General features: G+C 66.2%; 205 protein-coding genes, 3 tRNA genes and 1 pseudogene (2 of these 209 cut by a window edge). 114 read left to right on the top strand and 95 right to left on the bottom strand.

Annotated features, from left to right (window positions below):
• The 3 genes from AC4D6D_RS02280 to AC4D6D_RS02290 all read right to left on the bottom strand — a co-directional run.
• Positions 1–372 carry the 5' portion of a ligase-associated DNA damage response exonuclease gene (locus AC4D6D_RS02280; RefSeq protein ID WP_491326337.1) on the bottom strand. It extends 633 nt beyond the left edge of the window, so only the first 372 of its 1005 coding nucleotides appear in the window; it begins with the start codon at positions 370–372; its stop codon lies beyond the left edge, outside the window.
• A 164-nt stretch (positions 373–536) separates the two neighbouring features.
• Positions 537–2906 (bottom strand): ATP-dependent Clp protease ATP-binding subunit ClpA, encoded by a 2370-nt coding sequence (gene clpA / locus AC4D6D_RS02285; RefSeq protein WP_491326338.1) that lies wholly within the window; start codon positions 2904–2906, stop codon positions 537–539.
• 147 nt (positions 2907–3053) lie between these two features.
• A complete protein-coding gene (locus tag AC4D6D_RS02290) occupies positions 3054–3284 on the bottom strand; it encodes a DUF1192 domain-containing protein (RefSeq protein ID WP_491326339.1) in 231 nt (76 codons plus the stop codon).
• A gap of 89 nt (positions 3285–3373) precedes the next feature.
• On the opposite strand from AC4D6D_RS02290, the gene AC4D6D_RS02295 reads away from it, so the two are divergent.
• Positions 3374–4375, top strand: coding sequence for an NAD(P)H-quinone oxidoreductase (locus AC4D6D_RS02295; protein ID WP_491326340.1), 1002 nt, complete (start codon positions 3374–3376; stop codon positions 4373–4375).
• A 152-nt stretch (positions 4376–4527) separates the two neighbouring features.
• Positions 4528–5244, top strand: a complete 717-nt coding sequence (locus tag AC4D6D_RS02300; RefSeq protein ID WP_334183276.1) for a DUF1013 domain-containing protein — start codon at positions 4528–4530, stop codon at positions 5242–5244.
• 98 nt (positions 5245–5342) lie between these two features.
• On the opposite strand, the gene AC4D6D_RS02305 is transcribed toward AC4D6D_RS02300, so the two are convergent.
• A complete protein-coding gene (locus tag AC4D6D_RS02305; RefSeq protein ID WP_147216809.1) occupies positions 5343–5768 on the bottom strand; it encodes a polymer-forming cytoskeletal protein in 426 nt (141 codons plus the stop codon).
• Between the two features lie 4 nt (positions 5769–5772).
• Positions 5773–6915 carry a M23 family metallopeptidase gene (locus AC4D6D_RS02310; RefSeq protein ID WP_491326341.1) on the bottom strand — a complete coding sequence of 381 codons (1143 nt, stop codon included), beginning with the start codon at positions 6913–6915 and terminating at the stop codon, positions 5773–5775.
• Between the two features lie 313 nt (positions 6916–7228).
• On the opposite strand from AC4D6D_RS02310, the gene AC4D6D_RS02315 reads away from it, so the two are divergent.
• The 9 genes from AC4D6D_RS02315 (at position 7229) to AC4D6D_RS02355 (ending at position 14959) form a co-directional block, all read left to right on the top strand.
• Positions 7229–8518 (top strand): glutamate-5-semialdehyde dehydrogenase, encoded by a 1290-nt coding sequence (locus AC4D6D_RS02315; RefSeq protein WP_491326342.1) that lies wholly within the window; start codon positions 7229–7231, stop codon positions 8516–8518.
• The gene (locus AC4D6D_RS02320; protein ID WP_491326343.1) at positions 8482–9270 is read left to right on the top strand and encodes a nicotinate-nucleotide adenylyltransferase; all 789 of its coding nucleotides are present in this window, start codon (positions 8482–8484) and stop codon (positions 9268–9270) included. Before AC4D6D_RS02315 ends, AC4D6D_RS02320 begins: the two co-directional genes overlap by 37 nt.
• A gap of 114 nt (positions 9271–9384) precedes the next feature.
• Positions 9385–9783: a ribosome silencing factor gene (rsfS, locus tag AC4D6D_RS02325; RefSeq protein WP_147216180.1), complete on the top strand. Its 399-nt coding sequence runs from the start codon at positions 9385–9387 to the stop codon at positions 9781–9783.
• Between the two features lie 136 nt (positions 9784–9919).
• The gene (locus AC4D6D_RS02330; RefSeq protein ID WP_491326344.1) at positions 9920–10345 is read left to right on the top strand and encodes a 23S rRNA (pseudouridine(1915)-N(3))-methyltransferase RlmH; all 426 of its coding nucleotides are present in this window, start codon (positions 9920–9922) and stop codon (positions 10343–10345) included.
• 77 nt (positions 10346–10422) lie between these two features.
• Entirely contained in the window at positions 10423–11670 is a 1248-nt protein-coding gene (locus AC4D6D_RS02335) for a murein hydrolase activator EnvC family protein (RefSeq protein WP_491326345.1), read from the top strand.
• A 161-nt stretch (positions 11671–11831) separates the two neighbouring features.
• A complete protein-coding gene (locus AC4D6D_RS02340; RefSeq protein WP_147216186.1) occupies positions 11832–13226 on the top strand; it encodes a S41 family peptidase in 1395 nt (464 codons plus the stop codon).
• A gap of 10 nt (positions 13227–13236) precedes the next feature.
• The gene (locus AC4D6D_RS02345; RefSeq protein ID WP_491326346.1) at positions 13237–13725 is read left to right on the top strand and encodes a disulfide bond formation protein B; all 489 of its coding nucleotides are present in this window, start codon (positions 13237–13239) and stop codon (positions 13723–13725) included.
• Positions 13722–14237, top strand: coding sequence for a demethoxyubiquinone hydroxylase family protein (locus AC4D6D_RS02350; protein WP_147216190.1), 516 nt, complete (start codon positions 13722–13724; stop codon positions 14235–14237). Before AC4D6D_RS02345 ends, AC4D6D_RS02350 begins: the two co-directional genes overlap by 4 nt.
• Positions 14238–14353: 116 nt before the next feature.
• A complete protein-coding gene (locus AC4D6D_RS02355; RefSeq protein ID WP_147216193.1) occupies positions 14354–14959 on the top strand; it encodes a hypothetical protein in 606 nt (201 codons plus the stop codon).
• Between the two features lie 42 nt (positions 14960–15001).
• Here the strand turns inward: AC4D6D_RS02355 and AC4D6D_RS02360 are convergent, their stop codons facing one another.
• On the bottom strand, positions 15002–15832 hold the full coding sequence (locus AC4D6D_RS02360; RefSeq protein WP_491326347.1) for an oxidoreductase: 831 nt from the start codon (positions 15830–15832) through the stop codon (positions 15002–15004).
• A 215-nt stretch (positions 15833–16047) separates the two neighbouring features.
• Between AC4D6D_RS02360 and AC4D6D_RS02365 the strand changes: the two genes are divergently transcribed.
• From AC4D6D_RS02365 to AC4D6D_RS02395, 7 genes are all read left to right on the top strand, one after another.
• Complete coding sequence (locus tag AC4D6D_RS02365; protein WP_491326348.1) at positions 16048–17019, top strand: ribokinase; 972 nt, start codon at positions 16048–16050, stop codon at positions 17017–17019.
• A gap of 46 nt (positions 17020–17065) precedes the next feature.
• The gene (locus AC4D6D_RS02370; RefSeq protein ID WP_491326349.1) at positions 17066–18190 is read left to right on the top strand and encodes an LLM class flavin-dependent oxidoreductase; all 1125 of its coding nucleotides are present in this window, start codon (positions 17066–17068) and stop codon (positions 18188–18190) included.
• Entirely contained in the window at positions 18190–18858 is a 669-nt protein-coding gene (locus tag AC4D6D_RS02375; protein ID WP_491326350.1) for a cysteine hydrolase family protein, read from the top strand. Before AC4D6D_RS02370 ends, AC4D6D_RS02375 begins: the two co-directional genes overlap by 1 nt.
• A 36-nt stretch (positions 18859–18894) precedes the next feature.
• Complete coding sequence (locus AC4D6D_RS02380) at positions 18895–20133, top strand: MFS transporter (RefSeq protein ID WP_491326351.1); 1239 nt, start codon at positions 18895–18897, stop codon at positions 20131–20133.
• A 29-nt stretch (positions 20134–20162) separates the two neighbouring features.
• Complete coding sequence (locus tag AC4D6D_RS02385; protein ID WP_491326352.1) at positions 20163–21548, top strand: zinc-binding metallopeptidase family protein; 1386 nt, start codon at positions 20163–20165, stop codon at positions 21546–21548.
• A gap of 124 nt (positions 21549–21672) precedes the next feature.
• Positions 21673–24021, top strand: coding sequence for an acetamidase/formamidase family protein (locus AC4D6D_RS02390; RefSeq protein WP_491326353.1), 2349 nt, complete (start codon positions 21673–21675; stop codon positions 24019–24021).
• Positions 24022–24317: 296 nt separating this feature from the next.
• Entirely contained in the window at positions 24318–25835 is a 1518-nt protein-coding gene (locus AC4D6D_RS02395; protein WP_491326354.1) for a DEAD/DEAH box helicase, read from the top strand.
• 86 nt (positions 25836–25921) lie between these two features.
• Here the strand turns inward: AC4D6D_RS02395 and AC4D6D_RS02400 are convergent, their stop codons facing one another.
• Positions 25922–27256, bottom strand: coding sequence for a hemolysin family protein (locus tag AC4D6D_RS02400; RefSeq protein ID WP_491326355.1), 1335 nt, complete (start codon positions 27254–27256; stop codon positions 25922–25924).
• Between the two features lie 228 nt (positions 27257–27484).
• Here AC4D6D_RS02400 and AC4D6D_RS02405 point away from each other — a divergent pair, with 228 nt between their 5' ends.
• Positions 27485–28159, top strand: coding sequence for a YiaD family glycine zipper/OmpA-like lipoprotein (locus AC4D6D_RS02405; RefSeq protein ID WP_147216214.1), 675 nt, complete (start codon positions 27485–27487; stop codon positions 28157–28159).
• Between the two features lie 73 nt (positions 28160–28232).
• Here AC4D6D_RS02405 and AC4D6D_RS02410 read toward each other — a convergent pair whose 3' ends face one another.
• Positions 28233–29027: a 3'(2'),5'-bisphosphate nucleotidase CysQ gene (locus AC4D6D_RS02410; protein WP_491326356.1), complete on the bottom strand. Its 795-nt coding sequence runs from the start codon at positions 29025–29027 to the stop codon at positions 28233–28235.
• A gap of 164 nt (positions 29028–29191) precedes the next feature.
• Between AC4D6D_RS02410 and sucC the strand changes: the two genes are divergently transcribed.
• From sucC to AC4D6D_RS02430, 4 genes are all read left to right on the top strand, one after another.
• Positions 29192–30394, top strand: coding sequence for an ADP-forming succinate--CoA ligase subunit beta (gene sucC / locus AC4D6D_RS02415; RefSeq protein ID WP_147216218.1), 1203 nt, complete (start codon positions 29192–29194; stop codon positions 30392–30394).
• A gap of 322 nt (positions 30395–30716) precedes the next feature.
• A complete protein-coding gene (locus tag AC4D6D_RS02420) occupies positions 30717–31475 on the top strand; it encodes an electron transfer flavoprotein subunit beta/FixA family protein (protein WP_491325071.1) in 759 nt (252 codons plus the stop codon).
• A complete protein-coding gene (locus tag AC4D6D_RS02425) occupies positions 31475–32404 on the top strand; it encodes an electron transfer flavoprotein subunit alpha/FixB family protein (protein ID WP_491325072.1) in 930 nt (309 codons plus the stop codon). The genes AC4D6D_RS02420 and AC4D6D_RS02425 overlap by 1 nt, the downstream gene beginning before the upstream one ends.
• 133 nt (positions 32405–32537) lie before the next feature.
• Positions 32538–33419: an energy transducer TonB gene (locus tag AC4D6D_RS02430; RefSeq protein WP_491326357.1), complete on the top strand. Its 882-nt coding sequence runs from the start codon at positions 32538–32540 to the stop codon at positions 33417–33419.
• Between the two features lie 13 nt (positions 33420–33432).
• Here AC4D6D_RS02430 and AC4D6D_RS02435 read toward each other — a convergent pair whose 3' ends face one another.
• From AC4D6D_RS02435 to AC4D6D_RS02460, 6 genes are all read right to left on the bottom strand, one after another.
• Positions 33433–33981, bottom strand: coding sequence for a GNAT family N-acetyltransferase (locus tag AC4D6D_RS02435; protein WP_491326358.1), 549 nt, complete (start codon positions 33979–33981; stop codon positions 33433–33435).
• Positions 33978–35198, bottom strand: a complete 1221-nt coding sequence (locus tag AC4D6D_RS02440) for a DUF445 domain-containing protein (RefSeq protein WP_491326359.1) — start codon at positions 35196–35198, stop codon at positions 33978–33980. Before AC4D6D_RS02440 ends, AC4D6D_RS02435 begins: the two co-directional genes overlap by 4 nt.
• A gap of 97 nt (positions 35199–35295) precedes the next feature.
• On the bottom strand, positions 35296–38736 hold the full coding sequence (locus AC4D6D_RS02445) for an efflux RND transporter permease subunit (RefSeq protein WP_491326360.1): 3441 nt from the start codon (positions 38734–38736) through the stop codon (positions 35296–35298).
• Between the two features lie 14 nt (positions 38737–38750).
• Positions 38751–39965, bottom strand: coding sequence for an efflux RND transporter periplasmic adaptor subunit (locus AC4D6D_RS02450; RefSeq protein WP_491326361.1), 1215 nt, complete (start codon positions 39963–39965; stop codon positions 38751–38753).
• Between the two features lie 359 nt (positions 39966–40324).
• Complete coding sequence (sciP, locus tag AC4D6D_RS02455) at positions 40325–40624, bottom strand: CtrA inhibitor SciP (RefSeq protein ID WP_147216813.1); 300 nt, start codon at positions 40622–40624, stop codon at positions 40325–40327.
• Between the two features lie 2 nt (positions 40625–40626).
• The gene (locus tag AC4D6D_RS02460) at positions 40627–40959 is read right to left on the bottom strand and encodes a hypothetical protein (RefSeq protein ID WP_491326362.1); all 333 of its coding nucleotides are present in this window, start codon (positions 40957–40959) and stop codon (positions 40627–40629) included.
• A gap of 212 nt (positions 40960–41171) precedes the next feature.
• Here AC4D6D_RS02460 and mnmA point away from each other — a divergent pair, with 212 nt between their 5' ends.
• Positions 41172–42344, top strand: a complete 1173-nt coding sequence (mnmA, locus tag AC4D6D_RS02465) for a tRNA 2-thiouridine(34) synthase MnmA (RefSeq protein ID WP_491326363.1) — start codon at positions 41172–41174, stop codon at positions 42342–42344.
• Between the two features lie 9 nt (positions 42345–42353).
• Here the strand turns inward: mnmA and AC4D6D_RS02470 are convergent, their stop codons facing one another.
• On the bottom strand, positions 42354–42779 hold the full coding sequence (locus AC4D6D_RS02470) for a hypothetical protein (protein WP_491326364.1): 426 nt from the start codon (positions 42777–42779) through the stop codon (positions 42354–42356).
• A 32-nt stretch (positions 42780–42811) separates the two neighbouring features.
• On the opposite strand from AC4D6D_RS02470, the gene AC4D6D_RS02475 reads away from it, so the two are divergent.
• Positions 42812–43981, top strand: coding sequence for a serine hydrolase domain-containing protein (locus tag AC4D6D_RS02475; protein ID WP_491326365.1), 1170 nt, complete (start codon positions 42812–42814; stop codon positions 43979–43981).
• Between the two features lie 67 nt (positions 43982–44048).
• On the opposite strand, the gene AC4D6D_RS02480 is transcribed toward AC4D6D_RS02475, so the two are convergent.
• The 9 genes from AC4D6D_RS02480 to AC4D6D_RS02520 form a co-directional block, all read right to left on the bottom strand.
• The gene (locus AC4D6D_RS02480) at positions 44049–44465 is read right to left on the bottom strand and encodes a DUF3035 domain-containing protein (RefSeq protein ID WP_147216241.1); all 417 of its coding nucleotides are present in this window, start codon (positions 44463–44465) and stop codon (positions 44049–44051) included.
• Between the two features lie 4 nt (positions 44466–44469).
• A complete protein-coding gene (gene lspA, locus AC4D6D_RS02485) occupies positions 44470–44949 on the bottom strand; it encodes a signal peptidase II (RefSeq protein ID WP_491327183.1) in 480 nt (159 codons plus the stop codon).
• Positions 44950–44999: 50 nt separating this feature from the next.
• Positions 45000–47939, bottom strand: a complete 2940-nt coding sequence (gene ileS, locus AC4D6D_RS02490; RefSeq protein ID WP_491326366.1) for an isoleucine--tRNA ligase — start codon at positions 47937–47939, stop codon at positions 45000–45002.
• Between the two features lie 216 nt (positions 47940–48155).
• A complete protein-coding gene (locus AC4D6D_RS02495) occupies positions 48156–49088 on the bottom strand; it encodes a bifunctional riboflavin kinase/FAD synthetase (protein WP_491326367.1) in 933 nt (310 codons plus the stop codon).
• 12 nt (positions 49089–49100) lie between these two features.
• Complete coding sequence (locus tag AC4D6D_RS02500) at positions 49101–49586, bottom strand: dihydrofolate reductase (RefSeq protein WP_491326368.1); 486 nt, start codon at positions 49584–49586, stop codon at positions 49101–49103.
• A 7-nt stretch (positions 49587–49593) separates the two neighbouring features.
• Positions 49594–50658, bottom strand: a complete 1065-nt coding sequence (locus AC4D6D_RS02505; RefSeq protein WP_491326369.1) for a 5-(carboxyamino)imidazole ribonucleotide synthase — start codon at positions 50656–50658, stop codon at positions 49594–49596.
• Positions 50659–50800: 142 nt separating this feature from the next.
• On the bottom strand, positions 50801–51289 hold the full coding sequence (gene purE / locus AC4D6D_RS02510) for a 5-(carboxyamino)imidazole ribonucleotide mutase (RefSeq protein ID WP_334184247.1): 489 nt from the start codon (positions 51287–51289) through the stop codon (positions 50801–50803).
• A 1-nt stretch (position 51290) separates the two neighbouring features.
• The gene (gpmA, locus tag AC4D6D_RS02515) at positions 51291–51977 is read right to left on the bottom strand and encodes a 2,3-diphosphoglycerate-dependent phosphoglycerate mutase (RefSeq protein ID WP_491326370.1); all 687 of its coding nucleotides are present in this window, start codon (positions 51975–51977) and stop codon (positions 51291–51293) included.
• Positions 51978–52054: 77 nt separating this feature from the next.
• Positions 52055–52357 carry a hypothetical protein gene (locus AC4D6D_RS02520; protein WP_491326371.1) on the bottom strand — a complete coding sequence of 101 codons (303 nt, stop codon included), beginning with the start codon at positions 52355–52357 and terminating at the stop codon, positions 52055–52057.
• Positions 52358–52416: 59 nt separating this feature from the next.
• Here AC4D6D_RS02520 and AC4D6D_RS02525 point away from each other — a divergent pair.
• From AC4D6D_RS02525 to AC4D6D_RS02540, 4 genes are all read left to right on the top strand, one after another.
• A tRNA-Thr gene (locus AC4D6D_RS02525) sits at positions 52417–52491 on the top strand.
• A 186-nt stretch (positions 52492–52677) separates the two neighbouring features.
• Positions 52678–55458 carry a TonB-dependent receptor gene (locus tag AC4D6D_RS02530; RefSeq protein ID WP_491326372.1) on the top strand — a complete coding sequence of 927 codons (2781 nt, stop codon included), beginning with the start codon at positions 52678–52680 and terminating at the stop codon, positions 55456–55458.
• Positions 55458–56597 carry a phytase gene (locus AC4D6D_RS02535; protein ID WP_491326373.1) on the top strand — a complete coding sequence of 380 codons (1140 nt, stop codon included), beginning with the start codon at positions 55458–55460 and terminating at the stop codon, positions 56595–56597. Before AC4D6D_RS02530 ends, AC4D6D_RS02535 begins: the two co-directional genes overlap by 1 nt.
• Before the next feature lie 54 nt (positions 56598–56651).
• Positions 56652–57293, top strand: coding sequence for a lytic transglycosylase domain-containing protein (locus AC4D6D_RS02540; RefSeq protein ID WP_491326374.1), 642 nt, complete (start codon positions 56652–56654; stop codon positions 57291–57293).
• A gap of 206 nt (positions 57294–57499) precedes the next feature.
• On the opposite strand, the gene AC4D6D_RS02545 is transcribed toward AC4D6D_RS02540, so the two are convergent.
• Entirely contained in the window at positions 57500–58381 is an 882-nt protein-coding gene (locus AC4D6D_RS02545) for a UTP--glucose-1-phosphate uridylyltransferase (RefSeq protein ID WP_491326375.1), read from the bottom strand.
• A 149-nt stretch (positions 58382–58530) separates the two neighbouring features.
• Here AC4D6D_RS02545 and murA point away from each other — a divergent pair, with 149 nt between their 5' ends.
• On the top strand, positions 58531–59814 hold the full coding sequence (gene murA / locus AC4D6D_RS02550) for a UDP-N-acetylglucosamine 1-carboxyvinyltransferase (protein ID WP_491326376.1): 1284 nt from the start codon (positions 58531–58533) through the stop codon (positions 59812–59814).
• A 59-nt stretch (positions 59815–59873) separates the two neighbouring features.
• Positions 59874–60095 carry a hypothetical protein gene (locus AC4D6D_RS02555; RefSeq protein ID WP_491326377.1) on the top strand — a complete coding sequence of 74 codons (222 nt, stop codon included), beginning with the start codon at positions 59874–59876 and terminating at the stop codon, positions 60093–60095.
• A 65-nt stretch (positions 60096–60160) separates the two neighbouring features.
• Here the strand turns inward: AC4D6D_RS02555 and AC4D6D_RS02560 are convergent, their stop codons facing one another.
• Positions 60161–60391 carry a ribbon-helix-helix domain-containing protein gene (locus AC4D6D_RS02560; protein WP_491326378.1) on the bottom strand — a complete coding sequence of 77 codons (231 nt, stop codon included), beginning with the start codon at positions 60389–60391 and terminating at the stop codon, positions 60161–60163.
• Between the two features lie 132 nt (positions 60392–60523).
• On the opposite strand from AC4D6D_RS02560, the gene AC4D6D_RS02565 reads away from it, so the two are divergent.
• A complete protein-coding gene (locus AC4D6D_RS02565) occupies positions 60524–60850 on the top strand; it encodes a YnfA family protein (RefSeq protein ID WP_491326379.1) in 327 nt (108 codons plus the stop codon).
• Between the two features lie 43 nt (positions 60851–60893).
• On the opposite strand, the gene phbB is transcribed toward AC4D6D_RS02565, so the two are convergent.
• Positions 60894–61616 carry an acetoacetyl-CoA reductase gene (gene phbB / locus AC4D6D_RS02570; protein ID WP_491326380.1) on the bottom strand — a complete coding sequence of 241 codons (723 nt, stop codon included), beginning with the start codon at positions 61614–61616 and terminating at the stop codon, positions 60894–60896.
• A 136-nt stretch (positions 61617–61752) separates the two neighbouring features.
• Positions 61753–62481 (bottom strand): hypothetical protein, encoded by a 729-nt coding sequence (locus AC4D6D_RS02575; protein WP_491326381.1) that lies wholly within the window; start codon positions 62479–62481, stop codon positions 61753–61755.
• 368 nt (positions 62482–62849) lie between these two features.
• Here AC4D6D_RS02575 and AC4D6D_RS02580 point away from each other — a divergent pair, with 368 nt between their 5' ends.
• From AC4D6D_RS02580 to AC4D6D_RS02600, 5 genes are all read left to right on the top strand, one after another.
• A complete protein-coding gene (locus AC4D6D_RS02580) occupies positions 62850–63317 on the top strand; it encodes a DUF3576 domain-containing protein (protein ID WP_491326382.1) in 468 nt (155 codons plus the stop codon).
• Positions 63318–63393: 76 nt separating this feature from the next.
• Positions 63394–65925, top strand: coding sequence for a leucine--tRNA ligase (gene leuS, locus AC4D6D_RS02585; RefSeq protein ID WP_491327184.1), 2532 nt, complete (start codon positions 63394–63396; stop codon positions 65923–65925).
• Between the two features lie 32 nt (positions 65926–65957).
• Positions 65958–66434, top strand: a complete 477-nt coding sequence (lptE, locus tag AC4D6D_RS02590; protein WP_491327185.1) for an LPS assembly lipoprotein LptE — start codon at positions 65958–65960, stop codon at positions 66432–66434.
• A 22-nt stretch (positions 66435–66456) separates the two neighbouring features.
• A complete protein-coding gene (gene holA, locus AC4D6D_RS02595) occupies positions 66457–67515 on the top strand; it encodes a DNA polymerase III subunit delta (protein WP_491326383.1) in 1059 nt (352 codons plus the stop codon).
• Positions 67516–67661: 146 nt separating this feature from the next.
• Positions 67662–69062, top strand: coding sequence for a sugar transferase (locus AC4D6D_RS02600; protein ID WP_147216283.1), 1401 nt, complete (start codon positions 67662–67664; stop codon positions 69060–69062).
• Between the two features lie 100 nt (positions 69063–69162).
• Here the strand turns inward: AC4D6D_RS02600 and AC4D6D_RS02605 are convergent, their stop codons facing one another.
• The 3 genes from AC4D6D_RS02605 to AC4D6D_RS02615 are packed head-to-tail and all read right to left on the bottom strand — an operon-like array spanning position 69163 to position 70996.
• Positions 69163–69711 carry an LptA/OstA family protein gene (locus AC4D6D_RS02605; RefSeq protein ID WP_147216286.1) on the bottom strand — a complete coding sequence of 183 codons (549 nt, stop codon included), beginning with the start codon at positions 69709–69711 and terminating at the stop codon, positions 69163–69165.
• On the bottom strand, positions 69708–70355 hold the full coding sequence (gene lptC, locus AC4D6D_RS02610) for an LPS export ABC transporter periplasmic protein LptC (RefSeq protein WP_147216288.1): 648 nt from the start codon (positions 70353–70355) through the stop codon (positions 69708–69710). Before lptC ends, AC4D6D_RS02605 begins: the two co-directional genes overlap by 4 nt.
• A 17-nt stretch (positions 70356–70372) precedes the next feature.
• The gene (locus AC4D6D_RS02615) at positions 70373–70996 is read right to left on the bottom strand and encodes a ribonuclease D (RefSeq protein ID WP_334184265.1); all 624 of its coding nucleotides are present in this window, start codon (positions 70994–70996) and stop codon (positions 70373–70375) included.
• 65 nt (positions 70997–71061) lie between these two features.
• Here AC4D6D_RS02615 and AC4D6D_RS02620 point away from each other — a divergent pair, with 65 nt between their 5' ends.
• Entirely contained in the window at positions 71062–71751 is a 690-nt protein-coding gene (locus AC4D6D_RS02620) for a uracil-DNA glycosylase (protein WP_491326384.1), read from the top strand.
• 26 nt (positions 71752–71777) lie between these two features.
• Here AC4D6D_RS02620 and AC4D6D_RS02625 read toward each other — a convergent pair whose 3' ends face one another.
• The 5 genes from AC4D6D_RS02625 to AC4D6D_RS02645 all read right to left on the bottom strand — a co-directional run bounded on the left by AC4D6D_RS02625 (position 71778) and on the right by AC4D6D_RS02645 (position 81639).
• Positions 71778–72086 (bottom strand): putative quinol monooxygenase, encoded by a 309-nt coding sequence (locus AC4D6D_RS02625; RefSeq protein ID WP_491326385.1) that lies wholly within the window; start codon positions 72084–72086, stop codon positions 71778–71780.
• Between the two features lie 146 nt (positions 72087–72232).
• The gene (locus AC4D6D_RS02630; protein WP_147216297.1) at positions 72233–73666 is read right to left on the bottom strand and encodes a glutamate synthase subunit beta; all 1434 of its coding nucleotides are present in this window, start codon (positions 73664–73666) and stop codon (positions 72233–72235) included.
• A gap of 17 nt (positions 73667–73683) precedes the next feature.
• Entirely contained in the window at positions 73684–78321 is a 4638-nt protein-coding gene (gene gltB / locus AC4D6D_RS02635; protein WP_491326386.1) for a glutamate synthase large subunit, read from the bottom strand.
• Positions 78322–78572: 251 nt separating this feature from the next.
• On the bottom strand, positions 78573–80351 hold the full coding sequence (locus tag AC4D6D_RS02640) for a hypothetical protein (protein ID WP_491326387.1): 1779 nt from the start codon (positions 80349–80351) through the stop codon (positions 78573–78575).
• Between the two features lie 46 nt (positions 80352–80397).
• Complete coding sequence (locus AC4D6D_RS02645; RefSeq protein ID WP_491326388.1) at positions 80398–81639, bottom strand: TIGR04063 family PEP-CTERM/XrtA system glycosyltransferase; 1242 nt, start codon at positions 81637–81639, stop codon at positions 80398–80400.
• A 65-nt stretch (positions 81640–81704) separates the two neighbouring features.
• On the opposite strand from AC4D6D_RS02645, the gene AC4D6D_RS02650 reads away from it, so the two are divergent.
• The 4 genes from AC4D6D_RS02650 (at position 81705) to trmB (ending at position 85002) form a co-directional block, all read left to right on the top strand.
• Positions 81705–81902 (top strand): hypothetical protein, encoded by a 198-nt coding sequence (locus AC4D6D_RS02650; protein WP_491326389.1) that lies wholly within the window; start codon positions 81705–81707, stop codon positions 81900–81902.
• On the top strand, positions 81895–83253 hold the full coding sequence (locus tag AC4D6D_RS02655) for a putative O-glycosylation ligase, exosortase A system-associated (protein ID WP_491326390.1): 1359 nt from the start codon (positions 81895–81897) through the stop codon (positions 83251–83253). The genes AC4D6D_RS02650 and AC4D6D_RS02655 overlap by 8 nt, the downstream gene beginning before the upstream one ends.
• Positions 83254–83468: 215 nt before the next feature.
• Positions 83469–84164: a response regulator transcription factor CtrA gene (gene ctrA / locus AC4D6D_RS02660; RefSeq protein WP_021233000.1), complete on the top strand. Its 696-nt coding sequence runs from the start codon at positions 83469–83471 to the stop codon at positions 84162–84164.
• Between the two features lie 121 nt (positions 84165–84285).
• Positions 84286–85002 (top strand): tRNA (guanine(46)-N(7))-methyltransferase TrmB, encoded by a 717-nt coding sequence (gene trmB, locus AC4D6D_RS02665; RefSeq protein WP_491326391.1) that lies wholly within the window; start codon positions 84286–84288, stop codon positions 85000–85002.
• Positions 85003–85144: 142 nt separating this feature from the next.
• On the opposite strand, the gene AC4D6D_RS02670 is transcribed toward trmB, so the two are convergent.
• Positions 85145–87406: an NADP-dependent malic enzyme gene (locus AC4D6D_RS02670; protein WP_491326392.1), complete on the bottom strand. Its 2262-nt coding sequence runs from the start codon at positions 87404–87406 to the stop codon at positions 85145–85147.
• Between the two features lie 114 nt (positions 87407–87520).
• Between AC4D6D_RS02670 and mutS the strand changes: the two genes are divergently transcribed.
• Positions 87521–90151, top strand: coding sequence for a DNA mismatch repair protein MutS (mutS, locus tag AC4D6D_RS02675; protein ID WP_491326393.1), 2631 nt, complete (start codon positions 87521–87523; stop codon positions 90149–90151).
• A gap of 328 nt (positions 90152–90479) precedes the next feature.
• On the opposite strand, the gene AC4D6D_RS02680 is transcribed toward mutS, so the two are convergent.
• From AC4D6D_RS02680 to gluQRS, 5 genes are all read right to left on the bottom strand, one after another.
• Positions 90480–90800: a hypothetical protein gene (locus AC4D6D_RS02680; protein WP_147216319.1), complete on the bottom strand. Its 321-nt coding sequence runs from the start codon at positions 90798–90800 to the stop codon at positions 90480–90482.
• A 107-nt stretch (positions 90801–90907) separates the two neighbouring features.
• Positions 90908–91777, bottom strand: coding sequence for a 3-hydroxyacyl-CoA dehydrogenase family protein (locus tag AC4D6D_RS02685; RefSeq protein ID WP_491326394.1), 870 nt, complete (start codon positions 91775–91777; stop codon positions 90908–90910).
• Positions 91778–91853: 76 nt separating this feature from the next.
• On the bottom strand, positions 91854–92423 hold the full coding sequence (locus AC4D6D_RS02690) for a cob(I)yrinic acid a,c-diamide adenosyltransferase (protein WP_491326395.1): 570 nt from the start codon (positions 92421–92423) through the stop codon (positions 91854–91856).
• Positions 92424–92559: 136 nt separating this feature from the next.
• Complete coding sequence (locus AC4D6D_RS02695; RefSeq protein ID WP_147216325.1) at positions 92560–92793, bottom strand: HIG1 domain-containing protein; 234 nt, start codon at positions 92791–92793, stop codon at positions 92560–92562.
• Positions 92790–93635, bottom strand: a complete 846-nt coding sequence (gluQRS, locus tag AC4D6D_RS02700) for a tRNA glutamyl-Q(34) synthetase GluQRS (RefSeq protein WP_491326396.1) — start codon at positions 93633–93635, stop codon at positions 92790–92792. The genes AC4D6D_RS02695 and gluQRS overlap by 4 nt, the downstream gene beginning before the upstream one ends.
• A 241-nt stretch (positions 93636–93876) precedes the next feature.
• Here gluQRS and AC4D6D_RS02705 point away from each other — a divergent pair, with 241 nt between their 5' ends.
• The 4 genes from AC4D6D_RS02705 (at position 93877) to thiD (ending at position 97369) form a co-directional block, all read left to right on the top strand.
• A complete protein-coding gene (locus AC4D6D_RS02705) occupies positions 93877–94485 on the top strand; it encodes an HNH endonuclease (protein WP_021232991.1) in 609 nt (202 codons plus the stop codon).
• A gap of 329 nt (positions 94486–94814) precedes the next feature.
• Positions 94815–96155 (top strand): phosphoglucosamine mutase, encoded by a 1341-nt coding sequence (gene glmM, locus AC4D6D_RS02710; RefSeq protein WP_491326397.1) that lies wholly within the window; start codon positions 94815–94817, stop codon positions 96153–96155.
• On the top strand, positions 96155–96382 hold the full coding sequence (locus AC4D6D_RS02715; RefSeq protein ID WP_086492625.1) for a DUF1272 domain-containing protein: 228 nt from the start codon (positions 96155–96157) through the stop codon (positions 96380–96382). Before glmM ends, AC4D6D_RS02715 begins: the two co-directional genes overlap by 1 nt.
• 237 nt (positions 96383–96619) lie before the next feature.
• Complete coding sequence (thiD, locus tag AC4D6D_RS02720) at positions 96620–97369, top strand: bifunctional hydroxymethylpyrimidine kinase/phosphomethylpyrimidine kinase (protein WP_491326398.1); 750 nt, start codon at positions 96620–96622, stop codon at positions 97367–97369.
• Between the two features lie 172 nt (positions 97370–97541).
• Here the strand turns inward: thiD and AC4D6D_RS02725 are convergent, their stop codons facing one another.
• Positions 97542–98417 (bottom strand): LOG family protein, encoded by an 876-nt coding sequence (locus tag AC4D6D_RS02725; RefSeq protein ID WP_491326399.1) that lies wholly within the window; start codon positions 98415–98417, stop codon positions 97542–97544.
• A gap of 97 nt (positions 98418–98514) precedes the next feature.
• Here AC4D6D_RS02725 and AC4D6D_RS02730 point away from each other — a divergent pair, with 97 nt between their 5' ends.
• Together AC4D6D_RS02730 and AC4D6D_RS02735 are read left to right on the top strand one after the other, a co-directional pair.
• Positions 98515–99570 (top strand): S66 peptidase family protein, encoded by a 1056-nt coding sequence (locus AC4D6D_RS02730; protein WP_491326400.1) that lies wholly within the window; start codon positions 98515–98517, stop codon positions 99568–99570.
• Positions 99571–99610: 40 nt separating this feature from the next.
• The gene (locus AC4D6D_RS02735; protein WP_465146067.1) at positions 99611–100312 is read left to right on the top strand and encodes a Crp/Fnr family transcriptional regulator; all 702 of its coding nucleotides are present in this window, start codon (positions 99611–99613) and stop codon (positions 100310–100312) included.
• A gap of 50 nt (positions 100313–100362) precedes the next feature.
• Here the strand turns inward: AC4D6D_RS02735 and AC4D6D_RS02740 are convergent, their stop codons facing one another.
• Entirely contained in the window at positions 100363–101076 is a 714-nt protein-coding gene (locus tag AC4D6D_RS02740; RefSeq protein ID WP_491326401.1) for an OmpW/AlkL family protein, read from the bottom strand.
• Positions 101077–101266: 190 nt separating this feature from the next.
• Here AC4D6D_RS02740 and hemN point away from each other — a divergent pair, with 190 nt between their 5' ends.
• A complete protein-coding gene (gene hemN / locus AC4D6D_RS02745) occupies positions 101267–102580 on the top strand; it encodes an oxygen-independent coproporphyrinogen III oxidase (protein ID WP_491326402.1) in 1314 nt (437 codons plus the stop codon).
• Positions 102581–102936: 356 nt separating this feature from the next.
• Here the strand turns inward: hemN and AC4D6D_RS02750 are convergent.
• Positions 102937–103010, bottom strand: a tRNA-Gln gene (locus AC4D6D_RS02750).
• A 151-nt stretch (positions 103011–103161) separates the two neighbouring features.
• On the opposite strand from AC4D6D_RS02750, the gene AC4D6D_RS02755 reads away from it, so the two are divergent.
• The gene (locus AC4D6D_RS02755; RefSeq protein ID WP_491326403.1) at positions 103162–104607 is read left to right on the top strand and encodes a Ppx/GppA phosphatase family protein; all 1446 of its coding nucleotides are present in this window, start codon (positions 103162–103164) and stop codon (positions 104605–104607) included.
• On the top strand, positions 104604–105281 hold the full coding sequence (locus AC4D6D_RS02760) for an RlmE family RNA methyltransferase (RefSeq protein ID WP_147216344.1): 678 nt from the start codon (positions 104604–104606) through the stop codon (positions 105279–105281). The genes AC4D6D_RS02755 and AC4D6D_RS02760 overlap by 4 nt, the downstream gene beginning before the upstream one ends.
• A 78-nt stretch (positions 105282–105359) precedes the next feature.
• Here AC4D6D_RS02760 and AC4D6D_RS02765 read toward each other — a convergent pair whose 3' ends face one another.
• Positions 105360–105986 carry a c-type cytochrome gene (locus tag AC4D6D_RS02765; protein WP_147216346.1) on the bottom strand — a complete coding sequence of 209 codons (627 nt, stop codon included), beginning with the start codon at positions 105984–105986 and terminating at the stop codon, positions 105360–105362.
• 148 nt (positions 105987–106134) lie between these two features.
• On the opposite strand from AC4D6D_RS02765, the gene AC4D6D_RS02770 reads away from it, so the two are divergent.
• The 9 genes from AC4D6D_RS02770 (at position 106135) to AC4D6D_RS02810 (ending at position 114345) form a co-directional block, all read left to right on the top strand.
• Positions 106135–107028, top strand: coding sequence for a prephenate dehydratase (locus tag AC4D6D_RS02770; RefSeq protein ID WP_147216348.1), 894 nt, complete (start codon positions 106135–106137; stop codon positions 107026–107028).
• A 79-nt stretch (positions 107029–107107) separates the two neighbouring features.
• Positions 107108–107752 carry a hypothetical protein gene (locus AC4D6D_RS02775; RefSeq protein ID WP_491326404.1) on the top strand — a complete coding sequence of 215 codons (645 nt, stop codon included), beginning with the start codon at positions 107108–107110 and terminating at the stop codon, positions 107750–107752.
• On the top strand, positions 107749–109080 hold the full coding sequence (locus tag AC4D6D_RS02780) for a DUF4350 domain-containing protein (RefSeq protein WP_491326405.1): 1332 nt from the start codon (positions 107749–107751) through the stop codon (positions 109078–109080). Before AC4D6D_RS02775 ends, AC4D6D_RS02780 begins: the two co-directional genes overlap by 4 nt.
• Positions 109077–110063 carry an AAA family ATPase gene (locus AC4D6D_RS02785; protein WP_491326406.1) on the top strand — a complete coding sequence of 329 codons (987 nt, stop codon included), beginning with the start codon at positions 109077–109079 and terminating at the stop codon, positions 110061–110063. Before AC4D6D_RS02780 ends, AC4D6D_RS02785 begins: the two co-directional genes overlap by 4 nt.
• A gap of 5 nt (positions 110064–110068) precedes the next feature.
• Positions 110069–111397: a DUF58 domain-containing protein gene (locus AC4D6D_RS02790; protein WP_491326407.1), complete on the top strand. Its 1329-nt coding sequence runs from the start codon at positions 110069–110071 to the stop codon at positions 111395–111397.
• Complete coding sequence (locus AC4D6D_RS02795) at positions 111394–112440, top strand: stage II sporulation protein M (RefSeq protein ID WP_147216358.1); 1047 nt, start codon at positions 111394–111396, stop codon at positions 112438–112440. The genes AC4D6D_RS02790 and AC4D6D_RS02795 overlap by 4 nt, the downstream gene beginning before the upstream one ends.
• Positions 112437–113369 (top strand): RDD family protein, encoded by a 933-nt coding sequence (locus AC4D6D_RS02800; protein WP_491326408.1) that lies wholly within the window; start codon positions 112437–112439, stop codon positions 113367–113369. The genes AC4D6D_RS02795 and AC4D6D_RS02800 overlap by 4 nt, the downstream gene beginning before the upstream one ends.
• Positions 113366–113833, top strand: a complete 468-nt coding sequence (locus AC4D6D_RS02805; protein WP_491326409.1) for a GNAT family N-acetyltransferase — start codon at positions 113366–113368, stop codon at positions 113831–113833. Before AC4D6D_RS02800 ends, AC4D6D_RS02805 begins: the two co-directional genes overlap by 4 nt.
• Positions 113833–114345, top strand: a complete 513-nt coding sequence (locus AC4D6D_RS02810) for a GNAT family N-acetyltransferase (RefSeq protein WP_491326410.1) — start codon at positions 113833–113835, stop codon at positions 114343–114345. The genes AC4D6D_RS02805 and AC4D6D_RS02810 overlap by 1 nt, the downstream gene beginning before the upstream one ends.
• Positions 114346–114369: 24 nt before the next feature.
• Here AC4D6D_RS02810 and AC4D6D_RS02815 read toward each other — a convergent pair whose 3' ends face one another.
• A complete protein-coding gene (locus tag AC4D6D_RS02815) occupies positions 114370–115455 on the bottom strand; it encodes a S41 family peptidase (protein WP_491326411.1) in 1086 nt (361 codons plus the stop codon).
• Between the two features lie 167 nt (positions 115456–115622).
• Here AC4D6D_RS02815 and ispG point away from each other — a divergent pair, with 167 nt between their 5' ends.
• Positions 115623–116750, top strand: coding sequence for a flavodoxin-dependent (E)-4-hydroxy-3-methylbut-2-enyl-diphosphate synthase (ispG, locus tag AC4D6D_RS02820; RefSeq protein ID WP_491326412.1), 1128 nt, complete (start codon positions 115623–115625; stop codon positions 116748–116750).
• A 10-nt stretch (positions 116751–116760) separates the two neighbouring features.
• Positions 116761–117489 carry a hypothetical protein gene (locus tag AC4D6D_RS02825; RefSeq protein WP_491326413.1) on the top strand — a complete coding sequence of 243 codons (729 nt, stop codon included), beginning with the start codon at positions 116761–116763 and terminating at the stop codon, positions 117487–117489.
• 432 nt (positions 117490–117921) lie between these two features.
• Here AC4D6D_RS02825 and rpoC read toward each other — a convergent pair whose 3' ends face one another.
• A complete protein-coding gene (rpoC, locus tag AC4D6D_RS02830) occupies positions 117922–122214 on the bottom strand; it encodes a DNA-directed RNA polymerase subunit beta' (protein WP_491326414.1) in 4293 nt (1430 codons plus the stop codon).
• Positions 122215–122307: 93 nt separating this feature from the next.
• Entirely contained in the window at positions 122308–126465 is a 4158-nt protein-coding gene (gene rpoB, locus AC4D6D_RS02835) for a DNA-directed RNA polymerase subunit beta (protein ID WP_147216374.1), read from the bottom strand.
• Between the two features lie 479 nt (positions 126466–126944).
• Between rpoB and AC4D6D_RS02840 the strand changes: the two genes are divergently transcribed.
• From AC4D6D_RS02840 to AC4D6D_RS02865, 6 genes are all read left to right on the top strand, one after another.
• Positions 126945–127121: a hypothetical protein gene (locus tag AC4D6D_RS02840; protein WP_491326415.1), complete on the top strand. Its 177-nt coding sequence runs from the start codon at positions 126945–126947 to the stop codon at positions 127119–127121.
• Positions 127122–127144: 23 nt separating this feature from the next.
• A complete protein-coding gene (locus tag AC4D6D_RS02845; protein ID WP_491326416.1) occupies positions 127145–127693 on the top strand; it encodes a DUF2975 domain-containing protein in 549 nt (182 codons plus the stop codon).
• Positions 127693–127926 carry a helix-turn-helix domain-containing protein gene (locus AC4D6D_RS02850; protein WP_147216376.1) on the top strand — a complete coding sequence of 78 codons (234 nt, stop codon included), beginning with the start codon at positions 127693–127695 and terminating at the stop codon, positions 127924–127926. The genes AC4D6D_RS02845 and AC4D6D_RS02850 overlap by 1 nt, the downstream gene beginning before the upstream one ends.
• 321 nt (positions 127927–128247) lie before the next feature.
• Complete coding sequence (gene rplJ / locus AC4D6D_RS02855) at positions 128248–128760, top strand: 50S ribosomal protein L10 (protein WP_147216378.1); 513 nt, start codon at positions 128248–128250, stop codon at positions 128758–128760.
• A gap of 86 nt (positions 128761–128846) precedes the next feature.
• On the top strand, positions 128847–129218 hold the full coding sequence (gene rplL / locus AC4D6D_RS02860; protein ID WP_021232876.1) for a 50S ribosomal protein L7/L12: 372 nt from the start codon (positions 128847–128849) through the stop codon (positions 129216–129218).
• 161 nt (positions 129219–129379) lie between these two features.
• On the top strand, positions 129380–130339 hold the full coding sequence (locus AC4D6D_RS02865; protein WP_491326417.1) for a bifunctional helix-turn-helix transcriptional regulator/GNAT family N-acetyltransferase: 960 nt from the start codon (positions 129380–129382) through the stop codon (positions 130337–130339).
• 27 nt (positions 130340–130366) lie between these two features.
• On the opposite strand, the gene AC4D6D_RS02870 is transcribed toward AC4D6D_RS02865, so the two are convergent.
• Positions 130367–130786, bottom strand: coding sequence for a c-type cytochrome (locus AC4D6D_RS02870; protein ID WP_491326418.1), 420 nt, complete (start codon positions 130784–130786; stop codon positions 130367–130369).
• A gap of 136 nt (positions 130787–130922) precedes the next feature.
• Between AC4D6D_RS02870 and AC4D6D_RS02875 the strand changes: the two genes are divergently transcribed.
• The 4 genes from AC4D6D_RS02875 to AC4D6D_RS02890 all read left to right on the top strand — a co-directional run bounded on the left by AC4D6D_RS02875 (position 130923) and on the right by AC4D6D_RS02890 (position 135741).
• Complete coding sequence (locus tag AC4D6D_RS02875; RefSeq protein ID WP_491326419.1) at positions 130923–132302, top strand: MATE family efflux transporter; 1380 nt, start codon at positions 130923–130925, stop codon at positions 132300–132302.
• Between the two features lie 164 nt (positions 132303–132466).
• A complete protein-coding gene (gene groES, locus AC4D6D_RS02880) occupies positions 132467–132754 on the top strand; it encodes a co-chaperone GroES (RefSeq protein WP_086492655.1) in 288 nt (95 codons plus the stop codon).
• A gap of 45 nt (positions 132755–132799) precedes the next feature.
• Positions 132800–134443 (top strand): chaperonin GroEL, encoded by a 1644-nt coding sequence (gene groL / locus AC4D6D_RS02885; RefSeq protein WP_147216387.1) that lies wholly within the window; start codon positions 132800–132802, stop codon positions 134441–134443.
• A 320-nt stretch (positions 134444–134763) separates the two neighbouring features.
• Positions 134764–135741: a serine hydrolase gene (locus AC4D6D_RS02890; RefSeq protein ID WP_491327186.1), complete on the top strand. Its 978-nt coding sequence runs from the start codon at positions 134764–134766 to the stop codon at positions 135739–135741.
• A 103-nt stretch (positions 135742–135844) separates the two neighbouring features.
• On the opposite strand, the gene AC4D6D_RS02895 is transcribed toward AC4D6D_RS02890, so the two are convergent.
• Positions 135845–136168, bottom strand: a complete 324-nt coding sequence (locus tag AC4D6D_RS02895) for a hypothetical protein (protein WP_465146094.1) — start codon at positions 136166–136168, stop codon at positions 135845–135847.
• 251 nt (positions 136169–136419) lie between these two features.
• Here AC4D6D_RS02895 and polA point away from each other — a divergent pair, with 251 nt between their 5' ends.
• The 3 genes from polA (at position 136420) to AC4D6D_RS02910 (ending at position 142006) form a co-directional block, all read left to right on the top strand.
• The gene (gene polA, locus AC4D6D_RS02900) at positions 136420–139260 is read left to right on the top strand and encodes a DNA polymerase I (RefSeq protein ID WP_491326420.1); all 2841 of its coding nucleotides are present in this window, start codon (positions 136420–136422) and stop codon (positions 139258–139260) included.
• 295 nt (positions 139261–139555) lie between these two features.
• Complete coding sequence (locus AC4D6D_RS02905) at positions 139556–140698, top strand: mechanosensitive ion channel family protein (RefSeq protein WP_491326421.1); 1143 nt, start codon at positions 139556–139558, stop codon at positions 140696–140698.
• An 81-nt stretch (positions 140699–140779) separates the two neighbouring features.
• Positions 140780–142006, top strand: a complete 1227-nt coding sequence (locus tag AC4D6D_RS02910) for an NAD(P)/FAD-dependent oxidoreductase (RefSeq protein ID WP_491326422.1) — start codon at positions 140780–140782, stop codon at positions 142004–142006.
• Here the strand turns inward: AC4D6D_RS02910 and queG are convergent.
• The gene (queG, locus tag AC4D6D_RS02915; RefSeq protein ID WP_491326423.1) at positions 141990–143105 is read right to left on the bottom strand and encodes a tRNA epoxyqueuosine(34) reductase QueG; all 1116 of its coding nucleotides are present in this window, start codon (positions 143103–143105) and stop codon (positions 141990–141992) included. The two genes, AC4D6D_RS02910 and queG, sit on opposite strands and share 17 nt — an antisense overlap.
• A 62-nt stretch (positions 143106–143167) precedes the next feature.
• On the opposite strand from queG, the gene AC4D6D_RS02920 reads away from it, so the two are divergent.
• Positions 143168–144127, top strand: coding sequence for an ABC transporter ATP-binding protein (locus tag AC4D6D_RS02920; RefSeq protein WP_491326424.1), 960 nt, complete (start codon positions 143168–143170; stop codon positions 144125–144127).
• The gene (locus AC4D6D_RS02925) at positions 144124–145344 is read left to right on the top strand and encodes an ABC transporter permease (RefSeq protein ID WP_491326425.1); all 1221 of its coding nucleotides are present in this window, start codon (positions 144124–144126) and stop codon (positions 145342–145344) included. The genes AC4D6D_RS02920 and AC4D6D_RS02925 overlap by 4 nt, the downstream gene beginning before the upstream one ends.
• Before the next feature lie 13 nt (positions 145345–145357).
• Here the strand turns inward: AC4D6D_RS02925 and AC4D6D_RS02930 are convergent.
• Both AC4D6D_RS02930 and AC4D6D_RS02935 read right to left on the bottom strand, forming a co-directional pair.
• Positions 145358–145442, bottom strand: a tRNA-Leu gene (locus AC4D6D_RS02930).
• An 83-nt stretch (positions 145443–145525) separates the two neighbouring features.
• Positions 145526–145807 carry an integration host factor subunit beta gene (locus AC4D6D_RS02935; RefSeq protein WP_147216404.1) on the bottom strand — a complete coding sequence of 94 codons (282 nt, stop codon included), beginning with the start codon at positions 145805–145807 and terminating at the stop codon, positions 145526–145528.
• Positions 145808–146120: 313 nt separating this feature from the next.
• On the opposite strand from AC4D6D_RS02935, the gene AC4D6D_RS02940 reads away from it, so the two are divergent.
• The 3 genes from AC4D6D_RS02940 to AC4D6D_RS02950 all read left to right on the top strand — a co-directional run bounded on the left by AC4D6D_RS02940 (position 146121) and on the right by AC4D6D_RS02950 (position 150523).
• Positions 146121–147776 (top strand): peptide MFS transporter, encoded by a 1656-nt coding sequence (locus tag AC4D6D_RS02940; RefSeq protein WP_491326426.1) that lies wholly within the window; start codon positions 146121–146123, stop codon positions 147774–147776.
• A gap of 66 nt (positions 147777–147842) precedes the next feature.
• Complete coding sequence (locus AC4D6D_RS02945) at positions 147843–149228, top strand: amidohydrolase (protein ID WP_491326427.1); 1386 nt, start codon at positions 147843–147845, stop codon at positions 149226–149228.
• Positions 149225–150523 carry an amidohydrolase family protein gene (locus tag AC4D6D_RS02950; protein WP_491326428.1) on the top strand — a complete coding sequence of 433 codons (1299 nt, stop codon included), beginning with the start codon at positions 149225–149227 and terminating at the stop codon, positions 150521–150523. Before AC4D6D_RS02945 ends, AC4D6D_RS02950 begins: the two co-directional genes overlap by 4 nt.
• A 43-nt stretch (positions 150524–150566) precedes the next feature.
• Here the strand turns inward: AC4D6D_RS02950 and AC4D6D_RS02955 are convergent, their stop codons facing one another.
• The 4 genes from AC4D6D_RS02955 to AC4D6D_RS02970 all read right to left on the bottom strand — a co-directional run bounded on the left by AC4D6D_RS02955 (position 150567) and on the right by AC4D6D_RS02970 (position 156820).
• Positions 150567–152153 (bottom strand): ABC-F family ATP-binding cassette domain-containing protein, encoded by a 1587-nt coding sequence (locus AC4D6D_RS02955; protein WP_491326429.1) that lies wholly within the window; start codon positions 152151–152153, stop codon positions 150567–150569.
• 111 nt (positions 152154–152264) lie between these two features.
• Positions 152265–153047 carry a glutaminyl-peptide cyclotransferase gene (locus tag AC4D6D_RS02960; protein WP_491326430.1) on the bottom strand — a complete coding sequence of 261 codons (783 nt, stop codon included), beginning with the start codon at positions 153045–153047 and terminating at the stop codon, positions 152265–152267.
• Positions 153048–153132: 85 nt separating this feature from the next.
• Positions 153133–155448 carry a CDC48 family AAA ATPase gene (locus tag AC4D6D_RS02965; RefSeq protein ID WP_491326431.1) on the bottom strand — a complete coding sequence of 772 codons (2316 nt, stop codon included), beginning with the start codon at positions 155446–155448 and terminating at the stop codon, positions 153133–153135.
• 589 nt (positions 155449–156037) lie between these two features.
• Positions 156038–156820, bottom strand: a complete 783-nt coding sequence (locus AC4D6D_RS02970) for a universal stress protein (protein WP_491326432.1) — start codon at positions 156818–156820, stop codon at positions 156038–156040.
• 209 nt (positions 156821–157029) lie between these two features.
• On the opposite strand from AC4D6D_RS02970, the gene AC4D6D_RS02975 reads away from it, so the two are divergent.
• The 4 genes from AC4D6D_RS02975 (at position 157030) to AC4D6D_RS02990 (ending at position 159707) form a co-directional block, all read left to right on the top strand.
• Complete coding sequence (locus AC4D6D_RS02975; protein ID WP_491326433.1) at positions 157030–157737, top strand: CoA transferase subunit A; 708 nt, start codon at positions 157030–157032, stop codon at positions 157735–157737.
• The gene (locus tag AC4D6D_RS02980; RefSeq protein WP_491326434.1) at positions 157737–158372 is read left to right on the top strand and encodes a CoA transferase subunit B; all 636 of its coding nucleotides are present in this window, start codon (positions 157737–157739) and stop codon (positions 158370–158372) included. The genes AC4D6D_RS02975 and AC4D6D_RS02980 overlap by 1 nt, the downstream gene beginning before the upstream one ends.
• Before the next feature lie 22 nt (positions 158373–158394).
• Entirely contained in the window at positions 158395–159081 is a 687-nt protein-coding gene (locus AC4D6D_RS02985) for a glutathione S-transferase family protein (protein WP_491326435.1), read from the top strand.
• Between the two features lie 80 nt (positions 159082–159161).
• On the top strand, positions 159162–159707 hold the full coding sequence (locus tag AC4D6D_RS02990; RefSeq protein WP_147216427.1) for a thioredoxin domain-containing protein: 546 nt from the start codon (positions 159162–159164) through the stop codon (positions 159705–159707).
• Positions 159708–159729: 22 nt separating this feature from the next.
• On the opposite strand, the gene AC4D6D_RS02995 is transcribed toward AC4D6D_RS02990, so the two are convergent.
• The 8 genes from AC4D6D_RS02995 to hisS all read right to left on the bottom strand — a co-directional run bounded on the left by AC4D6D_RS02995 (position 159730) and on the right by hisS (position 171335).
• Positions 159730–162645: a CHAT domain-containing tetratricopeptide repeat protein gene (locus tag AC4D6D_RS02995; protein ID WP_491326436.1), complete on the bottom strand. Its 2916-nt coding sequence runs from the start codon at positions 162643–162645 to the stop codon at positions 159730–159732.
• Positions 162646–162810: 165 nt separating this feature from the next.
• Positions 162811–163662, bottom strand: a complete 852-nt coding sequence (locus AC4D6D_RS03000) for a sulfurtransferase (protein ID WP_491326437.1) — start codon at positions 163660–163662, stop codon at positions 162811–162813.
• Positions 163663–163840: 178 nt separating this feature from the next.
• Positions 163841–165058, bottom strand: a complete 1218-nt coding sequence (gene metK, locus AC4D6D_RS03005) for a methionine adenosyltransferase (RefSeq protein ID WP_491326438.1) — start codon at positions 165056–165058, stop codon at positions 163841–163843.
• Between the two features lie 41 nt (positions 165059–165099).
• A complete protein-coding gene (gene lnt / locus AC4D6D_RS03010) occupies positions 165100–166734 on the bottom strand; it encodes an apolipoprotein N-acyltransferase (protein ID WP_491327187.1) in 1635 nt (544 codons plus the stop codon).
• Between the two features lie 195 nt (positions 166735–166929).
• Positions 166930–167850 carry a DUF4167 domain-containing protein gene (locus AC4D6D_RS03015; protein ID WP_491326439.1) on the bottom strand — a complete coding sequence of 307 codons (921 nt, stop codon included), beginning with the start codon at positions 167848–167850 and terminating at the stop codon, positions 166930–166932.
• Positions 167851–168087: 237 nt separating this feature from the next.
• Positions 168088–168933 carry a peptide chain release factor N(5)-glutamine methyltransferase gene (gene prmC, locus AC4D6D_RS03020; RefSeq protein WP_491327188.1) on the bottom strand — a complete coding sequence of 282 codons (846 nt, stop codon included), beginning with the start codon at positions 168931–168933 and terminating at the stop codon, positions 168088–168090.
• 90 nt (positions 168934–169023) lie between these two features.
• The gene (prfA, locus tag AC4D6D_RS03025) at positions 169024–170094 is read right to left on the bottom strand and encodes a peptide chain release factor 1 (RefSeq protein WP_491326440.1); all 1071 of its coding nucleotides are present in this window, start codon (positions 170092–170094) and stop codon (positions 169024–169026) included.
• Positions 170091–171335, bottom strand: a complete 1245-nt coding sequence (gene hisS / locus AC4D6D_RS03030; protein ID WP_491326441.1) for a histidine--tRNA ligase — start codon at positions 171333–171335, stop codon at positions 170091–170093. The genes prfA and hisS overlap by 4 nt, the downstream gene beginning before the upstream one ends.
• A 174-nt stretch (positions 171336–171509) precedes the next feature.
• Between hisS and AC4D6D_RS03035 the strand changes: the two genes are divergently transcribed.
• Both AC4D6D_RS03035 and ppa read left to right on the top strand, forming a co-directional pair.
• A complete protein-coding gene (locus tag AC4D6D_RS03035; protein ID WP_491326442.1) occupies positions 171510–173453 on the top strand; it encodes a M61 family metallopeptidase in 1944 nt (647 codons plus the stop codon).
• 234 nt (positions 173454–173687) lie between these two features.
• On the top strand, positions 173688–174236 hold the full coding sequence (gene ppa, locus AC4D6D_RS03040) for an inorganic diphosphatase (RefSeq protein ID WP_147216445.1): 549 nt from the start codon (positions 173688–173690) through the stop codon (positions 174234–174236).
• A gap of 68 nt (positions 174237–174304) precedes the next feature.
• Here ppa and AC4D6D_RS03045 read toward each other — a convergent pair whose 3' ends face one another.
• From AC4D6D_RS03045 to panC, 8 genes are all read right to left on the bottom strand, one after another.
• Positions 174305–175678 (bottom strand): PepSY-associated TM helix domain-containing protein, encoded by a 1374-nt coding sequence (locus AC4D6D_RS03045; RefSeq protein ID WP_491326443.1) that lies wholly within the window; start codon positions 175676–175678, stop codon positions 174305–174307.
• A complete protein-coding gene (locus AC4D6D_RS03050; protein WP_491326444.1) occupies positions 175675–177963 on the bottom strand; it encodes a TonB-dependent receptor in 2289 nt (762 codons plus the stop codon). The genes AC4D6D_RS03045 and AC4D6D_RS03050 overlap by 4 nt, the downstream gene beginning before the upstream one ends.
• Before the next feature lie 100 nt (positions 177964–178063).
• Positions 178064–178465, bottom strand: a complete 402-nt coding sequence (locus AC4D6D_RS03055; RefSeq protein WP_491326445.1) for a hypothetical protein — start codon at positions 178463–178465, stop codon at positions 178064–178066.
• Between the two features lie 84 nt (positions 178466–178549).
• The gene (locus tag AC4D6D_RS03060; protein WP_491326446.1) at positions 178550–179131 is read right to left on the bottom strand and encodes a hypothetical protein; all 582 of its coding nucleotides are present in this window, start codon (positions 179129–179131) and stop codon (positions 178550–178552) included.
• Positions 179128–180507 (bottom strand): sensor histidine kinase, encoded by a 1380-nt coding sequence (locus tag AC4D6D_RS03065; RefSeq protein ID WP_491326447.1) that lies wholly within the window; start codon positions 180505–180507, stop codon positions 179128–179130. Before AC4D6D_RS03065 ends, AC4D6D_RS03060 begins: the two co-directional genes overlap by 4 nt.
• A gap of 4 nt (positions 180508–180511) precedes the next feature.
• On the bottom strand, positions 180512–181198 hold the full coding sequence (locus AC4D6D_RS03070; protein WP_491326448.1) for a response regulator transcription factor: 687 nt from the start codon (positions 181196–181198) through the stop codon (positions 180512–180514).
• A 74-nt stretch (positions 181199–181272) separates the two neighbouring features.
• Positions 181273–182058, bottom strand: coding sequence for a CsgG/HfaB family protein (locus tag AC4D6D_RS03075; RefSeq protein WP_491326449.1), 786 nt, complete (start codon positions 182056–182058; stop codon positions 181273–181275).
• A gap of 156 nt (positions 182059–182214) precedes the next feature.
• The gene (gene panC, locus AC4D6D_RS03080; RefSeq protein ID WP_491326450.1) at positions 182215–183072 is read right to left on the bottom strand and encodes a pantoate--beta-alanine ligase; all 858 of its coding nucleotides are present in this window, start codon (positions 183070–183072) and stop codon (positions 182215–182217) included.
• Between the two features lie 214 nt (positions 183073–183286).
• On the opposite strand from panC, the gene AC4D6D_RS03085 reads away from it, so the two are divergent.
• From AC4D6D_RS03085 to pgmG, 3 genes are read left to right on the top strand one after another with little or no spacing between them, the layout of a single operon-like run.
• Positions 183287–184099 carry a division plane positioning ATPase MipZ gene (locus AC4D6D_RS03085; RefSeq protein ID WP_147216462.1) on the top strand — a complete coding sequence of 271 codons (813 nt, stop codon included), beginning with the start codon at positions 183287–183289 and terminating at the stop codon, positions 184097–184099.
• Positions 184096–184386 (top strand): J domain-containing protein, encoded by a 291-nt coding sequence (locus AC4D6D_RS03090; protein ID WP_491326451.1) that lies wholly within the window; start codon positions 184096–184098, stop codon positions 184384–184386. Before AC4D6D_RS03085 ends, AC4D6D_RS03090 begins: the two co-directional genes overlap by 4 nt.
• A gap of 9 nt (positions 184387–184395) precedes the next feature.
• Positions 184396–185805, top strand: coding sequence for a phosphoglucomutase/phosphomannomutase PgmG (gene pgmG / locus AC4D6D_RS03095; protein ID WP_491326452.1), 1410 nt, complete (start codon positions 184396–184398; stop codon positions 185803–185805).
• On the opposite strand, the gene AC4D6D_RS03100 is transcribed toward pgmG, so the two are convergent.
• Positions 185802–187073: an MgtC/SapB family protein gene (locus AC4D6D_RS03100; RefSeq protein WP_491326453.1), complete on the bottom strand. Its 1272-nt coding sequence runs from the start codon at positions 187071–187073 to the stop codon at positions 185802–185804. The two genes, pgmG and AC4D6D_RS03100, sit on opposite strands and share 4 nt — an antisense overlap.
• Positions 187074–187227: 154 nt before the next feature.
• Here AC4D6D_RS03100 and AC4D6D_RS03105 point away from each other — a divergent pair, with 154 nt between their 5' ends.
• Positions 187228–189687, top strand: a complete 2460-nt coding sequence (locus AC4D6D_RS03105; RefSeq protein ID WP_491326454.1) for a ligase-associated DNA damage response DEXH box helicase — start codon at positions 187228–187230, stop codon at positions 189685–189687.
• A gap of 80 nt (positions 189688–189767) precedes the next feature.
• Here the strand turns inward: AC4D6D_RS03105 and AC4D6D_RS03110 are convergent, their stop codons facing one another.
• From AC4D6D_RS03110 to AC4D6D_RS03125, 4 genes are all read right to left on the bottom strand, one after another.
• Positions 189768–190202 (bottom strand): ExbD/TolR family protein, encoded by a 435-nt coding sequence (locus tag AC4D6D_RS03110; protein WP_147216472.1) that lies wholly within the window; start codon positions 190200–190202, stop codon positions 189768–189770.
• Positions 190203–190229: 27 nt separating this feature from the next.
• Positions 190230–190760, bottom strand: coding sequence for an ExbD/TolR family protein (locus AC4D6D_RS03115; RefSeq protein ID WP_186829899.1), 531 nt, complete (start codon positions 190758–190760; stop codon positions 190230–190232).
• A 117-nt stretch (positions 190761–190877) separates the two neighbouring features.
• On the bottom strand, positions 190878–191651 hold the full coding sequence (locus tag AC4D6D_RS03120; protein WP_334182975.1) for a MotA/TolQ/ExbB proton channel family protein: 774 nt from the start codon (positions 191649–191651) through the stop codon (positions 190878–190880).
• A 72-nt stretch (positions 191652–191723) separates the two neighbouring features.
• Entirely contained in the window at positions 191724–192395 is a 672-nt protein-coding gene (locus tag AC4D6D_RS03125; protein ID WP_491326455.1) for a TonB family protein, read from the bottom strand.
• Positions 192396–192757: 362 nt separating this feature from the next.
• Here AC4D6D_RS03125 and AC4D6D_RS03130 point away from each other — a divergent pair, with 362 nt between their 5' ends.
• Positions 192758–193651 carry a hypothetical protein gene (locus AC4D6D_RS03130; RefSeq protein WP_491326456.1) on the top strand — a complete coding sequence of 298 codons (894 nt, stop codon included), beginning with the start codon at positions 192758–192760 and terminating at the stop codon, positions 193649–193651.
• 90 nt (positions 193652–193741) lie between these two features.
• Positions 193742–195049 carry a homoserine dehydrogenase gene (locus AC4D6D_RS03135; protein WP_491326457.1) on the top strand — a complete coding sequence of 436 codons (1308 nt, stop codon included), beginning with the start codon at positions 193742–193744 and terminating at the stop codon, positions 195047–195049.
• A gap of 35 nt (positions 195050–195084) precedes the next feature.
• Here the strand turns inward: AC4D6D_RS03135 and AC4D6D_RS03140 are convergent, their stop codons facing one another.
• Entirely contained in the window at positions 195085–195435 is a 351-nt protein-coding gene (locus AC4D6D_RS03140) for a hypothetical protein (RefSeq protein WP_491326458.1), read from the bottom strand.
• Between the two features lie 201 nt (positions 195436–195636).
• Here AC4D6D_RS03140 and glpX point away from each other — a divergent pair, with 201 nt between their 5' ends.
• The gene (glpX, locus tag AC4D6D_RS03145) at positions 195637–196620 is read left to right on the top strand and encodes a class II fructose-bisphosphatase (RefSeq protein WP_491326459.1); all 984 of its coding nucleotides are present in this window, start codon (positions 195637–195639) and stop codon (positions 196618–196620) included.
• 204 nt (positions 196621–196824) lie between these two features.
• Complete coding sequence (locus tag AC4D6D_RS03150; protein WP_147216484.1) at positions 196825–197760, top strand: ribose-phosphate pyrophosphokinase; 936 nt, start codon at positions 196825–196827, stop codon at positions 197758–197760.
• A gap of 100 nt (positions 197761–197860) precedes the next feature.
• Here AC4D6D_RS03150 and AC4D6D_RS03155 read toward each other — a convergent pair whose 3' ends face one another.
• Positions 197861–198805, bottom strand: coding sequence for a helix-turn-helix domain-containing protein (locus AC4D6D_RS03155; protein ID WP_491326460.1), 945 nt, complete (start codon positions 198803–198805; stop codon positions 197861–197863).
• Between the two features lie 161 nt (positions 198806–198966).
• Here AC4D6D_RS03155 and hisN point away from each other — a divergent pair, with 161 nt between their 5' ends.
• The 13 genes from hisN to AC4D6D_RS03220 all read left to right on the top strand — a co-directional run bounded on the left by hisN (position 198967) and on the right by AC4D6D_RS03220 (position 211882).
• Positions 198967–199749, top strand: a complete 783-nt coding sequence (hisN, locus tag AC4D6D_RS03160; protein WP_491326461.1) for a histidinol-phosphatase — start codon at positions 198967–198969, stop codon at positions 199747–199749.
• Between the two features lie 202 nt (positions 199750–199951).
• Positions 199952–200155 (top strand): 50S ribosomal protein L35, encoded by a 204-nt coding sequence (rpmI, locus tag AC4D6D_RS03165; protein ID WP_021232722.1) that lies wholly within the window; start codon positions 199952–199954, stop codon positions 200153–200155.
• Between the two features lie 13 nt (positions 200156–200168).
• Positions 200169–200528, top strand: a complete 360-nt coding sequence (gene rplT / locus AC4D6D_RS03170) for a 50S ribosomal protein L20 (RefSeq protein ID WP_147216491.1) — start codon at positions 200169–200171, stop codon at positions 200526–200528.
• A gap of 269 nt (positions 200529–200797) precedes the next feature.
• Positions 200798–201556 (top strand): helix-turn-helix domain-containing protein, encoded by a 759-nt coding sequence (locus AC4D6D_RS03175; RefSeq protein WP_491326462.1) that lies wholly within the window; start codon positions 200798–200800, stop codon positions 201554–201556.
• Between the two features lie 80 nt (positions 201557–201636).
• Entirely contained in the window at positions 201637–202734 is a 1098-nt protein-coding gene (gene pheS, locus AC4D6D_RS03180; protein ID WP_491326463.1) for a phenylalanine--tRNA ligase subunit alpha, read from the top strand.
• Between the two features lie 20 nt (positions 202735–202754).
• The gene (gene pheT / locus AC4D6D_RS03185) at positions 202755–205163 is read left to right on the top strand and encodes a phenylalanine--tRNA ligase subunit beta (protein WP_491326464.1); all 2409 of its coding nucleotides are present in this window, start codon (positions 202755–202757) and stop codon (positions 205161–205163) included.
• Between the two features lie 36 nt (positions 205164–205199).
• Positions 205200–206090: an aldose 1-epimerase family protein gene (locus AC4D6D_RS03190; protein ID WP_491326465.1), complete on the top strand. Its 891-nt coding sequence runs from the start codon at positions 205200–205202 to the stop codon at positions 206088–206090.
• Positions 206091–206198: 108 nt separating this feature from the next.
• A complete protein-coding gene (locus AC4D6D_RS03195) occupies positions 206199–206948 on the top strand; it encodes an SDR family NAD(P)-dependent oxidoreductase (RefSeq protein WP_491326466.1) in 750 nt (249 codons plus the stop codon).
• Between the two features lie 86 nt (positions 206949–207034).
• Positions 207035–208570, top strand: coding sequence for a peptide chain release factor 3 (locus tag AC4D6D_RS03200; protein ID WP_491326467.1), 1536 nt, complete (start codon positions 207035–207037; stop codon positions 208568–208570).
• A gap of 238 nt (positions 208571–208808) precedes the next feature.
• Positions 208809–209513, top strand: coding sequence for an endonuclease/exonuclease/phosphatase family protein (locus AC4D6D_RS03205; RefSeq protein ID WP_491326468.1), 705 nt, complete (start codon positions 208809–208811; stop codon positions 209511–209513).
• A 150-nt stretch (positions 209514–209663) separates the two neighbouring features.
• Positions 209664–210002, top strand: a complete 339-nt coding sequence (locus AC4D6D_RS03210; protein ID WP_021232713.1) for a P-II family nitrogen regulator — start codon at positions 209664–209666, stop codon at positions 210000–210002.
• Between the two features lie 29 nt (positions 210003–210031).
• Entirely contained in the window at positions 210032–211336 is a 1305-nt protein-coding gene (locus tag AC4D6D_RS03215) for an ammonium transporter (protein ID WP_491326469.1), read from the top strand.
• A 207-nt stretch (positions 211337–211543) separates the two neighbouring features.
• Complete coding sequence (locus AC4D6D_RS03220; protein ID WP_147216509.1) at positions 211544–211882, top strand: P-II family nitrogen regulator; 339 nt, start codon at positions 211544–211546, stop codon at positions 211880–211882.
• A 9-nt stretch (positions 211883–211891) separates the two neighbouring features.
• Here AC4D6D_RS03220 and AC4D6D_RS03225 read toward each other — a convergent pair whose 3' ends face one another.
• A complete protein-coding gene (locus AC4D6D_RS03225) occupies positions 211892–212320 on the bottom strand; it encodes a protein tyrosine phosphatase family protein (RefSeq protein ID WP_465146150.1) in 429 nt (142 codons plus the stop codon).
• Positions 212321–212619: 299 nt separating this feature from the next.
• Between AC4D6D_RS03225 and AC4D6D_RS03230 the strand changes: the two genes are divergently transcribed.
• From AC4D6D_RS03230 to queC, 6 genes are all read left to right on the top strand, one after another.
• A complete protein-coding gene (locus AC4D6D_RS03230; RefSeq protein WP_491326470.1) occupies positions 212620–213393 on the top strand; it encodes a cold-shock protein in 774 nt (257 codons plus the stop codon).
• A gap of 142 nt (positions 213394–213535) precedes the next feature.
• On the top strand, positions 213536–214726 hold the full coding sequence (locus tag AC4D6D_RS03235; RefSeq protein WP_491326471.1) for an aspartate aminotransferase family protein: 1191 nt from the start codon (positions 213536–213538) through the stop codon (positions 214724–214726).
• Positions 214726–215652 (top strand): ornithine carbamoyltransferase, encoded by a 927-nt coding sequence (gene argF / locus AC4D6D_RS03240; RefSeq protein ID WP_491326472.1) that lies wholly within the window; start codon positions 214726–214728, stop codon positions 215650–215652. Before AC4D6D_RS03235 ends, argF begins: the two co-directional genes overlap by 1 nt.
• Positions 215649–216554, top strand: coding sequence for an Hsp33 family molecular chaperone HslO (gene hslO, locus AC4D6D_RS03245; RefSeq protein ID WP_491326473.1), 906 nt, complete (start codon positions 215649–215651; stop codon positions 216552–216554). The genes argF and hslO overlap by 4 nt, the downstream gene beginning before the upstream one ends.
• Positions 216555–216709: 155 nt before the next feature.
• Entirely contained in the window at positions 216710–217093 is a 384-nt protein-coding gene (locus AC4D6D_RS03250; RefSeq protein WP_491326474.1) for a hypothetical protein, read from the top strand.
• A gap of 50 nt (positions 217094–217143) precedes the next feature.
• Positions 217144–217854: a 7-cyano-7-deazaguanine synthase QueC gene (queC, locus tag AC4D6D_RS03255; RefSeq protein ID WP_491326475.1), complete on the top strand. Its 711-nt coding sequence runs from the start codon at positions 217144–217146 to the stop codon at positions 217852–217854.
• A 133-nt stretch (positions 217855–217987) separates the two neighbouring features.
• Here the strand turns inward: queC and AC4D6D_RS03260 are convergent, their stop codons facing one another.
• The 13 genes and pseudogenes from AC4D6D_RS03260 to AC4D6D_RS03320 form a co-directional block, all read right to left on the bottom strand.
• Positions 217988–219013, bottom strand: coding sequence for an OmpA family protein (locus AC4D6D_RS03260; protein WP_491326476.1), 1026 nt, complete (start codon positions 219011–219013; stop codon positions 217988–217990).
• Positions 219014–219202: 189 nt separating this feature from the next.
• Positions 219203–219661, bottom strand: coding sequence for a DUF2793 domain-containing protein (locus AC4D6D_RS03265; protein ID WP_491326477.1), 459 nt, complete (start codon positions 219659–219661; stop codon positions 219203–219205).
• Positions 219658–221877 (bottom strand): GTA baseplate fiber-binding domain-containing protein, encoded by a 2220-nt coding sequence (locus AC4D6D_RS03270; protein ID WP_491326478.1) that lies wholly within the window; start codon positions 221875–221877, stop codon positions 219658–219660. Before AC4D6D_RS03270 ends, AC4D6D_RS03265 begins: the two co-directional genes overlap by 4 nt.
• Positions 221878–221879: 2 nt before the next feature.
• Positions 221880–222293, bottom strand: coding sequence for a C40 family peptidase (locus AC4D6D_RS03275; protein ID WP_491326479.1), 414 nt, complete (start codon positions 222291–222293; stop codon positions 221880–221882).
• 11 nt (positions 222294–222304) lie between these two features.
• Positions 222305–223129: a DUF2163 domain-containing protein gene (locus AC4D6D_RS03280; RefSeq protein WP_491326480.1), complete on the bottom strand. Its 825-nt coding sequence runs from the start codon at positions 223127–223129 to the stop codon at positions 222305–222307.
• Complete coding sequence (locus tag AC4D6D_RS03285; protein ID WP_491326481.1) at positions 223126–225459, bottom strand: phage distal tail protein, Rcc01695 family; 2334 nt, start codon at positions 225457–225459, stop codon at positions 223126–223128. Before AC4D6D_RS03285 ends, AC4D6D_RS03280 begins: the two co-directional genes overlap by 4 nt.
• A gap of 19 nt (positions 225460–225478) precedes the next feature.
• Positions 225479–226048: a tail tape measure protein gene (locus AC4D6D_RS03290; RefSeq protein ID WP_491326482.1), complete on the bottom strand. Its 570-nt coding sequence runs from the start codon at positions 226046–226048 to the stop codon at positions 225479–225481.
• Positions 226038–226238: a phage tail assembly chaperone gene (locus AC4D6D_RS03295; RefSeq protein ID WP_491326483.1), complete on the bottom strand. Its 201-nt coding sequence runs from the start codon at positions 226236–226238 to the stop codon at positions 226038–226040. Before AC4D6D_RS03295 ends, AC4D6D_RS03290 begins: the two co-directional genes overlap by 11 nt.
• Positions 226235–226543: a gene transfer agent family protein gene (locus tag AC4D6D_RS03300; RefSeq protein ID WP_491327189.1), complete on the bottom strand. Its 309-nt coding sequence runs from the start codon at positions 226541–226543 to the stop codon at positions 226235–226237. The genes AC4D6D_RS03295 and AC4D6D_RS03300 overlap by 4 nt, the downstream gene beginning before the upstream one ends.
• A 38-nt stretch (positions 226544–226581) precedes the next feature.
• A pseudogene (locus AC4D6D_RS03305) lies at positions 226582–226986 on the bottom strand (phage major tail protein, TP901-1 family); the annotation flags it as partial.
• 24 nt (positions 226987–227010) lie between these two features.
• Entirely contained in the window at positions 227011–227400 is a 390-nt protein-coding gene (locus AC4D6D_RS03310; protein WP_491326484.1) for a DUF3168 domain-containing protein, read from the bottom strand.
• Between the two features lie 3 nt (positions 227401–227403).
• Positions 227404–227568: a hypothetical protein gene (locus AC4D6D_RS03315; protein WP_491326485.1), complete on the bottom strand. Its 165-nt coding sequence runs from the start codon at positions 227566–227568 to the stop codon at positions 227404–227406.
• Positions 227565–228002, bottom strand: partial view of a head-tail connector protein gene (locus tag AC4D6D_RS03320; protein WP_491326486.1) — the 3' portion only. 111 nt of this gene lie beyond the right edge of the window; the window shows 438 of its 549 coding nt (coding positions 112–549); its start codon lies off the right edge, out of view — the gene reads right to left on this strand; its stop codon occupies positions 227565–227567. Before AC4D6D_RS03320 ends, AC4D6D_RS03315 begins: the two co-directional genes overlap by 4 nt.

Here is a 228002-nt window from a genome sequence, read left to right on the forward strand (position 1 = left end):
GCAGGTGGGATCGGGACGGCGCTTGAAATCGCCGGTGACCACGATCCGCTCGCCCGCGTGCTCCAGCAGGATCTGTGCGGAGCCGAGGACATGCCCGGCAGGAATGAATGTGGCGGAGACGCCGCCGCGCAGAGTCTGGGTTTCGCGATAGGCGACCGGCACCGCGCCTTCGGACGTAGCGTAGCGCAGCTTCATGATCGCCAGCGTTTCCGGCGTCGCCACCGTCTCGCCATGGCCGCCGCGGGCATGGTCGGCATGGCCGTGAGTGACCAGCGCGCGGTCCACGGGGCGGGAAGGGTCGATCCAGCAATCGGCGGGGACGACGTGAATTCCCCAAGGTTCGGGTCTTATCCAGGAGAAGTCGCGGGCCATGGATGAAAAATGGGGCGGGAACCGCGTGGTTCCCACCCCATTTTTTTACGTGGCGCCCGGGGCTTCGACAAGCTCAGCCTGAGCGGACTGACGGTTCAATTCTCTGTCATCTCCTCCCGCTCAGGCTGAGCCTGTCGAAGCCCCCTGAGGCAGGAGAAATGACCTCAATCGTCCGCGTTGGCTTCGGACTGGGGACCCGGCTTCTTCGCCGACTTCTTGGCAGCCGGAGCCTTCTTGCCCTTGACCATCTTGGGAGCGGCCGGGGTAAGTTCGAAATTCAGCCCGTCATCCTTCACCGAGACATGCACTTCGCCGCCATGGTTCAGCTTGCCGAACAGCAGTTCCTCGGCCAGCGGCTGCTTGACCTTCTCCTGGATCACGCGGCCCATCGGGCGCGCACCATAGAGCTTGTCGTAGCCGCGATCACCCAGCCAGGTGCGCGCGTCGGAGTCGAACTGGATGTGGACGTTCTGGTCGGCCAGCTGGAGTTCCAGCTGAAGGATGAACTTGTCCACCACCCGGCTGATCGTGTCCTTGGCGAGATAGGCGAAGGGCACGATGGCATCGAGACGGTTGCGGAATTCCGGCGTGAACATCTGCTTCACCGCTTCGTCCCCGGCATCAGCCTTGGATGTGTCGCCGAAGCCGATGCCCTGTCGGGCCATGTCGGACGCGCCCGCATTGGTGGTCATGATGAGGACCACGTTGCGGAAGTCCACGGTCTTGCCGTGGTGGTCGGTCAGGCGACCGTTGTCCATCACCTGGAGCAGGATGTTGAACAGGTCCGGGTGAGCCTTCTCGATTTCGTCCAGCAGCAGCACGCAGTGCGGATTCTGGTCGATGGCGTCGGTGAGCAGACCGCCCTGGTCGAAGCCGACATAGCCCGGAGGCGCGCCGATCAGGCGGCTGACCGAGTGGCGCTCCATATATTCCGACATGTCGAAGCGCTTCAGCTCGATGCCCATGATCGAGGCGAGCTGGCGGGCGACTTCGGTCTTGCCGACGCCGGTGGGGCCGGAGAACAGGAACGAGCCGATCGGCTTGTCCGGATCGCGCAGGCCCGCGCGGCTGAGCTTCATGGCGGTGGCGAGGACGCCGATCGCCTTGTCCTGACCGAAGACGACGCGCTTCAGATCGCGTTCGAGGTTTTCGAGCGCCTTCTTGTCGTCGGAGCTGACCGACTTGGGCGGGATGCGCGCCATCGTCGCGATCACCTGCTCGATCTCGCGGGCGGTGATCGTCTTCTTGCGGCGGCTGGGGGGCACCAGCATCTGCATCGCGCCCACTTCGTCGATCACGTCGATCGCCTTGTCGGGCAGCTTGCGGTCATTGATGTAGCGCGCCGAAAGCTCGACCGCGGTCTTGATCGCGTCCGGCGTGTACTTGACCTTGTGGTGTTCCTCGAAGGCCGTGCGCAGTCCCCGCAGGATCTTGATCGTGTCTTCCACCGTGGGTTCGTTCACGTCGATCTTCTGGAACCGGCGCAGCAGGGCGCGGTCCTTTTCGAAGTGGTTGCGGAACTCCTTGTAGGTGGTCGAGCCGATGCAGCGGATCGTGCCGCCCGACAGCGCGGGCTTCAGCAGGTTCGAGGCATCCATCGCGCCGCCGCTGGTGGCGCCGGCGCCGATCACCGTGTGGATCTCGTCGATGAACAGGATCGCGTGCGGCATCTTCTCCAGTTCGGAGACGACCTGCTTCAGGCGTTCCTCGAAGTCGCCGCGATAGCGGGTGCCTGCCAGAAGGCTGCCCATGTCGAGCGAGTAGATCACCGCTTCGGCGAGCACTTCGGGCACTTCGCCCTCGACGATCTTGCGCGCGAGACCCTCGGCAATCGCGGTCTTGCCGACGCCCGGATCGCCCACATAGAGCGGGTTGTTCTTCGAACGGCGGCAGAGAATCTGGATCGTGCGGTCCACTTCGGGGCCACGGCCGATCAGCGGGTCGACCTTGCCGTTCAGCGCCTTCTCGTTGAGATTGACGGTGAACTGGTCAAGCGCCGAATCCTTCTTGCTGGCGTTCTTGGCCTCGGCCTTTTCCTCGGGCGTGGGGGCGTGTTCCTCGGCGCCCTTGCTGCTCTTGTCCTCCACGCGCTTGCCACCCTTGCCGATGCCGTGGCTGATGTAGCTGACGGCGTCGAGGCGGCTCATGTCCTGCTGCTGCAGGAAGTAGACGGCATAGGAATCCCGTTCGGAGAACAGCGCGACCAGCACGTTGGCGCCGGTGACGGTGTCCTTGCCCGAGGACTGGACGTGAAGGATGGCGCGTTGAATCACGCGCTGGAAGCCGGCGGTGGGGGCGGGATCGCCCTTTTCCTCGGTCTTGAGCGACTGGTATTCCTGGTCGAGATACTGACGGACCACGTCACCGAGGTCGCCAAGCTCCACGCCGCATGCCTGCATGACCTGTGCCGCGTCCGGATCGTCGATCAGGGCGAGCAGCAGGTGCTCCAGCGTGGCATACTCGTGGCTGCGCTCGGAAGCGTGCGACAGGGCCGAGTGCAGTGTCTTTTCCAGGCTTTGCGCGAAACTTGGCATCTAGAAAACTTTCATCTGGAAGGGGGACTCTCCTTGCCCGAAACCGGGCGGATGAGTTTTGGGAGGGCTGAGGTTCATTTCATATATAGGGGCGCTCCGGAGGGTTGCGAGGGTGGTGTGAAAGGGTTGGGTTCAGAATGGCGCCGGTCATGCTTGATCTGGCCTTAATGGGGGCCTGAACAGCGCCTCAGCCGCCAGCATGTGCGCCGAAGCCTTCTGGCGATGCGCCTTGATCCGTTCGATTTCCGATTCGAGAAGCGCGACGCGTGCATCGAGTTCGTCCAGCGAAAAGCGATCCAGGCTTTCGCTGGCGAGAAGGCTGGCAGCTCCGAAGTTTCCTTCGGCTGACCGCCGCCGCGGTCGATCGTCCTCGTCCATTGCAATGCAGCATCGGACTGTACTTTGCCCCTGTCAATGGCGAGAAAATATGTTCCACTTCAAAGTGGGACTGTGGCAACAGGACAGGCATGTCAGCTAACTCACCGAAAACCATGACCGCAATCGGCTTCGAAGCGCCCGGCGGTCCGGAGGTTCTCCAGCCCGTCACCGTGCCGGTTCCCGTGCCGGGACCGGGGGAGGTGCTGGTGAAAGTCGCCTTCGCCGGGGTCAACCGTCCGGATGTGGTACAGCGCCAGGGAAAATACCCGCCGCCGCCCGGTGCCTCGCCGCTGCCGGGCCTGGAGATTTCCGGGCAGGTCGTGGCTCTGGGCGAGGGCGTGACGGAACTGGAGCCGGGGCAGAAGGTCTGCGCGCTGGTGGCCGGTGGCGGTTATGCGGAATATTGCCTCGCCAAAGTCGGCGCCTGCCTGCCGGTGCCCGAATCGCTGCAGCTGGACGAAGCGGCGGCGCTGCCGGAGACGCTCTTCACCGTCTGGCACAATGTCTTCGAGCGGGGCTGGGCGCGGGACGGGGAGACCATCCTGATTCACGGTGGCACCAGCGGCATCGGCACGATGGCGACGATGCTCTGCCGCCAGTTCGGCCTTACCGTGATCGTCACCTGCGGCTCGCCCGACAAGTGTGCCCGCGCGCTGGAGATCGGCGCGGATCATGCGATCGACTACAAGGCGAGCGACTTCGTGGCGGAAGTGGCGCGGATCACTGAGGGCCGGGGTGTCGATCTCGTGCTGGACATGATCGCGGGCGACTATGTGGCGCGCAATCTCAAGTGCCTGGCGCCGGACGGCCGCCATGTCACCATCGCCGTGCAGGGCGGGGTGAAGGCGGAAGTGAACATGGCCGTGGTCATGACCCGGCGCTATACGCTGACGGGATCGACGCTGCGGCCCCGCACGGATTCGTTCAAGGCGCTCTTGGCGCAGGAGATCCGCGCCAATGCCTGGCCGCTGTTCGAGGACGGGGTGCTGCGCCCGGTCATGGACACGCGATTCCCGCTGGTCGAGGCCGCCGCCGCCCATGCCCGGATGGAAGCGGGCGACCATGTCGGCAAGATCGTTCTCGAAATCTGATCGCATTCGGTCGAATCGTGGCGGCGCTGCGCAGAACAGAGTTGCCGAAAGCAAGGCTTTTGCTTGCCGAATGGACAAAGTTTCCCTAAATCGGCTTGGTACGGCCGCTCCGCGAAGGGGCGGCCCTTATTGTTTCCGCCGGAGATAGAGACATGAGCCAGCCCACTCCGCTGATGCCGCACGCGACCGCCTCGTGGCTGGTCGACAGCACCGCGTTGACCTTCGAGCAGATCGCAGAATTCTGCGGCCTGCACATGCTCGAAGTGCAGGCGATGGCCGACGATCTGGCATCCAGCAAGTATACCGGACGCGATCCCGTGCGTTCGGGCGAACTGACCATGGAAGAGATCGAGAAGGGCCAGGCAAATCCGGAGTACAAGCTCCGCATGCACAAGGTTCCGGTCACTTCCAACCGCACCAAGGGCCCGCGCTACACGCCGGTCTCGAAGCGTCAGGACAAGCCCGACGGCATCGCCTGGATCCTGCGCAACCACCCCGAGGTTTCGGACGCGCAGATCGGCAAACTGATCGGTACGACCCGCAACACCATCGCCGCGATCCGCGACCGTTCGCACTGGAACATCGCCAACATCACGCCGAAGGACCCGGTCACGCTGGGCCTGTGTTCGCAGCGCGAACTCGACTTCATCGTCTTCAAGGCCGCCAAGAAGGCCGGTATCCAGGACGAAGGCCAGAACGACGAACGCCTGACCGACGATCGCGACGCGCTGATCGAGGAACTGCGTGCCGAGCGTGAGGCTGCCTCGCGCGCGGCCAGCGAAGCCGCGCAGGAAGCCGAAGTCGCCGCCTGGCTCGAAGCCAAGCGCGCGGCAGAGGCCGCCGAAGCCGCCGGGGAAAAGGGCGAGTAATCGCTCTTCCGGCAGCCCCTCTGGCCGCTTTTCCGAACACAAAAAGGCCCGCGACAGTCACCTGTCGCGGGCCTTTTTTGCTGATTGGCGGAGCCGACTTACTCGGCGGCGATGACGACGTCCGCCTCGCTGGCCGAACCTGCGTGGGGCAGGCGGGCGAGGGCCGGGGGCATCTGCCCGCCGTTGGGGCTGAGGCGGCCTTCGAGGCGCGCGCCCTGTTCGATGGTGAGCGCGTCGTAGGCGACGTCACCGATGATCTGCGCGCTCTTGAGGATCACCACTTCGCGGGCGGCGATCGTGCCGCGCACGATTCCGGCGATACGGACCGATTCGGCGGAGATTCCCCCGGCGATCTCGCTGTCTTCGCCCTGGACGAGCGCCTTGCAGGTGATGTCGCCGATCACGCGGCCGTCGATGTGGAGATCGGCCGAGGCTTCGACATTGCCGGTGAGCGTGATGTCGTTGCCGAGCATCGAGAAGCCCGAGGTCGGGCCGGTGCGGTGGCTGGAGAAGTTCTTGACCATGGTGTTATCGGGCTTCTTGCTGAACATTGCGGGCGGCCTCCAGGAAGGGGCGCGGATTCATCGGGCGATTGTTGACGCGCACTTCGAAGTGAAGGTGCGGGCCGGTGGAGCGGCCGGTGCTGCCCATCGCGGCGATGCGGGTGCCCCCGTCCACGTCCTGACCGACGTGAACGCCGAATCCGGAAAGGTGGCCGTAGCGGGTCATCAGGCCATTGCCATGGCTGATCTCGATGCAGTTGCCATAGCCCTGGCGCTGGCCCACGAACGTGACCTTGCCCTTGGCGGCTGCGTAGATCGGCGAGCCCATCGGGCCGGGGAAGTCGAGACCGGCATGGAACGCGGCGCCCCCGGTGAAGGGGTCGGAGCGATAGCCGTAGCTCGATGAAACATAGGCGACGTGGGCGGGCTGGACCTGGGGGATCGAGGCGAGGCCGCTTTCCAGCGCGTCCATGCGGGCGAGGCTGAGGCCGAGGCGCTTGAAGCTGGGGTCCAGCGAACCATCGGCGGCAGTGGCGAGACTTTCGAGCGGACCACCTTCGGCGACCTTGGAGCGGGCGCGGGCCAGCATCGGGCCGGGATTCAGGCCGAGCTTGCGAATGGCGTCGGAGGCGAGGGCGGCGCGGCGGTCGGCATAGCGGGTCAGGCGTTCGACGAAGGCGCTCTGGTCGGCCTCGATCCGCACGAGCTTGCTCGTCTCGGGCAGGAGGGCGCTGATCTTCCTGGGTTCGGGTGCGGTGGTCTGGGCATCTGCCCCAGAAGGTTCGCCGTCCTGGGCCTCGCCGGGCAGTTCGCCGATGTGGGCGTCGAAGACTTTCTCGATGAACTGCTGGCGGCGGGCGAGATTGGCGACGGTATCGTCGAGGTTCTCACGGTAGCGGCGGACCTGCCCGGCGGCGTCGGCCACGCGGGCCTCGCGGCTCGCGAGCGCGGCCTGTTCGCTGGTCGCGGAAAACTGCGAGACCGCCATGGCGCCCATCGATACACACCAGGCGCCGAGCAGCGACACCGCAACCCCGGCAGCGGCCTTCTGCATGCGCGAAGAAATGCGGATAAAGCGGACCTGCCCGTGAGATCGCATGATGAACTCGCGATCCGGGAACGCCGCCTTGAGACGCTTGCTGAGCGCCCCGGCAGATGTGAGTTTCAAAACGACCCCGCGTAAATTTCTTTAGGCCCGCGAATAAATGCGTTGGCCTGACCCGGATTGGCGAGCTAGCAGGAGGCTTGCGCCAAGGCGAATCGACTGGCCGTGAGTCCCTGTAGAATCCGGCTGAATCGCATTCAGCGTGCGACGAGTTGAGGAACTTGTGCCGATTGTCGGCTGAGCCGTTCATCTCCCGTTTCGGGTGATTCGCCGAAAAAACACGATTTTCAAATGGCTTGGTAGATGCATTCAAAACCGCACGGGAAGTCCGGCTGCTATCGGTGACAGTGCCGTGCAAGGGTGCTAGGCCGAATCCATGACCGTGCAGACCACTCTTGCCACCGAGGCTCTCATCGAGACTCCCGAAGCGCTCGTTGCCCGTCTGGCCGCCGATGGCCGCGCTGCCCAGCGCGTGCTGGCCCGCCTGAGCGATACGCAGAAGGCGGAGGCGCTGCGCGCCGCCGCCGCCGCGCTTCGGACGGCGGAACCGGCGATCCTCGCCGCCAATGCGCAGGATGTCGCGGCGGGCGAGGCCAAGGGGCTGACCGGGGCGATGCTCGACCGTCTGCGGCTTGATTCCGCGCGTCTGGCCGGAATCGCCGATGCGGTGGAGCAGGTCGCGGGCTTGCCGGACCCGGTCGGCGAAGTGATTTCCGAAAGCGAGCGGCCCAACGGCCTCAAGCTCTCGCGCGTGCGCATTCCGATCGGGCTGATCGGCATCATCTACGAAAGCCGCCCCAATGTGACGGCCGATGCGGCAGCGCTCTGCCTGCGCTCGGGCAATGCGGTGCTGCTGCGCGGCGGCAGCGAGGCACTCCATTCCAACCGGGCGATCCTGGCGGCGATGGTGTCCGGCCTCGAACAGGCAGGCGTGCCCGGCGCGGCGGTCCAGCTGGTGCCGACGCAGGACCGCGCGGTGGTCGGCGCGATGCTGACGGCGGCGGGCCTGATCGACATGATCGTGCCGCGCGGCGGCAAGAGCCTCGTCGCCCGCGTCCAGGCCGATGCCCGCGTGCCTGTGCTGGCCCACCTCGACGGCATCTGCCACACTTTCGTCCACGCTTCCGCCGATCCGGACATGGCGCGCGGCATCGCGCTCAACGCCAAGCTGCGCCGCACCGGCATCTGCGGGTCGATGGAGACCCTGCTGCTCGACACCCAGTTCCCGGCTTCGGCCGAGGTGGTGAAGGCGCTTGCCGATGCGGGCTGCGAACTGCGCGGCGATGCGCGTGCTCGGGCGCTAGACCCGCGCGTCCTGCCTGCTGGCGACGAGGACTGGGATACCGAATATCTCGACGCGGTGCTCTCGGTGGCGGTTGTCGATGGTCTCGATGCGGCGATGGACCATGTCGCGGCGCATTCCTCGCACCATACCGATGCCATCGTCGCCGCCGACCCGGCTGCGGCGGAGCGCTTCCTGGCCGAAGTCGACAGCGCGATCGTCATGGTCAATGCGTCCAGCCAGTTTGCCGACGGCGGCGAATTCGGCCTGGGGGCGGAGATCGGCATCGCCACCGGCCGCCTCCATGCACGCGGCCCGGTCGCGCTCGAAGGGCTGACGACTTACAAGTGGCTGGTGCGCGGCACCGGACAGGAACGGCCCTGAGCGCGATTCTTCCGAGCAAGAATCTTCCGGGCAAGACCGGCGCGAATCGCCCCGATCCGATTACCCGGCCGATCATCGGCCTGCTCGGCGGCAGCTTCAATCCGGCCCATGGCGGGCACCGCCGCATCAGCCTCTTCGCGGCCGAGGCGCTGGGGCTCGACGAAGTCTGGTGGATGGTCTCGCCGGGCAATCCGCTGAAGCCGAGAGCCGGGATGGCGCCGCTCGCCGCGCGGGTGCTTTCGGCACGGCGACAGGCCCGCCGCGCGCCGATCCGCGTCACCGCGATCGAGCGCGAACTGGGTACGCGCTACACGGTCGACACGCTGAAAAAGCTGGTCCGCCGCTATCCGAAACGCCGCTTCGTCTGGCTCATGGGAGCCGATAATCTGGCCCAGTTCCATCAGTGGAAAGACTGGCGCAGCATCGCTCGACTCATGCCGATTGCGGTAATCGCCCGTCCGGGGTATGATGGTGCCGCCCTCGCGAGCCCCGCGATGGTCTGGTTGGGGAGGTTCCGGAGGCCCCGTCCCAGTCTTCGTGGTCCGGAAAGGTGGAGCGCACCCGCGCTGGTGACATTGCGATTCGACCCCGATACGCGGTCGGCCACGGCGATACGCCAGGCCGATCCGGAGTGGGCCCGGAAGCTGCTGAACAGGCTTTCGCAGGCTGGCTCGGAACGTGTCGAATACCGGGATTCCGGATCGCTGAGAGATAACGTCACCCACCGCCCGATACCCGGAGATTGTGCGTGAGCAGGCTGTCAGCCTCTCGTTCGCATACCCGGAAATCCAACGATCAGATCGCGCGCGGCAAGGCATTATATGCCTGGCTGTGTCGGTCGCTGAAAGGAGCAGACCCTACTTAAGATGCCACAGGCACAGATACAGCCGGCCGAAACCGGCGCAACGCCCCTCGCCACGGTGGAGTCAGACGACCCGCAATTGGCGCTCGTCCTGCAGTCCCTGGATGATGACCAGGCGCAGGACATCGTGACCATCGATCTTGCCGGCAAGTCGACGATCGCCGAATTCATGGTGATCGCTTCCGGCCGCTCGACCCGCCAGGTGGCGGCGATGGCCCAGAAACTCGGCGAACGCCTCAAGCACGGCGGCTTCGGCCATTCGCGTATCGAGGGCCTTCCGGCAGCCGATTGGGTGCTGGTCGACGCAGGCGGCGTGATCGTCCACCTCTTCCGTCCGGAAGTGCGCAGCTTCTACAACCTCGAAAGGATGTGGGGCTTCGACGGACCGTCCGGCGCGGCCTGAGCCGCGTCCGGAAGGCGGAAAAGAGAGGACCACCCGGCTGCCTGCGCAGCCGGGCTCCGAACGGATATCGCGGCGCGGCAGTGAAGCTGCGCCTGAGATTCCCGTGCTTTTCGCGCCGTGACCCCGCGCTTTTCCAATGCTTCTTCACATCATCGCCCGCGGCAAGATCGCGCGCTCGCCCGAGGGGGAGCTGCTCGATCGCTATGCCAAGCGCCTGACCTGGCCGTTCCGGCATAGCGAACTGCCTGACGTGGGCGGCAAAGTGCCGCCGCCGGTGCAGACCCCGTTCCGCGAAGTGCTGCTCGACGAGCGCGGCAAGGCGATGAGTTCCGAGGAATTCGCCGCCCTGCTCGGCCGCTGGCGCGACGAGGGCGTGCGCGAATGCCGGTTCCTGATCGGCGCCGCCGACGGCCACGGCGATGAGGCCCGTACGCGGGCCGACCACTTGCTCTGCTTCGGCAAGATGACCTGGCCGCATCTCATGGCGCGTGCGATGCTGGCCGAACAGCTCTGGCGCGCGACGGCGATTCTGGCGGGGCATCCCTATCATCGCTCGGGGTGAGTGCCGGGCAGGACGGCGCCCGATAAACCGCAAAGTTCCTCTTCCCGGCGGACTCGCGCTGTCCTAATCATCCCGGTGTGAAGCCTGCATCCCGTAACGCCCTGATAGCCGCCACCGCCGCGCTCGCGGTGGGCTTCGTCGCGCTGGCGGGGCAGGGCCTGACTCAGGCCGGGGCATTGGCGATCCTCGATCCGGCGGTGGACGCCACGCAGGCGCAGCGGGACATGATCGCTTCCCGGCGCGAGAGCGACGCTGCCCGCCGCCGCGCCGAGAAGCTCGAAGCCAGGGCGCGGAATGTCACCGAACAGGCCGAAAGGACTGCGCGCGAAACCGCCGCCGTCGCCGCGCGTATTCAAGAGACCGAGGCCGCAATTGCCGCACAGCGCGCGCAAGTCCGGCTCATCGCAATCGAGCGTGTGGAACTGCGCGAGCGGCTGGCCGAGAAGCAGGCACCGCTGGCCCGCCTCACCGGCTCGCTCCAGCGGCTGTCGCGCCGTCCGCCCTTGCTGGCGGTGCTGCGGCCGGGTTCAGTGCGCGATGCGGTCTACCTGCGGGCGCTGCTCGACACGATGATGCCGCAGGTCGAACGCCGCACCCGCGGCCTGCGCGCCGAGATCGAGCGGGGCCGCGCGCTGGAGCAGCAGGCCGTGGCCTCCGGGCACCAGCTGACCGAGATGGAAGGCGAGATGCGCGAGCGGCGCAAGGCGCTGGCGATCCTCGAATCGCGCCAGCGTCTTGCCGGGCGCGAGGCCAGCGGCATCGCCGCGCGCGAGGGCGAACGCGCGCTGGCGCTGGCGGAAAAGGCTCGCGACCTCGGCGATCTGGTCGACCGGATGGGCGAGCAGGGCGCCCTGCGCGAACAGCTGGCAGCGCTGCCTGGGCCGACGATGCGCCCGCCGCGCCCGGAAGAGACGCGGGTGATCGAGGCCTCGCAATTCGTGCCGGTCCCTGAAGGGCTGGCCAGCTACATGCTGCCCGTCACCGGCCGTCTGGTCACCGGCTTCGGCGAAGTCCTGCCCGGACAGGCGCCGTCGCGCGGGCTGTCGCTGGCGACGCGGGCGAGCGCGCAAGTGGTCGCCCCGGCGGCGGGCCGGATCGCCTTCGCCGGTCCCTACCGGGGCTATGGCCGGATCGTCATCATCGAGCACAAGGGCGGCTGGACCTCGCTGGTGACCGGGCTGACCCGGCTCGATGTCGAAGTCGGCAGGCAGGTCGTGGCCGGAGCGCCGATCGGCACGACGGGACCCGGCGATCCCCGGATCACGGTGGAACTGCGGCGGCAGGGCGAGGCGGTGAATCCTCTACAATATATCCGTTCGTTGTAGGGATCGCCGCCGCTTCATTCCCGCCCCGTTCATCACCGATCCTATAACCGCGACGGAATCTCTGCGTTCTTGGCAATTGTGCAGGCCGTCCTGTAGGATTACAGTCAGGAATTCCCCCGGTCCCCGGCCGGAGCGACTTACGAAAAAGGCCCTTAAGCCCGATGAAATTCGCCCCCCTGATGCGCGCTGCCCTGCTGGTGTCGGCCGTTGCCGTCCTTCCCGCGGCGACGTCCGGTCTTGCCGCGGTGGACAGCCGCGTGAATCCCGAATTCAGCAAGCTTTTCACGATCTACGAACTGGTCAAGGCCAACTACGTCGACCAGGTCGACGACGACAAGCTCATCAAGGGCGCGATCGACGGCATGCTGGCCAGTCTCGATCCCCACTCCAACTATCTGGACGGCCCTTCGCTCCAGCGGCTGGAGACGATGATCGACGGCAACTACACCGGCCTCGGCCTCTCGGTGGTCGAGGATGACGGGGCGGTGAAGATCGTCTCGCCGTTCAAGGGCAGCCCGGCGGAGAAGGCCGGACTCAAGGCGGGCGACTACATCACCCATCTCGACGGCGTGCTCTATTACGAGCGTGACCTCGATGAGGCCGTGTCCAAGATGCGCGGCCAGGCGGGCACCTCGATCCGCCTGACGATCTACCGCCCCGGCCGCGACAAGCCGTTCGACGTCACCGTGACGCGCGGCGTGATCGAGCTGGAGCCGGTGACCTGGGAACTGAAGGACGACGTGGGCGTGATCTCGGTGAACGAGTTCTCGCGCGATGTGGGCAACTTCGTGAACAAGGGCATCGCCGACCTCAAGAAGCAGGCCGCGACCAAGGGCACCAAACTAGACGGTCTGGTGCTCGACTTGCGCTCCAACCCCGGCGGTTCGCTGGACGAGGCGGTGGCGCTTTCGGACCTGTTCCTCGACAAGGGCGTGATCGTGTCGCAGCGCGGCCGGATCGCCAGCGAGAACCAGTATTACCGCGCCGAAACCGTGTTCAAGGGCGATGTCGTGAAGGGCATGCCGATCGTCGTGCTGGTCGATGCCGGTTCGGCCTCGGCCTCGGAGATCGTCGCCGGGGCGCTGCAGGACCAGCACCGCGCGGTCGTCATGGGTGAGCGGACGTTCGGCAAGGGCTCGGTGCAGTCGTTCATCCAGCTCGACAAGAACAGCGCGGTGAAGCTGACCACTGCGCGCTACTTCACGCCTTCCGGCCACTCGGTGCAGGAAGGCGGCATCCTGCCGGACATCAAGGTCCCGCAGCTTTCCGATCCGGACGCCCGTGCGCGGGCCGAGCGTGCCGTGCGCGAATCCGACTTGCGCGGCCACCTCATCAACGAGGCCTCGCTGGACGACAAGGAACTGGAGACCGACAAGGCGGACGATCCGCGCTTCAAGGCCTCGGCCGAGGACCTCAAGAAGCAGGGCATCACCGATTTCCAGTTGACCTATGCGGTCGATACACTGCGTCGCACCGTCGGCAAGCCGGCGCTGGCCCGCTACACCGCGCCGCCCGCGACGGTACCCGCAGCCCCCAAGACCGCGCAGAAAGACTGAGGCCGCCGGTATGACTGTTGCCGTTGCCGCTCCCCTGCGCGCCGCCCGCGCGCTGGCGCTCGCCGTTCCCGTGGTCCTGCTCGGCGGGGCCTATGTCAGCCAGTACGTCTTCGGGCTGCACCCTTGCGAGATGTGCTGGTGGCAGCGCTATCCGCACATGTTCGCGATCGTTTTCGCGGCGCTGGCCTTCTTCTGGCGGCCGGTCCGCCCGCTGGTGGCGGTGGCGGCATTGGCCATCCTCACCTCAGGCCTGATCGGCGGCTATCACGCCGGGGTCGAGTACGGCTGGTGGCAGGGCATGACCGCCTGCACCTCCACGCCTTTCGCGGCAGGCGTCGATCCGATGGATGCGATCCTGAACGCGCCGATTATCCGCTGCGACGTCGCTCCCTGGACGCTCGGCGGCATCTCGCTGGCGGGCTTCAACTTCCTGATTTCCACCCTGGGCGGCCTCGCCGTGTTCGGTCTCGTCGCCCGCAGCCGCAAGGTTCCGTCATGACGTCATCGAAGGCCGCGCGGATGATCCGGGTCGATCAGGCCGGGGAATTCGGCGCCACGCGAATCTACGCAGGCCAGCTCGCGGTAATGGGCGCGCGGGCGCCGCACTCGACCGAGATCGCCGGGATGGCCGAGCAGGAGGCCGAGCACCAGGCCCGCTTCGACGCCATGATCGCCGAGCGCGGGGTGCGGCCGACGCTGCTCCAGCCGGTATGGTCGGCGGCCGGTTATGCGCTGGGCGCAGCGACGGCGCTGATCGGGCCGGAAGCGGCCATGGCCTGCACCGCGGCGATCGAGACCGAGATCGACCGCCACTATACCGAGCAGATCGAGGACCTCGGCGACGAGGACCCGGAACTCGGCGCGGTGATCCGCAAGTTCCGCGACGAGGAGCGCGAGCACCGCGATGCGGCTCTGGCAGCGGGCGCGGAAAAGGCTCCAGCCTATCCGTTGCTGTTCAACGCGATCCGGCTCGGCTGCCGGGTGGCGATCAAGCTTTCGGAAAGAATCTGAAATCCGGACGTTACAGTGTCGCCCAAGAAGGACGGCATGATACCTTGAGATACTGTTCGGAGCGGCGAGACCCTATATCGGTCCCGCCAAGACCACGACCAAGCTGGAGCAATCCCATGACGCGCCTCCTGACCACTGCCGCCGTTCTCGCTTTCGGGCTGGGGCTGACCATGGGCGCGCTGCCCGCCGCTGCCCAGGCCCCCCAGGCGTCTTCCGTCGCGGACGATCTCGGGGACGGGGACAAGGTGAACCAGCTCATCGTCTACGGCGACGATCCCTGCCCGGCCTCCAGCGGCGGCGAGATCACCGTCTGCGCGCGCAAGGCGGAATCGGAACGGTTCCGCATTCCCGAACCGCTGCGCGGCATCGACCGTCCGCAGTCGGAAGCCTGGACCAACAAGGTGCAGGCCTACGAGACGGTTGGGGCCTTCGGCAACATGAGCTGCTCGCCGGTCGGCGCCGGCGGGGCTTCGGGCTGCACCCAGAAGCTGATCCAGCAGGCTGCCGCTGAGCGCAAGAACGGCTCAGAGGTCCGCTTCAGCGAACTGATCCAGGCCGAGCGCGAAAAGCGCCTCTCCAACATCGATGCCGATGCCGCCGAGCAGCAGAAGCGCGTCGAGGAAGCCGAGAAGGCCTATTTCGAACAGCGCAAGCGTCAGGAGGCCGAGGCTGACACCAAGGCCGATGCCACAGACGCGGCACTACCCCAGCCGAAGCGGTAAGACTTTTCAACGATCTCGGGTCAGAGCCTACTTTCGGCAGGCTCAGGCCGGTTCGAACGCGGTCGAGAGCGACAGCGCTTCCCACTCTTCCATCTGCCTGCCGATGAAGGCGATCTGGTCCCGGGCATAGTGCAGCGCGTCCTCGCCGAGGAACAGGTGCAGCGGCGGCTCGGCGGTATCGAGCGCGGCGAGAATCGCCTCGGCGCCGCGCGCCGGATCGCCCTTTTCCGCCCCTGCGCCCTCGGTCAGGCTGCGGCGGGCGAAATGGGCGCCGTCCTCGTAGTCGGCGATGTCCCTTGCGGCGACCTTGAGGCCCGAGGCGGCGAAGCCGGTGCGGAAGCCGCCGGGCGCCACATTGGTCACGCGGATACCCATTGGCGCCACTTCCTGCGCCAGGGTCTGCCCCACGCATTCGAGCGCATACTTGGTGGCGCCGTAGATTCCCGTGCCCGACCACGGTGCGTGGCCCGAAACCGAGGTCACGTTGACGATGTGCCCGCTGCGCCTTGCGCGCATGGCGGGGAGCACGGACTGAATCATCCTGACCGCGCCGAACAGGTTGATATCGAACAGCGCCTTCGCCTCGTCGATGGAGACTTCCTCCACGGCGCCGACCAGTCCATAACCGGCATTGTTGAGCAGGCGGTCGATCCCGCCGGTCAGGTCCTCGGCTCTGGCGACGGCGGCCTGAACCGATGCCTCGTCGGTGAGGTCCACGGTCAGGACATGGGAGCGGCCCGGTGCCAGCGCCGTGAAGGCGGCGTCTCCGGTGCTGCGGGTGGTGCCGACCACCGTGTCTCCGCGCGCCAGCGCCGCCTGTGCCACGGCGCGGCCCAGGCCGCCGCCGATGCCGGTGATGAGCCAATTCGTCATGCTTCGTATCCCTTCGGATTGGGCGTATGATTTCCGGGGCCGGTGCGGTTCCGGTCAAGCTCTAGACTAGGGGCAGGGCCGAGGGGCGCTCTTTGCGCTGGCAACCGCAATTGTTGCGGCAGCACGCACGCGGGCGGGTCGTGCTTGACCTCCTCGGGAACGCCATGCAGCCCCTGAGAAACGGAAGGGCGCGAAACAGTTGGCGCCAGATTAGGGTGACGGCTTTGGCAGTTCACATCTTCGGTTCGATCAATCTCGATATCATCACTTCGCTGGAGCATCTCCCCCGGCCGGGCGAAACGGTACTAGCTTCGGCCACGGCCCGGCTGCCCGGCGGCAAGGGCGCGAATCAGGCGGTTGCGGCGGCGCGCATGGGGGCCGAGACCTATATGGTCGGCGCGGTAGGAGAAGGCGATGCGGGAAGCTGGATGCTCTCGCGGCTCAAGGCCGACGGGATCGATGTCGGCGGCGTCGCCATGCTCCCCGGCGTCGATACCGGCACCGCCTATATCGCGGTGGATTCGCAGGGCGAGAACCAGATCATCGTCGTGCCCGGTGCCAATGCCCGCCTGCGCGATGCCCGGCCGGTCGGCGAAGGGGTTCTGCTGGCCCAGCTCGAAGTGCCGGTTGCGGCGCTGCTGCCGGTCTTCAAGAAGTCGAAGGCGATCCGCATCCTCAACGGCGCTCCGGCAGTGATCGAGGGCAAGGCGCTGTTCGAGCATGTCGACCTGCTGATCGTGAACCAGCACGAGATGGCGGCCTTCCTCGGCCTCGATGCGGCGCAGGGGAACGACGACATGGCCGCCATTGCCGCAGCCGCGCGCGGGCTGCTTCGCCGCGAAGGGCAGGCGGCCATCGTCACGCTCGGCGCGGCGGGCGCGCTGGCGGTATGGGCCGATCGGCACCTTCACGTGCCCTCGCTGCCGGTGATCCCGGTCGATACCATCGGCGCGGGAGACTGCTTCTGCGGCGCGCTGGCGGCCCTGCTCGACGAAGGGCGCTGCCTGGAGGACGCCTTGCCCTATGCCACTGCCGCCGCCGCGCTCTGCACGCTGGGGCAGGGGGCCGCGCCCGCCATGCCGACGCGCGAGGCGGTGGAGGACCTCGTCGGCCGTCCTGCAGCGGAAAGAGTCGCAACAGAACATGCGCTGCCGATCAAGAAGCCCTCGGCCGCTTCCCTAAGCTGATTTTCAAGCAGTCCGGTTACAACGCGCCCGGCCACAAGAGGATACGATGAACCAGTTTCCCATGATGCCCTTCGGATTGCCCTCGGACAATGGCGGCAAGGACCTCGGCCTGTTCCTGCCGGTGGCCAACGGCGGCTGGATCCTGTCGCGTAACAAGCCCGAGCTGGACGGTTCCTATGCCTACAACCGCCAGTGCGCGGTGCTGGCGGAAGCGGCGGGGCTGGACTTCATCATGTCGATGTCGAAGTTCCGCGGCTATGGCGGCGATACCAAGCACTGGGATTCCTCGCTCGATCCGATCGTGCTGATGGCGGCGCTCAGCGAAGTGACGCACAAGACCCGCATCGTCACCACCTTGCACACCCTGCTCCAGAACCCGGCGGTGGCGGCCAAGATGATGGCGACGCTTCAGCAGGTGAGCGGGGGCCGTGCCGGTCTCAATGTCGTCACCGGCTCCTACAAGGGCGAGTTCGCGCAGATGGGCGCCTGGCCCGAGGACGTGAATCACGACCAGCGCTACGACCTCGCCTACGAATGGGTCCGCGCGGTGAAGGCGCTGTGGAGCGAGGATTCGGTCACCCTGAAGGGCGACTACTTCACCCTCGAAGACTGTGAATCCTGGCCCAAGCCGGAAGAGCGCCCGTTCCTCGTCTGCGCCGGATCCTCCGAGATCGGCATGCGGCTGACATCGGAAGAGATGGACGCGATCTTCCTTTCCGGCGGCACGGGGGCGGAACTTGCGAAGAACAGCGACCGTGCCAAGTCCATCGCCGCCGAATATGGCCGCAATATCCGGACTTATTCGATGATGACGCTGGTGATCGACGAGAGCGACGCGGCGGCGAAGAGCCGCGCGGAGCTTTACGCGGCGGGTCTCGACGAAGGGGCACTGGCGGGCATGATGCGGGCCTACGGCTTCCTCGATGCTGAGATCGGCAAGGAAAACGACTTCACCCGCAAGGCGCGCAGTTCGTTCATGTCCGCGCAGATCGTCGGCAGCGCGAAGAGCGTGACCGAGCAGCTTGGTGAACTGCTGGAGGCTTCAGGCACCGACGGCCTGATGCTGATCTTCGACGATTACCTGAAAGGCCTGCCGGTGTTCGGCGCGGAAATCCTGCCGGTCCTGCGCGAGCGCTTCCCCGGCAAGATCGCGGCGCCGGTGGCGAACTGATGCCGCCGCGCACCGAGGACCTTCCCCACGTCGATCCGGCAGGGCTGGCGGCGATGATCGACCCGGCGACGACGGCACTGGTCGTCGTCGATATCCAGGTCGATTTCGCCGCACCGCACGGGTTGCTGGGCCGCTACGGCGTCGATCTCTCGCCTGCCGAGGCGGCGATCGACAACTGCGAGAAGCTGGTGGCGGCGGCGCGCGGCGCCGGGGCCACGGTTGCGCTGATGCGCGTCGTCACCAGTCCCGATACGGATTCGCGCGCGCTCAAGACGCTGATGGCGCGGCGCGGCCAGCCGGGGGGCGAGGCGATCTGCCGCATCGCGGGCGGCGGGGCGGACTATTACCGCATTTTCCCGGAGGACGGCGATATCGAGATCGCCAAGCTGCTCTACGACAGCTTTCACGGCACCGATTTCGACACCCGGCTGCGGGAGCGGGGAATCGAGACGCTGGTGATCTGCGGCCTGTCCACCGACTGCTGCGTGGACCAGACCGCGCGCTCGGCCTTCCATCATGACTACGACGTGTTCCTCGTCTCCGATGCCAGCGCCGCCTACGAACCCGGGCTTCACGAAAGCTCGCTCTCGGCGATGGAAAAGAACTGCGTGCTGCTGACCACCACCGGGGCTGTCGAGGCCGCCTGGGCCATGGGCGCAGACGCCTGAACCGAACGACCTGAATCCAGTAAGGAGTTGCCGCCGATGTCCGTGAACCTGTCTCCGCGCGGATCGAAGGGCGGCGTGCTGTTCGCCTGTACGCTCGGCAATTCGGTGAGCGTGACGCCCGCCGTTCATGCGGTCTTCGGCCTGTTCCTGGTGCCGCTGACCGAGGCCTTCGGCTGGAGCCGGGCGAGTGTGTCGGGCGTGCTGGGCATTCTCGCGCTGGTCGGCGCGGTGACCTATCCGCTGATCGGGCGCCATATCGACAAGGCGGGCGCGCGCACGACGCTGCTGGTCGGCACTTTCGGCCTTGCGCTCTCGATCGCGGCGCTGGCGCTGACGAGCGGCAGCCTTGCCCAGTTCTATGCGACCTTCGCCGTGCTCGCGGTGTTCGGGGCGATGGCGGGAACGCCGATCTTCCAGAAAGTGATCGCCGACTGGTTCGATGGGAATCGCGGCACCGCGCTCGGCATCAGCGCCGGCGGCGGCTGCGGGATCGGTTCGGTGGTGTTGCCGGTGCTCGCCGCGGTGCTGGTGCAGACATGGGGCTGGCGCGCGGGCTATCTCGGCATTGCCGGTTTCATGCTGACGGTCGCGCTGCCGCTACTCTTCTTGCTGCTCCGGGACCGTGCAAACGCGGGCGGCACTGATGCCGGAACCGCGCGCGAGGGCCTGACTCTGGGCGAGGCGGCGCAGACGCCGATGTTCTGGCTGATCCTGATCGCGCTGGCGGCAGGAGCAGGCGGCACCACGGCGGTGTTCAGCCATGTCGTGCCGATCCTGTCCGACCGGGGCTTTTCGGTGGCGACGGGTACGGCGGTGGTCAGCGTCTTCGCGCTCGTCACGTCGGGCTGGCAGATCGCCACCGGGCGCATCATGGACAAGATCCCGACCCCGCGCGTGGCGGTGCCGATGTACTTGATGGCGGTGCTGGGGCTGGTCCTGCTGGAAACCGCGCAGGGGATGCCGCTGCTGATCCTCGGCGGCGCCTTGCTGGGCGTGGGGCTGGGCGGCCAGTTCGGGGCGCTGCCCTATTTCATCGCCCGCTATTTCGGCACGAAGCATTTCGGTTCGGTGATCGGTGCGATGTATTCCGCCGTGATCGCCGCGCAGGGGACGACGCCGATCCTGCTCGACCTCGTGTTCGATGCGCGCCATTCCTATCGCCCGGCACTGGTCGGCGTCGGCGCGGCGCTGGTGGCGGGCGCACTGCTGCTCACGCTGCTGCCGCGTTACGGCCGCGAAACCGAGAGCGAAGCGCTCTTCGCGGTCGGCCACTGATTTTCACGGAGCCCAAGACTTTGGCCGACATGCCCGATCCTGTCCCTGCTTTCGCCGATCCCGCAAAGGCGCCCTATGCCGTCAGCGAGGAAGAGCGCGCCGCCATTGCCGCGGCCATCGACACCGACGAACTGGTCGAACTGGCGCTGACTCTGGGCAACATCCCCAGCCGCTCGCGCGAGGAACTGGCGGCGGCCGAGTTCGTCCACGACTGGATGGCGAAGGAGGGCTTCAGGCCTCGCAAGGTCGGCGCCACGCCGGAACGGCCCAATGTGATCGGCGAATATGGCGGAAGCGGGCGCGGTGCGAACCTGCTGTTCACTGCGCATCTCGACACTGAATCCCCCAGCGGCATGCCGGAGCACGACAAGTTCCGCTATCGCGATTCCACCCTGGCCGATCCCGAATGGACACGGTGCTGGCTGGACGAGGAGGGCCGTCTGCGTGGCTATCCGGTCAGTAACGATCGCGGGCCGATGTCGTGCTTCCTGATCGCCGCCAAGGCGCTGCGCAAGGCAGGCATCGGGCTTGCCGGCAAGACCTGGCTTACCGCCTGCCCCGGCGAGATCGGCCCCGAACCGATCGAGGAATTCTCCGGAATCGGCTGGAACGGCAAGGATATCGGCGCGCATTACCTGTTCCACCATGGGGGCGTCGCGCCGGACTACGCGATCGCCGCCGAGGGTACCGACTTCGGCCTGACCTGGCAGGGTTGCGGCTATGCGCTCTACCGCGTGCGGATCTTCGGGCAGGGGGTGTTCTCGCCGATTCTGGATGCCCCCACCGATCCGCGCCGTCACCCGAATCCGATCTACCGGCTCGGCCCGGTGATCGACGCGCTCCACGCCTGGGGGTTGAAGTTCGAGCGAGAGTCCATGATGGAGACCGCCAGCGGCGCGATTCATCCCAAAGTCCAGATCGCCTCGGTGCGCGGCGGCATGCCGATCGACTTCGGCGCGGGCACCGAGGTCTGCGCGCTCTACATCGACGTTTCGCTGAATCCGCGCCAGAAGGCCGCCGACGCTTATCACGGCATCATGGAGGCCATGCGCGGCGTCGACGTGGAGGCCTTCGACGTGGAGCCGATGGTCGTGCGCCATGGTTTCGAGGCGCGGCCTTCCGAAGTGGCGCCGCTGGTGGGTGCCGTCGATGCCGCCACCCGGCTGGCGCGCGGCGCCGCGGTGGAGCCTGCCCACCCGGTCTATTCCAGCATGTGGCGCGACCATAACGTGTTCAACATGCACCGCGTGCCCGCCGTGACCACCGGCATGCCGCGCTGGCGCCCGACAGGCGCGGACATGGCCTCCAGCGCGCTGGTCTACGCGCTCACCATGCTGGCCGTTTGCGGCCGGGGACCGGCGCCAAAGGTGGAGACCGGGACCAGCGTGTACGGTAACGAGACGCCTTTCGAATAGGCTTCCTCCGCACCCTTGCCCGGCACCGATCCGGCCGATAGACCTTGGTCATAAAGGTCGCCAAGGTCAGCAGAATTGGTCGCCCGTCCGGGAAGGGTGCCACCCGTTTCAAGGTGGTCCTCGCTTGCGTATCACAACGAACGTCTACCCCAAGGAACAGCGGCGCGACGCCTGGCGTTTTGCGCTCAAGCGGCTGTCGCTCACGCTCGACGAGGCGGACGATGCCGCGCTCTACGGCGAACTCATCCAGTTCCGCGCCAGCACCGGGATCGACTTCATCCGCGTCACCGGCACGCCGCAGTCCTGGACCATCGACTTCCGCGACCAGCCCGCCACCTACTGGCTGGCCATGGTGCTGGACGGCAGCGCCACGGTGCGCGATGCCGGGCAGGAGCTGCGCCTTGCCGACGGCGAGATGATCTGCGGGCGCGGCGACAGTCCGGTCCACCTTGCCTTTTCCGGAGACAACCGCAGCCTGATCGTCCAGGTGCCGCACAGCGAACTCAGCGCCCGGCTCAAGACCCCGATCAGCGGCCCACCGCGCAAGATCGCGACGGACAGCGGCGCGGCGCGGGTGTTCTCGGGCATGTTGCGCTCGCTGGCGGACACGATCTCCGACATCACCACCGACCAGGCACGGCCGGTGGAACTGGCCTTTCCCGAATTCCTCGTCACCAGCCTGCTCGACAATGCGCCTGCCAAGGCCATGGGCGGCGCGGCGGGCATGCGCGCGGCGCTGCTGGAGCGCATTTTCCAGACCATCGAGATCCGCCTTTCGGACCCGGATCTCAGCTACCAGCAGGTCGCCGCCGAGCACGGCATCTCGCCGCGCTATCTCCAGAAGCTGTTCGAATCGATCAACGACAGCTTCGGGCACTATGTGAAAGTGCGCAGGCTCGAACGCTGCCGACTGGACCTGCGCAGCCCGCTCCACGTCCAGAAGTCGATTTCCGACATCCTGTTCGAATGGGGCTTCAACGACAGCGCCTCGTTCAGCCGCGCCTTCCGCGAACAATACGGCATATCCCCGCGCGAATATCGCAAGGCTCCGCCGCAGGAGCAGGAAGCGGTGGAACTGCTGCGCCGGGGCCGCCCCGCGCGCAAGGAACGGGCGCGGCCCGAACAGGTTGAGGCGGAGAGCGAGCCGGAACTGGCCGCCGATGCCGAGGAGGCGGCGGAGCGTTCCGACCAGCCGATGGGACCGGCGGTGCTCGGCGACACCGGCATTTCGCGCCATCATCATCTCCCCGCCACCCCGGAGACGATCCACTGGGGCTATCTCAGCAAGGACCTGAAGCCCGCGCTTCACATCCGCTCGGGCGACTTCGTGACGATCGAGGCGCTGACTCACCATGCCAACGACGACCGCGAGCGCATGGTCGAAGGCGATCCCGGTGTGGAGAGCGTCTATCGCTGGGACGAGACCGGCAAGGCGGTGGACCGGCGCGGGGCGGGGCCGATGGATGCCAGCGCGCTGGGGCGCGGGCCGGGCGAGGGCTTCGGCGTCCACATCTGCACCGGCCCGATCCACATCGAAGGCGCGATGCCGGGCGACCTCGTGGAGGTCCGCATCCTCGACCTCAAGCCCCGCCCTAGCGGCAATCCGCGCTTTGCGGGAAAGTGCTTCGGCTCGAACGCGGCGACCTATTGGGGCTTCCACTATAACGACCTCCTCACCGAACCGAAGCAGCGCGAAGTGGTGACGATCTACGAGGTGGAGGCCGCAGGCGGACGCCTGCCCACCGCCCACGCGGTCTATTCCTACCGCTGGACGCCGCAGGTCGATCCCTCGGGCGTGACTCATGCCCGCTACGACTATCCCGGCGTGCCGGTCGATCCCGAGACCATCGAGCGCAATTACGACATCCTGCGCAATGTCGAGATTCCGATCCGGCCGCACTTCGGGGTGATCGCGGTAGCGCCTGCCCACAACGGCCTTGTCGATTCGGTGCCTCCGGCCAGCTTCGGCGGCAATCTCGACAATTGGCGCACCGGGCCCGGCGCGCGGGTGTTCCTGCCGGTGCAGGTCCCCGGCGCGCTGCTCTCGCTGGGCGATCCCCATGCCTCGCAGGGCGACAGCGAGCTGTGCGGCACGGCCATCGAATGCTCGATGACCGGGCTGGTCCAGGTGGTCCACCACAAGGCGGCAGGGCTGATGGAGCAGCTTCGCGATGTCGACTATCCGCTGATCGAGACCGAGAGCGAATGGGTCGTCATGGGCTTCAGCCATCCCGACTATCTCAAGGAACTGGGCGAGGATGCGCAGAGCGAGGTCTACAAGCAGTCCTCGATCGACGCCGCCATGCGCGACGCCTTCCGCAAGGCCCGGCGCTTTTTGATGACCGCCAAGCAGCTAACCGAGGATGAGGCGATCTCGCTGCTTTCGGTCGGCGTGGACTTCGGCGTCTCGCAGATCGTCAACGGCAATTACGGCGTCCACGCGGTCATCAGGAAAGCGCTGTTCACGAGTTGATTTGAAAATCCGCGGAGGGCGGATTTTGCGGCCGGTGCCGAACTCCAACAAACTCCAAACGCAATTATCTTGCGTTTTTCTGCAGTGCACACTAAATGCCTCCTGACAACCGGCGCGTAGGGTTCTTCCCTGCCGCAATCCGTGAGCAGCGTGAGGTCCCGATGCGGACCGGCCCGGACGAGCGGTTGTCCTTTTGAACCAGCTTCCTTCTTCACGCAGGGTCGCCCGTAACGACACCTTGCTGTGTGCGCGGGCCAAGAACCTTCCGCGTGCCCCGCACCTTGTGAAAGTGACACATGTCCTATTTCTCCGAACTTGGTCTGGCCGAGCCGATTCTCCGTGCGCTCGCGGCCAAGGGCTACACCGATCCCTCGCCGATTCAGCGCCAGTCGATTCCGGCGCTGCTCGAGGGCCGTGACATTCTCGGCATCGCGCAGACCGGCACCGGCAAGACCGCCGCGTTCTCGCTGCCTTCGCTGCACCGCCTCGCCAGCGATCCCAAGCCGCGCCAGAACGCCGGCTGCCGCATGCTCGTGCTCTCGCCGACCCGCGAACTCGCGGCCCAGATCGCCGAGAACATGCGCGGCTATGCCAAGTTCCTGAACCTCTCGGTCCAGTGCATCTTCGGCGGCGTGCCCGCCGGCAAGCAGGCCCGTGCGCTGGAACGCGGCACCGACATCCTCGTCGCCACCCCCGGCCGCCTGCTCGACCTGATCGACAGCCGCGCGCTGACCTTGCGCCATGTCGAGATCTTCGTGCTCGACGAAGCCGACCAGATGATGGACCTCGGCTTCATCGTTCCGCTGAAGCGCGTCGCTGCGCTTCTGCCCAAGCAGCGCCAGAGCCTGTTCTTCTCGGCCACCATGCCGCAGGCGATCGCCGAGCTGGGCAAGCAGTTCATCAACAACCCGGTCAAGGTCGAAGTCGCTCCGCAGTCGACCACCGCTGAGCGCGTCGAACAGTACGCCACCTTCATCAACCAGGCCGAGAAGCAGGCGCTTCTCACGCTGAGCCTGCGTGACGGTCTGGCCGAAGACGCCGCCGAGAAGGCCGAGCATGGCGCCATCGACCGCGCGCTCGTCTTCACCCGCACCAAGCATGGCGCCGACCGCGTGGTTCGCCACCTCGTCGCCGCCGGTATCCCGGCCGCCGCGATCCACGGCAACAAGAGCCAGGCCCAGCGCACCGCCGCGCTCGGCGGCTTCCGCCAGGGCACGATCCGCATCCTCGTTGCCACCGACATCGCCGCGCGCGGCATCGACGTCTCGGGCGTTTCGCACGTCTACAACTTCGAGATCCCCAACGTGGCCGAACAGTACGTCCACCGCATCGGCCGCACCGCGCGTGCGGGCGCTGACGGCGTGGCGATCAGCTACGTCGCGCCGGACGAGAAGCCCTATATCCGCGACATCGAGAAGCTGACCCGCGTCAAGCTGGCCACGCTCGGCCTGCCGGAAGACTTCCAGAAGCAGGCCGCGCGCCTCCCCGCGCCTTCGCGTCAGGCTCCGGCCGCGCCGCAGGGCAACGGTCGTTCGCGCGACGGTCAGCGTCAGGGTGAAGGCCGCCGCGACGGTCGTGGCGGCGGCAACCGCAGCCAGCAGCCGCGCGGCGATCGTCGTGACCGGCCCCAGGGCGAGCGGACGGGCGAAGGTCGCGGTGACGAGCGTCGCCGGGACGACCGTCCGCGCAGCGACGCCCCGCGTGGCGATCGCCGCGAGCACGGCGGTGAAGAGGGCGAGCGCAAGCGCCGCTTCCGTCCGCGCGGCGGCAAGACCGTCGGCACCCACAAGGGCGCGGTTCGCCGCGCAGGCTGATCGAAACAGAAGGCCGGTTTTAGAGCCGGCCTTTACAGCACAACGATCGGAACGGCCTCCATGCCAGTGGCATGGGGGCCGTTCCTTTATGCCTCTCCGGCAACTCCATCGTCTCCGCCATCTTCGTCGATGCGAGAGACGAGTATCTTGTCGATCTTGAGGCCGTCCATGTCGACGACCTCGAAACGCCAACCGCGGTCGGTGAAGAACTCCCCTTCCTGCGGGACTTTCCGGAGCGCGGCGAGAATGTAGCCCGCGACGGTCGCGTATTCGCGGTCGTCGGGCAGGGGCATGCCGAGGCGGTCGGCCAGCGCGTCGGCGGGCATCGCGCCGGAAACCAGCAATGAGCCGTCGCTGCGTTCCACCACCATCGGTTCGTCGCCCTCGTCCTGATGGCCGACGAACGCGCCGGCCAGCGCCGCCAGCATGTCCGAAGTGGTGACGAGGCCTTCGAGATGGCCATATTCGTCATGGACCATCGCCATCGTCACTTCCGCCTGCTGCAACTTGCGCAAGGCATCCATGGCATCGAGCTGGTCGGGGATGACTTCGGCCTTCTTCATCATCGCGGCGATCTCCACCGGACGCCCGGCGACGAGCGCGGCGAGAACCTCGCGCACCTTGAGAATGCCGACGATATTGTCGGGCGACCCTTCCTCGGCGACCGGCAGCATCGAGTGCGGCGAGGCCTCGATCTTGGCGCGCAGGGCTTCCTCACCGGCGTTGACGTCGATCCAGTCGATCTGGTTGCGCGGCGTCATCAGTTCGCGCACCGGCCGTTCGGCCAGGCGCATGACGCCGGTCATCATCGCGCGTTCCTCTTCCTCGATCACGCCGGAGCGTGTCGCTTCGGCGAAGATCATCTGCAGCTCCTCGGCAGTCAGCTGTTCCTGCCCGCCGCCGCGAATCGAGAAGAGGCGCAGGATCAGCGCCGAGGACGTGTCGAGCAGCCAGACGAAGGGCGCCATGATCCGCGCCAGCCAGGCCATCGGCCGGGCCATGACGATCGCCACCGGCTCTGCCATGCGCAGGGCAAGCTGCTTGGGCACCAGTTCGCCGACGACGAGGCTGGCGAACGTGGTGGCGATGATGACCAGCGTGAAGCCCGCTTCTCCGGCAAAGCGCGCGGGCACGCCCAGCGCCGCCAGTCTTTCACCCACCGGCCCGCCAAGGCTGGCGCCCGAATAGGCACCGGCGATGATGCCGATCAGGGTAATGCCGATCTGTACGGTGCTGAGGAACTTGCCGGGATCGGCCGCCAGCTCCAGCGCGGTGCGGGCGGCGCCGCTGCCCTTGTCGGCCGAGACCCTGAGCCTGGCGGCACGCGCGGACACGATGGCCAGCTCGGACATGGAGAACAGGCCGTTGATCAGGATCAGGCCGGCGATGATGAAGAGGTCGATCCAGGGGAAAGGTGTCACAGTGACATGTCGTTAGCAGAAATTCCCGCAAGTGCGAAGGGAACCTGCGAACGCCGCTTGGACAGAACTGACGTAAGAGTCGGCTCCGGGAACAGATGCGGGCAGCAATCGTTTCGCCGGGATCAGCCATCTGCTATTCATGTCCACTACCACACAGACACCCGTGCCAAATAGACACCCGTGCCAAATAGACACCCGTGGAAGTGTTTCTGAACAGGAGGGAAGACCATGAAGAAATCACGCCTGATGACCTCCGCCCTTGCCGCGCTCTCGCTGGTCGCGGTCTCTGCCTGCGTCACCGATCCGAACACCGGTGAGCGCAAGGTTTCGCGCACTGCCATCGGCGGCGGCGCCGGCGCGGGTCTCGGCTACCTTCTGGGCAGCGTGATCGGCGGCAAGACTGCCCGCATCGTCGGCGCCGGTATCGGCGGCGTGGCGGGCGGCGTCGTCGGCTACCAGATGGACAAGCAGATCAAGGAACTGAAGGAAGACACCGCCGGTTCGGGCATCGACGTGACCCAGGAAGGCGACGGCATCCTGCTCAACCTGCCGGACGTCACGTTTGCGGTCAACTCCACCGAGATCAGCCCCTCGTTTCAGGCCGCGCTCGACAATGTCGCGCAGAGCATGACCAAGTATCCGGACAGCCTGATCGACGTCTACGGCCATACCGATTCCACCGGATCGGATGCCTACAACCTCGACCTGTCCAAGCGCCGCGCCGATTCGGTGGCCCGCTACCTCATCATGCGCGGCGTTTCCTCGGCGCGTATCCAGACGCAGGGCATGGGCAAGAACTATCCGGTGGCGGACAACACCACCCCCGAAGGCCGCGCCAAGAATCGCCGTGTCGAAATCAAGATCACGCCGGTCACCAAGGACGAAGCTGCCGCCGCGCGCTGATCGTAAAAAAGTGTTTCCGCTGGGAAGCGGGATCGGGAAAGGGGTCGGCCTTCAGGTCCGGCCCCTTTTTATATCACGCCGAATAGCGCTCCGCCCGGTCCGCCAGACGTTCGACCGCCGCATTGTGGATCGCGGGCGAGCTGACCAGCACGCCGAAAGCGCGCGGATCGTGCTTGTTGTAGTTGAGCGGCTTGCCAAAGGCATCGGTCACGGCGGCCCCGGCCTCGCGGGCGATCAGCCCGGCGGCGGCGATGTCCCATTCGTAGCCCCAGCGCAGGGTCGCCAGCAGGTCTGCCTCGTCTGCGGCGACCATCGCCATGCGCAGCGCAATCGAATTCGGCTGGTCCACCAGCACGAGATCGGCGTCTTCCGGCGCCAGCTTCTTCGCCGGAACCCGCGCGCCTGCCAGAGTCTCGCGGTGGCTCGCCCGCAGCGGCTTTCCGTTGCGCCAGCTTCCCTTGCCCGCCTCGCCGTACCAGAACTCGCCCCCCGCCTCGCGTGCCCGCGCCGGGGCGTGGAGCAGGCCGATCAACGGACGCCGCGTGTTGACCAGCGCGACCGAGACCGCCCAGCCGCTGCGCCCGGCGATGAAATCGCGCGTCCCGTCGATCGGATCGACCAGCCAGACCAGTTCATGACCCTGACGCGCCGGGGAATCCGCCGTTTCTTCCGAAAGCCATCCGGCCGAGGGTAGCAGCCCGCCCAGTTCCTGCTTGAGGAACGAATCCACGGCGATATCCGCCGCGCTCACGGGGCTGCCGGGGGTTTTTTCCCAGTGATCACAGGGATTCCCGTCGCCCGGCCAACCGGCCATGGCGATGCGTCCGGCCTCGCGGACGATGGCTTCCAGTCTGTCGCGATCGATCATGCGCGAGTCGTTCTCATTATTCCGGCGATCCGATGGACCGTGCGATCCCATTACGCAGGGAACGGGACTTTTCAAGCGCGCAGGGATGTGCTTATGCGGCCGGGATCAAGTTCGGGGCTACCCACGCCTTTTCACGGACACTCCAGCAGAAAGCGATTTCAGCGATGAACATTCACGAATACCAGGCGAAGGAACTGCTTGCGAAGTTCGGCGTCGGCATCCCTGCCGGCATTGCTGCCCTCACTGTCGAGGAAGCGGTCGCCGCCGCCAAGCAGCTCCCCGGACCGCTCTATGTCGTGAAGGCCCAGATCCACGCCGGCGGGCGCGGCAAGGGCAAGTTCAAGGAACTCCCCGCTGACGCCAAGGGCGGCGTGCGTCTCGCCAAGTCGGTCGAGGAAGTCGAAGCTTTCGCCAAGGAAATGCTCGGCAACACCCTCGTCACCGTGCAGACCGGTGAAGCCGGCAAGCAGGTGAATCGCCTCTACGTGACCGACGGCGTCGACATCGCCGAGGAATACTACCTGTCGATGGTCGTCGACCGCGCTTCGAGCCGCGTCGCCATGATCGTGTCGACCGAAGGCGGCATGGACATCGAGGATGTTGCCCACAACACCCCCGAGAAGATCACCACCGTCACCATCGACACCGCTGCCGGCTTCCAGGCCCACCACGGCCGTGCCGTTGCCTACGCTCTGAAGCTGACCGGCGACCTCAACAAGCAGGCGCAGAAGATCGCCAAGCAGCTCTACGAAGCCTTCGTCGCGCTTGACTGCGACATGCTCGAAATCAACCCGCTCGTCGAAACCAAGGACGGCAACCTGCTCGTCCTCGACACCAAGATGAGCTTCGATTCGAACGCCCTGTACCGTCACCCCGACGTGCAGGCCCTGCGCGACGAAACCGAAGAAGATCCGGCGGAAGTCGAAGCTTCGAAGTACGACCTCGCCTACATCAAGCTCGATGGCGACATCGGCTGCATGGTCAACGGCGCCGGTCTTGCCATGGCGACGATGGACATCATCAAGCTCAACGGCTCGTTCCCGGCCAACTTCCTTGACGTCGGCGGCGGCGCCACCAAGGAAAAGGTGACCGCGGCGTTCAAGATCATTCTGCGCGATCCGAACGTGAAGGGCATCCTCGTTAACATCTTCGGCGGCATCATGAAGTGCGACGTCATCGCCGACGGCATCGTTGCCGCCGCGAAGGAAGTGAACCTCTCGGTTCCGCTCGTCGTTCGCCTCGAAGGCACCAACGTTCAGCAGGGCAAGGACATCCTGGCCAACTCGGGCCTGCCGATCGTCCCCGCCAACGACCTGGGCGATGCCGCCAAGAAGATCGTGGCAGAGGTCAAGAGCGTCGCTGCCTGATCGGCGTCGTTTCTTGGGTCTCACGCGATCCCGTATCGTATAATGCAGCGGCGGGGGTCTTCCGGACCCCCGCCGTTCGCATTTGAAGTCCGGGTGAAGTGCGCCTTTGCACCATCATAGTAATTCTCAGGCTGGCGTTTCTGCCGGGGCGATGCGCATTCCTGCGGATTTACGATATGGCACGTGCTGTGATCCGACCCTCGGCTCGTCTTGCCGCCGGCAGGGCTTGACCTATACGTCAATTGCCTATTAGGCGGGCCTTGAGTGGATTTAATCGAGCGGCTAAACAGGCCGCGCCTGAAACTGAAGAGGACCCGATCCAATGAAGATCCTCGTGCCCGTGAAGCGGGTGATCGACTACAACGTAAAGCCGCGCGTGAAGGCGGATGGCACGGGTGTTGACCTGGCCAACGTCAAGATGAGCATGAACCCGTTCGACGAGATCGCGGTGGAAGAAGCCATCCGCATCAAGGAAGCGGGCAAGGCGGAAGAGATCGTCGCGGTCTCGGTCGGCCCGGCCAAGGCGCAGGACACGCTGCGTACCGCACTCGCCATGGGCGCCGACCGCGCGATCCTGATCGAGACCGATACGGAAGTCGAGCCTCTGGCCGTTGCCAAGATCCTCAAGGCGATCGTCGCCGAAGAGAATCCCGGCCTGGTGATCCTCGGCAAGCAGGCGATTGACGACGATTCGAACCAGACCGGCCAGATGCTTGCCGCGCTGCTCGGCCGTCCGCAGGGCACGTTCGCCAGCAAGGTCGAGTTGGGTGGTGATTTGGGGGGCGACCACGTCGCCGTGACCCGCGAAGTCGATGGCGGTCTGGAGACCGTGAAGCTGGCGCTGCCCGCGATCGTCACCACCGACCTGCGCCTCAACGAGCCACGCTACGCTTCGCTGCCGAACATCATGAAGGCGAAGAAGAAGCCGCTCGATGTGAAGACCGCCGCCGACTACGGCGTCGATATCGCCCCGCGCCTCAAGACTCTCAAGGTCTCGGAGCCGCCGGTGCGTGTCGCCGGCGTCAAGGTTGCGGATGTCGATGCGCTGGTAGCAAAGCTCAAGGAACTGGGAGTCGCCTGATGAAGACGCTCGTTTGGGTCGAACACGACAACGCGTCGGTCAAGGACGCGACGCTCCACACCGTCACCGCTGCTGCCAAGCTGGGTGAAGTCCACCTGCTGGTCGCCGGCTCGGGCTGCCGCGCCGCCGCCGAAGCCGCCGCGAAGATCGCCGGCGTTGCCAAGGTCCACTTGGCCGACAATGCCGCCTACGAACACGCACTGGCCGAGAACGTCGCGCCGCTGATCGTGGACCTCATGGGCCACCACGACGCGTTCCTGGCGCCCGCCACCACCACCGGCAAGAACGTCGCCCCGCGCGTCGCTGCGCTGCTCGACGTGATGCAGCTGTCGGACATCCTCTCGGTGGAGGGCGAGAAGACCTTCACCCGTCCGATCTATGCGGGCAACGCCATCGCCACCGTCGAATCGAGCGATGCCAAGCTGGTGATCACCGTGCGCGGCACCGCCTTCGAGAAGGCCGCTGCCGAGGGCGGTTCGGCCGTGATCGAAGACGTCGCCGGAGCCGGTGACGCGGGCCTCTCCAGCTTCGTGGGCGCCGAAATCGCGAAGTCCGAGCGTCCGGAACTGACGAGCGCCAAGGTGATCGTCTCCGGCGGCCGCGCGCTGAAGGATTCGGAGACGTTCGAGCAGGTGATCCTCCCGCTCGCCGACAAGCTCGGCGCTGCCGTAGGTGCCTCGCGCGCGGCGGTGGACGCGGGCTATGTGCCCAACGACTACCAGGTTGGTCAGACCGGCAAGATCGTCGCCCCCGAAGTCTACATCGCGGTCGGCATCTCCGGCGCGATCCAGCATCTTGCCGGCATGAAGGATTCGAAGACCATCATCGCCATCAACAAGGACGAAGACGCTCCGATCTTCCAGGTCGCCGACGTCGGCCTGGTGGCGGATCTCTTCACCGCCGTGCCGGAGCTTACCGGCAAGCTCTGAGCGGTTAAATATCTGAAATCCTGAAACCCCGGTCGGAAACGGCCGGGGTTTTTGTGTTCATGCAGATATCGATCATCTAAATGAGACGAGCTGGACGATTGCCGTCAGACCAAGCAACTTAAGTGAGTTCTTGATGCGATTTCGTGGATTTCTTGCGACTTTGGCCTTGGTCGTGCCTTCGCTCGTTCCGACATCGGGTTTTAGCAAGCCCAAGGAAATCAGGCTGAAGGCCTCCTCGAACTGGTTGGTGAACTGGGCGGATCATAGTTGCGTACTGGCGCGAAAGTTTGGACCCGCAACTTCGCCGGTCCTGCTCAACATGAGGGCCTACGAGCCCGGATATTCTCTGGAGATGATCATAGCGGGGAAAGAGATTTCCGCTTTCCAGAAGTCCAAGACGTTCACGATCTCCTACGGCAGTGGCGAACCGATACCGGTCAGTCGCCATCTGGCTGGTACTTCGGGAAACTTTGGTCCGTCCGTTGTCTTTGGAGGAGTGATGAAATCGCGCATCGCCGATGAACGGGCCGAGGCCGATGATTCTCTGCGCCCTTTCCCCGACATTCCCTTCGAGAAGCAGCTCAATCACATTTCCCTCGCCAATTCGTTCAAGACAGTGGTCCTCGAAACCGGGCCTATGGCGAAAGCATTCGATACCCTGCGGCAGTGTACGGACAATCTCGTCAAGCAGTGGGGGCTGGATCCCGCTATTCAGGCAGCTTTGACCCGCAAGGTTAAGGCCAAAAATATCCCGGAATGGGCAAGACAAATTCAGGCTTCATTTCCATCCGAGCTGCTAATGCAAAACAAACAAGCGCGGGTGAATGTTCTTGTCGTTGTCGATGAGCGAGGAATGCCTGCCGATTGCGACGCATGGCAGGCATTCGACAACACCGATTTCAAGGTAAGAGCTTGCGGGATCATACTCAGGAACGCGCGCTTCAATCCCGCACTCGACAAGGATGGTCGTCCGACGCGATCATATTACGCTACGGTGATCGTGTATACATTCTGAGTACTTCGCGGTATCAGGTGCCTCGTTCGAACAGGTTCACGATTACAGGACTGCCTGCTTCGCCCAGATCGTGGCTGCCGTAAGGAGCGAAGCCCAGCGCGGCGGCCACGCGTTCTGACCCGGCATTGCCTTCCTCGATCATGCAGGCGATCCGGCGCTGGCCGTGGATGCCGTCGAACCATTCCAGCGCGCCGCGCATGACTTCCTTGGCGAGGCCGATGCCCCAGTGGTCCTTGCGGACGATCCAGCCTGCCTCGGGCACGTCGTCCATGCCCTTGCCGAAGCCGCGCCAGGAGTGGAACACACCGCAATTGGCGACGATCTCGCTCCCACCGCGCAGGCGCACCGGGAAAGTTCCGTAGCCGCGCAAGGCCCAGGATCCGGCATTGCGTTCGAGGCGCTCGTAGACGGGCTTCGCTTCGGAACTGGCGTTTCCGAGGAAGCGCCGGGTCTCCTCGTCGGCGAGCAGGCGCATCAGGTCGCCCAGATCGCTTGCTTGCGGCTTCCACAGTTCGAAGCGTTCGGTGACGAGCAGTGGGCCGTCCAGCGTCGCCACGCTCACAGCCACTGGTCCACGACATGGATGCAGACGCCGAACAGACCGCCGACCAGGGTGCCGTTGATGCGGATGAACTGGAGGTCGCGGCCGACCGCGCCCTCGATGCGATCCGTGACGGTGCGCGCGTCCCAGCGCTTCACGGTTTCGGACACCAGTCTCACGATTTCCCCCCCGTAGCGCGTCACCACGCCGACCAGCGTGCGCCGCGCGAAGCGATTGACCATGTACTGTAGGCGTGCGTCGTCGCCGAGCGCCAGCCCCAATTGCGCGAGACTTTCGCCGAGCGCGCCGGACAGTGCCTTGTCGGGATTGCGCACCGCCTTGAGCAGGGCGCTGCGGGTACGTTCCCAGGTGCTGTCGAGCCAGGCACCGACGGCGGGGTTCTCGAGCAGTTCGGTCTTGAGTCGCTCCACTTTGGCCTGGGTTTCGGGCCGGTTGCGCAAATCGTCGGCAAGGCGGGTGAGGGCCTCGTCGATCCGGGCGCGCAAGGGATGGTCGGGCTGGACGATCACTTCGGCAAGCAGGCGATAGGCACCGTCGAGCACGCCGTTGGCGAGCCGCTCGTCGAGGCCGGTCCAGCGCATGATCGAGTTGGCGCGCTGGTGGATCATGTCGCGGATCATCGGCTCGTTGGCCTCGATGGCCTCGCCGATCTTGCGCAGCATGCTTTCCAGCACCGGCAGGTGACGGCGGTCGGCAATGGCGTTGGAAAGCATCTGGCCGAGCAGGGGGGCGGCCTCGACTTTCTCGATCTGGCGGCGCAGGCCGGTCTTGACCATGCCGCCCATCTGCTCGGGATCGAGCGATTCCAGCACGTCGCCCAGCAGGTTCGCAGCGCCCGCGCGGATGCGCGACTGTTCCTCGCGCGCGGGGTTGGCCAGGAAGCCCCCGGCGGCCGCGGCGAGGTTGAAGCTGCGAAGCCGTCGGGCGACGACCTGCGGCGTGAGGAAATTGTCCCGCAGGAAGGTCGCCATCGAATCGGCGATGCGATCCTTGTTGTCCGGGATGATCGCGGTGTGCGGAATCGGCAGGCCGAGCGGGTGGCGGAACAGGGCTGTCACCGCGAACCAGTCGGCCAACCCGCCGACCATCGCCGCTTCGGTGAAAGCGATGGCGTAGCCCAGCGGTCCGCTCCATTCGGGATGGAGTACCGAAACCCGGCGGAGGACGACGAAGGCTGCCGCCATGAACAGCAGCAGCCCTGTCGCGAATATCCGCATGCGCCTGGCTCGATCGTTCACGACCGGGCCGGACCGGAAAAAGTCTTGCCGTGCCACGGGGATGCTACGCTTGGGGGCCGGCAATGTTCCTCCGATGCTATTCGGCTGCGATGGGCTGCGGCACGGCGGCCGGGCCGTGATCGCCGTGACCATGGGCGTGATGCGGCTCATAGGTCAACAGCTTGCGGCGCAGCCACGGGCCGAGGCGTTTCTCGAAGCCGTCCGCGAGGCTGAAGGCCGCCGGGACAATCACCAAGGTCAGCGCGGTCGAGAGCAGCAGGCCGCCGATCACGGTAATGCCCATCGGCGCGCGCCATGCGGAGTCGCCCGAGAGCGAGATCGCGGTGGGCACCATGCCCGCCGTCATCGCGACGGTGGTCATGATGATCGGCTGGGCGCGCTTGTGGCCGGCGTCCATGATCGCGGTGAGCTTGTCGACGCCCTTTTCCATCTCCTCGATGGCGAAGTCGATCAGCAGGATCGAGTTCTTGGCGACGATGCCCAGAAGCATCAGGATGCCGATGTAGACCGGCATCGAGATCGGCTGGCCGACGATCACCAGCGCCAGCAGTCCGCCCAGCGGCGCCAGCAGCAGCGAGGCCATGTTGACCAGCGGCGAGACGAAGCGGCGGTAGAGCAGCACCAGCACCGCGAAGACCAGGAAGATGCCGCTGATGACGGCGACGATGAAGCTGCTGACCATCTCCGCCTGCCACTTGTCCTCGCCGACTGGGGCGTTGGACACGCCGGTCGGCAGGTTCTTCATGATCGGCAGCTTCTGGATCTGCTCCATGATCGGGCCCTTGACCTGCCCGGTGCCGAGGTCGGCACCGACGAAGATGCGGCGCGACTGGTTGTAGCGCTGGATCTGGGTCGGCCCCGCCCCGAAGCGGATTTCGGCGACGCGCTTGAGCGGCACCGAGCCGCCGCTGGCGGTCATCACCGGCAGGTTCTCGATCGTCGAGTAGTCGCGGCGCGAGGCGCGGGCGAGGATCACGCGGATCGGCACCTGGCGGTCGCTGAGCGAGAACTTGGCGGCGTTCTGGTCGATCTCGCCGAGGGTGGCGATGCGGATCGTCTGGCTGAGTGCGGCGGTCGTCACGCCGAGCTGGGCGGCAAGGTCGAGGCGCGGCACGACGACCAGTTCCGGGCGCTGGAGGTCGGCGGCGATGCGCGGCGCGACGACGCCCGGAATCGTGCGCATCTGGTCGGCCAGTTTCTGGGCCGTCTGCTGGAGCAGTGCGGAATCGCTGCCCGAGAGCATGACCGAAATGTCGCGGCCGCTGCCGAAACCGCCCGACTGGGTGGCGAAGGTTACGCGGGCATCGGGGATGTCCTGAAGCTGCGGGGCCATCCGGCGCTCGAACTCGATGCTCGTCGCCTTGCGCTGGTCGGCGGGCTTGAGGGCGATGTAGAGCGATCCCTTGCCCTCGCGCGAGGCTTCCAGGATGTGCTGTACTTCCGGCTGGGCTTCCAGCAGGCGCGTCACCTTGTCGGCCACGGCGGCGGTCTGCTCGATCGTGGTGCCGGGCACCATTTCGAGATTGACGGTGCTGGTATCGTTGTTGGTGTTCGGCTGGAACTGCGAGGGCAGCCCGGCGAGCAGGGCGAAAGTCAGCACCAAGGCATAGATGCCCGCGCAGAATGCATAGAAGCGGTGGTCGCGCATCCGGGCGGTAAAGCGGTCGGAAAAGTAGCGATACCAGTTGCCGAAGTGGCCCATCGCACCCAGCACCAGCTTCAGCGCCTTGCCGAGCGCGAAGATCACCACGGGGATGGCGAGGGGGGCGACTACCGCTGCCAGCACCAGCGCGGCCTTGTCGAGACCGGCCTTGGCCAGGACCGCCTTGGCGCCCATGAACAGCAGCGACGCGGCGGCGAGACCTGCGCCGAGGATGGCGAGGACCGCCACGGTCGCGACGAGGTAGTACCACCAGCGAGCAGGCGTCTTGACGAGCCGGGCCTTGAGGCGGTGCGCCTCGCTGGAATCGAGCGTCCAGGCCAGGATCTTCATGTAGAAGTCCATGGCCTTGCCGCCGCCGTGTTCGGCGTGGCCGTGGGCCTTGAGGAAGTAGGCGGCGACCATCGGCGTGATCAGGCGGGCGACGGCAAGGCTCATGAGCACCGCCGCCACGACAGTCAGGCCGAAGGCCTTGAAGAACTGCCCCGGAATGCCCGGCATCATGCCCACCGGCAGGAACACCGCGACGATGGAGAAGGTCGTGGCGACGACCGCGAGGCCGATCTCGTCCGCCGCATCGATCGAAGCCTGATAGGCTGACTTGCCCATGCGCATGTGGCGCACGATGTTCTCGATCTCGACGATGGCGTCATCGACCAGCACGCCCGCGACGAGGCTTAGCGCCAGCAGCGAGAGGAAGTTCAGCGTGAAGCCGAGCAGGTCCATGAACCAGAAGGTCGGGATTGCCGAGAGCGGGATGGCGAGGGCGGAGATCATCGTCGCGCGCCAGTCGCGCAGGAACAGGTAGACGATGACGATCGCCAGCACCGCGCCTTCGACCAGCGCTTCCATCGAGCTGGTATACTGCCCCTTGGTGTAGTCCACGTCGGAGAACAGGCGGGTGATGTGGATGTTCGGGTTGTCCTTGCGGATCTTTTCCAGCGCCTTTTCGGCGCCGTCGTAGACCGCGACATCGGAAGCCCCGAGCGCGCGGGTGAAGCCGAAGGTCACGACTTCGCGGCCGCGCAGCTTGGCGATGCGGGTCTGCTCGGAATAGCCGTCGTAGACCTTGGCGATGTCCGAGAGCTTGACCTGCCGTCCGCCGCCCAGGTTGATGCGGGTCTGCGAGAGGTGGTAGGCGTCCTGGGCATTGCCGAGCACGCGCACCGACTGGCGCGATCCGGCGATTTCCGCCTGACCGCCCGCCGCGTCGGTGTTCACCTGGCGCAGCACGCCGTTGATGTCGTTGGCGGTGAGGCCGAGCGCGATCAGCCGCTCGGGGTCGACGACCACGCGGATTTCGCGGTCGACGCCGCCGTTGCGCTCCACCGAGGCGAGACCCTGTATCGAGAGCAGGGTCTTGGAGATCGTGTCGTCGACGAACCAGCTGAGCTGCTCCATCGTCATGTCGTCGGCGCTGACCGCATAATAGGCCAGATTGTCGCCGTTGGCCTCGACCTTGGTGACCATCGGTTCCAGAATGCCGTCGGGCAGCTGGCCGCGAATCTGATCGACCGCGTTCTTGACCTGGTTGGTGGCGACGTCCGGATTGGTGCCGACAGAGAAGAACACCAGCGTGGTCGAGGTGCCTTCGGAGGCGGTCGACTGGATTTCCTCGATGCCGGGCACCGAGCGCACGGCACCCTCGACGATCTGGGTGATCTGCGTTTCGATCTCGGTCGGGGCGGCGCCCGGCTGCGAGATCATGACGTGGACGCCGGGAAATTCGACGTCCGGCATGTTGTTCACGTCCATGCGCATGAACGAGACGACGCCGGCGATCATCACGCCGATGAAGAAGACGATCGGAATGATCGGATTGCGGATCGACCAGGCCGAGATGTTGCGAAGGCTCATCGGGTTCTATCCGCTCAGTCGGCTGCTTTGGTCAGCCGGGGCTTGACCTTGTCGCCGTCGTTGAGGAACCCGCCCGCGCGCAGGACGACCTTTTCGCTGCCGTCGAGGCCCGACTTGACGGTGATCCCGCGCGCCGTGACCAGCCCGGTCTGCACCGCGCGACGATGAACGACGTCCTTGGCATCGACGACATAGACGAACGACCCCTTGTCGTCGTTCTGGATCGCCGATTCCGGCAGGACCGGCGCCACCGTCTGGCCGCTGTTGATGACGGCGCTGGCGAAGCCACCGGGACGCAGCGCGGCGTTGTAGGCAAGCGCGATGCGGGCGATGCCCTGGCGGTTGGTGGCGTCGATCACCGGCGCGACCTGCCAGACCTGGCCGATGAAGCTCTCGTTGCCGCCGGTGGGCGTCACTTTCGCTTCCACGCCGACATGCAGGCGGGCGAGGTCGTCCTCGCTGAGCTGGGCGAGCAGTTCCATCTCGCCGCCCTTGGCGAGGCGGAACAGCACGGAACTGCCGCCGCCGACGACCTGGCCAAGCTCGACATTGCGTTCGAGCACGAGGCCGGCGGCGGGGGCGACGATGTTGAGGCGGGCGGTCTGGGCCTCAAGCTGGCCGAGCGTGGCGCGCGCGACCTTGACCTGGGCCATGGCGGAATCGCGCGTTGCAGTCAGGCGATCGACATCGGCGGCGGAGATGAAGCCGCGATCCACCAGCTTGAGCGCGCGGTCGAGATTGGCCTGGGCGAGGCGGGCGTCGGCCTGGGCCACGGCGATCTGCGCCGACTGGCCGGCCTGCTGCTGCGACTGGACCGAACGGTCGATCACCGCGAGCACCTGGCCCTGCGAGACCCAGTCGCCCGGCTCGACCAGCACGGCGCGCACCTGGCCGCCTTCGCCCACCGAGCCGACCGGCATCGGACGACGGGCGGCCAGCGAGCCGGTGGCGGTAATGGCGCCTTCGACCGAGGCACGTCCGGGCACGACGACAGTGACGGCGGGCATCTGGATGTCGGCGGCACCGGCCTGCTTGGCCTCGCCGCCGCCGCGCACGGCGAACCAGATGCCGGTGGCCAGCACGACGGCGGCGACGATGGCGATCGCCCACCAGCGGCGCGATCCGCCACCCTGTTCGTCTGCGCCGTCGAGCGGGTTGCCGCCCAAAGCTGCACTCGTGGCCGTCAAACCCTGGTTCTCCGTCACGTCGATCCTGCTGTCGTAATTCATCGTTTCACCGCAAAAACTGCGATTGCCCCCAATCCCCGATGCCTGGCCCGGAACCGGACTTCGCGATCCCGAGGGGCGCGCCGGATGGCCGAAAGGCACGATCTGCCGCCGGAGCGCGGACACGTCGATCCACGCCGCTGCAACGGCCAATTTCCTGCCCAACGACATATACCTGCGGCGGACGGGTGGCAATCAGCAGTCGTTCTGGCGCCGACCGTGATCGACAAGCGTCGAGGGCAAGAAAATGCCTGGGGATCTTCGGCAAGTTCCGAGAAAAGCGGGCGGATATACGAAAAGCGGCGACGAACCCGAGGTTCGCCGCCGCTTGTCAGTCCTTGCGGACGGAATAGGCAGTGTGCTCAATACTTCTGCTGGCGCTCGTAAAGGTCGCGGTAATGCTGGATCCGCGTGACGCGCAGCCCCTGCATGCCCGAACGGTCCACGGCGCGCTGCCAGGATGCGAATTCCTCCAGCGTCAGCTGGTAACGATCGCAGACCTCGTCGATCGACAGCAGTCCGCCGTTAACGGCTGCCACGACTTCCGCCTTCCGACGCACGACCCAGCGCGTGGTGTTCGCAGGAGGCAGCGTATCAAGCGTCAACGGTTCGCCGAGCGGCCCGATTACCTGGGCAGGACGGATTTTCTGGTTTTCGATCATCATCACCCTCGTACGCCGGTGCTGGGATTGCCGGCGACGGAAAGGACATTGGCCTGCGCTGGCTTGCGATTGCCTGAAGCATTTGGGTTAACAGGAATTGAGACCGGCGCATACGTATGAATCACATTGGCCGCCGGGCCCGCGAAACTGCCGAAGCGGTGGAGCCTTGCCGAAGCGGAGGTGTCGTCGAAAACCGCGCGCAAATCGTGCGCGGCGAAGAGCCGGGAACGCAAGGAAAACCAGTCCATTGGCAGGGGGACCGAGATGAACTCCTCGCCGGCGCGACCCGACGCATGCCCCGCTTTGCAGGTTTCATGATCATGAGCGATGTTCATACGGAACGTTTGTAGCGAAGCTTGGTCAAGGGAGAGTAAAGGCCTGATTTACCTTTTGTTAACGAATCTTAACGCGGTTTTCGGCATGAGCCTTAACCGCCCGCTTCCGATCGCTCGCCCTTGATCGCCCTCCTTTGATTGACAGGGAGGTGTCGAACGGTCGGGATCCAGGAAAGGTAGGAATCCGGAGCATTCGCCTGTATGGGGCGCGCATGACCGCCCTTTCCGATCTTGAAGGACTGGTGGCCGGCCTCGACCCCGCCACGCTGTTCCAACTGCCTGCGCCGCTTTCGGCGCGCCGTATCGTCGTCGCCATGTCCGGCGGCGTCGACAGCTCGGTCGTCGCCGCGCTGGCCGCCGCGACCGGCGCCGAGACCATCGGCGTCACCCTCCAGCTCTACGACTACGGCGCCGCGACCGGACGCAAGGGCGCCTGCTGCGCGGGCGACGATATCCGCGACGCCCGCGCCGTGGCCGACCGCCTGGGCATCGCCCACTACGTCTTCGATCACGAGAGCGCCTTCCGCGAGGAAGTCGTCGAACGCTTCGCTGACGACTACATGGCGGGCCGCACGCCGATCCCCTGCATCCGCTGCAACATGGGGCCGAAGTTCACCGATCTGCTGACGATGGCCCGCGATCTCGGCGCGGACTGCCTTGCCACCGGTCACTATGTCCGCCGAGTCGAAGGAGCCGCCGGTTCCGAACTGCACCGCGCCTTCGATCCGGCGCGCGACCAGAGCTATTTCCTCTACGGCACGACCGAGGCGCAACTCGACTTCCTGCGCTTCCCGCTTGGCGGCCTGCCCAAGAGCGAGACCCGCCGTCTTGCCGAAGCGGCAGGCCTGCGCGTCGCCGACAAGCCCGACAGCCAGGACATCTGCTTCGTGCCCGACGGCGACTATGCCAAGATCGTGCGCGCGGTCAGGCCTGAGGGCGAGGCGCCGGGCGAGATCGTCCATGCCCTGACTGGCGATGTGCTGGGCACGCACCGCGGCATCATCCACTATACCGTGGGCCAGCGCCGCGGCCTCGAAATCGGCGGCCAGCCCGAGCCGCTCTATGTCGTGCGCATCGATGCGCCGGGACGCCGGGTGATGGTCGGCCCGCGCAGTCTGTTGGGCGTGGCTGCCGCCACCGTCACCGAGACCAACCGCATCGGGCCGCTTCCCGATGCACCGCTGACGGCCAAAGTCCGTTCACTGGCCAAGCCGGTGCCGGTCACGCTGGAAGGCGAATTCGGCAACGGGGCGGACGTGACGATCCGTTTCGCGAATCCCGAATATGGCGTCGCGCCCGGACAGGCGGCGGTGATCTATGCGGGAGACCGGGTGGTCGGCGGCGGCTGGATCGAGGGTACCGAGGCCGCGATTCCGCTGGACTGAGACCTCGGCTCAGTTCATCCAGGGTTCGAGCTGGCAGCCGCGATCCGGTGCGAACGTGGCGGTCTGGCTGGCGAGCAAAGGCACGCTGGCCTTGACCGTGCGGGCCTGGGCATCTTCGGAGAGCCAGATCAGCGAGCCGGTACGGCCGAGACCGGCAACCGCGATCTGGCCCTTGCAACTGCCGAGGTCCTGCTGCGAGATGAAGCGGCAGGCGCAGGCGGCCCGCGCGCCGTAGGAGGTGCTGACCAGCGCTTCCTCGCGCAGGCCCTTCCACGAGAAGCCGAGCAGTAGCGCCAGTGCCAGCAGGGCGAGCAGGATCACATTGCGCAGCCAGCGCGAGGGCTGGCGGCTGTTCAGGTCGCGCCCGCCTTCGCCACGGCCCCCGTTCGTCTCGGCGCCGCTGTCCCCGGTCCTGTATGTCGTGGCTGTTGCCATATTCCCGCGCCTCGCACATCACACCGCGCGTCATGCCGGTGCGCCGTCCCCCCCTTATCCTCGCCCTTTCCGTCCTGCCAGCCCTGGCGCTAACGGCGCTGGCAGGCTGTGGACAGGACGCGCAGCAGGGGCCGCCGCCGCCCAGCGCGGAATCGCAGGCGGCGATCAAGGACGACGGCGGCGCCTCGCGCGCAGCGCTGGGCCGCGCCATCGACGGGCTTTTCGCCGAGGATCTCGGCCGCACCCAGGCCCTCGTCATCATGAAGCGCGGGTTGGTGATCGCCGAGCGCTATGGCGCGGGAATCAAGCCGGAGACCCGGCTCGAGGGCTGGGGCATGGGCGAATGCGTCACCGCGCTGATGGTCGGCCAGCTCATCAGCGACGGGCGGTTGCGGCTTAACGAATCGGCGCCGATCCCCGACTGGCAGCGCCCCGGCGATCCCCGCGGCGAGATCACCCTCAAGCAACTTCTCCAGATGCGATCGGGCCTGCGCCATTCCGAATCGGGTGCATCCGCAACCGGCGGGCCTGCCGGGCAGTCCGATCGCATGCGGATGCTCTATCTCGACGGGCGCGACGACATGGCCGCCTATGCCGAGGCGCAGCCGCTGGAAGCACCGGCGGGCGCCCGCTTCGTCGAGAGCGCAGCGACTTCCGTGATTCTTTCCGATCTCGCGGCGCGGGTGCTTTCGCCCGACCGCAATCCGGATCGACGCCGCAAGGCCGTGGGCGACTATCTGCGCACTCGCGTCTTCGCGCCGATCGGCATGGATTCGGCGGTGGCGGGCTATGACCGCGCGGGCACGATGATCGGTTCGGCGGCGGTCCATGCCTCGGCGCGCGACTGGGCGAAGCTGGGCGAGTTCCTGCGCCACACCGGCTCGATCCAGGGCGCGCAGATCCTGCCGCGTCGCTGGGTGCAGTTCATGCTCGAATCCTCGCCGCGTAATCCGGGCTACGGGGCCGGGGTCTGGCTCAACCGGAGCAAGGCGAAAAGCGGGGCAGGGGGCGAGGACGTTCTGTTCCCCGGAATGGCACCGGCCAATGTCTTCGCCTGCGTGGGCGAGTACGGCCAATATGTGATCGGCTCGCCCGACCAGCTGCTTACGGTGGTGCGCCTCGGCGAAAGCGATCCGCAGCAGGAGCGACTGGTTCACGACCGGCTGGGCAAGCTGCTGGCGATGTTCCCCGGCGGAATCTGAAAGAGATACGAAAAAGGCCGGAGCGGCATATGCCGCTCCGGCCTTTTTCACGTCGATCGAAGCGGAATCAGCCCTCGATCGTGGTCTGCGCGTCGCGGCCGTCGCCTTCCGGGGCCGCGAGGATCGCGCGGGTCACCTGGCCCTTGGCGACCGTGTAGGTGCCGGGATCGCCAACGGTCGAGCGGATCGCCGGATCGGCGGGGCCGGCCATGCTGAGAGTTGACTTCTCGATATCGCTACGCGCCTGCGGGCCGCCGAACAGGGCATCGAGCGCCTGCTGCTGCACCGAATCGTCGGCAGGGCGAGGCTGGCCCTGCTTCGGCGGCGAAAGCGTGAAATCGGGCGGTACCACCAGCGGCGTCTGGCGCTGCACGGCGAATTCGTCGGGGCCACCGTGGTTCAGCAGGCCGGTGCTTCCGCAGCCGGACACGAGCACCGCACCGGCGGCGACGAGAATCAGGGCTCCGGTCTTCTTCATGGGCATCAACTCAAATCTCCGGGGCGGCGTCGGGCGCCTTGTCATGACCGCCATTTGTTTCGGGCTTGTCGCGCGAAAGCAGGGAGCGGGCAAGGATAATCAGGACGCCCACCGTGATGGCGACGTCGGCGATGTTGAAAATGAGGAACGGACGCCATTCGCCGAAGTGGAGATCGGCATAGTCGATCACGAAACCCATGGTGAAACGGTCGCGGATATTGCCGAGCGCGCCGCCCAGCACCATGGCGAGGGCAGCGATCTCGCCCAGCTTGCGCTCGCGCAGCATCCAGATGAGGACGAAGAGCGCGATCAGGCCGGTCATCGCCACCAGCGCCCAGCGGCCCTCCGGCGAATCCGCCGTGAACAGGCCGAGCGAGACGCCGAGGTTCTTGGTCCAGCGCAAGTTGAAGAACGGGGCGATCTCGATCACGCCGACATCACGCAGCTTGAGGCCGGTGACGACCCAGGCCTTGAAGCCCTGGTCGATCATGAAGACGACCACGGCGATCAGGAACCCGATCAGGCGCTTCCGCCAGACCGTCACGCCGGGGTCTCCAGCGCACCGACCACGTCGTCGCAGCGGTCGCAGAGGTCGCCGTCTTCCGAGACTTCCGGAAGGTGGCGCCAGCAGCGGCCGCACTTGTGGTCGGTAGAGGGGGTGACGGTCACGTCCTCTCCCTGCCCACGCGTCACTGTCGCGGTGATGAACAGTTCGGCGAGGTCGCCCTCAGGCGCCGAGGCCGGAACCGTGACCGTGGCGGCGAGGCTGGAGCCGACGATCTTCTCGCGGCGCAGCGGTTCGATGGCTTCCGTCACCTTCACGCGCAGGGCGCGCAGGTCGGCCCAGCGGGCGGCATCGGCTTCTATAGCCGGAACTTCCGGCCATTCCAGCAGGTGCACGCTCTGGCTGCCGGGGAAGCGGCTCTGCCAGACTTCCTCGGCGGTGAAGACGGTGACCGGCGCGGCATAGCGCACCAGCGCGTGGAACAGCGTGTCCAGCACGGTGCGATAGGCGCGGCGCTTCGGGTCCGAAGGGGCGTCGCAGTAGAGGCAGTCCTTGCGGATATCGAAGAAGAAGGCCGAGAGGTCTTCGTTGCAGAAATCCAGCAGGGTACGGACGTAAGTGTTGAAGTCGAAGTCCGCGACCGCCTTGCGCAGCGTGGCGTCGACGCCCGCCAGCAGCGAGAGCACGTAGCGCTCCAGTTCCGGCATCTCTGCAACCGGCAGCTTCTCTTCGTCCGAGAACCCGTCGAGCGCGCCCAGCAGGTAGCGCAGGGTGTTGCGCAGCTTGCGGTACTGGTCGGCGACGCCCTTGAGGATCTCGTCGCCGATGCGGTGATCCTCGGTATAGTCGACCGAGAGCGCCCAGAGGCGGATGATGTCGGCGCCGTTGGTCTCCATCACCTTGATCGGGCTGATGGTGTTGCCGAGCGACTTCGACATCTTGAAGCCCTTGGCATCCATGGTGAAGCCGTGGGTGAGGACAGCCTTGTACGGCGCATGGCCGCGCGTGGCGCAGCTCTCGAGCAGCGAGGACTGGAACCAGCCGCGATGCTGGTCGCTGCCTTCCAGATAGAGGTCGGCGGTGGGGCCGACGTGATCCTCGGCGGGCACCAGTTCGGGCCAGCGGCCGGATTCGAGCACGAAGGCGTGGGTCGAGCCGGAATCGAACCAGACGTCGAGAATGTCGACCACGCGCTCGTAGTCATCGGCGCTGTACTTGGTGCCCAGATATTCCTGCGCGCGGGCGTCCGACCAGGCATCGACGCCGATCTCGCGGATGGCGTGGATGATGCGGGCGTTCACTTCGGCATCGACGAGGTATTCGCCGCTCTTGCGATCGACGAACAGCGTGATCGGAACGCCCCAGGCGCGCTGGCGCGACAGCACCCAGTCCGGGCGGCCTTCGACCATGGCGCCGATGCGGTTGCGGCCCTTTTCGGGGACGAAGCGCGTTTCGGCGATGGCGTCCAGCGCGGCTTCGCGCAGCGTCGGCGAGGCTTCGGCGGTCTCGTCCTGCGGATCGATGGCGCCGCCTTCGCCTTCCCAGCGGCGCTCGGCGCGGGTCTTGGAGGGCAGGTGGCCGAGAACCTTGTCCATCGGCACGAACCACTGCGGGGTGCAGCGGAAGATCACCTTGGCCTTGGAACGCCACGAGTGCGGGTAGGAGTGCTTGTAGTCGGCCGAAGCCGCCAGCAGCGCGCCTGCCTCACGCAGGTCCGAGCAGATCGGGCCGTCCGGGGCGTTGAACTTGGGGTTGATGACCGAGCCCTGGCCGCCGAGCCAGCCCCAGTCCTCACGATACTTGCCGTCGGCTTCGACCACGAACTTGGGGCCGATGCCATTCGCCTTGCAGAGCAGGAAGTCGTCCTCGCCATGGTCGGGTGCCATGTGGACGAGGCCGGTGCCGCTCTCGGTGGTGACGAAATCGCCCGCGAGCAGCGGACGTGGCTCGGCGAAGAAACCGCCCAGCGCATGCATCGGGTGACGGGCGAGGGTGCCGGCGAGTTCGGAGCCTTTGATCGTCTTCGGCTGATCCAGCGCGGATGCGAAAATCCTCTTCAGAGCTTCCTCTGATCCAGCGGCCTGCCGCTTTACAAAGGGTTCCAAAAGGTCCTTCGCGACAATGTAGAAGCACTGGGCATCCGGCGAATGACGTTCGTCATCGTCGATTACGAGATAATCGATGTCCGGGCCGTAGGCGAGCGCCTGGTTGGTCGGGATCGTCCACGGCGTGGTCGTCCAGATCACCGCTCGAACCTGCGCACCACGATCCAGCAGGCTTTTGACGTAGGAACCTTCGGGAGCGTCTACAATCTCGAAAGCCACGTCGATCTGCGTGGAGACGATGTCCTCGTACTCGACCTCAGCCTCGGCCAGTGCGGTCTTCTCGACCGGGCTCCACATGACCGGCTTGGCGCCGCGATAGAGCATGTCGTGCTCGGCGAACTTCAGCAGTTCGGTGACGATGGTGGCTTCGGCCTGGAAGTCCATGGTGAGGTAGGGCTTGTCCCAGTCACCGTTGACGCCGAGGCGCTTCAGCTGCTCGCGCTGCACGTTCACCCAGTTCTGGGCATAGGCGCGGCATTCGGCGCGGAATTCCTCTGCCGGAACCTCGTCCTTGTTCTTCTTCTTCTTGCGGTACTCTTCCTCGACCTTCCACTCGATGGGCAGGCCGTGGCAGTCCCAGCCGGGGACGTAGGGTGCGTTCTTGCCCAAGAGGGTCTGAGTGCGCACGACCATGTCCTTGAGGATATGGTTCAGCGCATGGCCGATGTGCATGTCGCCGTTCGCGTAGGGCGGGCCGTCATGCAGCACGAACTTCTCGCGGCCCGCGCGGGCTTCGCGGGTCTTGGCGTAAATGTCCTGTTCCTGCCAGCGCGCAAGAATACCCGGCTCCTTCTGGGGGAGCCCGGCCTTCATGGGGAAATCGGTCTTCGGCAGGAAGACGGTCGCTCTATAATCGCGCTGTTCGGTCATATGCGCTGCGCACTAGAGCAAATGCGCGGCTGTTGGAAGGGTTCGCGCGCATGGCGGCATGCGGGTTTCGATGGCGAAGAACCTGTCCCCACGCACTCGTCATCCTGAACTCGTTTCAGGATCCATTTCTCCGCACGCACCGTCCGGTCGGTGGTGCGCAATGGATCCTGAAACAAGTTCAGGATGACGTTGTGTATTATGGGAGGAAGCGGCTCTTCACCCGATGTGCGACAGCAGCTCCCGCGCGCGGTCGCAGTCGCGGCGCATCTGGGCGACGAGGGCGTCGAGCGAATCGAACTTCGCCTCGGGGCGCAGGAAGTGGTGGAACGCCACTTCGATCTCCTGATCGTAGAGATCGCCGGAGAAGTCGAAGAAATAGGGTTCCAGCAACTCGATCGGCGGCTCGAAGGTCGGGCGCACACCCATGTTGGCGGCGCCGGGCAGGATACGCCCGTCCGGCATGCGGCCGGTCACGGCGTAGATGCCGTAGCGCGGGCGCAAGTAGTTGTTCATGTTGATGTTGGCGGTGGGGAAGCCGATGGTCCGGCCCAGCTTGCCGCCGTGCTGCACCACCCCGCGCGCCGCGAAGGGGCGGGTGAGCAGGCGGGCGGCGGTCTCGCACTCGCCCAGCTTCAGCGCGTCGCGGATGCGGCTGGAAGAGACCACGCCCTTGTCGTCATGCACGGCGCCGACGGTACGGCCGATCAGCCCGAAACGCGCGCCGACTTCGCGCAGGACCTGCGGATTGCCGCCGCGTCCCTTGCCGAACGTGAAATCCTCGCCGGTGACGACGCCCGCACAGCCGAGTTGGTGGCCGAGCACCTGCTCGATCCAGTCGGCCGCTTCCATCGAGGCCATGGCGCGGTCGAAGTGGAGCACCAGCATGGCGTCGGCCCCGGCGCCCTCGAACAGGTCCTGCCGCTGGTCCAGCGTGGTCAGGCGGAAGGCGGGCGCGTCGGGCTTGAACAGGCGGACCGGGTGCGGATCGAAGGTCGCGACCACTGCTGGGCGCCCCAGTTCGCGCGCCCAGCGAATTGCTTCGCCGACAACGGCCTGGTGGCCCTGATGGAACCCGTCGAAATTGCCGAGCGCCAGCACGGCGCCGCGCATCGATTCGGGAAGGGCTTCGCGGTTGTCGAGACGAATCATGTCAGATCAGGCCTATATGTCCCGGACCAGCGTGACGAAAGCGTGTGCGGGAAATTCACCGGCAGCCGGATGCTCTTCGCGCGCGGTTTCGCGCCACTCGGGGCCGGTAGCGGGCATTGCGGTGTCGCCGGGGTATTCGGCGTGGATTTCGGTCAGTTCGATGCGGCGCGCGAGCGGTTGGAACAGCCCGTAGATTTCCGCGCCGCCGATCACGGCGACTTCGCCGTCACCGGCCAGTGCGAGTGCCTCTTCGACCGAATGCGCCACTTCCGCGCCTTCGGCTGCCCAAGTGCTGTCGCGGGTCAGCACGATGTGGCGGCGGCCGGGAAGCGGGGAGGGGAAGCTGTCGAAAGTCTTGCGGCCCATGATCATCGGTTTGCCGACGGTCATGGCCTTGAAGCGCCTGAGATCGGCGGGCAGGCGCCAGGGCAGGGCGCCGTCGCGGCCGATCACGCCGTTCGCGGCGCGGGCGTAGATAAGGAAGAGATCCTGCGCCAAGGGCCGGTCAGTCGCGCTGAAAGGTCAGGCGGGTGACGTGGCCCATCTTGCGGCCGGGACGCGACGCTCCCTTGCCGTAGAGGTGCAGGTGGTTGGCCGGATCGGCCAGGATCGCCTGCCAGTCGTCCGCCTCTTCGCCGATCAGGTTGCGCATTTCGACGGCGTCGGCGGCAAGGCCGGTATCGCCGAGCGGCAGCCCGCAGATCGCGCGGACATGGTTCTCGAACTGGCTGGTGACGGCGCCCTCGATGGTCCAGTGCCCGGAATTGTGCACGCGCGGCGCCATCTCGTTGAACACGGGGCCGTTCTCGGTCGCGAAGAATTCCAGCGTGAGCACGCCGACATAGTTCAGCGCCTCGGCAACTTTGGCGGCGAGTTCGCGCGCGGCGGGAACCTGTTCGAGCAGTCGCGCGGGCGCGGGCACGGTGCTGAGCGCGAGAATGCCGCTTTCGTGCACGTTGTGGGCCGAATCGAAGTAGCGGATGTCGCCATCCGCGCCGCGGCACAGGATCACCGAGAACTCGGCGAAGAAGGTGACGAAGCCCTCGTAGATCAGCGGCTGGGCGGGCAGGTCGAGGCCTTCCGCGTCCTCGGGCGACATGATCCGCCACTGGCCCTTGCCGTCGTAACCGTCGCGGCGGGTCTTGAGGATGCCGGGGGCGCCGATCCCGGCGATGGCCCGGGCGAGGTCCTCGGCGGAATCGACCGGCGCGAAGGGGGCAGGGGTGCCGCCGAGGTCCGTGACGAAGCGCTTCTCGTTCAGCCGGTCCTGCGCGGTTTCGAGCGCGCGGGCGTGGGCGAGCAGCGGCACGTCCCCGAGCGCGGCGAGCGGGCCGACCGGCACGTTCTCGAATTCGTAAGTGACGACCGCGCAGCCCGCCGCGAAGCGGGCCATGGCCTCGGCATCGTCCCATGCGGCGCAGGTGAACTCGGCGCTGACTTCGGCGGCGATCGAATCGGCCTCGGGGGCGTAGATGTGGCTGCGGTAGCCGAGCTGAGCCGCAGCCATCGCGATCATCCGGCCAAGCTGGCCGCCGCCGAGAATGCCGATGGTTTCGCCGGGAGGGATCATCTTTGGAACTCGTTACGTGCAGGCCCTTCGACAAGCTCAGGGCGAGCGGACCTCAATTCAATTCGGATAACACCGTTACCCGCTCATGCTGAGCCTGTCGAAGCATCATGCCCGAGCTGGCAAAGCAGCCGGTCCGAAGCGATCAAACCGGCTTTTCCGCCACGCTCGCCGTCTGGTCCGCGCGGAAGGTCTTGAGGCGTTCGGCCAGCGCCGGGTCGGCGGTGGCGAGGATCGCGGCTGCGAGCAGGCCCGCATTGGCCGCGCCCGCCTCGCCGATCGCCAGGGTGCCGACCGGAATGCCGGCAGGCATCTGGACGATCGAGAGCAGGCTGTCCTGTCCCGAAAGCGCCTTCGACTGCACCGGCACGCCGAGCACGGGAAGATGCGTCATCGAGGCGATCATGCCTGGCAGGTGGGCGGCGCCCCCGGCTCCGGCGATCACCACCTTGAAGCCTTCGCCGTCCGCGCCCTTGGCGAAGTCCACCAGGCGTTCCGGCGTGCGGTGCGCCGAGACGATGCGGGCGTCATAGGCGACGCCCAGCTTGTCCAGCATGTCCGCCGCGCGCTGCATGGTCGGCCAGTCGGACTGGCTCCCCATGACGATGGCTACAGGAGTCCCCACCCCGCTCATCTCAACGCTCCGAGAGATAGTAGCGGTCGAGCACCGCGAGATCGTCCGCCAGATCGTAGACGATCGGCTGGCCGGTCGGGATTTCGAGGCCGGTGATCTCGTCGTCCGAAATGCCCGAGAGATGCTTGACCAGCGCGCGCAGGCTGTTGCCGTGGGCGGAGATCAGCACGTCGGCACCGGCCTTGAGGTGCGGCACGATCGAGCCTTCATAGTAAGGCAGGACGCGGGCGATGGTGTCCTTGAGGCTTTCGGTCTGCGGCACGTCGATCCCGGCGTAGCGGGGGTCGGTGGAGAGATCGAACTCGCTGCCGATTTCGAGCACCGGCGGCGGCGTGTCGAAGCTGCGGCGCCAGACCTTGACCTGCTCGTCGCCGTGCTTCGCAGCGGTCTCGGCCTTGTTGAGGCCGGTGAGGCCGCCGTAGTGGCGCTCGTTCAGGCGCCAGTCCTTGGTCTCGGGGATCCACGCGAGATCGGCGGCCTCCAATGCGAGGTGCAGGGTGCGGATCGCGCGGGTCTGGAGCGAGGTGAAGGCGACGGTGGGCGCGATGCCCTTGTCCTTCAGCAGGGTGCCAGCGGCGCGGGCTTCTTCTTCACCCTTTTCGGTAAGGTTTACATCCCACCAGCCGGTGAAGCGGTTTTCGAGATTCCATTGGCTCTGGCCGTGGCGGACGAGGATCAGGCGAGGCAAGGCGTACTCCCAGGTCTCAGCGGCGATCCCCTCGGGAAACGCCCGTTGGCAGACTGACTCTATGTCTGGCGCAGCCCCTAGCTTTCCGATGTCGGTTTGGAAAGACCGCCTGATTCGTTTTCGCGCCCGATTCCGCTCTCGTTTTCGCGCGCTGATTCGTCCGTTGACGCTGCGTCATGACTTCCGGCCTCTGCGGCGCGGGCCTGGGCCTTGCGGCGATGAAGATTTTCGCGAAGCTTCGCGGCGAGCCGTTCCTCGCGGGATTGCTGGGGTTGCGTCATGGTTCGAGCGTCTTTCGCAGGGCTTTTGATGGCCCTCGGAATGGCTTTCTGAAAAAGAATGCGCAAGAGGCGCTTGACAATCTTCGCGGTCACGGACATTAGCGCGCCCCTGCCCCGGGTCGCCGGGACAAGCGCTTTCCGGGAACGGAAACTCAGGCGCTGCTGTAGCTCAGTGGTAGAGCGCGTCATTGGTAATGACGAGGTCGGGAGTTCAATCCTCCCCAGCAGCACCATTCTCCTTACATCGAGAACTGGTGATCCCGCAGGCAAGCTGCGGATGTTCCACGTGAAAACGCGCGGACTGTGACCTTTTTGCTGCACTGCGGCGTTGTCACGAAAGTGCCATCCCGTTGGCACGTAACTGTCACGAACCCTGCCTAGACGCGCCGCAATTCGTCGCAAAACAGGGCTTCCGTAACATGAAAACCTCCCTCCGGATCGCAGCCGGTCTGCTCGCCTCGGCGTCGTTCGCCACGATGGCGGCGACCGCTTACGCCGGTGAAGTCGCCGGCAGCGTCCATGACGCATCCGGTGTGCGTCCGCTCCAGGCGGCCTCGGTCCGCATCGTCGAACTGAACCGCGCTGCCGAGACCGATCGCGCGGGCAACTATGTCTTCGGCGATGTCCCTGCCGGAACCTACACTCTGGAAGCGCGCTATGTCGGCGCAGAAGTGACCACCCAGAGCCTTACCGTACCGGCAACCGGCCGTATCGCGGGCAACTTCGATCTTCCGGCGATCGGCGGCGGGGACATCCTCGTCACCGGCCAGACCGCCAACCTCACCAGCGCCCTGTCGCGCCAGAAGGCCGCCGACGGCGTGGTCTCGGTGCTGACCCGCGACGCCGTGGGCCAGTTCCCCGACCAGAACGTCGCCGAATCGCTGCGCCGCCTGCCGGGCGTGAACATCCTCAACGATCAGGGCGAAGGCCGCTACGTTTCGGTTCGCGGCCTTGACCCGGACCTCAACGGCACCTCGATCAACGGCGTGCGCATGCCCGCCCCGGAATCGGACGCCCGCTCGGTCGCGCTCGACGTGGTTTCCTCCGACACCATCGAATCGGTGGAAGTGAAGAAGTCCTTCACCCCCGACATGGACGGCGACTTCATCGGCGCCTCGGTCGAGATCAAGACCACCAGCGCCTTCGATTCCAAGAAGAACCGCTACTCGCTCAGCGCCGAAGGCAGCTGGAACGACTATTCGGGCAAAGTCACCCCGAAGGGCGCCTTCGACTTCACGCAGAAGCTGGGCGACGATTTCGGCATCGCCGGCTCGGTCAGCTACTACAAGCGCAAGTTCGAGACCGACAACGTCGAGACCGGCGGCTGGAACGTCGACGACAAGGGCAATGCCTGGGCCGAATCGATCGAATATCGCGACTATGACGTCGAACGCACCCGCATCAATGCCGCGCTCTCGGCCGACTGGCGCGTTTCGGACACGACCAAGGCTTATGTGCGCGGTAACTGGGCGCAGTTCGACGACCACGAATATCGCCGCCGCACCACGCTCGACTTCAGCGACTTCGACGCTCCGAGCAGCAGCACCGATACCGGTGCGACCTTCAATTCGAGCGATGAACGCATCACCGTCCAGCGCGACCTGAAGGACCGCTTCGAGCGTCAGCGCATCCGCAGCGTCGCCCTCGGCAGCGATACCGACACCGGCACCTGGAAGTTCAACTGGCAGGCGAGCTATGCCAAGTCGAGCGAGAAGGAGACGTTCTCGATCGACCCGACACGCTTCCGCGCCCGCTTCAACAAGGGCGTCGTGGTCGCCACCGACTACGCGAACGAATACTATCCGACGTATTCGGTCACAGCCGACCCGGACAACGCCTTCAACAATGCGTCCAAATACGCATTCAACAAGACCGAACTCACCACCCTGTCCGACAGCCAGGACGAGGAATGGGCGATCAAGGCCGACCTCGCGCGCACTTTCGCGGGCGACAATGGCGACTTCACCGTCCAGGCCGGTGCCAAGGCGCGCTGGCGCAAGAAGTCCTACGACAAGAACATTCTCTATTATGAACTGGCGAAGGGTCAGAGCTACACGCTTGCGGACGTGCTGGGCGAACAGACCTACCGCCTGCTCGACATGGGACCGGTCGCCAGCAAGGGCGGCGCGGCCGACTACCTGCTGTCTCACCCCGAAGCTTTCAAAGTCAACGATTATGAAACCGCTCTGGGCTCGGCGACCGACGACTATTCGGTGCGTGAGGACATCCTGGCCGGCTACGCGATGGCACGCTGGGACAGCTCGACCCTGCGCGTGATCGGCGGCGTTCGCATGGAGCGCACGCACAACGAACTCAACGGCAGCCTCGTCACCGACAACGGCGACGACACGATCGCCATCGATCCGCTGACCTACAAGCGCAACTACACCAACTGGCTGCCCAGCCTGACTCTGCGCTACAGCCCGCAGCAGAATCTGGTCGCCCGCCTGGCTGGTTACAAGACCATCGTCCGTCCCAAGCTCTCGGAGCTCGCCCCGAGCAACACGATCAACGACGATCTCGAACTGGTCGTCGGCAATCCCGAGCTGAAGCCCTACCAGGCCTGGAACTTCGACGCCGGGTTCGACTACTATTTCTCGAACAACGGCGCCCTCTCGATCGGCGGCTTCTACAAGTCGATCAAGGACTACACTTATAGCTTCAACTCGAAGGAAGGCGGCGTCTACAACGGCATTGCCTATGACGAGATCACCATCCCGGTGAACGGCGACACTGCCGAGATCGCCGGTCTGGAAGCCAGCTTCAGCCAGGTCTTCTCGATGCTGCCCTCGCCCTTCGACGGGTTGCTGATGCAGATCAACTATACGTACACTTACGCTCGCGGAACTGTGGCCGGTGATCGTCGCATTTCGCTGCCGAACGCCTCGAAGAACACCTTTAACGTCGTGCTCGGCTATGAAAAGGGTCCGATCAGCCTGCGTGCTGCCGGTACGTTCCGCGACAAGTACCTCGACGAAGTGGGTAACGATTTCGAGACCGACCGCACCGTCAACCAGCACTTCCAGCTGGACCTCTCGGCGAAGTACAAGCTGACCGACAACATCCGTCTCTTCGCGGACTGGGTGAACGTCAACAATGCCAAGTACTTCGCCTATCAGAACCTCGCCGGCGCCAAGCGCGTGCTCCAGTACGAGGAATATGGCTCGACCGTGAAGTTCGGTGCGCGGGTGAGCTTCTGATGAAGGCCACTTTCACGAAACGTCAGGGCAAGGGTCTGGCCGGAATCGTGAAGCAGGGGTCGGGAGCATTGCTCCCGGCCCTTCTGCTTGCGGCCCTCTCGCTTGAAGGCTGCGCGACGACGGGCGGGGCGCCTGCCGCCGTCCGCCTCCCCGCTACTGATGTTCCGGCCGAGGCGGAGACCGACCCGGTCGGCACGGTCAATGCCGACGCCGCCGACGATCCGGCGATCTGGCGCAATGCCGCTAATCCGGCGGCCAGTCTGATTCTCGGCACCGACAAGAAGGCGGGACTCTACGTCTACGGCCTGGACGGCAAGGTTCGCGATTTCGCACCGGCAGGCGCGCTCAACAATGTGGACTTACGTGAAGTGCGGCTGGCGGATGGCTCTAAGCGCATCCTCGTCGGCGCCAGCGACCGCACCGACCGTGCCGAGCCACGCATCGCGTTGTTCGCGCTCGACGGCGCGACCGGCAAGCTTGCCGCGCTGGGCGCCGAGGCGTTCCTGCCCGCAGGCCATGCTCCGGCCGAGGCCTATGGCTTCTGCATGGGCAATGCGCTCGCGCGGGGCGAACTGGCGCGGGCCTATGTCGTGCTCAAGGACGGCTCGGTGGCGGAAAGCCGTCTGCTCGAAAAGGACGGGCGGATCGCGGCGGACTATGTGCGGCTGGTGAAGTTCGCCACCCAGTCCGAAGGCTGCGTGGTCGACGATGCGGGCAAAGTGCTGTTCGTGGCCGAGGAAGACGTGGGTATCTGGAAAGTCCCGCTCGCAGGCGCGGCTCTGGTGGCCGAACCCTTCGCCCGCGTCGGTGCCGAGGACGGTCTGGTGGCGGATGTCGAGGGGCTGGCCGTGGCGCGGGAGAGCGGCGGACGGGCCTGGCTCGTCGCTTCCAGCCAGGGCGACAATGCCTATGCGCTGTTCGACTTGTCCTCGGGCAAGCCTGCGGGCCGTTTCCGCATCGAGGGCGGTCCGATCGGCGGCACCAGCGATACCGACGGCATCGAGGTCATGCTTGGCGATTTCGGCCCGCAGTTCCCCGAAGGCCTGATGGTCGCGCAGGACGGCAACAATGCCCCCAAGGCGCAGAACTTCAAGATGCTGTCCTGGCGGGCGATCCGCAGTGCGCTCGGAATCGAGTGAGCGGTGATGGCCCGGCTTGAGAAACCGTGTTCCACTGGAGTATCAGGTCGGGCGATGACGCGCTTTTCGAATCGCCTGAAACTCTCTGTCGGCGCGGCCGTTCTGGCCGCGTTGGGCTTGCCTGACGTGGCTTCGGCCGACGTGCTGGAAATCGGGACCAACGGCTATCAATGGGTGGCCGGAGGTCCGGCGGGGCAGGGCCATGACATCGTGGGTGCGGAAGTGGCCGCGGTAGAGGCGGTTCCGGCTGCACTCGAAGCCTCGCAGCTTCATCCTCTGTCGATTACCGATGCGCTCGATGCCGCCGGGCCGACCCGCTGGCGCGCGCGCGTGGCGGAACTGGCCGCCAAGTACGACATCAGCCCGGCGCTGTTCGAAGCGGTCGTCTGGCAGGAAAGCCGCTGGAACGAGGCGGCCCGCTCGCCGGTCGGCGCGCGCGGACTGGCCCAGCTCATGCCGGGCACGGCGGCGCAGATGGGCGTCAATCCCGGCGATCCCATGGCCAATCTCGAAGGCGGCGCCCGCTACTTGCGCATGCAGCTCGATGCTTTCGGAGGGGATATCGAGAAGGCGCTGGCGGCCTACAATGCGGGGCCCGGCCGCGTGCAGAAGGCGGGCGGCATTCCCCGCATCCGCGAGACTCAGGCTTATGTCGCCTCGATCATGGCTAGGCTGACGGACCCGGTAAGGCGCTGATTTTCCTGCCTTAGACAAGCTCGGGCTGATCCTTCGACAAGCTCAGGATGAGCGGAGGGAAGGCTTTTGGGCGGCATGGGCATGCTCGCCAATACACCCGCACCCGTTCACCCTGAGCCTGTCGAAGGGTCTCCGCCACCTTTCGCCAAGAAAAAAGCGCGCCCTGAACGGAGCGCGCTTTCATCAGACCCAATTTCCGAAAAATCTCAGCTCAGCAGCTTCTTCGCGATGGTCCGTACTTCCTCGCCGATGTCCGCGCGGTCGAGTGCGATGGAGAGGGTGGCTTCGACGAAACCGACCTTCGAGCCGCAGTCGAAGCGCTGGCCCGCGAAAGTCACCGCATGGAACGGCTGCTGGCCGATCAGCTTGGCCATCGAATCGGTCAGCTGGATCTCGCCGCCCGCGCCTTTGCCCTGGTTGGCGAGCAGACCCATGATCTCGGGCTGGAGGATATAGCGGCCCGAGACGATCTTGTTCGAGGGCGCATCGGCCACCTTCGGCTTTTCGACCAGACCCTTCACTTCGGTCAGCGCACCGTTCACCGCACCCGGCGCGATCACGCCGTAGCTGGAGACTTCCTCCATCGGCACTTCGAGCACCGAGACGAGGTTGCCGCCGACTTCGTTATAGGCATCCACCATCTGCTTCATGCAGCCGGGCGAGCCGTACATCAGTTCGTCGGGCAGGAAGATCGCGAAAGGCTCGTCGCCGATGACGGCGCGGGCGCACCACACGGCATGGCCGAGGCCGAGCGGCACCTGCTGGCGCACGGTGACGAGATTGCCGGGCTGGATCCGGGTCGGTTCCAACGGATCGAGCGACTTGCCGCGCGCGGTCATCGTCGCCTCCAGTTCGTAGGCCGTATCGAAATGCTCGACGATCGCGGTCTTGCCGCGGCCGGTGACGAAGACGAATTCCTCGATCCCCGCCTCGCGCGCCTCATCGACCGCGTATTGAATCAGCGGCCGGTCGACGACGGGAAGAAGTTCCTTCGGAATTGCCTTGGTGGCGGGAAGAAAGCGGGTTCCGAGTCCTGCGACCGGGAATACGGCTTTTCGGACGGGCTTTTTGAACTGGGTTGCAGACATGGTTAACGGTCTGGCTCCATTTGGTTACGGTGCGGTTAAAGCTGGACTTATTTCGTATAAGACCTGCTTCGCAGACGCAGCGCAACAGTCCATCCGTGTTTCTCCGAGGTGTGCTTGCTGCGCGGCCAAATCCCGCTAAATAGCGGCGCATGGACAAGATCATCATCCAAGGCGGCAAGCGCCTCTCCGGCACCATCCCCGTTTCCGGCGCGAAGAACGCCGCATTGACGCTGCTGCCTTGTGCCCTGCTGACCGAAGAACCGCTGACTTTGCGCAATCTGCCGCGACTGGCGGACATCGACGGCTTCCAGCATCTGATGAACCAGTTCGGCATCTCGACGATGATCGCTGGCAGCCGTCCCGAAGACTTCGGCCGGGTGATGACGCTTCAGGCGACTCGCATTACCAGTTCGGTCGCGCCTTACGATCTGGTGCGCAAGATGCGCGCCTCGATCCTGGTGCTCGGCCCGATGCTGGCGCGCATGGGCGAGGCGACCGTGTCGCTGCCCGGCGGCTGCGCGATCGGCAACCGCCCGATCGACCTGCATCTCAAGGCCCTCGAAGCGCTCGGCGCCCAGATCGAGATGGCGGCGGGCTACGTCCGCGCCATCGCGCCCGACGGGGGCCTGCCGGGCGGTCGCTATTCCTTCCCGGTGGTCTCGGTCGGCGCGACCGAGAACGCGCTGATGGCGGCGGTGCTCTGCACGGGCAAGTCCACCCTGCACAATGCCGCGCGCGAACCGGAGATCGTCGACCTCTGCAACCTGCTGGTCGCCATGGGCGCGCAGATCGAGGGCATCGGCACCTCGGACCTCACCATCCACGGTGTGAACCGCCTGCACGGTGCGACCTACATGGTCATGCCGGACCGTATCGAGGCCGGTTCCTACGCCTGCGCTGCCGCCATCACCGGCGGTGAAGTCACCCTGAAGGGTGCGAAGATCGAGGACATGGAGGCCACCGTGCAGGCGCTGCGCGATGCCGGCGTCCATGTCGAGCCGACCGCCGAGGGCCTTCACGTCGCCGCCGATGGCCCGCTGAAGCCGGTCACGCTGTCGACCGCGCCTTATCCGGGGTTCGCGACCGACATGCAGGCCCAGCTCATGGCGCTGCTCTGCCGCGCCGAAGGGTCGAGCGTGCTGACCGAGACGATATTCGAGAACCGCTACATGCACGTTCCCGAACTCAATCGCATGGGCGCGCATATCGAGACCAAGGGCCGCACCGCCGTGGTCCACGGCGTGCAGAAGCTGACCGGCGCCGAAGTCATGGCGACCGACCTGCGCGCCTCGATGAGCCTCGTCATCGCCGGTCTGGCGGCAGAGGGCGAAACGCAGGTTCACCGCCTCTACCACCTCGATCGCGGCTACGAGCGGCTTGAGGAAAAGCTGGCGCTCGTCGGCGCGCAGATCGAACGGGTCGGCGGCGAGTAAGGCAACCGATCGCTCCCGCGGTGCGTTGCTCCCTCGAAACCCCGAGAGGAGTAACGACCATGGGCTTGATCAAGTTGGCGGCAGCCGGTGCCATCGGCTACGCACTCTACAAGTACGCCAATCGCGCCAGCGAAGAAGCGGCGACTGCGGGTGGTCCGGATAGTTATCCGATTCGCGATGCTGGTCCCGAAAACATGAAAAACCAGCCGCCGCGTTGGTCCAAGACCGACGAGGCGATCGATGAGAGCTTCCCGGCCAGCGATCCGCCTTCGACGTACTGATATCCTGCGCGGCATGGCCGTGTATTCGAGAGGCGGGACCGCAGGGTTTCCGCCTCTTGCCGTTGTCACCTCCGTGCCGCGAACAGCCAGACCCGGATCGCGCTGGCGAGGCCGGGCGGCGTGTCTGCCTCCAGCCGCTCGGCATCGATCCGCGCCACCAGCGCATTGATGGGAACGCCTTCGTGCGCCGCAATCTGCCGCAGCAGATCCCAGAACAGCGGTTCGAGACTGATGGAGGTCTTGTGTCCCGCGATCTCGATCGAGCGCTTGACCGGCGGATGGTAGATCGAGGTCATGGGTCATGCCTAGCAGGGGGAGGCACGCGCGGGAATGGTGCGGTTGTCAGTCAAGCAGGTTCCTGCTTCCACTATCCGAGCGGTCGACATGAATCCCGCGACACGGCTGTCCTTGCCCGCTATCGAGCGGAAATGCAGGGCATCATCATCTACATCGGCGCCGCGCTGGCCGAAATCGGCGGCTGCTTCGCGTTCTGGGCCTGGCTGCGGATGGATAAGTCGGCGCTCTGGCTCATTCCCGGATGCGCATCGCTGGTGTTGTTCGCCTGGCTGCTCACTCAGGTAGACAGCAGCCATGCCGGGCGTACTTACGCGGCCTACGGCGGCATCTACATCCTGTCGGCACTGCTGTGGTTGTGGATTGCCGAGGGCGTCCGCCCGGATCGCTGGGACCTTGCCGGTGCGACGATCTGCCTGGTCGGCGCGGCGGTGATTCTGTTCGGACCCCATCGCGCCTGAAAACAAGGTGGAGGACCGGCGGTCTCGCCGGTCCTCCATTCATTCAATACATGTGCTGACCGCCGTTGATGCTCAGTGTCGAGCCGGTCACGAAAGCGGCATTCTCCGAGCAGAGGAAGGCACAGCCGCGCGCGATCTCGTAAGCGCTGCCGAGACGACCGACCGGGATCTTGGCGACGATCTTTTCCAGCACCGGCGGGGGCACCGCCGCGACCATGTCGGTATCGATGTAGCCCGGCGCGATGGCGTTGACGGTGACGCCGTACTTGGCGCCTTCCTGGGCCAGGGCCTTGGTGAAGCCGTGGATGCCGGACTTGGCGGCGGCATAGTTCACCTGGCCGTATTGCCCGGCCTGGCCGTTGATCGAGCCGATGTTGACGATCCGGCCCCAGCCGCGATCGCGCATGCCGGAGAACGTGGCTTTCGCCATGTTGAAGCAGCCGCCGAGGTTGATGCGCATCACCTCGTTCCAGTCGTCAAAGGTCATCTTGTGAAGCACGCCGTCGCGCGTAATGCCGGCGTTGTTGATGACGATATCGACCGGGCCGACTTCCTCGGTTACCCGCGCCACGCCCGCGAGCGTGGCTTCATGATCGCCGACGTCCCATTTATAGGCGGCAATGCCAGTCTTCTCCGTAAATGCCTTGGCCTTTTCTTCATTACCTGCATAATTTGCAACTACAGTGTGGCCCCTTTCCTGGAGGGCCAACGAAACGGCCTCTCCAATACCTCTGGTTCCACCGGTAACGATAGCAACGCGCGCCATATCAAGCCTTTCGCTTAGTGAGCATCCACCGAACGCAGGCTAGGAAATGCATTGAGGCGGGGCAAGCGATGCCTTGGGGCGATGACGGTTATTTAAGCCGAAATGATTGATAGAAACGCACTTGCGGTTGCAAAAATCAGAATTTGAACTGAGTTCCGACGTAGACTGCCTGGCTGTCCTGCCGTCCGTCGGTCAGCGGCATCAGGCGCTCGCGCTCCTGCGAGTAGCGCAGGCCCGCGGTGAGATCGAGATTGTTCGTCACCCGATAGGAGCCGCCGAGATCGACTTCGCCCGCTTCGCCCGCGAAAGTATGGGGTGCCCGGCCCGGCGCACGCTTCTCGTCGATGGAGAGGCGGGTGGTGAAGCGCGGCTCTTTCTGCTCGGCGCTGCCCGCCTGGAGGCTGAACTTCTTCAGTTCCGGCGCGTCGGCAATGCCGCGTGCCGTGGCGGGCGCCGTGGCGGCGGCGATGTCCGGGGCGAAGTTCTGATAGCCGCGCGCCACGCCGAGGTTGAACGCGGTCGGCGCGATCTTCAGGCCGCCGATCCCGGCCATGTCGTTGCGCGCGATCGGCGTGCGGTTGCGCACGATGATCGCCTGTGCCGCTTCGCGATCGATGCGGACGGCCACGGTAACGGCCCGGTCGCGCCGGGCGGTGGGACCGGCAGGCGTGAAGGGGAAGTTCTCGCCGTCGCCCAGCGATCGCATCGCGATCGCGCGCGACAGATTTTCGGGAGATGTCTCGGGATCGAGCGCACCGAAGGAGCGCGAGGAAGAGTCGGCCTTGAACGTGGTGGTAAAGGCCAGCACGGCGCTGGGCAGGGCAAGCACGACCACGCAGCAGGTCAGCATCATGCCGGTCCTCATGCCGCCTTTCGAGATACCCCGATTCGAGAGGGCATCATCCTGTGAGGCTGCACTTTCCCTATTCATTGTCAGCTTCCGTTATTACCCGCTCTCAGGGGTCTTGGCATCGACCTGCCGAACAGGCCCACCATCCTCGTCCAACGAGCTTAACACAGGATGATCGCCGGGGGGAGGGGGGCCGAGAGTGCATCGGCTTTCGCCCGCAGGAGCACTACTGTCCGTTCAGCAAGCGTTTAGCCCTGCCTCGCTTATGGCGGCAAGCTGATGAAGCCGCACTTGCCGCCCCGGCAGTGGCGGCTATAGAGGCGTTTCACGGCAGGCGCGCGGGAAGTCCGGCGCCTTCGCCAAGACAGGAACTGGGAATTACGATGACAGGCAGCACCCATACCGGCCTTCTCTCCGCTCGATTGCTGGCAACCGCAGGCTTCTGCGCCGTGGCGGCGCTTGCGTTGGCCGGTTGCGGCGGTGGCCGCAAGCAGGTGCAGTCCTCGATCGCGCCTTCGGCGGTGACGACCATCGGCGTGAACAGCTACCTCTGGCGCGCCAGCCTCGATTCGCTCTCGTTCATGCCGCTGCTCCAGTCGGACAGCGCCGGCGGCGTCATCGTCACCGACTGGTACGTCAATCCCAAGCAGCCGGGCGAGCGCGTCAAGGTCACGGTGATGATCCTCGACAAGGACCTGCGCGCCGATGCCCTGCGCGTGACCGCGCAGCGCGAAGTCTCGACCGGCGGCGCCTGGACGGCGGCGCCGGTGCAGGCCGCGACCGTGCAGAAGCTGGAGGACATCATCCTCACCCGCGCCCGCGATCTTCGCCGCGATTCGATCGGCGGCTGATTTTTCCCCTGCGGGCTGATCCGGCCCGCAGTTTCAATTGCGCGGGTGACATGCGCCCGCAGGAGACTTGACTGAGATGACCGAGCGGTTCGATCCGGCTCAGGCGGACACGCGCTGGCAGGCTGCGTGGGACGACGCGCAGTGCTTCAAGGCGGACGACACTTCGTCGAAGCCGCGCAGCTTCGTGCTTGAGATGTTCCCCTATCCTTCGGGACGCATCCATATCGGCCACGTCCGCAACTACACGATGGGCGACGTGCTGGCGCGCTACAAGCGCATGACCGGGCACGAAGTGCTCCATCCGATGGGCTGGGATGCCTTCGGCATGCCCGCCGAGAACGCGGCCATGGAAAAGGGCGTCCACCCCGGCGGCTGGACGCGCGAGAACATCGCCAACATGAAGGCGCAGCTGAAGCGCCTGGGCTTCGCGCTCGACTGGAGCCGCGAGATCGCGACCTGCGAGCCGGAATACTACGGCCACGAGCAGGCGCTGTTCATCGATCTCTATGAGAACGGCCTCGTCTACCGCAAGGAATCGGCGGTCAACTGGGACCCGGTCGACCAGACCGTGCTCGCCAACGAGCAGGTGATCGACGGGCGTGGCTGGCGCTCGGGCGCGCTGGTGGAGAAGCGCAAGCTCTCCCAGTGGTTCCTCAAGATCACCGACTTCGCGGACGAGCTGCTGGAAGGTCTCTCCACGCTCGACAAGTGGCCAGAGAAGGTCCGCACGATGCAGGAGAACTGGATCGGCAAGTCGCAGGGCCTGCAGTTCAAGTTCGACCTTGCCAGCGAAATCGGCGGCATTGGCTCGGTGGAAGTCTACTCCACGCGTCCCGACACGATCTTTGGCGCCAGCTTCGTGGCCGTCGCCGCCGATCACCCGATCGCGCAGGCGGTGGCCAAGGGCCGTCCCGAGGTCGAGGACTTCATCGCGCTGTGCAAGCAGGGCGGGACGACCGCGGCCGAACTGGAAACCGCCGAGAAGCTGGGCTTCGATACCGGCGTGAAGGCGAAGCATCCGTTCACCGGCGCCGACTTGCCGGTGTTCATCGCCAACTTCGTGCTGATGGACTACGGCACCGGCGCGGTCATGGCCGTTCCGGGCCACGACCAGCGCGACTTCGAATTCGCCACCAAGTACGGCTTGCCGATCCTGCGTGTCGTCGCGGCGAGCGAGGCCGATGCCGACAAGCCGTTCGACGGCGAATCCGAGGCTGGTGACGGCGTCTGCGTTCATTCCGACTTCCTCAACGGCATGGCCGTGAAGGACGCCAAGGCCGCCGTCATCGCGCGCGCCGAGGCCGAAGGCTGGGGCGAGGGCAAGACCGTGTGGCGCCTGCGCGACTGGGGCGTTTCGCGCCAGCGCTACTGGGGCACGCCGATCCCGTTCATCCACTGCGAGGTTTGCGGCGTGGTGCCGGTGCCCAAGAAGCACCTGCCGGTCACGCTGCCCGAGGATGTCGATTTCTCGACCCCCGGCAACCCGCTGGTTCGCCATCCGACCTGGAAGCATGTCGATTGCCCGCAGTGCGGCCATGCCGCGCGCCGCGAGACCGACACGCTCGACACTTTCGTCGACTCTTCGTGGTATTTTCTGCGCTTCGCCAGCCAGCCCGAGGATCGTCCGTTCGATCCGGCCAAGATCGCCGACTGGCTGCCGGTGGAACAGTACATCGGCGGCATCGAGCACGCGATCCTGCACTTGCTCTACGCCCGCTTCTGGACGCGCGCTCTGGCCCGCATCGGCAAGGTCGAGGTGAAGGAGCCCTTCGCCAGCCTGTTCACGCAGGGCATGGTCACGCACGAGACCTACTTCCGCATCAACGATGCCAACGGCCAGCCGGTCTATTTCTCGCCCGGCGAGATCGACCGGACCTCGGACGGCGCGACGCTGAAGGCCGACGGTGCCGCCGTCGAAGTCGGCCGCGTCATCAAGATGTCGAAGTCGAAGAAGAACGTCGTCGATCCCGACGAGATCGTCGCGACGTACGGCGCCGACGCGATCCGCTGGTTCATGCTGTCCGACAGCCCGCCGGAGCGCGACCTGCCGTGGTCGGAAGCCGGTATCGAGGGTTGCGGCCGCTTCGTGCAGCGCCTGTGGCGCCTGTTCGCCCAGTATGACGCTGCGGCGACCGGCGAGGACAAGGCGATCGACCGCAAGGCGCACCAGACCGTGGCCGCTGTCGCTTCGGACATCGAATCGCTGGGCTTCAACAAGGCCGTGGCGCGCATCTACGAACTGACCGGTGCGGTCGAGAAGGCGGCCCCTTCGGCCAGCCGCTCGAACGCGATTCGCACGGTTCTCCTGCTCGTCTCGCCGATGATGCCGCACCTCGCCGAAGAAGCTTTCGAAACCTTCGGGGAAGGCCTCGTCTCGCAGGCGGCATGGCCCGAAGTCGATCCGGCACTGTTGGTCGAGGACGAAGTGACCGTGGCGGTCCAGGTGAAGGGCAAGCTGCGCGACACCCTGACCGTGGCCAAGGGCACGTCCAAGGAAGAGCTTGAAGCGCTTGCCCTTGCCAGCGAGAAAGTGCAGCGTGCGCTGGATGGAGCCGAGGTGAGGAAAGTGATCGTCGTTCCCGACCGCCTGGTCAATCTCGTCGCGTGAAGCGTTTCCTGCGCCTTGTCGGTCCGGCCCTGATGGGTGCCGTGCTGCTGTCCGGTTGCGGCCTCAAGCCGATGTATGCGGGCGGCGGCAGCGGTGCCGTGGCGCGGGGCCTTCAGGGCGTGCAGGTCGCGGCGATCGAGGGGCGCGCGGGCTGGTTGGTGCGCAACGCCATCGTCGACCAGCTCGGCTCGGACAAGGGCGGCACGGCGCCGCGCTACCGGCTCGACATTCGCCTCGATGACAAGCTCGAAGGTTTCGCTTTGCTCTCGGACGATACCATCGGCCGTGAACGCCGGACCCTGCGCGCGCGCTATCAACTGGTGGATCTGTCGAGCAACGAGACCGTGCTCGACGCCACTGCCGGTTCGGATGCGGGCATCGACGTCGTATCTTCCGACTATGCGACGATCGCGGGCGAACAGACCGCACTCGAGAACATGTCGAAGGACGTGGCCACCCGCATCGTCACGGCCGTCGCGCTGCGCCTGCGCGGCGACACCAAGCAGTGATCGCGATGCGGGTCACGGAAACGTGAAAGCCACCCAGAAGGATTTCGGCGGCCTTGCAGCCCGCGCCGCACAGCAGGCGCGGGTTTTCTTCTTCTGCGGCCCGGATGAGGCCGGAGCCAGCGATGCGGCCGCGAAGATCGTCTCCTGCCTCACCGATCCCGGTGAGCGGGTCGAGATTGCCGGATTGGACTTGCGCCGCGACCCGGTGAAGCTGGGAGACGAGGCGCGGTCCAACTCGCTGTTCGGTGGCACCTCGCGCCACATCTGGATTCGCGCCCAGGGCGACGAGGCCCACGACGCGGTCCAGATCCTGCTCGAAAGCGATGTCGATGCCTGCCCGGTTCTGATCGTGGCGACCGGCGCCACCGACAAGTCGCGCACCGCCAAGCTGCTTGCCGCCCGGCCGGACGGGCTGGTGGCGATGTTCTACCCGCCCGACCTCGCCGCGGTGACCGGCGCCGTGCGGACGATGGCCAACGGCGCCGGCCTCAAGATGGGCAGCGATCTCGCCCAGCGGATCGCACGGGCCTCGGGCCTCGATACGCGGCTGGCGCGCTCGGAAGTGACCAAGCTGGCGCTCTATCTCGATGCCAGCGCCGAAACCCCGCGCGCGGTGTCGAGCGCCGATCTCGATGCCGTGGGCGCTGCGACCGAGGACGACGACTTCGGCCCCCTGGTCGATGCGGTGCTGGGCGGCAAGCGCGAGGCGATCGGCCCCGAACTCAAGCGCCTGCGCGATCAGGGCATCAATGCCGTCGGCCTGCTGCTTGCCTTCGAGCGCCGCGCGGCGCAACTGGCGGGCCTCAATTCCCGGCTGGGAAGGGGCGGCGACCCCGCAGCGCTGATCGAATCGGAAGCGGCTGCTCGCCGAATTTTCTGGAAGGACAAACCAGCCCTCGGGGTGCAATTGCGTATCTGGCGTGGTAATCGTCTCGAACGCTTGGTGGCCCGTCTTATTGCGATGCACCAATCGCTGCTGGCCAATAGCCAGGATGCTGACCTTCTGCTGGCCGAAGGGTTAGTCGAAATAGCCAGAATTTCTACGCTTGATGGCAAACAACGGATAAAAAGAACAGCTTAACTGAATCGGCTTTCCCGCACGGATGGAATGATCATAAGTGCATTCGTCTACCGCAGTGCAGCACGGACATCGAATCCGTGGCTGTGGCGATAGACGGAAGAGGGGATCCGGGGGGCATGAGTTCGACAATCGGGAGTGTTGAACGCATGAATGCGCCATTTGCAGTTACGACCCAAGCCGTTCAGCGCTCCGAGGCCGACGAACTTCTCGTCGCACCTTCGCTCGAACGCCGACGGCTTCAATGTTATCTTGCCTTGCTCGTGGGGGACCTCGTGGCCCTTCTGGCGGGCTTCGCGCTTGCGGGCTGGCTTTACGACAGTGGCCAGGGAATGGAGATGGCACTCGTCTACGGACAAGTGCTGCTGCCGATCTTCCTGACGCTGGCGTTGTACAACGCCGCCTATTCCACCGACGCCCTGCGCGACGGCTGGCGGGGCATTTTCCGTGCGGAAGTCTCGATGGTGGTGGCGGTCGTCGTCGTCGTCTTCGTGCAGTTCCTCATGAAGTCCTCGGCAGAGCTGTCTCGCGGTGCCTTCAGCGGCGGCGTGATCTGCGCCATGGCGCTGATCGCCTGGTCGCGGCTCCAGCTTCGCAGCTTCGTGAACTGGCGCTGCGGTGCCAATGTCATCAACGAGCTTGTCATCGATGACGGCGGCCCCCAGCTCCGCATGCCCGGCGCCATCCGCGTTTCGGCAGCGGCCATGGGGCTGCGGCCCAATCTCAAGGACCCCGATTCGCTCGACCGCGTCGGCCTCGTCCTGCGCAACATCGACCGGGTGGTGGTGAGCTGCCCCGCCGATCGCCGCGCCGAATGGGCGATGGTGCTCAAGGGCGCCAATGTCGATGGCGAAGTGCTGGACGATGAAGTGGCTCGCCTGGGTGCCCAAGGCGCGCGGGTGACCGGCCAGCACGGGCTACTGCTCGTTTCGGCCGGGCCGCTGGGAATCCGCGAACGCGCGATCAAGCGCATCTTCGACGTCGCCTTTTCCGGCGGTGCGATCCTCGCTCTTTCGCCGCTGCTGCTGGTCGTGGCTCTTGCGGTCAAGCTGCAGGACGGTGGGCCGGTGTTCTTCGTCCAGCGCCGCATGGGCCGGGGCAACACCTTCTTCAACATGTACAAGTTCCGCAGCATGACGCAGGCCCTCTGCGACAGCAACGGCAACGTCTCGGCCTCGAAGGGAGACCAGCGCATCACCCGCGTCGGCCGCTTCATTCGCGGCACCAGCATCGACGAGCTGCCGCAGCTCTTCAACGTGCTGCTGGGCGACATGAGCCTGGTCGGGCCGCGTCCCCACGCCACCGGCTCGCTGGCGGGCGACAAGCTGTTCTGGGAAGTCGACCGCCGCTACTGGCAGCGGCACAGCCTCAAGCCGGGCCTGAGCGGCCTTGCCCAGGTGCGCGGCTATCGCGGCGCCACCGACCAGGAATCGGATCTCATCAACCGCCTCCAGTCCGATCTGGAGTACCTCGAAGGCTGGACCATCATGCGCGACCTGCACATCATGTTCCTGACCGCACGGGTGCTGGTCCACGACAAGGCGTTCTGATCGGGGCAGCCTTTCCCGAAGGCCGCCCAAAACGAAAAAGGCCGGTTACGACAGGGTGTCGTAACCGGCCTTTTTCGTTTCCTCCGGACCGTTTCCGGGATCAGTTCTTCTTCTTGGGGACGTTGAACGTGCCCTTCACCCGCCCGCCCGAGGCCGAGGAGACGCCGCTCTTGAGGTCCATCACGAAGCGGCCGCCGCGCAGGGTATCGCCGGAGCCGCGCTTGAGCGTGGCATTGCCGACCATCGTCACGATGCGCTGGTTGAGGTCGTAGATCGCGGTATCGCCGGTCGCCACCTGATCCTGGCGGGTGACCACGACATTGCCGCTGGCGGTGATCCGCTGGACCTGGGTCTGGTCGCCCTTGATGAAGTCGATCACGGTGCGGGCACCGCGCAGGCGCAGGTCGGCCTGGGTGATATCGACATTGCCGGTCAGCACGACGCGGTTCTGCTTGTCCTGAAGCTCGATGCGGTCGGCGCCGAAATCGACGGGCGCGTCGGAATTGTGGCCCGAGATCGCCTGGGCGCCAAGCTGCTGCCCGGCGACGAACAGGGCGAGCCCGGCCACCGGCACCGCGAGGGCGATGCGTGCCACAGGCACGCCAAGGGCGATGCGGAACTTACGGGATTCAAACAAGCGGGCGGTCATTGCGGCATCCTCAGCTTGCCGGGCGTGATGCGCATCCGGGCATGGCCTTCGAGTGTAACGGTGCGGGTGTCGAGATCGGCGTGCATCGCATCGGCCTTGAACGTGCCCGAGGGCACGGTGCCCTGGACGCCGCCCGACGCGACCGCCGTCTTCTGCTTGATGTCGACGTCGACCTTGCTGGTGGTCATCGTATAGCCGTCGGACGACTTGAAGTTGACCGGGCCGTCTACCGCCATCGTGTCCTTGTCGAAATTGTAGGCGCCGCGCGGCGCCACGATATCGGCGGGGCCGTCGCGCAGGGCCATCTGGGCGACCAGCTTCTGCATTTCGACGATGGGAATTTCGGGCGAACGCTGGACGGCGGTGCCCGCCGTCACCACGAAGTCACGGCCCTGGTTGTCCTGCCCGCGATAGGCGGCGTCCGCCACGGCGATACGCTCGCTGGTGGTCGCCACCTTGTTGCGGTCCAGCAGGAAGCTGATCTCTCCGCGCGGGGAGAGCGGGACCAGGATCATGACGGCCGCTATCAGGCCGATGCCCGCAGGCAGGGCCTTGGCAAGGAAGGCCACCATGCGATCGTGCGAGCCGCCGGGCGCGGCGAAGTGCCGGCGGCGATTGCGGATCTGGTTGGCTTCGACCGACATGCGTGGCTAGGCTCCGATCACGCGGCTTCGTGGCTGAAGATGTCGTGATCCGGCCAGCCGGCTAGGTCGAGCCGGGCGCGGGCGGGCAGGAAGTCGAAACAGGCCTGGGCGATCTCGGTGCGGTTCTCACGGGCGAGGCGCACGACAAGAATCTGGTGCATCGCGTGAAGGTAGCGCACGTCCGAGGCCGCATATTCCTTCTGCGGCTCGGTCAGTTCGGCGGCGCCCCAGTCGCTCGACTGCTGCTGCTTCGATACTTCCTTGCCGAGCAGTTCGCGCACGAGGTCCTTGAGGCCGTGGCGGTCGGTGTAAGTGCGGGTGAGCTTGCTGGCGATCTTGGTGCAGAACACCGGCGCGGCGGTGACGCCGAGGTAATGCTCGATCGCGGCAAGGTCGAACCGGGCAAAGTGGTAGAGCTTCAGCCGGGCCGGATCGGCCAGCACCGCCTTCAGGTTCGGCGCGGCGAAATCGCTGCCGGGCGCAAAGCGGACGAGATGCTCGTCGCCCTGTCCGTCGGAAATCTGGACCACGCAAAGGCGGTCGCGCGGGGTGATCAAGCCCATCGTCTCGGTGTCGACGGCAACGGGTCCCGGCGCAAGCACGCCTTCGGGGAGATCTTCTTCGTGGAGATAGACAGCCATGGTCCGAAAATGCTTAGGGACTGGGCCAGAGTTTCGCAAATGGTTTAGGCGGGAGTACGGCGCGAATGGAGGTCTCGGGATCGCTTCAGGGCGTGCCGCCATCCTGGCAATCGGCACTGGGGACCGTGCTCGATTCCCCGCAGTCGCGCCAGCTCGGCGGCTGGCTCAAGGCCGAGGAAGCCGCAGGCAAGCGGATCTATCCGCCGCGCGGCACGCGGCTGCGGGCGCTGGAGCTGACGCCGCTCGATCAGGTGCGCGTCGTCATTCTCGGGCAGGACCCCTATCACGGGCCGGGGCAGGCGCATGGCCTTTCGTTTTCGGTGCCGGAAGGCGTGAAAGTGCCGCCGTCGCTGGTCAATATCTACAAGGAACTGGCGACGGACTGCGGCGTGACCGCGCCGGGGCACGGCAATCTCGAACATTGGGCGCGGCAGGGCGTGCTCCTGCTCAACAATGCGCTGACGGTCGAGGAAGCGCAGGCCGGGTCGCACCAGAACAAGGGCTGGGAAGCGATCACCGATGCCGCCGTCGCGGCAGTCGCGGCCAAGGCGGAGCCTTGTGTGTTCTTGCTGTGGGGCAGTCATGCTCAGAAAAAAGCGATGCGGGTGCCGGGTCTGGCTTCGAGCCATCACCTGGTGCTGACGGCGCCGCATCCCAGCCCGCTTTCGGCCCATCGCGGCTTCCTGGGTTGCCGTCATTTCAGCAAGGCGAACGAATTCCTGGAAGCGAACGGCCGCGGCCGGATCGACTGGTAATTCCTCCCTCGAAAGGGAGAAATGAGTCATGCCGAAGCGCCCGGGATCGCCTCGCCCATCAGATAGTGACTCATCGTTCCGCTGACGCCCATCTCGCCGAAGGCGGCGCGGAAACGTGCGAAAGCGTCCAGTCCGCGCGCTGCGTCGTGTGCTTCCATGGAAGTCCAGACGACGTGGAAGGTGAATTTCGACGGGTTTTCCACCCCGCGCCCGAAGCGGATCGAGACGACGCCGTCGCAGGCGGCCAGGTCGGTCAGCCCGGATTCTTGCATGGCCGCGGCGAAGCCGTCCTCGGCGCCGGGGCGCACTTCGATTTCCGCGATTTCCAGCAACATTCGCTCGTTCTCCCTTTCGCCGACAGAATCCTGAAGCGGGGAGCGCCGGTCAACGGCGGGATCTAAGGGATCGCCGGGGCGAGGGCACAAACGAAAAGGAGCGCTCCTTGCGGGAGCGCCCCTTCCGATATCGATTCAGACCTGGCTCAGCGCGGCAGTTCGGAACTGCCCATGAGCGCCTCGTCCACTGCGCGGGCGCACTGGCGGCCTTCGCGGATCGCCCAGACCACCAGCGACTGGCCGCGGCGCATGTCGCCGCACGAATAGATCGCCGGATCGCTGGTGCGGTAGTCGGCCATGGTGGCCTTGACGTTGCCGCGCGCGTCCAGCTCGACGCCCGACTGGTCGAGCATGCCGGCCTTGCGCGGGCCGACAAAGCCCATGGCGAGCAGGATGAGGTCGGCCTGGAGCGTGAACTCGCTGCCTTCCACTTCCTGCATCTTGCCGTCCTTCCACTCGACGCGGACGCATTCGAGGGCGCGCACGTCGTTGTCGCCGATGACGCGCTTGGTCAGTACGGCCCAGTCGCGCTCGACGCCTTCCTCGTGGCTCGACGAGGTGCGCAGCTTGAGCGGCCAGTTCGGCCAGGACATCGCCTTGTTCTCGTGCAGCGGCGGCTTGGGCATGATTTCGAGCTGGGTGACCGAAGCCGCGCCCTGGCGGTTCGAGGTGCCGACGCAGTCCGAACCGGTGTCGCCGCCGCCGATGACGATGACGTGCTTGCCGGTGGCCGAAAGCGTGCCGCGCGGGGCGGCGCGAAGCTCGTCGTCACCCGCGTTGCGCTTGTTCTGCTGGGTGAGGAACTCCATCGCGAAGCGCACGCCGGGCAGTTCGAAGCCCGGAATGTTCAGCGGACGGGGATCCTCGGCGCCGCCCGCGAAGACGACGGTGTCGAAGTTTTCCTTCAGCGAGGCGACCGAGACGGTCACGCCCACTTCGGTGGAAGTGCGGAATTCGATGCCCTCGGCCATCATCTGCACGAGACGACGGTTGATGAGGTGCTTTTCCATCTTGAAGTCGGGGATGCCGTAGCGGAGCAGGCCGCCGACGCGGTCGCTCTTCTCGAACACCGTCACCGAGTGGCCGGCGCGGGCAAGCTGCTGGGCGCAGGCCATGCCCGCCGGGCCGGAGCCGACGACGGCGACAGACTTGCCGGTCTTCTTCGTGGCGGGCTTCGGCGTGATCCAGCCTTCCTGCCAGCCCTTGTCGACGATCGCGCATTCGATCGACTTGATGGTGACCGGCTGGTCCACGATGTTCAGGGTGCAGGCCGCCTCGCACGGGGCGGGGCAGATGCGGCCGGTGAACTCGGGGAAGTTGTTGGTCGAGTGGAGGACTTCCAGCGCGTTCCTGAAGTCGTCCTCGTAGACCAGGTGGTTCCAGTCCGGGATGATGTTATTGACCGGACAGCCGGTATGGCAGTGCGGCACGCCGCAGTTCATGCAGCGCGAGGCCTGGTCCTTCAGCGCCTGCGGCGCCAGCGGGACGACGAACTCGTTGTAGTTCTTGAGGCGCGCCTTGGCGTCGCCATAAGTGCGGTCCTGGCGGTCCAGTTCGAGGAAGCCGGTTTCCTTGCCCATCTTACTAATTCCCGATCTTATTCTGCTGCGACCGAAGCGGCTTCGAGGCGCTCGGCCTCCTGCTGGCGCAGAGCCTTCGCGTAGTCGCGCGGCATCACCTTGACGAACTTGCCCAGCGCGTTCGACCAGTCGTCGAGCAGTGCGCGGGCCCGCTTCGAGCCGGTGTGCAGGTGGTGGCGTTCGAGCAGGATGCGCAGGCGCTCCGCATCGTGGCGCAGCATGTCGCCCATGCCCAGGTCGCGAACCGAGACGGTGCGCTGCTGGGGACGGCCGGTGCCTTCCTCCTCGTCGGCTTCGGCGGAGATCTTGAGCAGGTCCACCATGGCCGGGTTGACCAGCTTGTCGAACTCGCCGTCCTCGTCGTAGACGTAGGCGATGCCGCCGGACATGCCTGCCGCGAAGTTGCGGCCGGTCTTGCCAAGCACCGTCACGACGCCGCCGGTCATGTATTCGCAGCCGTGGTCGCCGCAGCCTTCGACGACCGCGATCGCGCCCGAGTTGCGGACCGCGAAGCGCTCGCCGCCGACGCCGTTGAAGAACGCCTCGCCGGAAATCGCGCCGTAGAGCACGGTATTGCCAACGATGATGTTCTTGAGCGGATCGCGGTTCACGTGGCCGGGCTGGCGCACGATCACGCGGCCGCCGGACAGGCCCTTGCCGACATAGTCGTTGGCATCGCCGGTCAGGTCGAGCGTGACGCCGTGGGCAAGCCAGGCGGCGAAGCTCTGGCCGGCGACGCCGGTAAGCTTCACGTTGATCGTGTTGTCGGGCAACCCGTCATGGCCGTAGCGACGGGCCACTTCGCCCGAGAGCATCGCGCCGACCGTGCGGTTGACGTTGATGACGCTCTTTTCGATGCGGACGGGCTGGCGATTGTCCAGCGCATCGGCAGCGCCTGCGATCAGCGCGTTGTCCAGCGCGTTTTCGAGGCCGTGGTCCTGTGCTTCGCTCCAGCCCAGCGAGGGGCTGTCGCCCAGCGGCGTCTGGTAGAGGACCTTGGAGAGGTCCACGCCCTTGGCCTTCCAGTGCGAAACCGCCTTCTTCATGTCGAGCTTGTCCACCCGGCCGACCATTTCGGCGATCGTGCGGAAGCCCAGTTGCGCCATGATCGCGCGTAGCTCCTCGGCGACGAAGAAGAAGTAGTTGACCACGTGCTCGGGCTGGCCGGTGAAGCGGGCGCGCAGGACGGGGTCCTGGGTGGCGACGCCGACCGGGCAGGTGTTGAGGTGGCACTTGCGCATCATGATGCAGCCCGCCGCGATCAGCGGAGCGGTGGCGAAGCCGAACTCTTCCGCGCCGAGCAGCGCGGCCACGGCGACGTCACGGCCGGTGCGCAGGCCGCCGTCGGCCTGGACCACCACGCGGCTGCGCAAGTTGTTGAGCAGCAGGGTCTGCTGGGTTTCGGCCAGGCCGATTTCCCAGGGCGAACCCGCATGGGTCAGCGAGGTCAGCGGCGAAGCGCCGGTGCCGCCTTCGTAGCCCGAGATCGTGATGTGGTCCGCGCGCGCCTTGGAGACGCCCGCCGCGACCGTGCCCACGCCCACTTCGGACACCAGCTTGACCGAGACGCGGCTGGTCGGATTCACGTTCTTGAGATCGTGAATGAGCTGCGCGATGTCTTCGATCGAATAGATGTCGTGGTGCGGCGGCGGCGAGATCAGGCCGACGCCCGGCGTCGAGTGACGGGTGGCGCCGATGGTCTTGTCCACCTTGTCGCCCGGCAGCTGGCCGCCTTCGCCGGGCTTGGCGCCCTGGGCCATCTTGATCTGGATGTCGTCGGCATTGACGAGGTATTCGGTGGTCACGCCGAAGCGGCCCGAAGCGACCTGCTTGATCGACGAGCGCATGGTGTCGCCGTTCGGCAGGGGCTTGAAGCGCGAGGGATCCTCGCCGCCTTCGCCGGTGTTCGACTTGCCGCCGATGCGGTTCATCGCCAGCGCCAGCGTGGTATGCGCCTCCCACGAGATCGAGCCGTAGCTCATCGCGCCGGTGGCGAAGCGCTTCACGATCTCGCTGGCGGGTTCCACCTCGGAGATGTGGATCGCCTGGCTGGGGGCGAATTCCATCAGCCCGCGGATGGTGAGCATCCGGGTCGACTGGTCGTTGATGGTGCGGGCGAATTCCTCGTACTTGGCGGGGATATTGCCGCGAACCGCGTGCTGGAGCGCGCCGATGTTCTCGGACGTCCAGGCATGTTCCTCGCCGCGCACGCGCGCACCGTAGATGCCGCCGACGTCGAGCATGTTGGCGTAGATCGGGTTGTCGCCGTAGGCCGCGTTGTGGCGCTGCACGGTTTCCGCCGCGATCTCGGCCAGGCCCGCACCCTCGATCGAGGTGGCGGTTCCGGTGAAATACTTGTCCACGAAGGCGGTCGAGAGGCCCACGGCGTCGAAGATCTGGGCGCCGCAATACGACTGGTAGGTCGAGATGCCCATCTTGGACATGACCTTACGGATGCCCTTGCCGATGGCGTAGACGTAGTTCTTCGCCGCCTGCTCCGCCGTTACCGGCAGATTCTTGCGAACGCGCACGGCTTCGATGGTTTCGAGCGCCAGATAGGGGTTGATCGCTTCCGCGCCGTAGCCGGCCAGAGCGCAGAAGTGATGCACTTCGCGCGCTTCGCCGGTTTCCACGACGAGGCCGGTCTGCATGCGCAGGCCCTGGCGGACGAGGTGGTGGTGTACGGCAGCCGTCGCCAGCAGCGCCGGCATCGGGATGCGATCCGGACCCTGTGCGCGGTCGGACAGGACGAGGATGTTCTTGTCCGCCAGCACCGCTTCGGTCGCGGCCCAGCACATTTCCTTGATCGCCATCTCCAGGCCCTCGGCGCCGGAAGCGGCATCCCAGGTCATGTCGATGGTCTCGGTGCGGAAGGCGCCGTCGAGCGCGGCTTCCACCGAGCGGATCTTGGCGAGGCCGAGATCGGTCAGGATCGGCTGGCTGACTTCGAGGCGCTTGTGCGTGCCCGCGTCATGGCCGAGCAGGTTCGGGCGCGGGCCGATCATGGTGACAAGGCTCATCACCAGTTCCTCGCGGATCGGGTCGATCGGCGGGTTGGTGACCTGTGCGAAGTTCTGCTTGAAGTAGTCGTAAAGCAGGCGGGCCTTGTTCGACAGCACCGGGATCGGCGTGTCGGTGCCCATCGAGCCGAGCGGGTCGTCGGCATTGACGGCCATCGGTTCGAGGAAGCGGCTGACGTCTTCCTGCGTGTAGCCGAAGGCCTGCTGGCGATCGAGCAGGGTGCCGGTCGGCTGGGGCAGCTCGGCCAGTTCCGGTTCGATCACGTCGAGATCGGCCAGCTTGTACTGCGCCTGCTCAAGCCACTTTTCGTAGGGCTCTTCGTTGGCGAGCTGGGTCTTGATCTCTTCGTCTTCGATGATGCGGCCCTGCTCGAAGTCGATCAGGAGCATCTTGCCGGGCTGGAGGCGCCACTTGCGGACGATGTTGTCTTCCTTGATCGGGAGCACGCCCGATTCCGAAGCCATGACGCAGATGTCGTCGTCGGTGACGAGGAAGCGCGCGGGGCGGAGGCCATTGCGGTCCAGCGTGGCGCCGATCTGGCGGCCGTCGGTGAAGGCCACGGCGGCGGGACCGTCCCACGGCTCCATCAGGGCGGCGTGGTATTCGTAGAATGCGCGGCGCTCCGGCGTCATCAGCGCATTGCCCGCCCAGGCTTCCGGGATGAGCATCATCATCGCGTGGACGAGCGGATAGCCGCCGGCCAGCAGCAGTTCGAGCGCATTGTCGAGGCAGGCGGTGTCCGACTGGCCGTGCGGGATCAGCGGCCACATCTTGTCGAGATCGGCGCCGAGCAGCTCCGATTCCATGGTGCGGCGGCGCGCGTTCATCCAGTTCACGTTGCCGCGAACCGTGTTGATCTCGCCGTTGTGGGCCATGAAGCGGAACGGGTGCGCCAGCTTCCAGCTCGGGAACGTGTTGGTCGAGAAGCGCTGGTGGACGAGGCCGAGCGCCGAGACGAACTCGGGATTGCGCAGGTCGTCGTAGAACGAGCCGACCTGGGTCGCCAGCAGCAGGCCCTTGTAGACGATCGTGCGGCTGGAGAAGCTCGGCATGTAGAGCTCGGTCAGGCCGGGCAGGTCGTGCTTTTCGGCCATGGCCTTGAGCGGGTTCTGCGTCTGCTTGCGGATCGCCAAGATCTTGCGCTCGAAAGCGTCCTGATCGGCGCAGTTGTCACCGCGGCCGACGAAGCACTGGCGGATCACCGGCATAGATTCGATCACGGTCTTGCCGAGGCCGTCGAGCGTGACCGGCACGTCGCGCCAGCCGATCAGGTGCTGGCCTTCCTTGGCGATGAACTTCTCGAAGGTCTGCGTGATGAGGTCGCGACTGGCCTCGTCCTGCGGCAGGAAGCACATGGCGACCGCATAGTCGCCCGCCTGCGGCAGCTCGACGCCGGTGGCGGCGGCCCAGCTGCGGAACAGGGTGTCGGGAAGCTGCGTCAGGATTCCTGCGCCGTCGCCCAGCAGGGGATCGGCACCCACCGCACCGCGGTGGTCGATATTTTTCAGGATTTCCAGCGCCTGAGTAATGATTGCATGCGTTTTCTGGCCTTTGATATGGGCTACGAAGCCTACACCACAAGCATCGTGTTCGTTACGCGCATCATAAAGGCCCTGGGGCTTAGGAAATCCCATCGATAAAAACCCATCCTGTCATTTTTTGCCGGGGACCCTGCGTCGCGCCCGGAGCGCACGAATCGTGCTGCGCCAAGGTGCGTCATGGGGGTCCCAAGCGCCCCCATGACGATTACGGGACGCTTTTGCAATGGCGAAGGCATGGGTTCGCGCAAAATTTAGTGCGTGTGCGCGGTAAAAAAGGGAATTTTGTTATGCGAGAATGGGTCTCAATTGCGTGAAACGCATTCTCGCAGGGCTGGCGGCCGGTTTCAGGCGGCTCCACTCATCCGCTGGAGCGTCGCGAGCGCGGCGCGCAGGGCTTTCTCGGTTTCGCCGGGATCGGGGCGGGCGGGCGGATCGAACGGCCGGGCACCGTTAACTTCCGAAACATCGTCGGCGACCTCGGTTGCCGGAGCTTCGTCATCGAGCCGCACGAAGTTCTGTCGGGGCGACTGGCGCGTCAGGTTCAGCAGCGAGGAATAGCCTTTCGCGAGAACGGTGTCCTCTTCGTCGTCCTCAGGTTCCTCGTAGTAGTCGAAGCTCTCGGAAAGCGTATCGAAGGCGGCATATTGCTCGCGATCCTCGACGTCGTTTTCGGGTTCTGCGGGAGCCTCGGGCAGGACCGCGACCGGATTGGCCAGCGCCAGACTGATATGACGGGGCGGGACATAGCCGGGCAAGGCATCGTCGGCGTCGTCATGGCCGAAGGCGTCGAAGCCGATGGGGCGCAGGGCTGCCGGAATCGGAGTCGGGACCTCCATTTTCGCGACAGGGGCGCTGTCATCCCGGTCGAGGTCCTGCGTATCCGGCACCGATCGCAGCGGCGCGGTGAAGGGTGATACCGAAGCGAGGCGCGGGAGAATGGAATCTGCCGGGCGCTCGGCGGGAAAAGCGATGGTCTCGGCACTCGGCGGAGTGGGATCGGCCGCGATGGCCACTTCATCCGAAATCGGCCGATCTTCGGGTTCGGCCTGAGTCGCGGCGGCGCGGAGGCGGCGCTGACGCTCCATCGCCAGCGCGAGACGTTCCAGCAGTTCGACTTGCGACAGATCCTCGAGGTCAGCCCCGGCAATCCGTTCGGCGGCCTGAAGGCGTTCCTCGAAAGTGGCGGTCTCTTGCGCGGAATCTGCGTCCGTGTCCGCTGCACCGGCGGTGAAGAGCGGCTGGACTTCCGAGGTCTCGGCGGATTCGGTCAGGGAGCGCGAATAGGCCTCGAACAAGCGGTTGCTCAGGCTTTCCGGCGCGGGAGCAGGGGCGGCGGGTTGGGAAACCTCGTCATGCGCAGCGCCCCAGCGTGCCGGGGAGAAGCTGTGGGCTTCCTGGCGCGGCTCCAGCCATTCGGGAATGCGGCCGAAGGGGCCTTGCTCGTCCGCATCGTCGGAAGCGGTTGGCGGAACAGGCGCTTCGTCCTCCGCAGGCGACCATTCAGCCGCAACGATTTCCGGCGCTTCGAGATCCGGCTGGCGATAGGTCTCTTCCGCGAGAAGCAGCGGATCGACAGGATCGGCGGCCTCGATACCGTCGAAATCGAGTTCGGAGAGATTGAGGATCGGCGGCTGCTCGGCTTCGTGGGCTACGATTTCCGGCTCTTCCAGCGGCACGGCATCCTCGACCGGCAGCGCGAGGGCGCGGCGGCGGCGCGGCAAGGCGGAAGAAGCGCGTTCTTCGACCGGTGCTACTTCCGGTTCGCCGTCCGCTTCGGGAGCGGTGTCGCCGGCTTCGAGACCGGCGAAAGGCATGCGGGCAGGGGCTTCCTCGGCAGTCTGGGCGACGCGGCGCCCGGCGACGAGGCCGACCAGTCCGCCAAGGCCGGTGAGCGCCAGCGCGAAGAGGATGCGGGCGGTGGCACCGAGCGGCGGCGCGGCCATCGGCAGGACCTTGGCGAGACCCGTGGCCGAGACGATCCGCTCGATCAGCGCCGGGCTGACCATCAGCGATCCAAGTCCGAACAGTGCGGCGAACCACAGGGCGACGATCGCCGGGAACAGCGGGTGGCGGCTGATCGGTTGGGCCTTTTTGCCCTCTTGCCTGCTCTCTGGTTTCGCCACGTTCATTAACCCCGTTCTGAGTTCCGCAGGATGGTAATTCGCCAGTTCAGGCAGCGGTTTCCAGCCTTTTTCGTCCCGCCAGAGGTGCCACCATTTGGTAAACGTCTCGATAATGCCGGGCATTGACCGCCCAGTCGTGCCGTTCCCGTACATGGCTGCGGCCGGCTTCGCGGTAGGCATCCCACGATTCGCGGGCTTCCAGCAAGTCCGCGAGCGCGGCGGCGCAGGCGGCGGGATCGTCGGGCGCGAAAAGCGTGCCGGTCTTGCCGTGAGTCACGAGTTCGCGGTGCCCGCCGACATCGCTGGCGGCGACCAGCTTGCCCTGCGCCATGGCTTCCAGCGGTTTCAGCGGGGTGACGAGGTCGGTCAACCGGCTCTTCTTGCGCGGATAGGCCATCACGTCGGCCAGGGCATAGTAGCGCTCGACCTCGTGGTGCGGCACGCGGCCGATGAAGCGGATCGCCCCGGCGGCCGGGGAGGCCTGGGCCTGCGCGCGCAGCGCTTCCTCGCGCGGGCCGCCGCCGACCAGCAACAGCCGCGCTTCGGGCTGGCGCTCCAGCAGCAGGGGCATGGCGGCGATCAGGTCGTCGAGGCCTTCGTAGTCGTAGAAGCTGCCGATGAAGCCGATGACCGGGTGGGCGGTCCCGTCGGTTTCGAAGCCGAGTTCGCGGGCCAGCGCCGGATCGCGCGCGGGCGGCGTGCCGAACAGGTCGAGATCGACGCCGTTGGGCATCTTCGAGATCTTGCCCGCCGGAACCCCGCGCGCGGCGAGGTCTTCGCGCAGCCCGTCACAGATCGTCACCACGGCATCGGCGCGGGCGACGACGCGGTTTTCCAGCGCCCGCGTCAGCCGGTACTTGAGCGAGCCTTCGCTGCCGGTGCCGTTGCCCACCGCCGCATCTTCCCAGAAGGCGCGGATTTCGTAGACCAGCGGAATGCCGTGGCGGCGGGCGACGCGCGCCGCCGCCGCGCCGCAGAGCGAGGGCGAATGGGCATGGAGCACGTCCGGCCGCCATGCGCGCACCAGCCGGTCGATCGATTCGGCGAACAGGGCGATCTCGCGCCATTCGCGCAGGCCCACCGGCCCGCTGACGGTTCCTTCGGTGCGGTGGAACGTCAGCCCGTCCGCTTCCTCCACCACGGGGCCTTCCGCCTTGTGGCGTATGCCGGTAATGCCGCGGACTTCGAAGCCCATGGCTTCCTGCGCCTTCAGGATCGCGCGGGTCCGGAAGGTATAGCCGCTGTGCATCGGCAGCGAATGGTCGAGGACGTGGAGGACACGGGTCATGGGGCGGAAGCCTATGTCTGCAAGGCTTAACGCCGCGTCAACCCGGCGCTGATAGGCCCGGCGCGATGGTCGACATCCTTGCCCTTGCCGTAAGCCACGGACTGCTGGCGCTGGCCGCGTGGCGCCTGCTGCTGCGGCCTGACCTCGATGTCGAGACGCCGGGGGAAGGCGTCGCTCCCGAACAGCGACCCTTGAAGCGCGGCGGGCCGGTGCGGCGCGAGATGCGCTGGCCGGGTCAGGGGGAAGGTCGCGACGATGCTTGACCTTGCGCTGACCGGCTTCGTCGCCTGCTTCCTGCTGATCGGTTTCCGGCGCCCGTTCCTCTGGGTGCTGTGCTATCTCTATGTCGATATCGTCAGCCCGCAGATCATTTCCTGGGGCATCCTGTCCCATCTGCCGATCTCGCTCATGGCCTTTGCCGCCGCGTTCCTCGGCTGGCTGGCGCTCGACGACAAGCGCGATTCGCGCTTCACCCTGCGGCAGGGCATCCTCGCAGCGCTGCTGCTCTATTGCGGTTATACCACCTGGGCGGCGGTCTATCCCGCCGCTGCGGCGGAGAAGTGGGCCTGGGTGTGGAAGGCGCTGGTATTCGCGATTTTCCTGCCCTTCACCTTGCGGACACGGCTGAGGATCGAGGCCGTGGCGCTCGTCATGGTGCTGGCGGCGAGCGCGCTCATCATCGACGGCGGCCTCAAGACCGCGGGCGGCGGCGGCGGCTACGGCACTTTGCGGATCTTCGTGGAGAACAACACCGGCCTCTACGAAGGGTCGATCCTCTCGGCCGTGGCGATCTCGATCATCCCGATCGTGCTCTGGCTGGTGAAATACGGCACGGTGTTTCCGGCGGACTGGCGGGTCTACCTGTTCGCTGCCGCGCTGATCTTCGCCTGTTCGCTGATCCCGGTGGGGACGCAGGCGCGCACCGGACTCGTGTGCCTCGGCGTGCTTTGCTTGTTCTACCTGCGGACCGCGAAGCACAAGGTGCTGATCGCGGGCGGCATGGCGCTGGCGGTCATGGTCGCGGTGCCGTTCCTGCCGCAGGCCTTCCTGGCGCGGATGGGCACGATCGAGAATCACGAGGCCGACCAGTCCGCCAGCACGCGCCTCGGCGTCTGGAAATGGACCTGGGGCTATGTGAAGGAGCACCCGATGGGCGGCGGCTTCGTGGTCAACCAGTCGAGCCGGGTCGAGTACGATACCGTTGCGAAGGTCACCGTCGACGGCAGCACCGAGATCCGGCGCACCCATGTCGTGGAGGAAGGCCGGGCCTTCCATTCCAGCTACTTCGAGATGCTGGGCGAGCAGGGCTTCCCCGGTTTCGGTCTCTGGATCCTGCTCCAGTTGACGGGGCTGATTCAGATGGAGCAGATCCGCCGCCGCTGGAAGCAGCGCACCGGACCGGACGAGGCCTGGGTGGCGCCGCTGGCGGTGGCGCTGCAACTGGCGCAAGTGGTCTATCTGATCGGATCGCTGTTCGTGGGCATTGCCTTCCAGCCGTTCATCCTGATGCTGATCGGCCTGCAATGCGGCCTGTGGAGCTACCTCAAGCGAATCGATGTGTGGCAGGCTCAGGTCCCGATTCGGCCGATCCGGCCGGTGGTCGGCATGGTCTGATGGGTGGTCGGGGCCAGATTTTTTAAGGTCTGGAAGCACCGTTCGAGGAGAAATATTCCTAACCGGCGCGGATTCCCTATGGTTTTGAAAAATCACGGGCAATCGTGTTTACGGCAAATTAACCTTTAACCTTCATCCGTCCTATGGTTAATACAAGGAAATGTCCGTTTCGGCTGGGGTTTTGAGCCGAAACGGGGGGCGAAAGGTAATTTCCGATGCGTGTCCTGCTGATCGAGGATGAACCCACCACCGCGCGGGCCATCGAGCTCATGCTGACGGCCGAAGGGTTCAATGTCTACTCCACGGATCTGGGCGAAGAAGGCCTCGATCTCGGTAAACTCTACGATTACGACATCATTCTGCTCGATCTGAACCTGCCCGACATGCACGGGTACGACGTGCTGAAGAAGCTGCGTGTCGCCAAGGTGCAGACGCCGGTGCTGATCCTCTCGGGCATCTCCGAAATGGATTCGAAGGTTCGCTCGTTCGGCTTCGGCGCCGACGACTACGTGACCAAGCCGTTCCACCGCGAAGAGCTGATCGCGCGCATTCATGCCGTCGTCCGCCGCTCGAAGGGCCATTCGCAGTCGGTCATCCGCACCGGCAAGCTGGTGGTGAACCTTGACGCCAAGACCGTCGAGGTCGACAGCGCCCGCGTGCATCTGACCGGCAAGGAATATGCGATGCTGGAGCTGCTCTCGCTGCGCAAGGGCACCACGCTGACCAAGGAAATGTTCCTCAACCACCTTTATGGCGGCATGGACGAGCCGGAACTGAAGATCATCGACGTCTTCATCTGCAAGCTGCGCAAGAAGCTGGCCCACGCCTGCGGCGGTGCCAACTACATCGAGACGGTCTGGGGCCGCGGCTACGTGCTGCGCGATCCGGACGAACTGCAGGAAGTCGCGTAAACAGACCCCTTGCGCGTATAAGCAACGTGCATGGAACGGCCTGTCCTTCGGGGCGGGCCGTTTCGTTTTGAGAGAAGGGCGGCGTTGACCTTGCCGGGCAACGGTGTCAGTGCCCCGCGGCATGACGGCTCACAAATCCGGCGATCCGACCACGCTCAACCGCCTCTATGGCCGTGCCAAGGGCAAGCCCTTGCGCGCGGGCCAGCAGGCCCTGGTCGACACCTTGCTGCCGCGTATCGCGGTTCCTCACGAAGGGCCGGTCACGTCCGACCTGCTGTTCGGCGACGATCGTCCGATGCATTTCGAGATCGGCTTCGGCGGCGGCGAACACATGGCCGGGCGGGCCGACATGCTGCCGAACCACGGCTTCATCGGTGCCGAGCCGTTCATCAACGGTGTTGCCCAGGCGCTGACCCATGTGGCGGGCGACAACGGTGCCAGCACGCCGCTCGGCAATGTGCGCATCCACCACGGCGACGCGCTGGAAGTGCTCTCGCGCATTCCCGATGGTTCGCTCTCGTTCCTCTACCTGCTGCACCCGGACCCTTGGCCCAAGGCGCGTCATGCCAAGCGGCGCATGATGAACGACGGTCCGGTCGACATGTTCGCGGCCAAGCTCAAGCCCGGCGGCGAGTTCCGCTTTGGCACCGACCATGCTGTCTATGTGCGCCATGCGTTGATGGTGATGCAGCGCCATACCGACCAGTTCGAGTGGCTCTGCGAGAAGCCGCAGGACTTCCAGGCCCGTCCGGGCGGCTGGCCGGAAACGCGCTACGAGAACAAGGCGCGCACCGTCTATGGGCATGAGGTCTGGTATTTCCGCTATCGGCGGAAGTGAGGTCCCGGCGGAGCCGCTAGCGCGCTCTTTCGCCGGAAGACACTCGAAACATCGAAATGCGCGCACTACGAAGCTGCGCGCACGACGAACAAGGTCCGGGGTGCAGGGGTATTAACCCCTGCATTTCTCCCCTTTCCCCTTCTTAACCGGCAATCCCCGCCGCCGCGAGCACGGCCAGCGTGAGCACGTCCGGCGCCAGCGCCGTCATCGGCACGATCTGCACCGGCTTCTCCGCGCCCAGCAGCATCGGCCCGATCGAGGTCGTGCCGCCGATTTCCTTGAGCAGCTTGGCCGAGATATTGGCCGATTGCAGCCCCGGCATGATCAGCACGTTCGCCGGAGCCGACAGGCGGCTGAACGGGTAGAGCTTCATGATCTTGGGGTTCAGCGCCGCGTCCGGGGCCATTTCGCCTTCGTATTCGAAGTCCGGCTGTTCCTCGTCGAGGATGCGGATCGCCTCGCGGGTGGCGTCCAGCCACTTGCCCGAGGGGTTGCCGAAGGTCGAGTAGCTGAGGAAGGCGACGCGCGGTTCGTGGCCGAGGCGGCGGGCGACGGCTGCGGTTTCCTTGGCGATCACCGCGAGCTGCTCGGCGGTCGGGCGCTCGTTGATGGTGGTGTCGGCCATGAACACCGTGTGGTTCTTGCCGACCAGCAGGTGGATGCCGAAGGGCAGCTTGCCCTCGGCCGGGTCGAGCACGCGGCGCACTTCCTTGATCGACTGCGCGAAGGGGCGGGTCATGCCGGTGACCATCGCATCGCCGACGCCCAGCTTGAGCAGGCCGGAGGCGAAGATGTTGCGGTCGGTATTGACCATGCGCTGCACGTCGCGCTGGAGGAAGCCGCGGCGCTTGAGGCGCTCGTAGAGCATCTCCACCATCGGCGCGACGTGATCCGAGACCATCGAATTCTCGATATGGTAGCTCTCGGGATCGGCGACGCCGAGTTCCGCCATCTTGTCGAGGATGACCTGGGTGCGGCCGACCAGGATTGGTTCGCCGTAGCCGAAGTCGCGGTACTGGATCGCGGCGCGCAGGACGACTTCGTTGTCCGCTTCGGCGAAGATCATGCGCTTGGGATTGGCGCGGACCTGTTCGTAGACGCGGGTGAGCACTGAAGTGGTCGGGTTGAGGCGCGCCTTGAGCTGGTCGCGGTAGGCCTGGAAGTCCTCGATCGGGCGGGTGGCGACGCCGGAATCCATCGCCGCCTTGGCGACGGCCATCGACACGACTTCCATCAGGCGCGGATCGAACGGGGCCGGGATGATGTAGTCGCGGCCGAACTGCTGGGATTCGCCATAGGCGGCGGCAACGTCTTCATGGACCTGCTCGCGCGCCAGTTCGGCGATGGCCTTGGCGGCGGCGATCTTCATCTCTTCGTTGATCGCGGTGGCCGAAACGTCCAGCGCGCCGCGGAAGATGAAGGGGAAGCCGAGCACGTTGTTGACCTGGTTCGGATAGTCCGAACGGCCGGTGGCGACGATGGCGTCGGGGCGCACGGCCTTGGCTTCGGGCGGGGTGATTTCCGGGTCCGGGTTGGCCATCGCGAAGATGATCGGTTCCGGCGCCATGGACTTGACCATCTCGGGCGTGATCGCGCCCTTGGCCGAGAGCCCGAGAACGACGTCGGCGCCGACGAGGGCTTCGGCCAGCGTGCGCTTGTCGGTCTTGACCGCGTGGGCCGACTTGAACTGGTCCACCCGCTCGCGGCCCGGATAGATCACGCCGCGCGTATCGCAGACGAGGACGTTCTCGTGGCGCACGCCCATCGACTTGATCAGGGCGGTGCAGGCCAGCGCCGAGGCACCGGCGCCGTTCACCACGACCTTGATCTCGTCCAGCTTGCGCCCGGTGATGAGGCAGGCGTTGATGAGACCGGCCGCAGCGATGATCGCGGTGCCGTGCTGGTCGTCATGCATGACCGGGATGTTCATCCGCTCACGCAGGGCCTGCTCGATGATGAAGCACTCGGGCGCCTTGATGTCCTCGAGGTTGATGCCGCCGAAGCTCGGTTCCATCATGGCGATGGCCTCGATCAGCGCGTCGGTGTCCTCGCTGGCGAGTTCGATGTCGATGGAATCGACGTCGGCGAAGCGCTTGAAGAGGACGGCCTTACCCTCCATCACCGGCTTCGAGGCGAGGGCGCCGAGGTTGCCCATGCCCAGGATCGCGGTGCCGTTCGAGATCACCGCAACGAGGTTGCCCTTGGCGGTATAGTCGTAGGCGGTGGCGGGGTCGTCGGCGATCGCCTGGACCGGAACGGCGACGCCCGGCGAATAGGCCAGGCTGAGGTCGCGTTGCGTCGCCATCGGCTTCGACGCAATAATCTCGATCTTACCGGGGCGGATGGTGCTGTGATAGAACAGAGCTTCGCGCTCCGTGAACTGGATCTTCGATTTTTCGGACAAGCGATTTCTCCCGATTTGGGAGAGGACCTAACGAATGTTCTCGCTACGCGATAGGGGAAAGGCACCTTGCCGGCGCTTCCCAAAAAGGTCTCCGCGGCGCTAACGCTTCGGCCCATGAGCGGACATTCTGACAAGGCGGGCGTGACCCCGATGATGGCCCAGTACCTTGCCTTGCGCGAGGTCGCCGGGGACTGCCTGCTGTTCTATCGGATGGGCGATTTCTTCGAATTGTTCTTCGAGGATGCGAAAACCGCAAGCCAGGTGCTCGACATTGCACTTACCACGCGCGGCGAGCACGGCGGTCAGCCGATCCCGATGTGCGGGGTGCCGGTCCATGCGGCCGAGGGTTATCTTGCGCGTCTCATCAAGGCCGGTTGCCGCGTGGCGATCGCCGAACAGACCGAGACGCCTGCCGAAGCCAAGAAACGCGGCGGTTCCAAGGCGTTGGTGACGCGAGACATCGTCCGCTTCGTCACCGCCGGAACGCTGACCGAGGAATCGCTGCTGGAGCCGCGCCGCGCCAATGTGCTGGCGGCGGCCTGCGAGGTGCGCGGCGTGCTCGGCATTGCCGCCTGCGATATCTCCACCGGACGGATGGAACTGGAAGAGTGCCCGCCCGACCGGCTGGGCGCGGCGCTGGCGCGGCTCGGCGCGCGCGAACTGGTCCTGCCGGAAGGCTGGGAACTGGCACCCGACGGCGCGATCCCGCGCTCGGCTCATGAGTTCTCCTCCGACGGCGGCGACGAGCGGTTAAAATTTGTCCATGGCGTCGCGACGCTCGACGGTTTCGGGGCTTTCACGCGCGCCATGCTGGCCGCGGCGGGCGGGCTGATCGCCTATCTCGATCATGTCGGTCGCGGCAAGCTGCCGCTGCTGCTGCCGCCGGTGGCGCGCGCCGGCGATGCCGCGCTGGCGATGGACGAGGCGACCCGCGCCAGTCTCGAAATTCTGGAATCGTCGCAGGGCGGCCGCAAGGGCAGTCTGGTCGAGGCGATCGACCGCTGCGTCACCGGCGCCGGTGCGCGCCAGTTGGCCGAAGACCTCTCCGCCCCGCTGACCGACCGTCATGCGATTGCCGAGCGGCTGGAACTGGTCGAGTGGCTGCACGACGATCACCTGCTGCGCGAGGACATGCGCGCGGCATTGCGGGCATTGCCGGATGTCGGCCGCGCGCTGGGCCGCGTGGTGGCGGGGCGTGGTTCTCCACGCGATCTCGGCCAGCTTCGCGACGGTCTTTCCGGTGCGCGCCGCATCGGCGAGCGGCTGGCGCAGATGGACGACCTGCCGGTGCTGCTCGACCGGCTGATGCCCGAACTCGGCGGGAGCCAAGATCATTGGGCGGCACTCGTCGATCACTTCGCGCAGGCGCTGGTGGAAACCCCGCCGACCGAGCGCGGGCAGGGCGGCTATATCGCCAGCGGCTACGATGCCGCCCTCGACGAGCTGCGCGTCACGTCGGGCAATGCCCGCCGCGCGATCGCCGCGCTGGAAGCGAAGTACCGCGAGCAGACCGGCGTTTCTGTGCTCAAGATCAAGCACAACAACGTGCTCGGCTATTTCATCGAAGTGCCGCAGCGCCATGCCGACAAGCTGCTGGAGCCGGACAGCGGCTTCTCGCACCGCCAGACCATGGCCGGTGCGATGCGCTTCAACGCGCTGGCGCTGCATGAGGAGGCGAGCCGCATTACCGAGGCGGGCGCCCACGCGCTTGCCGCCGAGGAAGCGCATTTTGAGGAATTGGTGGCCGAAGCCGTCGCCGCCCGTCACGCGATTGCCCGTACCGCCGCCGCGCTGGCCCGTTTCGACGTGGCGGCCGGACAGGCTGAGCGCGCGGCCGAAGGCGGCTGGAGCCGGCCTGAAGTGGTCGACGGCCTCTCGCTCGATATCGAAGGCGGCCGCCATCCGGTGGTGGAGGCCGCGCTGAAGGTGCAGGGCGAGCGCTTCGTCGCCAACGATTGCCGCCTCGCCAGCCATGATCGGCTCTGGCTGATCGGCGGTCCCAACATGGGCGGTAAGTCGACCTTCCTGCGCCAGAACGCGCTGATCGTGCTGCTCGCGCAGGCGGGCGGTTTCGTGCCTGCCAAGTCGGCGCGGATCGGCATGGTGGACCGCCTGTTCAGCCGCGTCGGCGCCTCGGACAACCTCGCGCGCGGGCGTTCGACCTTCATGGTCGAGATGGTGGAAACCGCCGCCATCCTCGCGCAGGCGACCGACCGCAGCTTCGTCATCCTTGACGAAGTGGGACGCGGGACTTCGACTTATGACGGTCTGGCGCTGGCATGGGCGGTGGCGGAAGCGGTCCACGAGACCAACCGCTGCCGCTGCCTCTTCGCCACGCACTATCACGAGATGGCGCGGCTCGGCGAAACCTGCGAGGCGCTGTCGCTCCATCACGTCCGCGCGCGGGAGTGGAAGGGCGATCTGGTGCTGCTGCACGAACTGGCCGAGGGACCGGCGGATCGCAGCTACGGCCTTGCCGTCGCGCGGCTGGCCGGGGTGCCGCCCAAGGTCATCAGCCGCGCCAAGTCGGTGCTGGAAAAGCTGGAGAAGGGCCGCGCGGAAACGGGCGGTCTTGCTGCCGGTCTGGGCGATCTGCCGCTCTTCGCGGCGGCGCAGGAAGCCCATGAGGAGCAGTGCGACGTCCTGCGTGACAAGTTGCGCGGGATGGACGTCGATGCGCTCAGCCCGCGCGATGCGCTGGAAATCCTCTACGATCTCAGGCGTGAGGCGGGTACGGAGTCTTAACGGGTCCGCCCTAACCTCGGCGCATGTTCGGGCCGAAAATCAGGAATGTCTTCAGGAGCCGGTGGCATGCGCTGTTCTGGTCGGCCGGTGTCCTGCTGACGGCCTATTGCTCGGTGCCTTCCCCGGACGACGCGGGGCGGGATGACGCCGCTCAAGTTGCCACGAAACCTGTGCACAGGAACCCTTGGGCGAAGGATTCTGTGGCGGACTGAGTGGGGCACTGACATCGCCCACAGCATTCCAAAAACAGTTCCGTCGCCTCGCCTACGCGGGGACGACGGGGTTCGATGGTGCGAGTCTTTGTCTTGCCTGAACCCGGCCTTCGGCGTCAGCTATCGTCGTCGGCGAAATCCGCGTCGGCGGCGTTTTCCCGGCCGTAGCGGTCTTCGAGATCGTCCATCGTTTCTTCGCCGCGATAGGCGGACATGTCGATGACGCCGCTCGAATCCATCTGGTTCATGTGATCGACGAGGTCTTCGATATCGTCCTCATCGGCGATGCCGCCCTTTACCTTCTCGGTCTCTTCCAGCCCGAAACTGCTGGAGGAACGGCCCTGAGCCTGCTCGGCGATAGTCTGGGCCTGGGTGTCTTCGTCGTCCTGTTCGGGATTGAATGTCTCGGGGGCACTGTCGTCGGGGCGTTCGCTCATGGTGGGTCTCCTTTGCCGGATTAACGGTCCGGCAGAGTGCCCGGTTCCGGATGCCCGAGGAATGATCCGAAGGTAGGGGGTGTGTTCCACCCCTTACCTCCGATCATTCAGCGTGACGGCACAGGAACTTCGCCGGAGTAATCGTAGAAGCCCCGGCCCGACTTGCGGCCGTACCAGCCTGCCTCGACGTACTTCTGGAGCAGCGGCGCGGGGCGGTACTTGGGATCGCCGGTAGTGGCGAGGAAAACCTTCATGATCTCGTAGAGCGTGTCGAGGCCCACGAAGTCGGCCAGCGTCAGCGGCCCCATCGGATGGTTCGCGCCGAGGCGCATCCCCGCGTCGATATCCTCGACCGAGGCGAGGCCTTCGCCCAGCACGAAGATCGCCTCGTTGAGCATCGGGCAGAGAATGCGGTTGACCACGAAGCCCGGCGCGTCTCCGGCGAGAACCACGGTCTTGCCCAGCGCCTCGCCGAAGGCTTTCATGCGGGCAGTGGTGTCCTCGGAAGTGGCAAGGCCGGGGATCACTTCCACAAGGCCCATCACCGGCACCGGATTGAAGAAGTGCAACCCGCAGAACCGCGTCGGGTCGGGGGAGGCGGCGGCCATGCGGGTGATCGGGATCGAACTGGTGTTGGAGGCAAGAATGGCATTGGCGCCGAGCACTTCGCCCACGGCGGTGAAGATCTTGAGCTTGATATCCTCGCGCTCGGTGGCGGCTTCGATGATGAGGTCGCAGTCGCCCATGCCGGAATAGTCGCCCGCCGGGGTGATGCGGGGCAGCAGGGCGTCGACGTCGGACTGGGTGATCTTTTCCTTGGCCACCAGCCGGGCGAGGCTCTTGGCGATTCCCGCCTTGCCCTTCTCTGCGTTTTCGATCGCAATATCGGACAGGATCACCTCCATGCCCTTGCTCGCCACGGTCTGGGCGATGCCTGAGCCCATGATTCCCGCGCCGATGATTCCGACTTTCCGCACTGCCAAACTCCTCTGATGATCCCGTTGTGCCGGAACGATTATCACCGGTGCTCAGGGAAGGAACCTAGCGATAGATCTAACGATTCTGGCCGGGCACCCAAAGCACGTCGTCGGCGCCGTTGGCATTTACCGCCCTGGCGAGGACGAAGAGATAGTCGCTGAGCCGGTTGAGATAGCCGAGCGCCGCCGGATTGGCGGGCACTTCGGCGGCCATGGCGACGGCGGCGCGCTCGGCCTTGCGGGCGGAGGCGCGGGCTACATGGACGCGCGCGGCGGCCTCGCTGCCGCCGGGCAGGATGAAGCTGCGCAGCGGCTCGAGATGCGCATTGATCGCGTCGATCTCGCCCTCCAGCCACGTCACTTGCGAGGGTACGATGCGCAGGGTCATTTCGCCGGGGGTGAAATCATCGCCGGGCGTCGCGAGATCGGCGCCGAGGTCGAACAGGTCGTTCTGGATGCGCGTGAGCACGGCGCCATGCGGCGTTTCGGTGAGCGCGCAGACGGCAAGGCCGATGGCGCAGTTCGTTTCGTCCACCGCGCCGATCGCTTCCATGCGCGCGGCGTACTTGGGCAGGCGGGAGCCGTCGACGAGGCCCGTGGTGCCGTCGTCACCCGTGCGGGTGTAGATCTTGTTAAGCTTTACCAAGGTGGAGTCCTTTGAAAATCCGCCGTAGGCGGATTTTGGCGGCACCGGCCCACGCCCCCACCCGACCTCCCACTAGTGTGTCCTTGATGGGAGGTCGGGTGGGGGCGTGGGCCGGTGCCGCAAAACCTGTAAAAACCTAACGCGCCATGGCCAGCAGGATGGCGCAGACGATCACCGCCGCCGCCTGATACTTGATGCGGTTGAACATCATCTTGTTCTGGAGAAGCTGGTTCGCGGTCGGCTCGGTCGAGGCCGGATCGCGATTCAGGTCTTCCTTGGCGCCCTGCATGAAAGCGACGATGCCGCGCACGAGGCTGACGACGACCAGGATCATCAGGATAATGATGATCGGAATGAGAAGCGTGCTCATGCCGACAGGTCTACGCCTGCGGAAAGCGAAATGCCAGCGGGGAAGCGGGCCTGCCGGAGCGCCTCCGCGATGGCCTTGCCGTCCTCGCCCGCCCGCCGCCGGTCGCCGAGCGAGGGCGATCCGCGCCGCTTGGCCAGTTTGCGCCCGTCAGGCTCGACCAGCAGCGGGTGATGGTGCCAAGCCGGCACCGGCAGGCCGAGCAGGGCCTGCAGCAGGCGGTGGACATGGCTCGCCGGAAACAGATCCATCCCGCGGGTGACGAGGGTGATTCCGTCCGTCGCATCGTCGAGCGTGGCGGCGAGGTGGTAGCTGGCGGGCAGGTCCTTCCTGAGCAGCACGACATCGCCGAACACTTGCGGAGTTGCGCGTTGCGGCCCGGCCCGTTCGTCGGTCCATTCTAACGGGCCGGTCAATTCCAGCGCGCGGGCGACGTCGAGCCGCCATGCGGCGCCTTCCGGATGGATTTCCCTGTGGCGGCAGGTGCCGGGATAGACCGGGCCGTCCGGTCCCATCCGGGGCGCGGCGGCGGCGATTTCGGCGCGGGTACAGCGGCAGGGGTAGAGCAGGCCCATGGCCTTCAGGCGCTCGCCCGCCTCCGAGTAGCTGGCGAGGCGCCTCGACTGGAACCGGGTTTCGCCGTCCCAGTCCAGGCCCAGCCATTCGAGGTCGAGGAAGAATTCCTCGACGAATTCGGCGCGGCTGCGCTCGCCGTCGATATCCTCGATCCGCAGCAGGAATTCGCCGTTCCGCGCGCGTGCCAGATCGTGCGCGACCACGGCGGCATAGGCATGGCCGAGGTGGAGCGGGCCATTGGGGCTGGGGGCGAAGCGGGTGCGGGTCATCGGCTCATGCTCCTAGCCCGGCGGAGGCTGGCGACAAGTGGTATAAGCTTGTGGATAAGGACTGTGTAAAATCAGGAGAAGCTGTCGGAGAATTGGTGATTGGCTGTGGAATCGTTGTGGTGAACCTGTGGATTGTTGTATGGCGCCAGCCCGATCCCGGCTTGACGCCGACTCGCGTAGATGCTGCAACGAAACACATGCATTGCCATGAAACCGCAATCAGGGCCTGCGACAGGAGGCCATGCTCAAGTCGGAGCTGATCGAGCGCGCGGCCCGGTTCCGCAGCGCGGAGGATGACCCCTCCCGAAGTCTTTCCGACTGTCCTGCCTTAGTGCTCAATGCGGACTACACGCCGCTTTCCTACTACCCCCTCAGCCTCTGGCCCTGGCAGACCGCGGTAAAGGCGATCTGCCTCGAAAGGGTGGACATCATTTCCAGCTACGACCGGGTGGTCCACTCGCCCAGCTGGTCGATGCAGATCCCCTCGGTGATTGCGCTCAGGCAATATGTCCGGCCTTCCGAATTCCCCGCCTTCACCCGCTTCAACCTCTTCCTCCGCGATCGGTTCAGCTGCCAGTACTGCGGTTCTCCGCATCAGCTGACCTTCGACCACGTCGTCCCGCGCCGCCTCGGCGGCAGGACGAGCTGGGAAAACATCCTCACCGCCTGCGCGCCCTGCAACCTCAAGAAGGGTGGCCGCACCCCCAAGCAGGCGAACATGCCGCCGCTGGTGGCGCCGATCCGGCCGACCAGCTGGCAGCTCCAGGAACGCGGCCGCGCCTTTCCGCCGAACTACCTCCACGAAACCTGGCGCGACTGGCTCTACTGGGACATCGAGCTGGAAGCCTGATCGCGAGCGCTTCCCTATCGAATAAAGACTCCGTCATCCTGAACTCGTTTCAGGATCCATCCCTCGGTTGGCGCCGGAGCGTGGTATGGCGAGCCGCCTCGTCGGTTTGCTGATCGGACGACCGAGCTTTCGGTGAGATGGACCCTGAAACGAGTTCAGGGTGACGGTGGAGTGCGGTCAGGACAGACGCATACTACGCCCGGAGCCGTTCCGGTTCCGTCCACGATGGCAATTTATCGGCGGCGCGGTTAGAGCGTGCGAGAGGGAGCCGCGCGAGCGGCCTTGCGGACGTCATCCGGCATTAACAAGCCAGTCTCCAAGGGGAGGTCATGAGCAGACAATTCTTCGGCACCGATGGCATTCGCGGCCGCACCAACCAGGGCGCGATGACCGCCGCCATCGCCATGAAAGTCGGCCAGGCGGCCGGCACCCGCTTCCTGCGCGGCACCCATCGCCACCGCGTGGTGATCGGCAAGGACACCCGCCTCTCGGGCTACATGCTGGAAAACGCGATGGTCGCGGGCTTCACCAGCGTCGGCATGGACGTGGTGTTGCTCGGTCCGATGCCGACCCCGGCGGTCGCGCTGCTGACCCGCGAACTGCGCGCCGACGTCGGCGTGATGATCTCGGCCAGCCACAACCCCTATGAGGACAACGGCATCAAGCTGTTCGGTCCCGACGGCTTCAAGCTCTCCGACGAGGACGAGATGGCGATCGAGGCCATGCTGGCGCAGGACATCCCGCTCGCCGCCTCCGAAGACATCGGCCGCGCCCGCCGCATCGACGACGCGGGCGGACGCTACATCCACGCGGTCAAGCGCTCGCTGCCCGAAGCCGTGCGCCTCGACGGTCTCAAGATCGCGCTCGATTGCGCCAACGGCGCCGCCTACCAGGTCGCGCCTTCCGCCTTGTGGGAACTCGGCGCCGAGATCGTTGCCGTGGGTGTTTCGCCCAACGGCCGCAACATCAATGCCAAGTGCGGCTCCACCCATGTCGAGCTGCTGCAGGAAACCGTGGTTTCCTCGGGCGCCGATATCGGCATCGCCCTCGACGGCGACGCCGACCGCCTGATCGTCGTGGACGAGAAGGGCAAGACCGTCGACGGCGACCAGATCATGGCGCTGATCGGCACCCAGCTGGCCGCGCGCGGCGCCCTGCGCGGCGGCGGCGTGGTGGCCACGGTCATGTCGAACCTTGGCCTCGAACGCTATCTGCAAGGGCAGGGGCTGACCCTCGAACGCACCAAGGTGGGCGACCGCCACGTCCTCGAACGCATGCGCGCGGGCGGCTTCAACGTCGGCGGCGAGCAGTCGGGCCACATGATCCTGCTCGACCACGCGACGACCGGCGACGGCACCGTGGCAGCGCTCCAGGTGCTGGCCGCGCTCGTCCAGTCGGGCAAGCGGGCGAGCGAACTGCTCCACCTCTTCGACCCCGTGCCGCAACTGCTGCGCAACGTGCGCTTCTCGGGCGGAACGCCGCTGGAGGCGGCAGGCGTCAAAGCCGCCATCGCCGACGCCGAAGCCGCGCTCAACGGCAGCGGACGCCTCGTCATCCGCGCTTCGGGCACCGAGCCGCTGATCCGCGTCATGGCGGAAGGCGACGATGCCGGTCAGGTGGAGGCCGCCGTGGCCTCGATCTGCGCCGCCGTGGAAGAGGCTGCTATCTAATGGCCCTTGAAATGCGCCCCGACTGCGAACGCTGCGGCACCGACCTTCCCGCCGATGCCCCCGGCGCGTTCATCTGCAGCTTCGAATGCACCTACTGCGCGGAATGCGCGGACGATCTCGACGAGCTTTGCCCCAATTGCGGTGGCGAACTGCTCGACCGGCCGACGCGGGCGAAGCGGCATTTCGATTCCGCGCCGCCTTCGAAGGAGCGCAGGTTCAAGGGGTAGAAAAGGAAAAGCAGGGGAGCAAAGCCCCCCTGCACCCCCAATACCGTCCAGGTCACGCCCCGCCTATCCGCCCCGCGCTCATGGTGGCGTCGGGAGACTTAATGGCTGCGCCGCAGGGAGTGCACACCGGATAGGCGGCGCGCGAGGTCGACATTCCGAGGGTCTGGGGGATCATCCCCCAGGACTTCCCTTTTCTCTACTCTCGACACCGCCCCCACCAACCGGCAAGGGAGCGCCATGATCACACCGCCCCGCATCCTTTCCATCGCCGGTTCCGACAGCTCGGGCGGCGCCGGTATTCAGGCCGATATCAAGACCATCGTGATGCTGGGCGGCTATGCCATGACCGCGATCACTGCGATCACCGCGCAGAATACTTGCGGGGTGACGGACGTGGTGGCGCTTTCGCCGGAGATGGTGGCGGCGCAGATCGACGCCTGCGTCGGCGATATCGGCGTGGACGCGGTGAAGATCGGCATGCTCGGCAGTCCGGAGATCGCCCATGTCGTGGCGGACCGGCTGGGCGGGCTGGATGTGCCGGTGGTGTTCGATCCGGTGATGATTTCGACGAGTGGTTCGGTTCTGGCCGATGCGGCGACGGTCGAGGCGTTCGAGCGGCTGATGGCGGTGGCCACGCTGACGACTCCGAACGTGCCGGAACTGGCGGCCTTGGGCGGGAACGGCGCAATGGCGGCACGGGGCGTGGCCTATATCGCCAAGGGCGGTGATGCCGAGGGACCGATCGTGGAGGACAGGTTGCTGCGTCCGGGCGAATTGCCGCTGTCGTGGACGGCCCCGCGTATCGAGACGCGCCACACGCATGGCACCGGGTGCACGTTCTCCAGCGCTATCGCGACCTTCATGGGGCAGGGCGCCGGGCTGGAAGCGGCCATCGTCGGTGCGCGCGACTATGTGCGGGCGGCATTGCTCAATGCCCCAGGCTTTGGCGAAGGACATGGCCCGCTGGGGCATCACGTCCGGGGGTAGAGGGGCCAAACCTCACCCAAAACACACGTCATCCTGAACTCGTTTCAGGATCCATCTTGCCGCCGAGACCGTCGGCCTGATCGGCGAAATGGATCCTGAAACGAGCTCAGCATGACGATGTGTCTTGCGATGGCCTGGTGGAGGAGCGGGCCGTAGCCCACTCCTCAAGCCCTCAGCAGCAGTCCAGATCGTAGAACTTCTGCACGACCTTCCAGCCTTCGTCGGCAGTTTCGCACCAGTGGAACAGCTTGAGGTCGGCAGCGTTGATGACGCCTTCCTCGGCCAGCGCCTCGAAGTTGACGACGCGTTCCCAGAATTCCTTGCCGTAGAGCAGGATCGGCAGCGGTTTCATCTTGCCGGTCTGGATCAGCGTGAGCAGTTCGAAGAATTCGTCGAAAGTGCCGAAGCCGCCGGGGAACACCGCCACCGCGCGGGCGCGCAGCAGGAAGTGCATCTTGCGCAGCGCGAAGTAATGGAACTGGAACGAGAGGCGCGGCGTCACGTAGGGGTTGGGTGCCTGCTCGTGCGGCAGGACGATGTTCAGGCCCAGCGATTCCGCGCCCACTTCGCGTGCGCCGCGGTTGGCCGCCTCCATGATCGAGGGGCCGCCGCCCGAGCAGACCACGAACTGGCGCATGCCCTTTTCCACCACCGAGCACTGGCTGGCGAGGCGGGCGAGCTTGCGGGCTTCCTCGTAGTATTTCGCCTTGGCGACGAGGCGTTCGGCGACCTTCTTTTCCTGATCCGTCTTGGCGCGGGCGAGCACTTCGTCGCACTGGTCGGGCGAGGGGATGCGGGCGGAGCCGTACATCACCATGGTCGAGCCGATATTGGCCTCTTCCAGCAGCATCTCGGTCTTGAGCAGTTCGAGCTGGAAGCGGACCGGGCGCAGTTCGTCGCGCAGCAGGAATTCGGTGTCCTGGAAGGCGAGGCGGTAGGCCGGGTTCTGGGTCTGGATGGTGCCTTCCTGCGCATCGGCGAAGGTGGCTTCCTGCTCCGCCTTGTAGAAGCGGCGGTTGGTGACTTTCTTGTCTTCTTGTTCGGTCATCTGCATTCCATGGCCGCTGGAAGGCGCGGCGTCGAGAGCTAAGGATTTAAGTGTCTTATGGTTGCGCGCAAGTGCGGCCTTCGCCTAGCCTCCCTTCATGTCGAAACAGATACTGACGCGGCGCTCCGTTCTGGCGGGTGTCGGCACCGCCATGGCGGCGGGCCTGCTGCCCGCGATTCCGGCCCTTTCCGCACCCGCACCCAAGCTGGTGAAGCCGCCGCGCCTGCGCGAGGGTGACGTGCTGGGACTGGTCGCTCCGGCGCGCTTCGTGGGCGACCGGTTCGGACTGGACTCGATCATGGCGACGGTGCGGGCCATGGGGCTGGAACCGAAACCGGCGGCGCACCTGCTCGACCGCGAGGGCTACATGGCCGGTTCGGACGAGGCGCGGGCGAGCGATCTCATGGCGATGTTCGGCGATTCGACCGTGCGTGGGATCATGTCGGTGGCGGGCGGCTGGGGTTGCGCGCGGCTGCTGCCGCGGCTCGATTTCGGGCGGATCGCGGCCAATCCCAAGCTCTTCGTCGGTTTCAGCGACAATACCGCGCTCCACCTCGCTTTTGCGGCGCGAACCGGAGTGGCCAGCATCCACGGCCCGAACGCCTCGGCTTCGTGGCCGCCTGCGGCCTGGGAGTCGTTCCATGCGCTGGCTTTCGAGGGCGCGACGCCGACCTGGCGGGTGCCCGAGGGGGCAGGCGCGAACCTCGCCGGTCGCGGCAAGGACTTGCGCACTTTTCGCAGCGGCAAGGCGCGGGGGCGGCTCTTGGGCGGTAATCTCAGCGTGCTTTCGGGGCTGGTCGGCACGCCCTATCTGCCGGACTTTACCGGGGCCGTGCTGTTCATCGAGGACACCAACGAATCCGAATACCGGATCGACCGCATGCTTACCCAGCTCGCGCTGGCGGGCGTGTTCGACAAAGTGGCGGGGGTCGTCTTCGGCCAGTGCACCGGCTGCCGCAATCCGGACGGCGGCTATTCGAACTTCACGATCTACGAAGTGCTCGACCGCCAGTTTTCGGGCCTCAAGGTGCCCGCGTTCCAGGGCCTCCAGATCGGCCATATCGCCGCGCAGCTGAGCGTTCCGGTCGGACTGCCGGTGGAGATCGACGCCGATGCCGGCACCATGCGCCTGCTGGAACCGGCGGTAAGCTGACCTTGAGCCACAGGGAAGCGGCTGTTATCGCGGGAGGACTATGGCCAACTGCGACCTGTGCGTCGTCCGGAACCGGGCGATCTGTTCATCCCTCGACGCGAAAGAGCTGGAGGCGCTCAACGCGATCGGGCGCACCCGCACGATCCAGCCCGGCGAATCGCTGATCTGGGAGGGCGAGGATTCGGTCCTCGTCGCCAATGTGATCGACGGCGTGCTCAAGCTATCGACAAATACCGAGGACGGGCGCGAGCAGATCGTCGGCGTGGTCTATCCGTCCGACTTCATCGGGCGGCCCTTCGGCGGCACCACCGGCCATGGCGCCACCGCGCTGACCGAGGCCACGGTCTGCGTCTTCTCCCGTCGCGATTTCGACGCCTTTGCGCGGGAACACCCGGCACTGGAGCACAAGCTGCTCGAGCGCACCTTGGCCGAACTCGACCGCACGCGCCGCTGGATGCTGCTGCTGGGCCGCAAGTCGGCCTCGGAGAAGCTGGCCAGCTTCCTGCTCGAAATGGAAGAGCGGCTCCAGCCTCCCGGTTGTGCGTGGAATTTCGAGGATGCGGGGCCGCGCCGGATCACCTTGCCGTTCTCGCGCCAGCAGATCGCCGACGTGCTGGGGCTGACGATCGAAACGGTGAGCCGCCAGTTCACCCGCCTCAAGAACGACCGCGTGATCGATCTGCCCTCGCGGCGGGACGTGACGATCCTCGATCATCCGGCACTCGTGGCCGAGGCGGGTTGAACGAAAAGGGGAGCCCGAAGCTCCCCTTTTCCCTTGCGGATAGCCCAAGGTCAGAAGCGGTAGGATACGCCTGCGCTCAGCACCCAGGGATCGAGGTCGTGGCGCGTCTTCAGCGCCAGATCGCCGTCCTCGTAGAACGAGGCGGTCGGCTTCACCCAGTACTTCTTGGCGTCGAGCGAGAGGCCCAGGCCCTTGTCGTTTATGGCGATGTCCATGCCCGCCTGAAGCGCGAAGCCCAGCTTGTTCGACATCTTCACTTTGTCCACGCCGAGCGCGCGGGCGGTTGTGCCGGGCTTCTCGTCGAACACGAAGAACCACGCCGGACCGGCGCCGACATAGGGCTTGAACGGGGTGCCGGTGTCGAGGTGCGCCTTGGCCGTCACCGTGGCGGGCAGGATGAGCACGTGATCGACCAGGCCCGCGCCTTCGATGTCGCCGGTTCCGCTGACGTGGTGCTGGGTGAAGCAGCAGATCGTCTCGACCGAGAAGGCCTTGGTGAAGAAGTATTCCACCGCCAGCGTCGGCACGACGTTGTCGTTCGCCTTGGTGCCCACGGTGTCGAGCGTCGCCAAGGTGCCGCCCAGCGTCGTGTCGGTGTCGATCGACTTGATCTTGTCGATCTTGCCGCCCGGCAGCACTGCGCTGCCGAGGACCTTGACCTGCCACTTGCCGTCCGGGCTTCCGGCCATGGCCGGGGCGGTGAAGGCGGTGGCGGCAGCGCTGGCAACGAGAGCGGTGGCCGCGAGCATGGTCATCTTGCGCATGTTCGGTCTTTCCTGCGCCGCCGGGGCCGCACCGTGCGGGTCCCCCCTCTTGAGCGGCAGCAGCGCCGCTTTGGTCCCAAGGCGGCGCCAAGGAATTGATCGCGCGCAAAAATCGGTGAATTTCTGCGGTTTTACGTCAGTTGATCAAGCGCAATGACGCGGCGGTGGCAATGCGCGATCCGTGCCTGCCATGTGGACCTATCATCCCGATCTGCTCGCGGTTCCGGTGCCGCGCTACACCAGCTTCCCCACGGCGGCGGAGTTCGACGAAAGCCTCGGCGTCCCGGCTTTCACGGAGGCGCTGGAGCAGGTGAACGGCGATGTCTCGCTTTATGTCCATATCCCGTTCTGCGAGAAGATCTGCTGGTACTGCGGCTGCAACACCGGCGTCGCCAATCGTACGGGCCGGGTTTCCGGCTATCTCGACGCGCTCCACCGCGAGATCGGCCTCGTCGCCGAACGCCTGCCGCGCGGCGCAAGAGTCACGCGGATCGCATTCGGCGGTGGCAGCCCGAACGGCATCCCGCCGGTCGATTTCGTGCGGCTGGTCGATGCGCTGGCGCTGCAGTTTCCCGCCTCCAGCCCGGTGCTGTCGATAGAGCTGGACCCGCGCACGATGGGCGGGGACTGGGCGGCGGTGATCGGCGCGGTGGGCATCACCCGCGCCAGCCTCGGCGTTCAGACTTTTGCGCCGTCGCTCCAGCAGGCGATCGGCCGCGTCCAGCCTGCCCGGATGATCGAGGAAACGACGGCGATGCTGCGCGGGGCAGGCGTCGATTCGCTGAACTTCGACCTGATGTACGGGCTGCCCGGACAGACGATGGCCGATCTCGACGATTCGCTCGCCCGCACGGTCGCGCTGGGGGCGGACCGCATCGCGCTATTCGGCTATGCCCACGTCCCCCACCTGATCCCGCGCCAGCGCAAGATCGAGGCCCATGCCCTGTCCGATGCCGCCGAGCGCTTCGCGATGGCGGCGCATGGTCATGCCCTGCTGGTCGATGCGGGCTATGTGCCGATCGGCTTCGATCACTTTGCCCGGCCCGGCGATGCCTTGGCTGAGGCTGCTTTGTCCGGCCGCCTGCGCCGCAATTTCCAGGGCTTCACCGAGGACGCGGCGCCGGTGCTGCTGGGGCTGGGCGCCTCCTCGATCAGCGGCTTTCCCGATCTGCTGGTCCAGAACGAGAAGAACACCGGCCGCTACCGCATGATGCTCTCGCAGGACCGGCTGACGGCCAATCGCGGCATCCGGCGCTCGGGAGAAGACCGGCGGCGCGGCGCGGTGATCGAGGCGCTGCTGTGCCGGGGCCGGGCGCGAATCGCGCCGGACCTGCAATGCGAGGCCTGGCCGCTGCTGCTGCCCTATTTCGATGCGGGCCTGTGCTACAGCGACGGCGAAGATCTCGTGATCCTGCCCGGGGGCCTGCCTTACGCGCGCTCGATCGCAGCGCGTTTCGATCCCTATCGCAAGGATTCGCTTCGGCGGTTCAGCTCGGCGGTGTGAGGGGCGGGATTTTCAAGCCGCTCGCTTGATCGCGATCAATGCCGGGCCTCGCACCGGCTGCGATGAGGAGGCGTCGGTACTGCACCGCCAAGGCGAACCTTGCGGGTGGTGCAGCCGCTTCTCCCCAACTTCGGGCGGCCCTGCCGGGTCGCCCATTTTTCATGGCGCACTCCGTTTGGGACCATCGATTCGCGCAAGGCGATAACGCGAATCCCTGTCTAGCCGCTTCGCGATGTGATTCGTCTGTGACGGGTGATTCGCGAAAAGCCGGATTAACCGCGCTCGAGCACAAGGCAGACCGGAGCAAATCAGTCGCTTTGCCGGGAAGGCGCAGTTTTCAACGATTTAGGGAGAATTGGATGCCCCGCGAGGATTCGAACCTCGATAGACGGAATCAGAATCCGTAGTCTTACCATTAGACGACGGGGCATCGGGAGGCGCCCCTCTAGTAGGGCTTCTGATTCGCGTCAAGCACCCTTTTTGCAGTCAGGGTTGCTCCATGACGCGGGGAGCGGTAGCATCGCCTCAGGTATCCGCCAGGAATGGCGGTAGACATATTTTTTTGAACGAGATTTACCACCATGGCGGAGCATGATCCGCCGGCAGCAAGAGTCGAAGTGTCGGGCCGTCCGGGAAGACGGCGCAAGGCGAGGAGGGGCAAGTCACGCTCGTCCGGACCCGACACGGCCAAGGCGAAGGCGCGTCCATCGGGCAGCGCCGCCGAGGCAGGCGGAGCGCCGCGCGAAGAGAAGAATTCCGACGCGCCGTCGTCGCCCCGCCAGTCGCCGTCGCGACCGGGCAGACCGCGTCAGAAAAAACCCCGAAAGGCACCGCCCCGGCAGGCCAAGCGCAGTCGCGCGGCAAATTCCGGAAAAGTGGCAGCGATGCCGCAGGCCGAGCCGCTTGCCGACAAGGTTTCCGTACCGCGTCTCGTTCCTATCGCAGGGGGGGAGATGGCGGGCGGCCTGTCGTCGCGGCCGTCTTACCGGCAGTCCTATGCCGCGATCGATCTCGGCACCAACAACTGCCGCCTGTTGATCGCGCGGCCTTCAGGCGAGAACTTCACGGTGATCGACGCCTTCAGCCGCGTCGTGCGGCTGGGCGAGGGGCTGGCCCAGTCCGGCCGCCTGTCCGATGCGGCGATGGAGCGCACTCTGGCGGCGCTTCGGGTCTGCGCCGACAAGCTGATGCGCCGCAACGTCTACCTCGCCCGTTCGGTGGCGACGGAGGCCTGCCGCCGCGCCGAGAACGGCCCGGAATTCATCGAGCGCGTGCGCGAGGAAACCGGCATCGCGCTCGACATCATCAGCGCCCGCGAGGAAGCGCGGCTGGCCGTGCTCGGCTGCCACGTGCTGCTGGAGGACGGTGTCGGCCCGGCGATGATCTTCGACATCGGCGGCGGTTCCACCGAACTCGTCCTGATCGAGAGCACCGATACCGTGCCGCGCATTCTCGACTGGCAATCGGTGCCCTGGGGCGTCGTCTCGCTCACCGAAAGCTGCGGCCCCGAGGGCAATACGCTTGAGGAGCGGCTCGAACGCTACCGGATCATGCACGGCCTCGTGTCCGACAGTTTCGCCGACTTCGCCAAGCGCGTCGCCCCGGCGCGGGAGAGCGCGGGGCAGACCGGCCCGCTGCGGCTGCTCGGCACCAGCGGCACGGTGACGACCCTGGCGAGCCTCCATCTCGAACTGCCGCAATACGACCGGCGGATGGTGGACGGTTTGATCGTTCCTGCCGAATCGATGCGCGGCATCAGTTCGCGGCTGTCCTCGATGTCGATCGAGGAGCGGCGCGAGGTGAACTGCATCGGGCGTGAGCGGGCCGATCTGGTCGTGGCCGGGTGCGCGATTCTCGAATCGATACTCGACCTCTGGCCTGCCGCCCGTCTCGGGGTGGCCGATCGCGGCATTCGCGAAGGGATCCTGCGCAGCCTCATCGCCTCGCATTCCAGCGGCAAGCCGTTTACCGGCGGCCGAAATCCGGCTTTGGCCGGGCAACACCATCAATTGGAGAACCGGCCATGAGCCGTTCCGGACGCGACCCCAACGAGCGGCTTCGCACGGGCAAGAAGCGCACGACCAGTTCGGCGCGCTGGCTGACCCGCCAGATCAACGATCCCTACGTCAAGCAGGCCAAGGCCGACGGCTATCGCAGCCGCGCGGCCTACAAGCTGATCGAGCTGGACGAGAAGTTCGACCTGTTCAAGGGCGTGACCCGCGCCGTCGATCTTGGCATCGCGCCGGGCGGCTGGAGCCAGGTGCTGCGCCTCAAGTGCCCCAAGGCCAAAGTCGTGGGCATCGACCTGCTGCCGACCGACCCGATCGAGGGCGTGACCATCTTCGAGATGGACTTCATGGCCGACGAAGCCCCCGCCGCGCTGGAAGGCGCGCTGGACGGCGCGCCGGACCTCGTGCTGTCGGACATGGCCGCAAATACCGTGGGCCACAAGCAGACCGACCACTTGCGCACCATGGGCCTTGTCGAGACGGCGGCGGACTTCGCGATCCAGTATCTGGCGCCCGGCGGTACGTTCGTGGCCAAGGTCTTCGCGGGCGGCACCGATACCGAGCTTCTGGGCATCCTGAAAAAGCGCTTCACCAGCGTCAAGCATGCCAAGCCCCCGGCGAGCCGCAAGGGCTCCTCGGAATGGTATGTGATCGCCAAGGGCTTCAAGGGGCCGGTGGGCGAAGCCGAATAAGCCGATCGAGCAAGGAAAAACGGTCCGCAGGGCATCTGCCTTGCGGACCGTTTTTCTTTTGAGGCTGGCCGAAACCGCTTACTGGGCTGCGGGCTCGCTCGCTTCAGCTGCGGGCGCTTTACCCTCTTCGGCCGGAGCCGCAGCGGCGTCAGCTGCCGGAGCCGCACCGGCCGCAGGCGCGGCGGGAAGCGGCAGGTTCGAACCCTGCTGGTTGAGGTACGCGATCACGTTGGCGCGATCCTCACCCTTGGCCAGACCGGCGAAGGTCATCTTGGTGCCGGGTGCGAAAGCCTTGGGGTTCTTGAGCCAGTCGTTCAGCTTGTCGAAGTCCCACTTGCCGCCGACTTTCTTGAGCGCGTCGGAGAAGGCGAAGCCGCCCACGCCCTGGCCGATGCTCTCACCCACCACGCCGTGGAGGTTGGGGCCGATACCGTTGGCGCCGCCCTGGTTGACCGTGTGGCACGAGGCGCACTTGGCGAAAGTCGCCTGCCCCTTCGCCGGATCGGCGCTGGCAAGCAGGGTGGCGATCGGCACGTCTCCGCCCGCTTCGCTTTCCTGTTCCACACCTTCGATGGCGTAACCCATCTTTTCGGGACGGTGCGGCTTGTCTGCTTTGAAGTAATGAGCGCTGACGGTTGTCAGACCAAGACCGACGATACCGGCGAACAGCGCCCACCCGGCAATGGTGTTGATACGATCATCCATTTCTTGTTTGCCCTTGCCCCTTAGCCCTTAGTGCCACCACGGGTGGAGTTTTTATATCATCCTCTTTGGGCTGAGGGTCTAGAGTTGCCAGCAAGTTAGCGCAAGAGCCATTGCGGACATCGCCTTTGCGGCCTAACGCGCGGGCGCTATGCATTCCTATCCCGAACCCGCTCTCGACCTGGTGGCCCGCATGACGGAGGCCGCCGCTGCCGATCCCTCGCGTGCCGCCGCCTTTCAGGGCGCACCCGGATGCAACTCGCACCGCGCGGCACTCGAACACGATCCCGACTGCCTGCCGCTGCCGTGCTTTTCGTTCGAGGACGCGCTGGACGCGGTGAAGGACGGCCGCGCCGATCGGGCGATCATCCCGATCGAGAACTCGCAGCATGGCCGCGTGGCGGACATTCACTTCCTGTTGCCGGAAAGCGGCCTGTCGATCGTCGGCGAGCATTTCATGGGCATCGAACATGCGCTGATGGCGCTTGGCGATGGGCCGTTCTCGGCGGCTTACAGCCACCCGCAGGCGCTGGGCCAGTCGCGTCATTACCTGCGCGCGCGGGGTATCGTGCCGATGGCCTATGCCGACACCGCCGGTGCCGCCGCCTTCGTGCGCGAGCAGGGCGATGCCGAAGCCTGCGCAATCGCCCCGAAGCTCGCCGCGGAGCTCTATGGCCTCAGAATCATCGAGGAAAACGTCGAGGACGCGGCGGACAACACCACCCGCTTCGTGGTTCTCTCGCGCGAACCGCTCGATCCTTTCGCGCTCAAGGATGAGCAGGCGATGACGACCTTCATCTTCGAGGTGAAAAATATCCCCGCCGCGCTCTACAAGGCGCTTGGCGGCTTCGCGACCAACGGCGTCAACATGACCAAGCTGGAAAGCTACCAGATCGGCGCCAGCTTCGCGGCGACGACCTTCTATGCCGATATCGAGGGCGCCCCCGGCGAATCGCGAATCGACATGGCGCTTCAGGAATTGGCCTTCCATTGCAAGTACGTGCGCCCGCTCGGCACATACCGGCAGGCCCGGTCGCGCGGATAACTCATCCCTGTTCCACAACGGGTTGCGCTGCTGACTCCCCCATGCCAATCATCCCCCCGATATGGCTGAAGGGGGTCCCATGGCGGGTGCGGCCGCAACCCGAAGTGCCGCGAGCGACTGGGAAGCCGTGCGCGGCGCGACCGATATCCAGTACGCGCCGCTCGCGCCGGTAAAGCCGGTTCAGACCCAGACGCCCGAATGGCTTCAGGCGCTGGGGCACCTGCTGGAGGCGATCTTCGCGCCGATCGGGCGGCTGCTCGGCCTGTCCTGGCCGATCTTTTCGAACGTGCTGATCGCTCTGGCGATTCTTCTCGCGCTTTTCGTCCTGTGGCGCATCTTCGGCCCGGCCATTGCGGCCCTGCGCAATCGCGCGGAGGTGGAGGAAGCGGAACACTGGGTCCCCGCCGAGGCCGAGGCGCTGGCTCTGCTGGAGGATGCCGACCGCCTCGCCCGCGAAGGCCGTTTTGCAGAGGCGACCCATCTCCTGCTGCGCCGCAGCGTCGGGCAGATTCGCGACGCCCGTCCGGACTGGCTCCATCCGGCCAGCACCGCGCGTGAGATCTCGGTGCTGGCGATGTTGCCCGATAGCGGGCGCGAGGCTTTCGCGACGATCGCCACCCGCGTCGAACGCAGCCGCTTCGCCTTGCGCAATCTCGACTCCGGAGACTGGACCGCCGCGCGCGAGGCCTATGCCCGCTTCGCCCGGATCGAGCTGCGCGCATGAGCAGTACGAATCCGGGAGGCGCGAATCCGGGGGGCGTCGCCGTGGGCGCCAATCCCTTCTCGCGCTGGGCGGTGTTGGCACTCGTGCTGATCGGCTCGGCGCTGTTCGTGGCGCTCTTGTGGATGATCGGCACCGGGACCGGCTTCGGCTCGACCAACGACGGGCAGGCCCATGCCGAGGGGCGGGGCCTCAACGGCTATGCCGCCATGGCCGCCTATCTCGAAAAGCGCGGGCATCCGATCGTCCGCGCGCGCAATGCCGGGCTGCTCGACAAGCCGGGCCTGCTGGTGCTGACCCCGCCTGCCGGGGCCGACGGCAAGGATATCGAGAAGATCGTCTCGAAACGGCGCTATATCGGCCCGACCCTGGTGATCGCGCCCAAGTGGCTGGCGATTCCGACCAGTAGCGAACAGAAGGGCGCGAAGTCCGGCTGGGTCAATGTCGAGGGCACTTATCCGCTCCAGTGGAAGGGCTTTCTCGACGACGTGACGCTGGTTCAGGGCGATGTCGATGCCAATGGCCAGCCCGCGCACTGGCAGGGCTTCGGGCTCGGCGGGACTTTGCCCAGCCGCAAGTTCCTGCAATCGGCCAAGGGCGATACGCTGGTCCCCCTCGTCGCGGAGCAGGACGGACGGATTCTCGCCGCTTTCATCGACGACGGCGGCAGCTATCCTGGGCTTGAGGACGCTGCGGTGGGGTCCATGCAGAGCGATCCCGAGGACGACGAACTCTATCCGCTGGTGGTCGTCTTCGAACCCGACCTGCTCGACAACTGGGGCATGGCGGATCGCCGCTCGGCGCAGCTGATCGATGCGCTGGTCGCCGCGAGCGAAGTCGAACCCGGCAGCACGATCACGTTCGACCTGACGATGAACGGCTTCGGCCGCGCGCAGAACCTGCTGACCTTGGCTTTCACGCCGCCGTTCCTCGCCGCCACGCTCTGCCTGCTGCTGGCGGCGCTGGTCTTGGGATGGCGGGCGTTCCTGCGCTTCGGGCCGCCGCTGGCCGCCGACCGGGCGATTGCCTTCGGCAAGGGCGCGCTGGTCGCCAATGCCGCCGGGCTGGTGCGCCGCTCGCGCCGCCTCCACCTGATCGGCGGGCCTTATGCCGACCATGCCCGCGACCGGCTGGTCCATGCCCTGGCCTTGCCGCGCACGCTGCCGCCCGAGGAAGCCGATGCCGCGATCGATCGCGCGCTCGCCTCCCGCAAGGCCGATGCCGAACCCTTTTCCGCAATCGCCGCGCGCCTCCGGCGGGCGCGGCGACCGCATGACCTCGTCAAGGCTGCGCGCGATCTTCACGCGCTCGAAAGGATGCTGACTCGATGAACGATGTTCAAACCCCCGACTTCGCCGTCGATCTGGCATCGGTCGCCACTTTGGTCGGCAGCATCCGCGCGCAGATCGCCAAGGCGGTGGTCGGCCAGAACGAGACGGTGGAACACTTGCTGATCGCCCTGCTGGCGCGCGGACACGTGCTGCTGGAAGGGCCTCCGGGCACCGCGAAGACCTTCCTTGCGCAGTGCTTCGCGGCGACCCTTGGGCTGGACTTCGGCCGCATCCAGTTCACTCCGGACCTGATGCCGGGCGATATCCTCGGCTCCAACCTGTTCAACTTCCAGACCAGCCAGTTCACCCTGACTCACGGGCCGATCTTCTGTGACCTGCTGCTGGCGGACGAAATCAACCGCACCCCGCCCAAGACCCAGGCCGCCTTGCTCGAAGCCATGCAGGAGCGCCGGGTCACGCTGGACGGCACCGCCCATCCGCTGCCGCCGCAGTTCATGGTGGTGGCGACGCAGAACCCGATCGAGAGCCAGGGCGTCTACCCGCTGCCGGAAGCGCAGCTCGACCGCTTCCTGTTCAAGGTGGACGTGCATTACCCCAGCTTCGAGGAGGAACTGCGCATCGTCTCCCGCTTCGGCGAGAATCGCGGCGCACCCAGCCCGGCGGATTGCGGCGTGGAAGCCGTGGCCAGCCATGCCGTGATCGAGGCCGCCGCGCGCAGTGTCGCGCAAGTGACCTTGGCAGAGAGCGTGACCGACTATGTGGTGCGCCTCGTGCGCGCCACCCGCGAGAGTCCGGACCTTGCCAGCGGCGCCAGCCCGCGCGCGGCGGTGCTGCTGGCCGGTGCCGCCCGCGCCCGCGCCGCGCTGGAAGGCCGCGACTACGTGGTGCCGGACGATGTGAAGGCGCTGGCCGGATCGGTGCTGCGCCACCGCCTGTTGCTCAGCCCGGCTGCCGAGATCGAGGGCAAGCAGGTCGAGGCCCTCGTCGCCCAGCTCGTCGAGCAGACCGAGGCGCCTAGATAAGCATCATGAGCCTGCGCTCCGCCCCTCTGGTTCCCACCGCGCGCGCGGCCGGGCTGCTGGCGCTGGCCGCGCCGGTCGCGCTGGTGATCGGCGCGACCCGGCCCGAGGCCTGGATCGCGGCGCCGGTCTTCGGGCTGCTGGTGCTGGCGCTGATCGTCGTCGATGCGCTGCTGGCGGGACGGCTGGGCGATCTCAACGTTGCGGTGCCGGGCGATGTCGAAGTGGGGGCGCCGTTCGAAGTGACTGCCGCGCTCGATCTCTCGGGCACGCGCGCCTCGCGCGTCGAGCTGGCGCTGGAATGCGATCCGCGCCTGGCGCCGGGTGGCCGCGCGAGCCTGCCGCTGGCGCTTCGAGACAAGGGCTGGCGCGGCGCGCTGACCTTGCGGGCCTCGCGGCGCGGCACCGGGCGGATCGCGGGGACCTGGCTGCGCTGGACCGGGCCGCTGGGCCTCGGCGCGCGGCAGTTCCGGGGCGATCTCGGCCAAGAGGTGCGGGTCTGGCCGAATATCGCCGCGGTGCGCTCGCCCGCCTTGCAGACGTTCCTCAAGGACGCGCAGTTCGGCCTGATCGCCCGCCGCATCCGGGGCGAGGGCACCCAGTTCGAATCGCTGGCCGAATATCAGCCGGGCATGGACCGCCGCCGGATCGACTGGAAAAGCTCGGCCCGCCACGTCCACCTCTATGCCAAGGAATACGAGACCGAGCGCAACAACCAGATCGTCTTCGCCTTCGATTGCGGCCAGACCATGTGCGAGCCGATTCAGGGCATGCCCCGGCTCGACCGCGCGGTCTCGGCGGCGCTGGCGACGAGCTATGTCGCGCTGAAGGGCGGGGACCGGGTCTCGCTGTTCGGCTTCGCGGCGCGGCCCGAAGTGACGACGCCGTTCGTCACCGCCTCGCGCGATTTCTTTCGCCTGCAACGCGCGGCGGCGGGGCTGGAATACCGCTCGGAGGAGCCGAACTTCACGCTCGCACTGGCGACTCTGGCGGCGCGGCTCCAGCGCCGTTCGCTGATCGTGGTGTTCTCGGACTTCACCGATCCCACGAGCGCGCAGTTGATGATCGAATCGATCGGCCGACTGGTCTCGCGCCATGTCGTGCTGTTCGTGACGATGGCCGACGACGAGCTGGAGGCGATCTCCGGCGCCGCGCCGGATGACCTTGAAACCCTGTCCATGGCGGTTTCCGCCGACACCCTGCTGCGCCAGCGCGCGCTGGTGACGAAGAAGCTGCAACAGCTCGGCGTCGATGTGGTGGAGGCGCCCTATCACACGATCGGCACCCGCCTGATCGACGCCTACCTCGAAATCAAGCGATCGGGAGCGATCGGATGAACGCCGCCAGTCTGCTTCCCGATTCCGTTTCCGCCATCGAGAGTGCCGCGCTGCGCTCCGACCGTTTCCGCCTGGAGCGCGAGGCCGACTGGCAGCGACTGGAGGCGATCGTCACCCGCATGGAGAAAGGCCGGTTGCGCCGTCTCTCCGACGAGGACCTGCTGGCGCTGCCCGGCCTCTACCGCACGGTGGCCTCCAGCCTGTCGATCGCTCGCGAGACGTCGCTCGACGCGGCGACGCTGGCCTATCTCGAAGTGCTGGTGCAGCGGGCGTGGTTCGTCGTCTACGGCCCGCGCACCTCGCTGTGGGACTGGCTGCGCGGCTTCCTCGGCGGCGGCTGGAGCGCGGCGGTCCGGGCGATCTGGATCGACCTCGCGGTGGCGCTGGCGGTCATGGTTGCGGGCGTTGCCGTGGGCTGGCTGCTCGTGGCGCACGATGTGAACTGGTATCACGCGCTCGTGGGCGGCGACATGGCGGGCAGCCGGGTGCCCGGCGCGACGCCGCAGGCCTTGCGCGGGACCCTGTTCGGCGAGGCTGACCGGCCCGGTATGAGCGTCTTCGCCGCCCAGCTGTTCAGCAACAATGCGCAAGTCTCGATCCTCGCCTTCGCGCTCGGTTTCGCGTTCGGGCTGCCTTCGCTGATGCTGCTGGTCCAGAACATGGCCTCGCTGGGGGCGATGCTCTGGCTCTACAGCGGCGCCGGGCTGCTCGTCGATTTCGCGGGCTGGCTGGCGGTCCACGGCACGACCGAGCTTTTCGCGATTCTGCTCGCGGGAGGCGCCGGGCTGCATATCGGCAGGGCTTTGGCCTTTCCGGGTAACCGACCGATCCTTCAGGCCGCGTCGGAGGCAGGCCGCCGATCGGCGCTGGTCATGACCGGCGTGGTGTTGATGCTGATCGTCGCCGCACTGCTCGAAGGCTTCGCGCGGCAGATGGTGGACCAGACTTTCGGGCGCTTCGTCATCGGCGGCTTCATGCTCTCGCTATGGTGTGCCTATTTCTTCGCCTTTCGCGGGAATCTCGGAAAAGTGAGGGCGGCATGAGACGCAGCCACCGCTCGCGCGACCGCGTGCTGACGACGCCCGAGGGCATCTCGGTGCCCGTCACCGTCGGCAGCCGGGGCTCGCGCCTCGGCGCGCTGCTGCTCGACCTCACGTTCATATCGCTGCTGATCGGGCTGACCACGATGGCGCTGATCCTGATGGCGGGGGGCGTGGCGGCCTTCGAGCACCAGATCGGACAGAAGAACGCCCTCGGCCATGCGCTGCAGTTTCTGGTGATCGTCTGGATCGTCATCATGTTCCTGTTCCGCAACGCCTATTTCCTGTTCTTCGAACTCGGTCCGCGCGGCGCGACGCCGGGCAAGCGGATATCCGGCATCCGCATCGCCGCGCGCGACGGCGGCCGTCTCACTGCCGAGATGGTGATCGCCCGCAACCTGCTGCGCGATGTCGAGCTGTTCCTGCCGATCATCTTCATTGTGCAGGCGGGTGCGGATAGTGGCTTGGGCTGGCTGGCAGCGGCAGGCTGGTTCGCGATCTTCCTGTTGTTCCCGCTGTTCAACCGCGATGCCTTGCGCGCGGGCGACGTGATCGCCGGGACCTGGGTGGTGGAGCGCCCGCGCCGCAAGCTGGAGGCCGCGCTTTCGGTCAGCCGCGAGCGGATGCCTGAGCCTCGCGCCGGGCGCCATGCCGAAGCGCCCGCCCGGCGCGGCTACCGCTTCGAGGAAGCCGAACTGGCGGTCTACGGCGAATACGAATTGCAGGCGCTCGAACGGGTGCTGCGCGACGACCGCGCGCAGTCGCTTGAAAGCGTCTACCAGACCATCGCCCACAAGATCGGCCGGACGGATGGCTGGAACGACGAGCGCGCTTTCCTGGAAGACTACTACACCCAATTGCGCGCGCGGCTGGAAGCGGGCATGCGCATGGGCCGCCGCAAGGCCGACAAGTTTTCCGGGACCCCGCAATGACCCGTAGCCTCACGATCGTCGAGGACGATCTGACCGATCGCAGGGTGCTCGACCTGCTTCAGTTCCATCTCGACGAAATGCGGCAGTGGTCGCCGCCCGAGAGCGTCCATGCGATGCCCGCCGAGCGTCTGCGCCAGCCGGACGTGACGTTCTTCTCGGCCTGGGACGGCGAGCGCGTCGTCGGGTGCGGGGCGATCAAGCACCTGGATGACGGGCACGTTGAACTCAAGTCGATGCGCGCCGCGCCTGATTATCGCGGCCGGGGCGTGGGCAAGGCGATCCTGCTGCGCCTGATCGAGGAAGCCCGCGCGCGTGGCTATGCCCGCGTCAGCCTCGAAACCGGGCGGCCCGAGCCGTTCCACGCCGCCCACGGCCTCTACCGCGCCCACGGCTTCGTGGAATGCCCGCCTTTCGGCAGCTACGAGCACGATCCCTTCTCGATGTGCATGACCAAGGACCTGTGATGAACCTGCGTTTCGCTACCCCCGCCCATGCCGCCGCGCTGGCCGATCTCGGTACCCGCAGTTTCGTCGCGAAGTTCGGGTACATGTATACGCCCGAGGACCTGCGCAATTTCCTCGCGGAATCGCACAGCGAGGCGAAGGCGGTCAAGGAGATCGCCGATCCCTCCATGCGGTTGCTGCTCGCCGAGGAGGAGGGCAGGCTGCTGGGATTTTGCAAGCTCGTCCTTGCCTGCGGCTGGCCGGAGCATGCGCGGGGGCAGGCGGTGATCGAACTCAAGCAGCTCTATACCGATCCGGACACGACCGGACGCGGGATCGGCTCGGCGCTGATGGACCGGGCGCTGGAGATCGCCCGCGAGCAGGCCGCCGACGAGATGCAGCTTTCCGTGTGGAGCGGCAATGAAGGCGCGCAGAAGTTCTATGCCCGCTACGGCTTCGGCAAAGTGGCCGATATCTATTTCATGGTCGGCGACCAGCGGGACGACGAGTTTCTCTACGCCCGGATGATGTGACGGGCGTCGGGCTTGCGGGTGGCTCTAGCGTCGCTGGCGGCGCTCCATCGGCAGTGTGGGCTTGTGCGAATCCGATAGCGCCTTTGCCTCGGCTTTAGGCAGGCCGAGGTCGGTCAGTGCCCATTCCAGCGCCTGTTCCTTGGGCACGGCCACATCCGGGGCCACGCCGTCACCCTCCCAGTCCTTGCCGGTGGCGGGATCGTAAGTGCGCCCGACCGGCAGGAAAACCGCCAGTCCGCCCGGCAGATCGACTTGCCCGCCGAAATGGTTGGCCCCGGCTGTCGGCTCCCCCACCAGCATCGCACGGTGCGTGACCTTCATGGCGAGGGCGAAATGCTCGGCGGCGGAGGCGGTGCGGGGGCCGGTGAGCAGGTAGACTTTGGCCCCGCGCAGCCGGGGGTCGGTATTCGGCGTGACCCAGTGCTCGCGCCGGACCATGCGTTCGTCGGGTACGGGCTTCAACGAGGGAGTGCTGCCCAGCGGCGAGCCGAGTTCCTGTTCGGCGGCACGCGGGCTTTCCATCGTCACCAGCCGCGTCGACTTCGCGAAGAGCCAGGGCAACATGACGTCCATCTGCTGCAAGCCGCCGCCATGATGGGTGCGCAAGTCGAAGATCAGCGCCCGTGCGGCGGCGTGATCTGCCATGAAGGCGGCCATGGCCTGCGTCGTCGCCGCGTCGTCGGGGAATTCGTTGATGCGGATATAGGCCACGCCCGGTGCGAGCCAGCCGGGCTGCTCGAACATCGGAATCGTCGGACGGGCAGGCGCTGCCGCGGCGGTTCCCGGCGCCGGGGCTTCCGGCTTGACCGTCCAGACATGCAGATGGCCGTCTGGCGCCGTGGCCTGAAGGTCGGCGGTCATCGCCTTGGCGGCGTCGTCCTTCGATAGCCGGGTGTAGCGGCCTGCACCGACAGCCGCGCGCAGGCCGGCGGCGTAGCGGGCGCCCTGTTCCGGCGTGATGAACATGCGTTCCAGCAGGTCCGCGAGCTTGCAGGCGGCGGCATCATTGCCGTTCGGCGCCACGGCGGGGCAGGGCGGCGGTGCGGCTGCTATGGCGGTTCCGGCAGGGATAGCGGAGGCGAGGGACAGGCTCAGCAGGATGCTCTTCATGGCGGATTTCCGGATGTCTTCTCTGTACGCCAGAATGACGTAATCGCGGGCAAAACGGCAAATGCGCCCGCCGGGGCGTTTCGTGCCTTCGTCGAAAGCCGAAAGGCTGATCGCGTTCACACGCAATCGTGCTTCAAACCGTCACCGCAAAGGCCTATAGGGGCGGCATGTCTTCCGTACGTCCCTGGCGCGATATCGAGCGCCGCAAGAGCCGCCAGATCATGGTCGGCAGTGTGCCCGTCGGCGGCGATGCCCCGATTACGGTGCAGACCATGACCAACACCCTCACGTCCGACGCCAAGGCGACGATCGACCAGATCCGCCGCTGCGAGGATGCCGGGGCGGACCTGATCCGCGTCTCCTGCCCCGACGTGGAGAGCACGGCGGCGATGAAGGAGATCGTCCGCGCCGCCCGCGTGCCGCTGATCGCCGACATCCATTTCCACTACAAGCGCGCGCTTGAGGCCGCCGATGCGGGTGCCGCCTGCCTGCGCATCAATCCGGGCAATATCGGGTCCGACGACCGCGTCGCCGAGGTCGTCCGCGCCGCCAAGGCCAACGGCTGCGCGATCCGCATCGGCGTCAATGCCGGCAGCCTCGAAAGGGATCTGCTGGAGAAGTACGGCGAGCCCTGCCCCGAGGCGCTGGTCGAATCGGCGATGGACCACATCAAGCTGCTCCAGGACCACGACTTCCACGAATACAAGGTGGCGGTGAAGGCCAGCGACGTGTTCCTCGCCGTCGCCGCCTATCAGGGGCTGGCAGAGGCGGTGGACTGCCCGCTGCACCTCGGCATCACCGAAGCGGGCGGTCTGATCGGCGGCACCGTGAAGTCCTCGATCGGCATGGGCATGCTGCTCTGGTCCGGCATCGGCGATACCCTGCGCGTCTCGCTCTCGGCCGAGCCGGAAGAGGAAGTGCGCGTCGGTTTCGAGATGCTCAAGGCGCTGGGCCTGCGCACGCGCGGCGTGCGCGTGGTATCCTGCCCCTCCTGCGCCCGACAGGGTTTCGACGTGATCCGCACGGTCGAGGCGCTGGAGGACCGGCTCCAGCACATCAAGACCCCGCTCTCGCTCTCGGTGCTCGGCTGCGTCGTCAACGGTCCCGGCGAGGCGCGCGAGACCGATATCGGCCTGACCGGCGGCGGCAACGGCAAGCACATGGTCTACCTCTCGGGCGTGACCGACCACGTCGTCCAGTCCGAAGACATGCTCGACCATATCGTCAAGCTGGTCGAGGCCAAGGCCGCCGAGATCGAAGCCGCGAACGAGGCGCAGGCCCAGGCTGCCGAATGATTCTCGCTGAATGAATCTAAGCCAGCAAATGGGCGGGGAGGCACGGGCCTTCCTTGCCTCGCTGCGTGACGGCGTCTTGCTGTGGAAGCTGGCGCCGATCATTCCCGCGCTCGCGGTGCTGCCGGAGTTCGCGCAGCATGTCGTCGAGATCCGTCTCGGCATGTTCGCGAGCCACGATGCCTTTGCCGCCTTCGGTTCCGTTCCGGCCCGGATGTCGCTGGGTTCGATCAAGGTGGCGGGGTTGGTGCTCTCAACCCTGCTGGCCGCGCGCTTCTGGGCCAATCGTGCGGAAGGCGCGCGGTTCTGGAGCCTGGCCGGGATCGGCTGGAAGCAGGTGCTGCTCGGATTCCTCGTGCAGGTGCTGTGCTCGATCCCCGGCTTCTTCGACTTGCGCTTGGCGCCTGCCGGGCAGTTCGCGCTTTCGGCATTGCTGTTCCTTGTCAGCCTGCCGGGCATGGTGCTGATGATCGGGGGCCTGTTGGGAGACCGGACCAGTGGCCTGAGGGACGCCTACTGGAACGGCTGGGCGCGGACTCTGCGCATGGCGCTCTTTACCGGGCCGGTCTTTGCCCTGCTTCAGCAAGTCCATCACTGGAACCATGTCCTCGCGCTGGGCAAGCCCTTGGCAGTGGTCTGGGGCTTGATGACCTGGGATGCGCTATTGGTGGGTCTGATCGCGACGCTTGTGGGGACCGGGCTTTATTACGGCTATCGTGGCGGCCGTTTCCTTAGGGATTGACCCTAATTCGTCATTGCGAGCGGAGGCGGCGCAGCCATTCATCTCGCTCTGCAATGAAGGCACCGAGAGATAGGGCAGGGCGCAAGGCCGACAGTACCGGGGGTGCAGGGGGGCTATGCTCCCCTGCTTTCAACTTCCCCTAAACCTTCAGACGAACCCGCCGAGCCCCGCAAGGCTGGACCAGACTGCGAACGCAGCCATGGCGATGACGGACGCCATCGCGGCCGGTACGAACTTGGACTCGGGGTTGCCCATCTGAAACCAGCCTTGCGGGAAGAACGGAAGGTAGCCTCTCTATGCCCGTGGCAGCGCGGGCAGACCATGTCGCCGGTCGAGCACCGTAAGCCCCCCATCGAAGCGTAAAGCAAAAGACCCCGCCGGATCGCTCCGGCGGGGTCTTTCGTGTGCCTGTCAGGCGGGAGAGAGGGAAGCTTACGCTTCGTCGCCCTCATCACCCTTGATCAGGTAATCGCCGGCATCGGCGTCCAGACCATGGGTTTCACCTTCGACCGCGGCGAGCGGATCGTTGCCGATCGCGGCTTCCGGGCCCTGGGCCAGTTCGGCTGCGTGCTCTTCTTCCGCCGTGTTGGCGGCGATCAGGGCTTCCTGCATGCGGCGATAGGACGCGCGCAGGGCAGCGTCGCGGCTGGAGGCCGCCACGCGGACGCGGTTCATGCCGGCGCCGGTACCCGCCGGGATGAGGCGACCGACGATGACGTTTTCCTTGAGGCCGATGAGCGAGTCCTTCTTGCCCTCGACAGCCGCCTGCGTGAGCACGCGGGTGGTCTCCTGGAACGACGCCGCCGAGATGAACGAGCGGGTCTGGAGCGACGCCTTGGTGATGCCGAGAAGCACCGGCTTGCCTTCCGCGGGCTGCTTGCCCTCGGGAAGCTTGCTGTTGATCTCGAACATTTCCTCGTAGTCGACCTGTTCGCCCGGCAGCAGGGTGGTGTCGCCACCGGCCGTGATCTCGACCTTCTGCAGCATCTGACGAACGATCGTCTCGATGTGCTTGTCGTTGATCTTCACGCCCTGCAGTCGGTAGACTTCCTGGATTTCCGCGACGAGGTATTCTGCCAGAGCCTCGACGCCGAGGACTTCGAGAATGTCGTGCGGATCGGGCGAACCCGAGATCAGGTTGTCGCCCTTCTTCACGAAGTCGCCTTCCTGCACGTCGATCACGCGGCTCTTCGGGATCAGGTACTCGACCGGATCACCCTCTTCCGGGATGATCGCGATCTTGCGCTTGGCCTTGTAGTCGCGAACGAACTCGATGCGGCCGGAAACCTTTGCAATGATCGAGTTGTCCTTCGGCTTGCGGGCCTCGAACAGTTCGGCAACGCGCGGCAGACCACCGGTGATGTCGCGGGTCTTGGCGGCTTCGCGCGAAGCACGGGCGATGATGTCGCCGGCTTCGACGGTCTGGCCGTCCTCGACCGAGAGCGTGGTGCCCGGCGCCATCATGTAGCGCGCGGTCTCGCCCGACGAGTCGTCCAGAAGGGTGATGCGCGGACGCAGGTCTTCCTTCTTCTTCGCGCTGCGCGACGAACGGTCTTCCGTCACGACGCGGCTGGTCATGCCGGTGGCGTCGTCGACCTGCTCGGTCAGCGTGCGGGTGTCGATCAGGTCTTGATACTTCACGACGCCCGAGGTTTCGGTGATGATCGGCAGCGAGAATGGATCCCACTCAGCCAGGCGTTCGCCTTCCTTCACCGAGGCGCCGTCCGTGTGGAGCAGCACCGTACCGTAAGGCACGCGGTGCATTGCGCGCTCGCGGCCTTCGCTGTCGAAGACCACGATCTCGCCGTTGCGGGCGAGCGACAGGCGGCGACCGCGCTTGTCGACGATCGTCGGGATGTCGCGATATTCGACCTTACCGTCAGCAATCGATTCCAGGTGGCTGGTTTCGTTGAGCTGCGCGGCGCCGCCGATGTGGAAGGTACGCATGGTGAGCTGGGTGCCCGGTTCACCGATCGACTGTGCGGCAATGACGCCGACGGCTTCACCGATGTTGACCGGGGTACCGCGAGCAAGGTCACGACCGTAGCACTTGCCGCAGACGCCCTGCTGGGCTTCGCAGACCAGCGGCGAACGGATGCGGGCAGCCTGGAGACCGGTCGCCTCGATGGCAGCCACGGCGGCTTCGTCGAGGAGCTGGCCCTTCGACGCAACCACGTTGCCTTCCTTGTCGACGATGTCCTCGGCCAAGGTACGGCCCAGGATACGCTCGGCGAGCGAGGCGATGGTCGAACCGCCCTGCACGATCGAACGCATTTCCAGCGCGCGCTCGGTACCGCAATCCTCGATCACGACGACGCAGTCCTGCGACACGTCGACCAGACGGCGGGTCAGGTAACCCGAGTTCGCCGTCTTCAGTGCGGTGTCGGCCAGACCCTTACGGGCGCCGTGGGTCGAGTTGAAGTATTCAAGAACGGTCAGACCTTCCTTGAAGTTCGAGATGATCGGCGTTTCGATGATCTCGCCAGACGGCTTGGCCATGAGGCCGCGCATACCGCCCAGCTGCTTCATCTGTGCCGGGGAACCACGCGCACCGGAGTGGCTCATCATGTAGATCGAGTTGATCTGGGCCATGCGGCCGGTCTCGGGATCGATCGGCTGTGCCTTCAGGTCTTCCATCATGGCGTTCGCCACCTGGTCGCCGCAACGGCTCCAGGCGTCGATCACCTTGTTGTACTTTTCCTGCTGGGTGATGAGACCGTCCTGGTACTGCTGCTCGTAGTCGGCAACCAGTTCCTTGGTCTCGGCAACCAGGGCTTCCTTCGATTCCGGGATGATCATGTCATCCTTGCCGAAGGAGATGCCGGCCTTGAACGCATTGCGGAAGCCGAGCGACATGATCGCGTCGGCGAACAGCACCGTGTCCTTCTGGCCGGTGTGACGGTAGACCTGGTCGATCACGTCACCGATTTCCTTCTTGGTGAGAAGGCGGTTGACGACGTCGAAGGGCACGGTGTGCGACTTCGGCAGGCATTCGCCCAGCAGCATGCGGCCCGGAGTGGTCTCGAAGCGCTTCATGTACTGCTCGCCGTTCTCGTCGGTCTGCGGCACGCGGGCCTCGATCTTCGAGTGCAGCGTCACGGCACCGACGTGAAGCGCCTGGTGCACTTCGGCCATGTCCGCGAACTTCATGCCTTCGCCCGGCTCGCCGGTACGGTCCATCGACAGGTAGTACAGGCCGAGAACCATGTCCTGCGAAGGAACGATGATCGGCTTGCCGTTTGCCGGCGACAGGATGTTGTTGGTCGACATCATCAGCACGCGCGCTTCCAGCTGGGCTTCCAGCGAGAGCGGAACGTGGACGGCCATCTGGTCACCGTCGAAGTCGGCGTTGAACGCCGAGCAGACGAGCGGGTGCAGCTGGATCGCCTTGCCTTCGATCAGGACCGGCTCGAACGCCTGGATGCCCAGACGGTGGAGCGTCGGCGCGCGGTTCAGCATGACCGGGTGCTCGCGAATGACTTCGTCGAGGATGTCCCAGACTTCCTTGCGTTCCTTCTCGACCCACTTCTTGGCCTGCTTCAGGGTCATGGAAAGACCCTTGGCGTCCAGACGGGCGTAGATGAACGGCTTGAACAGTTCGAGCGCCATCTTCTTCGGCAGGCCGCACTGGTGCAGCTTGAGTTCCGGACCGGTCACGATGACCGAACGGCCCGAATAGTCGACGCGCTTGCCGAGCAGGTTCTGACGGAAGCGGCCCTGCTTGCCCTTGAGCATGTCGGACAGCGACTTCAGCGGACGCTTGTTGGCGCCGGTGATGACGCGGCCGCGGCGGCCGTTGTCGAACAGGGCGTCGACGGCTTCCTGCAGCATGCGCTTTTCGTTGCGGACGATGATGTCCGGCGCACGCAGTTCGATCAGGCGCTTCAGGCGGTTGTTACGGTTGATGACGCGGCGATAGAGGTCGTTGAGGTCCGACGTCGCGAAACGGCCACCGTCCAGCGGCACCAGCGGACGCAGTTCCGGCGGAATGACCGGCACGACTTCCAGGATCATCCACTCGGGACGGTTGCCCGAATCGATGAACGATTCGACGACCTTCAGGCGCTTGATGATCTTCTTGGGCTTGAGTTCCGACTTGGTCGTCTCAAGTTCCTGGAGAAGGTCCGCACGCTCCTGCTCGAGGTCGAGGTTGATGAGCATGTGCTTCACCGCCTCGGCGCCGATACCGGCCGAGAAGGCGTCTTCGCCGTACTCGTCCTGGGCGTCGAGCATCTCGTCTTCGGTGAGCAGCTGGTACTTCTCGAGCGGGGTCAGGCCCGGCTCGATGACAATGTAGCTCTCGAAGTAGAGGACGCGCTCAAGCTGCTTGAGCTGCATGTCGAGCAGCAGGCCGATGCGCGAAGGCAGCGACTTCAGGAACCAGATGTGCGCGACAGGCGCGGCCAGCTCGATGTGGCCCATGCGCTCGCGGCGCACCTTGGTGACGGTGACTTCGACGCCGCACTTTTCGCAGACGACGCCCTTGTACTTCATGCGCTTGTACTTGCCGCAAAGGCATTCGTAGTCCTTCACGGGACCGAAGATGCGGGCGCAGAAGAGGCCGTCACGCTCAGGCTTGAACGTACGGTAGTTGATGGTTTCCGGCTTCTTGATCTCGCCGAAGGACCAGGAGCGAATGCGCTCGGGGCTGGCGAGACCGATCTGGATCTGATCGAAGGTCTCGGGCTTAGCCATCTGGTTGGTGAACTTGGACAGGTCGTTCATGGTTTTATCCCTCTAGAGGGTGAATTCTTCAGGCGGACAGGCCTTTAAGCGAAAACTGGGTGGGCGAGGCGCGAGACGCCCCGCCCGATCCCGTTATTCCGCCGCCAGCGCCGTATCGTCGCCGTCCTCGTTGTCGTCGTGGCTGGTAAGCTCGACGTTGAGGCCCAGCGAGCGCATTTCCTTGACGAGCACGTTGAAGCTCTCGGGAATGCCGGCCTCGAAGGTGTCGTCGCCCTTGACGATCGCTTCGTAGACCTTGGTGCGGCCGACCACGTCGTCCGACTTCACCGTCAGCATTTCCTGGAGCGTGTAAGCCGCGCCGTAGGCCTGGAGAGCCCAGACCTCCATTTCCCCGAAGCGCTGGCCGCCGAACTGCGCCTTACCGCCCAGCGGCTGCTGGGTGACGAGCGAGTAGGGGCCGATCGAACGCGCGTGGATCTTGTCGTCGACAAGGTGGTGCAGCTTGAGCACGTACTTGCAGCCGACGGTCACCTTGCGGTCGAAACGATCGCCGGTGCGGCCGTCGTAGAGATCGACCTGGCCCGACTCGTCGAGACCGGCGAGCTTGAGCATGTCGGTGACGTCCTTCTCGATCGCACCGTCGAAGACCGGCGAACCCATCGGCACGCCCTTGCGGACGGACTGGGCGAATTCGACGATCTGCTCGTCGCTGCGCGCGTCGATCTCGGCGGTGTAGTTGTCGCCGTAGACTTCCTTGAGCAGCTCGCGCACCGCTTCCGGCGGCTGGCCGGCTTCGGGGTTCGGGTTGGCTGCGCGCCAGTCGTCCAGAGCCGCGCCGATCCGCGCGCCGAGGCCGCGGGCGGCCCAGCCGAGGTGGGTTTCGAAGATCTGACCGACGTTCATGCGCGAAGGCACGCCCAGCGGGTTCAGCACGAAGTCGACCGGGGTACCGTCTTCGAGGAAGGGCATGTCTTCCAGCGGCAGGATGCGGCTGATGATACCCTTGTTGCCGTGACGGCCGGCCATCTTGTCGCCCGGCTGAAGCTTGCGCTTCACGGCCACGAAGACCTTGACCATCTTGAGCACGCCGGGCGCGAGTTCGTCACCGCGTTCCAGCTTCTCCTTGCGGTCCTCGAACTTCTCCTGGATCGCCTTGACGGTGAGGTCGTACTGGGTCTTCACCGCTTCGAGCTGCGACTGCATGTGGTCGTCCGCAACCGCGAACTTCCACCACTCGTGACGCTCGACTTCGTCCAGCAGTTCCTCGGTGATGTCCACGCCCTTCTTGAGGCCCTTGGGCGCCGAAGCGGCGACCTGGCCGAGGAGCATGTCCTTCAGACGGTTGTAGGTGGCGCGGTTGAGGATCGCACGTTCATCCTCGCGGTCCTTGGCGAGGCGTTCGATTTCCTCGTTCTGGATCGCGCGGGTACGGTCGTCGACCTCGATACCGTGACGGTTGAACACGCGCACATCGACGATCGTGCCCGAAACGCCCGGCGGCAGACGCAGCGAGGTGTCGCGGACGTCCGAAGCCTTTTCACCGAAGATGGCGCGCAGGAGCTTTTCTTCCGGCGTCATCGGGCTTTCGCCCTTCGGGGTGATCTTGCCGACCAGGATGTCGCCCGGGTGCACTTCGGCGCCGATGTAGACGATGCCCGCTTCGTCGAGGTTGCGCAGGGCTTCCTCGCCGACGTTCGGGATGTCGCGGGTGATGTCTTCCGGACCCAGCTTGGTGTCGCGGGCCATGACTTCGAACTCGTCGATGTGGATCGACGTGAAGACGTCTTCCTTCACGATCCGCTCGGAGATCAGGATGGAGTCTTCGTAGTTGTAACCGTTCCAGGGCATGAACGCGACGAGCACGTTGCGGCCCAGGGCCAGTTCGCCGAACTCGGTCGAGGGACCGTCGGCGATGGTGTCGCCGGCCTGGATCACTTCGCCCACCTTCACCAGCGGACGCTGGTTGATGCAGGTCGACTGGTTCGAGCGTTCGAACTTCTGCAGGCGGTAGATGTCGACGCCCGACTTGCCGGGTTCGATATCGCCCGAGGCGCGGATGACGATACGGGTGGCGTCGACCTGGTCGACGATACCGGCGCGCAGCGCCGAGATCGCGGCGCCCGAGTCACGCGCAACCGTCTCTTCCATGCCGGTGCCGACGAACGGAGCGTCCGCCTTCACGAGCGGCACGGCCTGACGCTGCATGTTCGAGCCCATGAGTGCGCGGTTGGCGTCGTCGTTTTCCAGGAACGGAATGAGCGAGGCGGCCACCGAGACGAGCTGCTTGGGCGAAACGTCCATCAGCGTGATCTGGTCGCGCGGGCTCATCACGAATTCGCCGTTCTGGCGAGCCGAGACGAGTTCCTCGACGAACGAACCGTCGGTGTTGAGCGCAGCCGACGCCTGGGCGACGGTGTGCTTCTGCTCTTCCATGGCCGAGAGGTAGACCACGTCCTTCGACACCAGACCGTCGACCACGCGGCGGTACGGCGTCTCGATGAAGCCGTACTTGTTGACGCGGGCAAAGGTCGAGAGCGAGTTGATCAGACCGATGTTCGGGCCTTCCGGCGTTTCAATCGGGCAGATACGGCCATAGTGGGTCGGGTGAACGTCGCGGACTTCGAAGCCTGCGCGCTCACGGGTGAGACCGCCCGGCCCAAGTGCCGAAACGCGGCGCTTGTGGGTGACTTCCGACAGCGGGTTGGTCTGGTCCATGAACTGCGAGAGCTGCGAGGAACCGAAGAACTCGCGAACGGCGGCCACGGCGGGCTTGGCGTTGATGAGGTCGTTCGGCATGACCGTCGACACGTCCACCGACGACATGCGCTCCTTCACGGCGCGCTCCATGCGGAGCAGGCCGACGCGATACTGGTTCTCGAGCAGCTCGCCCACCGAACGCACGCGGCGGTTGCCGAGGTTGTCGATGTCGTCGATTTCGCCCTTGCCGTCCTTGAGGCCGACCAGTTCCTTCACGACCGCGAGAATGTCGTCGGTGCGCAGGGTGGTGACGGTATCCTCGACGTCGAGGCCGAGACGCATGTTCAGCTTGACGCGGCCCACGGCCGAGAGGTCGTAGCGGTCGGCGTCGAAGAACAGGCCGGCGAAGAGAGCTTCGGCGGTTTCCTTCGTCGGCGGTTCGCCCGGACGCATGACCTTGTAGATCGCTTCCAGACCCATGTCGCGATTGTCGGCCTTGTCGGCCTTCATCGTGTTGCGGATCCAGGGACCGGTGTTGATGTCGTCGATGTCGAGCAGGTCGATCTGGTCGATGCCCGCGCGGTCGAGCGCTTCGAGGTTCTCCGGCGAAACTTCGTCACCGGCCTCGATGTAGATGCGGCCGGTCGACTCGTCGATCAGGTCCTTGGACGAATAGCGGCCGAAGATTTCCTCGGTCGGGATCAGCAGTTCCTCAAGGCCGTCCTTCTGCGCCTTGTTGGCGGCGCGCGGCGAGATCTTGGTGCCGGCCGGGAACACGACTTCACCCGACTTGGCGTCGACGATGTCGAAGGCGGGCTTGGCGCCGCGCCAGGCTTCGGCCTGGTAGGGCAGCTGCCAGCCGCCCGAACCGCGCTTCCAGGTCACGGTCTGGTAGAAGTAGTCGAGGATCTGCTCGGAATCGAGGCCGAGGCTGTAGAGCAGCGCGGTGACCGGCAGCTTGCGCTTGCGGTCGATACGCACGTTCACGATGTCCTTGGCGTCGAACTCGAAGTCGAGCCACGAACCGCGGTAGGGGATCACGCGGGCAGCGAAGAGGAACTTGCCCGAGGAGTGGGTCTTGCCGCGGTCATGGTCGAACAGGACGCCCGGCGAACGGTGCATCTGCGACACGATCACGCGCTCGGTGCCGTTGATGAAGAAGGTGCCGTTCTCGGTCATGAGCGGCATGTCGCCCATGTAGACGTCCTGCTCCTTGATATCGAGGACCGAGCGGGTCTCGGTCTCGGCGTCGACTTCGAACACGATCAGGCGCAGCGTGACCTTCATCGGGGCCGCATAAGTGATGCCGCGCTGGCGACACTCGGTCACGTCGTACTTCGGCTCTTCCAGCTCGTAGTGGACGAAGTCGAGTTCGCTGGTGCCCGCGAAGTCGCGGATCGGGAAGACCGACCGCAGGGTCTTCTCCAGGCCCGAGACGTAGCCGGTCGCGGGATCGGAACGCAGGAACTGTTCGTAGCTCTCGCGCTGAACCTCGATCAGGTTCGGCATCTGGACGACTTCGTGGATGTCGCCAAAGATCTTGCGGATCCGCTTCTTGACGGAGCGGCGATTATCGACGGGCTTGGTGGCCATGACCTGGTCTTTGCCTCTTCGCTTCAGGGGCCGATTCGAAAGGACCGGCCCGAATAAATTTCGTCTTCGCGAGGACGTCTTGTCCGCCATCCGAAACACCAAAAGGCCGCACGGCGCGCGCGCAAAACCGGGGGTTTTGCCGATGCGGCCAGCAGCCTTCTGCGTCAGATGAAACCCGTTCCGCTTCCTTCCCGGACCGGTCCCCGCGCATGGATCGGCCTTGCTCGAAGCGGTCGAGCGAGGGCGTCATATAGGAGTCGGGGGCGTCTCTGTCAAACGGGGCGGCGCATTTCCGCGCGTTTCGCGGCGGGAAGGGGAGGCGGGCCGGTTCGGTGGAGGGGGGCATGCCTGCAAGCGGCGGGAATGGTGAGGGTTTTCGAGAAACGGCAAGCGACATATCGTTTTTCAATATTATTGTTTGACGATAAGGCGATTCGGGTTTATTGAATTTCGATATCGAACATATCGGAGAACGAACAATGATCTTCTCTCAATCGCAAAAGGCTCCCCGTCCCGTCGCTGCCGTTCTGGCCATGGCTTTCGTGGCCGCGTTCTGGCTGCCGACGATTTCCACCCCCGCAGAGGCGGCCGATACCCCGGTTCCGGATCGGGCCGTGCTCGTCATCGCCGCGCCGGTCGCTCCGGCGCTGATGTAATCCATAGAAAGGGGCACCGACCGATGACCAAGACCATGACCGCGCTCACCCGCGACCCGCTTCTCGCCATCGCCAAGGGACTGCTGTGGTTTCTCATGGCGAGCATGGCTATCGGCGTGGCCGCATGCCTTGTCGCGATCCCGCTGCTGCTGTTCTTCCAGAACGACATTTCGGTCGAAATGGCCAAGGACATGCCTCTGGTGCTGCCCCAGTTCTTCTGGGTCGTCAGCGGCATCCTGGTCTTTGCCGCCATCCTCTGCTGCGTGCTGTTCCGGATCTTCCAACTGCTGAAGCGCATCGTCGGCACGGTTGCCGAGGGCGATCCCTTCGTGCCCGAAAACGCCGCGCGGCTGACGCAGATGGCCTGGTTCAGCCTGGTCGTGCAGCTCCTCGGCCTGCCGCTCTCGGGGCTCGGCGCCTGGATCAACCGGATCGGCGAGGGGCACACGCATATCGAGACGATGGGCGGCATCTCGGGCAACGGCCTCTTGCTGATGCTGATCCTGTTCATCCTCGCCCGTGTCTTCCGCAAGGGCGCCGAGATGCGCGCCGAACTGGAAGGAACCGTGTGATGGGCGAAGACAGCAGCGAAGGAGGCAATATCGTGGTGAAGCTCGACGACCTGCTCTATGCCCGCCGCATGACGCTGACCGAACTGGCGGAGCGCATCGGCATCACCCTGGCGAACCTCTCGATCCTCAAGACCGGCAAGGCCAAGGCCATCCGCTTCTCCACACTGGAGGCGATCTGCCGGGAACTCGACTGCCAGCCCGGCGACCTGCTGGGATACGATCCGGCCGCCTGAGGCTCTCTCAGTAACCGCGAATCGCTTGACTTCGGGCGCGCTTTCCTTCAGAGGCGCGCCCGAACCGTTGGGTTTCGGCCCATCGTTCATCCGTCCGAGACAGTTGGTGTCCTCGATTTGCGAGGACTTAATTTCCAGCCTAGACGGGGAACAGGAAATTTTCCGGCCCTCGCTCATGAGCGTGGTGTCCATTCGGGTTCCGACCCGAAAACTCCTTCCCCATCGCAAACGGACCCGCCCGAAGTGCATCAGCGCTTCGGACAAACGTAGCCGGCCGTGCGGAACGCGAGTTCCGAACGGTCACATGTGAAGGAGTAAGGCATGGATCGTTTGCAGAAAGCCGATTCGGTCGCCCAGCTCAACGCGGTCTTCAACGAGGTCGGCGTGGTGGTCATCACCCGCAACCTCGGCATGACGGTGGCTCAGTCCACCGCCCTGCGCGGCAAGATCCGTGACGCCGGTGCTACCTATAAGGTTGCAAAGAACAGTCTTGCCAAGCTTGCCATCGCGGACACCGACTATGTCGGTATCGGCGACTTCCTGAGCGGCCCGACGGCCATCGCCACTTCGGTGGACCCCGTCGCAGCTGCCAAGGCCGTCGTCGATTTCGCCAAGACGACCGACAAGATCGAGATCGTCGGCGGCTCGATGGGTTCGCAGGTTCTGGATGCTGCCGGTGTCAAGGCTCTCGCCTCGATGCCGTCGCTCGACGAACTGCGTGCCAAGCTCATCGGCCTCGTTCAGGCTCCGGCGACCAAGATCGCCCAGCTTCAGACCGCTCCGGCGGCCAAGCTGGCGCGCGTCTTCGCTGCCTACGCCGACAAGGCTGCTTGAGCCTAAGCTTAAGCAACACTTTTCTTACGATTTATCCCGTTGCCGCATGAGGCGGTCTTCGGGACCACAGATCAGGAGTTATAATCATGGCCGATATCGCCAAGCTTGTTGAAGAACTGTCGCAGCTGACCGTCCTCGAGGCCGCTGACCTCGCCAAGGCTCTCGAAGAAGCATGGGGCGTTAGCGCCGCTGCTGCCGTTGCCGTGGCTGCTGCCCCGGCCGGTGAAGCCGCCGCTGTTGAAGAAAAGACCGAATTCGACGTGATCCTCACCGGCGACGGTGGCAAGAAGATCAACGTCATCAAGGAAGTCCGCGCCATCACCGGTCTGGGCCTGGCTGAAGCCAAGGCTCTCGTCGAAGGCGCTCCGAAGGCCGTCAAGGAAGGCGCTTCGAAGGCTGAAGCCGAAGAAATCAAGAAGAAGATCGAAGAAGCCGGCGGCACCGTCGAGCTCAAGTAATCTGCTGCGGGCCCTGGCCCGCGCCGATTATCGATCTTCTCGGTTCTTCCGAGCAGATGAACAGGGAAGGGCGGCTCCTCGGGGCCGCCCTTTTCCTTTGTCCGCTTGACGTCGGAATCGGATATCCATAACGCGATATATAACGTGATATGGAGTTCGTTATGACCGATGTGATCGCCCGACAGGGCGGCGTCCTGCTGGGCAGCCGCCTCAAGCGCCTGGCCGAGCGTCTTCAGGGCGATGCGGCGCAGATCATCCAGGCGGCGGGTGTCCAGGCCCAGCCCGGACAGATGGGCCTGCTGGCGGCGCTCGAAGATGGGCCGCTGACCGTGGGGCAACTGGCCGAAGCGGTCTGTTCCAGCCAGCCCGGCGTCACCCGCGCGATCGGGCAGCTGGCGGCGCTTGAACTGGTGCAGACGGTGCAGGGCAGCGACCTTCGCCAGCGCCACGTCTCGCTGACGGCGGCGGGGCAGGAGGCGATGGCCCGCGCAAGGATGCACGTCTGGCCGGGCGTCGGCCTCGCGGTGGACGAGATGTGCGGCGGCGAGACGGAGGCCCTGCTGGCGCTGGTGGCGCGCGTCGAGACGGCGATGGACGAATCCTCGATGCTGGAGCGCTATGGCCGCCTGAAGCCGCCGGTCCTAGCCATCCGCGAATTCAGCGAGGAACGGGCGCGGCACTTCCACGATATCAATGCGGAATGGATCGAGACGATGTTCCGCCTCGAACCGACCGACCGCGAGGTGCTGGAAAACCCGCAGCGCTGCATCGTCGCGCCGGGCGGCGCGATTCTCTTCGTCGAGGCGCAGGGGCTGGGCATTGTCGGCACGTGCGCCTTGCAGAAGACCGGCGAGGGCGCCTTCGAACTGACCAAGATGGGCGTGCGGGCCTCGGCGCGCGGGCTCAAGGCTGGGGAATTCCTGCTCGGCGCGATGATCGAGCGCGCTGGCGCGATGGGAGCGGAGAAGCTCTATCTCCTGACCAACAAGCGTTGCGAGGCGGCGATCCACCTCTATGAAAAGCTCGGCTTCCGGCACGATGCCGGAATCATGGCGGACTACGGCGCCCGCTACGAGCGTTGCGACGTGGCAATGCTTTATACGGGGCTCTACACGGGCTGAAACGCGCCACCCGCCGAGCTAGGCGCGTCACTTCAGGGATTCGAGGTAGTCGATGACTTCCTTGCGCTTCTCGGGATTGGGTACGCCGATCACCATCTTGGTGCCGGGAACCATCTTCATCGGTCCCCGAAGCCAGGTGTCGAGCGTCTGGCGGTCCCAGGTCACGCCCGAGGCCTTCAGCGCGGGGCTGAAATTGTAGCCCGGCACGTCGCCGGCCTTGGTCCCGACGATCCCGAACAGCGAGGGGCCGACACCGTTCTTGCCCGGCTCCACCGAATGGCACGAGCGGCAGGTGGCGAAGGCCGCAGGGGCGTTCGACGTGGAGGTCTCGGGCGAGGTTGCCGCAGCGGGCGAGGCCGGGGCCGTTTCCGATGTGTCCTGATCCGAACCGCCACAGGCGGCGAGGAAGAGCAGGGGGGCGGCAACAATCAGGCGAGCAGGTGTCATGGTTCCTCCGGCACGGGCGATCCCTATTCGACACGGGTCGGGATGGAAAGCCCATGATCGAGCGCAAATAGCCGCCCGCTATCGGCAGGAATTTCCTTTCGCTTGCCGGTCCCCTCCCCTATCGACCCTGCCGATAATGGCGACACAGCATCTTCCTTCGACTTTCCGGGCCGAACTCGGCGCGACTCTGCGCCTTGCAGGGCCGCTCGCGCTCGCCAATCTCTTGCAGATGGCGGTCTTCGCCACCGACGTGATCTTCGTCGCGCGCCTCGGCCAGCAGGCATTGGCGGCATCGAGCCTCGCCATTGCGATCGTCGCGCTGATGATGATGGGGATCAACGGCGTGACCGGCGCCGTCGCCCCGCTGATCGCCGCCGAGATCGGCCGTCGCCACAACGCGATGCGCGAAGTGCGCCGTTCCGCGCGCATGGCGCTCTGGGTCGCGGTGCTGTTCAGCCTCGGCGCCATCGCGATCTCGCAGTTCGGCGACTGGCTGATGGACGTGACCGGGCAGGAGCCGGAAGTCGCGGGCCTCGCCGCGCATTTCCTCAAGATCGTCTCGATCGCCGTGCTGCCGATGACGGTCGCCAACGTGCTGAGGACGTTCGTGTCCGCGCTCGGCAGGCCGATCTTCGCGACCGTCATCACTGCGCTGGCGATCGGCGTGAACGCTCTGGGCAACTATGTGCTGGTCTTCGGCCACTTCGGTTTTCCGGCGCTCGGCCTGATGGGCTCGGCGCTCGCCAGCATCACCACCGCGACCGTCATGGTGCTCGCCTATGCCCTGGCCATCCGCAGCGACCGCAGGCTGCGTCGCTACCATGTGTTCGGACGTATCTGGCGGCCTGAATGGCAACGCCTGCGTCAGATTCTGGCGCTCGGCCTGCCGATCGCGGCTACGCTGATCGCCGAGGGCGGCCTCTTCAGCGGCGCCGCCTTCCTGATGGGCCGCCTCGGCGAGGCGCAGCTGGCCGCGCATACGGTGGCCTTGCAGATTGCCGCCTTCGCCTTCCAGGTGCCGTTCGGTGTCGGGCAGGCGGCGACGATCCGGGTCGGCTATCATTTCGGCGCAGGAAACCGGGTCGGCGTCGGTCTGGCGGGCTGGGCGGCAATCACCGTGGCGATGATCTTCATGGTCGTCTCGGCCTCGACGATGCTGCTGGCCCCGCGCTTCATCCTCTCCGCCTATGTCGATGTCTCGGCGCCGCAGAACGCGGTCCTCGTCGGCTTCGCGCTGGAGTTCCTGTTCGTGGCGGCGATATTCCAGCTGACCGACGGCCTCCAGGCGGTGGCCGCAGGCGCGCTGCGCGGCATCCAGGATACCCGCGTGCCGATGGCCATCGCCCTGTTCGGATACTGGGCCGCCGGGTTCGCCACCTCGGCAGTGCTGGGTCTGTTCACGCCGCTGGAAGGCGTGGGCGTCTGGATCGGGCTTGCGGTCGGCCTGACCGTAGCGGCGGTGATGCTGATCGCCCGCTGGCACTGGCGCGAAGAGTTCCACCTTGACCGGGTGTAACGCTCTCGTCTCATCTTGCGTCCAAACCGGATAAGAAATTTTTGGCAGCGATGTGCTTGACGCCGCTACGGGGGCGAACCATATCCACGGCCGTTGGCACTCTCTCAGTGTGAGTGCCAATTCCAGTTTCTTGTCCTTTAGTTCGTAGGATTAGGGAGATCCCCATGACTTTCCGCCCGCTGCACGACCGTGTTCTCGTGCGCCGCGTCGAGGCCGAAGAAAAGACGGCCGGTGGCATCATCATCCCCGACAGCGCCAAGGAAAAGCCGGCTGAAGGCGAAATCGTCGCCGTCGGCACCGGCGCCCGCGCTGAAAACGGCACCATCACCCCCCTCGACGTCAAGGTCGGCGACCGCGTGCTGTTCGGCAAGTGGTCCGGCACCGAAGTCAAGGTTGGCGGTGAAGACCTGCTGATCATGAAGGAATCGGACATCCTCGGCGTTATCGGCTGAGCTTCCTGATTTCCGACTTTTCCAGTTTTCTAAAAGGAATTCAAAATGGCAGCCAAGGACGTAAAGTTCGGCCGCGACGCGCGTGAACGCATTCTCGCCGGCGTCGACACCCTCGCCAACGCCGTCAAGGTGACCCTGGGCCCCAAGGGCCGCAACGTCGTGATCGAGAAGAGCTTCGGCGCTCCCCGCATCACCAAGGACGGTGTCTCGGTCGCCAAGGAAATCGAACTCAAGGACAAGTTCGAGAACATGGGCGCCCAGATGCTGCGCGAAGTGGCCTCGAAGGCCAACGACGCAGCCGGTGACGGCACCACCACCGCGACCGTTCTCGCCCAGGCGATCGTGCGCGAAGGCATGAAGTCGGTTGCCGCCGGCATGAACCCGATGGACCTGAAGCGCGGCATCGACCTCGCTGTCGGCAAGGTCATCGAGAACATCAAGGGCCGTTCGAAGGCCGTTGCCGGTTCTTCGGAAATCGCCCAGGTCGGTGTGATCTCCGCCAACGGTGACGTGGAAGTCGGCGAAAAGATCGCCGAAGCCATGGAAAAGGTCGGCAAGGAAGGCGTCATCACCGTCGAAGAGGCCAAGGGTCTCGAATTCGAACTCGACGTCGTCGAAGGCATGCAGTTCGACCGCGGCTACCTGTCGCCCTACTTCGTCACCAACCCCGAGAAGATGACGGTCGAGCTCGAAAACCCGTACATCCTCATCCACGAGAAGAAGCTGTCGTCGCTCCAGGCGCTGCTGCCGATCCTCGAAGCCGTGGTGCAGTCGGGCCGTCCGCTCCTCATCATCGCCGAGGACATCGAGGGTGAAGCCCTTGCCACGCTCGTCGTCAACAAGCTGCGTGGCGGCCTGAAGATCGCTGCCGTCAAGGCTCCGGGCTTCGGCGATCGCCGCAAGGCCATGCTGGGCGATATCTCGACGCTGACCGCTGGCGAGATGATCTCGGAAGACCTCGGCATCAAGCTTGAGAGCGTCACGCTCGGCATGCTCGGCCAGGCCAAGAAGGTCACCATCGACAAGGACAACACTGTCATCGTCGACGGCGCCGGTGCGGCTGACGACATCAAGGGCCGCGTCGAGCAGATCCGTGCCCAGATCGAAGTCACCACCAGCGACTACGACCGCGAGAAGCTCCAGGAGCGTCTGGCCAAGCTTGCTGGCGGCGTGGCCGTCATCAAGGTCGGCGGTGCGACCGAAGTCGAAGTGAAGGAACGCAAGGACCGCGTCGACGACGCTCTCCACGCGACCCGCGCTGCCGTTGAAGAAGGCATCGTCCCCGGTGGCGGCACCGCGCTGCTCTACGCAACGCGCGCCCTCGAAGGCCTGACCGGCATCAACGACGACCAGACCCGCGGCGTGGACATCGTCCGCAAGGCGATCACCGCTCCGCTGAAGCAGATCGCCGAGAACGCGGGCCACGACGGTGCCGTCGTCGCCGGCAAGCTGCTCGACGGTTCGGACGAATCGCTCGGCTTCAACGCCGCGACCGACGTCTATGAAAACCTCGTCGCCGCCGGCGTCATCGACCCGACCAAGGTCGTGCGCACCGCGCTGCAGGATGCGGCTTCGGTTGCCGGTCTGCTGATCACCACCGAAGCGGCGATCAGCGAAAAGGCCGACGACAAGCCCGCCATGCCGGCGATGCCCGACATGGGCGGCATGGGCGGCATGGGCGGCTTCTAAGCCACTCACGTCACCGACGCGAATTGGGGCCGGAGAGAGCGATCTCTCCGGCCCTTTTTCGTATCCATGATTCAAACCGGACGGATTCGTTCATCTGAGCGACAGGATTGTTCGATTTTAAGCAATTGCCCGCATGGGGCATACATTTCATCGCGCAGGGCTGGCGCTTTGCCTTATTGTCGTTAACCGTTCGGGAACATGGACAAGATTAGGGTGGGATCTGCATGATCGGGGCAGACGAACTCATCGCGCGGTGCCGCAAGGGCACTCGGCGCTTCCTTCAGGTCGCGGCCGTGGCGGTCGCCGTGGCTGCCGGGGGCATGTCGCTCGGCGCCTTGTCGGTCGTGCCTGCGCAGGCACGCGATCAGGCTCGTGACCAAGCTGGCATCAACGATGTGCAGGATTCGTTCGACTCGGTCTTCGGCACCGAGGACCGCGCGCCGCGCACTTATTCGAGCGATTTCGGCAAGCAGCTCGCCTCCGTGGCGAATGCCTCGCAGGGCCGCATCGGCGTAGCCGCGATGGACTTGTCCAGCGGCCGCATGGTCGATGTGCTCGGAAGCCAGCGTTTCCCGATGGCAAGCACCAGCAAGATCGCCATTGCCGCGACGTTCCTGGAAGGCGTGGACAAGGGCAAATGGACGCTCTCCAGCGAGTTCCCGCTGATGGTGCCGGTGCCCTCGGCGCCGTTCTCCAGCACGGTCGCCCCGGTCCGTCCCGGCACCTACATGAGCGCCCGCCAGCTGATCGAGCTGATGATCACCCGTTCGAACAACTACGCCACCGACGCTTTGCTCAAGGTCGTCGGCGGGCCTTCGGCGGTCAATGCCTGGGTGCGCCGCACCGGCATCGACGACTGGCATATCGACCGCGATATCGCGACTCTCGTGCGCGATGACGGCGCCATCGATCCGGCCAAGGTGGTCGACAAGCGCGACAGCGCCACGCCGATTGCCGTGGTCGAGCTGCTCGCCGGGATCTACAACGGCAAGTGGATGAGCAAGCAGGGCCGCGACGTCCTGCTCGGCGCCATGAGCCGCACCGTCACCGGCAAGCGCCGCATTCGCGCTGGTCTTCCGGCGGAAGTCACGGTTTCGCACAAGACCGGATCGCTCAACAACACGTCCAGCGACATCGGCATCATTGAGACGCCGGACGGCCGGGCCTATGCCGTGGCGATCTACGTAACCGGGCAGGGCACCCGCCCCAACCGCGAGGCCCGGATCGCCAGCATCGCCCGCACGATCTACAACGGCTATCTTGCCGAAGGGTCCTCCTACCGCACCGCCGCTCGCTAGGACCAGGCGGCAACGAGGCACCAAAAAAGCGCTCCGGATCGACTCCGGAGCGCTTTTTTCATGTCCCGAGGGCCGGGCCGCGAAGCCCGGCGCCATCCAAGGATCAGTGCTGTTCGGTGCCGTCGTGCGGCGTGCCTTCGGCGTCGGTGACGTCGGCAGCAGCCTTCTCGGCGTCGGCGGCGATGTCGTCGGTGGTCTTTTCCGCCTTCTTCAGCGCGTCCTTGGCGGCATCCTTGGTGTTGTCGGCGGCTTCCGAAGCCTGGGCGCCGATGTCGCCGACCTTGTCACCCACGTCTTCGGCGGCTTCCGAGAAGTCGTTGGCGGCCGAGGTCGCGGTGTCCGAAGCGGCGTCCTGCGTCTTTTCCGAGCAGGCTGCGAGCGACAGGGCCGCGACGGCGGCAGTGGCAGCGATGACTATCTTGCGCATGTTTTCGGTATTCCCTCGTCTGCTAAAAAGCGTTTGCTGAAAAGACAAACCCCGTGAACCCATCCGCGCAGATGCGGGCGGCTTCGCCCCTTGGGGAGCGAAACTAGGCCTGTCGCAAATGCGTTTCAAGCAGTCGCGGGCAAACGGCGGTGGAGGGATTTGGTTCCCATCCTTTTACCGGGCGGCGATTTCACCAATCGCGTGGCACTGCCCTGCTGACGGCCAGCCCCGGCGCTGCTAGGGGTCGTGGCATGGATTCCAAGCAGCATCTCTATCTCGTCGACGGCTCGGCCTATATCTTCCGCGCCTATCACCGCCTGCCGCCGCTCACCAACCCGGAAGGCACTCCGGTCGGCGCGGTCTACGGCTATACGACGATGCTGTGGAAGCTGGCGGACGACCTCAACAAGGCCGACGGCCCGACCCACCTCGCGGTGATCCTCGACGCGGGCAGCCACTCGTTCCGCAACGACATCTACGAGGACTACAAGGCCAACCGCCCGCCGCCGCCCGAAGACCTCGTGCCCCAGTTCCCGCTGATCCGCGACGCCACCCGCGCCTTCTCGCTGCCCTGCATCGAGGAAGCGGGCTTCGAGGCGGACGACCTGATCGCCTCCTACGCCCGCGCCGCCACTGCGCAGGGCTGGGACGTGACGATCGTGTCCTCGGACAAGGACCTGATGCAACTCGTCGGCAAGTGCGGGATCGGCGGCGGCTGCGTCGACATGCTGGACACGATGAAGAACCAGCGTATCGACATTCCCGAAGTGGTCGAGAAGTTCGGCGTTCCGCCCGAGAAGGTCGGCGACGTGCTGGCGCTGATGGGCGACGCGGTGGACAACGTTCCGGGCGTCTACGGCGTCGGACCCAAGACCGCGACCAAGCTGATCCAGGACTACGGCGACCTCGAATCCGCGCTCGCCGCCGCACCGTCGATGAAGAAGTCCAAGCTTCAGGAGCGTCTGATCGAGCAGGCCGAGCAGGCCCGCCTGTCCAAGGTGCTGGTCACGCTCAAGGAAGACTGCACGCTACCGATGGCGCTGGAGGACTTCAAGCTGGACGCCATCCCGCCCGCGCCGCTCGCCGATTTCCTCGGCAAGCACGGCTTCACCAGCCTGCTCAAGCGCCTCGACGGCGGCAGCGGCAGTCCGGACCGTCCGACCCAGCTTCACCCGGCCAAGCCTGTCACCGCAGCCAGCGGTCCCGGTGAGGGCGCCGCCCGCCAGTCGCTGCCGGAATGGCCGGCGGTGGACTATGCCGCCTACGAATGCGTGCAGACCGTCGAGGCGCTGGAGCGCTGGGTGGCGCGCGGGCTGGCCGCCCATGTGGTCGCCGTCGATACTGAGACCTCGATGCTCGATTCGATGAAGGCCGACCTTGCCGGTATCAGCCTGGCGCTGGGGCCGAACGATGCCTGCTACATCCCGCTCGGCCACGGCGGCAGCGACATGTTCGCCGAGAAGCCCCAGCAGGTGCCGCTCCAGACCGCGCTGGCCCTGCTCAAGCCGCTGCTGGAGAGCGACGCGGTGCTGAAGGTCGGCCAGAACATCAAGTATGACCTCAACGTCCTGGCGCGCCATGACATTCTGGTGGCGCCGGTCGACGATACGATGATCGTCAGCTTCTGCCTTGACGCGGGCCGCCAGATCGAGGGCATCGGCGGCGGTCACGGCATGGACGAACTGTCCGAGCGTCACCTTGCGCACAAGACCATGGCGTTCAAGGACGTTTGCGGCACCGGAAAGAAGGCGATCCCCTTCGGCGAAGTCCCGCTCGACCGCGCCACGCCTTATGCGGCCGAGGATGCCGACGTGACCTGGCGCCTGCACGCCCTGCTCAAGCCGCGCCTTTCCGACGAAGGCGGCACGCGCATCTATGAGCGGGTCGACCGCCCGCTGATCCCGGTCGTCGCGCAGATGGAGCGCCACGGCGTGAAGGTCGACCGCGAGAAGCTGGCCGGTCTCTCCAGCCAGTTCGCCGAGGCGATCGGCGCGCTGGAAGGCGAGATCTATGGCAAGGTCGGGCAGGAATTCACCATCGGCAGCCCCAAGCAGCTCGGCGATATCCTGTTCGAGAAGCTCGGCTACAAGGGCGGCAAGAAGGGCAAGAGCGGCCAGTATTCCACCGACCAGTCGGTGCTGGAAAAGCTGGCTGGTGAAGGCGCCGACGTCGCCACCAAGGTGCTCGAATGGCGCCAGCTTTCCAAGCTGCGCTCGACCTATACCGAGGCCTTGCAGGCGGCGATCAACCCGCAGACCGGGCGCGTCCACACGAGCTACAGCCTCGTCGGCGCGCAGACCGGGCGCCTGTCCTCGACCGATCCGAACCTCCAGAACATCCCGATCCGCACCGAGCTTGGCCGCCAGATCCGCGACTGCTTCGTGGCCGAGCCGGGCAACGTCCTGCTCGCCGCCGACTATTCGCAGATCGAACTGCGCCTTGCCGCGCACATGGCCGACGTGCCAAGCCTGAAGGAAGCCTTCGCTGAGGGCGAGGACATTCACTCGCGCACGGCGATGGAGATGTTCGGCACGGTGGACCGTGACACGCGCGGGCGGGCCAAGACGATCAACTTCGCGATCCTCTATGGCATTTCGCGCTGGGGTCTTGCGGGCCGTCTCGGCACCGAGGCGGACGAGGCGCAGGCGATGATCGACCGCTATTTCGAACGCTTCCCCGGCATCCAGCGCTACATCGTCCACACCCTCGAACAGGTCCGCGAGCGGGGCTATTCGGAGACGCTGTTCGGCCGCAAGACCTGGTTCCCGCGCATCAGTTCCAAGAACGGCGCCGAGCGGCAGGGCAGCGAACGCGCCGCGATCAACGCCCCGATCCAGGGCACCAGCGCCGACATCATCAAGCGGGCGATGGTCCGCATGAACCCGGCGCTCGAAGCGGCGGGCCTCGGCCATGTCCGCATGCTGCTGCAGGTACACGACGAACTCGTGTTCGAACTGCCCGAAGCCGACGTGTCGGCGGCCTCCGAAGTGATCCGCGCCGTGATGGCGGGGGCGGCGGAGCCTGCGGTCAAGCTGGACGTGCCGCTCGGCGTGGAGATCGGCCACGGCGCAAGCTGGGGCGCGGCGCACTGAGGATAAGGCGGGGAGCGGAAACCCGAATTCTGCTCCTCGTTCACCCCACTCACCTCGTCATCCTGAACTTGTTTCAGGATCCATCTCTCCTCTGCCGCTTCGATCAGCCGGAGCACACGGCATTTCGCCAATCTGGCGGCAGGGCCAGGTCGACGATGGATCCTGAAACAAGTTCAGGATGACGAAGGGAGGACCGGAGATGGTCTGCATCGCCACATCACCTCCAACCGCCCCGTAATCCCGATAGACCGAGCCTCGCCCTGAAACTGCTGCGGTGCAGCATGGTTTCAGGACCATGATCCCGTTTCTCGAAAGCCTGCTCGGCGCGCTGCCCGTCTGGGCCGAGCGCTCCCTATCTGCGCTGCTGGCGGCCTTGCTTGGCGTGGCTGTCGCGCTGCTCGCCCATGCCGTGCTGTTCCGCATACTCCATCGGGTTACGAACCGCAGCGCGAGCGAGGCGGACGATATCGTCGTTCATCGCCTCAACCGCCCGACCCGCTGGGCCTTCCTGGCCATGGGCGTGGTCCTGGCCGCGCGCGAGACTCCGGCGCTCGAAGCCGTCTGGCAGCGGTTCGCGCCGTTCGTGATGCCGCTGCTGACGGGCTGGGTCGCGGTCGCCGTGCTGCGCGCCTTCGTCGAGGCGATGATGGTGCGCGCCGATATCTCGGTGGAAAACAACCGCAATGCCCGCCGCCGCCGTACCCGGCTGGCGATCTTCAGCCGCATCGGCACGTTCCTGATCGTGTTCCTGACCGTCTCGGGGATGCTTGCCTCGGTGCCCGGCGTGCGCGAGATCGGCGTGACTCTGATGGCTTCCGCCGGACTTGCTGCGCTGGCGGTCGGCGCGGCGGCGCAGCCCGCGCTCAAGGCCCTGATCGCGGGTTTCCAGATGGCGATGACCGAGCCGATCTCGATCGACGACGTTATTATCCTCGACGGTGAATGGGGCCGGATCGAGGATATCCGCACGACTTACGTGGTCGTGCGGCTGTGGGATGAGCGGCGTCTCGTCGTGCCGTCCAACCGCTTTCTGGAGGACACCTTCCAGAACTGGACCAAGACCACCTCGCAACTGCTCGGCACGGTGTTTCTCTACCTCGACCAGGGCACCGACATCGGCCCGATCCGCGAGGAATATACTCGCCAGATCAAGGCTCATCGCCTCTGGGACACGCGCGCGCAAGTGCTTCAGGTGACGGACTGCAAGGACAGCGCCATCGAAGTCCGCCTGCTGATGAGCGCCAGGGATGGCCCCACCCTGTTCGACCTGCGCTGCGAAATCCGCGAGACGATGATGGACTGGATTCGCCGCAATCAGCCCGAGGCGCTGGTGCGGCGCCGGACGCTGCCGGTGGCGCCCGTCGAACTCGGTGCGACAGCAGGGCTCGCCGAACTGGTCGCCGCTTCGGGCAGCGGCGATGCCCGCAAGGCCAACTGAGCTATACAATTTATGCGGGCGATATTGCAGATCAGGCTTAGGCATTGACCGCGAGGCGAATTTACTCGAACCCAACGGGCCATGAGCAAAACAGACGTCGTCATCGTGGGAGCGGGACATGGCGGAGCGCAATGCGCACTCGCCTTGCGCCAGAACGGGTTCGCAGGGACCATCACCGTCATCGGCCGCGAGCCGGAGTATCCTTATGAGCGGCCGCCGCTGTCCAAGGAATATTTCGCGCGGGAGAAGACCTTCGACCGGCTCTACATCCGCCCGCCGACGTTCTGGGCCGAGAAGGAGATCACTTTCAAGCTCGGCACCGAAGTCACCAAGGTCGATCCCGAGGCGCATGAACTGACGCTCTCGAACGGTGAGAGCCATGGCTACGGCAAGCTGGTCTGGGCCACCGGCGGCGATCCGCGTCGGCTTTCGTGTTCGGGCTCCGACCTTGCCGGGGTCCATGCCGTGCGCACCCGCGAGGACTGCGACACGCTGATGGCCGAAGTCGATGCGGGCACGAAGAACGTGGTCGTGATCGGCGGCGGCTACATCGGCCTCGAAGCGGCGGCGGTGCTGTCGAAGATGAAGCTCAACGTCACCTTGCTGGAAGCGCTGCCGCGCGTGCTGGCGCGCGTGGCGGGCGAGGAGCTTTCGACTTTCTATCAGGACGAGCACCGCGACCACGGCGTCGATCTGCGCACCGGCGTTGCGGTCGATTGCCTCGTGGGCGACGGCCATAAAGTGACCGGCGTGAAGCTGGCAGACGGCGAAGTGCTGGCCGCCGAGGCGGTGATCGTCGGCATCGGCATCGTCCCGGCGGTCGGTCCGCTGATCCTTGCCGGTGCGGCGGGCGCGAACGGCGTCGATGTGGACGAATATTGCCGCACTTCGCTGCCCGACATCTACGCGATCGGCGACTGCGCCGCTTTCGCCTGCGACTTTGCGGGCGGCACCGTGATGCGGGTGGAATCGGTGCAGAACGCCAACGACATGGGCACATGCGTCGCCAAGGCGATCTGCGGGGACGAGAAGCCCTACAAGGCTTTCCCATGGTTCTGGTCCAACCAGTATGACCTCAAGCTCCAGACCGCGGGCATCAATCTGGGCTTCGACCAGACGGTGATTCGCGGCAATCCCGAGGATCGCAGCTTCTCGGTGATCTACCTCAAGGAAGGCAAAGTCCTCGCGCTCGACTGCGTGAACATGGTCAAGGACTACGTCCAGGGCCGCAAGCTGGTCGAGGCAGGGGCAAGGCCCGATCTCGCCGCGCTGGCGGACAAGGAGCGGCCGCTCAAGGAACTGCTGTAAATCCGGGAGAGACCTTCCCACCGCCGCGTGGGGAGGTCTCCAACCGCCGAGCCGCCCACTGCGCGGCTTCCGCGACGGCGGGGTCCGGGTCGGCCAGCAGCGGCGAGACTTGCGCCATCAGCGCAGCATCTGCGCTGTTCCCTGCCGCATAGAGGCAGTTGCGCACGAAGCGGTCGCGGCCGATCCGCTTGATCGGCGAGCCGGAGAACAGCTTGCGAAAGCCCGCATCGTCCAGCGTCAGCAGGTCGGCGAGGTGCGGGGCGGTCAGTTCCGCGCGGGGCAGGAAGGCTTTCAGGCGGTGCGCGGTCTCGGCGAACTTGTTCCACGGGCAGACGGCGAGGCAATCGTCGCAGCCGTAGATGCGATTGCCCAGACCCCCGCGGAATTCCTCGGGAATCGGCCCCTTGTGCTCGATCGTGAGGTAGCTGACGCAGCGCCGCGCATCGAGGCGATAGGGCGCGGGAAAGGCTTGGGTCGGGCAGGCATCCTGACAGGCGCGGCAGGACCCGCAGCGGTCGCGGCCCTCGCTGGAGAGCGGCAGGTCCAGCGTGGTGTAGATTTCGCCAAGGAACAGCCAGGACCCATGCTCGCGGCTGACCATATTGGTGTGCTTGCCCTGCCAGCCGAGTCCGGCGGCGGCGGCCAGCGGCTTTTCCATGACCGGCGCGGTGTCGGTGAAGACCTTGACCCCGGCAGGACCCAGCCCGCGCTTGTCGGCTTCCGAGACCAGCCAGCGGGCCAGGTTCTTGAGCGCCTTCTTCACCCAGTCGTGATAGTCCGCGCCTTGCGCATAGACCGAGATGCGGCCCACCTCCGGCGTATCGCCAAGGGCCAGCGGATCGCTTGCGGGGGCATAGCTCATGCCGAGCGCGATCACCCGCCGGGCCTCTCGCCACAGCCCCTGCGGCGAGCGGCGATGGTGGGCACGGTCGGCCATCCATTCCATCGATCCGTGCATGCCCTCGGCCAGCCACGAATCGAGCCGCGCCGCGCGCTCCGGGTCTTCCTCGGCTGAAGCGACGCCGAAGGCGCAGAACCCCAGCTCCCGGGCTTGCGCCTCGAGATCGCGGGTCAGGGCATTCAGCGCATCGTTAACCAAGCTTGCGGACTTTCCGGTTCATAGGCACGTCAAGGAATGCCGTCGCATTAGGAGATTGGTCCTTGGCCAGCAACTTGGAAGGGCCGCCCCTCGCGATCGAGGCGCAGGGCCTCGTCAAACGCTTCGACGGGTTCACGGCGGTGGACGGCGTGGACCTGCGGGTGCCGGTCGGCGCGGTCTACGGCATTCTCGGCCCCAACGGCGCGGGCAAGACCACGACCTTGCGGATGTTGCTGGGGATCATCGATCCCGATGCGGGAAACCGCAAGGTCCTCGGCGCCGAGCGGCCCCACGACGTGGCCCATGCCATCGGCTACTTGCCGGAAGAGCGCGGCCTTTACCCGGCGATGAAGGCCACCGAGGCGATCGCTTTCCTCGGCGCGCTGCGCGGGTTGCCGCTGAAGGAAGGGCGTCGCCGCGCGCACGAACTGCTGGAGCGGCACGGCCTCGGCTATGCGGCGGACCGGCAGATTCGCCAGCTTTCCAAGGGCATGGCGCAGCAGGTGCAGATTCTCGGCACGCTGGTCCATCAGCCCCGACTGGTAATCTTCGACGAGCCGTTTTCCGGTCTCGATGCGCTGAATCAGGGCAAGCTGGAGCTGATGATTCGCGGGCTTGCCGAGGCGGGAACGACGGTGATCTTCTCCACCCACGTCATCGCCCATGCCGAACGCCTCTGCGACGACGTGGCGATCATCGCCGGGGGCAAGGTGCCCTTTGCCGGCCCCGTCGATGCCGCGCGGGATCGCATTCCGCAGCAAGTCCGCCTCGAAACGCGGGAGCGGGACGGGCCCTGGCGTGCGGCTCTGCCCGAGGATGCCCGGCGCGAGGGGACATTCTGGAATTTCTCGCTGCCGGAAGGCGGTGTCGAGCCGCTGCTGCGCGCGCTGATCGAGGGCGATGCAGGCATTCTCTCGCTGTCGATCGAGCGGGCGGGGCTGCACGATGCTTTCGTCGCCATCGCCGGGGAGGCGGCGGCGCGGGCGCTTGAAGCGGGCGGCGAGCAGGAGGTCATGCGATGAGCGGCCGTCTTTCCGTCCTCGCCGCCGCCTGGGTGGTCGCCCGGCGCGATTTCACGGCGATCCTGTTCAGCCGCAGCTTCTTCTTCTTTCTGCTGGGACCGCTGTTTCCGGTGGTGATCGCGGTGCTGGCGGGCAGTCTTGGCTCGCGCGTCGATGCCAGTCAGGAGCGGCCGGTGCTCGGCGTGGCGATGACGGCGTCCGACGTGCAGGCGCTGGAACGCGCCCGCGCCCGGCTCGCGCCCGCGCTCGAAGAGGAGCTGCCGAAGCTGGTGACGATCCGCAGGCTGGCAGAGGGTGAAAGCTACGATCCCGCACAGGCTCTCGTACCGGGCAAGGCGAAAGTAGCGGCGATGCTGACCGGATCGCTGGAAGCGCCGGTGCTGACCGGACCCGGCGGATTGATCGAGGTATGGCGTGGGCCGGTGGCGATGCTGGCGGCGCAGGCTCGCTCGGGAACGGTGCCTGCCTATCCTGCCGTCGCGCTGAAACCGGTGGCGCGTAACGATGCCAGCGAACGCAAGGGCCGCTTCGCTACCGCGCAGGGCGCGCAGACGCTGCTGTTCCTGCTGACGATGATGCTGGCAGGCATGGTCCTGTCCAACCTCGTCGAGGAAAAGGGCAACAAGATCATCGAGGTGCTAGCCGCGGCCGTGCCGATGGACGCGGTGTTCCTCGGCAAGCTCTTCGCGATGCTGGGCGTCTCGCTGGTCGGCATCGCGACCTGGGCGGCGACGGCGGGGCTGCTCTGGCTCGGCGGTGGGATTGCGCCCGAGCGCCTGCCCGATCCGGCGGTCGGCTGGCCGCTGCTGATCGGCCTCGGCGTGGTCTACTTCGCCATGGCCTATCTGCTGCTCGGGTCGGTGTTCCTGGCGATCGGCTCGATGGCGACGACCGTGCGCGAGGTGCAGACGCTGTCGATGCCGGTGACGATGGCGCAGCTCATGGTGTTCTTCTTCGCCAGCTTCGCGATGACCCAGCCCGGCAGCGCGGTGGAGATCGCCGCCGTTCTGGTGCCTTTCAGCTCGCCTTTCGCGATGCTGGCGCGTGCGGCGCGGGAACCGGCGTTGTTGCCCCATGTCCTGGCGATCGGCTGGCAGGTGCTCTGGGTCGCACTGCTGGTGCGCGGCGGGGCGCGGCTGTTCCGTTCGCGGGTGATGAAGTCCGGACCGGCGGGGAAGGCGAAGCGCTCCGGCTTCCGGTTGTTGCGCCGCCGATAATCCCGGCAACCGCTGGTACGGACGGCGGGACTCGAACCCGCACGATCAAGGATCAAGGGATTTTAAGTCCCCTGCGTCTACCATTCCGCCACGTCCGCACGATGATGGGTTCGCGCGATCTGGCAGATCGCGCGCGCCGGGGCAACCGGGATGAACGGGTTATGCCGAACCGATCCTCACGTCATTCGACATTGAGGCGGGCGCGCATTTCCTTGCCGGGCTTGAAATAGGGGACGCGCTTCTCCGGAACGTCCACGCTTTCGCCGGTGCGCGGGTTGCGTCCGGTGCGGCCTTCGCGGTGCCGGGTGGAGAAAGCGCCGAATCCGCGCAGTTCCACGCGGCCGCCATCGGCCAGGCGCTGGGTGATCTCGTCGAAGAAGGTGTCCACCGCGCGCTCGACATCCTCGGCGCGAAGCTCGGGATTCTCCTTGGCGAGTGCGAGCAGCAGTTCGGATCGGATCATCGCGTGCTTCCCTTTCAAAATGCCCTTCGGAAAAATCCCGAGATCGAAAACGCAGGCCACTGGCGAATCATAATATTTCACACGACCCGGCTTCGTCTTCCCAAGAAAATGCCATTCCGGTGCCATTTGCGCAATGGCTCTCCAGGGGTAGCGAAATCTCGGGGATCGTTCCTTTGTGGGACTGCCCGTTAGCGTGTCTGCCGGGCATTTACACCACCGATTTGGCCGCTAACGTTCGCTCTTTCAAGCTCGCGAAACAGGCTTTCGGGAGAAGGCGACAGGCCTTTGGGGCGACAGGATTGAAGAAGGGCGCATGAAAGATATCGCAACCTGGAACGAGGGGGACTGGATCGCCGCGATCGGCGCCGTTCTCCTCTTTGCCGTGCTCGCCATCGGCGGCGTGATCGCCACCCGTAAGAGCGAGGAATTCGTCGGCCACCCGCGCGGCCTGTTCGTGCTGTTCTATGCCGAGATGTGGGAGCGTTTCTCCTACTACGGCATGCGCGCGCTGCTGATCCTCTATCTCACCAAATTCTGGCTGTTCAATGACGGCAGCGCGAATCTGGTCTACGGCGCCTATACCAGTCTCGTCTACATCACCCCGGTGCTCGGCGGCTATCTGGCCGACCGCTACCTCGGCCAGCGCAAGGCGGTGCTGTTCGGCGGCATCGTGCTCGCCGTGGGCCATCTGTTCATGGCTTACGAGGGCATTCAGGGCGCGACCGATCCGCTGGTCAAGCAGGCGGACCCGGCGATCAACGTGTTCTGGCTGGCGCTGGCGCTGATCATCGTCGGCTCGGGCTTCCTCAAGGCGAACATCTCGGTGATCGTCGGCCAGCTCTACAAGATGACCGATTCCCGCCGCGATTCGGCCTATACGATCTTCTACATGGGCGTGAACACCGGCGCCGCGCTGGGCACGATCCTGGTCGGCTATCTGGGCGAGACCATCGGCTGGTCCTGGGGCTTCGGCCTCGCCGGTATCGGCATGGTGCTGGGCCTGCTGATCTTCGTGGCCGGTCGTCCCGCGCTCAAGGGCCGGGGCGAGCCGCCCAAGCCGCTGGCGAAGAAGGGCGAACTGATCCTTTACGGCATCGGTATCGGCTCGGTGGCGGTGATCTGGTTCCTGATCCAGTACGTCAGCGTCATCCAGTCGCTGCTGGTGGTCTCGGGCATCGCGATGCTGGGGTACACGCTCTACGAAGCGTTCAAGCTGCCCAAGGAACCGCGTGAGCGTATCTTCGCGATCCTGTTCCTGATCGCGCTGAACCCGATCTTCTGGGGCCTGTTCGAGCAGGCCGGCGGCTCGCTGAGCCTCTATACCGACAAGTTCGTGGACCGCGGCGGCGTGCCGACCAGCCTGTTCCAGTCGATCAACCCGATCTACATCGTGCTGTTCGGGCCGATCTTTGCGGCGCTCTGGCAGTATCTCGGCAGGAAGGGCATCGAGCCTTCGGCACCGGCCAAGTTCGGCCTTGCGCTGATCCAGGTCGGCCTCGGCTTCCTGGTCTTCGTCTGGGGCGCGAGCACCGGCAATGCGGCGGCGATGACGCCCGTGCTCTTCGTGTTCCTGATCTACGCCCTGCACACGACCGGAGAGCTTTGCCTGTCGCCCGTGGGCCTCTCGGCGATGACCCGCCTCTCGCCGCTGCATCTCGGCAGCTTCATCATGGGCGCCTGGTTCTACATGACCGCCGTGGGCAACTTCGTGGCGGGCAAAATCGGCGAGGCGACCGGCGGCGAAAGCGGCGTGATGGACAAGCAGGTGACGCTGGGCATCTATTCCACGATCGGCTGGACTACGATCGGCGTGGCCGTGGTGGTGTTGGCGCTCTCGCCGCTGGTGAAGCGCTGGATGCACCTCGACACGCTGGAGGATCGCGGCATCGACCGTGATCTCGCGGGCCAGAGCGAACTGGGCCTCGAAGCGCAGGAAGCCGGTTTCCACCCGGAACCGAAACCGCACTGACACTCAACCGGCCCGGTGAACCAAGGTTTGCCGGGCCGGACTCTATTCGAACAGGGGAAATACGACATGAGGGTATCGCCGAAATGGCGGCGCTGGTCGTCCACGCTCGTCCTGGGCGCGGCGCTGGCGCTGGGCGCTACGGGCGCGGATGCGAAGAAGCAGGACAAGAAGGCGGCGCCCATCGTCGCCGATCCTTATCCGTCGACCTACAAGTCCTATCCGGGAACGCCCACCGCATTGGTCGGCGCCACCGTCTATGACGGGCGCGGCGGCCGGATCGACAACGGCGTCGTGCTGTTCCGCGACGGCAAGCTGGTCGGCATCGGCGGCGCCGACATGGCGATCCCCGAAGGCTTCACCCGCATCGACGGCACCGGCAAGTTCGTGACGCCGGGCGTGATCGACATCCACTCGCACCTCGGCGTCTATCCCTCGCCCGGCGTCGACGCGCTGGCGGACGGCAACGAAATGACCAGCCCGACCACGCCCGACGTCTGGGCCGAGCACTCGGTCTGGCCGCAGGACCCCGGCTTCACCCGCGCGCTGGCCAACGGCGGCGTCACCAGTCTCCAGATCCTGCCCGGCTCGGGCAACCTCATCGGCGGCCGCGCGGTCACCTTGAAGAACGTGCCGAGCATCACCGTGCAGGGCATGAAGTTCCCCGGCGCACCTTATTCGCTGAAGATGGCCTGCGGCGAGAACCCCAAGCGCGTCTACGGCGGCAAGGGCCAGAAGCCCTCGACCCGGATGGGCAACATGTCGGTAGACCGCCAGGCCTGGATCGATGCCCGCAAGTACATGGACGGTGATCATTCGGAGCGCGATCTCGGCAAGGATACGCTGGAAGGCGTGCTGAAGGGCGAGATCCTCGTCCAGAACCACTGCTACCGCGCTGACGAGATGGCGCAAGTGATCGATATGTCCAAGGAAATGGGCTACAAGGTCACCGCCTTCCACCACGCCGTGGAAGCCTACAAGATCGCCGATCTCCTGCGTGAGAATGACATCTGCACCGCCGTCTGGGCCGACTGGTACGGCTTCAAGATGGAAGCCTACGACGGTATTCCCGAAAACGCCGCGCTGCTCGCCAATGCGGGAACCTGCGTGGTGATCCACTCGGACGACGAGAACGGCATCCAGCGTCTCAACCAGGAAGCCGCCAAGGCCCAGGCCGACGGCCGCCGCATCGGCATCGACATTCCCGATGCCAAGGTCATCGGCTGGTTCACCTACAATGCCGCCAAGACCATGGGCATCGGCGAGAAGACCGGCAGCCTCGAAGCGGGCAAGATGGCCGACGTGGTGCTGTGGAACGGCAATCCGCTCTCGGTCTATTCGCGCCCCGAGAAGGTGTGGATCGACGGCGCCATGATGTTCGATGCGCAGGACGCCAAGCGTCGTCCGGTCAGCGATTTCGAACTGGGCCAGCCCGGCGAAGGAGACGTGAAATGAGCCGCTGCGCCCTTATCATCGCCGCCCTTACAGCGGTGGCGCTTCCCGCGATGGCCAGCGCGCAGGATTTCGCGATCACCAATGCCACTGTCGCCACGGGTGACGGCAGCGCGCCGATCGAGCACGGCACCGTCCTGGTGCGCGGCGGCAAGGTCGTCGCCGCCGGAGCCGGTGTCGCCGTGCCTGCCGGGGTGCAGAGCGTCGACGGGACCGGCAAGTGGGTCACGCCCGGCCTGTTCTCGGCAGTGACCGACCTCGGCCTTTGGGATGTCGAGGCGGTTTCGGACAGCAACGACACCGAGGCCGGCAAGTCGCCGTTCAACGCCGCGCTCGACGTGGCCCCGGCGATCAACCCCTCCAGCGAGCATATCGCGATCAGCCGCGAAGGCGGCGTCACCCGCGCCAGCGTCGCGCCGGTGAACGGGGCGTCGATCTTCGCCGGGCAGGGGGCACTGATCGACCTCGGCACGAGCGTCGATCTGGTGAACAGGCCGCGCGCCTTCCAGTTCGTGGAACTGGGCGAGGCCGGGGCCAAGCTCGCGGGCGGCAGCCGCGTCGCCGCGCATGTGGCGCTACGCAATGCCTTGCGCGAAGCACGCGATCTGGCGGCCGCGCCGACCGTCCCGCGCAGCAGCGATGCCATGCTGACCCGCGCCGATGCCCTGGCGCTGGCGCCGGTGCTGGATGGCCGCCAGCCGCTCTATGTCGGCGTCGAACGCGCGGCCGACATCCGCAGTGTGCTGGCGCTCAAGACCGAGTTCCCCAAGCTGAACCTCGTCCTCGTCGGCGCGACCGAGGGCTGGCTGGTGGCGAGCCAGATCGCGGCCGCCAAAGTGCCGGTCATCACGATGCCGCTGCGCGATCTGCCCTCCAGCTTCGAAAGCCTCGCGGCGACGCAGTCCAATGTCGGGCGGATGAAGAAGGCGGGCGTGAAAGTCGCCATCGGCCTGTTCTCGGGCGGCAATCAGCCGCGCTATGCGCCGCAGCAGGCGGGTAACCTCGTGGCGCTGAACAGGCTGCCGGGCGCGGCGGGCCTGACCTGGGGCGAGGCACTGGCCGCGATCACCTCGGTTCCGGCCGAGATCAGCGGCATGGGCGGCAAGGAAGGCGTGCTCGCGCCCGGCGCCGTGGGCGACGTCGTTGTCTGGGACGGCGATCCGCTGGAACTCTCCTCGGCGCCGGTCGAGGTCTATATCGACGGCGTCAGGCAGCCGCTCGAAAACCACCAGAGCCGTCTGAAGCAGCGCTACAAGAGCCTCGATCGGACGTATCTGCCCAAGGCTTACGACTGGTAAGCCCGTTGCAAGGCGCCCCCGTTTCGGCGGGGGTGCCGTTGCCTTACGCGCCGCCCCCGAGCGCAATCGCCTCGTCCAGCCCGAGCGCTTCCCGGAAATCCGCATCGTGGCTGACGCAGACCACGGCGCCGTCGTAGCCACGCAGGGCTTCTTCCAGCATCTCCACCGAGGCGAGGTCGAGGTGGTTAGTCGGCTCGTCGAGGATCAGCAGCCACGGCACGTCCCTGCGGGTGAACAGGCAGGCCAGCGCCAGCCGCATCCGCTCGCCGCCCGAGAGGCCTGCGATCCCGCGATCCGCCCAGGCATTGCGGAAGCCGAAGCGGGCCAGCGCGGCATGGGCGGCATGGCGGTCGATGCCGGGATTGAGCCGCAGGTAGGCATCGAGCAAGGTGCCCGAATCCCCCAATAGCGAAACGTGCTGGTCCAGCAGGGCGGTGCGCGCGCGGTCGATATGGATTTCGCCGCTGTCGGGGCGGTCCAGCCCTGCGAGCAGGCGGATCAGGCTAGTCTTGCCCGAGCCGTTGGGGCCGGTGAGGGCCAGGCGCTGCGGTCCTCGCAGCAGCAGATCGAGTGGGCCGAACAGCTGCCGCCCGCCGCGCGAACAGGTGATCCCCCGCGCCTCGATCAGGACATGGCCGGAAGGCAGTCCGCTGGGCGGCAGTTCGATGTGGATCGGCGCGAGCACTTCGACATCGCGGCGGGCGCCGTCGAACTGTTCCAGCGCCCGGCCGACGAGTTCGTCCCCCAGCTTCCGTTGGCGGCCGCTGCTCTCTTCCGCGCGCTGCCTGCGGGCGCCGAGCAGGATCTTCGGATCGCCGCCCTTGGCTGCATCCTTGCGGCCCTTGCTGTCGCGCCGGGCCTGTTTCTCGGTCTCCTGCTGCTTTTCGCGGCGGGCGTGGCGCAGGGCGTCCTCGCTGCGTTCCAAGGCGGCGGCGGCGCGGGTGCGTTCGGCGCTGCGCCGTTCGTCGAAGGCGTCCCAGCCGCCGCCGACCATGTGCACGCCCGCGCCCGTCAGTTCGACGATACGGTCGGCACGGCGCAGCAGCTCGCGGTCATGGCTGGCGACGAGAGCGCCGCCACTCCAGCCGCCCAGCAGGTCGGCGACGACCCGGCGCCCCGCATGATCGAGATTGTTGGTCGGTTCGTCGAGCAGCAGCACGTCCGGCGCGTCCAGCAGCAGCCCGGTCAGCATCAGGCGGGTGCGCTGGCCGCCACTGAAGCTGGCGAGTGGGCGCTGCGGATCGAGGTTGGCGAAACCGGCCTGCGCCGCCGCCTTTTCGAAGCGTTCGGCCAGAGTCCAGTCGGCCAGATCGAAATCGTCGTCCGCGAACCGGCCTGCGGTGATGCGTTCGAGCCGCGCGAAGGGCTCGGCAAGGCCCAGTGCCTCGGCCACGCTGGCGTTCTCATCGGGGGGAAGCTGGTGCAGCAGGCCGAGCCGCCCGTTGCGCACGATCGTCCCTTCGGAGGTCGGCACTTCGCCCGCGATCGCGCGCAGCAGGGTGCTCTTGCCCGCGCCGTTGCGGCCGACGAGGCCGAGCGTCTCGCACCCGAGCGAAAAGGTAAGGTCACGGAAGAGCGGGGAACCGTCGGGAGCCGAGCAGGCCACGCGGTCGAGAGTCAGGAATGTCATGCGAACACCGGCAGATAGCGTTGGGAAAAACGGGCTATGTGCTCAGGTGTTCATCGATCCATTCCCTTGATTGCAGGCCATGTTCTAGCCGAAGCGGCTAGATTGGGCAAGTCAGCTGGCTGGCGTGCAGACCGGGGTGATCTGGAAGATCTGGTTCCAGTTCTTGCCGGTCACGAAAATGCGGCGCGCCGCACTGTCCCAGGCGATGCCGTTGAGCACGGCATCGACGCCGACCCCGCCCGCCTGTTCGCGCAGGCCCGCGAGATCGAGCCAGGACGCGACTTTGCCGGTCTTCGGATCGATGCGGGCGATGCGGTCGGTCATCCAGACATTGGCCCAGATTTCGCCGTCGATCCATTCGAGTTCGTTGAGATTCTCCACCGGCTTGCCGTCCGCAGTGACGGCGAGCGTGCCGGTCTGGCGCATCGTCGCGGGATCGCGCAGGCGCAGGCTGGCGGAGCCGTCGCTCTGGTAGATCGTATTGCCGCTGCGGGTCATGGCCCAGCCTTCGCCTTCGTAGCGGAACGTGCCCAGCAGCTTCAGCGTCGCGCGGTCCCAGCGATAGCCCACGCCGTCGCGCCAGGTCAGGCTGATGAGCTGGTCCTTCCAGTCGACCAGGCCTTCGCCGAAGACGGAAGGGTCGATTTGAGCCTCTCGCAGTGGCTCCAGCGTTTCCAGCTTGCGCACGACGATGCGGGAATCGCCCTTCTGGCCGGTGCTTTCGTAAAGCAGGCCCCGGTCGTAGAGCAGGCCTTCGGTGAAGGCGCCGGTATCGTGGGGGAAGGCGTTGTCGATGCGGTAGGTGCAGACCGGCACGCCTCTCGCCTGCGCGGCGGGAACGGCAGCGACAAGGCTGAACAGGGCGGCGAGCACGATACGGGCGGGAGAATGCATGGGCGGGAGGTGCCGCAAGGTGGCGGTGTCCGCAAGGGCGAAGGTAGGGCCGTCGTCCCTGAAGTTCGGAACGACGGCCCCGCCATCAATCCCCGTGCTTCCGCTCGCGCCGGGATTCGACCATGCCGGGGGCGATGAAGCCGATCGGAATCACTTCCATGGCCCGCTTCTTGAGTTCGCCCTTCATGCGTTCGTACTCGGCTTCCATTTCCTCGGTCACGGTGGCGCGGCTGTCTTCGAGGGCATCGTCGAAGTCCTCGCGGCGGACCTGTTCCACTTCGGCGCCGCGCTTGCGAATGGCGGTGAGACCGGCACGGCGCACCACGTCTTCCAGATCGGCGCCGGTGAAGCGTTCGGTCCGTGCGGCGACGTCGTGCAGGGAGACATCATCGGCAAGCGGCATCTTGCTCGTGTGGATGCCGAGGATGTGCTCGCGCCCGGCCTCGTCGGGCGTGCCAACATAGACCAGTTCGTCGAACCGGCCCGGACGCAGCAGCGCCGGATCGACGAGGGCAGGGCGGTTGGTCGCGCCGATCAGCACGACCGACTGCAATTCCTCCATCCCGTCCATCTCGGCGAGGATCGTGTTGACCACCCGGCCCGTCACTTGCGGCTCGCCGCCACCGCCGCCCATGCCGCGAGCGGGGACGAGGCTGTCGATCTCGTCGATGAAGATCACGCAGGGCGCGACCTGGCGGGCGCGGGCGAAGAGGCGGGCGATCTGCTGCTCGCTCTCGCCGTACCACTTCGACAGGAGGTCGGACGACTTGATCGAGATGAAGTTCGCCTCGGCCTCCTTGGCGACGGCCTTGGCGAGCAGGGTCTTGCCGGTGCCGGGCGGGCCGTAGAGCAGGAAGCCCTTGGCCGGGCGGATTCCCAGCTTGTGGAAGGCTTCGGGTGTCTTAAGCGGCAGTTCGACGCCTTCCTTCAGCTTGAGCTGCGCTTCGTCGAGACCGCCGATATCGGCCCAGCCGATGTTCGGCACCTGCACCATGACCTCGCGCATGGCCGAGGGCTGGACGCGCTTGAGAGCAGCCACGAAGTCCTCGCGGTAGACCTGGAGGTTGTCGAGCACTTCGGCGGGTATGGTGCGTGCTTCGAGGTCGAGTTTGGGCATGATGCGGCGCACCGCCTCGATCGCGGCTTCGCGGGCGAGGGCGGCAAGGTCGGCGCCGACGAACCCGTGGGTGGTGCGCGCCAGTTCGTTGAGATCGACACGCTCGCCCAGCGGCATGCCGCGGGTGTGGATGCCGAGGATCTCGCGGCGGCCCTTCTCGTCGGGCACGCCGATGACGATCTCGCGATCGAAGCGGCCGGGACGGCGCAGCGCCTCGTCGATGGCGTCGGGCCGGTTGGTGGCGGCGATGACAACGACGTGGGCCCGGCTGTTGAGACCATCCATCAAGGTGAGCAACTGGGCGACGAGGCGCTTTTCCGCCTCGCCGTGGACCTGATCGCGCTTGGGGGCGATCGAGTCGATTTCGTCGATGAAGATGATCGCGGGAGCGGACTTGGTCGCTTCCTCGAAGATCTCGCGCAAGTGCTTCTCGCTCTCGCCGTAGCCGGACCCCATGATCTCGGGGCCGTTGATCGTGAAGAAGTTCGCCTCGCTCTCGTTGGCGACGGCCTGGGCGAGGCGGGTCTTGCCGGTGCCCGGCGGGCCGTGCAGCAGCACGCCCTTGGGCGGAGCGACGCCGAGGCGGGTGAAGAGTTCGGGATAGCGCAGCGGCAGTTCCACCATCTCGCGAAGCTGCCGGATGGTATCGCTCATGCCGCCGACGTCGTCGTAGTTGACGTCGCCGCGGGCGTCGTGCGCTTCCTCGAAGACCTCGCGCAGTTCCACTTCGGTGTTCTCGTCGATGTGGACGATCCCGCGCGGGGTGGTGGAGACGACGTTGAGGCGGATCTGCGTCAGCGCATAGGCGGGCGCGTTGAACATGCGGCGAAGCTGCGGCGGAATGTCCGCGACCTGCTGCTGGCCGGTGGTGGCGACGAGATCGCCCTGCACCATCGGGCGCTGGAAGAAGTTGCGTTTCAGCGCCGCCGAGGGGCCTTGCAGACGCATGTCCTTCTGCGCGGGGGCGAAGACCACGCGCTGGGCCGGGCGCGATTCGGCCTTGCGCACCACGACGTGGTCGCCGGAACCGACTTCGGCGTTGCCGCGCTGGAGGCCGTCGAGGCGGATGACCTGAAGGCCTTCGTCCTCGTCATAGGCGAGCACGGCGCGGGCGACCGTCACCGCCTTGCCGGTGATTTCGAGCACATCGCCTTCCATCGCGCCGATTTCCGAGAGCGAGGCGCGCGAGAGACGGGCAATTCCCTGGCCGCTTTCTTCCTGGCGCGCGGCTGCGACCTGCAGCTTCACCGTCCGTTCGTCGGCTTGGGTTGGGGCGTCCGCCATGGGTGTCCTTTCCATCCTCCCGATTCCGGGCACCGCGCCGGTTCGCGCGGGCCGTCCGGGATGTGGACAGGAACTAGGTACGGCCCTCCCGGATTTCAAACCAACCCGCGACCACTCTCTATGTTTCCGATGGAACTGTTTGAGAACGTAGTTCTCAAAATGGCAAAAAGAAGGCCCGGAAGTTTCCAACCGGGCCATGAAAGTTTTGGGAGAGGATGCCTGAAAGGCACTGTCTTTATGATCGCGACTCGGTTTTTGTGCAAGTGCGAAATCGCGGAATCATGGTTGCGAAACATGCAAGCAATGTTGCGTGGCGTGTAATTACGCGGGGTAATCGAAGGGAAATCTATATAAAACAGTATTTTGATAATTGAATCAGTCTTCAGATATTGCTTGACGCAATCGTCAGGGCGATTGGGATGGCAGGCGAAGTGCAATCGTTGCCTATTGCGTTCGCGAAATTTGCTTGTTTTGCTAAGGATTTGAAGGGCGAGGGGCCGGGCGGTCATCGAGACAAGACCCAGACAAGACAGGGGCGCCGGTGCATGACACCACGCCCTTTTGCGAGTCTGGATTTTTCCCCGACGCTTCAATGCGAGAACAGGACCGCAGGTGCTCCCGCTTCCGACAGGAAATGGGCCGTGACACCGCCGAACAGGAATTCGCGCAGGCGGCTCTTGCCGTAAGCGCCCATGACCAGCAGTTCCGCGTGGTTCTGGTTCACCGCCAGTTCCAGGGTTTCCTCGGTGGAACCGCGCCTTTCGAACTCCTCGTATTCGGCATGGATGCCGTTGCGCGAGAGGTAGCGCAGGGCGTCGGTCGTCGGGAAACCGCCGGATTTCTCGATCACCGTCACCAGTTTCACCACCTGGCAGCTTTGCAGCAGCGGCACGGCAGCCTTGAGCGCGCTCGCGGCCTGCTCGCCGCCGTCCCAGGCGATCACGGCACGGCGAATCGGCAGGGAGAGTGTGCGGCCTTCCGGCAGGGCAAGCACCGGCGCGCGGGCGACCATGGCCAGTTGCCCGGCAATTCCGCTGGCGCGCGAGACCACCACCAGATCGGACAGCCGCGCCGCCCCTGCAAGGGCGGGCACCGGGTCCTGCTCGCTGCGAATGATGTCGAAGGCGACGTCGCCGCGCGTGAGGCGCGCCTCGATGGCCTCGGCCGCGGCGTCGTCTTCGCCCCGCGCCCGGTCCAGCGCTTCGGAGATCACGTAGCTGCCGCCCATCGGGTCCATGGCGATATAGCGCGAGACCGGGGTGTCGATGAGCACGGTAATGTGTCCGTTCAGGTGGCGGGCCAGTTCGAGTGCGGCATCGACGCGGGCTTCGCTGTCGGGCTTGCGGTCGGCGTTCACGAGTATCGAGCGCATGGTAATTCTCCCGTTGACGGTGATTAACCTACCGCAAGGTCATGGAATTGCCATGACGAAGATCAAATCGGGGAGATACCGCCAGGTTCGTATTGCCGGAGATGAGGTCGATGCAGAGGTCCGTTGCCCATCTGCGCGCTTGTCGATGAAAACTAGCGCTATTCATCGGCGAAATCGCTGTCTAGTCTCGCCCCAAACGGGAGAATTGCATGAACAAGATCTACCCCAGCGCCTCTGCCGCGCTGGACGGACTGCTGAAGGACGGCCTGCTGATCGCCGCCGGGGGCTTCGGCCTTTGCGGCATCCCCGAGCGCCTGCTCGACGCGGTGCGCGATTCGGGCGTGAAGGACCTGACTTTCGCTTCCAACAACGCGGGTATCGATAACGAGGGCATCGGCAAGCTGCTGCGCACCCGGCAGGTGAAGAAGATGATCTCGTCCTACGTGGGCGAGAACAAGGAGTTCGAACGCCAGTTCCTCTCGGGCGAACTCGAAGTGGAATTCTGCCCGCAAGGCACGCTGGCCGAGCGCATGCGTGCGGGCGGCGCCGGGATTCCGGGCTTTTACACCAAGACCGGCGTCGGCACCCAGGTGGCCGAGGGCAAGGAACTGAAAGTCTTCCGGGGTGAGGACTATATCCTCGAGGAAGGCATCTTCGCCGACCTCAGCCTGGTGAAAGCGTGGAAGGCGGACGAGACCGGCAACGTCGTGTTCCGCAAGACCGCGCGCAATTTCAACGTGCCCGCCGCCACGTGCGGCAAGGTCTGCGTCGTCGAAGTGGAGGAGATCGTCCCCACCGGCTCGCTCGACCCGGACGGCATCCACCTGCCCGGCGTCTTCGTCCAGCGGCTGGTTCTGGGCGCGCCTTACGACAAGAAGATCGAATTCACGACGACCCGCGAAAGGGAGACCGCCTGATGAGCTGGACTCGTGACGAAATGGCTGCCCGTGCGGCGAAGGAGCTTCAGGACGGGTTCTACGTGAACCTCGGCATCGGCATCCCGACCCTGGTGGCGAACCATGTCCCCACCGGCATGACGGTGACGCTCCAGTCGGAAAACGGGATGCTCGGCATCGGACCGTTTCCCTATGCCGACGAAGTCGACGCCGACCTCATCAATGCGGGCAAGCAGACGGTCAGCGAACTGCCGCAGTCGGCCTATTTCGACAGCGCCACCAGCTTTGGCATGATCCGCGGCGGCCATATCGACCTCGCCGTGCTGGGCGCGATGGAGATCGCCGAGAACGGCGACATCGCCAACTGGATGATCCCCGGCAAGATGATCAAGGGCATGGGCGGCGCGATGGACCTCGTGGCCGGCGTGAAGAAGATCATCGTCGTCATGGAGCACAATGCCAAGAACGGCGATCCCAAGTTCATCCCGGCCTGCACTCTGCCGCTGACCGGCAAGAACGTGGTGGACATGATCGTCACCGATCTGGCCGTGTTCCAGCGCCCCGACCACCAGAGTCCGTTCAGGCTGATCGAACTGGCTCCGGGCGTGACGGCCGAGGAAGTCGCCGCTAAGACCACGGCGCACTACACAACCTGATGCCTGCCAAGGAGAGTTCCGGATGGCCTACACCCTGATCACCGCCAATCGGAACTACTCCAGCTGGTCGCTGCGGCCATGGGTTCTGATGAAGGCGCTCGGCATCGATTTCACCGATCGGATCGAGCCCTTCACGGCCCCTGCCAATTACGACGCGTTTCGCAGCTTTTCGCCCACCGGCCAGGTCCCGGCCTTGCTCGACGGCGAGCGGACTGTCTGGGATTCGCTGGGCATCACGCTCTACCTGGCCGACCGCCACCCCGGCATCTGGCCGGACGACGAAGCCGCCCGCGCCTTCGCGCAGTGTGCCGTCACCGAAATGCACGGCGGTTTCTCCGCCTTGCGGGGCGACTGCACGATGAATGTCGGCACGCGCGTGCGGCCAAGGGCCATGGGCCCGGCGCTGGTGCGCGATGTCGCCCGGCTGCGCGAGATCTTCAGCGAGGGCCTGTCCCGCTTCGGCGGCCCCTGGCTGGCGGGCGACCGTTTCACGGCGATCGACGCCTTCTTCGCTCCCGTCGCCTTCCGCATCCGCACTTACGGTCTCGATGTCGGCACCTGCCAGGTCTGGGTCGATACCGTGCTGGAGCATCCGGCGATGAAGCAGTGGGAAGCCGAGGCACTGGCCGAGACCTGGCGCGAGGAAGGCCACGAGGCGGAACTCGCCGAATGCGGCGACGTGATCGCCGACTATCGCACGCAGGCCTGAACCACGGGGCCGAACGGGCGTCTTGCCCGCGTCATCGTGCTGGCGCAGTCTTCCCTTCAAACGCAACGGAGAGATCCCGGATGACCGATATCGCCGCCATTCCCCTGACCCGCATCGACGGCAGCGCCGACACGCTGGCCAATCACGAGGGCAAGGTACTGCTCGTGGTCAATGTCGCCTCCAAGTGCGGGCTTACGCCGCAGTACGAGGGCCTCGAAAAGCTCTATGAGGACTACAAGGCCAAGGGCTTCGAAGTGCTCGGCTTCCCGGCCAACGACTTCGGCGCGCAGGAACCCGGCAGCGACGAGGAAATCGTCGAGTTCTGCCAGCTCAACTACGGCGTCTCGTTCCCGCTCTTCACCAAGGCGGATGTGACCGGCGAGGCCAAGCAGCCGCTCTACGCTGCGCTGACCGATGCGATTCCCACCAAGCAGGGCGACGTGGACGGCATGAAGGAGCGCTTCAAGGGCTACGGCATGACGCCCAATGACGATCCCGAAGTGCTGTGGAACTTCGAGAAGTTCCTGATCGCCCGCGACGGTTCGGTCGTCGGTCGCTTCGCCCCCGGCACCGCGCCGCAGGATGCGCTGCTGGTCGATGCCATCGAGGCCGAGCTGGCGAAGTAAGCCTCGGGAATCGGGCGGGCGCTCAGTTCCCTACCAATACGAAGGGCGCCCATGTCGCCGGATGGGCGCCGCCCGGTATCTTCGGGTCGCGCAGGACTTCGGCTTGGGCGCGGCGCAAGGCCTCGGCGCGGCTGGTGCGGCCGTGTGCGGCCTCCACCGTGCGCAAGGTGAGGCGGCTGGCGACGTCGTCGCGCACCGGCCAGTGCGAGAGCAGCAAGGCCCGCGCCCCCGCCGAAACGAAGGCGCGGGCGAGGCCGGAATACGTCGGCGCATTTTCGCTCTCCCCGGCGCTCGTATCGCAGGCGGAGAGGATCACCCAATCGGCATCGAGCTTGAGCTGCGCCACTTCGGAGGCAGTGAGCAGGCCGTCCTCGCCCTCGGTCGCGTCCGCGGGCGGGGTGAGCACCAGCGCAGGCTCGACGAGGTTGCGATAGGCGCCGCCGACAAGGCCGTGGGTGGCGAAGGCGATGACCCCGGCGCGCAAGAGCGGCGCGGCCTTCACGGCGGCTTCGGTCGCCTGCGCGCCCATGTAGAGTTGCCGCTCGCCGGGGACGTTCCTCGCCATGGCCTGCAGCTCACGCTCGGCGCCGGGAAGCGGGGGAAGCTGGGCGGGATCGAATGCTGCAAGCGCATCCGACGGGTTTTCCGCACGTTCCGGCCCCGGCAGGATCGGCGCACCGATCCCGGCAAATCCGTGGGGACGGCTGCGGTGCCTTCCACCCTCGGCAAGCGAGGCGGCACTGACCAGCGTGCTCACGGCATGGCGGCGCACCAGCCAGGCGGTGTCGCGCAAGGCCTGCGGATCGGCGTCGTCGCCTTCCGGCGGCGCCGTCACCAGTGTGCCGAAGGGCAGCGAGGCGAGCATGCCGGAGGTCAGGATCGCAAGATCGCGGCTTCCGCGCAGGGCCTGGGCGATCGGCGCGGGAAACAGCAGCTGATAGAGCCGCCAGGCGGTCCGGCGGTCGAAGGCGGCAGTGCCGTCGGTGAGCACGCCGTCCTCTATCGAGGCGCGCAACTTGCGCTGGAGGTCGGAGAAGCGGCGCGAGGCGATCGGCGTTTCGGAGGCCACGACCTTGTCGCGGGTGACGGCCATGACCACGAGGCCGTCGGCATCCTGCCCATAGAGTACCAGCGCCTGCCCCCGCCCCAGCCTGGCCTGCGCGGCGGCGAGCGTGGAGGGTTCGAAGGCGGTCAGCGAGGCGTAGCCGGGGACCAGCCTGCCGATCCGGTCGTCCAGCGCGCGCAATTGCTGTTCGGCGGCGGCGATGGCCTCGGCCGTTCCTCCCTTGGCCGCCGTTTCGTTGTGGTCGAGGCCCACTTCTCGGTCCTGCCGCTTGCGCAGTTCGCGCAGTTCGGCGCCGGTGGAGAGATAGGCGCGAATCGCGTCGTCGGCGTCCGGGCCGTAGCGGTCGCGGATGGCGTCGACCGAGGTGAAGGCGGTCTGGAGATCGCCCATGCCCGCCATCTGCAAGGCGTCGAAGGCGGTTTCCCGATCACCGGCGGCCATCGCGATCCGGGCTTCGAGGACGAAAGTCACGGCGGCCTGGTCCCGCAGGCGGATCGTGCCGGTGGCGGCAGTGCTGCGGTCCAGCAGATGGGCGCGCAGCCCCGTCATCGCCGGTTTCAGCGATGCCAGCGCGGCGGTGGGATCGCCCCAGCGCGCGTCGATCGCGGCGCGCAGGGCCAGTCCGGAGACGCGGTCGAGGTTGGTCGGCAAGGCGCGGCGGGCATAGGCGGCGTTCACATGGTCGAGCAGGGTCTGAGCGGCGTCGATGTCCCCGGTGGCGACGAGCATCTTGGCAAGGCTGAGTTCGGCGCGCAGCACTTCGGGATCGTCGGGCGAGGAGGCGATGCGCCGGGCCATGGCGAGGGCCTTGCGGTAGAGCGCGAGGGCGCGCTCGGTCTGGCCGTCGTCGCGGACGATGCGGGCGATCTGGCCGAACACGTTGGCGCCGGACATCGGCTGGGCCGAGGGCGGCAGGGCCTCGAAGATCCTGGCGGACTTTTCGTAGAAGGACAGTGCCTCCTCCGAAAAGCCCGCGAGGTCGAGCGCGTAGGCGACGGCATTGAGCGAATAGCCGAGGTCGCGTTCGTCGGGATTGCTCCGGGCCATGCGCAGGTCCAGCGCGCGGCGCAGGATCGGCGTGGCCTGGGCATAGAGCCCGGCATCGTTGAGCGCCGCGCCCAGCGCATTGAGCGCGGCCAGGGTCAGGCGGTGATCCTGGCCGAGGTGCGCGTCGGCCCAGGTCGCGGCAGCGCGGGCGGCCTCCACGGCAGATGTCGAATCGCCCGCCTGGATCTGGAGGGTGCTGAGCGTGATGCCGTAGACGACCGGCGATTCGGTGTTTCGGCCAGTGCGCGTCGCGGCGGTGCGGGCAATTCCGGCGGCCTCGCGGATGCGCGGGATCGCCTCCAGCGGCAGTCCGCGCCGATAGTCGATCAGGGCAAGGCCGTAGAGCGCGGCGGCATATTCGCTGCTGTCCTTCCCGGCGATGCTTTCGCTGAGATCGAGTGCGCGCAGCTTGTAGGCGCGGGCCTCGTCCAGCTTGCCGAGGCTGGAAAGGGCGGAGCCGATGTTGTTGACGATGTCGGCGCGGCGCGGTGTCATCGGCTCGCCCCGCGCGGCCATGTCGGCATCGAACTTGCGGAAGACGACGAGGGCATCCTCGTAGCGGCCCAGCCAGAACAGCGCTTCGCCGCGTGTCGCCTCGACCAGGAGCATATCGCGCGGATCGACTTTGCCGGACTGGCGTGCGCGGGCCAGCGCGGCATCGATCCGGCGCAGGGCGGCCTTCGGGTCGCCGGAGGTATCGTAGTCCGCAAGGGCGCGGATTTCCTGTGCGGGCGCTTCGGGTGCAGGAAGGTCGGCCGCCTGCGCAGCCGTCCCGATTCCCGCCACAAAACCTGCCGTCAGGCAGGCCCAACGCCGCATCTTCATCTGTGCCCCCGGCCGGGCATCGACTCATGGGCGCATCCCGCGTCGAGTCCGGCTACCGGCTATTCAAGCGCAGGATTTGGCGGGTGGGGCAAGCGCCGAATTGTTCTTTCGGATCAATCGCCTCTTTATAGGGGAGTGGCGCCGGGCGAGCGGCAGAAGGGGCGCTCAGCCCGCTCCGGTGGCGACCGGGCGGGCAGGGTCGGCGATCCACTCACTCCACGATCCGGGATAGAGGCGCGGCTGGGGCAGGCCCGCGACCGCCATGGCCAGGGCATTGTGACAGGCCGTCACCCCCGAGCCGCAGGAGAGCACCGCCGGAGCCTCGCCGAGCAGCGCGGTGAAGGCGGCGGCGAGGTCGGCGGCAGGCAGGAAGCGGCCGTCCGGGCCGAGATTGTCGCGGAAGAAGCGGTTGCGCGCGCCGGGGACATGGCCCGCGACCGGGTCGATCGGATTGGGATCGCCACGGAAGCGCGAGGGATCGCGAGCGTCCAGCACTTGCGCTTCACGGCTGTCGATATTGGCGAGAACCTGCCGGGCACTCATCGGCACGGGCACCAGCGTCTCACCGGCGGTAAAGTCGCCGGGGGCGGTGGGGGAGGGATCGCCGGTCTCCATCGGCATGCCTGCTTGGCTCCACGCCTGCTTGCCGCCGTCGAGCACCGCGACCTCTGCGTGCCCGACCCAGCGCAGCAGCCACCAGGCGCGCGCCGCCCAGGCGCCGCCGCTCGAATCGCAGGCGACCACCTGCTGCCCGCGCTTCAGCCCCTGCGCGCGCAGCCAGGCGGCGAAGGCGACTTGCGCGGGAAGCGGATGGCGGCCGTTGGTTCCGTCCGGAGGTCCGGCCAGATCGTCATCGAGATGCGCATAGCGCGCGCCCGGCAGGTGTCCGGCGCGATAGGCCTCGCGTCCCTTGTCCGGTGCGCCCAGTTCGAAGTCGCAGTCGAGGATCAACACTTCCTCTCCGGCGGCGAGGAGGTCGTGAAGCTGGGGCACGGAAATCAGGGTCTGGAATGCCATCGGTCTGCCTTGGAGAATTGCCCGGTGCAGTTACGGAACGGGCGGCCTGCTGTCGATGCTGCCCGTCTCAATTCGCGCCCCGACCGGCGCCCGCAAGCCAGACGGCGGAAACGAAAACGGGCCGGGCTTCCACTGGGGAAACCCGGCCCGCTTCAAGGCCTTCGGCCTGTCCTGAGGATCAGGCCAGTGCGGCCTTCAGGGCATCGGCAAGGTCGGTGCGTTCCCAGGGGAACAGGTCGCCTTCCGGCTTGCGGCCGAAGTGGCCGTAAGCGGCGGTCTTGCCGTAGATCGGCTTGTTGAGGCCGAGACCGGTGCGGATGCCGCGCGGGGTCAGGCCGCCGAGCGTGTCGGCCGCGACCTTGGTGATCGCTTCTTCAAGCGCCGCATCGCTGGCGGTACCGGTGCCGTGGGTGTCGACGTAGAGCGAAAGCGGTTCCGACACGCCGATGGCATAGGCGATCTGGATCGTGCAACGCTTGGCGAGGCCCGCGGCGACGACGTTCTTGGCGAGGTAGCGGGTGACATAGGCGGCCGAGCGGTCGACCTTGGTCGGATCCTTGCCGGAGAAGGCGCCGCCGCCGTGCGGTGCCGCGCCGCCGTAAGTGTCGACGATGATCTTGCGGCCGGTGAGACCGGCATCGCCGTCAGGGCCGCCGATCTCGAACTTGCCGGTCGGGTTGATGTGGAACTTGGTGTTCTCGGTGACGAAGCCGGCGGGCAGGATTTCGCCCACGGCCTTCTTCACGTACTCCTTGAGTTCCGCGTCCTTGGCGCCTTCGTGGTAGCCGGCCTTGTGCTGGGTCGAGACGACCACGGCGGTCGCTTCCACCGGCACGCCGTCCTTGAAGCGCAGGGTCACCTGGCTCTTGGCGTCGGGCTCCAGGAACGGTGCCGCGCCCGAGTGGCGGTCGGCGGCGAGGCGTTCGAGGATCTTGTGGCTGTAGTCCAGCGTGGCGGGCATGAGGTCCGGCGTCTCGTCGCAGGCGAAGCCGAACATGATGCCCTGGTCGCCCGCGCCTTCGTCCTTGTTGCCGGCCGAGTCCACGCCCTGCGCGATGTCGGCGCTCTGCGGGTGCAGGTGGTTCTCGAACAGCAGGTCCTGCCAGTGGAAACCGGCCTGTTCGTAGCCGATGCGCTTCACGGTCTCACGGACGATGTGCTGGATTTCCTCCTGCGCGCCGTCTTCCCAGTGACCGTCCTTGTCGATCATGCCCTTGCCGCGAACTTCGCCGGCAAGAACGACGCGCTGGGTGGTGGTCAGAGTCTCGCAGGCGACGCGGGCTTCCGGGTCCTTCGAGAGGAAGAGATCGACAATGGCGTCGGAAATCTGGTCCGAAACCTTGTCGGGATGGCCTTCCGAGACGCTCTCGGAAGTGAAGACATAGTCATTTCGCATCGTGACACCACATATAAAGAAATCTTTATGTGGGGCATGGTCTAGCGACGACGGCGGCGGAGCGCAATAACGGAAAGCGCAACAATCCAGAAAGCCATGGCAAGCGCCAGCGGCAGCCAGTTTCCGAAAATTGCGAAAGGCGTGGGTTCGTGCGGCGGCGGGATGCGCCCGTCGAGCCGTCCGGCCTGGTGCCAGGGGACATGGGCGCGGACCAGTCCGTCGGCGTCGATCACCGCGCTGATCCCGGTGGTGGTGGAGCGCATGACCGGTAGGCCTTCCTCCATCGCGCGCAGCCGCGCCTGGGCCAGGTGCTGCGGCGGTCCCCAGCGCCCGAACCAGCCGTCGTTGGAAGGATTGAAGATGTAGTCCGGACGGACTCGGGGATCGACGACGTGGCCGCTGAAGATGATCTCGTAACAAATCTGCACGCCGACTTTGCCCCAGCGGCCCATGTCGAAGCTGCGCGGGCCGGGGCCAGGCCAGAAGTCCATCGCGCCGGGCACGAGACGTGTGGCGCCTAGCGGTTCGAGCAGCCAGCGCAGCGCCAGATACTCCCCGTAGGGCACGAGGTGGGCCTTGGAATAGCTCGCCAGCAAGTTGCCGTCGCCGTCGATCATCGAGACCGAATTGCGCGCGGCGACGGCCTCGTCGTCCTTGAGCACCAGATCGACCGCGCCGGTCATGAGCACGGCATAGGGGCCGATCACCCGGCCGATGCGCTCGCGGGCGAGCACCGGATCGCCCGCATAGGTATACATGCGGTAAAGAAATGGCGGATAGCCGTCGCGGATATAGTCGCCGAGGCCTGATTCCGGCCAGAACACCACGCGGGTCTCGCCCGGCGAGCGCGGCAGGGAGAGCTTGGCCAGCTTGACGAAGTTGCCCTCGTAATAGCGCGGATCGTCGATGAATTCCTGCCGGATGTCGGGCTGGACCAGCGTGTAGCGCACCGCGCCTTCGCTGCGCTCGGCCCAGCGGTCGGGCAGGGTCATCAGCGCGGCGAGGGCGGCCAAGGCCGCCACGGCGGGCAGCGGCCAGAGCCAGCGTGCGAAACCGGCGGAAGCACGCGACAGGCGCCAGAACAGGCCGGGCAGGCAGGCGATCAGAACCAGCAGTCCGGAAAGGCCGTAAGTCCCGGTCCAGGGCACGGCCATGGCGAGCCCCCGGCTCTGATATCCGCCAAGCAGCGCGATGCCGAGCGGATTCCAGGCAAAGCCGGTGAAGACCCAGGCGCGCAGCCACTCGCTGACGATCCAGGCCGGTGCGAAAGCGAGGGCGAGGAGGAGGAAAGCGCCGGGTCCCGAGCGTTTCCCCGACCCATCCAGCCGAAGTACGAGCCATGCGCCCAGCGCGGCGAGGCCGGGATAGATCGCGAGATAGAGCGAGAGCAGGAACACCGCGATCATACCCAGCCATGCGGGCATCGAGGCCTGATAGGTGAAAGCGGTCGCGATCCAGTTGTTGCCGAGCGTGAAGTGCCCGAGGCCGAAGCACCAGCCGATCAGGAAGGCGCGCCGCCAGCCGGGGGCACGGAGCACCAGTTCGGTCAGCACGGCCATGCCGATCAGGGTGAGCGGCCAGAGTGCCAGCGGCTGGAATCCGCAGGCCGCGGCGGCGCCTGCGATAATCGCCGCAAGACCGGCCGCAAGGCGCGGGCGCCGTTCGAGAAAGTCCAGTGCGGGTTTCAGAGCCGGGCCTCGTGCCGAAGAAGATCGATGGCGCCGCTATGGAGGGGCAAGGCGGTGCGAGGCAAGCGAAGTTCGCGCGAAAGTGAGGCCGTTCAAACGAAAACGCCCCGCGTCTTGCCTTGTGGCGAGACGCGGGGCGTTTTCATTCGGGATGCCTTGGGGGTTCGCGAACCTCCTCGGAACTTACGAGCCTACGGCTTCCAGCGGGCTTTCGCCGCCTTCGTCGGCCGAAGCGGCCTTGCGGGTGCGGCGGCGGCGCGGCTTTTCCTCGGTCGCCTCGGCTTCGTCGACGGCCTGCTCGACAGGCTTTTCGCCAGCCTTTTCAGCCGTCTTGGCGGCGCGGGTGCGCTTGGCCGGGGCGGCGGCGATCGCCGGGGGCAGGGTGGCCGGATCGAGGTTGGCGGCCGGTTCGGCTTCGGCGGCCGGAGCCTCGTCGCCGGGGCTCTCGCCCTCTTCTTCGTCGCGGCGGCGGCGCGGCTTGCGCTGCTTCAGACCGCGCGAGGCGCGGTTGTCGCGGACGAAGGGATTTTCGGCCGGCTCGTAAACGGTCGACTCGCCTTCGACGGCTGCTTCGTTGCCGGGGGCGGCGGTTTCTTCCTCGACGGCTTCGACGCGCGGTGCACGTTCTTCGCGGCGGAAGTCTTCGCGGCGTTCTTCACGACGGGGAGAATCTTCACGGCGCGAATCTTCACGGCGCGGCTGGCGTTCCTGGCGCTCGGGACGCTCCTGCCGCTCAGGGCGATCCTGGCGCTCAGGGCGTTCCTGACGTTCCGGTGCGGGCGAGTCGAAGTCGCCGTAGTCATCGACCGCGTAGTCGTCGCCGTAGTCGGACGGGCGATCGTCGCGGCGCGGCTGGCGCGCTTCTTCCTGGCGTTGCTTCTGGTCGGCGATGACGCGGAAGTAGTGATCGGCGAACTGGAGGTAATATTCCTCCTGCACGCGGTCACCGTTCAGGTGCGCGTCATGGGCCAGCTTCTTGTACTTCTCCAGCATCTGCGGTGCATTGCCGCGAGCCCTGCTGTCGATTCGGTTGATTTGCTGACCGCCCTGCTGGCGATTGTTACCGCGACCACGCCGACGGTTATTACCACGATTATTATTCAAGGATTATTTCCTCAAAACCCAGGGCATCGGCCTGTTCCTGTCGGGCCGATCTGCCACACGTCACATGATCACGGATCGCCCCCGAGTGCCGTGAACTCCACCGTTTGCCGTGCCGAAGCGCTAAACGCCGCGACGATCTGCAAAGATTGGAGGCGAGCCGCCCACATGGGAAATTCCATCCATGTGCCGGTTCGACGTAATCCTTAGGCATTCCGGGGCGGAATTCCAAGTGAAAACTTACGCAGCTGTTGAAAACTCCAGCACGCGCGGTCGATTGCCGAGATCGCGGTGCAGGCGGCTGGAAAGGCCACATTTCGCGCCGATCGCAGCCACGGCCTCGGCCTGTTCGTGGCCGATCTCCACCAGCGCGACCCCGCCCGGCGCCAGCAGGCCGGGCAATTGCGGCACCAGCACAAGGTAATCGTCCAGCCCCAGTTCGCCCGAATAGAGCGCGCTGGCAGGCTCGTAACCCGCCACCGAGCGGTCGAGCGTCAATGTGGTTTCTACGTAAGGAGGATTGGCCAGAATGAGATCGAAGGGACCGCCCAGCGCTTCGGCCCAGTCGGGGGCGTGCCAGTCGGCCAAGGCCATGCGGGCGCGGCTTGCGAGGCCCAGCGCCTCGGCATTGCCCGCCGCGACGGCGAGGGCGCCGGGGGAACTGTCGATACCGACGCCGGTCGCCTCGGGCAGGGTGGCGAGTACCGCCAGCAGCAGCGCGCCGGAGCCGGTGCCGCAATCGAGCACTCTGCGAGCGCCGGGCCGGGCGGCGAGGGCGGCTTCGACCAGCACTTCGGAATCGCCGCGCGGAATCAGGACATCGGGGCCGACCGCGAAGGGCATTCCGAAGAATTCCTGATGGCCGGTGATATAGGCGACGGGTTCGTGTTCGGCCCGGCGCTCCACCAGCGGGGCGAAGCCGTCCGGCGCGGCGTCGCGCATGCGCGAGAGCAGCATCGACGAGCGCGAGCAGCCCAGCGCATGGGCCATCAGCACTTCGGCATCAAGCCTCGCGGTGTCGCTGGTTGCGGCGAGGTGATCTGCCGCCGCGCGGATCGCTTCGCCGACAGTGAGGGTATGGGGCATCATCCTTCGACAGGCTCAGGATGAGCGGGGAATGGGGCGAAGAGCGAGTTCATCACTTCGAGACCCGCTCGGCCTGAGCGTGCCGAAGGGTCAGGCATCCATCGCGGCGAGGCGCTTGGCCTCGTCCTCGGCGAGCAGGGCATCGACCATTTCGGCAAGGCCGGGGCCTTCGAGGATTTCGGGCAGGCGGTGCAGGGTCAGGTTGATGCGGTGGTCGGTCACGCGCCCTTGCGGGAAATTGTAGGTGCGGATGCGCTCCGAACGGTCGCCGGAGCCGACCATGGCCTTGCGGGCCTCGGCCTCGGCGCCGTGGGCCTCTTCGCGCATCTTCTCGTAGAGACGCGCGCGCAGGACCTGCATGGCCTTGGCCTTGTTCTTGTGCTGGCTGCGCTCGTCCTGGCAGATCACCACGAGATTGCTGGGCAAGTGAGTGATGCGCACTGCCGAATCGGTGGTGTTGACGTGCTGGCCGCCCGCGCCCGAGGCGCGGAAAATGTCGATCTTGAGGTCCTTGTCCTCGATCTGCACATCGACTTCGCTGGGTTCGGGCAGAACCGCGACAGTCGCCGCCGAAGTGTGGATGCGCCCGCCGGATTCGGTGACCGGCACGCGCTGCACGCGGTGGACGCCGCTTTCGAACTTCAGCTTGGCGAAGACCCCCGCGCCGTTGACGTTGGCGACGACTTCCTTGAAGCCGCCGAGGTCGTTGGCGTTGACGGAGATCATCTCCACCCGCCAGCCCTGTTCGGCGGCATAGCGTTCGTACATCCGGTAGAGGTCGGCGGCGAACAGCGCGGCTTCGTCGCCGCCGGTCCCGGCGCGGATTTCCAACATGGCTGGGCGCACGTCCGCCGCGTCGCGCGGCAGCATGGCGATGGCGAGCTGGCGTTCGGCCTCGGGCAGTTCGGCCTTGAGGCGCAGCACTTCCTCCTCGGCCAGCGCCCGCATGTCGGGGTCCGGGTCTTCCAGCGCCTGGAGCATGTCCAGCTCGCCGCGCATCGACACGACTTCGGCGGCGACGCGTGCCACCGGCTCCAGCTCGGCATAGTCGCGGCTGGCGGTGACGAAGGCCTCGCCTTCCAGCGTGCCCGAGGCGAGGCGTGCCTCAAGCTCCGCGAAACGCGCGGCGATCTGCGCCAGACGGGTGTCGGATATGCTCACGGATGGACCGACTGGAGGACCTGCTCGACCGCGAGATATTCGGCGGTCGGTTCGGCCGCGCGCAGGTTCGCCACGGGGGCGCCGTCCTTGGTGCCGAAGGAGACCAGCACTTTGGCACCCATCTTCACGGCCTTGTCGAAGCGCTTGCGCGGCGATCCGGTGGCGACCATTTCGGCGTCGAGGCCCTGGAAACGCAGCGCGGTGATGACCTTCTGGGCATAAGCCAGCGCGGCATCGTCCTCTACCGCGAGAACCACGGTCAGCGGTTCTTCGGCGAGCGTCCCGGCATCGGCGACGAGCATCGACAGGCGCTCGATCCCCGCTGCCCAGCCCACGGCCGGGGTTGCTAGGCCGCCGAGGCTTTCCATCAGCCCGTCATAACGGCCGCCGCCGAGCACGGTGCCCTGCGCGCCGAGGCGGGTGGTGACGAATTCGAAGGCGGTGTGGCGGTAGTAGTCCAGCCCGCGCACCAGCGAGGGCGCGCGTTCGTAGGCGACTCCGGCGGCATCGAGGCCCGCCGTCACTGCCGCGAAGAAGTCCTGCGCTTCGGCCGAGAGGAAAGCGTCGATCTTCGGGGCATCGCCGACGAAGACCTTGTCGCGCGGGTCCTTCGAATCGAGGATGCGCAGCGGATTGCGCTCAAGGCGGTCCTGCGAATCTTCCGAAAGCTCGGCCTTGTGGCTGCGGAAGTATTCGATCAGCGCGGCGCGCCAGGCGTCGCGGCTCTCGGCATCGCCCAGCGTGTTGAGCTGGAGCGTCACGCCGTCCGCAATGCCCAGTTCCTTGAGCAGTTGGTCGGCCATGACCAGCAGTTCCACGTCCGCCAGCGGCTCGGGCGAGCCGATCAGCTCGGCGTCGATCTGGTGGAACTGGCGATAGCGGCCCTTCTGCGGGCGCTCGTAGCGGAACAGCGGGCCGTGCGTCGCCACCTTGAGCGGGGCGAACTGCTTCCAGCCGTCGGTCAGGTAGGCGCGGGCGAGGCCGGCGGTGAATTCGGGGCGCAGGGTCAGCGATTCGCCGCCGCGATCCTCGAACGAGTACATTTCCTTGGAGACCACGTCGGTCGTCTCGCCGATCGAGCGCGAGAAAACTTCGGTCTTCTCGAAGACCGGCATTTCCACGCGGCGGAAGCGGTAGAGCTTGCGGACGCGCTCGAAAGTCTCGACGACGTGCGCGAAAGCCTCGGCGTCCGTGCCGAAGATGTCCTGGGTTCCGCGAATGGCCTGTGGTGTGGTGCTCATGACGCGCGCGCTTAGCCCGATTGCGGCGGCGGGGAAAGTGGCTGTGGACCGGGCGCGAGGCGGGAGGGATGAAAATCGGAAGGCGCTTCCCGAATTGCGGCGATCCGTGGTCCCTTGGTGTCGAAGCGAATTGGATGGTTGCCAAACGGGACAACTGTCGCAAAGAATGACGTAATGAAATATCGTTCCGCGGTCGTCACGCTCCTCGCCCTTCTCTCTGTCTCAGCCCCGGCCCTCGCGCAGGATTCCGCCCAGCGGAGCCGTCCCATGGCACCTGCGCTGCCCGCGCCGCTGCCCGCCGCGCAGGACAAGGCCTATCCCGGCACCGTCTCGCTCGACATCGATGCCAGCGACGTCGTGCACGGCGTCTACCGCGTCAGCCAGCAGTTCCCGATTGCGGCCGGAACCGACAAGCTGACGCTCGTCCAGCCGAGCTGGCTGCCGGGCAACCACTCGCCCACCGGCCCGGCGGCGCTGCTCGCGCAGATCCACTTCTTTGCCGACGGCAAAGAGATCAAGTGGCAGCGCGACACCGTGGCGGTGAACGCCTTCCACCTCGATCTTCCCGCCGGAACGCAGGTCGTCACCGCGAAGTTCATCCACACGTCCCCGGTGCAGGCCAAGGAAGGCCGCATCACGATGACGCAGGAAATGCTCAACCTCCAGTGGGAGAAGATGAGCCTCTATCCTTCGGGCTACTACACGCGCGGCATTACGGTGAAGCCGACCGTGAAGTTCCCGGCGGGCTGGACCGTCTACACCGCGCTCGACGGCAAGAGCCAGCAGGGCGACACCGTGACCTGGACGCCGACCGACTACGAGCGTCTGGTTGACGAGCCGATCTTCGCGGGCAAATATGCCCAGCGCTGGGACCTCGGCCAGGGCGTCAGCATGGACGTGGTGGCGGACGAGGCCAAGCTGCTCGGCATCAAGCCCGAGAACATGAAGACCTACCGGAATCTCGTGTCGGAAGCGCTGCTGACGTTCGGCGCGCGCCACTTCGACCACTACGACTTCCTGCTGGCGCTGACCGACCGCATGGGCGGCATCGGCCTCGAACATCACCGTTCGAGCGAGAACCAGATGGAACCCAAGGTCTGGACCGAGTGGGACAAGATGGATTGGGATCGCAACGTGATCCCGCACGAATTCGTCCATAGCTGGAACGGCAAGTACCGCCGCCCGGCCGATCTCTGGACGCCGGACTACCAGCAGCCGATGCAGAACACGCTGCTCTGGGTCTACGAGGGCCAGACCCAGTTCTGGGGCTACATTCTCGCCGCGCGTTCGGGCGTGCAGACCAAGCAGACCATCCTCGACACGCTGGCGGGCGCCGTCGCGCGCTATTCGGAAGCGACGCCGGGTCGCGGCTGGCGCTCGGTGGAGGACACCACTTTCGCACCGGTGCTCAACATGCGCCGTCCGCTGCCCTACACGTCCGTCACCCGCACCGAGGACTACTATGTCGAAGGCGCGCTGACCTGGCTGGAGGCGGACCAGATCATCCGCCAGGGCACCGGCGGCAAGAAGGGGCTCGACGATTTCGCCAAGGCCTTCTTCGGCGTGCGCGACGGCGACTGGGGTGAGCTGACCTACGACTTCGACGAAGTGGCGAAAGTGCTGAACGGCGTCTATCCCTACGACTGGGCCGGCTTCCTCAGGACCCGCATCTACGAGACCAACCAGCCCGCCCCGACCAAGGGTGTGGAAATGGCCGGCTACAAGCTGGTCTGGAAGGACACCCAGAACGGTTACGAGAAGGGCGTCTCGGATTCGCGCAAGTCGCTCGACCTTACCTATTCGCTGGGCGTGACGCTGGACAACGACGGCACGGTGACGGCTGCCGTGTTCGACGGCCTCGGCTACAATGCCGGTCTCGTCAGCGGCGTGAAGGTCGTGGCGGTGAACGGCACGGCCTATAGCGGCGAAGTCATCAAGGACGCGATCACCGCGGCGAAGTCGGCCAAGACGCCGATCTCGGTGCTGGTCAAGCGCGGCGACGCCTTCAGCACCGTGGCGCTCGACTATCACGGCGGGTTGCGCTTCCCCTGGCTGGAAAGCACGACGCCGGGCCGCGTCAACGGTCTCGATCGCCTGCTGGCACCGCGTAGCCGGTAAGCGGGGGCCGCTTCGGCGGCACGGCTCAGGGGAATGGCCCGGAGGCGGATTCTGTCCGTTTCCGGGCTTTTTCCTTTTTCTCTTCGGTATTTCGTCGATCGCAGCAGCGTATGCGTCGCAAACTGCCGACATCTACCCCGACAAGGCAGTTGCGATGCATAACTTGCAAGGCTAAGCCCCCCGGTCAAAGATGAACCGGCACGAGAGTTCCGTGCCTGTAATGTAAGGACCAACATGCGCATCGACATGATTCCTGTCGGCAAGAACCCGCCGGAAAGCCTGAACGTCATCATCGAGGTTCCCGTCGGTGGCGAGCCCGTGAAGTACGAGTTCGACAAGGACTCCGGCGCGCTGTTCGTCGATCGTATCCTGCACACGCCGATGCGTTACCCTGCGAACTACGGTTTCGTGCCGCACACGCTTTCGCCCGACGGCGATCCGCTTGATGCGCTGGTCGTCGCCCGCTCGCCCTTCGTGCCCGGTTCGGTCGTGCGCGTGCGCCCGATCGCGGTGCTAAACCTGGAAGACGAGCACGGCGGTGACGAGAAGCTTGTCTGCGTGCCCGACGACGCGACTTTCCCGTACTATTCGGACGTGCAGGAAAAGGGCGACCTTCCGGGCATCGTGTTCAGCCAGATCGAACACTTCTTCACGCACTACAAGGACCTTGAGGCCGAGAAGTGGGTGCGCGTCGGCACCTGGGGCGGCGCCGAGGAAGCCCGCCAGATCGTGATCGAGGCGATCGAGCGCTATGAGGCCGAAGGCAAGAAGGTCGAGGCCTGATCCAGAGTCAGTTTTCCACCCCCATGTGGAACGAAGGGCCGGCGGTGCGAACCGTCGGCCCTTTATGTTTATACCCGCCAGCCCATCCACGGGCCGAGGCGCGGCGCCAACCGCTTCAGGCTCCCTTCCACCACGACCGCCAGAGCCAGCGACAGCCCGAACAGCGGCATCGCCAGCGCCAGCGCGACGACGAGCGCGACCGGCGGCCAGCTATGCCGGAGCGGTGCGAACGAGACGGGAGCGCCAAGCACTTTTGCAGGACGCCTGCGCCACCACAGCACCACACTCGACAGGCAGAGAGTCACGAGGCCGAGCAGCACCGCGAGGTTCGCAAGCTGGTTGGCGAGGCCCCACCAGGCGCCCTCATGGATAGCGACGCCGTAGCCCACCGCGCGGTCGATCCAGTGCCGCTGGGCGAAGCGCTGCACACCTACGAGACTACCATCGGCCGAAATCTCGGCACTGTCGCGGTTGGGGCGGTTCTCGGCCTGGCTGCGCACCTGCCATGGCATTCCTGCCATGGTCGGCGGGCTGACTTCCACCGGCGCGGCAAAGTGCAGGCGCGTTGCGCCTGCCACTACGGCGTCGAGTGCGGGCGGGGGAGCGGCCATGGCCATGACCATGCCGCCATGCTGGGCATGTTCCCCCATCATCGCCCGCATCCCGGCATCGGCCATGGCGCGGTCATGGGCCTCGGTGGCGGAACCGGCGGACCAGTCCTGCGGTCCTTCCAGCGTGCCGGTGACGGCGCGGACCTCGCGGAAATAGTCGCCCCAGACTTTGGCCCAGGGCAGGCCGGACAGGATCAGAAACAGCGCGCCCAGCGAAACCCACAGCCCGGTCACGGCATGGATATCCCGCCAGAACGTCGCGCGGCCCCGGCGCAGGCGCGGATAGAGCACGCCTGCCAGCTTTCCTCCACTCTGGCGCGGCCACCAGAGGAACAGCCCGCTAAGCAACATGACGATCGTCCAGCAAGCTGCCGTCTCCACCAGCGCCGAACCGCGATCGCCCGCGAGCAGTTCGCCGTGCAGCCGGAACACCACGCGCATCAGCCGGTCCTGTTCCGCGACCTTGTAAAGCACTTGCCCGGTCTGCGGATGGACCCAGACCCGCACGTCGTCCGCGCCCTTGCCGACCAGCACCTGCACGGCGTCGCCGGGGGCCTCGGGCAGGACGTATTTGTGGAGCATGGCGCCCGGCACCGCCGCCACGGCGCGCGCGGCGATCGTCTCCGGGGCGAGCAGGGGCGCGGCGCCGCTCGCGACATCGCGGTAGGGGGCATAGAGCAGCCCCTCGATCTGCGGTTTGAACAGGTAGATCCCGCCAGTCAGCGACAGCCAGACGACGAACGGCAGGCAGAACAGCCCGGCATAGAAATGCCAGCGCCAGACGGCACGATACCAGCGTTCGGTGCGCGGTTTCAGGGCGATCGTCGTCACAGCTTCCACCCCGCTTCCACCAGGAAGCTGCGCTGCGGATAGGGGTGGTAGACCCAGGCCCGGTCGTTGGTGAGATTGTCCACCCCCGCGCTGAGGCGAAGCCGGTCGGTCACGTCCCAGCTCACTCTGGCGTCGAGCGCGAAGAGTTCGGACGTGTAGCCGTAAGTGTCGCCGCGCTGGAGACCGAAGAGGTCGGTGTTCGGACGGCTGGCATAGCGCAGGCCCAGCGAGACCAGCACCGGCGCACTCACCCGGTAGCGGAGATTACCGTTGAGCCGCCAGCGCGGGATGCGGGGGAACTGCACGCCTTCGGCAGCGGGGGCGCTGTCGTTGCGCAAGGTCTTCGAATCGATCCAGGCTGCGTTGGCGTCGAGATCGAGGCCGGGAATCAGCACGTCGCGGGCTTCGGCAATCAACTCGAAGCCGTACTGGCGCGTCAGGTCGATGTTCTTGAAAGCGGAAGTGGTCACGCCGTTCCGGTTGAAGCCGGTGAAGGCGAAGATCGTGTCATGCACCCGCTGCCAGAAGGCGGAAGTCGTCAGCTTCACTTTGCCGAACTGCCGGGCGAGCACGAGGTTGGCGTCGGTGGAGCGTTCGGGCTTCAGGTTCGGATCGAAGCTTTGCGGATCGAACCGGCCGTTACCGTCGAGGCTGCCCTGGAACAGTTCCCCAACCGTGGGAAAGCGCGTCGCTTTGGCGAGGCTGAGCTGGAGTCGGGTATCCGCATCGATGGTCCATTCCGCCGAGGCCTTGGGCTGGAAGGCGCTGGCATGGCGGCTGGCGTAACGGTTGGTGACGGCAAGCCCTGCGGTGCCGACGCGGCCGAGGCCGCCGTCGAAGGCGCGCCAATCCTCGAAGCGGCCGCCCAGCGTGAAAGTCACGGCCTCGACCGGCACCCGCAGTTCCGCCCAGGCGGCGAGGTTGCGGGTCTTGCCGAAAGTGCGGGTGGAGAAGGCGCGGCCCGCATCGCGGCGCCAGTTCGTCAGGGTGTAAGTGATGAGGTCGGTGCGGTAGAGACTGGCGCTCGCCCCGCCCGCCAGTTCGGCGCCGCCGAGCCGGGCCGTCAGCGCGAGATTGCCGGTGTACCACGCGGTCGGTCCCTGCCGCGCAAGGGTTCCGGCGCCGTCTGCCGCCCCGGCGTTATAGCCTTTCGAGGTGAAGGCGTCGGAGCGCAGGATCTGGTAGGTCGAAAGATCGGCGGTGGCCGTCACCGCGTCCGAAAGCGGGGCGGAGAGCTTGATACCGCCCAGGAGTTCGTCGCGGATCGTGCGCGACCAGTTGGCGCCGCTGGCGGTATAACCCTGCCCGCCGATCGAGACGGGGCCGTCGCAGACCGTCTGTCCGGCAGTGTTTCGCAAGTAGCAGTCCGGCGCGGTCTGGCTGTCGAGATTGTGCCAGTAGGCCATGAGCACTTCGCCGGTCACGCCCGAGGCACCGTCGTAGCCGAGCCGCAGTTTTGCCTGGTCCTGCGTTATCATGGCGGGACTCTGGGCGGCGAAGATCGGGTTGCTCGCGGTGCCGGGGGCATTCGCCATATGCTGGCCGGGATCGACGACCGCGCCGCTCACTACCGTACCGCCGCTCGCGGTGCCGGGGGCGAGGCCGTAAAACATCTGCGGATGGCCCTCGTTGCGGAAATGGCGGCCGGACAGGCGGAGCGACCAGGGGCCGTCTTTCTGCCGGAAGCCCATGCCCGCCTCGGCGGCATAGCCCCAGTAGCTGTCGTGGGTGCCGTACTGGTCGTAAGGCTGGCTCATGCCCTGGACGGTGACGAAAGCCTCGGTCTTCTCCGGCGAGCGGGTGGTGATGTTGACCACGCCGCCCATCGAATTGCCCGCGTAGCGCGCGGAATAGGGGCCGTAGACCACGTCGAACTGCGCGACTTCGCCGGGGCTGATAACGCCCCATTTCGGCGCATAGGCGAAGGAGTTGCCGAGAAAATTGGACACCGTGAAGCCGTCCACCATGACCAGCGTGCGGGCGCTCTGGGTGGAATGGGTGCCGCGGAAGCCGGGGACGCCGTTGGAATCGCCCGCATAACGGGTCCGCACGAAGAAGTCGGGGGCGTACTTCATCAGGTCCTCGACGTTGCGGGCATTCACGCCCGCGAACTGTTCGTCGCCGAGGCTGACGGAAAGGCCCCGCGCGTCGAGGCTGATCGGCGCCTTGCGCTGGCCGACGACGAGTATGGAAGCATCGGAGGCCGTGTCGGCCTCCTCGGCCAGAGCCGCTGCCGGAAGCAGGGCAAGCGGCGCCGCGCCGAGCGCGAGCAGGAATCGGTACATGGGAAATAGTCACCTGATCGGCACGCGGCGCCGACGGGCGGCCTGCGTGCTGGAATCACGAAGTGCCGCAGGTTTGGGAACCGGCGGCTTGGCGTGGGGATCAGGCGGGGAGGGGCGGCCCTCTCAGCGGCGGTCGGACTTGCGCGCGAAGCGGGCGGAGCGCCAGCGGGCGATAGCGGATCGCGGCGACGAAGACGAAGAGCAGCGCAGCCGCCAGCAGCACCGGCAACTCGGCATCGAGCGCGGCGGCGGAATGCGAGGAGAAGGCGCAAGGGTGGTCGGCGGTGGCCGAGGCGTCCGGATGGCCGCCCTTGCGCTCGATATGGATCAGCACCTTGGACCCTGCGGGCGCGGAGCCGGAGCAGAGTTCCACCGTCAGTGTGCCGCCGTGGGCGGAAGGCATGTAGCCGGTGGGCACGAAGGCTTTCAGGCACAGGGCGGCGGCCAGCAGCCATGCCGCAAGGCCGGGATGCGCCCGGAAGAAGTGCCTGAGAGTGCCCACGCCTTGCGGTCTAACCGGAAAGCGTGCGGCCGTCATCGGGAGAAATTGTCCCAGCCCCGCTGGATCCACATTCCGGGGCGGCGATCAGTCCACCACGAGGAAGTAGTTGGCCTGGCTCTGCCCGCCGTTGCGCACTTCGATCAGGTAGCGCTGGGTGAAGATCGGTACCCAGCGGCAGGCGCGGCGCTGGGCGTCGGCCACGCAGACCGGCTTGTGCGCGGCATCGATCACCCGCAGGCTGAGCGGCTCGCCGCCGACCGTGGAGAGGGCGATGCTGGCCTTGCGACCGGAAAGGAAGACCTGCTGGAACGTGTCGCTCTGGCCCGCGCGGATTTGGCCCGAACGGTAGCCGGGGCCAAGCGGGCTGCCGCGCAGGACCGCGCCGGTGGCGCCGGGAATCAGGGCGCGCCAGCCGGGAACCGGGTCGGTGCCGGTCCAGCCTGCCATCGGCCGCGCGCCGGAGCGCTCGATCACGCGCAGGGCATCGGCCAGCGCAGTGCTGTCGGAAGTTCGTTCCGCCTTTTCGGCAGTGGTGAGGGCCATGGCCACGCGCTCATCACGGGTTGCATCACGGCTGCTTTCCTGATCCACCGCCGAAAGGGCAGGACCCGCCGCGAGAAGAGCCGCGCCGCTCAGGGCAGAAAGAACGGTCTTGGCCGCGATCATGGTTTCGACTCCGGAACGATCGTGAAACAGGCGCCCTTTTCGGAGGGTACGAGCGCAATTTCAAGGTGATGCCGTTCGGCGATGGCGCGGCAGAGGGCAAGGCCCAGTCCTGCCCCTTGTTGCCCTGCACCGCTCTGGCCGTTCCGACTGTCCTGATTGCCGCCGCGGCTGAACTTGTCGAAGATCGTCTCGCGGTCTTCCTCGGGCACGCCCGGGCCATCGTCGCAGACGGTCAGGCGCGGCCCTTTTTCCAGTTCCAGCCGGACGGTGCCGCCGGGCTGGACGAACTTGAAGGCATTGTCGAGCAAATTGGTGACGAGCCGGGTCAGCTGCATTTCCTCGCCCTCGATGATGACGCCGGGGGTGATCGCGAGTTCGAACGTATGGCCCGATTCCTCGGCGCTGTCGGCATAGAGTTCGCCCAGCCGCTCGGCCAGCAGGCTGAGGTTCACCGGGACGAGGCCGTGACGGTCACCGCGCCGGGCCTGGCTGGCGGCAATGTCGAGCAGCGATTCGAGCATGCGGATGATCCCGCGAATCTCCAGCCGGGCATCAACGATGCGCGCGGCGGTCTCGCCGTCGGGCGTCGCCGCCAGCGCCTTCATCAGCCGGTTGTCGAGATGCATGAGCGGGGTGCGCATCTCGTGCGCCACCTGGTCGGTGGTCTCGCGCTGGGCGCTGGCGAGGCGACGCAGGCGCGAGAGGGCCTCGCCGGAATGGCGGGTCAGTTCGTCGATCTCGTCGCGGTCCTTCGAATCGCGGGCGAGTTGGGCGAGGGCGGCATCGTCGGGATGGCGGAAGGCGGCGTTGATGCGCCCGATGCGTCCGGCAAGACGGCGGGCGGCGAGCAGGCCCGCCAGCGCGACCGCGCCCACCGCGAGCAGGCCGCCCGCCAGGAACGTCAGTGCCACCTGTCGCAGCAGCAGGCCGAGATCGCGATATTCGTGGGCCACCAGCAGGCGCAGATCGGGACCGAGCTGGGTGGATCGCGCCAGCGCGCGGTGCCCGTCGGGAAGCAGGACCTCGCCGGCCTCGGAAACGCCCGCATGGAGGCCGGGCCAGGTCCGCAGGTCCCCGGCCAGCGGTGCCCCCTTGGCATCGGCCAGCAGGTAATGCGCCGGATTGGCGTCGCGCGGCTGGAGCGCCAGGCGGTCGTTGATGCGGTTGGACAGTTCCACCGCGCCGCCGCTGGCAAAGATGTCGACCATGCCCGCGAGGTCGACGTCCACTGCGCGTTCCAGCGCAAGGCGGTTGGTGCGCTGGATCGTCGCGTCGGTCAGCAGCCAGAGGCCGAAGGTGATGAGCGCCGCGATCAGGATCGCCGAGACCACGATCTGCGCGAAGATCGACCTGTGAATCTCGATGCGGCGCGTCATGGTCCTAGCGCCCGTCGAGCAGGCGGTAGCCCGACCCCCAGATCGTTTCCAGCGCGGGGGAATCGAAACCGTCTTCCAGCTTGCGGCGCAGGCGACCGATATTTACGTCGACCACGTTGGTCTGGGGATCGAAGTTCATCTTCCAGACGTCGCGCAGCAGCATCTCGCGGGTGAGGATTTCTCCGGCATTTTCCATGAAGTAGCGGAAAAGCTCGAATTCCTTGGGGCTCAGCGCGAGGTGGCGGTTGTTGCGGAAGGCCGTGCGCGCCTTCACGTGGCACTCGAAGGCGCCGTAGAGGATCACCGCGCTGTGCTCGCGGCCGGAGGCACGGCGGTGCAGGGCGCGTAGCCGGGCCAGCAGTTCGGGTGCCTCGAAGGGCTTGGCGAGATAGTCGTCGGCCCCGGCGTCGAGGCCCTCGGCGCGGTCGCTGGTGCGGCCGAGCGCGGAGAGCATCAGCACCGGCGTGCCGATCCCGCTTTCGCGCAGGCGCGAAAGAATTGTCAGCCCGTCGAGATCGGGCAGCATGCGGTCGAGGATGATGACGTCAAAGTTCTCGACCCCCGCCAGTCGCAGGCCTTCCTGGCCGCTGCCCGCCCAGACGAGCGGAATGTCCGACTGCTGCGCCAGTTCCTGTACCTGGGAGGCGGCGCGGGAGTCGTCTTCGATGTAGAGGGTTTTGGGGCCGCTCATGGCTCGGTTCGCTGGTGCGGGATCGCCGCCGGAACCTTGTCCGGACGGCGATCGCGCGCAGTCTTGCCGTTCGATCAGCGGGCCGAGGCGTTGGTGGCCTGCGGCGCGGCGGCCGAGGCATCCTCGGGCAGGCCGCCGAGCTGTGTGATCAGCTTGGTATAGGCATCGAGATAGGCCAGCACGATGATCTGGCCGATCTGGGTGTTCTGGTAGCCCCCGCCCGCGGCACCGCCGAAGGTGCCGCCGAAGAAGCCGCCGCCGCCGCCGCCGAAGCTGACGTCCGACTTGCGGGCATAGCCCTCGGTCAGCGCTTCCTCGACCGTGGTGCGGGCGTTGACGACGGAGAGCGTGACGTTGGCCTCGCCCTTCTTGACGTTGAGGCCGCCGGCGATCGCGCCGACACCCCGGCCGAACAGGCCGCCGACGCCGCCGAGCACGGCGCCGAGGCCGCCGCCGCCGGAATTGTTGTTGGTGGAAACGATGTCGGGCTGGAGGAAGTAGTCCGCTGCCTTGATCTGGCCCTTGCCGATGTTCGAGCCCTTCTGAAGCTCACCCTGTTCGGCCAGCGCGCGTTCCATGGCGCTGTTCTGGAGCGAGCGGCCACGGTTCACCAGCGTGAAGCAGCCGGACTTCTGCACGAAGACGCGCAGGATCGCCTCGGGGCTGCCCAGGCTGAGTTCGCGCCACCACTGGGTGTCCGGCTCGACGATGGACACGGTACCAAGGTTCTTGCGGCACACCGGAATCTGCTGGGTGCCCTTGTCCTGGATCTTGCGGGCGGACGACTTGTCTTCGGCGAATGCCGAAGGCGCCGTGGCCATGACGGCAAGCGCGGTCAGCGCGCAGGCGATCTTCTTCATGATGACTTCCCTCTGTTGAACCGGGGCTCTGTTGCAACAAGCATGAGGTGTCCCGGCCTTCCCAACCCCCGGCGACTTTAGGCCCGAAATCGCTTCGGGCAAATGACTATTGCTGTGAGATTTCACCCCGGTAAATTCACTACCGGAAGCTGGCCTCTACTTTGGCGCGACCGGCATATTGTCGATCAGGCGTGTGGTCCCGATCCGCGCGGCGACCAGCAGGCGCATCGGCGCTTCGCCGCGCTCGTCCAGCAGGGTCAAGGCATCGGCATCGCGCAGTTCGGCATAGTCCACCGAGGTGAAGCCGCCGTCCAGCAGAGCAGAGTCGAGGCCAGCAAGCGCGGTTGCGACCGGCTCGCCGTTTTCGATCGCAGCGATGGCCGCTTTCATCGCCGTGGGCAGGGTCACGGCCTGAACGCGTTGCTCCTGCGTGAGGTAGGCATTGCGCGAGGACTTGGCGAGGCCGTCTTCCTCGCGCACGGTCGTCACGCCGAGCACGGCATCGACATGGGGGCGGGTCAGGTCGAGATCGCGGGTCATGCGGCGGATGACGGCGAGTTGCTGCCAGTCCTTCTCGCCGAACAGCGCCACGTCCGGCAGGACCTGATGGAACAGCTTGCAGACCACGGTGGCGACGCCGTCGAAATGGCCGGGGCGCGAGGCGCCGCAGAGGCCGTCGCTGACGCCCGAGACCGAAATATTGCTGGCGAAGCCCTGCGGATACATCGCCTCGACCGTGGGCGCCCAGAGCAGCGCCACGCCTTCCGCCTCCAGCAGCGCACTGTCGCGTTCGAGCTGGCGCGGATACTTGTCGAGATCCTCGTTCGCGCCGAACTGGAGCGGGTTCACGAAGATCGAGACGACGACGTGATCGGCGCGCTTCCTGGCTTCGCGCACGAGTGTCAGATGGCCTTCATGGAGCGCGCCCATCGTGGGCACGAGGGCGATCTTTCCCGATACCCGCAGCCCGGCAACGGCACGGCGCAGTGGATCAAGGCTGTGGAGGGTTTGCATTGGGTGTCCCTGCTCCGATAGGATGCACTTGACCGGTGGTCGCGGCTGCCCTTAGCCGCACCACGCCCCAGTGAGCAATGGGGGGTGAGCAATGGGGCGAGCATGGGTTTGACCCGCTTCGTCGGTTAACGGTTTGATTTCGCTTCCCGGTCTAAAAGCCGGGGGGCAAGTATCCGGGCTTCGTCCGGGGGCAACAGGGAAAGCGAACAGGTCCGTGACAGCGCATCGCATCGTCTTCGCCAACGAAAAGGGCGGCACCGGCAAGTCCACGACGGCCGTCCACGTCGCCATCGCACTCGCCTACCAGGGCGCAAAGGTCGCCGCGATCGATCTCGATCCGCGCCAGCGCACTTTGTACCGCTATTTGGAAAACCGCGTGGAGACCGAGCGCCGCCGCGAGATCGCGCTGCCCGGCGCCCGCTTCGCGGTCTACGACGGCGAGGATATCGACGAACTGGACGAACTGGCCGAGGCGATTGCCGAGGGCTACGACTTCCTGATCTTCGATACGCCGGGCCGTGACGATGCCTTCGCCCGCCACGTCGCGGCGACCGCCGACACGCTCGTCACCCCGCTGAACGACAGCTTCATCGACTTCGACCTGATCGGTCAGGTGGAAAGCGAGACGTTCAAGGTGAAGAAGCTGTCGTTCTACGCCGAACTCATGTGGGAAACCCGCAAGAAGCGGGGCCTCAAGACCATCAACGAGGGCCGCCGCGAACTCGACTGGGTGGTGGTGCGCAACCGCGTCCAGCACGTCGAGGCGAAGAACATGCGCCGCCTTGAAGGGGCGCTGCTCGAACTCTCCAAGCGCGTGGGCTTCCGTATTTCCAACGGCCTGTCGGAACGCGTCATCTTCCGCGAGCTGTTCCCCTCGGGCCTGACCCTGCTCGACAAGGGGCACCTCGGCGAACTCGGCACCAGCCATCTCGTCGCGCGGCAGGAACTGCGCCAGCTGGTGGCCGGTCTCAACCTGCCGGTGCCGACGGGCCGCGTGGCAGACATGCAGCTCGCCGCAGACGAATGAAGCTGCTCTGGCTCATCGCGCTCGGCTGCATCGCCTGGCGACTGATAAAAGGACGCTGGCCGTGGCAGGGCAAGTCGCTGCCGGGGCCGTCTTTCGCCGATGTCCATGCCAGCGCGCAGGCGCGGGCGCTGCTGGGCGTGGGCGAGGGCGCGGATCGCCGCGAGATTCTCGACGCCCATCGCCGCGTCATCGCCGAGGTCCATCCCGACCGCGGCGGCACCAACGAGAAAGTCCACGAGGCCAATGCCGCGCGCGACCTTCTGCTCGGCAAGCTCGACGGCCGGTAAGCTTCGCAGATGAGCCATAGGTTCGATCCCACGATCCTGCGTGAATACGACATTCGCGGCGTGGTCGGCCGGGATCTCGGGCCGGAGGACGCCCATGCGCTGGGCCGCTGCTTTGCGACCGTGGTGCGCCGGGCGGGCGGCGGCAGGATCGCGGTCGGTTATGACGGGCGGCTCAGTTCGCCCGCGCTGGAAGCGGCGCTTGTCGAGGGACTGACCGCCAGCGGTGCGGATGTCGTGCGGATCGGGCTGGGGCCGACGCCGATGCTCTACTATGCCGAGGCCTCGGGCGAGGACGTGGACGTGGACGGCGCCATCCAGATTACCGGCAGCCACAATCCCGCCGATCACAACGGCTTCAAGCTGGTACTGGGCGGGCGTCCGTTCTTCGGCGAGGATATCGTGCGGCTTGGCCAGATGGCGGCGGCGGGGGACTGGGACGAGGGTGCCGGTCGGGTCGAGATCCGCGACGTGCTGGATGCTTATGTCGCGCGGATCGCCGAGGGCATCGCCGGAATCGCGCCCGAGGCGCTGTCCAGCTTGCGCATCGCTTGGGATGCCGGAAACGGCGCCTCCGGCCCGGCGCTGGAGCGGCTGACGGCGCGGCTGCCGGGCGAGCACCATCTGCTGTTCACCGAAGTCGACGGGACGTTCCCCAACCATCACCCGGACCCGACCGAGGAGAAGAACCTCACGGACCTGAAGGCGCTGATCGCGGCGGAAGGGCTCGATTTCGGGGTGGCCTTCGACGGCGACGCCGACCGCATCGGCGTCGTCGATGGTCTTGGGCGGGTGATCTGGGGGGACCAATTGCTCGGCATCTTCGCGGAGGACCTGCTGGCCCGCATGCCGGGGGCCACGGTGATCGCGGACGTCAAAGCCTCCGGGGCGCTGTTCGATACCATCCTGCGGCACGGCGGCCGGCCGCTCATGTGGAAGAGCGGCCATTCGCACATGAAGGCGAAGATGCGGGAGACCGGCGCGCCGCTCGCGGGCGAGACGAGCGCGCATCTCTTCTTCGCGGACGATTTCTACGGCTTCGACGACGGGCTCTACGCGGCGATACGGCTGATGGCGGCGACGGTGCGGCTCGGGCGTTCGGTTACGGAGCTGCGCGGGGCGATGCCGGACATGCTCAACACCCCGGAACTGCGCTTTCAGGTGGCGGAGAGCCGCAAGTTCGCCGCGATCGACGAAGTGCGCGGGCGGCTGGCGGAAACCGGGGCGGATTTCTTCGATATCGACGGGGTTCGCGTCACCACGCCCGACGGCTGGTGGCTGCTGCGGGCTTCCAACACGCAGGACGTGCTGGTCGCGCGGGCGGAAAGCGATACGGCGGAAGGGCTGGAGCGCCTGATCGCCGATATCGATGCGCAACTGGCGGCATCAGGCCTGCGACGCGGCCCGCAGGCAGGGCACTAGCGCAGCGCCAGCCAGGCGAGGCCTACCGCGAGCGCGCTGGCGACCAGCGGAACCGCCGCCGCCCGACCCTTTGCCCACCCCGCGACACTCACCACCACGCCCGCCTTGAACAGCGTGTTGAGCGCCACCGGCACCGCCAGCACCAATCCGGCGGTGCGCGGATCGAGCGTCTGTCCGGTCAGTCCGCCCATGGTGATGATGGCGGAATCGACATCCACCGTGCCGGAGATCGCCAGAACCAGCGCCAGCCCGCGATCCCCGAAATTTTGCAGCACCCAGAGCGAGGCCACCGTCAGCACCATGACGAGACCCGCCAGCATCAGCGCGGGGGCTATGTCGAAGGGGTTGCGGATGGTCATCTCGTGGCTGGTGTCGCTCCCTTCGGCAAAGCGGGTGCGGTGCAGATACCAGGCGGCGAAGACGAGGCTGACGGTCAGCCCCGGCGCGACCAGCATCGCCAGCGTCGGCAGGGCGGCGGGGGCGAGCAGGCCCGCCAGCACCATCACGCGCAAGAACATGACCACCGAGGACACCGAAACCGCCGAGGCCAGCACCGGCACCGGGATCGCGGCCTCCTTCATGCGGTTGGCGATCGAGGCGGTGACGGCGGTGGAGGACACCAGCGCCCCCGCCGCCGCCGTGGCGATGATTCCGCGCGCCGCCCCGACGATTCGCGTGGCGAAGTAACCGGCGAAGGAAAAGCCCGAGACCAGCACCACGATCAGCCAGAGCTTGCGCGGGTTCCAGGCATCGTAGGGGCCGAAGTCCCGGTTCGGCAGCAGCGGCAGGATCACCAGCGCGATCAGCGCGAAGCGGGCGATGGAGAGCACTTCGCGCTGGCTGAGGCGGTCGATCCAGCCGTGAAGCTGCTCGCGCATGGCCAGCAGCAGGACCATGACCACCGCGACCGCCGTGCCGATCAGCCGCTCGCCGAGGCCTACCAGCAAGCCGCTGGCCAGCGTGAGCAGGGCCACCACGCCGGAAGTGCCGCTGACGGTCTCGGGCAGCCGGGCATCGCGCCAGTAGCCGGCGATCACCAGCACCCCGGAAGCCGCGAGCAGCACGGTCGCGGGGCCGGGGGCCAAACCGTAGAGAATGCCCGCAAGGCCGCCGCTCAGGCCCAGAAGAGCGAAAGTGCGGATACCGGCGAAGCGCGAACCGTCCGCCTTCTCGCGCGCCGCCCAGCCGCGCTGGAGACCGACAAGCAGGCCCAGCGTGAGGCTGACCGCGAGGGCGATGAGATGCTTCAGGTCGAGATCGCTCGGCATCGTCGCTTTCGTCCCCAAAAAGCACCGGGGCGAGCATCCGCGAAGCCGTGAAGCGAGGCAAGGGAAATGCCGCAACCTCCCGGCCCGTTCGGGCTTTCCTGATCTGCGCCAAGATGCTTCAAGCAAACGGGATGACCGTGCCGAGATCGAGATCATGACAGCCGGGGCCGTGGTTCCGCCCGAACTGGACGCCTGGTTCTCAGGGCGGGGCTGGCGCGTGCGGCAGCACCAGAGCGCCATGTTGGCCGCTTCCGACCGGGGGAACCATGCCTTGCTGGTGGCCGATACCGGGGCGGGCAAGACGCTGGCGGGGTTCCTGCCGACGCTCGCCGCCTTCTGCCCCTCGCGGCTGGCGGAGGCGCCGGTGCAGGAAGGGCTGCACACGCTCTACGTCTCGCCGCTCAAGGCGCTGGCGCACGATGTCCAGCGCAATCTCCTTACCCCGGTGGAGGAGATCGGCCTGCCGATCCGCATCGAGACCCGCAGCGGCGATACCCCCTCGGACCGCAAGGCCCGCCAGCGTGCCCGCCCGCCGCATGTCCTGCTGACGACACCGGAATCGCTCTCGCTGCTGCTGAGCTATCCCGAGGCACCGACGCTGTTCGCCGGGCTGAAGCGCGTGGTCATCGACGAGATCCATGCCTTCGCTACCGGTAAACGCGGCGATCTGCTGGCGCTGGCGCTGTCGCGGTTGCAGGCCCTGTCGCCCGATCTCCAGCGCGCAGGGCTTTCGGCGACGCTGGCGGACCCCGATGCCTTTCGCGGATGGCTGGCGCCCTGGGGCGAGATTGACAGGGTGGAACTGGTGGAAGGGGAGGCAGGCGCCGAGCCGGAAGTCTCGATCCTCCTCCCGCAGGAAGAGCGCATTCCCTGGAGCGGTCACGCCGCGACCTGGGCGATCCCGCAGCTGGTTGAGCAGATCAAGGCCCACCGCACCACGCTGATCTTTACCAACACACGCTTTCTGGCGGAATATATTTTCCAGGAACTCTGGAACGCCAACGAGGACAACCTGCCGATCGGCATCCACCACGGCTCGCTCTCGAAAGAGGCGCGGCGCAAGGTGGAAGGGGCCATGGCGGAAGGGCGCCTGCGGGCGCTGGTCTGCACCGCCAGCCTCGACCTCGGGGTGGACTGGGGCGATATCGATCTGGTTGTGCAGATGGGGGCGCCGAAGGGATCCTCGCGCCTGCTCCAGCGGATCGGCCGCGCCAATCACCGGCTCGACCAACCGAGCAAGGCCCTGCTGGTGCCCGGCAACCGCTTCGAATTCCTCGAGGCCTTCGCTGCCCAGCAGGCAGTCCATGACGGCCAGCGCGATGGCGAGCCGTTCCGTCCCGGTGGGCTGGATGTCCTCGCCCAGCATGTCATGGCCGTGGCCTGCGCCGGTCCCTTCCGCGAGGAGGCGCTGCTGTCCGAAGCGCGGTCCTCGCTCGCCTATGCCTGGGTGGACGAGGGGATTTTCGCCCGCGTCCTCGATTTCGTTGCGACCGGCGGTTACGCGCTGCGCTCCTACGACCGTTTCCGCCGCATCGTCCGCGAGAAGGACGGAACCTGGCGGCTCACCCATCCCGAACATGCGGCGCGGCATCGGCTCAATGCCGGGATCATCGTCGATGCCGAAATGCTCGACGTGCGCTTTCGCAACGGGCGCTCGCTGGGCAAGGTGGAGGAGGGCTTCGGCGCCAGCCTGAAGCCGGGCGATACCTTCCGCTTTGCGGGCCTGGACCTCGAAGTCGAGGCGCTGCGCGAACTGGAACTGGTGGTGCGGGCGGCCCGGCGCTCGGCGACGATCCCCAGCTACTCGGGCCAGCGCATGCCGATCTCGACCCATCTGGCCGACCGGGTGCGGGCGATGCTGTTCGACCGCGCGGGATGGGCGCGCTTCCCCGATGACGTGCGCGAATGGCTGGAAGTGCAGGACTGGCGCTCGCACCTGCCCGCGCCGGGGCGGCTGCTGGTGGAGAGCTTCCCGCATCACGGTCGGGCCTATACGACCTATTACACCTTCGAAGGGTGGCCCGCGAACCAGTCGCTGGGGATGCTGGTCACGCGGCGGATGGAGGATCGGGGGCTGGGACCGCTCGGTTTCGTGGCGACCGACTATGCTCTGGTGGTCTGGGGTCTGAAGCCGGTGGAAGACCCCGCCGCGCTGCTCTCGCCCGATATCCTGACCCATGAGTTCGTCGACTGGGTCCAGCAGTCTTACCTGCTGCGCCGCGCGTTCCGCGAGGTGGCAGTGATTTCCGGTCTCGTCGAGCGGCAGCAACCGGGAAAACGCAAGTCCGGACGGCAGGTCACGTTCTCCACCGACCTCATCTACGATGTGCTGCGCAAATACGAGCCCGATCACCTGCTGATCGAGGCCGCCTGGGCCGATGCCCGCGCGCGGATGACCGACGTGGCGCGCGTGGCCGATGTGCTCGACCGGGCGGCGAAGGAAGTGGATCACATCCGGCTCGAGCGGATCAGTCCGCTCTCGGTTCCGGCGATCTCGATGATCGGCCGGGAATCGCTGCCTTCGGGTTCGGCGGACGAGGACCTGCTGGTCGAGGCGGAGAGCCTGGCATCCATGGCGATGCGGGTCGATCCGGTGGAAACCGAAGGCGACTGACAGCTGAAAGCGCGCAACAAAAAAGGGGCGGATCGCTCCGCCCCTTCGTTGGTCCTTGAGAGACCGGTTCCGCTTCCGGCTTACTTGCCGAAGTCGCGGAACTGTTCGTTGCCGACGAAGCCGAACTTCGTGACGTCCGCAGCCTTGATGATCTGCAGCACGCCGGCCGACAGTTCATAGCTGGCCTGCGCTTCCGGCTGGTACTGCAGCTCGGGTTCGGTCGGGTAGGTGAGCGACTGCTTGAGCAGGTTCGCCAGACCCGGACCGTCCACTTGCGTGCCGTTCCAGAGGATCTTGTCGTCCGCGGTGAGCACGACCTTGTTACGGATCGGGTCAACCGGCGGGGGAGTGTCCGTCGGAGGGGTTGCAACCGGAAGATCGATATCGATCGAGTGGGTCGCAACCGGGATGGTAATGATGAACATGATGAGGAGAACGAGCATGACGTCGATCAACGGCGTCGTGTTCATTTCCATCATCGGCTCGCCATTTTCCTTGCCGCCTGACATTGCCATGGAAAGTTACTCCTGTTCCTGCCGACGTCAGGTCGGGTCGACCGGGTTGGTGATGAAACCAACCGTCGGGTAACCCGAGATCTGGACGTTGTAGATCGCACCGGCAACGCAGCGCCACGGGGCGTTGACGTCACCGCGGATGTGGACCTGCGGCACGAGATCGGGGTTGGCCTGAAGGGCTTCCGGACCGCCTTCGCGCTTCACGATGTTGTCGAGACGCTTGAAGGCCTGGTCGCGCAGTTCCTGCGAGGTCACCGGCGTGATGTTGTTGAAGTAGACGCGGCATTCGCCGTTGCGCGAAGCGCCAGCGTAACCGGGTTCACCCGCTGATTTTCCTGCATCGTCGGTGGTCGAGACGGTGAGGAGAAGGTTTTCCACCTTGTCCTTCGATTCGACGGCTTCGATGACGGGGATCTTCAGCTTTTCGATCGTCTGGATCGCAACCGGAACCGCGATCAGGAAGATGATCAGAAGCACCAGCATGACGTCGACGAGCGGCGTCGTGTTGATGTCGGACATCGGTGTCTCGGCACCGCCTCCGCCCGAGGATATCGCCATAGTCTTATCCTAATCCTTGCGTTGCCCTGGGCAGGCGGCGGACGCGCATGCTACGCACCGCCGCCTGGTTCCCTGGACGCGCCCTTGGCCGCAGAGCGACCGGCGCGTCCGAACTGCTTACGGCTTGGCCGGAGCAGCAGCCGGCTTGGCGGGAGCGGCAGCGGGCTTGGCGGGGGCAGCAGCGACGATCGGCTTCACGGCGCCCTTCGAGTTGATGTTCGCGAGAACGTCAGCCGAGAAGCCGGTCAGGTTTTCGGCGATGCGCTTGTTGCGGCTCTGGAGGTAGTTGTAGGCCAGAACGGCGGGAACGGCGACGATCAGGCCGAGTGCGGTCATGATCAGCGATTCACCGACGGGACCGGCAACCTTGTCGATCGAGGCCGAACCGGCGATGCCGATGGCGATCAGGGCGCGGTAGATGCCGACCACGGTACCGAACAGACCGATGAACGGTGCGGTCGCGCCGACGGTGGCGAGGAACGGCAGGCCCGAAGCGAGGCGGGCGTTGATCGAGGCTTCCGAGCGGGCAAGCGAAGCGTGCATCCAGTCGTGGGCTTCGAGCGAGTCGGTCATCTTGGCGTGCTGGTCTTCGGCGGCGATGCCGTCGTCGACGAGCTGGCGCCATGCGCTGTTCTTCTCGAGCTTGGCGGCGCCTTCACGAAGGGTCGGGGCCTTCCAGAACGTGGTGCGGACAACGTTGTACTGGCGCATGATCTTCGACTGTTCGAACCACTTGGTGAACAGGATGTAGAACGAACCGAACGACATCACGCCCATGATGATCACGGTCGCGTACGAGATGAAGCCACCGGCTTCGAGCGCTTCCATGAAGCCGAACTTGTTCTGCGGCGCAGCTTCACCTGCGGCGGCAAGGATATCAACGATAAGCATGCGATTTACCTCTCAAGAAGAATGCAGGGACTGGGTCGGACCAGGGTGTGTGCGGTCCGTGCAGTCTTGAAGTTAGTTGAGCTTGTAGACGATCGCCGTCGACGTGCTGCCCGCGATCGGATTGCCGGCATCGTCAAGCGCGGGGTTGTAGCGCGCATAACGGGTCATGCCGTCGCAAGCCGCCGCATCGAGATCGGGGCTACCGCTCGAAGACGTGACGGAGCAGCTGGTCACCTTGCCGTCCGGTCCGATTCCGACGCGTACGCCGACGCGGCCTTCACGCTCTTCACGAGCAGCCTTGGTCGGGTAGTTGCTTTGAATGCGGGCGGCCCAACCGGCCTGACCCTTCGGCGAAACGCCGCGAGCCTTGGACGGTCCGGGAGGCGCTGCCGGCGGTGCCGGCGGTGCCGGGGGGGCTGCGGTCGTTATCACCACCGGCGGGGCCGGCGGAGGCGTGATAACCGTCTGCACCGGCGGCGGTGCCGGGGCGATGTTGATCGGCGGCGGCGGCGCGACGATCGGAGGCGGCGGGGTGTTTTCCTGCGGCTCCGGCGGCGGCGGCGGCTCTTCCTCCTTCGGTTTCTCTTCCTTGATGTCGACTGTGGTCACCTTCTTGATGACCTGTTGCGCAGCCTGGTAGGCCAGGCCCGTGACGAGCGCATAGCCTACAAAGACGTGGATCAGCGCAACAATGACAAGCGCGGTAATCTTGTTACCGCTCATTTGCTGGTCAGCGTAAGCCATTCAAACGCATCACTCCATTACCAAGCCCCGGACAGGGCCGAAGCCGGACAAGTCCAAGGGCGTCCATGGTCCTCCCCGGAAAGGCGAGGGCCATGACGAAACTCCAAATTACCCACCCTGACGGCTGACAGTCAGCCCATCCGTAAATTTTCGACGGGAGGCGAACCGTGGGGCTTTTTTGTTTTTTGGCCCCAATTTGCGAGTTTCCTTAACCCGACAGTTGCATGTGTGCAACGCCTTATCGGCAGGTCAACCGTTAACGGTCAATTCACCGCGGATAAGTTCCAATCCCAAAAGGGGGATTTTGTGGCCGGCCCCCAAAGCCGCTATAGGCTGGCCTTTTTCCACGGAGACTGTCCCCCATGTCATTCAAGCTGCACCGACTTGTCGCGAATCTGGCGGGCGTTGCGCTGGCCGTGCAGGCATTTCCGGCGCTCGCTCAAGGCGTAAGCGGTGGTAGCGCTATCGGAGTCGGCTCCGGAACCGATTCGGGTCCGACCTTTGCCGATATTGCCGATCTTTCCGAATCGGCCGGCCTCGTGGTCAAGGCTCAGATCCGCAAAATGGTGCGGGTGGAGGATGCGCGTGCGCCGGGCCTCGGACAGGGAATGGCCCGTTTCTATATTACCGCGCAGACCCAGGCGCTGATCGCCGGGAAGGCGCCGATTGGCGAATCGTTCGTCTACCTGGTGGACCTGCCGCTCGATGCCAAGGGCAAGGCGCCCAAGCTCAAGAAGCAGGATGTTCTGCTGTTCGCTCGTGCCGTTCCCGGTCGTCCGGGCGAGCTTCAACTGGTGACGCCGACCGCCCAGCAGCTCTGGAGCGAGCAGGCCGAGGGCCGGGTGCGCGGCATCCTCAAGTCGCTGCTTTCCGGCAATGCCCCGGTCAAGATCACCGGCGTGCGCGAACTCATGTTCGTGCCGGGGAATCTGGCCGGGCAGGGCGAGACGCAGATATTCCTCAATACCAGAGACGGTTCCGCCGCCTCGATTACCGTGCATCACGAGCCGGGTGCGGCCCCCGCCTGGGGTGTCTCGTTCTCGGAACTCGTCGCGGATATCGGCAATCCGCCGCAGCCCGAGACGGTCGAGTGGTATCGCCTCGCCTGCTTCCTGCCCAACACGCCGCCGCAGGGCACCAATGTCGCCGAGGGGATCGAGGAACGCCGTCAGGCCGCCGCCGATTACCGCATGGTTCTGGGCGAGCTTGGCGAATGCCGCCGCACGCTCGGGCAGGGCGGCAGGACCGCCAGTTGAGACTTCGCTGAAGTTTCGGGCAGGGGCGGCGCGAAGGTACTGGAATTTCACCGTGGGCTCCCCTAGGGCCCGAACCCGAAAGGGTAGTCCATGGTTGAACCGCTGAATATTGCGCTGGCCGGTCTCGGCACCGTCGGAACGGGCGTCGTCCGTCTCATCGAGACCAATGCCGAACTCATTGCCCGCCGCGCGCGTCGGCCGATCCGCATTGCCGCGGTCAGCGCGCGCGACCGCACCAAGGATCGCGGTGTCGACCTCTCGCGCTACGAATGGGAGGATGATCCCGCCGCGCTTGCCGCCCGCAGCGACGTGGACGTGGTGGTGGAGATGGTCGGCGGATCGGACGGCCCGGCGCTGGCGCTCGCACGCGGTGCGATCGGACAGGGCAAGGGCCTGGTTACCGCTAACAAGGCGATGATCGCGCATCATGGTCTGGAACTGGCTGCGGCCGCCGAGAAGGCGGGCGTGGCGCTCAAGTTCGAGGCCGCCGTCGCCGGCGGCATCCCGGTCATCAAGGGGCTGAGCGAAGGCGCCGCCGCCAATGCCATCGAGCGGGTCTACGGCATCCTCAACGGCACCTGCAACTACATCCTCTCGACCATGGAAGACACCGGGCGGGACTTCGGCGACGTGCTCGCCGAGGCGCAGCGCCTGGGCTATGCCGAGGCGGACCCGACCTTCGACGTCGAGGGTATCGACGCCGGGCACAAGCTCTCGATCCTGGCGGCGATCGCCTTCGGTTCGCGGCTGCGCTTCGACGCGGTGGAGACCACCGGCATCTCGCGGGTCAAGGCCGCCGACATCGAGCAGGCCCGCTCGCTCGGCTATGTCATCCGCCTGCTGGGCATGAGCGAGATCGACCGCGCCGACGGTACGGCCCGTCTGTTCCAGCGCGTCCATCCGCATCTCGTGCCGTTCGACCACCCGCTCGCCCATGTCGACGGCGCCACCAATGCCGTCGTCGCCGAGGGCAATTTCATGGGCCGGCTGCTGTTCCAGGGCGCGGGCGCGGGGGACGGGCCGACCGCCAGCGCGGTCGTGGCCGACATCATCGACATCGCGCGCGGAGAGAAGGGCGCCGCCTTCTCTATGCCGGAGCAGGAACTGGAAGCGATGGAGCCGGCCGATTCCGGCCATCGTCGCGGTCGCAGCTATATCCGCTTCACCGTGCCGGACCGTCCGGGCGTGCTGGCCGACATCACCGCCGCCATGCGCGATGCGGGCGTGTCGATCGCCAGCATGATCCAGAAGGGCGAGGACGCGAAGACCGGCGAAGTGATCCTGGCCATCGTCACCCATGATGGGCCGGAGTCGGCGGTGACCGAAGCGCTGCGGATCCTCGACGGGTCGGACAGCCTCGCGGCCCAGCCGCTGGTGATGCAGATCATCGAAGGGTGAGGGAAGAACGGGCGCGGTGACGCGCCCGTTTCTCCTCAGTGGGCGCGCATCTCGCCCTTGGCGATCTTGTCGGCATCGGAACCGGCGGGCGCTTCCGGAATGGATTTCAGATCGATCAGGTAGGGCTTTTCCACTTTGCCGAAAGTGGCGGTCGCCTTGCCCTTGAAGATGCCGTTTCCGGCGACGTCGGGCGGTGTCAGCCTGCCGTCGTTCAGAGCCTGATCCGACAGCGGGTCTTCCTGCGAAGTGGACTGCACGCGGTACTTGTCCTGGTCCGGCGCGCAGACGACGATCTCGCCCGGCCGCGCCTCGCGGGTTTCGCGCAGGCACTTCTGGCGCGCCGGTTCGGCGGTGACCCGGCCGGTTCCCATCATGCGCTGGGCCATGGCCCGGTCCTCTTCGGAAACCGAGCTGCCTGCTGCGGCGGCAGTCGCGGATTTGGAAGCCTCTCCAGAGGCTTGAGCAATCGCCGGAGCGGGCGCAAATAAGGCGATTGCAAACAGTATGCGCCGTCTTCTCGACAATTGAAAATCCTCTGTCTAAGCCGCTCCCAGAACCTTTCCTCCTCGGATTAATCCGGAGTGAACATGCCTGAAAACAAGACGCCTGCAAGTAAAGTTCTCGACCGTGTGCTCGTCCTCGAAATGGTCCGCGTTACCGAGGCGGCAGCCATCGCCGCCTCGCGCCTGGTGGGGCGCGGCGACGAGAAGGCGGCAGACCATGCCGCAGTCGAAGCAATGCGCAAGGCCTTTGATACGCTTTACATGGACGGCACCGTCGTGATCGGCGAAGGCGAGCGGGACGAGGCGCCGATGCTGTTCATCGGCGAGAAGGTCGGCGGCGCACAGGGCACCGGCCCGAAGATCGATATCGCGCTCGATCCGCTGGAAGGCACGACGATCACGGCCAAGGCCGGACCCAATGCGCTGGCGGTGCTCGCCGCCGCCGAGGAGGGGGGGCTGCTTCACGCGCCCGACGTCTACATGGAAAAGCTGGCCGTGGGGCCGGGCTATCCCGAAGGCGTGATCGATCTCAACAAGACCCCGACCGAGAATGTCGCGGCGGTGGCGGCGGCCAAGGGCGTGAAGCCGGACGAGATCATCGTCTGTGTGCTCGACCGTCCGCGCCATGCCGACCTTATCGAGGAACTGCGCGAGATCGGCTGCGGCATCCACCTGATTCCCGACGGTGACGTGGCGGGGGTGATCGCGGTGACCGACGAGGAAACCACGATCGATATCTACATGGGCTCGGGCGGAGCGCCGGAAGGCGTGCTGGCGGCGGCGGCGCTGCGCTGCGTCGGCGGGCAGATCCAGGGCCGCCTGCTGTTCCGCAACGAGGACGAGCGCAGCCGTGCCCGCAAGTGGGGGATCAAGGACCTCGACAAGATCTACACCCTGAAGGACCTCGCCAAGGGCGACTGCATCTTTGCCGCCACCGGGGTGACGGACGGTTCGCTGCTTTCGGGCGTGAAGCGCCTCAAGGGCGGCAAGATGACCACCGAGAGCGTCGTCATGCGCGCCAGTTCCGGCACCGTGCGCTGGATCAAGGGCGAGCACCGGGATCGGTGATTTTCGAGCGTGTCCCGCTCAGGGACTCGCTTTTGCATTCAAATGTTTGATGGATCGAAGGGCCGGTTCCGGACTTTCCGGGGCCGGCCTTTTCGCGAGGACGGTCAAGTGACCGGCGACGCTTTCTGTTGCAATCCGATGACTCATGGCTAGAGGCGTGCGCGTCCAGCCACCCATCATCACAAGCCGTCTCGGGGATTCGCAATGAAGATCATGTCCGGCAACAGCAACCTTCCGCTCGCACGCGCGATCGCGGGATATCTTGAGCTGCCGCTCACCGACGCGGCCGTGCGCCGTTTCGCCGACGAGGAGATCTTCGTCGAAATCCACGAGAACGTGCGCGGCGAGGACGTCTTCGTGGTCCAGCCCACCAGCTACCCCGTCAACGACAACCTGATGGAACTGCTGATCGGCATCGACGCGCTGCGCCGTGCCTCGGCCAAGCGCATCACCGCCGTCATCCCTTACTTCGGCTACGCCCGCCAGGACCGCAAGCCCGGCCCGCGCACGCCGATCTCGGCCAAGCTCGTCGCCAACCTGCTGACCGAAGCCGGCGCCGACCGCGTTCTCTCGGTCGATCTCCACGCCGGGCAGATCCAGGGCTTCTTCGACATTCCGACCGACAACCTCTTCGCTGCGCCAGTCATGGCGGCCGACATCCAGGCCCGCTACGGCGACCAGTCGCTGATGGTGGTCTCGCCCGACGTCGGCGGCGTGGTGCGCGCCCGCGCGCTGGCCAAGCGCCTCGACAACGCGCCGCTGGCGATCGTCGACAAGCGCCGCGACAAGCCCGGCCAGTCGGAAGTCATGAACATCATCGGCGACGTGAAGGGCCGCGCCTGCATCCTGATCGACGACATCATCGATTCGGGCGGCACGCTCTGCAACGCCGCGCAGGCGCTGATGGACGAGGGCGCGATCAGCGTCACCGCCTACATCACCCACGGCGTGCTTTCCGGCGCGGCGGTTTCGCGCGTCACCAATTCGGCGCTCAAGGAACTGGTCATCACCGACTCGATCCAGGCGACCGAAGCGGCGCAGCAGTCGGACAAGATCCGCATCCTGACGATCGCTCCGCTGATCGGCGAGGCGATCCGCCGCATTGCCGACGAAAGCTCGGTTTCGAGCCTGTTCGACTGATGCCGTTGCCCCGGATTCGCGTCCGGGGTCATTCGATGAAACAAAGGCGCGTCCTCGCAGGAGGGCGCGCCTTTGTTTCATGTGGAACTTTTTTTGGGCCTCACTCCCAGGGGCGGGGTTGACCCGGCTCCAGCCGGTGCAGCGCCTCCAGCCTGCGGGCCTGCCGCGATTCGAGCGTCAGGGTGAGCAGCGGCTGCGGCCGCAGCACGAACTGGCGCGGCGACATGCCGAACAGCTCGGTGAATTCGTGGATGAGATGGCTTTCGTCGTAGTAGCGCAGCGCCAGCACGTCCGCCTCTTCGGCATCGGCGACGCCGCGCAGGTAGCTGGCCATGTCGAGCGCGCGGGCGCGGCGCAGGACCTGCTTGGGCGCCATGCCGAAATCGCGGCTGATGACGCGCTCCAGCTTGCGCCGCTCCACCCCGCACTCCGCCGCCGCTTCCGCCACCGAAAGGGTGGGCGCGCGGTAGCAGATATCCTCGAACCGGGCGGTCACGGGATCGGGGGCGGCGCAGTCGAGGTCGGCCACCCGGCTTCGGAGCAGAGCCTCCAGCGTGAGAAGCCAGTCTTCCGGTGCGGCATCGGGCTCGAAGAGCGCCAGCATCCGCTGCGAAGGCAAGCCGAGGACGTCCGTGCTGACGATGCGATCGAGATAGTCGCCCACGCGCGGTCCCTTCAGAGCGGTGCAGGCGCCCGGCCGGAGCGCGAAGCCCAGGCTGATGAAGCTGCCGGTCACGCGCACGGGCATGTGGCGGGACTGGGGGCCGAAGAACAGCGCCGCATTGCCCGCCTCCTGCGGCCCGGTTGCGGTCTCGGCGTTCCACAGTCCGGCAAGCTGGATCCGCAGGCAGGCCGTGTCGTTGAACAGGCCGCATTCCAGCGCATAGTCCACCGGGGCCAGGACCTTGGTGACGTAGAGCCGCGATATCCACGGCGCCAAGTCGGCGGCGGGCGCGCGGTTGTAGCTCAGGGGTTGGCCGTCCCTGCTGATTCCCTGTGCCGGCGCGATCATCCTGTCGATCGCCGGGCGTATCCTGTGGTGCATGACCCGTTGCCCCTGAAGATGCCCCGCCATCGGGATAAGTCTCGCCGCCTCCGGCTGCAACAGGGGAAAAATCCATATGGGCTGCGTCCGTGGTTTGCGCGGATCGATTTCGGCGGCATCGGTCTTGACCACGCGGCGCCCCGCCGGGCAGAGCAGCGTGCATGAGACTGGACACAGACATCGCCCTCGCCCTTCGCCTCGCCGACGCCGCGGGAGAGGCGATCCGCCCGCACTTCCGCTCCGGCGTCGGCGTGGAGCGCAAGGGCGATGCCTCGCCGGTGACGGTGGCCGACCGTGCCGCCGAGGAAGCCATCCGCCGCATCCTCAAGGCCGAAGTCCCGCGCGACGGCATCATCGGCGAGGAATTCGGCAGCGAGGAAGGCAGTTCGAACCGCACCTGGGTGCTCGATCCGATCGACGGTACCGTCTCGTTCATTGCCGGTCGCCCGATCTTCGGCACCCTGATCGCTCTGCTGGTGGACGGCTGGCCGGTGCTAGGGATCATCGACCAGCCGATCCTGGGCGAACGCTGGGTGGGCGCGAGCGGCTTCGCCACGACCTTCAACGGCAAGGAAGTGCGCACGCGCGCTTGCCGCGAACTGTCGGACGCCATGCTGGCGACGACCGGCCCCCACTACTTCGACGACCACCAGGGCGAGCATTTCATGGCGCTGGCCGCCAAGACCGACCACAAGCGCATGGTCATGGGCGGCGACTGCTACAACTACGGGCTGCTCGCTAGCGGCCACCTCGACGTGGTCTGCGAGGCGGGTCTCAAGCTGTACGACTGGGCGGCGCTCGTCCCCATCGTCGAAGGCGCGGGCGGGACGATGTGCGACTGGAACGGCGACCCGCTCCACGCCCAGTCGGACGGCCATATCCTCGCGCTCGGCGATCCGGCGCGGCTGGAGGACGTGGTGGAAGCGCTGGACTGCCACCACTGATCGGGCGCGGATGGGAGGCTTGAGAGGGCTGTGCGCAGGAAAGCGGCAATCGCCGCAGACTCTCCTTGCGCTGCGGTCGTTCTCCCACTAAAGGCGCGCCCTTCAATCGACGCGGTTGAGTCTCCGTCAGGAGATTCGCGGGTCGGCCTGGCGAAAAGGGCTGCCATGGCTGACCGGACGTGTCCCTGTGAAAGGAAACGAAATGCCCAAGCTGAAGACCAAGAGCGGTGTGAAGAAGCGCTTCAAGCTCACCGCCACCGGCAAGGTGAAGCACGGCGTCGCCGGCAAGCGTCACCGCCTCATGAGCCACAACGGCAAGTACATCCGCCAGAATCGCGGCACCGAAGTCATTTCCGACGCCGATGCCAAGACGATCAAGAAGTGGGCGCCCTACGGGCTCAACTGAGGAGTACTGACCTATGAGCCGTATCAAGAGGGGCGTAACCACCCGCGCCAAGCACAAGCGTATTCTGGACCAGGCCAAGGGTTACCGCGGCCGTCGCAAGAACACGATCCGCGTTGCCCGTCAGGCCGTCGAAAAGGCCGGCCAGTACGCCTATCGCGACCGCAAGATCAAGAAGCGGACCTTCCGTGCGCTCTGGATCCAGCGTATCAACGCAGCCGTCCGCGCCGAAGGCCTGACCTACTCGCAGTTCATGCACGGCGTTAAGCTCGCCGGCATCGAGCTCGATCGCAAGTCGATGGCCGACCTCGCCATGAACGAGGGTGCGGTGTTCGCAGCCGTGATCGCTCAGGCGAAGGCTGCCATCCCGGCCTGAACTGCGTAAGTGCCGGTGCCGAGGCGCCGGACTTCGCGGATCAAGCGAGAAGATTCGGGACGCGGGTGCCAGTCACCCGCGTCCCGTTTTCTTTTGAACCGTCCGAAATATTGCGCTCCATACCCAGTCTGTATACCAAAGACGCGGGGGGATGCCCCGGTGCGAAGATCAGACAGGGAATGACAGCTAGGCGGGTCGTCATACAATATTGTCCCGTACCTGCGGGGCTCGACCGGTACGTTTCGGTCCTTTTCTACTGCGAAATCGATATGGGCGAGGGGGAGCGTCTTCACGACGTGCTCTCTCCCGATTGGGCGACGTTCCGGTTTCATTACGGCGCGGGCGTCGAAGGCGTGATGCGCAACGGATCGTCGATCAACGGATGCCGGTTCTCGGTTGCCGGTCCGCGTTCGCAGGAAGTCCGCTTTTCCCTTGGCGGGACCCGCCAATGGGGCTTTCGCCTGACCCCGCTCGGCTGGGCGGCGCTGGTCGGCGTTCCGGCGGATCGCTATGCCGACGTGCTGGCCGACGGCGACGAGGACGAGGCTTTCGCCGCATTCCGGCCGCTCTACGATGTGATCGGGCAGGGAGAATCCCCCGGCGAGCAACTCGATCTGTTCACCGCCTTCCTTGAAGCGATGCCGCGCCGCCCGGTTGCGCACGAAGCGTTGATCCTGGCGATCTGCGATGCCCTTGCCGATCCCGAAGTGCGCTCCGCCACCGATCTGGCCACCCATGCCAAGGCCCATTCGCGCACGGTCGAGCGGGTCTGCCGCGCCGCCTTCGGATTTTCGCCGAAGCTGCTGCTGCGCCGCCAGCGCTTCCTGCGCAGCATCGACCAGTTCACGCTGGAACCGGCGCGCAAGTGGATCGGCGCGATCGACGCGGCCTATCACGACCAGGCCCAGTTCGTGCGCGATTTCCGTGCCTTCATGGGCATGACCCCGCGCCAGTATGCCCAGCTCGACAAGCCCCTGACCGGCCCGCTCCTGCGCGAGCGGGCGCGTCACGCCCGGCTCAAGAGGTGATGCTCGTCACCGTTGCGATTTGGCCGCCGTCCCCTTAAGGACCGCGCTTCCAGATATCAGCAACAGTCAGGCAGACACCAGTGGACTACGCAGCAACCGGCCAGGAGGCGCTCTCGCGGATTGCGGAAGCATCCGATCTCGAAACGCTGGAGGCCCTGCGTGTCGAGTTTCTGGGCAAGCAGGGATCGATCTCCGGCCTGCTCAAGACGCTGGGCAAGCTCGATCCCGAAGAACGCAAGGTCGAAGGCCCGAAGATCCATGCCTTGCGTGAAAGCGTGAGCGACGCGCTCGCCGCCCGCAAGGACGTGCTGGAGACGGCGGCGCTGAACGCCCGCCTCGCCTCGGAGACCATCGACCTCTCGCTGCCCGCGCCCGAAGCGCCGCGCGGCACCGTCCACCCGATCTCGCAAGTGATGGACGAGATTGCCGAAATCTTCGCCGACCTCGGCTTCTCGGTCGCCACCGGGCCGGAGATCGAGGACGATTGGCACAACTTCACCGCGCTCAACATGCCGGAAAGCCACCCGGCGCGTGCGATGCACGACACCTTCTATTTCCCGGACCGCGACGCCCAGAACCGCGAGATGCTGCTGCGCACGCACACTTCGCCGGTGCAGATGCGCACGATGCTCGCGCAGGGCGCCCCGCTGCGCATCATCGCGCCGGGCCGCGTCTATCGTTCGGACAGCGACGCCACCCACACGCCGATGTTCCACCAGGTCGAAGGTCTGGTGATCGACAAGGACGTCCACCTCGGCCACCTCAAGTGGACGCTGGAGACGTTCCTGAAGGCGTTCTTCGAGCGTGAGGACATCGTCCTGCGCCTGCGCCCCAGCTACTTCCCCTTCACCGAACCTTCGGTGGAAGCGGATATCGGCTTCACCCTGATCGACGGCAAGCGCGTGATCGGCGGCGACCCGTCGAAGGGTGAGGGCGGCTGGATGGAAGTGCTCGGCTCGGGCATGGTCAACCGCCGCGTCATCGAATTCGCCGGGCTCGATCCTGATGAATGGCAGGGCTTCGCGTTCGGCATCGGCATCGATCGCCTGGCCATGCTGAAGTACGGCATGGACGACCTGCGCGCCTTCTTCGACGGCGATGTGCGCTGGCTCTCCCACTACGGTTTCTCCGCCCTCGACGTGCCGACCCTTTCGGGCGGCGTTGGCACTCCGGCCTGAGCGCGGGAAGGATCTAGAAAATGAAGTTCTCGCTTTCCTGGCTCAAGCAGTACCTTGAGACCCATGCCTCGCTTGAGGAAATCGCGCTGAAGCTCAACGCCATCGGCCTTGAGGTCGAAGGCATCGAGGATCCCGCCGCCAAGCTGGCCGGTTTCCGCGTGGCCAAGGTGCTGACCGCTGACAAGCATCCGCAGGCGGACAAGCTGCAGGTCCTCACCGTCGATACCGGTGAGGGCGTGCTGCAGGTCGTTTGCGGCGCACCGAATGCGCGTGCGGGCCTTGTCGGCGTGCTCGGCCTTGCCGGTGCGACCGTGCCTGCCAACGGCATGGTGCTGAAGGTCGCTGCCGTGCGCGGCGTCGAATCGAACGGCATGATGTGCTCCACGCGGGAGCTGGAGCTGGGCGAAGACCACGAGGGCATCATCGAACTGCCCGAGGACGCGCCGGTCGGCACGCCTTTCGCGGACTACCACGGCGCCGATCCGGTGATCGAGGTGGCGATCACCCCCAACCGTCCGGACTGCATGGGCGTCTACGGCATCGCCCGCGATCTGGCCGCCGCCGGTCTCGGCACACTGAAGCCGATCGAGGCGCTGGATATCGCCGGCAGCTTCCCCTGCCCGGTGGACGTGCGCACCGACGATGCCGAGGGTTGCCCGGCGTTCTACGGCCGCGTGATCAAGGGCGTGAAGAACGGCCCCTCGCCGCAGTGGTTGCAGGATCGCCTGAAGGCCGCCGGTCAGCGTCCGATTTCGGCGCTGGTCGATGCCACCAACTACCTGATGTTGGCCTATGGCCGTCCGGCCCACGCCTATGACCTTGCCAAACTGAACGGCGCCGTCGTCGCGCGCCGTGCCAAGGATGGCGAGACGGTCGTCGCGCTGAACGAGAAGACCTATACGCTCGATGCCGAGATGACCGTGATCGCCGACGATTCGGGCGTGCACGACATTGCCGGCATCATGGGCGGCGAACATTCGGGCTGCGGTGACGAGACCACCGACGTCCTGCTCGAAATCGCCTACTTCGATCCCGAGCGCATCGCCAGGACCGGCCGCAAGCTCAACCTCACCTCGGACGCGCGCAGCCGCTTCGAGCGCGGGATCGATCCGAATTTCCTCGATACCGGCCTCGACCACCTGACCCAGCTTATTCAGACGCTGTGCGGCGGTGAAGCTTCGCAGCCGGTGCGCAGCGGTGCGGCTCCGGCCACGCCGAAGATCGTCCACTTCGATCCGGCGCTGACCGAGAAGCTGGGCGGCGTTCGCATCGAAGAAGCCGAGCAGCAGCGCATTCTGGAAAGCCTCGGCTTCTCGGTCATTGCCGAGCAGGCGAACTTCGACAAGTCGTGGGCGGTCACCGTTCCCGGCTGGCGCCCCGACGTGGATGGCGCTCCCGACATCGTTGAGGAAGTCGTCCGCATCCACGGCCTCGACAAGGTGACGAGCGTTGCCCTGCCGCGGGTTGACGGCGTCGCCCGTCCGACCGCGACGCCCACGCAGGCGCTGGAACGCCGCGTTCGCCGCGCGGCTGCCGCGCGCGGTCTGCACGAGGCGGTTACCTGGTCGTTCCTGCCCGCCGCCGAGGCCGATGCCTTTGCAGACGGCAACGACTTGTGGTCGCTCGCCAACCCGATCAGCGAGGACATGAAGGTCATGCGGCCGTCGCTGCTGCCGGGCCTGCTGATGGCGGCCAAGCGCAACCTCGATCGCGGTGCCTCGTCGCTGCGCCTGTTCGAACTCGGCCGTCGCTATCTGCGCGGCGAGGGCGGTGCGAGCGACGAGCGTCTGGCGCTCGGCTTCGTGCTGGCGGGCGAGAAGGTCTCGCGCGGCTGGGCGACTGGCAAGGCGACGGTGTTTGACGCCTACGACGCCAAGGCCGAAGGCACGGCACTGCTGGCGGAAGCCGGTGCTCCGGTCGAGAAGCTGCAAGTGATGGGTGAGGCTGGCTCGCAGTTCCATCCCGGCCAGTCGGCCACGCTGCGCCTTGGGCCCAAGAATGTGCTGGCGCGCTTCGGCATGCTGCACCCCACGGTCGCCAGGCAGTTCGACATCGAAGGCCCGGTGGCGATCGCCGAGATCTATCTTGACGCCATCCCCGGCAAGAAGGGCGCCGCCACCTTCGCCCGTACTCGCTACGCGCCCCCAGTGCTTCAGGCGGTGACGCGCGACTTCGCGTTCCTCGTGCCGGTCGAGCAGGCCGCGGGCGATCTCGTCCGCATGGTCGCGGGCGCGGACAAGGCGAACATCGTCTCGGCCCGTCTGTTTGACGACTTCCGTGGTCAGGGCGTGCCCGAAGGCCAGAAGTCGCTGGCGCTCGAAGTTACGCTCCAGCCGCTCGAAAAGAGCTACAAGGAGGAAGACCTCAAGGCGATCAGTGCCAAGGTGACTGCCGCCGCCGCCAAGCTCGGGGCCGTGCTGCGGACCTGAGCCGACTGCCTGAAGGAAAAAAAGGGAAGATCGCCGGTGACTGATAGGGAATTCGTGACCATCTCCTCCGGCGATCTGACCGCCCGGATCGCGCCGTTCGGGGCCGAACTCTGGTCGCTGACCGACCGGGCGGGCCGCGAATACATGACCGATGCCGATCCCGCGTTCTGGACCGGCCATGCGCCGATCCTGTTCCCGATCGTCGGCGCGCTGAGCGGGGGGCGCTATCGGCTCGATGGCCATGAATACGAACTACCCAAGCACGGCTTCGCCCGTCATTCGTTGTTCGAGGTGGTTGAAACCGCACCCAATCGCGCCACCTTCCGCCTTCGCGACAGCGCGGAAACCCGCAAGGTCTATCCTTTCGCTTTCGCGCTTGAGCTGGAGTTCCGCCTCGAAGGCACGAGCCTGCATGCCACCGCGAAGGTCACGAACGCCGGAGACGGGGCGATGCCCTTCAGCTTCGGCTACCACCCGGCCTTCGCCTGGCCGCTACCGGGCGGCGCTGCCAAGGCCGATCACACGATCGCTTTCGAGCAGCCCGAGCCCCAGCCGATCCGCCGCATCGACATGGCAACCGGCCTTGTCCAGCCCGAACCTGTCGCCACCCCGGTGGAGGGGCATCTGCTCCGCCCCGAGGCCACGCAGTTCGAGACCGACGCGCTGATCTGGGACCGGCTCTCCAGCCGCTCGCTCACGTTCGGAGCGCCCGGCGGCGCGCAGCTCGTCGTTGCCTTCCCGGACATGCCGATGCTGGGCATCTGGCAGAAGCCGGGCGCGAACTATCTCTGCATCGAACCCTGGCAGGGCATGGCCGATCCGCTCGGCTATTCCGGCGACTTCCGCGCCAAGCCCGGCGTGCTTTCGCTCGAACCCGGCACCAGCCGGAGCTTCCGCATGGACGTCAGCGTCCTCACCGCCGACTAAAGCAGTCGTCCGATTGCATCGGATCGCCTGCTTTAGGTTTTTCGTTTGTCGCGTTTTCCGAGTCATCAGGTGTTCCACCTGATTAGAAAACGCTTGTAGGAGAACTCCATGAAGACCGCACTCGTGACCGGCGCCACTGCCGGAATCGGCGAAGCCTGTGCCCGCGCTTTCGTGGCGGCGGGCTGGCGCGTGATCGGCACCGGCCGCCGCGCCGAGCGTCTCGAAGCCCTGAAAGCTGAACTCGGCGCCGACAGGTTCCACGCCGCCGTCTTCGACGTGCGCGACGAAGCCGCGCGTGACGCGGCCTTTGCGGCGCTCCCGGCCGAGTTCGCCGCAATCGACTGTCTGGTGAACAACGCGGGCCTCGCGCTCGGCACCGAACCGGCCCAGAGCGCCTCGCTCGACAGCTGGAAGACGATGATCGACACCAACGTCACCGCGCTGGTCTCGCTCACCCACAAGCTGCTGCCCGCGCTGGTCGAGCGCAAGGGCGCGATCGTCAACTTGTCCTCGGTGGCGGCGACTTATCCTTACACCGGCGGCAACGTCTACGGCGGCACCAAGGCCTTCGTGCACCAGTTCTCGCTCGGCCTGCGCTCAGACCTTGCGGGAACGGGCGTGCGCGTGACCTCGATCGAGCCGGGCATGGTCGAGACCGAATTCACCCTCGTGCGCACCGGCGGCAATCAGCAGGCCTCGGACAATCTTTATGGCGGCGCCAATCCGATGACCGCCGAGGACATTGCCGGGACCGTGCTCTGGGTGGCGACCCTGCCGCCGCACCTCAACATCAACACGCTGGAACTGATGCCGGTGAGCCAGTCCTTCGCGGGCTTCCAGGTCGCGCGCGAGGGCTGATGGGTATGACGGGGGAGCGGCGTGCCCCGCTTCCCCTGCCATCTGGCCCCTTTCCATCTGGCCCCGCGCCCACTAATAGCGCGCCGATGAGCAACGTCCCCCACCAGTCCCGGCGCACTTTCGCGATCATCTCGCACCCTGACGCCGGCAAGACCACCCTGACCGAGAAGCTGCTGCTGCAAGGCGGCGCAATCCACCTGGCAGGACAGGTCAAGGCCCGCGGCGCCGCACGCCGTGCGCGGTCGGACTGGATGAAGATCGAGCAGCAGCGCGGCATTTCCGTGACCAGCTCGGTCATGACTTTCGAGCGCGACGGGATCACCTTCAACCTGCTCGACACACCGGGCCACGAGGACTTCTCGGAAGACACCTACCGCACGCTCACCGCGGTCGATTCGGCGATCATGGTGATCGACGCGGCCAAGGGCATCGAGCCGCAGACCCGCAAGCTCTTCGAGGTCTGCCGCCTGCGTTCGGTGCCGATCATCACCTTCATCAACAAGGTGGACCGCGAAGGCCGCGCCTGCTTCGACCTGATGGACGAAGTGGCCGATATGCTGGCGCTCGACGTCTGCCCGATGTCCTGGCCGGTCGGCATGGGCGGTCTGTTCGAGGGCATTCTCGACATCGAGAGCGGCCGGATCAGCCGTCCCGAGGGGGCGAGCAAGGAATTCCTCGGCAAAGTCGACGAAGGCGCGACCCTGCCCGATGCCGTTGCGGAAGAACTCGAACTGGCGCAGGCCGGTTATCCCGAGTTCGACGTCGAGGCCTATCGCGGCGGCGACCTCACCCCGGTCTACTTCGGTTCGGCGCTCAAGAACTTCGGTGTCACCGAACTGATCGACGCGATCGAGAAGTTCGCCCCGCCGCCGCGCCCGCAGCCTTCCAACGAGGGTACGATCGAGCCGGAGAACAAGGAAGTCACGGGCTTCATCTTCAAGGTCCAGGCCAACATGGACCCGATGCACCGCGACCGCATCGCCTTCATGCGTCTGGTCTCGGGCACCTTCAAGCGCGGCATGAAGCTGACGCCCTCGGGCCTGGGCAAGCCGATCGCGGTGCACTCGCCGATCCTGTTCTTCGCGCAGGACCGCGAGATCGCCGACAATGCCGAGCCGGGCGATATCATCGGCATTCCCAACCACGGCACCTTGCGCGTGGGGGATACCCTGTCCGAGAAGAACCAGGTCCGCTTCACCGGCCTGCCGAACTTCGCCCCGGAAATCCTGCGCCGCGTGGCGCTGAAGGACCCGACCAAGACCAAGCAGCTGCGCAAGGCGCTCGACGATCTTTCCGAAGAGGGCGTGATCCAGGTGTTCTACCCGGAGATCGGCTCGCAGTGGGTGGTCGGCGTGGTCGGCCAGCTCCAGCTCGACGTGCTGATCAGCCGTCTCGAAGCCGAATACAAGGTGGAGGCGGTGCTGGAGCCGGCGCCCTTCGACACCGCGCGCTGGCTCAAGGGCGACGACAAGGCCTTGCGCGACTTCGGCGAGTTCAACAAGATGAACCTCGCCAAGGACCGCGACGGCGACCCGGTGTTCATGGCCCGCTCGGCCTGGGACGTGAGCTACCAGCAGGAACGCAACCCGGACCTGACCTTCAGCGCGACGAAGGAGCGCTGATCCTTCGGCAAGCTTGGGATGACCCTTCGACAGGCTCAGGATGAGCGGGCGTGGTGCGTACCTCTAGCGGGCGCGGTGAATACCCCTCAATCTCACGCAGCCTGAGCGGGTGGGGGGCACATACCTCCCAACCCCGCTCAGGCTGAGCCTGTCGAAGCCCACGCATAATCAAGCCAAGTCCGGAACCTGACAGGGCGCCGATGGATTGCTAAAGCCAGCATCCCTCCGGAGTCCCGACTTGCAGATCAAGTTCGCCAGCTACAACATCCACAAGGCCGTCGGTCTAGACCGGCGGCGCGACCCCGAGCGCATCCTTACCGTGCTGCGCGAGATCGATGCCGACGTCGTGGCCTTGCAGGAAGTGGACCGCCGCTTCGGCCGCCGCATGAGCGCGCTGCCGCTCGATGCCATCCACACGACCACCGATTACGTGCCGGTGCCGCTGTCGATGAAGCCCGACAGCCTCGGCTGGCACGGCAATGCCATCCTCGTGCGCAAGGGCATCGACCTCCTCGAAGCGGAAGCCGTGCCGCTGCCGGTGCTGGAGCCACGCGGGGCGATCCGGGCTGACCTCTCGCTCCATGGCCATCGCTTTCGCGTCGTCGGCATGCACCTCGATCTCTCCGGTCTGCGCCGCCGGTTGCAGGTGCGAAGCGTGCTTGCCCATGTCGATGCCTGCGAGGCCTCGGTGCCCACCGTGATGATGGGCGATCTCAACGAATGGTCTGCGGGAGGCGGCTGTTTCCGGGAGTTTCACGAACCCTGGCAAGTGCTTGCACCGGGGCGCAGCTTTCCGTCGCGGCGGCCGCTCGCCCGGCTCGACCGCATCATCGTGTCGCAGGAATGGGCAGTTACGGGAACAAACGTTCATCATAGCCCGCTTTCCGCGATAGGATCTGACCATCTGCCGGTCTTTGCGTCACTAGAGTTGCCTAAAAAATAGGCAACTGCTCAGGAATCGAGCGACGCTTCATGCTGCACTTGCGTTGAGTGGAGCAAAATTTCGTCAGAAAACGGCCGATTGGTAAATTGGCACACCCCTTGCTTATCCATTGTTAACCGGCGCGGGGCCGGTCGAAAACAGGGGATAGGCATGAAGTTCATCATAGCCATCATCAAGCCCTTCAAGCTCGACGAGGTTCGGGAAGCGTTGGGGGCAATCGGGGTCGCCGGGATGACCGTGACCGAGGTGAAGGGCTTCGGGCGTCAGAAGGGTCAGACCGAAATCTACCGTGGGGCCGAATATTCGACCAACATGCTCCCGAAAGTGAAGATCGAAGTGGCCGCGCCCGACGATCTGGCACCGAAGATCGTGGAAACGATCCAGCAGGTCGCCAGCACCGAGGCGATCGGCGACGGCAAGATCTTCGTCCTCGACCTGGCTTCCGCCGTGCGCATCCGCACCGGCGAGTCCGGGGACACCGCGCTTTGACCCGCGCTTTCGACAGGAGGGAAACCACGATGAACCGCAAGATTCTTTGCGGCGCGGGCGCACTGGGTGCGTCGCTGTTCGCCGCCATGCCTGCCTGGGCGCAGGACGCCGCCGCTACCCCGACGATCGACAAGGGCGACACCGCCTGGATGCTGACGTCGACGCTGCTCGTCTTCCTGATGATCCTGCCCGGCCTCGCCCTGTTCTACGGCGGCCTGACCCGCTCCAAGAACATGCTTTCGACGATGACGCAGATCGGTGCGGCAGCCAGCCTCGCGATGCTGATCTGGGTCATGTACGGCTACACCATGGCCTTCGGTGAGGGCGGCAATGCCTTCGTTGCCGGTTTCGGCAAGGCCTTCCTCAAGGGCATTACCCCGGATTCCGTATCGGGCACGATCCCCGAATACGTCTTCGTCTGCTTCCAGATGACCTTCGCGGCGATCACCATCGCGCTGGTGCTGGGTTCCACGGTCGAGCGCATCAAGTTCTCGGCGGTCATGGTCTTCGCCGTGATTTGGCTGACGATCGTCTATTTCCCGATCGCGCACATGGTCTGGGCTCCGAGCGGCTACTTCTTCGGCCTCGGCGCACTCGACTATGCGGGCGGCACCGTCGTCCACATCAACGCCGGTGTCTCGGCGCTGGTCGCCGCGCTCATCCTCGGCAAGCGCAAGGGCTTCCCCAACGAACCGATGCCGCCGCACTCGCTGACGCTGACTTTCGTCGGCACCGGCCTGCTGTGGGTGGGCTGGTTCGGCTTCAACGCCGGTTCGGCGCTCTCGGCCAACGGCGCCGCCAGCCTCGCCATGATCAACACTTTCGTCGCCACCGCTTCTGCAGGCCTGTTCTGGATGCTCGCCGAGCGTCTCGCCGGTCACAAGGGTTCGGCCCTGGGCTTCTGCTCGGGCGTCGTCGCCGGTCTCGTTGCGATCACTCCGGCCGCAGGCAACTCGGGTCCGTTCGGCGCGATCGTCCTTGGCGGCGTCGCTTCGGTGATCTGCTTCTTCGCGGTCAGCAAGCTCAAGCCCGCACTCGGCTATGACGATGCGCTCGACGCTTTCGGCGTCCACGGCGTAGGCGGCATCGTCGGCGCGATCGGCACCGGCATCGTCTATTCGCCGGCGCTCGGTGGTCCGGGCAAGGCCGACTTCGGGATGGGTTCGCAGCTCGTGATCCAGATCGAGGCGGTGCTGGCCACCATCGTGATCTCCACCATCGGCACCGTCATCGCGATCTTCATCGCCAAGGCAGTCACCGGCCTGCGCGTCGCTCCGGAAGTCGAACTGGAAGGTCTCGACATCGGCGAGCACGGCGAGCGCGCCTACAACTGAGTTTCAAGTTTGGAGTTTGGCGGCGGCGGATACTTCTTCCTCTCCTACGATCCGTCGTCGCCTCCCGGTGTTCCTCCTGCGAACACAAACTCAAGGGCCGGAGCCAGCCGCTCCGGCCCATTTTTCTGTCTGGATTTTCCCCCGAATTTCCTTTGTCGCGCTCGCGGCAATGTGTGATGTTATGCACGCCCCTGCGGGAGATTGGCCGTGAAATACATCATCGCGATCATCAAGCCCTTCAAGTTCGCCGACGTGAAGGACGCGCTCTCCGCAGCCGGAATTTCCGGCCTGACCGTATCGGAAGTCAGCGGCTTCGGGCGGCAGAAGGGCCAGACCGAGATCTATCGCGGCGCCGAATATGCCTCCAGCATGGTGCCCAAGCTGAAGCTGGAGATCGCGGTGTCCGACGCTTTCGCGCCCACCGTCATCGACGTCATCCGCACGACCGCCAGCACCGCCGAGATCGGCGACGGCAAGATCTTCGTCATCGACCTGGCGGATGTCCTGAGGGTCCGCACCGGAGAGCAGGGCGATATCGCGCTCTGAAGCGCGCGCTCAGTTCCCCGCGGCGAACATATCGATCAACTGACGGATCGGTGAGACGTCGTAGCCTGCGCCTGCTGCCTTGGAGGCAATCACCGAGGGATTGTCGCCGGCCTTGGCCCGCGCGAGCGCCCAAAGCAGCGTGGAACGCGTGCCCGAGCGGCAATAGGCAAGCACCGGACCTTCGGCGGTATCCAGCGCTTCGGCCATGGCCGTGACCTGGGCCTGGCTGAAGCCGCCGTGGCCCACGGGAATCGCCACGTAGTCGATTCCGGCAGCGCGCGCTTCGGCCTCGATCACCTCGCCCGGAACCTGGTCTTCGCTCTCGCCTTCGGGGCGGTTGTTGACGATCCGCACGATTCCAAGGGCTTTCGCTTCGGCAATGGCGTCGGTGCCGATCTGCGGGCTGGCGAAGACGGTGTCGGTGATCTGGCGGAACATGGAAGCGAGTCTCCGGTATGAACGGGCCGTTTGGGCCCCGGTTCGGCCTGAAATTCGTCCACGTCAAGGCCTCTGTCCCTGCTAAAAGCAAGGCAGAACGCCGTGAAAATGCGATATTTCGTCAATCTGAAGGGAAAATGCCCCTTAATTGTGTTCGCCATGTGGCAGAACCTCGTGTATGACTCGCGATTGCAGGCAGGTTCCGGCGCATTCCGGCTATCTGGTCTGCCGCCCGGCGCGGTTCGTCCACGTGTCCGGGTTCATGCTTTTTGGGGCGCAGCGAAGGTACGTTCGTAGACATGGGTTTTGACAGAGGTCGTCGCGGAAGGGGACGCGACAAGCGCGATGGTGGTTTTGGGGAGAACGAGTTCGATCCGTTCTTTGCCGGCCAGGATCGTTTCGGCGGCGGTGACCGGTTCGGTGGCGGCGATCGCTTCGGCGGCGGCGGCAACGATCGCGGTGGTTTCGGCGGCGGTGACCGCTTCGGCGGCGGCGGCGGTGATCGCGGCGGCTTCGGTGGCCCGCGCGGCGGCGGTGGTGGCGGCTTCGGCGGCCCGCGCGGCGGCGGCGGTGGCGGCATGCCTGCCCAGGTCGTCGGCCAGGGCAAGGGCGTCGTAAAGTTCTTCAACGGTGCAAAGGGCTTCGGCTTCATCCAGCGTGATGAAGGCGGCGAAGATGTGTTCGTGCACATCAGCGCTGTCGAGCGTGCCGGTCTCGAAGGTCTGGCCGAAGGTCAGCAGCTGGAATTCCAGCTCGTCGATCGCGGCGGCAAGGTCTCGGCCAGCGAACTCGTCGTCGTCGGCGACGTGATCCCGGTCGCCAAGCGCGAGCCCGCGCCGCAGCGTCAGCTGACCGGCGAAAAGGCCAGCGGCACGGTCAAGTTCTTCAATTCCATGAAGGGCTTCGGCTTCATCACCCGTGATGACGGCCAGCCGGACGCTTTCGTGCACATCAGCGCTGTCGAGCGTTCGGGCCTCGGTGCCCTGAACGAAGGCGATCGCGTGGAGTTCGACATTGAGGTCGATCGACGAGGCAAGTACTCGGCGGTCAACCTGGCGCCGCTCCAGGCCTGATCCCGATCTGCAACGCTCCCGGTGTTTGACCGGGGGGCTGCAAACACCTAAAAGCGCGCAAATGGCGGTCCGGATAGGGCCGCCATTTGTCGTTTGCGATTCCCGTTCTCACTTCACTGTTTCGTTATCGAGGAATTCCGTCATGTCGATCACTCCGCTGATGCCCGTGTACCCCCGGTGCGGCGTTCGGCCCGTTCGCGGCGAACACTGTCACCTCATCAGTGAAGACGGTCGCCGATTCCTCGATTTCGCGAGCGGCATTGCCGTCAACCTGCTCGGCCATTCGCATCCCGGCCTGATCGGCGCGATCCAGAAGCAGGCCGAGACGCTGATGCACGTCTCCAATCTCTACGGCAGCCCGCAGGGCGAGGCGATCGCCCAGCGCCTGATCGACCTGACCTTCGCCGACACGGTGTTCTTCACCAATTCCGGCGCGGAAGCGGTCGAATGTGCGATCAAGACCGCGCGCGCCTATCACCAGCACGTCGGCAACGACCACAAGTACGAGCTGATCACTTTCAAGAACGCCTTCCACGGCCGGACGATGGCAACGATCAGTGCCTCCAACCAGGAGAAGATGCACAAGGGCTTCCTGCCCCTGCTGCCCGGCTTCAAGTACGTGGAGTTCAACGATCTTGAGGCGGCCAAGGCGGCGATCGGCCCCAATACCGCCGGTTTCCTGGTCGAACCGATCCAGGGCGAAGGCGGCATCCGCATCGCTTCGGACGAATTCCTTCAGGGCCTGCGCGCGCTGTGCGACGAGCATGACCTCATGCTGGTGCTCGACGAAGTGCAGAGCGGCGTCGGCCGCGCCGGGACGCTCTATGCCTACGAGCAGTTCGGCATCGTGCCGGATATCGTGTCGACGGCCAAGGGCATCGGCGGCGGCTTCCCGGTCGGCGCCTGCCTCGCCACCGAGAAGGCGGCGCGCGGCATGGTGATCGGCGCGCACGGTTCGACTTATGGCGGCAACCCCTTTGCGATGGCGGCGATCGGCGCCGTGCTCGACGTGGTTTCGGACGAGACTTTCCTTGCCGACGTCCGCGCCAAGGGCGAGCGGCTGCGCGGACGGCTGGAGCAGTTCATCGGCAACTATCCCGAGCTGTTCGAATCGGTCCATGGCCGCGGCCTGTTCATCGGCGTGAAGCTCAAGATCGAGCCGCGCGCTTTCGTCGGCCATATGCGCGACAATCACCAGTTGCTGACGGTTTCGGCGGGCGACAATGTCGTGCGCGTTCTGCCGCCGCTGGTCATCGACGATAGCCACATCGACGAGTTCATGGAGCGTCTCTCCGCCGCGGCGGCGAGCTATCAACCGGAAGAGGTGGCCTGATGAGCCGGGATTTCCTCGACCTGAGCGACGCCGGCGGCCCGGTTCTGGCTGCCATGATCAACGACGCGATCGACCGCAAGGCGGCGCGCATCGGCCTGCCCAAGGGGCAGGCCGATGCCGATGCGCCGCTGGCCGGTCACGTCCTGGCGATGATCTTCGAGAAGAACTCGACCCGCACCCGTGTCTCCTTCGACATGGCGATGCGCCAGCTTGGCGGCAGTGCGCTGATCCTGGAAGCGGGATCGACCCAGCTCGGCCGCGGCGAGACCGTGGCCGACACCGCCCGCGTGCTCAGCCGCATGGTCGATGCGATCATGATCCGCACCGACGATCACGCCAAGATCGAGGAACTCGCGCGCCATGCCGACGTGCCGGTGATCAACGGCCTGACCGACCTGTCGCATCCGTGCCAGATCGTCGCCGATCTGCTGACGATCGTGGAACGCGGTTTCGCGCTGCCCGGCCTTCAGCTCGCCTGGCTGGGGGACGGCAACAATGTCGCCAATTCGCTGATCGAGGCGGCGGGCCTGATGAAGTTCACCATCCGCATCGGCGGCCCGGCAGGCTATGAGCCGGACGCCGGTTTCGTCGAGCGTGCCCGTGCGGCGGGCGGCGAAGTGATCTTCACGCAGGACCCGATCGAAGCGGTTCGCGGCGCACAGGTCGTCGTCACCGATACCTGGGTCTCGATGGGGCAGGCCGGAGGCGAAGTTCACGTCGCGGCGATGCAGCCCTATCAGGTCGATGCCAAGCTGATGGCGAATGCCGCTCCGGATGCGATGTTCCTGCACTGCCTGCCGGCGCATCGCGGCGAGGAAGTGACCGACGAAGTCATCGACGGTCCGCAGTCCGGCGCCTGGGACGAGGCCGAGAACCGTATTCACGGCCAGAAGTCCGTGCTGCTCTGGGCACTGGGCAAGCTGTGAGTGAAGACCTGCCGCGCAGCGACGATACCGGTTTCGATCGCGTCCTGGCCTTCACGGTCCCGACCCGCCATGCGCGCGGGCGGGTCGTGCGGCTGGGGCCGGTCCTCGAAACCGTGCTCTCCGCGCACAGCTATCCCAAGGTCGTCAAGCATGTGCTGGCGGAGGCCCTGGTGCTTACCGCGCTGATGGGCTCGCTGCTCAAGGAAGAGGATGCGCAGCTGACCTTCCAGGCCCAGGCCGAGGGCGGCGCGGTGGACCTGCTGGTCTGCGATTACCGTGGCGGCGAGCTGCGGGGCTACTTGCGGCACGACGAAGCTCTGGCCGAAAAGCTGGAAGAGGACTGCTCGCTGGAGGCGATCTTCGGCAGTGGCTACCTGGCGATCACGTTCGATCTCCAGGTGTCCAACCAGCGCTATCAGGGCGTGGTGCCGCTGGAGGGCGCTTCGCTGGCCGAAGCCTGCGAGAAGTATTTCGCGCAGTCGGAGCAGGTGCCCACCGTCATCCGTATCGCGGTCCGTTCGAACGGGCCGCGCTGCGTGGCGGGCGGCCTGCTGGTGCAGCACCTGCCCGATGGCGAGGAAGGCAAGGAGCGGCTGCACGCCAAGGAGATGCATCCGGATTGGGAGCATGTCTCGATCATGGCCCAGAGCATCCAGCCGGCGGAACTGGTCGATCCGGTGCTCAATCTGGAGCAGTTGCTGTGGCGCCTGTTCCACGAGGAAGACGAAGTCCGCGCCGAGCCGCTGGTGCCGCTGGTGCGGGGATGCCGCTGCTCGGTGGATTATTACCGCAGCATTCTGGAACGGTTCCCCGAGACCGAACGGGCGGACATGCGCGATGAAACCGGCATGGTGCCGGTGGACTGCGCGTTCTGCTCCAAGATCCTGCATGTGCCGGTGTGAAGGCGCCGCTTTGAGGGAATCGGTTTCCCCGCCGACTTGTCTTGCCGGCGGGGAATGACGATATGGGGCGCATGATGGTCCCCAGGTTTCCAAATTTCCCGGCTTTTTCCCGTAACGCATCGCTGGCGGGCCGCCGCCATAGGCGCCTTGCGCTGATGGCCTTGACCGGCAGCGCTGCCCTGCTCGGCGGCGCGAGCGCCGAGGGGCAGAAGCGCCCGCTGGAAATGCTGGACCAGCTGGTTCCCGGTTCCTGGCAGTTGCGTGAGCACGGCACCGGAACTTCGAACGTCAACCTCTGCCTGAGCAGCGGCCGTCAGCTGATTCAGTTCCGCCATCCGGGGCAGGTCTGCAAATCGGTGGTGGTGCAGGATTCGTCCGATGAAGTCGTGGTGCAGTATGTCTGCTCAGGACAGGGCTATGGCCGCACGCATATCCGCCGCGAGACCAACGGGCTGATCCAGCTCGACACACAGGGTATCGTCGGCGGCCAGCCGTTCGACTACGCGGGCGAAGGGCGGCGGACTGGCCTCTGCCGCTGATCGTGCAGCGCAAGGTTGTCATCGCGGCAGCGAAGGCCTAGCTCACGCGCATGCAGATTTCTCAAGATAGCAGTTCTCAGGATGGCGGGGGCCGCAAGGCCGTCGTCCTGCTTTCCGGCGGTCTCGATTCGATGGTTTCGGCCGGTATCGCCCGCGAGACGGGCTTTGCCGTGAATGCCCTGACCATCGACTATAACCAGCGCCATCGCTGCGAGATCGATTCCGCGCGGAGGATCGCGGAATTCGTAGGGGCGGAGCGCCATGTGGTGTTGCCCCTCGACTTGCGCCAGTTCGGCGGATCGGCGCTGACCGACGATATCGAGGTGCCCAAGGACGGGGTCGGTCTCGGTGTGCCCGTGACTTATGTGCCCGCGCGCAACCTCGTGTTCCTGTCGCTGACCCTGGCCTGGGCCGAGGCGATCGGCGCGACCGACATCTTCATCGGCGTCAATGCGCTGGACTATTCGGGCTATCCCGATTGCCGTCCGGAATTCATCGCGGCGTTCCAGGATATCGCCCGGCTGGCCACCAAGGAAGGCGATCAGGGCACCCAGTTCCGGATCCATGCGCCGCTCCAGTTCATGGGCAAGGCGGACATCGCCCGCGAGGCGGATCGGCTGGGCATGGATGCGGGGATGAGCTGGTCCTGCTACGATCCGCAGCCGGGCGACGTGGCTTGCGGCGAATGCGACAGCTGCCGCCTGCGCAAGGCGGGTTTCGCCGATGCCGGGCTGGTCGATCCGACGCCTTACGCGGTCTGATTTCGGAAACTTTTCCAAGCGCAAAAAGCCCCGCGAAAGCGGGGCTTTTTTCAGGCCCGGCGACAGGCAGCAGGCAAAAGAAAAGGGGGTCGGATTGCTCCGACCCCCCAATCTGTAACCGTTGCCGGTTCGCTTACATGCCCGAACCCGGACCGTAAGTGATCTCGACGCGACGGTTCTGCAGCTCGCGCACGCCGTCAGCAGTCGGAACGCGCGGGTTGGCTTCACCGAAGGCCTGGCTCGAGATCGAGCCGTCCGGAATGCCGTGGCCGGTCAGGTATGCACGAACCGAGTCGTTACGGCGTGCCGACAGACCCAGGTTGTACTTCGGGGTACCCGAACGGTCGGTGTAACCGGCCAGCATGATCGGCACGCTGTTGCAGTTGCCATAGGCACTGACGGCGCTGTCGAGGATGGTGGCGGCTTCCGGCGTGATGTCCGACTTATCCCAGTCGAAGAACACGATGTACGGACCCTTGTTGCATTCCACAACCGGCGGCGGCGGCGGCGGCGGCGGCGGCGGGGGAGGCGGCGGCGGCGGCGGCGGCGGCGGCGGCGGAGCTGCCGGTTCGCCGAAGTTGTAGCCGATGGTCGCCATCAGCGAGTGCGAACGCCACTTGGTGCGAACGTCGTCGCCGGTGAGCGAATCGATGAAATTCAGCTTGTTGACGTTGCTGAAGCGATACTTCAGGCCGATGTCGACATGGCTGCTGATCGGCGCGCGGATACCCGCAAGAGCCTGCCAGGCGAAGCCGGTGTCGGAATCGTCCAGGAAGCCGCTGTGAACGCGGCCAACGCCGGCGCCGCCGCCGACGAAGCCCTGAAGGCCGTCATCGGGACCGAAGTCGAGCAGGCCGTTGACCATGAAGGTCAGGTTGCTGGCCTTGCTGCCGCCGGTGTCCTTGACCTTGGCCTGGCGATAGCTGGCTTCGGTTTCGAGACGGAACGGGCCGAAGTCGTAGCCGAGCGCAGCACCGCCGTCGAAGCCGGTCTTGAAGTCTGCGGTCGCGGCGTTGCTGACGCCATCGATCTTGAGATCGGCGTCTTCGACGATCATGGCACCGAAGTCACCTTCGATGTACCACGAGTTGTCGCGCGCCAGCGCGGGAGTGGCGATAGCTGTCGAAGCCAGCGCCAGTCCAATGACGAGTTTCCTCATACGTTTCCCCTACTAAGAGATTTGGAGCCACCGAGTGCCTGTGGTGTCTACCCCCTCAGCTTTCCGTGTGCAAGCGCACATTGGAGCTGACTGTTGCAGAAATGTCGCGTTTTCGGGGGTTTGGTGAGGCGTCGTGACTCCTTTATTGGAAATCGACTTCACGTTATTGCCCCTGCGCAGTGCTGCGTGTCATGCTGATGGAACGATACCCAAGGCTTGCAGGGCGACGACCAGTTCCCCGATCGCCGCCCGAGCCTGAACATCAACTGTCATCCCGCCAAGTGGTTCCACGGGAAGCGAACCTTTTTTCCAAATTCCGTCGAAGAGCCGTTCCTGACCTGTGAAAAGGTCGTAGATGCGAAGCCCTCGACGGGGGCTGATGAATATCCAGTCGCCGCCTTGAAAGCTCGCAATCGCGGCATCGTGGCCGCTCCACGCGCCGGTGGCGCCTGTAGCGACCAGCCAGCATTCGCCCGCTTCGGCGGTTTCGGGCGGTGCGGGTCGCTCTCCGGATACAGTCGAGTGCAAAAGAGCATCGCACCGTGCCAGGGCTTCGTTGACGAACACTTCCTTCTGCGCCTGCCCCGCGTGGAGCAGCGGCAGGGCAAATCGCGGACTGGTGCTTTCGAAAATCACGGCTTCGCTCATGTTCGGATCTCCTTGCGGAAAGACGGGTTCGGGAAGAGATGGAGCATTGTGGAAACCGCGTAAGTGCCCTGCTGGCGCACCCGAAACGCATCGCCGGGAGACAGCGCGGAAAGCGCGGCCAGCAGATCGGGCGGCAGGTCGATCCGGGGCACTTGCAAGGTCCAGGTGGCGAGCGGATTTTCAACTGGTCCGTACGTCAGGAGATAGCTTTCGGCCTGTTCGACCAGCGGCGCGTCGATGCCGTCCTGCCAGTTCCAGTTACCTCGTGCACGCCGGGTCCAGCCAAGGCGCAGGGTCCCGTCGCCGAGTATTTCGGCGCGGGGATGGACCGGGGGGAGCGGACGCATGGTGAGGCCGCTCAGGTGCACGGGGCTGGCGACCGGCTCGGCATCGCTGCGGCCCATGGCGAGGACCTTCCTTTCCGCTGCCGCGCCGAGGCGCGCGGGGTCGAGCGCCGATGCGGTGCCATCGAGAAGGACGAAAACCTCTTCCGCGACATGCCCGGCCACGGCATTTTCGGTGCCGCCGCGCCCGCGCAGGAAGCCTTCGAGGCGCCAACGGCCTTCACCGAGCGCGGTCGCCCGGGCGAACTGGACCAGTTCCTCACCCAGCAGAGCGAGGTTCGCGCCCTCCGCCAGTTGCCGCATAGTGGCCGAAACCAGATTCATGCGCGGATCGACGAGCGTGACCGCCAAGCTGGAGGTGCGGTCGAACAGCAGGGGGCTTTTCGGCGGCAAGGCGGAGGATGCCGTGCCCATGACGGCGCGGCGGCGCCCGCTGCCGCCCAGTGGGTCGAGCTGGCCGTCGCCCCGGTCCGCATAGAGCGCCGCGCCGCTCCAGTTCGCCCCCGCCGAGGACAGGGCGGCGAAAAGGCGCGGTCTTCCGGCGCTGTCCGAGGTGGGATCGTGCGGCAGCTCGAAGGCGGCGAGCAAGGTTGGGGTGGCGGGCAGGTCTTCCGGCGCATTGATCCGGCCGGGGTCGGTGGGAAGCTGCATGGGCGCGTCGGCGCCCGTCGGCACCGCGCGTTCCGCGGTCACTTCCACGCCGCTGTCGCGCCATTCCCATTCAAGCACGCGCCAGCGCCCGCCGATCCGTGGGAAAGTGACGAGCGTGCCGGGCGCCACGGCGGGGTTCAGTTCGGCAGTGCGCCAGGAGATGCGCTCTCGGCGCCAGTCGGTGCGGTGCCGGGCCTGTTCGATTAGGCTTCGCGCCGTGGCGGCTTCGAGCGCGGCGGGCAGTTCGATCGCGCCGGGTGCGCCGGGCAGGGCTTGTCCGGCGGCGTGCTGGATGCCGGGCAGATAGTCGCGGTCGCAGTCGAAGTAGCGCAGGAGCGATAGCGGGCGCTCCTCCGTGCCGCCGCGATGGCGGGTGAAGCCGGTGGCGGCGCCGAAGTCGCCGTCTTCGGTCGGGATCGCCGCTTCTGGCAGGGCGATCGGTTGCACCTGCTGGCGCTCGCGGGTGATCGCCAGCGTTTCGCGGCCCGCGTCGACGGCCAGCGGGAATACCTGATCGATGGTGTCCAGCGCCTCGACGAGGCTGCCCCCGCAGGTGAACCCGCGAAAGCCGGTGAGCGGCACGGCGGTCTCCACATCCTCGATCACCTCGCCTAGCAGATCGGCCAGATCGAAAGCCTCGTCGGCCACGACCTCGAACGTCAGCGCGGGGATGCGGTTGTAGAATTCCGAGAGGTCGAGGTCTTCGAAAACGACATAGGCGAGGTCGCGGTGGGCGGGGCACTGTGCCTCGCCCTCGGCGGCGAGGATCAGCGGGTCGCAGGGCTGGTCGCCGTGGCCGGTGTGGAGGCGCAGGGTGCCGCCGGTCTTGAGGTCTCCCTCCACGCCGCGCAGCAGCTTGCCGTCGGCCCAGATGCGGCCGATGCCGAGGATCGGGCGGCTGGCCAGCGCGACCGCGAAGCTGGCGCTGTAGCTATAGGCCTTGACCGAACCCGCGCCTTTGCCGCCGCCGAGCGTCTCGCTGCTTTCCGAGAGCTCGGTCGCCCAGATCATCTGCCCGGCCACCCGCATCCGCCCGAAATGGCGCGGCAGCGGCTGGCCGTAGCTGGAGGTGGTGACATCCAGTTCCCTGAGCCTCCCGCGCTGGCCGCGCGGGGTGCCGAAGAGCGCGGCGTCGAACTGGCTGCCGACCAGCGAGCCCACGGCACCGCCGATCGGTCCGCCGAGTGCGGTGCCGACGGCGCTGAATACGAGCGTGGCCATGTCTATTCCTTCTCCTCTTCGGGAATCGCGCGCCAATGGCCGATGCGCGGCCAGTCACACGGCAGCGGACCGAGCACGACGCGGCGCAGCCCGGCATGGGCGTGGACGATGCGGGCGCGGCCCAGCGCTACGGCGAAATGGTGCTGGCAGGGACCGGGGCGCAGCAGAAGCACGTCGCCGGGTTCCGGTTCTCCGCTGACGGGTGCGAGGCCGAGGCGTTCGGCCAGGGCATCGGCATCCGGCGTGACCAGCGCGCGCAGGCGGTAGCCGCCCGGCAGGTGTCGCGCCCGTTCGCCCGGCAGGCTGGCGGCGACGACGCCGAGGCAGTCGAGTCCGATCCGTGGGTCCCGGCCATGGAGGCGGAATGGCAGGCCCACGAGTTCGCGCGCCGCTGCGGCGATAGTGGCCCCGTTCATATCGAAGGCGTTCATATAGAAGGTGAGGGGTAGCGGGTGAGCAGGTCGTTTCCGGGCAGGAACGGCTCGCCGCGAAAGTTCGCCGCATTGGCGAAGCGGGTGCCGCAAGTCCCGAGCGTGTGGTCGCAGCCCTCGCGCAGGAAGGCGCGGGTGCCGGGCGGTGTAGTCTCATCCAGCGGGCGGTCGAGGATCAGGCCGCCCGCCTCGGTCGCTCCCATGACGACCATGGTCTCGCCCGCCTGCGGGCCTTCCAGCCAGCGCAAGCTGCCGCCCGCATGGAAAGCGGCATCGACGGGTGCGCTCAGGACCACGGCATTGTTCTCGAGATCGAGCGCCATGAGCACGACTTCGCGGGTGAAGCGCTGCGCATCGAGGTTGCAGCCGGGGCCGCAGAACGCGGCGCGGCAGCTGGGGCTGGTGCGCGGCACCGGATCGCGCAGGAGTTCCTGCTTGCGCGAGGTCAGTTCCGCCGAAAAGCTGCCGTCCTCCTGCGAGACCGCGCCGATCGTGCCGCTATAAAGTGTGTCCCGCTCCAGCGTCTCCCAGTCGATCAGGCCGATGCACACGCGCGCACGGTCGAACCGGCCTGCGGCGAGGTCTTCGGCGGAGATCGCCTCGTGGCTCAGCGTGCCGCGCACGTCGGCGCTGTCCGGCTCGAACCCGGCGGACTTGCGGATCGAGGAGGGCACCATGCCCGGCGCGGCGCGGTGCAGCACGCCGTCGAACCAGAGGTCGGCGTCATGGGTGGTGAAGCCCAGGGTCACGCCGTCGCGGCGGTCGATCCGCCAGAACATGGCGACCGTTTCGAGATCACCGGAAAACCAGATGCGGCTCATGACGCCTCCCGGATCTCGACGAGGGGGACGCTGGGCGCCTCGCCCGCCGCGAAGGCCGCGCCGGAGACTTCGAGGCGGTCCTCGGCGAAGCGCACCGGCACGTCGAACAGGAAGCCCGCGCGGACCTCGGCCCCGGCGGCGGGCGGATCGTCGAATTGAATCACGCCGAGCGGTTCGAGCGACCAGTTGCCGGGCTGCACCATGCCGTCCACCGAGACCATTAGCGTATCGAACCGGGGGCGGGTGATGCGGCGGACTTGCGGATCGTCCTTGCCGTAGCGCTTGGTCAGGGGGAAGGCGGAGCGGGTGCCGTCGCCGATGCCGAGCGGCTGGTCGAGGGGCGTCGGCACGCCGGTCATGCCGTTCGAGCTGAAGTCGCCGGGGTCGCGCAGCAGGAAGGCGCGCGCGGGGCCGCGGCGGGCGCGGTAGAAGGCGATAAGAGTGCCCAGTTCGTCCTCGGAGCGGATGCCGGGGCCGACGTCGAAGCGCAGGCGGGCGTCGGACCAGAGGCTGCTGCGCCGTTCGAAGCCTGATGCGGTGACCGAGATCGCGGTGGAGAACTCGGGCGCCACGGCGGCGTCGCGGCCGAGCGCGAGCGGGTAGGGAACGGCATCGAAGGCCTGCATCGCGTCGGCTCCTGAATCGAGTGGGGCGGGAAGGCGGACGAAGCCGTCGCGGGCGACTTGCGGCAGCGCCCAGACCACGACTTCGTGGTGGGATCGGGCGAGGGCCTCGTCGATGCCGGAATCGATCCGGCGCCACTGGTCGTTCTGCGTGGAGTTCAGCACGAAACCGGCGAGGTAATCCTGCTCCTCGGGCGGATAGCCGAGGTGTTCGTTCACCGTGGCATAGGCGCGGCGGCGCAGGGCGTCGGCTCCGGCAGTGAGCCAGTCGTAGTCCTCCACCTGCAGGCGGTCGAAGGCGGGGGCGGCCCAGCCGGTGGGCAGGTTGGCGCGGCGCATCTCGGGCATGGCCGGGTCGAGCACGGTGGGGGTGAAGACCAGCGCCAGCGCCTCGACCGGCGTCGGCGCGGCGGCGGCGCGGACGGCGGCGACGAGGTCGGTGGTGGACTGCGCGAGCAGGGCACCGGCCTTGTCGAGCAGGGACTTGCGCGCCTCGTCCATCGGAGCGCGCAAGTCGGGAATGGGTGGCGGGGCGCCGCCGAACTTCGCGCCCGCGGCGGGGTCGTAAAGGCAGATGCGCCCGTCCGGGAAGCACCACCACCACGGCTCGCCGACCTGGAAGCGCACCGGGGCACCCGCCTCGATCATCAGCCGGGCGAAGGCGGCGCCGACCGCTTGCAGCCAGTCCATCGCTGTCTCATTCGCGGGCGAGAGCAGGGTGGAAGGCGGGTCCCAGCCGGTGAGGGCGGGATTGCCGTCATGGTCGCGTTGCTTCCAGTCGTCGGGGCAGTGCTGGTCGAGCAGTTCGTAGGACAGCGAGGCGACCGGGCTGAAGCCGAGCTTCACGCAGTCCGCGAAGAAGGCGCGGTGCCAGGCCCGCGTCGGCGCATTGAGCGGGTCCGTCGCGGTGCCGACGCGATAGGTGCCGTCCATGGCGGCGAGCCGGAAGTAATGGCTCATGCCGACGTAATGGACCACCGATCCCCGGTAGCCGAGCTGGCGCACGCTGCGCAGCAGGCGGGCCGGGGTCTGCACGCCCTGGTCGTCGAAGCCGGTGGCCATGGCGAGGCCGCTCGGCGGGAGAATGACGTCGCCGATCTCCAGCATGGCGCGGGCGCCGCCCACCGCGATCTCGCTGAGTTCGATCCAGCCTTCGGCTTCGGCGGGGAGGGGATTGTCGCTGCCGTCGTAATCGGGCGGGCAGAAGGAGATGAACATGCGGTCGATCGCATGGGGCCATACGCGGTCGTCGGACGGCAGCGAGAAGCCCGCCTCCAGTTCCGAGAAGCGCAAGTCGATCCGCGCGTCCTCGCCGGTGCCCACGGCATAGTTCCAGAGCCGCACGTACCAGACGCGCGCCGTGCCTTCCGCGTCGCGGCCTTCGATGGTCAGGGTCGGGCCGGTGCCGGAATCGAGCGCGATCACGCCCGAGGACCGCCAGCGGAAGCGAAGCGCGGTATGCGCGTAGTCGCGGTCGGTCCTGTAGGCGAGCAGCGGGTGGTCGAGGCGGTCCTCGCTTTCCCAGATCAGCCCGCCGAGGTCGCCCTTGCGCAGGAACGAGGCATCGACGCGCAGGGAATCGGGGCCGGTCGAGACCACCGAGGCCATCATCGGGCGGGGGAAGTTGACGGTCCAGAAGCGCGGATCGAAGCGCCTGATCCAGTCGCTCGTCTGTCCGTTGCGCTTGGCGGCAAGCCAGAATGCCATGTCGGGTGCTCCGGTTCTGTCAGCGGGCGGAAAGGGCACGGCGCACGGCGCTGGCGACCTGGCGGGACGAGCGCTGGAGCGACTGCGGCATGCCGGCGCCGCGCGGGCCGGTGAGATTGATGGCGACTTTCACGTCGCGCGCAGGGCCGCCGGAGCCGGTCTCGATCCGCCCGGCGGACGTGGGGACGAACAGTTCCGGTCCGCGCTCGCCGACCAGATAGCCGCGCCCCGGCGCGACATTGCCGCCGGTCGCACGGCCCGGCAGGCCGAGCAGGCCAGAGACCAGTCCGGAGAGATCGAGCGTGCCGGTGGCCGCCTTCGATCCCGTGCCGCCAGCGCCGAACAGGCCCTGCACCGACTGCGCGGCGATCTCGCCGAGCGCCCCGAGGGCCGTGCGCTTGAGATCGTCGAAGCCGAGGCTGCCGCGCCGGATCGCGCCGGTCAGGCCTTTTTCCAGCGCCTGCCCGGCCTGCGTGAAGCCGGATACGAGATCGCCGTCCACGCTGGCGCGCATCTTGGCGATGTCGCGGGTGAAGCCTTCGGTGCCGGCGCGGACTTCCACCAGCAGGCTGTCGATGTCATCGCTCATTGTCGTGCTCCATCAGCTTTTCGAGCAAGGCGCGGTCGAGACCGGGGGGGGCGGTAATGGTGCTCAGCCCCAAGGCGGCGGCGAGCTCGGCGGGGGTGGCGACCCAGAATTCGGAGGGTCGCCACCCGAGCGCCTGCGCGGCCAAGGTGCAGAGGCCCAGCGCGGCCGGGGCGAACCGGGCCTCGCTCATCCGCTGCCTTTCAGGATCTGGCCGAGCAGCATCCGCAGCGGCACGGCGCAGGCGGCGAGACCCTGAGTCACGACCGCCTCGCCCACGGCCTCGCGGGTGATGGCGCGGTGGGGATCGGGGCGGTGGGGATCGAGGCAGTGCCAGAACAGCGCCGCCAATTCGGAAAGGCGAAGCTGCCCCGCGCCCGCGCGCTCGACGAGGGCGAAGAGTGGGCCGAGTTCCTCTTCGGCGGCGACCAGCGCGGTGAAGCTGGGGCGCAGGACATGCGCGGCGCCGCCGATCTCCAGCAGGGCCTCGCCGCGCAGCGGGTTCGCCCGCTCACCCTGAGCTTGTCGAAGGGTCTTGCCGCCGCCACCGCGCCCGAGCTTTCGAGCTGGAGCGTGTAGTTGCGCTCGCCGTTGAAATCCCCGGCATAGTCGAGGCGCTGGACGAGGAATTGGCCGCGCAGTTTCTCGCCGTCCTCGAAGCTCAGTTCGTAGTCGTCGAGCGTGCCCGCCATGGCATTGGCGCGGATCTTCGCCTCGGCGGCAGAGCCGAGGAAGATGCCCGCCGCGCTTACCGAGACCGCGCGGACTCCCGCGCCGGAGAGCAATTCGCGCCAGCCGCCGCTGTCCTTGCTGGTGACGACGACGGTTTCGCCCGTGACCGACATCTGCGTCGTGCGCAGACCGGCGACGGTCTGATAGCTGGCGGGGGCGCTGCCGTTCGAGATCTTGAGAAGGAAGGCGCTGCCTTTCTGGGCGGGCATGGTGAGGCTCCTTTCGTGGGGGTGTCAGGCGGCGAGCAGGCGGAATCGGTATTCGAGCAGGATCGCGCGGCGGCTTTCCCCGCGCTGTTCGGCCCGCGCGCGCAGGAATTGGATGGTGGCGACGTGGAAGCCCGGCTGCTCGCGCGGCAGGCTTTCGATCCGCGCCTCGATCCCGGCGACCAGCGTGGCCGCCGTCTCGGGCGCATCGCCCCGGCAGTGGAGTTCCAGCGCCACGCGGACTTCGCGGCCGGGGGCGGTCTTGCAGCTCCAGTCGGTGCTGGCGCTGGCGGCGATCGCGAGCCACGGCAGGCTGGTGCGGGAGGGGGCTTCCTCCCCCACCGCATTGAGCTGGGCGGCGAGGTCCGGATCGGCGGCGAGCCAGTCGATCAGGGCGGCGCGCAAGGGAATTTCCATCGCTTATCCTTTCGCGAAAAGCGGCCAGACGAGATCGGCGCGGCGCCAGCGGCTCTCGTCGCCGCGTGCGGCCAGACGGCGGGTTTCGGCACGGGCGGCGGCAAGCGTTTCGGCGCGCGAGACGAGCCTGCGGGCGAAATCGTCGAACAGGACGCGGGCCGACATCATGCGAGGCGCATCCGGCGCCAGGGCCGCCATAGCGCCGCGACCGACGCGGGCGGCAAATGTGCGGCGCCGCTGCCGTCGCGCTCGCGGTGCTGGTGCGCGGCGAGGCGGATCATGCCGTGGCGCAGGCCATCGGGCAGGCTGTCCCAGTCGTCGGCCAGCCCGGCGGTGAAGCGCACCGCGACCTTGCGCGCCGCGCCGGAGAGGGCGAGCCGGACGCGCCCGGTGCCGTCGGCATCGAGGTCTATCTCGTAAGCCCCGGAGGACAGGACGAAGCGGCTGCCGTCGGCGTTCACGCCCTCGATCCCGGTGATCGCCTGGACCGGGCGGGTGGACAGCGCCTGCCATCCGGTGCGGGCGGGGAGCACTTCCTCGCAAGGCGCGACGAGCGGCATCCGGCAGGTGAAGGCCTCGCAGGTTTCGAGCGCGGCGGCGAG

The sequence above is a fragment of the Novosphingobium sp. BF6 genome, from assembly GCF_058273105.1.

Coding starts and splice junctions, on each gene's coding strand:
- clpA (WP_491326338.1), bottom strand. CDS start 2,906: ATGCCAAGTTTCGCGCAAAGCCTGGAAAAGACACTGCACTCGGCCCTG.
- AC4D6D_RS02290 (WP_491326339.1), bottom strand. CDS start 3,284: ATGGACGAGGACGATCGACCGCGGCGGCGGTCAGCCGAAGGAAACTTC.
- AC4D6D_RS02295 (WP_491326340.1), top strand. CDS start 3,374: ATGTCAGCTAACTCACCGAAAACCATGACCGCAATCGGCTTCGAAGCG.
- AC4D6D_RS02300 (WP_334183276.1), top strand. CDS start 4,528: ATGAGCCAGCCCACTCCGCTGATGCCGCACGCGACCGCCTCGTGGCTG.
- AC4D6D_RS02305 (WP_147216809.1), bottom strand. CDS start 5,768: ATGGTCAAGAACTTCTCCAGCCACCGCACCGGCCCGACCTCGGGCTTC.
- AC4D6D_RS02315 (WP_491326342.1), top strand. CDS start 7,229: ATGACCGTGCAGACCACTCTTGCCACCGAGGCTCTCATCGAGACTCCC.
- rsfS (WP_147216180.1), top strand. CDS start 9,385: ATGCCACAGGCACAGATACAGCCGGCCGAAACCGGCGCAACGCCCCTC.
- AC4D6D_RS02330 (WP_491326344.1), top strand. CDS start 9,920: ATGCTTCTTCACATCATCGCCCGCGGCAAGATCGCGCGCTCGCCCGAG.
- AC4D6D_RS02340 (WP_147216186.1), top strand. CDS start 11,832: ATGAAATTCGCCCCCCTGATGCGCGCTGCCCTGCTGGTGTCGGCCGTT.
- AC4D6D_RS02345 (WP_491326346.1), top strand. CDS start 13,237: ATGACTGTTGCCGTTGCCGCTCCCCTGCGCGCCGCCCGCGCGCTGGCG.
- AC4D6D_RS02350 (WP_147216190.1), top strand. CDS start 13,722: ATGACGTCATCGAAGGCCGCGCGGATGATCCGGGTCGATCAGGCCGGG.
- AC4D6D_RS02355 (WP_147216193.1), top strand. CDS start 14,354: ATGACGCGCCTCCTGACCACTGCCGCCGTTCTCGCTTTCGGGCTGGGG.
- AC4D6D_RS02360 (WP_491326347.1), bottom strand. CDS start 15,832: ATGACGAATTGGCTCATCACCGGCATCGGCGGCGGCCTGGGCCGCGCC.
- AC4D6D_RS02370 (WP_491326349.1), top strand. CDS start 17,066: ATGAACCAGTTTCCCATGATGCCCTTCGGATTGCCCTCGGACAATGGC.
- AC4D6D_RS02375 (WP_491326350.1), top strand. CDS start 18,190: ATGCCGCCGCGCACCGAGGACCTTCCCCACGTCGATCCGGCAGGGCTG.
- AC4D6D_RS02380 (WP_491326351.1), top strand. CDS start 18,895: ATGTCCGTGAACCTGTCTCCGCGCGGATCGAAGGGCGGCGTGCTGTTC.
- AC4D6D_RS02385 (WP_491326352.1), top strand. CDS start 20,163: ATGCCCGATCCTGTCCCTGCTTTCGCCGATCCCGCAAAGGCGCCCTAT.
- AC4D6D_RS02395 (WP_491326354.1), top strand. CDS start 24,318: ATGTCCTATTTCTCCGAACTTGGTCTGGCCGAGCCGATTCTCCGTGCG.
- AC4D6D_RS02405 (WP_147216214.1), top strand. CDS start 27,485: ATGAAGAAATCACGCCTGATGACCTCCGCCCTTGCCGCGCTCTCGCTG.
- AC4D6D_RS02410 (WP_491326356.1), bottom strand. CDS start 29,027: ATGATCGATCGCGACAGACTGGAAGCCATCGTCCGCGAGGCCGGACGC.
- sucC (WP_147216218.1), top strand. CDS start 29,192: ATGAACATTCACGAATACCAGGCGAAGGAACTGCTTGCGAAGTTCGGC.
- AC4D6D_RS02420 (WP_491325071.1), top strand. CDS start 30,717: ATGAAGATCCTCGTGCCCGTGAAGCGGGTGATCGACTACAACGTAAAG.
- AC4D6D_RS02425 (WP_491325072.1), top strand. CDS start 31,475: ATGAAGACGCTCGTTTGGGTCGAACACGACAACGCGTCGGTCAAGGAC.
- AC4D6D_RS02430 (WP_491326357.1), top strand. CDS start 32,538: ATGCGATTTCGTGGATTTCTTGCGACTTTGGCCTTGGTCGTGCCTTCG.
- AC4D6D_RS02440 (WP_491326359.1), bottom strand. CDS start 35,198: ATGCGGATATTCGCGACAGGGCTGCTGCTGTTCATGGCGGCAGCCTTC.
- AC4D6D_RS02445 (WP_491326360.1), bottom strand. CDS start 38,736: ATGAGCCTTCGCAACATCTCGGCCTGGTCGATCCGCAATCCGATCATT.
- AC4D6D_RS02450 (WP_491326361.1), bottom strand. CDS start 39,965: ATGAATTACGACAGCAGGATCGACGTGACGGAGAACCAGGGTTTGACG.
- sciP (WP_147216813.1), bottom strand. CDS start 40,624: ATGATCGAAAACCAGAAAATCCGTCCTGCCCAGGTAATCGGGCCGCTC.
- AC4D6D_RS02460 (WP_491326362.1), bottom strand. CDS start 40,959: ATGAACATCGCTCATGATCATGAAACCTGCAAAGCGGGGCATGCGTCG.
- mnmA (WP_491326363.1), top strand. CDS start 41,172: ATGACCGCCCTTTCCGATCTTGAAGGACTGGTGGCCGGCCTCGACCCC.
- AC4D6D_RS02470 (WP_491326364.1), bottom strand. CDS start 42,779: ATGGCAACAGCCACGACATACAGGACCGGGGACAGCGGCGCCGAGACG.
- AC4D6D_RS02475 (WP_491326365.1), top strand. CDS start 42,812: ATGCCGGTGCGCCGTCCCCCCCTTATCCTCGCCCTTTCCGTCCTGCCA.
- AC4D6D_RS02480 (WP_147216241.1), bottom strand. CDS start 44,465: ATGCCCATGAAGAAGACCGGAGCCCTGATTCTCGTCGCCGCCGGTGCG.
- lspA (WP_491327183.1), bottom strand. CDS start 44,949: ATGATCGACCAGGGCTTCAAGGCCTGGGTCGTCACCGGCCTCAAGCTG.
- ileS (WP_491326366.1), bottom strand. CDS start 47,939: ATGACCGAACAGCGCGATTATAGAGCGACCGTCTTCCTGCCGAAGACC.
- AC4D6D_RS02495 (WP_491326367.1), bottom strand. CDS start 49,088: ATGATTCGTCTCGACAACCGCGAAGCCCTTCCCGAATCGATGCGCGGC.
- AC4D6D_RS02505 (WP_491326369.1), bottom strand. CDS start 50,658: ATGATCCCTCCCGGCGAAACCATCGGCATTCTCGGCGGCGGCCAGCTT.
- purE (WP_334184247.1), bottom strand. CDS start 51,289: ATGAGCGGGGTGGGGACTCCTGTAGCCATCGTCATGGGGAGCCAGTCC.
- AC4D6D_RS02520 (WP_491326371.1), bottom strand. CDS start 52,357: ATGTCCGTGACCGCGAAGATTGTCAAGCGCCTCTTGCGCATTCTTTTT.
- AC4D6D_RS02530 (WP_491326372.1), top strand. CDS start 52,678: ATGAAAACCTCCCTCCGGATCGCAGCCGGTCTGCTCGCCTCGGCGTCG.
- AC4D6D_RS02535 (WP_491326373.1), top strand. CDS start 55,458: ATGAAGGCCACTTTCACGAAACGTCAGGGCAAGGGTCTGGCCGGAATC.
- AC4D6D_RS02540 (WP_491326374.1), top strand. CDS start 56,652: ATGACGCGCTTTTCGAATCGCCTGAAACTCTCTGTCGGCGCGGCCGTT.
- AC4D6D_RS02545 (WP_491326375.1), bottom strand. CDS start 58,381: ATGTCTGCAACCCAGTTCAAAAAGCCCGTCCGAAAAGCCGTATTCCCG.
- murA (WP_491326376.1), top strand. CDS start 58,531: ATGGACAAGATCATCATCCAAGGCGGCAAGCGCCTCTCCGGCACCATC.
- AC4D6D_RS02555 (WP_491326377.1), top strand. CDS start 59,874: ATGGGCTTGATCAAGTTGGCGGCAGCCGGTGCCATCGGCTACGCACTC.
- AC4D6D_RS02560 (WP_491326378.1), bottom strand. CDS start 60,391: ATGACCTCGATCTACCATCCGCCGGTCAAGCGCTCGATCGAGATCGCG.
- AC4D6D_RS02565 (WP_491326379.1), top strand. CDS start 60,524: ATGCAGGGCATCATCATCTACATCGGCGCCGCGCTGGCCGAAATCGGC.
- phbB (WP_491326380.1), bottom strand. CDS start 61,616: ATGGCGCGCGTTGCTATCGTTACCGGTGGAACCAGAGGTATTGGAGAG.
- AC4D6D_RS02575 (WP_491326381.1), bottom strand. CDS start 62,481: ATGAGGACCGGCATGATGCTGACCTGCTGCGTGGTCGTGCTTGCCCTG.
- AC4D6D_RS02580 (WP_491326382.1), top strand. CDS start 62,850: ATGACAGGCAGCACCCATACCGGCCTTCTCTCCGCTCGATTGCTGGCA.
- leuS (WP_491327184.1), top strand. CDS start 63,394: ATGACCGAGCGGTTCGATCCGGCTCAGGCGGACACGCGCTGGCAGGCT.
- lptE (WP_491327185.1), top strand. CDS start 65,958: ATGGGTGCCGTGCTGCTGTCCGGTTGCGGCCTCAAGCCGATGTATGCG.
- AC4D6D_RS02600 (WP_147216283.1), top strand. CDS start 67,662: ATGAATGCGCCATTTGCAGTTACGACCCAAGCCGTTCAGCGCTCCGAG.
- AC4D6D_RS02605 (WP_147216286.1), bottom strand. CDS start 69,711: ATGACCGCCCGCTTGTTTGAATCCCGTAAGTTCCGCATCGCCCTTGGC.
- lptC (WP_147216288.1), bottom strand. CDS start 70,355: ATGTCGGTCGAAGCCAACCAGATCCGCAATCGCCGCCGGCACTTCGCC.
- AC4D6D_RS02615 (WP_334184265.1), bottom strand. CDS start 70,996: ATGGCTGTCTATCTCCACGAAGAAGATCTCCCCGAAGGCGTGCTTGCG.
- AC4D6D_RS02620 (WP_491326384.1), top strand. CDS start 71,062: ATGGAGGTCTCGGGATCGCTTCAGGGCGTGCCGCCATCCTGGCAATCG.
- AC4D6D_RS02625 (WP_491326385.1), bottom strand. CDS start 72,086: ATGTTGCTGGAAATCGCGGAAATCGAAGTGCGCCCCGGCGCCGAGGAC.
- AC4D6D_RS02630 (WP_147216297.1), bottom strand. CDS start 73,666: ATGGGCAAGGAAACCGGCTTCCTCGAACTGGACCGCCAGGACCGCACT.
- gltB (WP_491326386.1), bottom strand. CDS start 78,321: ATGGGATTTCCTAAGCCCCAGGGCCTTTATGATGCGCGTAACGAACAC.
- AC4D6D_RS02645 (WP_491326388.1), bottom strand. CDS start 81,639: ATGACCCGTGTCCTCCACGTCCTCGACCATTCGCTGCCGATGCACAGC.
- AC4D6D_RS02650 (WP_491326389.1), top strand. CDS start 81,705: ATGGTCGACATCCTTGCCCTTGCCGTAAGCCACGGACTGCTGGCGCTG.
- AC4D6D_RS02655 (WP_491326390.1), top strand. CDS start 81,895: ATGCTTGACCTTGCGCTGACCGGCTTCGTCGCCTGCTTCCTGCTGATC.
- ctrA (WP_021233000.1), top strand. CDS start 83,469: ATGCGTGTCCTGCTGATCGAGGATGAACCCACCACCGCGCGGGCCATC.
- trmB (WP_491326391.1), top strand. CDS start 84,286: ATGACGGCTCACAAATCCGGCGATCCGACCACGCTCAACCGCCTCTAT.
- mutS (WP_491326393.1), top strand. CDS start 87,521: ATGAGCGGACATTCTGACAAGGCGGGCGTGACCCCGATGATGGCCCAG.
- AC4D6D_RS02680 (WP_147216319.1), bottom strand. CDS start 90,800: ATGAGCGAACGCCCCGACGACAGTGCCCCCGAGACATTCAATCCCGAA.
- AC4D6D_RS02695 (WP_147216325.1), bottom strand. CDS start 92,793: ATGAGCACGCTTCTCATTCCGATCATCATTATCCTGATGATCCTGGTC.
- gluQRS (WP_491326396.1), bottom strand. CDS start 93,635: ATGACCCGCACCCGCTTCGCCCCCAGCCCCAATGGCCCGCTCCACCTC.
- AC4D6D_RS02705 (WP_021232991.1), top strand. CDS start 93,877: ATGCTCAAGTCGGAGCTGATCGAGCGCGCGGCCCGGTTCCGCAGCGCG.
- glmM (WP_491326397.1), top strand. CDS start 94,815: ATGAGCAGACAATTCTTCGGCACCGATGGCATTCGCGGCCGCACCAAC.
- AC4D6D_RS02715 (WP_086492625.1), top strand. CDS start 96,155: ATGGCCCTTGAAATGCGCCCCGACTGCGAACGCTGCGGCACCGACCTT.
- thiD (WP_491326398.1), top strand. CDS start 96,620: ATGATCACACCGCCCCGCATCCTTTCCATCGCCGGTTCCGACAGCTCG.
- AC4D6D_RS02725 (WP_491326399.1), bottom strand. CDS start 98,417: ATGACCGAACAAGAAGACAAGAAAGTCACCAACCGCCGCTTCTACAAG.
- AC4D6D_RS02730 (WP_491326400.1), top strand. CDS start 98,515: ATGTCGAAACAGATACTGACGCGGCGCTCCGTTCTGGCGGGTGTCGGC.
- AC4D6D_RS02735 (WP_465146067.1), top strand. CDS start 99,611: ATGGCCAACTGCGACCTGTGCGTCGTCCGGAACCGGGCGATCTGTTCA.
- AC4D6D_RS02740 (WP_491326401.1), bottom strand. CDS start 101,076: ATGCGCAAGATGACCATGCTCGCGGCCACCGCTCTCGTTGCCAGCGCT.
- hemN (WP_491326402.1), top strand. CDS start 101,267: ATGTGGACCTATCATCCCGATCTGCTCGCGGTTCCGGTGCCGCGCTAC.
- AC4D6D_RS02755 (WP_491326403.1), top strand. CDS start 103,162: ATGGCGGAGCATGATCCGCCGGCAGCAAGAGTCGAAGTGTCGGGCCGT.
- AC4D6D_RS02760 (WP_147216344.1), top strand. CDS start 104,604: ATGAGCCGTTCCGGACGCGACCCCAACGAGCGGCTTCGCACGGGCAAG.
- AC4D6D_RS02765 (WP_147216346.1), bottom strand. CDS start 105,986: ATGGATGATCGTATCAACACCATTGCCGGGTGGGCGCTGTTCGCCGGT.
- AC4D6D_RS02770 (WP_147216348.1), top strand. CDS start 106,135: ATGCATTCCTATCCCGAACCCGCTCTCGACCTGGTGGCCCGCATGACG.
- AC4D6D_RS02775 (WP_491326404.1), top strand. CDS start 107,108: ATGGCGGGTGCGGCCGCAACCCGAAGTGCCGCGAGCGACTGGGAAGCC.
- AC4D6D_RS02780 (WP_491326405.1), top strand. CDS start 107,749: ATGAGCAGTACGAATCCGGGAGGCGCGAATCCGGGGGGCGTCGCCGTG.
- AC4D6D_RS02785 (WP_491326406.1), top strand. CDS start 109,077: ATGAACGATGTTCAAACCCCCGACTTCGCCGTCGATCTGGCATCGGTC.
- AC4D6D_RS02790 (WP_491326407.1), top strand. CDS start 110,069: ATGAGCCTGCGCTCCGCCCCTCTGGTTCCCACCGCGCGCGCGGCCGGG.
- AC4D6D_RS02795 (WP_147216358.1), top strand. CDS start 111,394: ATGAACGCCGCCAGTCTGCTTCCCGATTCCGTTTCCGCCATCGAGAGT.
- AC4D6D_RS02800 (WP_491326408.1), top strand. CDS start 112,437: ATGAGACGCAGCCACCGCTCGCGCGACCGCGTGCTGACGACGCCCGAG.
- AC4D6D_RS02805 (WP_491326409.1), top strand. CDS start 113,366: ATGACCCGTAGCCTCACGATCGTCGAGGACGATCTGACCGATCGCAGG.
- AC4D6D_RS02810 (WP_491326410.1), top strand. CDS start 113,833: ATGAACCTGCGTTTCGCTACCCCCGCCCATGCCGCCGCGCTGGCCGAT.
- AC4D6D_RS02815 (WP_491326411.1), bottom strand. CDS start 115,455: ATGAAGAGCATCCTGCTGAGCCTGTCCCTCGCCTCCGCTATCCCTGCC.
- ispG (WP_491326412.1), top strand. CDS start 115,623: ATGTCTTCCGTACGTCCCTGGCGCGATATCGAGCGCCGCAAGAGCCGC.
- AC4D6D_RS02825 (WP_491326413.1), top strand. CDS start 116,761: ATGAATCTAAGCCAGCAAATGGGCGGGGAGGCACGGGCCTTCCTTGCC.
- rpoC (WP_491326414.1), bottom strand. CDS start 122,214: ATGAACGACCTGTCCAAGTTCACCAACCAGATGGCTAAGCCCGAGACC.
- rpoB (WP_147216374.1), bottom strand. CDS start 126,465: ATGGCCACCAAGCCCGTCGATAATCGCCGCTCCGTCAAGAAGCGGATC.
- AC4D6D_RS02840 (WP_491326415.1), top strand. CDS start 126,945: ATGATCTTCTCTCAATCGCAAAAGGCTCCCCGTCCCGTCGCTGCCGTT.
- AC4D6D_RS02845 (WP_491326416.1), top strand. CDS start 127,145: ATGACCAAGACCATGACCGCGCTCACCCGCGACCCGCTTCTCGCCATC.
- AC4D6D_RS02850 (WP_147216376.1), top strand. CDS start 127,693: ATGGGCGAAGACAGCAGCGAAGGAGGCAATATCGTGGTGAAGCTCGAC.
- rplJ (WP_147216378.1), top strand. CDS start 128,248: ATGGATCGTTTGCAGAAAGCCGATTCGGTCGCCCAGCTCAACGCGGTC.
- rplL (WP_021232876.1), top strand. CDS start 128,847: ATGGCCGATATCGCCAAGCTTGTTGAAGAACTGTCGCAGCTGACCGTC.
- AC4D6D_RS02865 (WP_491326417.1), top strand. CDS start 129,380: ATGACCGATGTGATCGCCCGACAGGGCGGCGTCCTGCTGGGCAGCCGC.
- AC4D6D_RS02870 (WP_491326418.1), bottom strand. CDS start 130,786: ATGACACCTGCTCGCCTGATTGTTGCCGCCCCCCTGCTCTTCCTCGCC.
- AC4D6D_RS02875 (WP_491326419.1), top strand. CDS start 130,923: ATGGCGACACAGCATCTTCCTTCGACTTTCCGGGCCGAACTCGGCGCG.
- groES (WP_086492655.1), top strand. CDS start 132,467: ATGACTTTCCGCCCGCTGCACGACCGTGTTCTCGTGCGCCGCGTCGAG.
- groL (WP_147216387.1), top strand. CDS start 132,800: ATGGCAGCCAAGGACGTAAAGTTCGGCCGCGACGCGCGTGAACGCATT.
- AC4D6D_RS02890 (WP_491327186.1), top strand. CDS start 134,764: ATGTCGCTCGGCGCCTTGTCGGTCGTGCCTGCGCAGGCACGCGATCAG.
- AC4D6D_RS02895 (WP_465146094.1), bottom strand. CDS start 136,168: ATGCGCAAGATAGTCATCGCTGCCACTGCCGCCGTCGCGGCCCTGTCG.
- polA (WP_491326420.1), top strand. CDS start 136,420: ATGGATTCCAAGCAGCATCTCTATCTCGTCGACGGCTCGGCCTATATC.
- AC4D6D_RS02905 (WP_491326421.1), top strand. CDS start 139,556: ATGATCCCGTTTCTCGAAAGCCTGCTCGGCGCGCTGCCCGTCTGGGCC.
- AC4D6D_RS02910 (WP_491326422.1), top strand. CDS start 140,780: ATGAGCAAAACAGACGTCGTCATCGTGGGAGCGGGACATGGCGGAGCG.
- AC4D6D_RS02925 (WP_491326425.1), top strand. CDS start 144,124: ATGAGCGGCCGTCTTTCCGTCCTCGCCGCCGCCTGGGTGGTCGCCCGG.
- AC4D6D_RS02935 (WP_147216404.1), bottom strand. CDS start 145,807: ATGATCCGATCCGAACTGCTGCTCGCACTCGCCAAGGAGAATCCCGAG.
- AC4D6D_RS02940 (WP_491326426.1), top strand. CDS start 146,121: ATGAAAGATATCGCAACCTGGAACGAGGGGGACTGGATCGCCGCGATC.
- AC4D6D_RS02945 (WP_491326427.1), top strand. CDS start 147,843: ATGAGGGTATCGCCGAAATGGCGGCGCTGGTCGTCCACGCTCGTCCTG.
- AC4D6D_RS02950 (WP_491326428.1), top strand. CDS start 149,225: ATGAGCCGCTGCGCCCTTATCATCGCCGCCCTTACAGCGGTGGCGCTT.
- AC4D6D_RS02955 (WP_491326429.1), bottom strand. CDS start 152,153: ATGACATTCCTGACTCTCGACCGCGTGGCCTGCTCGGCTCCCGACGGT.
- AC4D6D_RS02960 (WP_491326430.1), bottom strand. CDS start 153,047: ATGCATTCTCCCGCCCGTATCGTGCTCGCCGCCCTGTTCAGCCTTGTC.
- AC4D6D_RS02965 (WP_491326431.1), bottom strand. CDS start 155,448: ATGGCGGACGCCCCAACCCAAGCCGACGAACGGACGGTGAAGCTGCAG.
- AC4D6D_RS02970 (WP_491326432.1), bottom strand. CDS start 156,820: ATGCGCTCGATACTCGTGAACGCCGACCGCAAGCCCGACAGCGAAGCC.
- AC4D6D_RS02975 (WP_491326433.1), top strand. CDS start 157,030: ATGAACAAGATCTACCCCAGCGCCTCTGCCGCGCTGGACGGACTGCTG.
- AC4D6D_RS02980 (WP_491326434.1), top strand. CDS start 157,737: ATGAGCTGGACTCGTGACGAAATGGCTGCCCGTGCGGCGAAGGAGCTT.
- AC4D6D_RS02985 (WP_491326435.1), top strand. CDS start 158,395: ATGGCCTACACCCTGATCACCGCCAATCGGAACTACTCCAGCTGGTCG.
- AC4D6D_RS02990 (WP_147216427.1), top strand. CDS start 159,162: ATGACCGATATCGCCGCCATTCCCCTGACCCGCATCGACGGCAGCGCC.
- AC4D6D_RS02995 (WP_491326436.1), bottom strand. CDS start 162,645: ATGAAGATGCGGCGTTGGGCCTGCCTGACGGCAGGTTTTGTGGCGGGA.
- AC4D6D_RS03000 (WP_491326437.1), bottom strand. CDS start 163,662: ATGGCATTCCAGACCCTGATTTCCGTGCCCCAGCTTCACGACCTCCTC.
- metK (WP_491326438.1), bottom strand. CDS start 165,058: ATGCGAAATGACTATGTCTTCACTTCCGAGAGCGTCTCGGAAGGCCAT.
- prmC (WP_491327188.1), bottom strand. CDS start 168,933: ATGCCCCATACCCTCACTGTCGGCGAAGCGATCCGCGCGGCGGCAGAT.
- hisS (WP_491326441.1), bottom strand. CDS start 171,335: ATGAGCACCACACCACAGGCCATTCGCGGAACCCAGGACATCTTCGGC.
- AC4D6D_RS03035 (WP_491326442.1), top strand. CDS start 171,510: ATGAAATATCGTTCCGCGGTCGTCACGCTCCTCGCCCTTCTCTCTGTC.
- ppa (WP_147216445.1), top strand. CDS start 173,688: ATGCGCATCGACATGATTCCTGTCGGCAAGAACCCGCCGGAAAGCCTG.
- AC4D6D_RS03050 (WP_491326444.1), bottom strand. CDS start 177,963: ATGTACCGATTCCTGCTCGCGCTCGGCGCGGCGCCGCTTGCCCTGCTT.
- AC4D6D_RS03060 (WP_491326446.1), bottom strand. CDS start 179,131: ATGATCGCGGCCAAGACCGTTCTTTCTGCCCTGAGCGGCGCGGCTCTT.
- AC4D6D_RS03065 (WP_491326447.1), bottom strand. CDS start 180,507: ATGACGCGCCGCATCGAGATTCACAGGTCGATCTTCGCGCAGATCGTG.
- AC4D6D_RS03070 (WP_491326448.1), bottom strand. CDS start 181,198: ATGAGCGGCCCCAAAACCCTCTACATCGAAGACGACTCCCGCGCCGCC.
- AC4D6D_RS03075 (WP_491326449.1), bottom strand. CDS start 182,058: ATGAAGAAGATCGCCTGCGCGCTGACCGCGCTTGCCGTCATGGCCACG.
- panC (WP_491326450.1), bottom strand. CDS start 183,072: ATGCAAACCCTCCACAGCCTTGATCCACTGCGCCGTGCCGTTGCCGGG.
- AC4D6D_RS03090 (WP_491326451.1), top strand. CDS start 184,096: ATGAAGCTGCTCTGGCTCATCGCGCTCGGCTGCATCGCCTGGCGACTG.
- pgmG (WP_491326452.1), top strand. CDS start 184,396: ATGAGCCATAGGTTCGATCCCACGATCCTGCGTGAATACGACATTCGC.
- AC4D6D_RS03100 (WP_491326453.1), bottom strand. CDS start 187,073: ATGCCGAGCGATCTCGACCTGAAGCATCTCATCGCCCTCGCGGTCAGC.
- AC4D6D_RS03105 (WP_491326454.1), top strand. CDS start 187,228: ATGACAGCCGGGGCCGTGGTTCCGCCCGAACTGGACGCCTGGTTCTCA.
- AC4D6D_RS03110 (WP_147216472.1), bottom strand. CDS start 190,202: ATGGCAATGTCAGGCGGCAAGGAAAATGGCGAGCCGATGATGGAAATG.
- AC4D6D_RS03115 (WP_186829899.1), bottom strand. CDS start 190,760: ATGGCGATATCCTCGGGCGGAGGCGGTGCCGAGACACCGATGTCCGAC.
- AC4D6D_RS03120 (WP_334182975.1), bottom strand. CDS start 191,651: ATGCTTATCGTTGATATCCTTGCCGCCGCAGGTGAAGCTGCGCCGCAG.
- AC4D6D_RS03125 (WP_491326455.1), bottom strand. CDS start 192,395: ATGGCTTACGCTGACCAGCAAATGAGCGGTAACAAGATTACCGCGCTT.
- AC4D6D_RS03130 (WP_491326456.1), top strand. CDS start 192,758: ATGTCATTCAAGCTGCACCGACTTGTCGCGAATCTGGCGGGCGTTGCG.
- AC4D6D_RS03135 (WP_491326457.1), top strand. CDS start 193,742: ATGGTTGAACCGCTGAATATTGCGCTGGCCGGTCTCGGCACCGTCGGA.
- AC4D6D_RS03140 (WP_491326458.1), bottom strand. CDS start 195,435: ATGGCCCAGCGCATGATGGGAACCGGCCGGGTCACCGCCGAACCGGCG.
- glpX (WP_491326459.1), top strand. CDS start 195,637: ATGCCTGAAAACAAGACGCCTGCAAGTAAAGTTCTCGACCGTGTGCTC.
- AC4D6D_RS03150 (WP_147216484.1), top strand. CDS start 196,825: ATGAAGATCATGTCCGGCAACAGCAACCTTCCGCTCGCACGCGCGATC.
- AC4D6D_RS03155 (WP_491326460.1), bottom strand. CDS start 198,805: ATGCACCACAGGATACGCCCGGCGATCGACAGGATGATCGCGCCGGCA.
- hisN (WP_491326461.1), top strand. CDS start 198,967: ATGAGACTGGACACAGACATCGCCCTCGCCCTTCGCCTCGCCGACGCC.
- rpmI (WP_021232722.1), top strand. CDS start 199,952: ATGCCCAAGCTGAAGACCAAGAGCGGTGTGAAGAAGCGCTTCAAGCTC.
- rplT (WP_147216491.1), top strand. CDS start 200,169: ATGAGCCGTATCAAGAGGGGCGTAACCACCCGCGCCAAGCACAAGCGT.
- AC4D6D_RS03175 (WP_491326462.1), top strand. CDS start 200,798: ATGGGCGAGGGGGAGCGTCTTCACGACGTGCTCTCTCCCGATTGGGCG.
- pheT (WP_491326464.1), top strand. CDS start 202,755: ATGAAGTTCTCGCTTTCCTGGCTCAAGCAGTACCTTGAGACCCATGCC.
- AC4D6D_RS03195 (WP_491326466.1), top strand. CDS start 206,199: ATGAAGACCGCACTCGTGACCGGCGCCACTGCCGGAATCGGCGAAGCC.
- AC4D6D_RS03200 (WP_491326467.1), top strand. CDS start 207,035: ATGAGCAACGTCCCCCACCAGTCCCGGCGCACTTTCGCGATCATCTCG.
- AC4D6D_RS03210 (WP_021232713.1), top strand. CDS start 209,664: ATGAAGTTCATCATAGCCATCATCAAGCCCTTCAAGCTCGACGAGGTT.
- AC4D6D_RS03215 (WP_491326469.1), top strand. CDS start 210,032: ATGAACCGCAAGATTCTTTGCGGCGCGGGCGCACTGGGTGCGTCGCTG.
- AC4D6D_RS03225 (WP_465146150.1), bottom strand. CDS start 212,320: ATGTTCCGCCAGATCACCGACACCGTCTTCGCCAGCCCGCAGATCGGC.
- AC4D6D_RS03230 (WP_491326470.1), top strand. CDS start 212,620: ATGGGTTTTGACAGAGGTCGTCGCGGAAGGGGACGCGACAAGCGCGAT.
- AC4D6D_RS03235 (WP_491326471.1), top strand. CDS start 213,536: ATGTCGATCACTCCGCTGATGCCCGTGTACCCCCGGTGCGGCGTTCGG.
- argF (WP_491326472.1), top strand. CDS start 214,726: ATGAGCCGGGATTTCCTCGACCTGAGCGACGCCGGCGGCCCGGTTCTG.
- AC4D6D_RS03250 (WP_491326474.1), top strand. CDS start 216,710: ATGGCCTTGACCGGCAGCGCTGCCCTGCTCGGCGGCGCGAGCGCCGAG.
- queC (WP_491326475.1), top strand. CDS start 217,144: ATGCAGATTTCTCAAGATAGCAGTTCTCAGGATGGCGGGGGCCGCAAG.
- AC4D6D_RS03260 (WP_491326476.1), bottom strand. CDS start 219,013: ATGAGGAAACTCGTCATTGGACTGGCGCTGGCTTCGACAGCTATCGCC.
- AC4D6D_RS03265 (WP_491326477.1), bottom strand. CDS start 219,661: ATGAGCGAAGCCGTGATTTTCGAAAGCACCAGTCCGCGATTTGCCCTG.
- AC4D6D_RS03270 (WP_491326478.1), bottom strand. CDS start 221,877: ATGGCCACGCTCGTATTCAGCGCCGTCGGCACCGCACTCGGCGGACCG.
- AC4D6D_RS03275 (WP_491326479.1), bottom strand. CDS start 222,293: ATGAACGGGGCCACTATCGCCGCAGCGGCGCGCGAACTCGTGGGCCTG.
- AC4D6D_RS03280 (WP_491326480.1), bottom strand. CDS start 223,129: ATGAGCCGCATCTGGTTTTCCGGTGATCTCGAAACGGTCGCCATGTTC.
- AC4D6D_RS03285 (WP_491326481.1), bottom strand. CDS start 225,459: ATGGCATTCTGGCTTGCCGCCAAGCGCAACGGACAGACGAGCGACTGG.
- AC4D6D_RS03290 (WP_491326482.1), bottom strand. CDS start 226,048: ATGAGCGATGACATCGACAGCCTGCTGGTGGAAGTCCGCGCCGGCACC.
- AC4D6D_RS03295 (WP_491326483.1), bottom strand. CDS start 226,238: ATGAGCGAGGCCCGGTTCGCCCCGGCCGCGCTGGGCCTCTGCACCTTG.
- AC4D6D_RS03310 (WP_491326484.1), bottom strand. CDS start 227,400: ATGGAAATTCCCTTGCGCGCCGCCCTGATCGACTGGCTCGCCGCCGAT.
- AC4D6D_RS03315 (WP_491326485.1), bottom strand. CDS start 227,568: ATGATGTCGGCCCGCGTCCTGTTCGACGATTTCGCCCGCAGGCTCGTC.